Origin of the sequence: Streptococcus oralis, assembly GCF_021497945.1 — a bacterium.
Taxonomy (GTDB): domain Bacteria; phylum Bacillota; class Bacilli; order Lactobacillales; family Streptococcaceae; genus Streptococcus; species Streptococcus oralis_BR.
The window spans coordinates 1,559,981-1,790,666 of sequence record NZ_CP046524.1; the positions used below are offsets into that span (position 1 = coordinate 1,559,981).

Annotated in this window: 201 protein-coding genes, 1 other RNA gene, 3 pseudogenes and 1 riboswitch (2 of these 206 cut by a window edge); of the genes and pseudogenes, 26 read left to right on the forward strand and 179 right to left on the reverse strand. The window is 41.6% G+C overall.

The genetic code is table 11. The features are described 5' to 3' along the window. A protein-coding gene (locus tag GOM47_RS07920; RefSeq protein WP_235080446.1) for an ATP-dependent RecD-like DNA helicase crosses the window boundary here: on the forward strand, positions 1 to 1,729 show its 3' portion. The gene continues 641 nt to the left of window position 1, outside the view; 1,729 of the gene's 2,370 nt are visible here — the last part of the coding sequence; its start codon lies off the left edge, out of view; its stop codon occupies positions 1,727 to 1,729. Between the two features lie 198 nt (positions 1,730 to 1,927). On the opposite strand, the gene tig is transcribed toward GOM47_RS07920, so the two are convergent. From tig to GOM47_RS08005, 17 genes are all read right to left on the reverse strand, one after another. Continuing rightward, on the reverse strand, positions 1,928 to 3,211 hold the full coding sequence (gene tig, locus GOM47_RS07925) for a trigger factor (RefSeq protein ID WP_235080447.1): 1,284 nt from the start codon (positions 3,209 to 3,211) through the stop codon (positions 1,928 to 1,930). A 90-nt stretch (positions 3,212 to 3,301) separates the two neighbouring features. Continuing rightward, positions 3,302 to 3,958 carry a DNA alkylation repair protein gene (locus GOM47_RS07930; RefSeq protein ID WP_235080448.1) on the reverse strand — a complete coding sequence of 219 codons (657 nt, stop codon included), beginning with the start codon at positions 3,956 to 3,958 and terminating at the stop codon, positions 3,302 to 3,304. Then, positions 3,959 to 4,591, reverse strand: coding sequence for a response regulator transcription factor (locus GOM47_RS07935; protein ID WP_235080449.1), 633 nt, complete (start codon positions 4,589 to 4,591; stop codon positions 3,959 to 3,961). 10 nt (positions 4,592 to 4,601) lie between these two features. Then, a complete protein-coding gene (locus GOM47_RS07940) occupies positions 4,602 to 5,600 on the reverse strand; it encodes a sensor histidine kinase (RefSeq protein ID WP_235080450.1) in 999 nt (332 codons plus the stop codon). Next, positions 5,597 to 6,295, reverse strand: a complete 699-nt coding sequence (liaF, locus tag GOM47_RS07945; RefSeq protein ID WP_235080451.1) for a cell wall-active antibiotics response protein LiaF — start codon at positions 6,293 to 6,295, stop codon at positions 5,597 to 5,599. Before liaF ends, GOM47_RS07940 begins: the two co-directional genes overlap by 4 nt. A gap of 118 nt (positions 6,296 to 6,413) precedes the next feature. Continuing rightward, positions 6,414 to 7,415, reverse strand: a complete 1,002-nt coding sequence (gene fni / locus GOM47_RS07950; RefSeq protein WP_235080452.1) for a type 2 isopentenyl-diphosphate Delta-isomerase — start codon at positions 7,413 to 7,415, stop codon at positions 6,414 to 6,416. After that, positions 7,399 to 8,406, reverse strand: coding sequence for a phosphomevalonate kinase (locus GOM47_RS07955; RefSeq protein WP_235080453.1), 1,008 nt, complete (start codon positions 8,404 to 8,406; stop codon positions 7,399 to 7,401). The genes fni and GOM47_RS07955 overlap by 17 nt, the downstream gene beginning before the upstream one ends. Continuing rightward, positions 8,393 to 9,346 carry a diphosphomevalonate decarboxylase gene (gene mvaD / locus GOM47_RS07960; protein ID WP_235080454.1) on the reverse strand — a complete coding sequence of 318 codons (954 nt, stop codon included), beginning with the start codon at positions 9,344 to 9,346 and terminating at the stop codon, positions 8,393 to 8,395. Before mvaD ends, GOM47_RS07955 begins: the two co-directional genes overlap by 14 nt. After that, the gene (gene mvk, locus GOM47_RS07965; protein WP_235080455.1) at positions 9,328 to 10,206 is read right to left on the reverse strand and encodes a mevalonate kinase; all 879 of its coding nucleotides are present in this window, start codon (positions 10,204 to 10,206) and stop codon (positions 9,328 to 9,330) included. The genes mvaD and mvk overlap by 19 nt, the downstream gene beginning before the upstream one ends. 121 nt (positions 10,207 to 10,327) lie before the next feature. Continuing rightward, positions 10,328 to 11,308: an N-acetylmuramoyl-L-alanine amidase family protein gene (locus GOM47_RS07970; protein WP_235080456.1), complete on the reverse strand. Its 981-nt coding sequence runs from the start codon at positions 11,306 to 11,308 to the stop codon at positions 10,328 to 10,330. Between the two features lie 98 nt (positions 11,309 to 11,406). Then, positions 11,407 to 12,096 (reverse strand): DNA-binding response regulator, encoded by a 690-nt coding sequence (locus GOM47_RS07975; protein WP_235080457.1) that lies wholly within the window; start codon positions 12,094 to 12,096, stop codon positions 11,407 to 11,409. A gap of 11 nt (positions 12,097 to 12,107) precedes the next feature. Then, positions 12,108 to 13,532: an NADP-dependent phosphogluconate dehydrogenase gene (gene gndA, locus GOM47_RS07980; protein WP_045498904.1), complete on the reverse strand. Its 1,425-nt coding sequence runs from the start codon at positions 13,530 to 13,532 to the stop codon at positions 12,108 to 12,110. A gap of 75 nt (positions 13,533 to 13,607) precedes the next feature. Then, a complete protein-coding gene (gene mapZ / locus GOM47_RS07985) occupies positions 13,608 to 15,056 on the reverse strand; it encodes a cell division site-positioning protein MapZ (RefSeq protein WP_235080458.1) in 1,449 nt (482 codons plus the stop codon). 12 nt (positions 15,057 to 15,068) lie between these two features. Continuing rightward, on the reverse strand, positions 15,069 to 16,226 hold the full coding sequence (locus GOM47_RS07990; protein WP_235080459.1) for a THUMP domain-containing class I SAM-dependent RNA methyltransferase: 1,158 nt from the start codon (positions 16,224 to 16,226) through the stop codon (positions 15,069 to 15,071). A gap of 83 nt (positions 16,227 to 16,309) precedes the next feature. Next, positions 16,310 to 16,691, reverse strand: an RNA gene (gene rnpB / locus GOM47_RS07995) — RNase P RNA component class B. A gap of 23 nt (positions 16,692 to 16,714) precedes the next feature. Continuing rightward, complete coding sequence (gene gpsB, locus GOM47_RS08000) at positions 16,715 to 17,041, reverse strand: cell division regulator GpsB (RefSeq protein ID WP_235080460.1); 327 nt, start codon at positions 17,039 to 17,041, stop codon at positions 16,715 to 16,717. A 69-nt stretch (positions 17,042 to 17,110) separates the two neighbouring features. Then, positions 17,111 to 17,638: an SLOG family protein gene (locus tag GOM47_RS08005; RefSeq protein ID WP_235080461.1), complete on the reverse strand. Its 528-nt coding sequence runs from the start codon at positions 17,636 to 17,638 to the stop codon at positions 17,111 to 17,113. Between the two features lie 66 nt (positions 17,639 to 17,704). Between GOM47_RS08005 and recU the strand changes: the two genes are divergently transcribed. After that, complete coding sequence (gene recU / locus GOM47_RS08010) at positions 17,705 to 18,301, forward strand: Holliday junction resolvase RecU (protein WP_235080462.1); 597 nt, start codon at positions 17,705 to 17,707, stop codon at positions 18,299 to 18,301. Then, positions 18,298 to 20,448, forward strand: a complete 2,151-nt coding sequence (gene pbp1a / locus GOM47_RS08015) for a penicillin-binding protein PBP1A (protein WP_235080463.1) — start codon at positions 18,298 to 18,300, stop codon at positions 20,446 to 20,448. Before recU ends, pbp1a begins: the two co-directional genes overlap by 4 nt. Before the next feature lie 173 nt (positions 20,449 to 20,621). Here the strand turns inward: pbp1a and GOM47_RS08020 are convergent, their stop codons facing one another. The 21 genes from GOM47_RS08020 to GOM47_RS08120 form a co-directional block, all read right to left on the reverse strand. Continuing rightward, positions 20,622 to 28,823 (reverse strand): SIALI-17 repeat-containing surface protein, encoded by an 8,202-nt coding sequence (locus GOM47_RS08020; RefSeq protein ID WP_235080464.1) that lies wholly within the window; start codon positions 28,821 to 28,823, stop codon positions 20,622 to 20,624. 172 nt (positions 28,824 to 28,995) lie between these two features. Further along, positions 28,996 to 35,436 (reverse strand): SpGH101 family endo-alpha-N-acetylgalactosaminidase, encoded by a 6,441-nt coding sequence (locus GOM47_RS08025; protein ID WP_235080465.1) that lies wholly within the window; start codon positions 35,434 to 35,436, stop codon positions 28,996 to 28,998. 280 nt (positions 35,437 to 35,716) lie between these two features. Continuing rightward, positions 35,717 to 37,699, reverse strand: a complete 1,983-nt coding sequence (locus GOM47_RS08030) for a peptide ABC transporter substrate-binding protein (protein ID WP_235080466.1) — start codon at positions 37,697 to 37,699, stop codon at positions 35,717 to 35,719. Positions 37,700 to 38,008: 309 nt separating this feature from the next. Continuing rightward, a complete protein-coding gene (tagD, locus tag GOM47_RS08035) occupies positions 38,009 to 38,401 on the reverse strand; it encodes a glycerol-3-phosphate cytidylyltransferase (RefSeq protein ID WP_044812580.1) in 393 nt (130 codons plus the stop codon). A gap of 113 nt (positions 38,402 to 38,514) precedes the next feature. After that, positions 38,515 to 39,966 carry a lipopolysaccharide biosynthesis protein gene (locus GOM47_RS08040; RefSeq protein ID WP_235080467.1) on the reverse strand — a complete coding sequence of 484 codons (1,452 nt, stop codon included), beginning with the start codon at positions 39,964 to 39,966 and terminating at the stop codon, positions 38,515 to 38,517. Continuing rightward, positions 39,935 to 41,122 (reverse strand): CDP-glycerol glycerophosphotransferase family protein, encoded by a 1,188-nt coding sequence (locus tag GOM47_RS08045; protein ID WP_235080468.1) that lies wholly within the window; start codon positions 41,120 to 41,122, stop codon positions 39,935 to 39,937. The genes GOM47_RS08040 and GOM47_RS08045 overlap by 32 nt, the downstream gene beginning before the upstream one ends. A 9-nt stretch (positions 41,123 to 41,131) precedes the next feature. Beyond that, on the reverse strand, positions 41,132 to 41,632 hold the full coding sequence (locus tag GOM47_RS08050) for an acyltransferase (RefSeq protein ID WP_235080469.1): 501 nt from the start codon (positions 41,630 to 41,632) through the stop codon (positions 41,132 to 41,134). Then, positions 41,626 to 42,795: an O-antigen ligase family protein gene (locus GOM47_RS08055; protein WP_235080470.1), complete on the reverse strand. Its 1,170-nt coding sequence runs from the start codon at positions 42,793 to 42,795 to the stop codon at positions 41,626 to 41,628. The genes GOM47_RS08050 and GOM47_RS08055 overlap by 7 nt, the downstream gene beginning before the upstream one ends. Next, positions 42,795 to 43,514 (reverse strand): glycosyltransferase family 32 protein, encoded by a 720-nt coding sequence (locus GOM47_RS08060; RefSeq protein WP_235080471.1) that lies wholly within the window; start codon positions 43,512 to 43,514, stop codon positions 42,795 to 42,797. The genes GOM47_RS08055 and GOM47_RS08060 overlap by 1 nt, the downstream gene beginning before the upstream one ends. 264 nt (positions 43,515 to 43,778) lie before the next feature. After that, entirely contained in the window at positions 43,779 to 44,249 is a 471-nt protein-coding gene (locus GOM47_RS08065; RefSeq protein WP_235080472.1) for a DapH/DapD/GlmU-related protein, read from the reverse strand. Then, positions 44,246 to 45,358: a glycosyltransferase family 1 protein gene (locus GOM47_RS08070; RefSeq protein ID WP_235080473.1), complete on the reverse strand. Its 1,113-nt coding sequence runs from the start codon at positions 45,356 to 45,358 to the stop codon at positions 44,246 to 44,248. The genes GOM47_RS08065 and GOM47_RS08070 overlap by 4 nt, the downstream gene beginning before the upstream one ends. A gap of 141 nt (positions 45,359 to 45,499) precedes the next feature. Beyond that, positions 45,500 to 45,979 (reverse strand): glycosyltransferase, encoded by a 480-nt coding sequence (locus GOM47_RS08075; RefSeq protein WP_235080474.1) that lies wholly within the window; start codon positions 45,977 to 45,979, stop codon positions 45,500 to 45,502. After that, complete coding sequence (gene pssD, locus GOM47_RS08080) at positions 45,979 to 46,428, reverse strand: PssD/Cps14F family polysaccharide biosynthesis glycosyltransferase (RefSeq protein WP_235080475.1); 450 nt, start codon at positions 46,426 to 46,428, stop codon at positions 45,979 to 45,981. Before pssD ends, GOM47_RS08075 begins: the two co-directional genes overlap by 1 nt. A 3-nt stretch (positions 46,429 to 46,431) precedes the next feature. Then, positions 46,432 to 47,799: a sugar transferase gene (locus GOM47_RS08085; protein ID WP_235080476.1), complete on the reverse strand. Its 1,368-nt coding sequence runs from the start codon at positions 47,797 to 47,799 to the stop codon at positions 46,432 to 46,434. A 29-nt stretch (positions 47,800 to 47,828) separates the two neighbouring features. Beyond that, complete coding sequence (locus tag GOM47_RS08090; RefSeq protein WP_235080477.1) at positions 47,829 to 48,512, reverse strand: tyrosine-protein kinase; 684 nt, start codon at positions 48,510 to 48,512, stop codon at positions 47,829 to 47,831. 9 nt (positions 48,513 to 48,521) lie between these two features. Continuing rightward, entirely contained in the window at positions 48,522 to 49,214 is a 693-nt protein-coding gene (gene cpsC / locus GOM47_RS08095; RefSeq protein ID WP_235080478.1) for a capsular polysaccharide biosynthesis protein CpsC, read from the reverse strand. 8 nt (positions 49,215 to 49,222) lie between these two features. Beyond that, positions 49,223 to 49,954, reverse strand: coding sequence for a capsular polysaccharide biosynthesis protein Cps4B (gene cps4B / locus GOM47_RS08100; RefSeq protein ID WP_235080479.1), 732 nt, complete (start codon positions 49,952 to 49,954; stop codon positions 49,223 to 49,225). A gap of 1 nt (position 49,955) precedes the next feature. Next, positions 49,956 to 51,401, reverse strand: a complete 1,446-nt coding sequence (locus GOM47_RS08105) for an LCP family protein (protein WP_235080480.1) — start codon at positions 51,399 to 51,401, stop codon at positions 49,956 to 49,958. 191 nt (positions 51,402 to 51,592) lie between these two features. After that, positions 51,593 to 53,554: a peptide ABC transporter substrate-binding protein gene (locus tag GOM47_RS08110; RefSeq protein ID WP_235080481.1), complete on the reverse strand. Its 1,962-nt coding sequence runs from the start codon at positions 53,552 to 53,554 to the stop codon at positions 51,593 to 51,595. A gap of 155 nt (positions 53,555 to 53,709) precedes the next feature. Beyond that, a complete protein-coding gene (locus GOM47_RS08115) occupies positions 53,710 to 55,677 on the reverse strand; it encodes a peptide ABC transporter substrate-binding protein (RefSeq protein ID WP_235080482.1) in 1,968 nt (655 codons plus the stop codon). Between the two features lie 168 nt (positions 55,678 to 55,845). Then, the gene (locus GOM47_RS08120; RefSeq protein WP_235080483.1) at positions 55,846 to 57,456 is read right to left on the reverse strand and encodes a glycoside hydrolase family 13 protein; all 1,611 of its coding nucleotides are present in this window, start codon (positions 57,454 to 57,456) and stop codon (positions 55,846 to 55,848) included. A 152-nt stretch (positions 57,457 to 57,608) separates the two neighbouring features. On the opposite strand from GOM47_RS08120, the gene GOM47_RS08125 reads away from it, so the two are divergent. Beyond that, positions 57,609 to 59,093: a DUF1846 domain-containing protein gene (locus tag GOM47_RS08125; protein ID WP_235080484.1), complete on the forward strand. Its 1,485-nt coding sequence runs from the start codon at positions 57,609 to 57,611 to the stop codon at positions 59,091 to 59,093. A 134-nt stretch (positions 59,094 to 59,227) separates the two neighbouring features. Here GOM47_RS08125 and GOM47_RS08130 read toward each other — a convergent pair whose 3' ends face one another. From GOM47_RS08130 to GOM47_RS08150, 5 genes are read right to left on the reverse strand one after another with little or no spacing between them, the layout of a single operon-like run. Beyond that, positions 59,228 to 60,259, reverse strand: a complete 1,032-nt coding sequence (locus GOM47_RS08130; protein WP_235080485.1) for a sensor histidine kinase — start codon at positions 60,257 to 60,259, stop codon at positions 59,228 to 59,230. Continuing rightward, positions 60,226 to 60,924 carry a response regulator transcription factor gene (locus tag GOM47_RS08135; RefSeq protein ID WP_235080486.1) on the reverse strand — a complete coding sequence of 233 codons (699 nt, stop codon included), beginning with the start codon at positions 60,922 to 60,924 and terminating at the stop codon, positions 60,226 to 60,228. Before GOM47_RS08135 ends, GOM47_RS08130 begins: the two co-directional genes overlap by 34 nt. 12 nt (positions 60,925 to 60,936) lie before the next feature. Beyond that, the gene (locus tag GOM47_RS08140; protein ID WP_235080487.1) at positions 60,937 to 61,659 is read right to left on the reverse strand and encodes a lantibiotic ABC transporter permease; all 723 of its coding nucleotides are present in this window, start codon (positions 61,657 to 61,659) and stop codon (positions 60,937 to 60,939) included. Beyond that, the gene (locus GOM47_RS08145; protein WP_235080488.1) at positions 61,659 to 62,447 is read right to left on the reverse strand and encodes a lantibiotic ABC transporter permease; all 789 of its coding nucleotides are present in this window, start codon (positions 62,445 to 62,447) and stop codon (positions 61,659 to 61,661) included. The genes GOM47_RS08140 and GOM47_RS08145 overlap by 1 nt, the downstream gene beginning before the upstream one ends. 1 nt (position 62,448) lies before the next feature. Continuing rightward, positions 62,449 to 63,156, reverse strand: coding sequence for an ABC transporter ATP-binding protein (locus GOM47_RS08150; protein WP_235080489.1), 708 nt, complete (start codon positions 63,154 to 63,156; stop codon positions 62,449 to 62,451). Positions 63,157 to 63,419: 263 nt separating this feature from the next. Here GOM47_RS08150 and GOM47_RS08155 point away from each other — a divergent pair, with 263 nt between their 5' ends. Beyond that, complete coding sequence (locus GOM47_RS08155) at positions 63,420 to 63,902, forward strand: S-ribosylhomocysteine lyase (RefSeq protein WP_235080490.1); 483 nt, start codon at positions 63,420 to 63,422, stop codon at positions 63,900 to 63,902. Between the two features lie 54 nt (positions 63,903 to 63,956). On the opposite strand, the gene GOM47_RS08160 is transcribed toward GOM47_RS08155, so the two are convergent. Both GOM47_RS08160 and pflB read right to left on the reverse strand, forming a co-directional pair. Then, a complete protein-coding gene (locus tag GOM47_RS08160; RefSeq protein ID WP_235080491.1) occupies positions 63,957 to 66,062 on the reverse strand; it encodes an ATP-dependent Clp protease ATP-binding subunit in 2,106 nt (701 codons plus the stop codon). 393 nt (positions 66,063 to 66,455) lie between these two features. Beyond that, complete coding sequence (gene pflB, locus GOM47_RS08165; protein ID WP_038804146.1) at positions 66,456 to 68,771, reverse strand: formate C-acetyltransferase; 2,316 nt, start codon at positions 68,769 to 68,771, stop codon at positions 66,456 to 66,458. A 236-nt stretch (positions 68,772 to 69,007) separates the two neighbouring features. Here pflB and dinB point away from each other — a divergent pair, with 236 nt between their 5' ends. Next, on the forward strand, positions 69,008 to 70,069 hold the full coding sequence (gene dinB, locus GOM47_RS08170) for a DNA polymerase IV (protein WP_235080492.1): 1,062 nt from the start codon (positions 69,008 to 69,010) through the stop codon (positions 70,067 to 70,069). A 31-nt stretch (positions 70,070 to 70,100) separates the two neighbouring features. Here dinB and GOM47_RS08175 read toward each other — a convergent pair whose 3' ends face one another. Both GOM47_RS08175 and GOM47_RS08180 read right to left on the reverse strand, forming a co-directional pair. Beyond that, the gene (locus tag GOM47_RS08175) at positions 70,101 to 70,946 is read right to left on the reverse strand and encodes an undecaprenyl-diphosphate phosphatase (RefSeq protein ID WP_000273572.1); all 846 of its coding nucleotides are present in this window, start codon (positions 70,944 to 70,946) and stop codon (positions 70,101 to 70,103) included. Between the two features lie 60 nt (positions 70,947 to 71,006). Next, entirely contained in the window at positions 71,007 to 72,896 is a 1,890-nt protein-coding gene (locus tag GOM47_RS08180; protein ID WP_235080493.1) for a DUF2207 domain-containing protein, read from the reverse strand. A gap of 132 nt (positions 72,897 to 73,028) precedes the next feature. On the opposite strand from GOM47_RS08180, the gene GOM47_RS08185 reads away from it, so the two are divergent. Both GOM47_RS08185 and GOM47_RS08190 read left to right on the forward strand, forming a co-directional pair. Further along, positions 73,029 to 74,591, forward strand: a complete 1,563-nt coding sequence (locus GOM47_RS08185; RefSeq protein ID WP_235080494.1) for an ABC transporter substrate-binding protein/permease — start codon at positions 73,029 to 73,031, stop codon at positions 74,589 to 74,591. Further along, on the forward strand, positions 74,591 to 75,331 hold the full coding sequence (locus GOM47_RS08190) for an amino acid ABC transporter ATP-binding protein (protein ID WP_132972335.1): 741 nt from the start codon (positions 74,591 to 74,593) through the stop codon (positions 75,329 to 75,331). Before GOM47_RS08185 ends, GOM47_RS08190 begins: the two co-directional genes overlap by 1 nt. 93 nt (positions 75,332 to 75,424) lie before the next feature. On the opposite strand, the gene GOM47_RS08195 is transcribed toward GOM47_RS08190, so the two are convergent. The 26 genes from GOM47_RS08195 to GOM47_RS08320 all read right to left on the reverse strand — a co-directional run bounded on the left by GOM47_RS08195 (position 75,425) and on the right by GOM47_RS08320 (position 99,699). Beyond that, positions 75,425 to 75,640: a hypothetical protein gene (locus tag GOM47_RS08195; protein WP_001130035.1), complete on the reverse strand. Its 216-nt coding sequence runs from the start codon at positions 75,638 to 75,640 to the stop codon at positions 75,425 to 75,427. Positions 75,641 to 75,742: 102 nt separating this feature from the next. After that, the gene (locus tag GOM47_RS08200; RefSeq protein WP_235080495.1) at positions 75,743 to 76,639 is read right to left on the reverse strand and encodes an SPFH domain-containing protein; all 897 of its coding nucleotides are present in this window, start codon (positions 76,637 to 76,639) and stop codon (positions 75,743 to 75,745) included. A 77-nt stretch (positions 76,640 to 76,716) separates the two neighbouring features. After that, positions 76,717 to 77,967: a threonine ammonia-lyase IlvA gene (gene ilvA, locus GOM47_RS08205; RefSeq protein ID WP_235080496.1), complete on the reverse strand. Its 1,251-nt coding sequence runs from the start codon at positions 77,965 to 77,967 to the stop codon at positions 76,717 to 76,719. 77 nt (positions 77,968 to 78,044) lie between these two features. After that, entirely contained in the window at positions 78,045 to 79,067 is a 1,023-nt protein-coding gene (gene ilvC / locus GOM47_RS08210; protein WP_000290685.1) for a ketol-acid reductoisomerase, read from the reverse strand. A gap of 90 nt (positions 79,068 to 79,157) precedes the next feature. Continuing rightward, positions 79,158 to 79,634: an acetolactate synthase small subunit gene (gene ilvN, locus GOM47_RS08215; RefSeq protein ID WP_235080497.1), complete on the reverse strand. Its 477-nt coding sequence runs from the start codon at positions 79,632 to 79,634 to the stop codon at positions 79,158 to 79,160. Further along, the gene (locus GOM47_RS08220) at positions 79,627 to 81,327 is read right to left on the reverse strand and encodes an acetolactate synthase large subunit (RefSeq protein ID WP_235080498.1); all 1,701 of its coding nucleotides are present in this window, start codon (positions 81,325 to 81,327) and stop codon (positions 79,627 to 79,629) included. The genes ilvN and GOM47_RS08220 overlap by 8 nt, the downstream gene beginning before the upstream one ends. Positions 81,328 to 81,590: 263 nt before the next feature. Next, complete coding sequence (gene fusA, locus GOM47_RS08225; RefSeq protein WP_235080499.1) at positions 81,591 to 83,672, reverse strand: elongation factor G; 2,082 nt, start codon at positions 83,670 to 83,672, stop codon at positions 81,591 to 81,593. A 322-nt stretch (positions 83,673 to 83,994) separates the two neighbouring features. Then, the gene (rpsG, locus tag GOM47_RS08230) at positions 83,995 to 84,465 is read right to left on the reverse strand and encodes a 30S ribosomal protein S7 (RefSeq protein WP_004250722.1); all 471 of its coding nucleotides are present in this window, start codon (positions 84,463 to 84,465) and stop codon (positions 83,995 to 83,997) included. Positions 84,466 to 84,484: 19 nt separating this feature from the next. Further along, a complete protein-coding gene (rpsL, locus tag GOM47_RS08235; protein ID WP_001142333.1) occupies positions 84,485 to 84,901 on the reverse strand; it encodes a 30S ribosomal protein S12 in 417 nt (138 codons plus the stop codon). Positions 84,902 to 85,219: 318 nt separating this feature from the next. Then, positions 85,220 to 85,819: a response regulator transcription factor gene (locus GOM47_RS08240; protein WP_235080500.1), complete on the reverse strand. Its 600-nt coding sequence runs from the start codon at positions 85,817 to 85,819 to the stop codon at positions 85,220 to 85,222. Between the two features lies 1 nt (position 85,820). Beyond that, complete coding sequence (locus GOM47_RS08245; RefSeq protein WP_235080501.1) at positions 85,821 to 86,918, reverse strand: sensor histidine kinase; 1,098 nt, start codon at positions 86,916 to 86,918, stop codon at positions 85,821 to 85,823. A gap of 4 nt (positions 86,919 to 86,922) precedes the next feature. Next, a complete protein-coding gene (locus GOM47_RS08250) occupies positions 86,923 to 87,657 on the reverse strand; it encodes an ABC transporter permease (protein WP_000794227.1) in 735 nt (244 codons plus the stop codon). A 12-nt stretch (positions 87,658 to 87,669) separates the two neighbouring features. After that, positions 87,670 to 88,545 (reverse strand): ABC transporter ATP-binding protein, encoded by an 876-nt coding sequence (locus tag GOM47_RS08255; RefSeq protein ID WP_000216047.1) that lies wholly within the window; start codon positions 88,543 to 88,545, stop codon positions 87,670 to 87,672. Continuing rightward, positions 88,532 to 88,726 (reverse strand): hypothetical protein, encoded by a 195-nt coding sequence (locus GOM47_RS08260; protein WP_000709170.1) that lies wholly within the window; start codon positions 88,724 to 88,726, stop codon positions 88,532 to 88,534. Before GOM47_RS08260 ends, GOM47_RS08255 begins: the two co-directional genes overlap by 14 nt. Next, positions 88,723 to 88,929, reverse strand: coding sequence for a hypothetical protein (locus GOM47_RS08265; RefSeq protein WP_000390701.1), 207 nt, complete (start codon positions 88,927 to 88,929; stop codon positions 88,723 to 88,725). Before GOM47_RS08265 ends, GOM47_RS08260 begins: the two co-directional genes overlap by 4 nt. 124 nt (positions 88,930 to 89,053) lie before the next feature. Further along, entirely contained in the window at positions 89,054 to 90,721 is a 1,668-nt protein-coding gene (locus GOM47_RS08270; RefSeq protein ID WP_235080502.1) for a DAK2 domain-containing protein, read from the reverse strand. A gap of 2 nt (positions 90,722 to 90,723) precedes the next feature. Then, the gene (locus tag GOM47_RS08275; RefSeq protein WP_000216441.1) at positions 90,724 to 91,089 is read right to left on the reverse strand and encodes an Asp23/Gls24 family envelope stress response protein; all 366 of its coding nucleotides are present in this window, start codon (positions 91,087 to 91,089) and stop codon (positions 90,724 to 90,726) included. A gap of 152 nt (positions 91,090 to 91,241) precedes the next feature. Beyond that, on the reverse strand, positions 91,242 to 91,430 hold the full coding sequence (rpmB, locus tag GOM47_RS08280) for a 50S ribosomal protein L28 (protein ID WP_001140948.1): 189 nt from the start codon (positions 91,428 to 91,430) through the stop codon (positions 91,242 to 91,244). A 106-nt stretch (positions 91,431 to 91,536) separates the two neighbouring features. After that, positions 91,537 to 92,211, reverse strand: a complete 675-nt coding sequence (locus tag GOM47_RS08285) for a LiaF transmembrane domain-containing protein (protein ID WP_036758119.1) — start codon at positions 92,209 to 92,211, stop codon at positions 91,537 to 91,539. Between the two features lie 4 nt (positions 92,212 to 92,215). Continuing rightward, positions 92,216 to 92,662 carry a LytTR family DNA-binding domain-containing protein gene (locus GOM47_RS08290; RefSeq protein WP_000776591.1) on the reverse strand — a complete coding sequence of 149 codons (447 nt, stop codon included), beginning with the start codon at positions 92,660 to 92,662 and terminating at the stop codon, positions 92,216 to 92,218. A 113-nt stretch (positions 92,663 to 92,775) separates the two neighbouring features. Next, the gene (locus tag GOM47_RS08295; protein WP_235080503.1) at positions 92,776 to 93,279 is read right to left on the reverse strand and encodes a phosphatase PAP2 family protein; all 504 of its coding nucleotides are present in this window, start codon (positions 93,277 to 93,279) and stop codon (positions 92,776 to 92,778) included. A gap of 94 nt (positions 93,280 to 93,373) precedes the next feature. After that, entirely contained in the window at positions 93,374 to 95,134 is a 1,761-nt protein-coding gene (locus GOM47_RS08300) for an ABC transporter ATP-binding protein (protein WP_235080504.1), read from the reverse strand. Then, positions 95,124 to 96,893 (reverse strand): ABC transporter ATP-binding protein, encoded by a 1,770-nt coding sequence (locus GOM47_RS08305; RefSeq protein WP_235080505.1) that lies wholly within the window; start codon positions 96,891 to 96,893, stop codon positions 95,124 to 95,126. Before GOM47_RS08305 ends, GOM47_RS08300 begins: the two co-directional genes overlap by 11 nt. Further along, a complete protein-coding gene (locus GOM47_RS08310) occupies positions 96,877 to 97,338 on the reverse strand; it encodes a MarR family winged helix-turn-helix transcriptional regulator (RefSeq protein WP_235080506.1) in 462 nt (153 codons plus the stop codon). Before GOM47_RS08310 ends, GOM47_RS08305 begins: the two co-directional genes overlap by 17 nt. Before the next feature lie 177 nt (positions 97,339 to 97,515). Next, a complete protein-coding gene (locus GOM47_RS08315; RefSeq protein WP_000532893.1) occupies positions 97,516 to 98,232 on the reverse strand; it encodes a YebC/PmpR family DNA-binding transcriptional regulator in 717 nt (238 codons plus the stop codon). Positions 98,233 to 98,328: 96 nt separating this feature from the next. Beyond that, positions 98,329 to 99,699 (reverse strand): MATE family efflux transporter, encoded by a 1,371-nt coding sequence (locus GOM47_RS08320; RefSeq protein WP_235080507.1) that lies wholly within the window; start codon positions 99,697 to 99,699, stop codon positions 98,329 to 98,331. A gap of 109 nt (positions 99,700 to 99,808) precedes the next feature. On the opposite strand from GOM47_RS08320, the gene GOM47_RS08325 reads away from it, so the two are divergent. Continuing rightward, complete coding sequence (locus tag GOM47_RS08325; RefSeq protein ID WP_235080508.1) at positions 99,809 to 100,363, forward strand: GNAT family N-acetyltransferase; 555 nt, start codon at positions 99,809 to 99,811, stop codon at positions 100,361 to 100,363. Between the two features lie 56 nt (positions 100,364 to 100,419). Here the strand turns inward: GOM47_RS08325 and recA are convergent, their stop codons facing one another. From recA to rpoB, 10 genes and pseudogenes are all read right to left on the reverse strand, one after another. Continuing rightward, positions 100,420 to 101,571: a recombinase RecA gene (recA, locus tag GOM47_RS08330; RefSeq protein WP_235080509.1), complete on the reverse strand. Its 1,152-nt coding sequence runs from the start codon at positions 101,569 to 101,571 to the stop codon at positions 100,420 to 100,422. 54 nt (positions 101,572 to 101,625) lie between these two features. Beyond that, positions 101,626 to 102,882, reverse strand: a complete 1,257-nt coding sequence (locus tag GOM47_RS08335) for a competence/damage-inducible protein A (RefSeq protein ID WP_235080510.1) — start codon at positions 102,880 to 102,882, stop codon at positions 101,626 to 101,628. Positions 102,883 to 102,961: 79 nt separating this feature from the next. Next, the gene (gene brpA / locus GOM47_RS08340) at positions 102,962 to 103,996 is read right to left on the reverse strand and encodes a biofilm formation/cell division transcriptional regulator BrpA (protein WP_235080511.1); all 1,035 of its coding nucleotides are present in this window, start codon (positions 103,994 to 103,996) and stop codon (positions 102,962 to 102,964) included. Positions 103,997 to 104,000: 4 nt separating this feature from the next. After that, positions 104,001 to 104,522 carry a GNAT family N-acetyltransferase gene (locus tag GOM47_RS08345; protein ID WP_000455507.1) on the reverse strand — a complete coding sequence of 174 codons (522 nt, stop codon included), beginning with the start codon at positions 104,520 to 104,522 and terminating at the stop codon, positions 104,001 to 104,003. After that, complete coding sequence (gene tsaE, locus GOM47_RS08350; protein WP_235080512.1) at positions 104,512 to 104,955, reverse strand: tRNA (adenosine(37)-N6)-threonylcarbamoyltransferase complex ATPase subunit type 1 TsaE; 444 nt, start codon at positions 104,953 to 104,955, stop codon at positions 104,512 to 104,514. Before tsaE ends, GOM47_RS08345 begins: the two co-directional genes overlap by 11 nt. Positions 104,956 to 105,058: 103 nt before the next feature. After that, complete coding sequence (locus GOM47_RS08355) at positions 105,059 to 105,682, reverse strand: hypothetical protein (protein WP_235080513.1); 624 nt, start codon at positions 105,680 to 105,682, stop codon at positions 105,059 to 105,061. Positions 105,683 to 105,821: 139 nt separating this feature from the next. After that, positions 105,822 to 106,242 (reverse strand): annotated as a pseudogene (locus GOM47_RS08360) (nucleoside-diphosphate kinase). Positions 106,243 to 106,594: 352 nt separating this feature from the next. Then, a complete protein-coding gene (locus tag GOM47_RS08365) occupies positions 106,595 to 114,406 on the reverse strand; it encodes a Cna B-type domain-containing protein (protein ID WP_235080514.1) in 7,812 nt (2,603 codons plus the stop codon). 398 nt (positions 114,407 to 114,804) lie between these two features. After that, positions 114,805 to 118,470 carry a DNA-directed RNA polymerase subunit beta' gene (gene rpoC / locus GOM47_RS08370; protein ID WP_235080515.1) on the reverse strand — a complete coding sequence of 1,222 codons (3,666 nt, stop codon included), beginning with the start codon at positions 118,468 to 118,470 and terminating at the stop codon, positions 114,805 to 114,807. 32 nt (positions 118,471 to 118,502) lie between these two features. After that, on the reverse strand, positions 118,503 to 122,114 hold the full coding sequence (rpoB, locus tag GOM47_RS08375; protein ID WP_084921215.1) for a DNA-directed RNA polymerase subunit beta: 3,612 nt from the start codon (positions 122,112 to 122,114) through the stop codon (positions 118,503 to 118,505). A gap of 441 nt (positions 122,115 to 122,555) precedes the next feature. Between rpoB and GOM47_RS08380 the strand changes: the two genes are divergently transcribed. Continuing rightward, a complete protein-coding gene (locus tag GOM47_RS08380; RefSeq protein WP_235080516.1) occupies positions 122,556 to 126,272 on the forward strand; it encodes a pullulanase in 3,717 nt (1,238 codons plus the stop codon). Between the two features lie 201 nt (positions 126,273 to 126,473). On the opposite strand, the gene GOM47_RS08385 is transcribed toward GOM47_RS08380, so the two are convergent. From GOM47_RS08385 to glmS, 8 genes are all read right to left on the reverse strand, one after another. Continuing rightward, positions 126,474 to 127,238, reverse strand: a complete 765-nt coding sequence (locus GOM47_RS08385) for an amino acid ABC transporter ATP-binding protein (protein WP_223331938.1) — start codon at positions 127,236 to 127,238, stop codon at positions 126,474 to 126,476. A 9-nt stretch (positions 127,239 to 127,247) separates the two neighbouring features. Next, positions 127,248 to 127,970: an amino acid ABC transporter permease gene (locus tag GOM47_RS08390; protein ID WP_235080517.1), complete on the reverse strand. Its 723-nt coding sequence runs from the start codon at positions 127,968 to 127,970 to the stop codon at positions 127,248 to 127,250. A gap of 3 nt (positions 127,971 to 127,973) precedes the next feature. Beyond that, a complete protein-coding gene (locus GOM47_RS08395; RefSeq protein ID WP_235080518.1) occupies positions 127,974 to 128,666 on the reverse strand; it encodes an amino acid ABC transporter permease in 693 nt (230 codons plus the stop codon). 32 nt (positions 128,667 to 128,698) lie between these two features. After that, positions 128,699 to 129,577, reverse strand: coding sequence for a transporter substrate-binding domain-containing protein (locus tag GOM47_RS08400; protein WP_235080519.1), 879 nt, complete (start codon positions 129,575 to 129,577; stop codon positions 128,699 to 128,701). Between the two features lie 11 nt (positions 129,578 to 129,588). Beyond that, on the reverse strand, positions 129,589 to 130,587 hold the full coding sequence (locus GOM47_RS08405; RefSeq protein ID WP_235080520.1) for a uroporphyrinogen decarboxylase family protein: 999 nt from the start codon (positions 130,585 to 130,587) through the stop codon (positions 129,589 to 129,591). Between the two features lie 2 nt (positions 130,588 to 130,589). Further along, positions 130,590 to 130,793 carry a hypothetical protein gene (locus tag GOM47_RS08410; protein WP_000837737.1) on the reverse strand — a complete coding sequence of 68 codons (204 nt, stop codon included), beginning with the start codon at positions 130,791 to 130,793 and terminating at the stop codon, positions 130,590 to 130,592. 11 nt (positions 130,794 to 130,804) lie between these two features. After that, a complete protein-coding gene (locus GOM47_RS08415; protein ID WP_235080521.1) occupies positions 130,805 to 131,809 on the reverse strand; it encodes a uroporphyrinogen decarboxylase family protein in 1,005 nt (334 codons plus the stop codon). Positions 131,810 to 132,038: 229 nt separating this feature from the next. Further along, entirely contained in the window at positions 132,039 to 133,847 is a 1,809-nt protein-coding gene (gene glmS, locus GOM47_RS08420; RefSeq protein ID WP_235080522.1) for a glutamine--fructose-6-phosphate transaminase (isomerizing), read from the reverse strand. Between the two features lie 215 nt (positions 133,848 to 134,062). Here glmS and GOM47_RS08425 point away from each other — a divergent pair, with 215 nt between their 5' ends. Further along, complete coding sequence (locus GOM47_RS08425; RefSeq protein ID WP_235080523.1) at positions 134,063 to 134,476, forward strand: EamA family transporter; 414 nt, start codon at positions 134,063 to 134,065, stop codon at positions 134,474 to 134,476. A 174-nt stretch (positions 134,477 to 134,650) separates the two neighbouring features. On the opposite strand, the gene GOM47_RS08430 is transcribed toward GOM47_RS08425, so the two are convergent. The 9 genes from GOM47_RS08430 to GOM47_RS08470 form a co-directional block, all read right to left on the reverse strand. Further along, a complete protein-coding gene (locus tag GOM47_RS08430) occupies positions 134,651 to 136,030 on the reverse strand; it encodes a glycoside hydrolase family 1 protein (protein ID WP_235080524.1) in 1,380 nt (459 codons plus the stop codon). A 105-nt stretch (positions 136,031 to 136,135) separates the two neighbouring features. After that, the gene (locus tag GOM47_RS08435; protein ID WP_235080525.1) at positions 136,136 to 137,989 is read right to left on the reverse strand and encodes a proline--tRNA ligase; all 1,854 of its coding nucleotides are present in this window, start codon (positions 137,987 to 137,989) and stop codon (positions 136,136 to 136,138) included. Positions 137,990 to 138,005: 16 nt separating this feature from the next. Beyond that, positions 138,006 to 139,262, reverse strand: a complete 1,257-nt coding sequence (rseP, locus tag GOM47_RS08440) for an RIP metalloprotease RseP (protein WP_235080526.1) — start codon at positions 139,260 to 139,262, stop codon at positions 138,006 to 138,008. Positions 139,263 to 139,277: 15 nt separating this feature from the next. Then, on the reverse strand, positions 139,278 to 140,081 hold the full coding sequence (locus tag GOM47_RS08445) for a phosphatidate cytidylyltransferase (protein WP_235080527.1): 804 nt from the start codon (positions 140,079 to 140,081) through the stop codon (positions 139,278 to 139,280). Between the two features lie 8 nt (positions 140,082 to 140,089). Next, a complete protein-coding gene (locus tag GOM47_RS08450) occupies positions 140,090 to 140,848 on the reverse strand; it encodes an isoprenyl transferase (protein WP_235080528.1) in 759 nt (252 codons plus the stop codon). 209 nt (positions 140,849 to 141,057) lie between these two features. Then, on the reverse strand, positions 141,058 to 141,642 hold the full coding sequence (locus GOM47_RS08455; RefSeq protein WP_235080529.1) for a nucleotidyltransferase family protein: 585 nt from the start codon (positions 141,640 to 141,642) through the stop codon (positions 141,058 to 141,060). Further along, a complete protein-coding gene (gene ruvB / locus GOM47_RS08460; protein WP_321159574.1) occupies positions 141,623 to 142,621 on the reverse strand; it encodes a Holliday junction branch migration DNA helicase RuvB in 999 nt (332 codons plus the stop codon). The genes GOM47_RS08455 and ruvB overlap by 20 nt, the downstream gene beginning before the upstream one ends. Before the next feature lie 184 nt (positions 142,622 to 142,805). Next, the gene (locus GOM47_RS08465) at positions 142,806 to 145,217 is read right to left on the reverse strand and encodes a flavocytochrome c (protein ID WP_235080530.1); all 2,412 of its coding nucleotides are present in this window, start codon (positions 145,215 to 145,217) and stop codon (positions 142,806 to 142,808) included. A 25-nt stretch (positions 145,218 to 145,242) separates the two neighbouring features. Further along, the gene (locus GOM47_RS08470) at positions 145,243 to 145,851 is read right to left on the reverse strand and encodes an NADPH-dependent FMN reductase (RefSeq protein WP_000779603.1); all 609 of its coding nucleotides are present in this window, start codon (positions 145,849 to 145,851) and stop codon (positions 145,243 to 145,245) included. Between the two features lie 218 nt (positions 145,852 to 146,069). On the opposite strand from GOM47_RS08470, the gene GOM47_RS08475 reads away from it, so the two are divergent. Beyond that, the gene (locus GOM47_RS08475) at positions 146,070 to 147,269 is read left to right on the forward strand and encodes an OFA family MFS transporter (RefSeq protein WP_235080531.1); all 1,200 of its coding nucleotides are present in this window, start codon (positions 146,070 to 146,072) and stop codon (positions 147,267 to 147,269) included. Between the two features lie 75 nt (positions 147,270 to 147,344). Further along, entirely contained in the window at positions 147,345 to 148,223 is an 879-nt protein-coding gene (locus GOM47_RS08480) for an AraC family transcriptional regulator (protein ID WP_235080532.1), read from the forward strand. Positions 148,224 to 148,515: 292 nt separating this feature from the next. On the opposite strand, the gene GOM47_RS08485 is transcribed toward GOM47_RS08480, so the two are convergent. The 10 genes and pseudogenes from GOM47_RS08485 to GOM47_RS08530 form a co-directional block, all read right to left on the reverse strand. Further along, positions 148,516 to 148,932 carry a GNAT family N-acetyltransferase gene (locus GOM47_RS08485; RefSeq protein ID WP_235080533.1) on the reverse strand — a complete coding sequence of 139 codons (417 nt, stop codon included), beginning with the start codon at positions 148,930 to 148,932 and terminating at the stop codon, positions 148,516 to 148,518. A gap of 11 nt (positions 148,933 to 148,943) precedes the next feature. After that, the gene (locus GOM47_RS08490) at positions 148,944 to 149,639 is read right to left on the reverse strand and encodes a GNAT family N-acetyltransferase (protein ID WP_235080534.1); all 696 of its coding nucleotides are present in this window, start codon (positions 149,637 to 149,639) and stop codon (positions 148,944 to 148,946) included. A gap of 47 nt (positions 149,640 to 149,686) precedes the next feature. Continuing rightward, positions 149,687 to 150,499 (reverse strand): hypothetical protein, encoded by an 813-nt coding sequence (locus tag GOM47_RS08495; RefSeq protein WP_235080535.1) that lies wholly within the window; start codon positions 150,497 to 150,499, stop codon positions 149,687 to 149,689. 68 nt (positions 150,500 to 150,567) lie between these two features. Continuing rightward, on the reverse strand, positions 150,568 to 153,069 hold the full coding sequence (gene leuS / locus GOM47_RS08500) for a leucine--tRNA ligase (RefSeq protein WP_235080536.1): 2,502 nt from the start codon (positions 153,067 to 153,069) through the stop codon (positions 150,568 to 150,570). 159 nt (positions 153,070 to 153,228) lie between these two features. Then, the gene (locus tag GOM47_RS08505; protein WP_235080537.1) at positions 153,229 to 153,921 is read right to left on the reverse strand and encodes a histidine phosphatase family protein; all 693 of its coding nucleotides are present in this window, start codon (positions 153,919 to 153,921) and stop codon (positions 153,229 to 153,231) included. A gap of 235 nt (positions 153,922 to 154,156) precedes the next feature. Continuing rightward, positions 154,157 to 155,494, reverse strand: a complete 1,338-nt coding sequence (locus tag GOM47_RS08510; RefSeq protein ID WP_061418356.1) for a PFL family protein — start codon at positions 155,492 to 155,494, stop codon at positions 154,157 to 154,159. A 9-nt stretch (positions 155,495 to 155,503) separates the two neighbouring features. Then, the gene (locus GOM47_RS08515) at positions 155,504 to 155,770 is read right to left on the reverse strand and encodes an ACT domain-containing protein (RefSeq protein ID WP_000644108.1); all 267 of its coding nucleotides are present in this window, start codon (positions 155,768 to 155,770) and stop codon (positions 155,504 to 155,506) included. Positions 155,771 to 156,033: 263 nt separating this feature from the next. Then, positions 156,034 to 156,297 (reverse strand): annotated as a pseudogene (rplQ, locus tag GOM47_RS08520) (50S ribosomal protein L17); the annotation flags it as partial. 537 nt (positions 156,298 to 156,834) lie between these two features. Continuing rightward, positions 156,835 to 157,011: pseudogene (locus GOM47_RS08525) on the reverse strand (phosphotransferase-like protein); the annotation flags it as partial. Continuing rightward, complete coding sequence (locus tag GOM47_RS08530; RefSeq protein ID WP_029746018.1) at positions 157,011 to 157,418, reverse strand: CoA-binding protein; 408 nt, start codon at positions 157,416 to 157,418, stop codon at positions 157,011 to 157,013. The gene GOM47_RS08530 and the pseudogene GOM47_RS08525, both read right to left, overlap by 1 nt. A gap of 216 nt (positions 157,419 to 157,634) precedes the next feature. Here GOM47_RS08530 and GOM47_RS08535 point away from each other — a divergent pair, with 216 nt between their 5' ends. From GOM47_RS08535 to GOM47_RS08545, 3 genes are read left to right on the forward strand one after another with little or no spacing between them, the layout of a single operon-like run. Then, the gene (locus GOM47_RS08535) at positions 157,635 to 158,453 is read left to right on the forward strand and encodes a class C sortase (protein WP_000713119.1); all 819 of its coding nucleotides are present in this window, start codon (positions 157,635 to 157,637) and stop codon (positions 158,451 to 158,453) included. A gap of 11 nt (positions 158,454 to 158,464) precedes the next feature. Continuing rightward, complete coding sequence (locus GOM47_RS08540; RefSeq protein ID WP_235080538.1) at positions 158,465 to 159,319, forward strand: class C sortase; 855 nt, start codon at positions 158,465 to 158,467, stop codon at positions 159,317 to 159,319. Beyond that, positions 159,316 to 160,161 carry a class C sortase gene (locus GOM47_RS08545; RefSeq protein WP_000727545.1) on the forward strand — a complete coding sequence of 282 codons (846 nt, stop codon included), beginning with the start codon at positions 159,316 to 159,318 and terminating at the stop codon, positions 160,159 to 160,161. The genes GOM47_RS08540 and GOM47_RS08545 overlap by 4 nt, the downstream gene beginning before the upstream one ends. A gap of 4 nt (positions 160,162 to 160,165) precedes the next feature. Here GOM47_RS08545 and GOM47_RS08550 read toward each other — a convergent pair whose 3' ends face one another. The 56 genes from GOM47_RS08550 to uvrA form a co-directional block, all read right to left on the reverse strand. Continuing rightward, a complete protein-coding gene (locus GOM47_RS08550; protein WP_235080539.1) occupies positions 160,166 to 161,101 on the reverse strand; it encodes a Cna B-type domain-containing protein in 936 nt (311 codons plus the stop codon). Positions 161,102 to 161,203: 102 nt separating this feature from the next. Beyond that, positions 161,204 to 162,745 carry a SpaH/EbpB family LPXTG-anchored major pilin gene (locus GOM47_RS08555; protein ID WP_235080540.1) on the reverse strand — a complete coding sequence of 514 codons (1,542 nt, stop codon included), beginning with the start codon at positions 162,743 to 162,745 and terminating at the stop codon, positions 161,204 to 161,206. Between the two features lie 11 nt (positions 162,746 to 162,756). Continuing rightward, positions 162,757 to 166,686, reverse strand: a complete 3,930-nt coding sequence (locus GOM47_RS08560) for a Cna B-type domain-containing protein (protein WP_235080541.1) — start codon at positions 166,684 to 166,686, stop codon at positions 162,757 to 162,759. Between the two features lie 533 nt (positions 166,687 to 167,219). Beyond that, complete coding sequence (rplQ, locus tag GOM47_RS08565; RefSeq protein ID WP_000331493.1) at positions 167,220 to 167,606, reverse strand: 50S ribosomal protein L17; 387 nt, start codon at positions 167,604 to 167,606, stop codon at positions 167,220 to 167,222. A gap of 11 nt (positions 167,607 to 167,617) precedes the next feature. Further along, positions 167,618 to 168,553 carry a DNA-directed RNA polymerase subunit alpha gene (locus GOM47_RS08570; protein WP_000568992.1) on the reverse strand — a complete coding sequence of 312 codons (936 nt, stop codon included), beginning with the start codon at positions 168,551 to 168,553 and terminating at the stop codon, positions 167,618 to 167,620. Between the two features lie 42 nt (positions 168,554 to 168,595). After that, positions 168,596 to 168,979, reverse strand: a complete 384-nt coding sequence (gene rpsK / locus GOM47_RS08575) for a 30S ribosomal protein S11 (RefSeq protein ID WP_001118385.1) — start codon at positions 168,977 to 168,979, stop codon at positions 168,596 to 168,598. Positions 168,980 to 168,996: 17 nt separating this feature from the next. After that, complete coding sequence (gene rpsM, locus GOM47_RS08580; RefSeq protein WP_000090781.1) at positions 168,997 to 169,362, reverse strand: 30S ribosomal protein S13; 366 nt, start codon at positions 169,360 to 169,362, stop codon at positions 168,997 to 168,999. Between the two features lie 17 nt (positions 169,363 to 169,379). After that, complete coding sequence (gene rpmJ / locus GOM47_RS08585) at positions 169,380 to 169,496, reverse strand: 50S ribosomal protein L36 (RefSeq protein WP_001808836.1); 117 nt, start codon at positions 169,494 to 169,496, stop codon at positions 169,380 to 169,382. A gap of 24 nt (positions 169,497 to 169,520) precedes the next feature. After that, the gene (infA, locus tag GOM47_RS08590; protein WP_001029883.1) at positions 169,521 to 169,739 is read right to left on the reverse strand and encodes a translation initiation factor IF-1; all 219 of its coding nucleotides are present in this window, start codon (positions 169,737 to 169,739) and stop codon (positions 169,521 to 169,523) included. A 116-nt stretch (positions 169,740 to 169,855) separates the two neighbouring features. After that, positions 169,856 to 170,494, reverse strand: coding sequence for an adenylate kinase (locus GOM47_RS08595; protein ID WP_235080542.1), 639 nt, complete (start codon positions 170,492 to 170,494; stop codon positions 169,856 to 169,858). A gap of 145 nt (positions 170,495 to 170,639) precedes the next feature. Next, positions 170,640 to 171,950: a preprotein translocase subunit SecY gene (gene secY, locus GOM47_RS08600; RefSeq protein WP_235080543.1), complete on the reverse strand. Its 1,311-nt coding sequence runs from the start codon at positions 171,948 to 171,950 to the stop codon at positions 170,640 to 170,642. Between the two features lie 12 nt (positions 171,951 to 171,962). Beyond that, positions 171,963 to 172,403: a 50S ribosomal protein L15 gene (gene rplO, locus GOM47_RS08605; protein WP_000766089.1), complete on the reverse strand. Its 441-nt coding sequence runs from the start codon at positions 172,401 to 172,403 to the stop codon at positions 171,963 to 171,965. Between the two features lie 144 nt (positions 172,404 to 172,547). Beyond that, a complete protein-coding gene (gene rpmD, locus GOM47_RS08610; protein WP_000057241.1) occupies positions 172,548 to 172,730 on the reverse strand; it encodes a 50S ribosomal protein L30 in 183 nt (60 codons plus the stop codon). Between the two features lie 13 nt (positions 172,731 to 172,743). Next, positions 172,744 to 173,238 (reverse strand): 30S ribosomal protein S5, encoded by a 495-nt coding sequence (rpsE, locus tag GOM47_RS08615; RefSeq protein WP_125394927.1) that lies wholly within the window; start codon positions 173,236 to 173,238, stop codon positions 172,744 to 172,746. Positions 173,239 to 173,255: 17 nt separating this feature from the next. Further along, complete coding sequence (rplR, locus tag GOM47_RS08620) at positions 173,256 to 173,612, reverse strand: 50S ribosomal protein L18 (protein ID WP_000624044.1); 357 nt, start codon at positions 173,610 to 173,612, stop codon at positions 173,256 to 173,258. Between the two features lie 83 nt (positions 173,613 to 173,695). Beyond that, positions 173,696 to 174,232: a 50S ribosomal protein L6 gene (gene rplF / locus GOM47_RS08625; protein WP_038804634.1), complete on the reverse strand. Its 537-nt coding sequence runs from the start codon at positions 174,230 to 174,232 to the stop codon at positions 173,696 to 173,698. 187 nt (positions 174,233 to 174,419) lie between these two features. Next, positions 174,420 to 174,818 (reverse strand): 30S ribosomal protein S8, encoded by a 399-nt coding sequence (rpsH, locus tag GOM47_RS08630; protein ID WP_000245504.1) that lies wholly within the window; start codon positions 174,816 to 174,818, stop codon positions 174,420 to 174,422. A 212-nt stretch (positions 174,819 to 175,030) separates the two neighbouring features. Next, on the reverse strand, positions 175,031 to 175,216 hold the full coding sequence (locus GOM47_RS08635) for a type Z 30S ribosomal protein S14 (protein ID WP_001085697.1): 186 nt from the start codon (positions 175,214 to 175,216) through the stop codon (positions 175,031 to 175,033). 17 nt (positions 175,217 to 175,233) lie between these two features. Beyond that, positions 175,234 to 175,776: a 50S ribosomal protein L5 gene (rplE, locus tag GOM47_RS08640; protein WP_000013542.1), complete on the reverse strand. Its 543-nt coding sequence runs from the start codon at positions 175,774 to 175,776 to the stop codon at positions 175,234 to 175,236. A 23-nt stretch (positions 175,777 to 175,799) separates the two neighbouring features. Further along, the gene (rplX, locus tag GOM47_RS08645) at positions 175,800 to 176,105 is read right to left on the reverse strand and encodes a 50S ribosomal protein L24 (RefSeq protein ID WP_235080544.1); all 306 of its coding nucleotides are present in this window, start codon (positions 176,103 to 176,105) and stop codon (positions 175,800 to 175,802) included. Between the two features lie 182 nt (positions 176,106 to 176,287). Beyond that, positions 176,288 to 176,656: a 50S ribosomal protein L14 gene (gene rplN, locus GOM47_RS08650; protein ID WP_000616548.1), complete on the reverse strand. Its 369-nt coding sequence runs from the start codon at positions 176,654 to 176,656 to the stop codon at positions 176,288 to 176,290. 25 nt (positions 176,657 to 176,681) lie between these two features. Continuing rightward, positions 176,682 to 176,942 carry a 30S ribosomal protein S17 gene (gene rpsQ, locus GOM47_RS08655; RefSeq protein ID WP_000440801.1) on the reverse strand — a complete coding sequence of 87 codons (261 nt, stop codon included), beginning with the start codon at positions 176,940 to 176,942 and terminating at the stop codon, positions 176,682 to 176,684. A 24-nt stretch (positions 176,943 to 176,966) separates the two neighbouring features. Next, positions 176,967 to 177,173 (reverse strand): 50S ribosomal protein L29, encoded by a 207-nt coding sequence (gene rpmC, locus GOM47_RS08660; protein WP_000772918.1) that lies wholly within the window; start codon positions 177,171 to 177,173, stop codon positions 176,967 to 176,969. Positions 177,174 to 177,182: 9 nt separating this feature from the next. Further along, positions 177,183 to 177,596, reverse strand: a complete 414-nt coding sequence (rplP, locus tag GOM47_RS08665) for a 50S ribosomal protein L16 (protein WP_000960948.1) — start codon at positions 177,594 to 177,596, stop codon at positions 177,183 to 177,185. Positions 177,597 to 177,599: 3 nt separating this feature from the next. Further along, complete coding sequence (gene rpsC / locus GOM47_RS08670) at positions 177,600 to 178,253, reverse strand: 30S ribosomal protein S3 (RefSeq protein ID WP_000529936.1); 654 nt, start codon at positions 178,251 to 178,253, stop codon at positions 177,600 to 177,602. 12 nt (positions 178,254 to 178,265) lie between these two features. Beyond that, positions 178,266 to 178,610, reverse strand: a complete 345-nt coding sequence (gene rplV / locus GOM47_RS08675) for a 50S ribosomal protein L22 (protein WP_000818137.1) — start codon at positions 178,608 to 178,610, stop codon at positions 178,266 to 178,268. 11 nt (positions 178,611 to 178,621) lie between these two features. After that, positions 178,622 to 178,903 (reverse strand): 30S ribosomal protein S19, encoded by a 282-nt coding sequence (gene rpsS, locus GOM47_RS08680; RefSeq protein ID WP_000533766.1) that lies wholly within the window; start codon positions 178,901 to 178,903, stop codon positions 178,622 to 178,624. A gap of 103 nt (positions 178,904 to 179,006) precedes the next feature. Further along, positions 179,007 to 179,840, reverse strand: a complete 834-nt coding sequence (rplB, locus tag GOM47_RS08685; protein WP_000512910.1) for a 50S ribosomal protein L2 — start codon at positions 179,838 to 179,840, stop codon at positions 179,007 to 179,009. 17 nt (positions 179,841 to 179,857) lie between these two features. Beyond that, the gene (locus GOM47_RS08690) at positions 179,858 to 180,154 is read right to left on the reverse strand and encodes a 50S ribosomal protein L23 (protein WP_001055347.1); all 297 of its coding nucleotides are present in this window, start codon (positions 180,152 to 180,154) and stop codon (positions 179,858 to 179,860) included. Next, positions 180,154 to 180,777, reverse strand: a complete 624-nt coding sequence (gene rplD / locus GOM47_RS08695; protein WP_000024537.1) for a 50S ribosomal protein L4 — start codon at positions 180,775 to 180,777, stop codon at positions 180,154 to 180,156. The genes GOM47_RS08690 and rplD overlap by 1 nt, the downstream gene beginning before the upstream one ends. A gap of 24 nt (positions 180,778 to 180,801) precedes the next feature. After that, positions 180,802 to 181,428: a 50S ribosomal protein L3 gene (gene rplC, locus GOM47_RS08700; RefSeq protein WP_000160197.1), complete on the reverse strand. Its 627-nt coding sequence runs from the start codon at positions 181,426 to 181,428 to the stop codon at positions 180,802 to 180,804. A gap of 81 nt (positions 181,429 to 181,509) precedes the next feature. Next, entirely contained in the window at positions 181,510 to 181,818 is a 309-nt protein-coding gene (gene rpsJ / locus GOM47_RS08705) for a 30S ribosomal protein S10 (protein ID WP_001284513.1), read from the reverse strand. Positions 181,819 to 182,083: 265 nt separating this feature from the next. After that, on the reverse strand, positions 182,084 to 182,710 hold the full coding sequence (locus GOM47_RS08710; RefSeq protein ID WP_235080545.1) for a uridine kinase: 627 nt from the start codon (positions 182,708 to 182,710) through the stop codon (positions 182,084 to 182,086). Next, entirely contained in the window at positions 182,707 to 183,303 is a 597-nt protein-coding gene (gene nrdG / locus GOM47_RS08715; protein WP_235080546.1) for an anaerobic ribonucleoside-triphosphate reductase activating protein, read from the reverse strand. The genes GOM47_RS08710 and nrdG overlap by 4 nt, the downstream gene beginning before the upstream one ends. A gap of 4 nt (positions 183,304 to 183,307) precedes the next feature. Continuing rightward, positions 183,308 to 183,808, reverse strand: coding sequence for a GNAT family N-acetyltransferase (locus GOM47_RS08720; RefSeq protein WP_235080547.1), 501 nt, complete (start codon positions 183,806 to 183,808; stop codon positions 183,308 to 183,310). A 43-nt stretch (positions 183,809 to 183,851) separates the two neighbouring features. Then, the gene (locus GOM47_RS08725; protein WP_000521625.1) at positions 183,852 to 183,992 is read right to left on the reverse strand and encodes a hypothetical protein; all 141 of its coding nucleotides are present in this window, start codon (positions 183,990 to 183,992) and stop codon (positions 183,852 to 183,854) included. Between the two features lie 11 nt (positions 183,993 to 184,003). Further along, entirely contained in the window at positions 184,004 to 186,211 is a 2,208-nt protein-coding gene (gene nrdD / locus GOM47_RS08730; protein ID WP_235080548.1) for an anaerobic ribonucleoside-triphosphate reductase, read from the reverse strand. A 116-nt stretch (positions 186,212 to 186,327) separates the two neighbouring features. After that, entirely contained in the window at positions 186,328 to 187,884 is a 1,557-nt protein-coding gene (locus GOM47_RS08735; protein WP_235080549.1) for a damage-inducible protein CinA, read from the reverse strand. Positions 187,885 to 187,919: 35 nt separating this feature from the next. Beyond that, positions 187,920 to 188,063 (reverse strand): hypothetical protein, encoded by a 144-nt coding sequence (locus tag GOM47_RS08740; protein WP_235080550.1) that lies wholly within the window; start codon positions 188,061 to 188,063, stop codon positions 187,920 to 187,922. A 74-nt stretch (positions 188,064 to 188,137) separates the two neighbouring features. Continuing rightward, entirely contained in the window at positions 188,138 to 189,670 is a 1,533-nt protein-coding gene (cls, locus tag GOM47_RS08745) for a cardiolipin synthase (RefSeq protein WP_235080551.1), read from the reverse strand. 135 nt (positions 189,671 to 189,805) lie between these two features. Then, a complete protein-coding gene (locus GOM47_RS08750; protein ID WP_235080552.1) occupies positions 189,806 to 190,750 on the reverse strand; it encodes a 3-oxoacyl-[acyl-carrier-protein] synthase III C-terminal domain-containing protein in 945 nt (314 codons plus the stop codon). A gap of 14 nt (positions 190,751 to 190,764) precedes the next feature. Further along, on the reverse strand, positions 190,765 to 192,027 hold the full coding sequence (locus GOM47_RS08755; protein ID WP_235080553.1) for a F390 synthetase-related protein: 1,263 nt from the start codon (positions 192,025 to 192,027) through the stop codon (positions 190,765 to 190,767). Further along, positions 192,005 to 192,820, reverse strand: a complete 816-nt coding sequence (locus GOM47_RS08760; RefSeq protein WP_235080554.1) for an MBL fold metallo-hydrolase — start codon at positions 192,818 to 192,820, stop codon at positions 192,005 to 192,007. The genes GOM47_RS08755 and GOM47_RS08760 overlap by 23 nt, the downstream gene beginning before the upstream one ends. After that, the gene (locus GOM47_RS08765) at positions 192,795 to 193,775 is read right to left on the reverse strand and encodes an NAD-dependent epimerase/dehydratase family protein (RefSeq protein ID WP_235080555.1); all 981 of its coding nucleotides are present in this window, start codon (positions 193,773 to 193,775) and stop codon (positions 192,795 to 192,797) included. The genes GOM47_RS08760 and GOM47_RS08765 overlap by 26 nt, the downstream gene beginning before the upstream one ends. Positions 193,776 to 193,778: 3 nt before the next feature. After that, a complete protein-coding gene (locus GOM47_RS08770) occupies positions 193,779 to 195,047 on the reverse strand; it encodes a glycosyltransferase (RefSeq protein ID WP_235080556.1) in 1,269 nt (422 codons plus the stop codon). 87 nt (positions 195,048 to 195,134) lie between these two features. Then, positions 195,135 to 196,286 carry an iron-containing alcohol dehydrogenase gene (locus GOM47_RS08775; RefSeq protein ID WP_235080557.1) on the reverse strand — a complete coding sequence of 384 codons (1,152 nt, stop codon included), beginning with the start codon at positions 196,284 to 196,286 and terminating at the stop codon, positions 195,135 to 195,137. A gap of 184 nt (positions 196,287 to 196,470) precedes the next feature. Next, positions 196,471 to 196,929 carry an SP_0198 family lipoprotein gene (locus tag GOM47_RS08780; protein ID WP_235080558.1) on the reverse strand — a complete coding sequence of 153 codons (459 nt, stop codon included), beginning with the start codon at positions 196,927 to 196,929 and terminating at the stop codon, positions 196,471 to 196,473. Between the two features lie 102 nt (positions 196,930 to 197,031). Continuing rightward, entirely contained in the window at positions 197,032 to 198,267 is a 1,236-nt protein-coding gene (locus tag GOM47_RS08785) for a bifunctional folylpolyglutamate synthase/dihydrofolate synthase (protein WP_235080559.1), read from the reverse strand. Positions 198,268 to 198,475: 208 nt separating this feature from the next. Further along, positions 198,476 to 198,781: a DUF1292 domain-containing protein gene (locus GOM47_RS08790; RefSeq protein WP_000017624.1), complete on the reverse strand. Its 306-nt coding sequence runs from the start codon at positions 198,779 to 198,781 to the stop codon at positions 198,476 to 198,478. Positions 198,782 to 198,796: 15 nt separating this feature from the next. Then, positions 198,797 to 199,216 carry a Holliday junction resolvase RuvX gene (gene ruvX, locus GOM47_RS08795; RefSeq protein ID WP_235080560.1) on the reverse strand — a complete coding sequence of 140 codons (420 nt, stop codon included), beginning with the start codon at positions 199,214 to 199,216 and terminating at the stop codon, positions 198,797 to 198,799. Positions 199,217 to 199,219: 3 nt separating this feature from the next. Further along, entirely contained in the window at positions 199,220 to 199,486 is a 267-nt protein-coding gene (locus tag GOM47_RS08800; RefSeq protein ID WP_000507060.1) for an IreB family regulatory phosphoprotein, read from the reverse strand. 86 nt (positions 199,487 to 199,572) lie between these two features. Further along, entirely contained in the window at positions 199,573 to 200,142 is a 570-nt protein-coding gene (locus GOM47_RS08805; protein ID WP_235080561.1) for an SP0191 family lipoprotein, read from the reverse strand. Positions 200,143 to 200,208: 66 nt separating this feature from the next. After that, complete coding sequence (gene spx / locus GOM47_RS08810) at positions 200,209 to 200,607, reverse strand: transcriptional regulator Spx (protein ID WP_000591165.1); 399 nt, start codon at positions 200,605 to 200,607, stop codon at positions 200,209 to 200,211. A 134-nt stretch (positions 200,608 to 200,741) separates the two neighbouring features. Then, entirely contained in the window at positions 200,742 to 203,402 is a 2,661-nt protein-coding gene (gene mgtA, locus GOM47_RS08815; RefSeq protein ID WP_235080562.1) for a magnesium-translocating P-type ATPase, read from the reverse strand. Between the two features lie 195 nt (positions 203,403 to 203,597). Next, a riboswitch (M-box (ykoK) riboswitch) is annotated at positions 203,598 to 203,749 on the reverse strand. A 55-nt stretch (positions 203,750 to 203,804) separates the two neighbouring features. Next, complete coding sequence (locus GOM47_RS08820) at positions 203,805 to 204,866, reverse strand: M24 family metallopeptidase (protein ID WP_235080563.1); 1,062 nt, start codon at positions 204,864 to 204,866, stop codon at positions 203,805 to 203,807. Beyond that, positions 204,859 to 207,690, reverse strand: coding sequence for an excinuclease ABC subunit UvrA (uvrA, locus tag GOM47_RS08825; protein ID WP_235081286.1), 2,832 nt, complete (start codon positions 207,688 to 207,690; stop codon positions 204,859 to 204,861). The genes GOM47_RS08820 and uvrA overlap by 8 nt, the downstream gene beginning before the upstream one ends. A gap of 136 nt (positions 207,691 to 207,826) precedes the next feature. Between uvrA and GOM47_RS08830 the strand changes: the two genes are divergently transcribed. The 3 genes from GOM47_RS08830 to GOM47_RS08840 all read left to right on the forward strand — a co-directional run bounded on the left by GOM47_RS08830 (position 207,827) and on the right by GOM47_RS08840 (position 210,635). Next, the gene (locus tag GOM47_RS08830) at positions 207,827 to 208,771 is read left to right on the forward strand and encodes a magnesium transporter CorA family protein (RefSeq protein ID WP_000815625.1); all 945 of its coding nucleotides are present in this window, start codon (positions 207,827 to 207,829) and stop codon (positions 208,769 to 208,771) included. Positions 208,772 to 208,782: 11 nt separating this feature from the next. Further along, positions 208,783 to 209,460: a DUF1129 domain-containing protein gene (locus GOM47_RS08835; protein ID WP_235080564.1), complete on the forward strand. Its 678-nt coding sequence runs from the start codon at positions 208,783 to 208,785 to the stop codon at positions 209,458 to 209,460. A 137-nt stretch (positions 209,461 to 209,597) separates the two neighbouring features. Next, positions 209,598 to 210,635: a S66 peptidase family protein gene (locus GOM47_RS08840; RefSeq protein ID WP_235080565.1), complete on the forward strand. Its 1,038-nt coding sequence runs from the start codon at positions 209,598 to 209,600 to the stop codon at positions 210,633 to 210,635. 45 nt (positions 210,636 to 210,680) lie between these two features. Here GOM47_RS08840 and GOM47_RS08845 read toward each other — a convergent pair whose 3' ends face one another. The 3 genes from GOM47_RS08845 to ruvA are packed head-to-tail and all read right to left on the reverse strand — an operon-like array spanning position 210,681 to position 212,528. Next, a complete protein-coding gene (locus GOM47_RS08845; protein WP_235081287.1) occupies positions 210,681 to 211,364 on the reverse strand; it encodes a CPBP family intramembrane glutamic endopeptidase in 684 nt (227 codons plus the stop codon). Beyond that, positions 211,365 to 211,925, reverse strand: a complete 561-nt coding sequence (locus GOM47_RS08850) for a DNA-3-methyladenine glycosylase I (protein WP_235080566.1) — start codon at positions 211,923 to 211,925, stop codon at positions 211,365 to 211,367. A gap of 9 nt (positions 211,926 to 211,934) precedes the next feature. Next, positions 211,935 to 212,528 (reverse strand): Holliday junction branch migration protein RuvA, encoded by a 594-nt coding sequence (gene ruvA, locus GOM47_RS08855; RefSeq protein ID WP_235080567.1) that lies wholly within the window; start codon positions 212,526 to 212,528, stop codon positions 211,935 to 211,937. A 155-nt stretch (positions 212,529 to 212,683) separates the two neighbouring features. Between ruvA and GOM47_RS08860 the strand changes: the two genes are divergently transcribed. Further along, a complete protein-coding gene (locus GOM47_RS08860; protein ID WP_235080568.1) occupies positions 212,684 to 213,184 on the forward strand; it encodes a helix-turn-helix domain-containing protein in 501 nt (166 codons plus the stop codon). Between the two features lie 152 nt (positions 213,185 to 213,336). On the opposite strand, the gene mutL is transcribed toward GOM47_RS08860, so the two are convergent. Then, positions 213,337 to 215,286 carry a DNA mismatch repair endonuclease MutL gene (mutL, locus tag GOM47_RS08865; protein WP_235080569.1) on the reverse strand — a complete coding sequence of 650 codons (1,950 nt, stop codon included), beginning with the start codon at positions 215,284 to 215,286 and terminating at the stop codon, positions 213,337 to 213,339. Positions 215,287 to 215,494: 208 nt separating this feature from the next. On the opposite strand from mutL, the gene GOM47_RS08870 reads away from it, so the two are divergent. Together GOM47_RS08870 and GOM47_RS08875 are read left to right on the forward strand one after the other, a co-directional pair. Next, positions 215,495 to 215,935 (forward strand): LytTR family DNA-binding domain-containing protein, encoded by a 441-nt coding sequence (locus GOM47_RS08870; protein ID WP_235080570.1) that lies wholly within the window; start codon positions 215,495 to 215,497, stop codon positions 215,933 to 215,935. Next, positions 215,932 to 216,390 (forward strand): DUF3021 domain-containing protein, encoded by a 459-nt coding sequence (locus tag GOM47_RS08875; RefSeq protein WP_235080571.1) that lies wholly within the window; start codon positions 215,932 to 215,934, stop codon positions 216,388 to 216,390. Before GOM47_RS08870 ends, GOM47_RS08875 begins: the two co-directional genes overlap by 4 nt. A 40-nt stretch (positions 216,391 to 216,430) precedes the next feature. Here the strand turns inward: GOM47_RS08875 and mutS are convergent, their stop codons facing one another. Together mutS and argR are read right to left on the reverse strand one after the other, a co-directional pair. Then, a complete protein-coding gene (gene mutS, locus GOM47_RS08880; RefSeq protein WP_235080572.1) occupies positions 216,431 to 218,965 on the reverse strand; it encodes a DNA mismatch repair protein MutS in 2,535 nt (844 codons plus the stop codon). A 50-nt stretch (positions 218,966 to 219,015) separates the two neighbouring features. Continuing rightward, positions 219,016 to 219,462, reverse strand: a complete 447-nt coding sequence (gene argR, locus GOM47_RS08885; RefSeq protein WP_001227366.1) for an arginine repressor — start codon at positions 219,460 to 219,462, stop codon at positions 219,016 to 219,018. Positions 219,463 to 219,609: 147 nt separating this feature from the next. Between argR and argS the strand changes: the two genes are divergently transcribed. The 3 genes from argS (at position 219,610) to GOM47_RS08900 (ending at position 223,521) form a co-directional block, all read left to right on the forward strand. Continuing rightward, complete coding sequence (gene argS / locus GOM47_RS08890) at positions 219,610 to 221,298, forward strand: arginine--tRNA ligase (protein ID WP_235080573.1); 1,689 nt, start codon at positions 219,610 to 219,612, stop codon at positions 221,296 to 221,298. 517 nt (positions 221,299 to 221,815) lie between these two features. Continuing rightward, positions 221,816 to 222,061, forward strand: coding sequence for a MarR family transcriptional regulator (locus GOM47_RS08895; RefSeq protein ID WP_235080574.1), 246 nt, complete (start codon positions 221,816 to 221,818; stop codon positions 222,059 to 222,061). A gap of 197 nt (positions 222,062 to 222,258) precedes the next feature. Next, positions 222,259 to 223,521, forward strand: a complete 1,263-nt coding sequence (locus GOM47_RS08900; protein WP_235080575.1) for an NRAMP family divalent metal transporter — start codon at positions 222,259 to 222,261, stop codon at positions 223,519 to 223,521. A gap of 81 nt (positions 223,522 to 223,602) precedes the next feature. Here the strand turns inward: GOM47_RS08900 and nrdI are convergent, their stop codons facing one another. From nrdI to GOM47_RS08925, 5 genes are all read right to left on the reverse strand, one after another. After that, positions 223,603 to 224,073, reverse strand: a complete 471-nt coding sequence (nrdI, locus tag GOM47_RS08905) for a class Ib ribonucleoside-diphosphate reductase assembly flavoprotein NrdI (RefSeq protein ID WP_235080576.1) — start codon at positions 224,071 to 224,073, stop codon at positions 223,603 to 223,605. Between the two features lie 76 nt (positions 224,074 to 224,149). Continuing rightward, positions 224,150 to 224,683, reverse strand: coding sequence for an ABC transporter permease (locus tag GOM47_RS08910; protein ID WP_235080577.1), 534 nt, complete (start codon positions 224,681 to 224,683; stop codon positions 224,150 to 224,152). Between the two features lie 59 nt (positions 224,684 to 224,742). Next, positions 224,743 to 226,029, reverse strand: coding sequence for a response regulator transcription factor (locus GOM47_RS08915; RefSeq protein ID WP_235080578.1), 1,287 nt, complete (start codon positions 226,027 to 226,029; stop codon positions 224,743 to 224,745). Positions 226,030 to 226,041: 12 nt separating this feature from the next. After that, positions 226,042 to 227,712: a sensor histidine kinase gene (locus tag GOM47_RS08920; protein WP_235080579.1), complete on the reverse strand. Its 1,671-nt coding sequence runs from the start codon at positions 227,710 to 227,712 to the stop codon at positions 226,042 to 226,044. Beyond that, positions 227,690 to 228,304 (reverse strand): YesL family protein, encoded by a 615-nt coding sequence (locus GOM47_RS08925; RefSeq protein ID WP_000514460.1) that lies wholly within the window; start codon positions 228,302 to 228,304, stop codon positions 227,690 to 227,692. Before GOM47_RS08925 ends, GOM47_RS08920 begins: the two co-directional genes overlap by 23 nt. Before the next feature lie 133 nt (positions 228,305 to 228,437). Between GOM47_RS08925 and GOM47_RS08930 the strand changes: the two genes are divergently transcribed. Next, complete coding sequence (locus tag GOM47_RS08930; protein WP_235080580.1) at positions 228,438 to 229,019, forward strand: MptD family putative ECF transporter S component; 582 nt, start codon at positions 228,438 to 228,440, stop codon at positions 229,017 to 229,019. A 174-nt stretch (positions 229,020 to 229,193) separates the two neighbouring features. Here the strand turns inward: GOM47_RS08930 and dltD are convergent, their stop codons facing one another. Both dltD and dltB read right to left on the reverse strand, forming a co-directional pair. After that, complete coding sequence (gene dltD / locus GOM47_RS08935; protein WP_049519240.1) at positions 229,194 to 230,366, reverse strand: D-alanyl-lipoteichoic acid biosynthesis protein DltD; 1,173 nt, start codon at positions 230,364 to 230,366, stop codon at positions 229,194 to 229,196. A 47-nt stretch (positions 230,367 to 230,413) separates the two neighbouring features. Then, a protein-coding gene (dltB, locus tag GOM47_RS08940; RefSeq protein ID WP_049477566.1) for a D-alanyl-lipoteichoic acid biosynthesis protein DltB crosses the window boundary here: on the reverse strand, positions 230,414 to 230,686 show its end. Its footprint extends 882 nt past the window's final position; only the last 273 of its 1,155 coding nucleotides appear in the window; its start codon lies off the right edge, out of view — the gene reads right to left on this strand; the stop codon is at positions 230,414 to 230,416.

Consider the following 230,686-nt stretch of genomic DNA (forward strand, 5'->3'; position numbering starts at 1 on the left):
TCCTGAACGCTTCCGTGCTGGCCTTGTCCACAGTCTCTTTCAAGGTTGTATGGATACGGGCGATACCTATATGGAGGCTCGAGATTTGCTGGAACAGACACTTACTCTCCTCGAGTTTTCCCGTCCCGTGGAACTCGATCCCAGCCAAGTAGCTCAGGAATTAGCTCATTTGATCGAAGAAGATAAAATCCAACAGGTGGATACCAAAATCTTTGATAACAGTCTCTTTTTCGCTGAAGAAGGCATTCGCAGTCACTTGGTTCGTATCCTTGAAAAAGAAAAGCAGAAAAATCAGGATTTGGAAACCATTCAAAAGCATATCGCTAGCGTTGAGAAAGAACTGGGTATCCAATACGATAGCATCCAAAAACAGGCTATCTGCGACGCTATCCAGAACAAGGTCTTTATCCTGACAGGTGGGCCTGGTACAGGTAAAACCACTGTTATCAATGGGATTATCGCTGTCTATGCCCTTTTAGAAGGACTTGACCTCAGGAAGAAAAGCAACTTACCTATCCTTCTAGCAGCTCCAACTGGTCGAGCCGCTCGGCGCATGAATGAATTGACAGGTTTGCCTAGCGCTACTATACACCGTCATTTGGGGATGACGGGAGACGATGATACAAGTCATCTGGAAGATTATCTGGATGCCGACTTTATTATCGTGGATGAGTTTTCTATGGTGGACACTTGGCTAGCCAACCAACTTTTCTCCAACATCTCCTCTAACAGCAAAATTCTCATCGTGGGTGATAGCGACCAGTTGCCTTCTGTTAGTCCTGGACAAGTCCTGGCTGATCTGCTCCAGATACCCCTGATTCCCCAGAGTCGCTTGGAAAAAATTTATCGTCAGAGTGAAGAATCAACTATCGTCACCTTGGCTAGTCAGATTCGACAAGGCATCTTGCCAGCTGACTTTACCCAGAAAAAAGCTGACCGTTCCTACTTTGAAATCGCTAGTGGCCATATCCCAGCTACGATTGAGAAAATTCTTGGTGCTGCCCTCAGAAGTGGCATTCCGGCTCGTGATATTCAGGTGCTAGCGCCCATGTATCGAGGAACTGCTGGTATTGACGCCATCAACCAGCTCATGCAAGACCTGCTCAATCCTCAGCAAAAGGGGCAAGTTAGCTTTGAAGCAACTCAGTGTCACTATCGAACAGGAGACAAGGTCATTCACCTAGTCAACGACGCTGAAGTTAATGTCTTTAACGGAGATCTAGGCTACATCACAGACCTGATTCCTGGAAAATACACCGAGTCCAAACAAGACGAGATTGTCATTGATTTTGATGGCAATGAGGTCATCTATCCACGCAACGAATGGTACAAGATTCGACTAGCCTATGCCATGAGCATCCATAAGTCTCAGGGAAGTGAGTTTCCTGTTGTCATCCTGCCCATCACCAGTGTTAGCAAGCGCATGCTGGAGCGAAATCTCATCTACACAGCCATTACACGCGCCAAAAGCAAACTTATCTTACTAGGTGAATTACAGGCTTTCGACTATGCAGTCAAGCACATCGGAACTGCCCGCAAGACCTATCTGATTGAACGCTTCAGTGATTTAATTGAAAATAATATTGAAGAAAGTAAACAAACCTTCTCTGAAACTGCCACAGCAAGTGACTCTGAACAATCCTACATCCTCACCGAGGAAAACTGGTCTAGTATTCCCGCTATGATTGGGTTTACAGATGCAGATCTCAAAGAGATTTTTGGAAAATAGTGCAACAAAAATCCCACCTAGTCAGGTGGGATTTTTGTTTATTAATACTCAATGAAAATCAAAGAGCAAACTAGGAAGATAGCCGCAGGTTGCTCAAAGTACAGCTTTGAGGTTGTAGATAGAACTGACGAAGTCAGTAACATATATACGGTAAGGCGACGCTGACGTGGTTTGAAGAGATTTTCGAAGAGTATAAGATTATTTAACTGTTGCTGTGCTTGTAATCAATTCAACAGCTTTTTTGATAGCGATATCGTGTTTCAACATGTCAGCTGAAAGCAAGTTTTGTACTTGTGCAACTTCCATGTTGTAGTCTGCTGCCAATTGCTCAATTTCTTTTTGGATTTCTTCTTCTGAAGCGTCAAATCCTTCAGCTTTGGCAACTGCTTCGATAACAAGGTTAGTCTTCGTACGTGACTCAGCTTCTGCTTCGTATTGTTTGTGAAGGTCTTCTTGAGTAGTTCCTGTGATTTGGAAGTACATGTCAGGGTTGATACCTTGACGTTGTAAGTTTCCAAGGAATTCATTTACTGAACGGTGAACTTCTTCGTGGATCATTTCTTCTGGAAGTTCTACGATTTCAGCATTTTCTACAGCTTTATCGATTGCTGCACCTTCAACGGCATCTTTGTATGCTTCTTCTTTCGCAGCAGTCAATTCTTTGCGGTATTTTTCTTTCAATTCGTCAAGAGTTTCAACTTCTTCGTCGATATCTTTTGCAAGTTCATCATCAAGAGCTGGAACTTCTTTAGCTTTTACTTCGTGGATAGTTGTTACGAATTTAGCTTCTTTACCTGCAAGATCTTCTGCTTGGTAGTCTTCTGGGAATGTTACAACAACATCAACAGTTTCACCAGCTGAGTGACCTACCAATTGGTCTTCGAAACCAGGGATGAATTGACCTGATCCAAGTCCAAGTGAGAAGTTTTCACCTTTTCCACCGTCAAATTCAACACCGTCGATAGAACCTACGAAGTCAATCACAACAGTGTCGCCATTTTCAGCAGCAGCTTCTTTGATAACCAATTCGGCCAAGTTGTTGCGTTCGCGCTCGATACGTTCTTCAACGTCAGCGTCTGTAACTTCTTTTTCTACATCTACTGATACTTCAAGGTTTTTGTAGTCACCTAATTTTACTTCAGGTTTTGTCACGACTTCAGCAGTGATGACCCAGTCTTGACCTTTTTCCATTGAAGTTACGTCAATTTTTGGTTGCGCAACCACTTCAAGACCAGCTTCTTTTACTGCAGCTTCATAAGCGTTTGGCAAAAGTGCGTTCATTGCATCTTGATAAAGAGCTTCTTCACCAAATTTTTGGTCGAAGATAGGGCGTGGAAGGTGACCTTTACGGAAACCTGGAACGTTAAGAGTTTTCTTTACTGAGTTAAATACACGGTCCAATTCTGGTTTGATTTGGTCTTGAGAGATTGTGAAAGTCAAGACACCACGGTTTGTTTCTTTGTTTTCAAATGATACAGACATTCTGTCATTTCTCCTTAAAATTTTTAATACAGTCCATTATACCATATGATAGCGACTTTTTTCAAGTAATGAATGCGCTTTTCAATAGTGCTAGAGGTACTTGCTCGCTTCCTTGATACTAAGTTCAGCCATTCTCTTCTGATTTTTTTCAATAAAACGTGCTACCCATTCGGGATTGGTTTTAGAGTAGTCTCTTAGAGCCCAGCCGAGGGCTTTGTTGATAAAAAATTCTGTCTGGTCCAGATTGTTGACCAGGATCTTTTCCATTAGTTGGACATTCGTTTTCTCTTTTCTTAACATCTGGTGGTCAATAGCGACTCGTCTCAGCCAGATATTGTCTGATAGGCTCCATTTTAAAAGCGCTTCTTCGAGTTTCGGATGATCGGCTACCAAACTCCCTACTACTCGATCTAGGATATCTACCGTGTCCCACCAGGACTTGGTCACGACCAGGCGCTCAAGCTTAGGCAAATCATCCTTCGTTAGATAAGACTGCATGGCTTTCAAGTAGTTGGCAGCTACATATTGGTATTCTCTAGCCTCCTTTTCCCAGCAGATATCTACAAAATCCCAATCGATAATCTTTGTTTTTTTCGCTTCTGGAAAATACTTTTTATAGAGGGCATTTCTTTCAGGACCTGCAATGCCTAGAAAGGGAAATTGATGGCGCATATAGGCTTCCATTGGGCCCGCTTTCTCAGGGTCTTTTGCCGCTTCTAGCTCCACAAGTAAATCTGTTAGATTCATCTAAAAATCCTCCTGCCTGACCAAGTGGTGCTGAAAGGCATAGACTGCAGCCTGAGTGCGATCGCTGACCTCAAGCTTGGCTAGGATGTTGGATACATGGGTCTTGACCGTCTTGAGGGAGATGAAGAGCTCATCTGCGATGCGCTGATTTTCATAGCCCTTAGCGATGAGTTGAAGCACATCTCGCTCACGCGCAGTCAGATCCTCATGAAGTTCGATATGATTGCGGTGGTATTCGACCTTCTTGCTGACCTCTTGTTCAATAGCAAGCTCACCAGCGGCAACCTTACGAACAGCGTGCAGCAATTCATCCGCACTTGAAGTTTTGAGCATATAGCCCCTAGCACCCGCGTTTAAGACAGGCATGATTTTTTCATTGTCTAGGTAAGAGGTCACAATCAAAATCTTGGCTTCAGGCCATTCTTTGAGAATAGCCAGGGTTGCATCAATCCCATTCATCTCAGGCATGACGATATCCATGACAATAACATCTGGACGCAATTCCAAGGCCAAGTCAATACCTTGAGATCCATTGGCTGCCTCGCCCACAACTTCTACATCCTCTTGGAGGTCAAAGTAGCTTTTCAAGCCCAATCGGACCATTTCATGGTCATCTACCAGTAAAATTTTCATCTATACTCCTTTATGATTCCTTATCTAGCAGGGGGATACGGATATCAACCGCCAGTCCTTGCTTTGGAGCTGTCAAGAGTTGAACCGTTCCTGCCATATCTTCAACCCGCTCCTTGATGTTTCGCAGTCCGTAACTCAAGTCATCTAAACTCCCTAACTGGAAGCCAATCCCATTGTCCACCACCTTCAGTTGCAATTCAACATCTGTCTGATAGAGGTAGACATCTAAGCAAGATGCCTGAGCATGGCGGAGGGTATTGCTAATCAACTCCTGCAAAATACGGAAGATATGTTCTTCAATCTTCTTAGGCAATTTAGACACATTTTGCTTGAGACTGACCTTGAGATCGCTCTTGTCCTCAAGCTCTTTTAAGAGGATTTGAATCCCCTCAACCAAACTCTTCTCTTCCAACTCAACTGGTCGCAAATGTAGGAGCAAGACTCGCAAATCTTTCTGGGCTGTCTCTAGGATGGCCGCGACACTTTGCAACTGGGTCTGCATCTTTTCTCTATCAAGCTTCAAAGCCTGCTGACTGACACCTGATAAAATCATATGGGCTGCAAACAACTCCTGACTAACTGTATCGTGTAAGTCACGTGCTATCCGCTTTCGTTCTTTCTCGATGAGTGCTTCTTCCTTGACTAGGCTTTGATTTTCAGCCTTTTGAACAGCTTCTGTCAAGAGATTGAGCTTGCCAGACAAGGACTTAAAACTGGCGTCCAAGTCTAGATCTGCAAAAGAAACGACCTCTTTTCCTGCTAACAAGCGCTTGAGATTGACCTGCATTTTTCTGCGAGAAATTTCTTCCATCACGCGCCAAAAGAGAACAAAAAAGAAGGTCATGGAAAGGCTAAAGACCAAGATCAAGAAGATGAATTTCTCTGTTTTGTCGATATCTTGTAGCAAATAGGACCAATCAAGATTTAAAATATCAAGCAGACTATTGGTTAAAAAGAGGATAAAAAGGAGAGAAGTCAGGCCGATTATCAGATAAGATTGCTTTTTCATCCTCTAACCACCTCCACATCTCCAATCATACTGGTTAGGAAAATTTTGACGCTCTTGTTACTCTTGAGGTAGTCTCTGGTTTCCTGATGATAGTGTTCATTACGAAGGGATCTCTTAGGTTGATGAAGGAAGGTAAGATCTCCATAAAGACAGTTGACACTGAGGCTGATTTCCACATCTACAGGTACGATAATCCTAGTCGTTCCGACCATTTTTCTAAGGATAATGACATTGTCATGATTGGTTAGGATAACTCTTTCTAGATGAATGGTGTCCTTGCCCATGAGGCGAAAGAGGTTGATATCGTCAAACTGGCAGGTCTGGTGACTAGAGAAATGATGGAGATTGCCAAACCAAGGATTGCGTTCATTTTTAATCGTCACCACCTCTTCAAAGACCAGGTCGGTCTCCTCTCTTTCTTGATTCATCATTGGATAGAGAAGAAAGAGACTGTAAATCACTGCCACAAAGATCGCTAGAATCACAAAGGGATTAAGCATGACGATGAAAAAGAAAAGAATGGTCGCTACAAGGAGAAAGACGTTATTTCCCTCTTTACCTGTATAATAGCGCAGTAAGAGTAAAAAGAGGAACAGAATCAGCAGAAAACGCGAAAAATGCTCTGATACCATCAAAATCAGAGCTCCCGTCAACAGACAGGCTTCAATAAATAAAAAGATTTGAAATTTTTTCATAGCTGCATCCTCTCCCTTCTATTCTATCATAATTCAAAAAAGTCACCTCGGTCTGAGGATGGAAAAAAGCGATTGACAGAAGGCTACAAAAAAGGGCGGGATTCTTGTCCCGACCTCTTTAGATCTGATCATTTGCTTCTTTGAGTTTGCCATAAAGAATATAGTCTACGTTTTGCAAATCCGCTATGGTGGCACAGTTAAGGGCACACATGATCAAACGCAGATCGTCTTTCCAGCCTTGGATGATGCTAATCACTTCCCCGACCGAGTAGGTTTCAACCAATTCCAGAACGGTTCGTGACAGTCCTACAGCCTTGGCACCAAATACCATGCACTTAATCATATCAAGAGGATTTCGAACCCCTCCGCTAACCAAAAGTTCGACCTTGTCTTTCCATTCTTGAGCATTGAGGAGGGCTTGCATAGTAGACTGACCCCATTGATTAAGGTAATCACGCTGGCCACTGCGACGATTTTCGATATAGGCAAAGCTAGTACCACCACGACCCGACAGGTCAACCGTTCGAACACCCAGTTCATAGGCTCTTTCGATGGTCTTCACATCCATTCCAAAGCCGACTTCCTTCAAGATGATGGGAGCAGGGATTTGCTTGCTGTAGTCTGCCAGATGCGATTGCCAGCTTCGAAACTTTCTTTCTCCCTCGGGCATGAGTAATTCCTGCATGACATTAACATGCACTTGCAGAAGAAGAGGATTCATCACTTCTACAGTCTGAAGGCCCAACTCAACAGGCTTGTCCAATCCAATATTGGTTCCAAGGAGGAGCTTTGGATGGCTAGATTTGACAGAAAAAGAGGCATCCGTTGGATCTTTTAGAGCTGCGCTATAAGAGCCCGTTACAAATAAAATCCCACAGGCTTCTGCCACCTGAGCCAGTTTTTGATTGATTTCTCTCCCCTTATCGCTCCCACCTGTCATGGCATTGATATAAAAAGGAAAGTCCCACTTTCGACCTGCAAACTCTGTAGACAAATCAATCTCATCCAGGTCATAAAGAGGCAGGGAAGAATGAATTAACTCCACCTCATCAAAGCTATTATAGGAACTTTTCTGCTCAAGGGCATAGCGGATATGCTCGTCCTTACGATTTGTCGTCATGTCCTATCCTTTCTTGGTATAAGAGCTCAATCCCCAGATCGGCCCAACGGTTTTTTAAGGTTTCAGTTGATTGCACATCAAAACTCAAGGCAATCCCACAGTCACCACCACCAGCGCCACTGCTCTTGGCAACAGCCCGTAAATCTTGACTGGCTTCTTTCAACTGTCTCAGTGAAGGCGTGTAAATATCTGGGCTCAAACCTTCTAAAAGTTGACTGGCTACTTCTACTTGCTTGATGACTTCTTCTGCATTCCCCTGCTCCAAGGCTTCTACCAAAGCAGATACCGTTGCTTTTGAGGAACTTAAAAAATTCTGGTCTATGTTTTGCTTGATTTGCTTGACCATATCACTAGACACAGCTACTTCCTTGGTCCATCCCACTAGGAAATCACATTCTAGAGCAGGTTGTACGTGTGAGATGGAAAATTCCCAATCACGCTCCAAAACCGTTGCCAAGCTTTCTTCGTCCAACCAAGCAGTCACCTTTTGGCGATCAAATGACTGGTAGAGAACCAAATCTTCTGCCACAATACAGGCAAGGTCTCCCATGGAACCATTGTCTCCTCGCTTGAGCAAGACAGCGCTAGCCAGCTTGAACAAGAGTTCCTGATCAACCGTAATATCATATAGAGCCAGCAGGGCCTTGATCACCAAGACAACGACGCTACCGCTAGAACCTAGACCAAACTTTTTCCCTTCTCGTTCCATTTTTCCACGGATTTCCAAGGAAAAAGGTCGCAAAGTCTGACCACGAACAGCAAGGAAGCCTCCCACCAAAGCAATCGTTTCTTGAATCAAGCTGTAGTCAGGATTTGGCGTCAAGTCCACTGCGAAATCAAACATATCTGAGTAAATACGGTAGCGATCAGAAAAGGTAATCTCAGCCTTCATATAGATGGGGATGGCCTTTATCAAGGCTAATTGCCCTGGCTCTAGAATAGCATACTCACCCGCCCAATAGAGTTTCCCGCAAGTTTTAACAGCAATCATCTTGACTCAAATCCTTTGTTTTTGACACAATCAAGCGAAAATGTTGACCGAAGATTTCTGATAAATGATCCAAGTCTTTCTCCTGACAGAGAACCTTGACATTGGGACCAGCATCCATGGTAAAGTAGCAGACTTCTCCTTGCTCACGAAGCTGGCGGACAAAGTCCATGGCTTCATAGCTTGCATCGGTCAGATAAGAAAAGGCTGGTGATGCTGTTTTGGTCGTAGCGTGCATAGCAAGGGCATTTTTCTCCGTTAATTCACCAACCTTGGCAAAGTCATTTTCCTTGAGATAGACCAGCATATCCTGATAATCCTTCTCAGATTGACGCACCCAGTCGTCAAAAGTCGTCGAGGTTTCCACACAAAGTTTCATCCCATCACGGCTAGAAATTGGTTTTTTCTTATCCTCTAGCACCAACATGATCATAGCTAGTTTCAAGTCTGTCTCTACAGGGTAAATCTCCCCACTATCCTTATCCCAAGCACCTAGTGGTCCATAAAAACTACGAGAGGAAGAACCTGAAGCGAACTTAGCCTCCTGCGCCAACTGACTCCGATTCAAACCAAGCTTGAAATAAGCATTACAAGCCTTGACCAAGGCGGACAAACCACTAGAACTAGAGGACAAGCCCGCCGCAGTCGGCATATTGTTTTGGGTATCAATACGGACAAAGCCCCCACCATCTGGACGGTAGCGGTCAATAATCTTACTCATCTTAGTATGTTCAGCATCATTTTGTAACTGACCATTGATATAAAATGCATCAGCCGTCGCATCCTTCGGTAGAGGCGACAAGGTCGTCTCTGTGTACATGTTTTCCAACGTCAGAGAGATGCTGCTAGTAGCAGGAACCATCTCTTTTTCTTTTTTCTTTCCCCAATATTTGATAATGGCAATATTTGCGTAGGAACGTACTGTTACAGGCTCTCGATCCATGTCTGAACAGCTCCTTTCTCTTCTAATCGTTTTGTTAGTTCTTGAGCGTGTGTCAAATTGGTTGCCAAGGCTATGATACAGCCTCCTAGCCCACCACCACTCATCTTGGCACCTAGAGCACCATGGCTAAGAGCCGTTTCAACGAGGGAGTCTGCCTCAGGGCTGCTGACACCAATTTCTTTTAAATGTAAATGCGCTTGACTGAGGATTTGTCCCAGTTTTTCAGCATCTTTTCGTCTAATCGCATCTTCTGCCTGCTGGGTCAATTCTCCCAAGGCATGCAAAAACGGTAGGGCATCCTTCCCCTTGCTTTGAACCACTTGGATGGCTTCACGAGTGTGGCCATACACGCCCGTATCAGCAATGACCAAATAGGCAGATAGGTTCATCTCAAGTTCTGTAAAACCAACATTCTTGATAAAGCGAATGGGTTGGTCACTGAGGCAGGTCTTGGCATCCAACCCGCTTGGATTCATATGGGCAATCATCTCAGCCCGATTGACCAAGATTTCTAATACATCATGAGGCAGATCGGCCTGATAGTAGTCAAATACCGCACGAATGGCCGCTATACTGATAGCCGCTGACGAACCCATTCCCCGTTTTTCAGGGATAGCCGAGTCAATCACACAGCGAATGCAAGCCTCTTTAATCTCCAAATATTCTAGCGAGGCATAAACTGCCATGGACAAGGTATCCTCTTCATACAGACGCCAAGGACTCGCTGCAGGGACAACCTTACATGTCACCTCCACCTCCAAAAGAGGCAAGGAAATAGCAGGATAGCCGTAAACGACCGCATGCTCCCCTATTAAAATTATCTTACTATGTGCCTGACCGACACCAACTTTGTTTGTCATTTTTTCCTTTTGCTAGACGAAAAGACCGTCTCATTTTTCATACAAGTATTTATTCTTTCCTATCTATTTTATTATATTTTCACAAAAAAAGCGATTGTTTCCTTCACAATCGCCTCTTTCATTATTGGACCCATTCGCCATTATAGTTGACGTAGTAGCCATCTACTCTTGTACTAACTGCTAAAGCACCTGAACTATAAGCGTAGTACCATTTGCCATTGACCTGGAACCAGCCTGTCTTCATATCTCCATTACTTGCATGTAGATAGTACCAAGTCGAACCATCCTGATACCAACCAGTTGCCATAGCTCCTGATGAACGGAGGTAGTACCACTTGTTCCCAAGGTATTGCCAGCCCGTTTTCATATCGCCATTTGGCTCGTCTAAATAATACCAAGTGGAGCCTTCCTGATACCAACCAGTTGCCATAGCTCCTGATGAACGGAGATAGTACCATTTATTACCAAGATATTTCCAACCAGTTTGCATAATGCCAGTTTCTGGGTCTAGGTAGTACCAAGTCGAATCATCGTTTATCCAACCCGCACGTCTCTCACCACCAAGGTAGTCTTTCCCTAAATGACCTGTTTTTGCTAGATAGTACCAGTTAGATTGATCGTAGAGCCAACCTGTTTTTAAAGAATGATCTTGGCCAAAGTAATAGTTTGCTAATTTAAGAACTTCTGGGCCTTCAAATCCTTCACCATGTTTTTTGCCAACATTTAATGAATCCTTAATCTCTAATTGTTGCCAGCCAACAAATTCTTGGAGAGTCCCATCTTGTCCAAAGTAGTACCACTTCTGTTGAAGGCCAATTTCGAAAACTGGACGATTATCAAATAGATTATCTCGATAGCCTGTTCCTGGAATTTCTATGTATTGCCAACCGACAACCATCTCTCCTCCATCACCAAAATAGTGGGTTTTACCGTCTATTTTATGCCAATAGATTGCTTTATGGTCATCTTTTATATAGTATTTTCTATTATCCTTATCAACAAACTGTCCACCTGTGGTATCTGCCAATACTGTACTTGTCGCTAGCAAACCAAAGAAAAAGACTGCGAGTCCAGCTTGCATCATTTTTTTCAAAAATTTCATTTTAGTATCCTCCACGATTAATTGTAGCAAAGGCCTGACTGCATGTCAATATATAGAAATTCCTCAAAAAAAGCAGTTACACAACTGCAACTGCTTTTCTATTCTTGCATGGTGTAACCAACACCACGCACGGTTTTAATGTAGCTTTTTTGACCTTTTACATCAAGTTTGCTACGTAGATAACGGATATAAACATCCACGATATTGGTTTCTGTCGCACTTTCGTACTTCCAAACACTTTCCAATAGCTGCTCACGAGTCAAGACTTTCTTGCTTCCCATAAGAGTAGCCAAAAGGTCATACTCACGACGCGTCAGAGCAATCATCTCCTCGCCACGATAAACAGTATGATGTTCTACATCCATACGCAGATTGCGGTAAGACGTTGGGACCTTCATCTGACTACAGTGTTGGTCGATAAAGTCCCGACCTCGAAAAATCGCTGAAATACGAGCTACCAGTTGATCAATAATCACTGGCTTATAGATGTAAGAAACGGCGAAGCGCTGGATTGTCTCAATCTGGGCTTGCAATTCTTCGCGATGGTCCAAGACCATGATTACTGAGGCTGGTTTTGTTCGACTCAGCTTATCTGCAAAATCCTGGGCCGTCATATCCCCCAGATGAGCATTCAGTAAAATCAAGTCATAATCCGTCTGGAGAGCCATGGAAAGGGCTTTTTGCCCCTCCTCGACCAGATCAACACGGTATTGCTCTTTTTGGAGTTCCAGACTGAGAAAACGAGCGAGATTTCGTTCTTTCTCAAGTAATAAAATCCGTTTCCCCATGGCAGACCTACTTATTTTTCGTCATACCAAGAGTAGTGGAATGTTCCTTCTTTGTCTTTACGTTGGTAAGTGTGGGCACCAAAGTAGTCACGTTGTGCTTGGATTAAGTTAGCAGGAAGGTCTGCTGAACGATAGCTATCAAAGTAAGTAATAGCTGCTGAGAAGGTTGGTACTGGTACACCAGCTTGAACCGCAAGAGCTACGATATCACGCACTGCTTGTTGGTATTTAGCAGTAACATCCAAGAAGTATTCATCCAAGAGAAGGTTTGCAAGGTCTGCATCACGGTTGTAAGCATCTGTAATCTTTTGCAAGAAACGAGAACGGATGATACAGCCATCACGCCAGATAGAGGCGATGTCTGCAAATGGCAAGTTCCAGTTATTTTCTTTAGAAGCCACACGCAATTGAGCAAAACCTTGTGCGTAAGAAATGATTTTTGAGAAGTAAAGAGCTTGACGAATCTTTTCGATCAACTCAGCCTTGTCACCTTCAAATTTGAAGGCAGCTGGTTTTGGAAGCACCTTGCTAGCATGTACACGCTCTTCTTTGTATGTAGAGATGTAACGTGCAAATACTGACTCAGTGATGAGTGACAATGGCACACCAAGGTCAAGTGATGATTGGCTAGTCCATTTACCAGTCCCCTTATTACCTGCAGCATCAAGGATGTAGTCTACGATTGGTCCATCCTGACCTTCATCGTCTTTACGGCTCAAGATATCAGCTGTGATTTCGATCAAGTAGCTGTCCAATTCACCCTTGTTCCACTCAGTAAAGATTTCAGCCATGTCTTCTGCAGAAAGGCCTAGCAAGTGTTGCATCAAGTCATAGCTTTCTGCGATCAATTGCATATCCCCATACTCGATACCGTTGTGAACCATTTTCACATAGTGACCAGCTCCATCAGGACCGATGTAAGTTACACATGGTTTGCCATCTTCTGGTGCTTTAGCTGAGATTTCTTCAAGAACATCAGCAACCAATTCGTAGGCTTCTTTTTGTCCACCAGGCATGATAGAAGGACCTTCAAGGGCACCTTTTTCACCACCAGAAACTCCAGTACCGATAAAGTTGATACCTGAGTTTGCCAATTCTTCATTACGACGGATGGTATCTTTGTAGAAAGTGTTTCCTCCGTCAATCAAGATATCGCCCTTGTCAAGGTGAGGAAGAAGAGCTTGGATAGTTGCATCTGTACCAGGTCCAGCTTGAACCATGAGCATGATACGGCGAGGTTTTTCGATAGATTGAACGAAAGACTCCACATCGTAGCTTGGAACAAATTTCTTTTCAGGATGGCAAGCAATTACATCTTCTGTTTTTTCTTTACTACGGTTGTAAATGGCAACTGTATAGCCACGAGATTCGATATTTAGGGCAAGGTTACGACCCATTACGGCCATACCTACGACACCAAAGTTAGCTTTTGTCATGTGACACTCCTCTTGTTTAATATGTTTTATTTTATCATTTTTACCTATGAAAGGAAAGAATTTTGTAACGGACTCCTAGTAATCCAAATCATCTGCGTGACCAGCTCCATTACCGACAAAGTATCCAGTCTTACAGTTAAGAGTGAAAAGATAGGTTCCATCTGGTTTGTAAAGGTTATAATAACCATTTCCGTTTACGATATTAACCCGTTCTAGGATATATTGGTTGCCAGTGATATAACCACGAGCACGTGATGTTGCTAGGATTTGTTCCAAAACACCATCAGCAAAAGTCCAGGCAGGGTTGTTGCTATCGTCTACAGCTGATTGGTTGTACGGTACACGGCTGACACTTCTTTGAAGGTTGACACCATCGCTAGACAAACCTCCATTTTCTGGTCTGCTGGCAGGTGCTGAACTTGATGAAGCAGACGAACTGCTCGTACTGCTATCAGTCGTTGTACTTGAACTTTCTTGGCTACTGCTACTTGAACTTGAACTAGAGGCGCTTGTTTGCTGGCTCTTACCCAGGCTAATGGCCTTATCTAACAGTTTATCTAGCTCTGTATTTCCTGTTTTAATTTCTGTAAATTTAGCATCTGCTTTAACCTTTGCATTGGTATCCAAGACACCATCAGTAATTGCTGGAGTTTCAAACTGATTATTCACTTCTTGCACAGCCTTGATTTGAGTTTCTAAACTATCATACTTAGATTTTGCAAGGGTATACTCTCGACTGCCTTCGAGTTTATCTAGTTGAGCCTTGAGTTGGTTCAACTTGTCAAACTGACTATTTTTCAAGGCTGTTTTATTAGCATCCGTATAAAAGGCATCGTAGAGAGTATTAAACTCTTGTAGAGCCGCTTGTGTTTCTTGATTACTAGAAGATGATTGAGAAGACTGGATAGCTTGGTTGGAGCGAGTTACTTGGCGATAGATATAGTAACTACCTGCCAAGATAAGGACTGCAGCTAAGGCTGAACCGATAATAAACACGCGCTTCTTTTTAGAATTAGAAATTGTTTCTGATTCTACCTGATCTGAACGTGAAAGTAGAGCTGTCTCTTCCTCTTCTTTCTCATCAGCAACCTCTGCTGGCGTTTGCTTTTCCAACACAAGTGGTTCCAAGTCTTGATTTGCCTCTCCCAAAGGAGGTAAAATCACATCCGAGCTTGTAGTTTCCACTGAGTCTGACACCGTTTCTTCTGAAACTGTATCGGGTTCCTCCATGATTGACGCCGACTCTTCAGTGATTTCTGAGACTTCCTGTGTCAATTCTTCTTGAGCCTGAGCTTCCTGCAATTCTTCTTTTTCAAACTGACGAGTTTCGAACTTATCTGCCTCGATCTCTTCGCGGTGCTGTTTGATATATTTATCCAAGATATTGTCTTCAGGCAATACTCCAGCCTCAACCTCTTCATTCTTACGAATTGCTTGACCAACAGTCAAATCTTTTGCCTCGTCAAAGTCGAATTGTGGCTCTTGCTGTTCTTTTTTATGACGATCATGTCTTTTCTTGCTCATGAGTTTACCTTTCTATTTTACCTCTTGGCGTTTCACACGCTGACCAAAGTATTGATACAAATCCACTTTCAAGGTCCCGTTATAGAGTTTTCGTTTTTTATCTGCTGGACTTCCGTACTTACTTTCAAAAGCTTCATCACTCGTCAGGATAAACTTACTCCAGGTTTTCAGTGGTGCAAAGACCTGTCCCATCTCAGCATAAAGTTTCGTAACTCCTGCATCATCAGACAAGCGCTCCCCATATGGTGGATTGGAAATGATAACGCCATTGATCTTGTCTGAGCGCAAATCTTGTACCCGCATTTGCTTAAAGGTGATATCTCCTGCAATACCTGCTGCTTGGGCATTTGCCTTGGCAATTTCTACCATACGAGCATCAATATCACAGCCCATGATATCCAGCTCTATCTCACGATTGATTTTCTTAGCAGCATCAGTACGGACCTCTTGGATTAACCGATCGCTGACCCAGTTCCATTCCTCAAAAGCAAAGAAACGGCGAAGGCCAGGGGCCATCTTTCTGGCAATCATAGCCGCCTCAATACAGAAAGTTCCTGAACCACAGGTTGGATCAATCAAGGGCTTATCTGGATACCAGTTGGAAAGTTGCAAAATGGCCGCTGCCATATTTTCCTTGATAGGAGCTCCACCTTTTTCCGTACGATATCCACGTTTAAAGAGGCTAGAACCTGTCGTGTCAATCATAACAGTTGCCACATCCTTAAGAACGGACACCTCGATCTTAAACTCAGGACCAGTTTCCATCAAAGGAACTCCTTCTGGGCGGGCATAGTGTTTTTGTAATTTCTTCACAACAGCTTTCTTAGAAATAGCCTGAACACTGGGCTCATTATGAAGTTTTGACTTAACACATTTGGCCTTTGAAATCGGGAAACGCGCCCCAAGTGGGAGATAGTTTTCCCAATCCAGAGCAAAAACACCTTGAAAAAGCTCTTCAAAGGTCTTAGCTGGAAAGCTTCCGACCACAATCTTGATGCGATCCGCTGCACGAAGCCAAAGATTGGTCTCAATGATTGCCCGCACATTTCCTTGGAAACGAACACGGCCGTTTTCTACCTGGCAATCATATCCTAACTCTCGCAGCTCACGTCCAACGACAGCCTCAAGACCCGCCGCAGCAGTTGCGATTAAATTAAATTCTTCTTTCATTTCTAGTCTTGCAAGACCTTTCTTTTGTTCACTTTAAAAAATGAGGTTGAGAAAGATTTCTCAGCCCCAACCTATATGCAATTTTCTATAAGCCATGTTTTGTTCCAGAAGTGACTAGGACCACTTCCTTCGATAATCATCTGTCTACCGCTAACAGCATGGAGCTGCTAGCAGTCAGAGTACTACGTTCGTTTCCGTGCACTCCATGCCCCGACCAAAATTTGGGTTGCTAGCTTGAGGGGTTTACCGCGTTCCACTCTCTCTGTTTCCAGAAAGACTCCGTCACTGTGGCACTTTCAAGCCTATTCTGACCTATCCGAAGACTTAGCCATTTCGACTGCCGTAACGATTTCTCGTCCCTAGGCTTATGGATTCGCCTAGCACAAACACTACAGGCATCACAGCCTGTGCTAGCATGGACTTTCCTCATGAAAAGAGATCCTCTTCACGCGATTATCCAAAAATTGCACTCATTCCTTAGTCAATTATCAATCTTGATTGTCTAAGATTTGCTTACCAAATACTTCTTTTTCAAGGCGATTTAAGCGTTTCAAAATATCAAAGTTTGTCATTGAAGTAGAAGCTGTTACGTCAATAGAGTCTGGTTGAGTTGGAGCCGCCTGTGGTTTACGAGACAACTCCTCCTTCAAATCGGAAATTTCTTGACGAAGGGATTTAACCAAAGCCGCATAAGTCTCATAATCCTTAATCACATCATCTAGGAACTCATCCACCTCTGCTTTGCTATATCCACGTACTTCGCGTCCAAACTCTTGTTCAAAAATATCTTTCGCTGAAAATATAATACTTGCCATGTCTCTCTCCATTCTTGATTGCTATTCTTATTATATAAAAAAAGACAAGTAAAAATCAAGGTCAAAGGGTTACTTTTCAGAAAAATTTTCTGCTAGTTCATTTAACTCATCAAATGTTAATTGCCTTGTAACATAGTCCGCTTGATTTTTCATCATTTGGTAAAAATATTGTAACTTAGTTTTGTTTTCTTCATCATAAAAAAGATAGCAAATATCTGTGTTCTCCAGTAAAAATTTCTGATAATCGCGTAATTGTCCCTTGTGCTCATATCGTGGATAGGCATATTTGACAAAATCAACTTGCTTGAATTCGCTCAACTTCACTTGATTGGCTTCATTCCAGTTACTGCCATGGGTTTCAAAATCAAAAATGGTCGCCAGCTGAAATCCATAGTCTATTTTCATGTCTTTTGCCACCTGAAGTACCCAGTACTCAAAGCCCAGAGACCCAGTAAAGACAAGCCAGGTCACCCCTTCCTCCGCTAGACGCTCCAGGTCTCTCCGAATAGCTGTTTTGATAATATCAACGCGAATATCCTTGTCATTAAAGAGACCAAGGTCGAAGGCAGAATAACCTGAAATCAAGGCTGTTGTCATTTTTAACCCTTTCTTTGTAAATTTATGATATAATAGAGTGATGTTATTGTACCAATAAGGAGAATTATGGTCAACTATCCACATAAAATTTCATCACTGAAGAGACAAGCGCCCCTTTCACAAACTAAAAATTTCGCAAATCGGGGAATGTCTTTTGAAAAGATGATCAATGCTACGAACGACTACTATTTGTCGCATGGGTTAGCGGTTATCCATAAGAAACCGACTCCCATCCAAATCGTACGTGTCGACTATCCCCAACGAAGTCGAGCCAAGATCGTTGAAGCCTACTTCAGACAGGCCTCAACTACTGACTATTCAGGGGTTTATGATGGATACTACATCGACTTTGAAGCAAAGGAAACGAGGCAAAAACATGCGATTCCGATGAAGAATTTCCATCTCCATCAGATCCAACACATGGAACAAGTCCTTGCCCAGCAAGGAATCTGCTTTGTCCTTCTTCACTTTGCTTCTCAGCAAGAAACTTATTTATTGCCGGCTGTTGACCTGATTCGTTTCTATCATCAAGATAAGGGACAGAAGTCAATGCCACTTGGATATATTAGAGAAAATGGATATAAGATTGAGCCTGGTGCCTTTCCCCAGATTCCCTATCTCGATATTATCAAAGAACATTTACTAGGTGGTAAAACAAGATGAACAAACAAACTATCCTGCGAATAGCTAAATATATCAGTATCTGCTTCTTAACTCTATTTATCGTAGCTATTATGCTGGGCGGAGGCCTCTTTCTCTACTATGTTAGCAAGACTCCAGCCCTATCTGAAAGTAAACTAGTCGCTACAACGTCTAGTAAAATTTATGACCGCAACGATGAACTCATCGCTGATCTTGGATCAGAACGTCGAGTCAATGCACAAGCAAACGAAATACCGACCGATTTGGTCAACGCTATTGTTTCAATTGAAGACCATCGCTTCTTTAATCACCGAGGAATCGACACTATCCGTATCCTCGGGGCTACCCTACGAAACCTTCGTGGTGGTGGAGGTCTGCAAGGGGCTTCAACCTTGACACAACAGTTGATCAAGTTAACCTATTTCTCTACGTCAACTTCTGACCAAACCCTTTCTCGTAAGGCTCAGGAAGCATGGCTTGCCGTTCAACTAGAACAACAAGCGACCAAACAAGAGATTTTGACCTACTACATCAACAAGGTTTACATGTCAAACGGTAACTACGGGATGCAGACGGCTGCTCAAAGTTACTATGGCAAAGACCTCAAAGATTTGAGCATCCCTCAATTGGCCCTCCTTGCCGGAATGCCTCAGGCTCCAAACCAGTATGATCCATACTCGCATCCAGAAGCCGCCCAAGAACGCCGTAATCTCGTCCTCTCTGAGATGAAGGGGCAAGGTTACATTACAGCCGAACAATACGAAAAAGCGATTAATACTCCGATTACAGATGGACTTCAAAGTCTAAAATCGGCTAATAGTTATCCTCCGTACATGGACAACTATCTCAAAGAAGTAATCGATCAAGTCGAACAAGAAACAGGTTACAACCTTTTAACTACGGGTATGGAAGTCTACACAAACGTTGATTCTAAGGTTCAACAACGTCTCTGGGATATTTACAATACGGACGAGTATGTCAACTATCCAGATGATGAGTTACAGGTAGCCTCTACTATCGTTGATGTCACAAACGGGAAAGTCATTGCCCAATTAGGTGCTCGCCACCAATCAAGTAACGTTTCCTTTGGAATAAACCAAGCTGTAGAAACTAACCGTGACTGGGGTTCTACCATGAAGCCTATTACAGACTATGCTCCTGCTTTGGAATATGACGTTTATGACTCAACTGCTTCGATTGTTCACGATAGTCCTTATAATTACCCCGGAACCTCTACCCCTGTCTATAACTGGGATAAGAGTTACTTTGGAAACATAACACTCCAGTATGCTCTCCAACAATCACGGAATGTGCCGGCTGTAGAAACGCTAGAGAAAGTAGGACTCGATCGTGCCAAGACGTTTCTAAATGGACTAGGTATTGACTATCCAAGCATACACTATGCTAATGCTATTTCAAGTAATACAACCGAATCTGACAAAAAGTATGGAGCAAGTAGCGAGAAGATGGCTGCGGCTTACGCTGCTTTTGCCAATGGCGGTATTTACCATAAGCCAATGTACATCAACAAAATCATCTTTAGTGATGGTAGTTCAAAAGAGTTTTCTGATTCAGGAACACGCGCTATGAAAGAAACAACCGCCTATATGATGACAGAGATGATGAAAACTGTCCTAACCTACGGGACAGGACGTGGAGCCTACCTGTCATGGTTACCACAAGCTGGTAAGACTGGTACATCAAACTATACAGATGATGAAATCGAGAAATACATTAAGAACTCTGGTTATGTAGCTCCAGACGAAATGTTTGTCGGCTATACTCGTAAATACTCGATGGCTGTCTGGACCGGTTACTCTAACCGACTTACTCCAATCGTGGGTGATGGCTTCTACGTTGCTGCTAAGGTCTACCGTTCGATGATGACCTACCTCTCAACAGATGACCATCCAGGGGATTGGACCATGCCTGAAGGCCTTTACAGAAGCGGAGAATTTGTCTTTAAGAATGGAGCACGCAATACGTGGACCCCTTCACCATCTACACAACAAAGTTCGACATCTGAAAGTTCTAGCTCAACATCTGAGAGTTCGACTTCTCAATCAAGCGCAACCACTACTCCAAGCACAAGTCAAACGCAGACGATTCCTCAACAATCAGGCACTGTACCTGCTGAGCAAAACCAACCAAGTCAAACGCAACAATAAGCAAAATCCTGAGAATTTTACTTCTCAGGATTTTTATTCTTTATAGCACAATAGTTTATCCCAACAGCACCATAACTCTTTTAATAGTTTCTCTAACTATTATAGAGGTTATGGAGCTGTCTTTTCACTTTCTCTTGATGCTAAAATTTGTCAAAAGCAAAGGTAATCAGAAGCTATTCCTTTTTCCCTTTCGCGATAAAGAGAGCAGATAGAGCTAAACTTACGCCTGCTAGGAAGAGAGCTGTGTCAGATTTGCTTTCACCTGTTGCCGGAAGCTCCTTCTGATCATCATGTTTAACTTCTGGAGTCTTAGTATCAGCGAGTGGACTTAAGTTCAATTTGTACTCTGGTTTTTCAACTGTCGGTGCTGGTTGGTCTCCTGCTGTACCAAGTGGACCTGTGTACTCTGGTACTTCATGTACTGCTGCTTCTACCGCGTTCACACCACCTGTAAAGTCCAGTTTCTCGACCGTCGGTGCTGGTTGATCTCCTGCTGTACCAAGTGGACCTGTGTACTCTGGAAGCTCATGTACCAAGGCTTCAACTGCATTGACACCACCCTGGAACTCAGGTTTTTCTACTGTTGGAGCAGCTTGGTCACCCACTGTTGCTACTGGGCCTGTGTACTCTGGTACTTCATGTACCAAGGCCTCAGCTGCATTGACACCACCTGTGAATTCAGGAATCTCAAGAACGGGTGCTGGTTCATCACCCTTGCTTGATTGAACAGATTCTTCTGTCAATTCTTGATAGAAGCTCGCCAATTCATAAAACTCAGCCTTGCCGCCTTCCCAGACTAATTTGACGTCTAGAAGAGAGCCACCATTTCGGATAGCGAAGGTTTGGAGACTAGATGTAATGGCACCGAGGTCTGTCCAACTGTCTTGACCATCCTTGAGTGTTCTAGCAAGAACACGTGCTTTCGCTCCTTCAGGTAGACTGGAAACAAGACGAAGGTGGTTAGCTTTGGTTGGTTCAGACAAGTGATACACCAATTCGCCCTTGTCTTTTTCAGACTTGTAGCTGGTCAAGACTTTGCCGTCTACAAGATTATTATAAAGGTTGCCTTGGCTTTCTCCACTACTTCCTTCTACTGTTGGATCATTGATTGGTTTGACAAATTCACCGTCATTGATGACCAATTCTGTAAATCCTACAAAACGGGCATCATAATCCGCCGTATAGAGGACACGGAGATAGTTAGCTTTGACTGGTGTCGTCAATTCACCCTCGATGTAGCGATTTCCTGGCATTTTAGAATCATGTGTCCAACCATCTGTCAATGAATCATCGTGTTGGCTGTTGGCCACACCATCTCCCACTGTCACAACATCTGTCCAAGTTTTACCGTCTTGGCTGACTTGGATCTTACCATCACGAAGGTAGTTTTGAGTTCCGTCTTGGATATAGGCTCTGATCTTCTTGATGGTACGTTCGCTACCAAGCTTCAAGGTTACGTGGCCATCTTTATGGGCATAGTCTGAAAACTCAACGAAGTTATTGTAAACACCGTCAAATAGTTGATCTAGGTTGTTTAGTTTACGAACATCATTGCTGCCGTATGTTGGATGAATGCCCATAGTTGTAGATTCTAGTTTGGTTGGTTGCACTTCTTTGGTTGTTACAAGGAGAGAAGTGGCTGTCACAGCTTGTTCCTGATCTGTTTTGTTGACCAGACGCACATAACGTACTAAGTGGGTTGCGACAGATCTGTCTTTCAACTGGCTAGCTGACGTCCACTCTTGCGCATTTGCAGAATACTCTAGGCTAAGAGCAGGGTTGACTTGGCCTTTGAGCTGGATGCTCTTGATCTGATGGATACGGTCAAGCTTCATTCCTAGATAGCTATGAGCAGGGAGTTTGGTTCCAGCTGGAATTTGAAGTTCGTAACTGCCTAAGCTATCCACTACTGGTGTTTCCTTCAAGGCATCGACGTTGGTGTCTGTTAACTCACTGTTTCCAGAGCGTGTCTCAACAGAGAAGTCCTGAATACGCCACCAGAGGTCGAGGACCTTGGTATTGCGTACTCGGATGTAACGAGCATTGATCGCTCTGGTCACTTCCTTGGTTTGTTCTCCTGATAGGCGATCCAACTCTTGCCATGCAGTTCCATCTGTAGAGTACTCAAGTACACCTGCGGCAAGCTTATCACCCGTTCCTTGGCGAAGTCGTACTTTAGTGACTGACTTGACTTCACCGAGGTCAAGCTGTGCCCAGGCATCTACTGGAGTTGTATTGCTACCGTCAGCATTTGCCATCATGGCTTCTGTATTGTCCTTGCCATCAGTGATTTGACGGGCTGAGGTATTTAGTTTGTAAACTAAGTTTGAGCTTAGACTAACTGTCGTTGCTTGTTGGCTACGAGCTTTTTCAACTGGACGGTTAACTGCAATTTCCTGAACTGCAAACCAGGTGTTTTCGCGATCTGCTGTCGCAATCATGCGAACTGCCTTAGCCCTAATAGTGAGATTTTCAAACTTAAGAAGAGATTCATTTCCGACATAGCTTGGCTCTTTCAAAGTTACCCAGTTATCATTTTCATCTTGATACTGTACTTCTGCCTTACTAAAGGTATCACGTGGATTTGCCTGCGTTCCCATAGCAAAGGTCAAGGTTTGAATCGCTACTGGTTTATTGAACTTCATACCAATATAATCACCTGTCTTGATACTATTTGGTGATTTAATAATCGCATGAGTTGCCAAATCGCCATCCGTTACTTCTGCCAAGCCACCCTCTACACCTGTTCGATTGGTGATAAAGGTGCTGATGATTTGGTCTGGATGCAAGACTTTTTGAACTTCTGACGCTAGGACTTCTTTCAAGGATAGGATAAATGGACGAATATGTTGAACACCTAATTCAGCCTTTTCAAGATGGTCTACATAATGGAAGGTGTGAGTTTGAGACTGTTCGTAGAACTTCAAACCTTTATAGTAGCTGTCCCAAAGTTTGGCTGCATCGTTTGTAGCCATAGCTTCAGTTCCTGTAAGGAAGGCATCGAGAGCATTCATCTGGTCGATTGCATTATCCAACCAATAGTGGATTTGGGCAACCATTTTTTTATCGCCTGATGCTTTATAGAGTTCGGCTGCTTCTTTAATCTTGGCAAATTCTGCTCGCAAGGCTGCACGTTCGGCAGTCACATCCTGACCTGCTTTGAGCTTGGTCATGAAGTCTGTTAATTTTGGAGCCAAGTCTACCGATTCTTCTAGTTTGACGACACGATTATCCATGTTTTGGTTAATCATGTGCTTACCAAGTTCGCGAAAGGCTGCTGATACCTTGCTATCTTCAAAATGACCATTTTCAACAAAGTTGAAGGCAATGTCATTGATTTTCTTAGCTTCTTCTTCTGATTTCCACTGTTTCCATGAGTATTGAGCTCCTGAAAAGAGGGCAATCTTAGATGGTTCAGACTGTTGCATTGGGTTCAACATGATCCCTGATAGCAAGCTTGGATCCACATTTGGATGAAGGAATTTCTCACCACCACCTAGAATTAAGTGTTGTTTGGAATTATCTGTTACTGGCCAGTTAATCCAAAGTGAAACTGGGCGATAGGTCTTGCCACCTGCAGTTAGATTGTTCTTGAGAGTTGAGAGGAAGCTTTCAGAGACTTCGCCCCAAATCTTACCACCAGTCAAGGTCATGGATGTTGAATGTGGGAGATTTTCATTGAGGGATTTCAACTCATCCTCACGTCCATTGCCCCAATACTGACCTGGTACAAAGATCATTTCTTTGCGAAGACCACTGTAGGTTCCCTGCATTTCTGTCAACCAATCCGTCATATCCTTCATCAAGCGGTTGTAACTATTGTAACCACCTACTGGACTTGGAGCATCATCAGCTAGGATACCAAATTCACGGACACCCACTTTCATCAACTGGGTAAATTTGGCTTTGATGGTTGCCAAATCTTCTTGATAATGCGCTTCATTGCCAAAGCGGATGCGGTTGTTCATGAATGGATGGATAGTCCAGACATAGCGAGTTTTACTTTGATTTCCAACACGAGCAAGTTCACGAATTTCTGCTAGTTTTTCTTCTGGATAGAGTTCACGCCATTTCTTGTTGTGGTATGGATCATCTTTTGGTGCAAAGAAGTATTGGTTCAATTTCAAATCGCCACCAAAACGCATGAGCTCTGCACGATCTGCGTTAGACCATGGGTTTCCATAGTAACCTTCGATGAAACCACGGTTCTTGAGCTCTGCGTAATCTTCTACTGTCACATTGCGAAGGACTGGCACTTGGCTTTCCTTAAGCATGTGTTTCAAGGTTGTCAAACCATAGAAAACTGCATCTGTATCTTTTCCGACGATGGAAATCGAGTTATCCTTAATCGTCAAGGCATAGGCATCAATCTTGTCAAAGAGGCCTGCTGAAACCTTGGACAAGTTTTGTTCTGCTTGTGAACCTTGTCCATGCACTCCAAGATAGATATTAGTTGCGCCTGCAACTGCAGATTTACCAGTTGTATAAGATACTTGATTGTCCTGCAAGACACTCTTCAAGCGATTGCGAGTATAAATATCGAGCTGATCACCCATGACCAGATTGACTTGCTTACGAAGAGCCGTAACACCTTCTCCATAAGTCACTTTTTGTGGCGTTGGGAAGACCTTGTACTCTTTCTTGAGGTAGTCTGCGCTCTTGCTTGCAGCTGCAATGCTGTCTTCGCTAGCTGGTTTGCTTGCAGTGAATTGATCCGCCAATTCAACTGTTCCATCACCGGTTTGTTCTTCGTTTGGTTTTTCAGGAGTAGTTGGTTTTTCTGGTTGACTTGGTGCAGGTGTTTCCTGTCCTTCTTTGACAGGTTTCAATAGATGAACTTCAGCCGCACTTGCAAAACCACCAACGCCTTCCAAGATTTTCAACTCAATCTTGTTGGTATCTACCGCCGCAAAGTTAACCGTTTTTTCTTGGGCATTGTTGTCCCAGTTTCCTTCTGAAACCTTGACCATTTGGCCATCTTTTTGCGCGTAGATTTCGTAGCGCGTCACGACACCATTTCCACCACCTGGACGTGGGAGATATGTCAATCCATTGACTTTTTCTGCTTCTTTCAAGGTCATAGTCAGACTGTATGGCGCAGTGTCACCAGTCCATTTAGTATGCCAGAAGGTGTTTGGATCATTGTCAAAGGCCTTTTCAACAGCGCCTTCAGTCGCTGTTCCTGGCAATTCTTGGCTACTTGCAGTAGCAGTGAATTTGTCATTTGCAATCAAACGAGGATTTACAAAAGGTTTATCAGTCAACTCAGCGCTATGCAAGATTCCTTTAAACCCGCCAATGCTTTCAAGCGGTAATACCAAGCTTGTATGAGCCAAGCGTGGATGCGCAGGATCCGCGATACGCTCAATCTTTTCACCATCCACATACACTTCAGTTGATTGTGGTTTGGTTACGATGGAGATTTGATAACGTTTGTTCTTTTCAAGTTTCTTCTTGAACTGGATATGGAACTGTTCAAATTGATAAGCAAGGTAGCCATCTTTATCAGCTAGATAGATACGGTTGTTCCCACTTGTTGAGAAGGTTTGTTCACCGTCACCAGTGACAGTCACATCAAACTTCAAGACGTGACTTGGACCAACATCACCAGCCAAGCCTTCGATACTGCTGTCTTTCTCAAAAGCCAATCCTTGCTCGCTTGTCTTCACCTTCTTGCTTGCATAGTCCTTCACTGTTTCAGGATTGATGGTAAACAAATCACTTTGATCAATCTCTTTTTCAGGATTTGACTGTGGCGCATAAGGGCTAGTTGGTAGGGTACGTTCTGCAAAGGTCGCAGCCGCACGGTCAGATCCCCAAGTCCGTTCTGCAGTGGTTTGCATGCTCTTGAAGAAGCGTTTAAAGATATCATAAGAGGTCAAACCTGTCTCATGAAGGTCGATATTATCGTTCCAAACCGCATGACCTCCTCCGATAATACTTGGATGAGATGATTCTAGAAGCGGACCTCCACCTGTTCGGAAGTCGTTTGGTGTCCAGCTATTATATTGACGCTCATAGTTAGCATAGTCCCCGTAGGCTGCTTGACTATTGCTTCCACTTGGTACACTATATGTAGGAACATCCGTGATGTTAATAATCTTAGCTCCCTGAGCAATGGCTTCATTTGGTCGTTGCCAGCCAATGCTCCAGATATCAACTTCTACACCATTCCAATCAACCGCTGTTTTACCTCGTTTCGCACTGAGTGATCCCCAGATACGAGGGGTGTAGCCTTTTCCTTTAATGTATTTGATAAGGTCATTGACATAGCGACGATAGCTTTCGCGGCTGCCATAGTATTCATCCGTTCCGATATGAACAGTGGACACGCCATGAAGCGGTGCATCTGGTCCATCTAGGAGTTTGTCATAGACGGATTTGACAAATTTAAGAGTTTCATCATACTTAGTATCCAAGTCTAGCATGGCAACTCGTTCGACATTGTGCTTGCCTGCATAATCGCTCAGACTACCTTGATACATGAGGTCTGGACGAACTTTGACAAAGGACAGGGCATGACCTGGTGTATCAATTTCTGGTACTAGGTTGATATGCAAGGCCTTGGCAAGTTTAATCAGGTTTTGCATTTCTTCCTTAGTATAATGCTCATCTGATGTTAATTTTTGACCATCCTTACCAACAATATCTGTCTCCAAACGGAAACCAGTCTTAGCATGTTCTAGAACATACTTGAGTTGTTCTTCTGGTGTTAAATTCTTACCTGCCAAGTGTTCCTTGAGGAAGATATAGTTATCATTAAGGTGCAACTGCAAGTCGTTCATCTTGTAGTAGGCCATGTTGAGCATGATGTCTACAAGGGTGTCATAAGGGATAAATTTACGACCTGTATCTAGCATAAAGCCACGGTGGCTGAAACTTGGGAAATCACGAATTTCCCCATTTTGTAGGTCTGTTTCTCCCATTTGAAGAAGAGTACGAGTTGCGTAAAAGGCTCCTGTGTTCGTTGCAGCTTCGATGGTAATCACACCATTTTGGATAGTGATGCCATAGCCTTCCTTACCATAACCTTTGTTTTCAACCTTTTTAAACTCGATTCGTTTTTGAGCCTGCTTGTCACCTGTTGCAAGTTCCAATCCACGGCTTGCAAGGTCTGACTGGTAGAAGGTTGCAGCCTGATCAAAGCCTGAATCACCCGTCGCAAGAACTGTATCTGAAGTGATAGAAGATTGGCCTTCTTTCCCATACCATTGTTGAACAGCTGGTGCTACTTTTGGTTTCACACCCACACCCTCGTCCTGATGTAGACCCTTGATGACTACTTCAAATTCCTTAGTGAATGTATGGCTGTCTTTGATTTGTTGCACCATGACCTTGACGCGTTGATCTGTCAAAGGTTTATAGATGTGATTTTGAAGGTCAATTACACCTTGTTTGTTACTGCCGATTAGACTAACCTGACCTGGTAAACTTGGTAGGACAAGAGACTTTCCATCTTCAGCCACATCCAACTGGTCTACTTGGCGGATATCCGTTACCTTACTATGGTCCGGAACGTTAGAATAAGCTCGAATTTCTTGGATTCCAACGTTTCTCCAGCCCATGGTTCCCGCTTGGTAATCAGTGACCTCAAGTTTGAGGTACTTCGCTTTGATACTTTCAGCTAGGTCTACTTTCTCGTCTAAAACTGGATCTCCAGTCTTGGTATGCGCTAGTTTCCATTGTTTTTCTCCATTAGCGCCCACGTCTTCTTGACCTGCGTAGTAGAGACTCCAAGATTTGATATTTGGGTCATTTTGCCCATTTCGAAGACGACGATCCCAGTCAATTTCAACATGTTTGATAAGAGTTGTTTTAGGAAGAGTTAGTTCAAAAGTTGGTTTTGGTACATCTTTGTCTGTTGCCCATCTAGTACTATCATCACCATCAACTGCTTTATCTGCCGTAAAGGGAGTTCCAGACTCATGGTTGTTTGCTGAAGCAGTCGCTCCTTCAAGATGGTTTACATCTTCTCTATCTTCGATTTGCTTTTCAGCTGGTTTTGTTTCGGGCGTAGCAGTTTCAGCTGGTTTATTGTCAGGTTTTGCTATCTCTGCTGGCTTTGGAACTACAGGAGTCGTTTCTGGTGTCGCTTCTCCTGTTCCTTCAGGTTTTGTTCCTTCCGCAGCCTCCTTAGTTCCCTCTTGATTCCCTTCTGTCTCTGCCTTTTCAAGCGCAGCTGCCAAATCATCTGGTAACTTATCCATGGGCTGAACCTGGGTGATGCTTCCCTCTGTTTCTGAAGGTGCTGCTGTTTCTGCTGCCTGAACCATATTGGCTCCAAAGATACTAGCACCAATCATGACTGAGGCTGCACCAACTGCAAATTTGCGGATACTATAATGACAGCGTTTCTCAAAAAAGTGTTTGTCCATATTTCTCCTATTTCCTTTCATCCGCTTACACTAGTAAGCGTTATCATTTCTCCTTTTAAAAAGGAGAGAACCAAGAGGTCCTCTCCAGGTGTTTGATTCATTTTCCGACTCTGACTCCCATAGAAGTCCAAGTCACTTATCCAAACAATGTAGTTGTGGAATAAATAAATATTTATTCTTTTTTACTTTTAATAGCAAAGAGGGCGGCTGACAACGCTAGGCTGATTCCTGCTAGGAAGAGGGCTGTATCAGACTGGTCTTCTCCTGTTTCTGGGAGTGTCTTCTTGCTTTCTTCATTTTTCAGAGTATCTTTGATTTCTGATGTCTTTGTATCAGCTAGTGGAACTGGTGTCAACTTATACTCTGGTTTCTCAACAGTTGGTGCTGGTTCATCACCTGCTGTACCTAGTGGACCTGTGTACTCTGGTTTTTCATGTACGGCTGGCTCAACTCCATTCACACCACCAGTGTATTCTGGAACCTCATTTACCAAGGCTTCAACCGCATTAACTCCACCCTTGAACTCAGGTAGGGCATGAACAGCCGCTTCTGCCGCATTAACACCGCCTTTGAACTCTGGTACTTCATGTACAGCCACTTCTGCCGCATTGACACCGCCTTTGAACTCTGGTACTTCATGTGCAGCCGCTTCTGCCGCATTGACTCCTCCCTTAAATTCAGGAACTTCAAGAACTGGAGGTTGCTCTTCACCCTTGCTGCTTGTAGGAGCGTCTGGTTTAGCAGCCTTATCTTGTAATTGATTGAGATAGTCTGCGAAGTACTCGACCATTCTTTCAGTCAAGAGATGGTTATCCGTCGCATATTTCATGCTCGCCTGAACTCCAGCCACTTCCTCTTGATTTTCTTTGTCTGTCAATTTCTGCGCCTTAGCTAAAGCTGCTTCATAGCCTGACAAGTCAAGAGGTTTTTCTGCTACCTGTGGACGATTAAAGATAAGTTCTGCTGCAGATTGGTATTCATCTCCACCATCTCCGTATGTCTTGGTACCAGTAAGGACAATCTTCTTAGCCTTGATTGTCTTACCAAAGTTAATATCTTTCGGCTTATTATTATCAGGCCAATCAGTTGCAGTGAAGGTGTGCTCCTTGCCAGACTCATCTGTTACAACCAGTTTCACATCTCTCAAGTTACCGTTTGAACCTGAACCACGTGGAACATAGCGAAGTCCTGTGATTTCAGTCGGTTCTTTCAAGACCATGGTTGCAGGCTTGCCTACATCTCCACCATTCCAAGATGTATGCCATAGGCTAGATACATTGCCATCAAAGGCATTCTCTAGACCTTCACCTGGTTGGGCAGGAGCATCCAAACTTTCAAAGTCTTCTGCTACCAAGGCTGTTTTCTTTTGAACCAGAGCATTCTTCAAGGCTTCAATCTTGGCAATCTCTGCACGCGCTTCTTCAACACTGATATCATCATCGGCCTGACTGAGGTTAAAGACCGCCTCTTTCAAAGCATCCATAGACTCTTTGGTGTAATTGGTCATGGCTACAGTTGGCAAGTAGTTCTTCAGAGCATTTTCTGTCAACATCTTACCTGTCAGGGTAATTTCTTCGATTTGAAGATTATCCATCATGAAGTCGTTATAACCACGGAAGTTGGCATTTCCACCAGAATCACCACGAGTATTGCTTGCGTTACCTGTTGAGTAGATACCTACCCAAGTATCGCCTGTTTCTGCACCTGTCACGAGGAAGGTTGCCTTCTTGGCTTTCTTAGAATCCGTCCAAGTATTTGGCAACTCATGCATTTCCAAGTTGCTTGCTTGACTACCACGACGACCTGACTGGAATTCTCCCTTACCGACTACAAAGGCATAGGTATTGTCAGAACCTGCTTCGTATTCAAAGGTTACACGATAGGTCTTACCTGCTTCAAAGCGGAAGTTTTGTGGGATAGTTTGGTAAACCAAGTTACGACGGCTAACCAGTCCATTTGTCTTCAATGACCAATTTCCATCGATAACATCATCGACTTTCTTACCATTCCAACCACGCTGTGTATATGGATCGTGTTTTTCAGACAAGTGAGTGCGATTGTCTTCGACACCTTCGACACCACCCACTACAAATGGGAAGATTCCTTGAGCTACATTTTCAAAGTCTTGTTTGAAGGTTCCTTGACCTGTATCATGCTTGTCTCCGTACATGCTTGAATTGTTTTCAAAGGTACGAATTTCATCAAAGTAAGTTGCTTCAGCACCAGCTTCACGACTCAATGTCAAAGTAACATTTGATACGTCCGATCCAGTTGTAAAGAAGGCGTACATATTTTGGAAGTAACTTGTATCATCAACTGTAGCATTGTCACGACGATTGTTATGAGCATAAGCTTTGATATAGTTGAGAGCGAGTGACTTATTAGTATAAGTAGTCACTTCTTTTTCACCAGTATTCACTGTGATACTTGCCTTAGCGTTACTACGGTTATCGACACCTACATAAACAGCATACTTGGTATTTGGTTTCAAGCCAGTCAGTTTCTGAGTAAGGCTGACCTTGCTCTTGTTTCCTTGGATACGAAGCATTTCATTTGCGCCCTGTGATTTGACAATTTCTGCCTTAGAAGCATCACCAGAAATAGTCCAGTGTTTCAAGGTTCCACTGTTAAATCCTTGGTCATAGATGTGCATGCCTTCGCTCCATGACATTTCAGGATTGGTTTGTTTTGAACGATAGAGAACGTATGGTTGATTTGCTAGAAGATCTAGAGTAATCTTGCCGTCTTTTACAGTTAGTTCTTGCTCTTCTGTCTTACCTTGGTCAGTTAGCTTGTAAAGGTAAACCTTGCTATTTTCCCAATCGCTCGGAAGTGTCCAAGTTGTTGCACCGGCTTGCGTATTGAAGTAGTACATTTTTTCCTTATCAGCAGGAAGTTTCTTACCATTCGCATCCCAGTTCCAAGGAGTCAAGTAAGCTGAACCATCTTGGATAACACGTCCGTTGAGAGTTACTGTACGTTCGCGATATTGCGGACTATTGACATCGTTTGACTTACGAGTCACAACAACCTTGTTACCTGCTGCATCGACTAGCTCAACCTTCATTTCTGGAGTCCATTTATAGGTGCTACCATTATCGGTCATGGTAACTGGTGTACCATTTTCCCATTTGCTTACAGTGAAGTGTTGGAAATACTTGGTCATCAAGTCATGGGCAAACAAGTTGGTTACATAGCCATTGTAATCACTTCTTCCTTGCCAGCCTTCAAAGTCTTTCATGCTGTAGCCACCTAGAAGTGGATAGTCTGCTGCACCACCGTAACTTCTGTAGTCCCCTACCCAAGCATCTTTTTGGTGGTTACGGATAAAGCGGGTGATGGCACTGTTGATACCTTTATTGGTGTAGCCACCGTAGGTCAAGTCAGCAGCCCAGTGATGGAAGGTAGAGTCGTACTCACCACCATGGCCCCACTCGATTGCAAAGCGCCAGCCTTGCTTGTTGATTTCTTTTGCAAGAACGTGGGTAGCCCAGGCACCGTTATCACCTGATTGACCATTACCCCAAACGTCCACATAGATAAAGTCGAGACCTTCGCCAAGTTTTTTCTTCAAATCTTCCCAACGTGCCAAACGACCATGAGCTAGGTCATAGGCGGCATCAATGTTGATACCTTGGTCTAGCCAGTTCCAGCCATAGCTGTAGCTACCATCTGGATTCTTACGGAGAATTTTTTCATTAAAGTATTTAGACTCAGGATAAGTTTCTGAAGCGTTAACGTGGATACCTAGATGAGCTCCATATTTCTTCGCTTTCGCAATCAAGGTCTTGAAGTCTTCAACACCACCAATACGTTTACCAATATCAGCATAGTTCAAGTGACCAGAGTCATGGCCTTCGCTACCATATCCTTTAAGGAGAACACCCTGCCCAAGACCATCTGTATGGAGATTGATCTTCTTGATACCATCCAGGGTCATAAGGAATGGGTTTTGTGCTTGAGAACCAAAGTTCATCGCGATACGATAAGCTGTGATATCCTTGACTTTTTCCCAACCTTGAGGGTTGTTCATGATGCTACGATAAGCAATAGCTCCATCCTGCCAGTCTACTTTATTATCCGCATTAGCATCTTCAGTGATAACAACTTTAGCACTCGGAAGTTCTTTAGTGTACTCTGGGAAAACAATGCCCTTATAAGCTTTTTCCCATTGCCATTCAGAGCTATGAATTCCGACATAGTTGGCATTTCCAACTGTTTCTTTATAGGCTGTCAAACGAGTCCAGTCATTCGAACCACCACCGTAGCTGTTTTGAGAATTGCTCCAAACACCTGCAGCAAGCTTATCTGTAGAAACAAATCCATACATGTAACCCTTAGCCAAATCCTTCATTGGATTGGTTACATCGATATGATCATCTCCGCTGACATGGGTATTGTTTGACATGGTTGCCCCATCAAACTTAGCACCAGCTTGATCACTAGAAACAGAGACTAGAGCATTGCCAAGGAAACTAATAGTAGAGAGCAATTTTCTTTCATCATCAATCTTCTGACCTGGAGTAACTTGATTGTGGTTGACAATCTTAGTCACATCAAAGTGCAACTGATTATCTACAACTTGCAAGCGTACTGTCATTTCCGCATTAATTAAGTGAGCATCATCGCGAAGCTTCATCAAGTACTCTGCTGTTGTCTCATTGATTTTCTTATAAGTGACTTCAGGGGTGATTCTGTGGTTATTGATAAAGACTTGATTGAACTGTTGAACTTGCCCTGGCAAAGTATGCCCATTCAAAGTGTATTCTTTCACACGAGGAAAGGCTTGGTCAATCACTGCCTTGAGGACCTTAGATTGGATAGTATCATAAGTCACTTTACTATCATCTACTTCAGGACCTGTCTCCTTCTCCACAGGAGTATCATCCGCTTTTACGCCTTCTTGATTGTCTGTTTTAACGCTGACAACCGTGCGGTCATTGCCATAAGTTCCAGCTTTTAGAAGAATCTTCTTCTCATTTTTAAGATTATCATTGACCGCCCCTGGCAAGGTCACTGTATCAAAGAGATTGACATCGTTATTGCTAGCATTGAGCTGGCCATCTGACTTAAGAGTGATAGAAAGACGGTTTATAGAACCTGTTTCTGGCGCCGCTACACGGTTGCCTTTATACCAAGTGCTATTTCCTGGGGTTTTGTATTCCCAGAACCAACCACCTGAGTCGTATCCTACAAAAACATTGTTATTGGTATCTTTAAATTTCAAGAAGACACCAAAGCGTGATTTGCCTTTTTCAGAATCTTCTTTGAAGGTTAGATCAACAGTCGCATTTCCATTCGCGTCAACTGTCAATCCTTGTTTTTCAAACAAGGCTGGTTTGCCTGCATTGTCATTTTGGGCTGTTGAAGACAGTTGATTGTAACGAACACCCTTTTCTTCGCGAATAGTGACGGTTCCTTGTTGCTCTTTATTAGCTACTGTTTGCCATTCAGGAGTCACTGTCTTAGGTGTTTCAGGTTTAGCAGCTGCAGGTTTATCCTCTTTTGGTTTTTCTTCAGCCGGTTTTTCTTTCTCTTCCAAGTCTGCTGGTTTAACACTTGAAATTCCCTGCATGTGGTCTTGGATCCATTTTAGTTGAGCTGGTGAGAAGAGAATGCCTCCGCTACGTTTTCCAACTACACCATTTTGGTGAACACCGACGAGTTTTCCTTCTGTATCAAAGATACCACCGCCGCTAGCACCAGGTTTTCCTCCTTGGTAACCGATTCCTTGAACACCTTCACCGTATGGTTCTGCAAAATCAACTGTAGTATTGACAATCGGTTTCAATTTCCCTTCTGGATAGCCAAAGACATGGAGTTTATCTCCGATTTTCTTAACAACTGGCTTTTTAGTCACTTCTACTGGAGTGTTTTCAAGAACCGTACGCAATCTCACAAGCGCCAAATCATTCTTGAAGCCTTTTAGATAACCTCCACGATCCCAGTGGATGACGTCTTTCTTGCCAAACTTAACATCTGGCATACCTGGGTAGGAAATGCTATAAATATCTCCATCCCCTTGATCATTGTCAACAACCTTGCGGATATTTCCATCTTGGCTGTCCTTGATAAAGTTATGGGAAACAGTCAAAACAAGGTCTTTCCCAATAACAATACCGCTACCCTCGCCAGATGGTGTCTTGATTTTAACAGTTGCTCCGTAGTTTAATTCCCCGTTAGTCGTTTTAGCTACATCTTCTGGAACAAGTTTCCCAGTATCTTGAGCCAATTGATCCTTGTCAACTTCGCGTCCATTATCTTCAGCTTTCTCCAACTTATCTTCTAGTTCTTTTGGAAGATTGCTTGGTTTATCTGCTTTTTCTTTTTCAAGAGCTAACAATTCCTCTTCAGTCTTAGGTCCGTCAGTTATTTCATCAGAACCAGGATTCTGAGCAGCAGCTTTCTGATCAAAATCTTGCCCCTCATCACTAGCCCTCTTGTCCAAATCAGCCAGTTCGCTCGGTAAATTATTTGTTGAGCCAACAGTTGCTTGATCAGCCAATACTGGGGCAGCAGCAAAGAAAGTTGCTCCAATCATAACCGAAGCTACTCCAAGTGTAAACTTACGAATACTGAACTTACAGCGTTTTTCAAAAAATCGTTTATCCATTAACTCCTAAATCCTTTCGTTTTCACGTAAGCGTTTACATTTTTCTATTTAAAAAATACTCCTTCCTCCGAAAGTGCAATGCTTAAGTGCAATAAATAAAAAATAATTGTACTTTTAATATAACAAATAATACAAAAGAAAGCAATAGGAAAAACCTAAAAATGAAGAATTTTTTCTCTATTCTGAAAAATTCTATTTCTCATCGTGCCGAGTCTTATAGCAAAGATAAAAAAGGACCTAACCATCATCTCAATGGCTAAATCCTTTAATTTTTGAAAAGTTATTTCACATGGTTTGCGAGATCTTCTTGAGCCTTTTTATTTGACTCTTCTTTTTCTTTCAACCATTTTTCTTGAGCTTTTTGATACTCATCAACTGTCACAGCTTTATCCTGAACTTCTAGATATTTGTACAAGAGGGCTTCGCTCGTACCCTTGTTACCAGAGTATGCAAACGGAAGTGTAAATGGTACCATCTTAGACAACATTGGACGACCAGTTTTAGAAGTTGTTGGGATGATTAAGGCACTGTCGGTCAACCATGCTTGGGCAGCAGCATATTTCTCATAACGTTTTGAAACGTCACTCACTTCTTCCCCGGCTTCTACAACCATTTTTTCGTAGTCTTCCAAACCAACTTGCTTCGCTGCAGCGTTGTTTGTTCCAGAGTCAAATCCTAGGTAAGTCTTTGTATTTTCTCCGACAGATGGCTTGATGATATCAAGGTAAGTAGATGGGTCTGCAAAGTCTGGAGACCATCCAACGTTATCTGAGATATCCCAATCTTCGCCAGCAGCTGTTTTCGCAAAGTAAGTAATGTTCAAGACATCATCTTTTTGAAGTTGTTGAATATCGACAACGACGTTCTCTGACCCTAGAGTAGCTTCAAGCGATTGTTTGAAGGATTGAACACGTTGAACTTTTGTTGTATTGGTTTGGTCTACAGGCATATCCAAGTGGATTGGGAATTTCACACCTTCTGCTTGAAGAGCTGTTTTGGCTTTTGCAAATTCTGCTTTGGCCTTATCTGGATTGTAGAGTCCATCCTGAGCATCAGCTAAGTTCACATCCTTCCACTCGTCACCGTATGTCACCAATTTTTCTTTTACTAACTCACCAAAGTTTTTTCCATCTGCCTGTACAAATGTAGGAGGAACAAACAAGTTACGAAGCAGTTTAGTCGCACCACTTGCACCGTTTACTTGAGAGGCATAGGCGGTTCTATCAAAACCAAAGGAAAGAGCTTGACGGAAATCTTTGTTTAGAAGAGCTTTCTTGGTTGATGTTTTTTCTTCATCCGTTGTCTTAGAAGTATACTTATAAGACTGGCGATCAATATTAGTACCTACTAAATAAGTAGTAGAATCTTGTTGTGTGTAAACAATATTGTCTTTAAATGCTTTTTCAGTCTCTGGGTAGCTAGCGCTTGTTGGGAAGAGACGCGCCATTGTAAAGCTGCCATCTTTGAAAGCTTCGGTTGGTTTGTTGGTATCTTGACCATCCCAGAATGATAATTTAACCTTATTGATATGGACATTGTCCTTATCCCAGTAGTTTGGATTTTTTTCAAACTCAACAGAAGATTTAGCTACGATAGATTTGAGCAAGAATGGTCCATTGTATAGGATGCTACTTGGATCTGTTCCTTTAGCGAAATCATCCCCTTTAGAGTTTAAGAACTCTTCATTTACTGGAGCCAAAACTCCCATCGTTGTCTTAGAATTCCAGAAGCTTTCTGGCTTGTTCAAAGTGTACTGAATTGTTTGATCATCAAGAGCCTTAATACCAACTTGTGAGAAATCTTTAATTTCACCTTTCACATAAGCGTCCAAGCCTTTGATTGATTCCTGAACAAGATAAAGACCATCAGATTTTTTATCAGCAGCATATTTAAGCCCTGTTACAAAGTCTTGAGCTTTGACTTCTGCGTATTCCTCACCTTCAGAGGTATACCATTTTGCATCCTTACGAAGCGTATATGTGTAAGTCAAGCCGTCCTTAGATACAGACCAATCCTCAGCCATAGATGGCACAAAGTTACCATAGCGGTCATTTTCAAGCAATCCATCAATCACATTACTAGTAATGTCAGCAGTTGCTGCCTTACCAGTTGTCAAATAGTTGAGGTTGTCAGGGTCTGTTTCATAGATATATGAGAATGTCTTCTCTCCTTTAGCGCTCGATCCTGATCCAGAGCAAGCAGCTAGAGTCGCAGCTGCCAACAAGGTTACACCCGCAAGGGCAAATAGTTTTGAACTTTTCATTTATTTCTCCTTTAAAACTTTCTCTCCATTATAGACTCTTTTTAGAGAGATGTCAACAGAATTTTCTGAATTCTTACTTAATTTGGTAAATTCTGAAAAAACAAAAAGAAGAAGACAGTGATTGTCCTCTCCAGATGTTCGTTGACAAAGAGCCACATTATAAATCTAAAATAATTTATTTTAATTTAATCCCCAATTGTCTTTCATATTTTAAACTAGATTTTTTTAAAAGGAGATTTAGATAGTCAAGACATTAATAATTATGGAAACAAATTTATTATTTGATCTCAAAATATTTTTGTAAAAAATCTAATCTGCTAAATCTTCTTTAATTTTAGTTGTTGATATTTCTTTAGTTCTTGGTAAATAAACTACTTCCACTCCTTCTTCTTTTAAATAATCAAATTTTCCTTTCCAATCATCCCCCATAACAAATGTATCAATGTGATATTCTTTAATATCTGTTTTTTTCTGTTCCCAGCTTGTTTCAGGAATCACCAGATCAACATATCTTATTGCTTCAACCAAATTTTTTCTATGTTCAAAATTAAAGTAACAAACTTTATTTTTTTCTTTCAAATTGAACTCATCACTTGAAACTACAACAATGAGATAATCTCCTAATTGCTTTGCTCTCTTTAGCAAATTGATATGTCCATAATGAAGCAAATCAAAGGTTCCATAAGTAATTACTCTTTTCATTGATATTTCCTTTCAATTTTTTTATTAATCCTAAATTACATAAAAACAATTATTCATTATTAATACTGGTTTGATATCCACTATATTCTTAATTTGATTCTAAATTTTCAATATCAACTTTTTAGCGATGTAATTATTTTATTTCTCTTTGTAAACAAAAGAAATAAAACAATTGCAATAATTGCATATCTTATAATGGCTAAGTTATAAATAACAAGTATCAAAAATAGTATTATTAATAATATTAAAGATATTATTAAAATCATCTTCATATTATAAAGTTCCTCATGAATCTCCTCTTTTTTTAATAAAAATCTATATAAGAAAAAATGAGAAAACGCTAACAATATATAGCATAATAATGTAGTGTAAGCTGCAGCTTGATACCCAAATATATTAATAAAAATATAATTTAAAATAATATTTGAAAGAGCCGCACCTGTGGAAACTAACGAAATCAGCTTATTCATCTTATAATAGAAACTGATATTACTAAACATAGAATATACAAAAAGGAAATAAACCGAGATGGCAATTGGAGGTACTAGCCAAATTGATTCCTTATATTTATTGCCGCCTAAAATAACAATTAGTTCTGGTGCAAATAGAATTGAGAGAGCTGTGATCCCCCCAACTACTACAAAAAGCCATTTGGTGTTCCCATGTATCCCACAATAATCCTTTTTTTTCAAAGCTTGAAATGTATACGGCATTATTGATTGATTAATTGCATTAGTAAACAAAAACATAATCATTGATACAGAATAAGCTAGACTATATATAGCTAATTTCTCCTTACCATCAAACATGTTAATCATCAAACGGTCAGACTGATTCAAAATATAGTGCGATAAGAAATGCGGTATCAAAGGTAATGAATAACTCAAACCATATTTAATATATTTTTTTTCTATCTTAAGTTGCCTTCTCTCTGAAAAAAACAAGAGATAAAAACAATATAAACCAAAGATAATTCGGATAATAGAATCTAATACAATTTTAATGAATAAATCATTCTTAATCGCTAATAAGATAGTTGTACTAATAGCTACAATAAAAAAACTTGAAGAAGTTGAAATTAGAACTGCTTTTCTATATTTGAATTCAAATCTCTGACGTGCCAAATAAAATTCTATACTAATATTAAATAAAATATCACTGAATAAAAATATCATGAAACTGGGAGTTAATCCAGTACTATCTCTAACCAGTATATTAAAAGTAAAATATAAAAAAGCAACAATTATAGTAATAATCTTAGACAAAAACAACAAAGAAAATGTAAAATTATCTTTATCATTCTCAAATTCTACTAATCCCTTATTATAAGCTGTTTGAGAAAGATTCAAGGTCGCAAAAATAGCAAATAGTACAAACCATGATTGGTAAAGCATCAATGTACCGTAATCATTAACATTAAGTATTCTGGTTAAAATCGGAGTTGAAAGAAATACAAAACCCTTTTGAATAAAATTTGCAACAGTATACCAGAGTGCTGCTTTCATCCCGACAGACATTTCTTCGTAATGGCTTTTATAATTCCATAATTTGTGCCAATCTTTCACACGATTCTCCATCCTGTTTTTCAAATATTTTATTAAATAATTCCTTGCGTTTTTCTTTATTTTTATCAATTTCTAGATAAATGTTATCAATAAAGTGCAGCAAGTTGTTAAAAGACAGTATCTTATCACCTGCTATGTAATCATCTACATTATCAACTGAAAGCCCCAACTTATAATCATTTAGATCCGAAAAAACATACCCTATTGGTTTATCAAGGTGTAAATAATCATACGAGATTGCAGAATAGTCACTGAGTAAAGCATCTGAATTCATCAGTAATTGATACAGATTTGTATTTTTACGATTCAAATCTTGATTTGTCAGAAACTTAATATGACTAAATTGTTTCAACTCCAAATCTGAAATATCTTGCATTGGATGTAACTTTACAATCAGGACAATATCCCGTTGGCTTAGATATGTGTTTAGGTTTGCAAGTTCATCTAGTGTTTCAAGTAACGGAATACCTAAAGGATAGCTAGCTGTACTATCATTTCTATTATAGCCACCACCCTTTCTAAAAGTTGGTGCCCAGATAATTTTTTTATCATAATCAGATAAAAATACTAGAGGTTCTGGTTTTGAATAAAAGATATCATGACACGGAAAACCAGTGTGAAGACATTGCTCTTTAGATGTTAATCCAAACTGCTTAACTATAATATTATCTACATTGCCCGAGGGAGATAGAACAAAATCAACATAATTCGGAACTGTTATTTTACCTATTGTATTTTTTAAAGGAAAGCATCCATGTGTTAAATAAAAGTATTTTTGATCTTTTCTATATTTACGAAGTATATCATTATCGAAAAGAAAAAATTTACTTAATGATAACAAATATGCCTTTCTCAAACTAGGTTTTTTCAAATAAAAATAATCTACATTCTCAGGAAGAGTACGTACTAGTCGATTTTTTAATAATAAAATAATTTTATATTTCTTATTATAATTATTTCTTATCAAATAATCATAAAAAGCTCCTCCATTATTATCAAAGTCTGTGTGACATTCAATGACAATAATATTTTGTAACTTTTTAAACTTAGTAAATCTAACAACAATTGAATCTAAAATCTTTTGAATTTTATATTGATAGAGGACATTTAATGCATATCGAAATCCATTTCTTTTAAAGTATCTTATAATATTCATATATAGCTCCTAATAAAATTGTTCTAGTCTCTTTAATTCTTCATAATGCTCCATATTCCTAAATTTAAATACTCTTGCTGGATGACCACCTGCGATTGCTCCTGGAGGTATTTTCCCTACAACTGTACTCCCTGCTTGAATAACTGCTCCTTCTCCGATATGAGATCCGCCGAGGATAATAACATTATTCCCAATCCACACATTATCATCAATAATTACGTCTTTATGTATGTACTTGTTGTCGTATGGTATCTTAGTTCCTGTATCATAGTCATGAAATGACGTTATAATTTGGCAATTCATACCAGAATGGAAATTTCTTCCTATCGAAATTCTACCTTCTCCAAACATTGACATGCCATTAAAAGAAACATTCTCAGAAAGATAGGTATTCGAAGTAACAAATGTTTTTCCACCCGTGTACACTCTTCCTTTAGCAACTGCAGCTTTTCTTCTAACCCGATAACTATAGAAAATTTGATTAAATCTTCTAATTAAACTATTTAGCATTCTCCCACCTGCTCTAACCTTTCATATAATATTTGAAAAATCAATATAATAAAGTAATACGGGTAATAGGTTACACTTTCAATAAACATTACTATAAACAAACAAAAGTACGAAAATAAAAACAGTGAAGCTACTCTAAAATTTCTAATCTTCCTTGTTAAAAATATCATATAAAAAATCATAATAAAGAAAGAGACGATACCAATTACTCCACTATCTATTGCTAATTGCATAAACTGATTATGAGCATAGTTGATCCCCTTAGCACCAGAATCTTGCCACGGAAGATTGAAATGAAGGCTAAAAACTCCATAACCATATATTTTTGAATCTAAAAATTTTTGATAAGCAATACGCCAAATTTGATAGCGGCCATTAAAAGTAAAATCAAAATATTGTAAATATCTTATCAAATAACCTTGAATATCAATGAAAAGAAGCAGAATAGTTATAATAAATGTCAAGAAAGAAATCAGAATCCCTCTCTTCCAAAATACTCTCTTTATGTTAAATGATAATGCGTAAATAATCATGAAGATTGCTATAACCTTTGATAAAAAAACATCAGCATATAGACAATTGAGCACAGTCAAAATTTGTAATAGTAAGGCTATCTTGCGATTTCTATTTCCTATCATTAAGTAATAGGAAGAAATGAAAAAAGCTATAATTCCAAATTGTGATATCACTTGGACATGCCCCAAAAAGGTTATATGATAAATATTGGTAAAATTCATCATAAGATCCAAAGTATTTATAAAGAATAAAAGAGTTAAACAGTATAAAAATATATCACTAATTTTTATAATCAATACTCTATCTTGAATCTCATTAAAAAATAAATATATACAGATCGGATAAAAGACTGATTGTAAACCCGAATCTATTGTGCCTGTTAAAAACAATGTAATAACTATAGAAACAATATAATACTGCAATATAAAAAAAGTATATGCCGCTAGGTGTAGTCTCTGATATAATATTTTTATAAAAATATATATCATACTGACTGCGATGGTGAAATATAAACAAAATTTATAAATCAGAGTAAAAAAATCTGCAGATGGAGAATAAGTTAATGTAATGCCTCTAGGATATAAAATTGTAAAGATATAAAGTGCACAAAATTGTAAAAAAAATACTTTAGAAAGTGATATTTTCATTATCTTTTCCTTTCTAGAATTTTCTTTAATTGTAGAATCTTATCCCTACCAATATATCTAATAATCTTATTTTTTATTCTAACTCTCACAGGAGTCCAAGAGGCACTGTAATGATGAATTGAATATGTTTTCTCCGATAATAAATTTTTAGCATTGGCTCCAACATATATAGGATCAAAATACTCAGCAGGATAGATAGTAAAATACTCCGTTTGAACAATGTTAGAAGAAGGCTGATAGCCAAAATCAGTAAAGACAAACGAATTAAGTATGGGACATGCCAACTCATTCTTTTTACACGGATCAAAATCCGTATTATCATACAGTCTTAATAATTCTTTTAATATCTTCGTCCTCTTTTCCGAACCAAAACCTAGACCAGTAGCTACTAATCCATTTACCTGGTGAGCACCAAAAAAAGCTACATGGTCAAGCAATTCATCAAGATTTCTAATCAATTCAACATCTGTATCCAAATAGATACCACCATTTTCATATATGATTCTTAACCGTGCATAGTCGCTAACAAATGCCCAAGCTTTGTTTTCATATGCAGCCTGAACAAAATTGTTTTGATCACTAATAATGAAATTGCTTTCATCCCATCTAATAATCTCATAGTCCGGACAAAATTTTCTCCAGCTATCAATACATTTTTTAACATCAGTAGGTAATGGACCTCCACCAAACCAGCAATAATGTATTTTTTTTGGAATCATTAGTTTTTCCTTTCCCTGACTATTTAGTAATTATCTATAATGATATGAACTCTCTTACAATAAAACAAATTCTCACTAGTACGTATTTATCACTAAATTTATTAAATCAATTCGACAATTCTTATTGAACATATAATATAATACTTACTAAGTTAGATTTTATCATTTTTCTCTCTTTTTTGATTCACTAAAATATTCAAACAGCATTGTCGCTGATACCTATATCTTAGTATATTAACACACTTATTTGCATTCTATCCCAAATTACTTCTCTAATGCTATATTCCTCGCTGGAACTCCTACTAAAATTGAACCAGGTGGAAAGCTTTTTGTTACAACAGCATTAGCTCCTACCTTTGAACCCTCACCAATCGTTATCCCTCCTATAATTTTAGCGCCTGCTCCAATATCAACACCTGCTTCGATAATAGGAGATTTTCCCACGTCCCTTTCCATCCCTTTATTACCAATGGTAACCTGCTGTCTTATCACAACATTATTCCCTAAAGTTACATCGCCATTAACTATTATCCCATATGGATGAAACAATATTATATCATCACTAATATTTTGTGATGCTGGTAATTCTGTATTGAAAATACCAATTACAAATATAGCATTTAAAATTTGATACATTTTATAATTTAACTTATGATAAAAAGTTGACCGTCCTACATGTCTTTTACCATATTTAAAAATTGTAATTATTAGTTGAGCTTTCCTATCATTTTTCATTTTCTTGTCCTATCTTTTATAGCCATTATCAATTTATTGTATAAAGTATCTAATTTAACTGATTCTAGTTCAATATCATAACCAGCTTCTCTCGCAAGTCTTTGATTCTCAATTGATTGTCTCAATCTATCTTCTGGACAGAAATCTCTTATCGCTTTTCCCCAATAAAGAGGGGTCCCAATTGGTAAAGAAGTCACTTGTTTAGTGTAGATACACTCCTTTGTTATAGTATCAGATAAGATACATTGTATTCCATTTATTTGCCATTCTACTGACACCAGAGGGAGACCTTCGTACAAGCTTGGGAGAAGCATTATATCCATAGCAGACACAAATGATTTCATATCATTAAGATGACCTAAAAGGAAGACCCTATCTTCTAAAGATTTTTCAGAAACCATATTCTTAATTTTTGATAAAGTTGACCCTTCACCTACTAAAAATAATTTAACATCTAGTCCTTGTATTACTAAATTTTCCATTAATAACACAAGAAATTCATGATTTTTTTGAACATTAAAGCGACCAACATGACCTAAAGCAAGAGTTGTATCTTTAAGAGATAATTTTTTTCTAAATTGTTGTCGTTTGGACTCACTAAATTGATAACGCTTTATATTTCTTGCATTATGAACAATAGTATATTCTCTATTGGTAAAAAGCCATTTCCCAGCTCCTTCACCACATGCCCACGCCTGCGTATACAACTTATGAAATACTGGCCGTAATACTTTATCTAATTTCCTATGGTCACAAGTAGTATTATGACTATGGGCAATCCTTACTGGGACCCCTGCAATTTTTGCAACAGATAGCTCGATTGACATTAAAGAACTACTACCATGAACATGAATTATATCATATTTATTAGCTCTTATTAATTTGTATAATTGACACATATAGTGAATAATCGCAGTTTTTTTCCGCTCTAGAACTACTACCTGGATACCTAAATTCTCAAATTTTGCTTTATCTTCTAACAGTGGAATATTAGTAGCTAAAACTGTCACTTCCCATTTATCTAGATCCATGCATTCTAAATAAGAATAGATAAACGTCCCTATTCCATCTGAAAATAAGCCACCTGTTGGAATATGCAAAATCTTCATTCATCTTCTCCATTATTTCTTATTAAATACGAATAGTAATCATTAAAATATAAAACTCACTATTTAATAACGATATAGTTTAAAAAGCTCTGACTGTATGACAATTATTAGTAACACAAAAAACTGGCAGTCACACATATCTTATATAAACATATTTTCAATTATATCTGACAGTTCATTAGTAAACTTACTATTATGAGAACTAACTTGCTGAACTTTTGAATATTTAATATTCTCATTAAGTTTATCAATTTCATCGATTACAACTAGATCGTATCCTTCGCCTAGTAACTTTAAGCAAAATTCCATTTGGTGATCATTCACATGCTCGCCAAATTTTTCCTGTCTTGGTACTACAATTGGTCTCTTCCCCTTGGAAATCACTCCCATAAATGTTGCAGGTCCGCCATGTGTAATGACAATATCTGCTTCATCCATATATCGATTCATCTCATCATAAGAAATCAAAGCTTTCCATTGGCAGTGCACTGGTTCATAGTCTGAAAAACCAGTCTGAATAAAAACATCATCCTGAATAAATCCCTCACCTTTTAATCTATCAACTTCTTTAATAAGTCGATTAAACTGTTGCTCATGAGTACCTACTGTCACAAAAATCATTAGAAAATCCCTCCGAGATTGATTGCTTTCGGATATACTTTTTTCATTTCCTCCCACTGAACTATGAACTTATCTGTTACTGGATATACCAATTTCCCTGTTAAAGTTGGCGCATCAATACGGTCAAAAACTTCAATATAGACTGTTTTAGCACCAAATAGTTTCCCTAGATAGAAGAAAGGAACTGCCACAGCAGCCCCTGATGAGATGATAACATCAGGGCGTTCCTTTCTCAAAATATTGAAAGCAAGAATCGTATTTTTAATAAGATTTTTCAAATTACGATTAGTAGGATAATGACAAGGATAAAATGTCTCATTTCCCAAGATACTTCTTGCATCCTCTTTATCAAAAGTAACCCAAAATCTTTCCTTATCTTTCCAGAAAGGCTTTAATAGATATAAATGAGTCAGATGACCTCCACTAGATCCAACTAAACATATTTTCATTTCCTACTTCGCCCCATCTCTCATAAATACAACCTTAACGGTCTTCAATAAAATTTCAATATCTTTCCAGATTGTCCAGCCATCAATATACTCTACGTCAAGTTTGACCACATCATCGAAATTCGTTATTTCACTTCGTCCACTAACCTGCCAGAGACCTGTGATTCCTGGTCGGAAGCTAAGACGACGTTTCTGCTCAGGTGTATATTGTTCATACTCATCCACTGTTGGAGGTCTTGTTCCTACCAAACTCATATCTCCCTTGAGAACATTATAGAACTGAGGAAGTTCGTCTAGGCTCGTTTTACGAATAAAACGTCCTACCTTCGTGATACGAGGATCATTATCTACCTTAAACATACCGCCTTCCATAGTGTTCTGTTCGAGGAGTGCTTGTTTCTTCTCTTCAGCATCTACACACATTGATCGAAACTTGTAGAAAGTGAAGTGACGCCCATTTTTACCGATACGAGTCTGAGCAAAAATTGCAGATCCTCCATCTTTTCGAATTAAGGGAATCAAAATGATGCTAATAATCCCACAAATTAGTAGGCCAAAAATAGAACCAATAATATCAATAATACGTTTTGCAATCACATGGCTTGTCTTATAAAATTTAGTTGAGAAAATAACAACACTTAGCCCTGCCATTTCACGAATTTGCTTGTCAAGAGCAAGACTGCTATCAAAAGCATTCAGATTGACCATCACATCAATTCCCATTGTCTCAAATTGTGATACAAATTCTCTGATATTGTATTGCTCCGTCGGGAGATTTATGAATACCTCGTCAACTACTTCATGAGTTGCAAAAGAAACTATTTCATCCTCTGGAATTACTGTGACATTTTCGTGTTTGAAATCCGGTTTGTCTAAAACACTAACAGCTACTAGTTTACCAAATACATCATTTGACTCGTTCAACTTATCAATCACTTTATCAATTCGAGAAGCCGCTGTAATTAGAAGAATTTTTCGGCTCCCCTTAAAATTGAGATAAAGCTGTTTTAAATATTTCTTAATCAGGAAATTTAGGAAGTAAATCAGCAAAGTATGTAAAGTCAGGAAATAAATCATGCCCCTTCTTGATATGCTAAAGCGTTCTTCCAAGAAAAAGTTTGAAATACTGATCGCTAGTGCAAAGAAAATAGTATATTTTAACGTCTGGACAAGTTCAATTAGATAACCTCTTTTAAAAAAATCTCGTCCATAATCACTAATATAAAACACGAAGTAATGAAGGAGATAAAGTATAATTACTGTTATTGAAGCAATCTCCGTTTCTCTTACAAAACTAAGTAAGTAAGCCAATAAAATGACAAGAATACTCTGAACCACCGCCAGAGACAATTTGAATCCTTTTCCTTTCATCGTAATCTCCCTAACTTATTTCATATTTCTTATTTTTTGCCGTAGTTACCGTAGGCCCCATAAGAACCATATTTTTCAACAGAGGTATTCAATTTATTGAGCACAATTCCTAAGAATGGTTTGCTTGTTTGTTCGAGCTGCCCTTTTGCCTTTTGAACATCACGTCGATTTGTTTCACCTACTGCAGTTACCAAAATAGAAGCGTCACATTTTTGAGTGATGATAGCTGCATCGATGACAACTCCAATTGGTGCTGTATCCACGATGATGTAATCAAAGTACTTACGCAAGGTATCAAGCATGGTTGCAAAATTTTCACTTTGCAGCAAAGCTGTTGGGTTTGGTGATACAGAACCCGCTTGAATAACAAACAAGTTTTCAACATTGGTATCACATAGCCCTTGTGATAGATCTGTCGTTCCAGATAAGAACTCTGTTAGTCCTGTAATCTTCTCGCGTGATTTAAAAACCCCTGACATGACAGAATTACGAATATCAGCATCGATTAAAAGCGTCTTATAGCCTGCACGCGCAAAGGCCCAAGCAATATTTGTAGAAGTGGTTGACTTTCCTTCACCCGGTTTCACAGACGTGATCGAAATAACTTTCAAGTTATTCCCACTCAACTGTATATTGGTGCGGAGTGCATTGTAATACTCTTCAGCTTTTCTTGCCTGATCCAATTTTTTATGTGCGATTTCTAACGTTGGCATTTTTCTCTCCTATTTTAATTTATCCAAATTTGGAACAACTCCTAATAATGCAATTTGCATAACATCCTCAACGTCTTCTGGTCGTTTAACGCGTGTGTCTAGGAGTTCAATAAGGAGAACTGTGACAATCATCACAACCGCTCCAGCGAGAAATCCAATCATGGTATTACGACGGATGTTTGGTGAAGATGGTGAGGTTGCTGGGCGAGCCTCTTCGAGTGTCGTCACATCTGAAACCCGTGTAACACTAATAATCTTTTGAGCTGCAACCTCTCTCAATGAGTTGGCGATACGACTTGCTTCTTCAGGCGCACTATCTGTAACAGAGATAGATACGATACGTGTATCAGCCGGTACGGTCACCTTGATTTTACTAGCTAAACCTTTTGAAGGAAGATCCAGTTTCAAATCCGTTGCGACCTTCTCCAAAACGTCTTGCGAAAGAATAATTTCGCGATAGTCTTTAACCAAGTAAGATCCTGCTTGCAAGTCTTGGTTTGTCAGTCCCGACTTATCTCCCTGATTACGATTAACTACATAGATACGTGTCGTACTGGTATATTCAGGTTTTACGATAAAGCTACTGTAGGCAAAGGCTACTACCCCAGTTACGATTGCTACCAGTGCAATTAGAAATTTCCGTTTCCAAAGAATTTTAAGCAATTGAAATACATCAATTTCCATCATGTTTTGTTCTTTCATTGTTTCTCCTAAATCAATTGATCCATTATTATTTTTCGTGGGTTCTCTTTAAAGAGTTCCTTGGCCTTATCTTCGCCATACTTTTTAGCAATGATATCATAGGCTTCTTCCATATGAGGTGGTCTACGATCCAAATTATGCATATCGCTAGCAATGACATGAACTAGATCACGTTCCAAGAAATACTGAGCTCTCTTTTTCATGAATTTGTAGGTTTCTCCAAAGAGTTTTGGTTTCAAGACATGAGAACTATTGACCTGGGTATAGCACCCCATATCAATCAGTTCCCGAACTCGCTTTTCATTATTTTCTAGAGCATCATAACGCTCAATATGGGCAATAACTGGTGTAATCCCTAACATGAGAATATTGCTCAGTCCTTTATGTATATCTCGATAGGGTGTATTCATACTAAACTCAATCAAAGCATAGTGACTATCATTGAGGGTTGGAATCAATTTCTTTTCCAATTTTTCGACAACATCTGGCGTATAGTATATTTCTGCACCATAAGCGATGACAAGATCATCTGCCACCTCCTTGGCCATTTCGCGAACTTTCAAAAAGTTAGTTGCTATTTTCTCTTCTGGTGTCTCAAACATCCCTTTCCGACGATGAGACGTTGAAACAATGGTCCTGACCCCTTGACTATAGGCTTCTCTTAAAAGGTTTTTACTCTCCTCTATCGACTTTGGACCATCATCCACATCAAAAACAATGTGTGAATGGATGTCTATCATGCTACTTCCCCTCCATCACATCTTTGATAGCTGCCTTGGCTGCAGCCAAGCTACTTTCATCAATTTCCATCATATAGAGGTTGCTATCTGGCATAGCGTAGGATGGAAGATCCGTTCTACCAGTTCCTTTTAAGTCTTGGGAATTGACCTTATACTGACCACCACTATCCAACTGTGTATTAACCAAGTCCATCATGGTTTCCAAAGGCATATTGGTTTGAAGAGAATCTTGCAATCCTTGAATAATGTTGTCATATTTTTTTAAAGCCTCTGTCGAGGTTAGCTTCTGAATGATGGCAACAATGACTTTTTGCTGGTTCCGACCGCGGTCGCGGTCTCCATCCGCTAGAGAGTAGCGTTCGCGGACAAAACCAAGGGCTTTTTCAGAGTCTAGATGGACATTCCCGACAGGAAAATGGTACTGCCCATGCAAAGAAGTGAAATCTTGGTCATTATAAACATCCACACCACCTAGAAGATCAATCAATTTCAAGAAAGAGGTGAAATTCAAACGAACATAGTAGTTAATATCAACTCCATATAGGTTTTCCAAGGTATGAATTGATGAGTCCACTCCATAAATCCCCGCGTGAGTCAATTTATCCTTTTGATTATTTCCTCCGTCCGCAATCGGAACATAAGAATCTCGAGGTGTTGTGGTGAGAAGAATTTTCTTAGTATCTCGATTTACAGTCATCAAGATGTTGACGTCTGAACGCGAAACTGAACTGATAGGACCGTAGGTATCAATACCACTGATATAAATATTAAAGGATTGATTCTTAGATACCTTTGGTGCCGCAACATCCTTGGTTAGTTTTTTCGTATAGATTTTCTTAATCTTCGAAGCATAATCTGGATACTCCGCTTCAATGATGTTTTCAAAGACACTGTTCAAGACAATCGCTTTCGCATCACCTGAAATCAAGCTCTTATAGGCTGCTAAGTAAGATGCACTTTGTTCAACCGCCAAGTCTTTGCTCTGAGTCGTCTTAATATCCGCTATCAATTTTTGGATATTGTCATTATCCGTTTCAGTCGGACCTGTTACACTTTCCAACTGGGTAACGTTGTTGATTTCACTATCTTTTAAAACCACAACACTCATCGAATATTCTGAGTAGTTTGATGTCGCATTGATGTGATTAGTCAAGCCCACAAATTGGTGCAAAGCAAATAGCGAAACCGAACTAGTCAACACCGCAAGTACCAACAAGAAAATCGTGAACTTTTCGGCTTTCTTATATACTATCAAAAGTAGAGCTACGATAGCAGATAGTAAAACTAGAACAGTAGCTAAGATATTGAGATGCCTAAAGGCTAGGATATTATGTCTAAAAATTAAGAACAACAAAGAGCCACTCAATAATAAATAAATGGCTAATAAAGCTATATTAATACTTCGTTTCACATTTCCTGAACGATTTCTCTTTGAACGTCTACTCATGGTAATCCCCTATACACGTTAATAATTATAATTATTATATCACAATCATGAAAGAAATTCCATCCATTCCTGCTATTATCAGCGTTTTCATTCATTTTTTCTTATCTATATTTTGAATTTATGACTTCCATTAACGGAATCCTTGATAAAACAAAAACAAGGCCCCTTATTATGGGGCCCCATTTCTGTTTTTATTTGATATGATTTTCAAACTCTTTTTGGCTCTTTTCAATAGCCTTTTTACTTTCTGCTTCCCACTTAGCCTTGGCTTCGTCAAATTGTTTCTTGGTAACAGGGTCTTTTTGCAGTCTCATGTACTTATAATTATTTCCGTCACCCTTGATACCCACTAGGGAGTAGGCACGTGTAAACGGAGTTACTTTGGTTACAGAGGCTGTACCACCATTTGACATAGCAGACATGACTAGAGAATTGTCAATCATCCAAGCTTGGGCTTCAGCGTATTTTTCATAACGCTTAGCGACATCTTTGTTCTCGGCATCTGCTTCTTTCAGGAGTTGTGTATAGGTATCGAGCCCCAAACTCTTGATGAGCTCTTGGTCTTCCTTGGCATCAAGGCCAAAAATCTTGAGATAGAAGCCGGTTTCAGCATTGAAGGGATCTAGATAAGTTGATGGATCCTGGTAATCACCAACCCAACCATCAAAGTTTAGATCGTAGTCACGAGCTGCTGGATTTGGCGCTAGGAAGGCAACATTTCCAAAGTCATCTGTAGAAAGCTGTTGAACATCAATGACGATATTGTCAGAACCTAGTACTGTTTCAAGGGTTTGTTTAACCGAGTTCATACCAGAAACCGCATTTTTATTTGTCTGATCAACAGGGACATCCAAATGGATTGGGAAAGTCACGTCTTGAGCTTCCAATTCCTTTTTAGCTTCCGCAAATTTTGCTTGGGCCTTTTCCTTGTTAAAGTAAGCATCTTGAGCGTCTGCCAAATTGATACCTGACCACTCAGTTCCGTAGTTCACAAGCTTAGAAGCTGTTACTTCTCCAAAGGTCTTATCTCCCACCTGAACAAATGTTGGGGGAACCAGAGTATTACGAAGGGTTTTGCTCGCTGCTTCTTCACCGTTAGATTGAGCAGAGTAGGCTGTTCGATCAATACCAAAGTTGATAGCCTGACGGAAATTTTTATTTAAGATAGCTGTTTGAGCTGATTTCTTTTGTTCGTCCGTTGTTTTAGCGGTATGATTATAGGTTTTGCGGTTGACGTTAAAGTTAAAGTACCAAGATGTCTTGTCTTGTAAGCTATAGACAATATTGTCTTGGTATTTTTCTTTTGTCTTGGCATAGTTCGAACTATTTGGATAGACTCCTGCAATCGAGTAAGCACCACTTTCAAAGTTTCGAATCGTCATCTCCTGATCTGACCCATCAAAGTAGGCTAACTTAACTTTTTCAATAGTTACTTTATCATGGTCATAATAGTGTGGATTCTTCACATACTCGATTGAAGATTTTGATGTGAAATCTTTTAACAGATACGGGCCATTATAAAGGATACTGTCTGGTGTCAAGGTACCAAAGTCTTTATCCTTTGATTTCAAAAACTCTTCGTTGACTGGGAAAAGAATACTATTGGTTGTCTTTGAATTCCAATACGGTTCTGGTCGAGTCAAAGTGTACTCGACTGTGTAGTCATCCAAGGCTTTGACCCCAACAGTTGAAAAGTCATTAGTCACACCCGTCACATAGTCATTCAATCCCTTGATTGAATTTTGGATCAGATCCATAGCTTGCCCCTTGTTGTCCGCAGCATACTTGATCCCAGTGACAAAATCCTGAGCTTTGACTGAAGCATATTCCTCACCATCAGCCGTATACCACTTGGCATCTTTTCTAAGCTTGTAGGTATAGGTCAAACCATCTGATGAAACAGACCAGTCTTCCGCTAGAGCTGGCACGAGGTTCCCATAGCTATCATTTTCTAGCAGACCATCTACGAGATTGGTAATAACGGCAGTGTTATCTGCATAATAATCTAGAAGATAGTTGAAAGTTGTTGGATTCGCACTAAATGTTGATGAATAAGTGCTAGTATTTGTGTTGAACTGTCCACATGCCGAAAGCAAAATCCCTGTCGCTAAGACAAGACCTGTCCCGATTAGTCTTTTTTTCATTTTCATCATCTACTCCTCAATTACTCCTCAATGTTACGTTTTATAACATAACCGTATTTTATCAAATTTATTCAAAAATGTAAAGTTACTGCTTTTATTACAACTGGTGTCTCAAAACAAAAAGGAAGTACAGTTTTTCTGCAACTTCCTTTTCTGTTTATAAATTACTTGACGTGTTTTTCAAGTTCTTTTTGGTATTTGGCATTTGTTTCGATTTTTTCTTGTTGCCATTTCTTGAAGGCTTCTTCGTATTCTTTTGCAGTCACGACGTCATTTTGCAATTCCAAACCTTTGAACACAAATGGGTCTCCCTTGATTCCGACTTGAGAGTATGCTTTTGTGAATGGTACAGTTCGGCTAACAGTTGGAGAACCACCTGAAGAAGCAACTGGAATCAAGAGCGAGCTATCAGACACCCAAGCTTGAGCTTTAGCGTATTTTTCGTAACGCTTATTGAGGTCGCTGGTTTCAGCTGCAGCATCATCCAAGAGTTTCTTGTATTCGTCCAGTCCAACTTGAGCCATCACTTCTGGATCTTTTCCGCGAGTGATTCCCAAGTGTTTAAGAGCAGAACCCTTCTTAGCATCAAGAATATTTAGGTAGGTAGCTGGGTCTTGATAGTCGGGTCCCCAACCAGTTCCATTCAAGTCGTAGTCTTTTTGTGCTGGAACCTTAGCTTGAGACGTAATGCTCATTTTTTCATTATCTGTCATTTGAAGGACATCGACAATGACATTCTCTGTACCAAGTGTTGACTCGATAGACTGCTTGAGTGAGTTGGTTTGTTGAACGGCAATGACATCCGTTTGTTCAACTGGAACATCCAAACGAATTGGGAAGGTGACACCCTTGGCCTGCAATTCTGCTTTAGCTTTCGCAAAAGCTGCCTTGGCTTTTTCAGGACTGTAAATCGTATCCTTGCCATCTGTAAGGGCTACATCTTTCCACTGGTCTCCATATGAAACAAGCTCTGCCTGCGCCAACTCTCCAAAAGTTTTTTCTCCTACTTGAACGTAGTCATGAGGTACTAGGCTATTACGGATAATCTTGTCCGCACCTTCTTCACCATTCAACTGAGCAGTGTAAGAGTGACGGTCAAGGGCAAAGTTCAGTGCCTGACGGAAGTTCTTGTTGAGAAGAGCTTCTTTTGTTGATGTTTTTTGAGCCTCGTCTGTTTTAGCTGTTTTATTGTAAGACTGGCGGTTTACGTTAACAGTGAGGTAGTAGCTTGTCGCTTCTTGTGGACTGTAGACAATCTTATCGCCGTACTCTTTTTTAGTTGATTCAAAGTTTGAGCTTGTTGGGAACAGACGAGCTGTTGTATAGGCACCTTGTGTAAAGCTACGAATCAAGGATTCTTGGTCGGAACCATCATAGAAGGTTAGTTTGATGTTGTCAATCTTAACATTGTCCTTGTCCCAGTAGTTTGGATTCTTTTCATATTCGATGACTGATTTTGAAGTCAAGGATTTCAAAAGGTAAGGACCGTTATAAAGGATGCTTGATGGTGTTGGCGCACCGTAGTCGCTCCCTTTAGAATTCAAGAATTCTTCATTAACTGGAAGCATGGTAGCAGTTGTGACTTTAGAGTTCCAGAAGCTTTCTGGTTTGTTAAGCGTGTATTCAACCGTGTAATCATCAACAGCCTTGACTCCTACAGTAGAAAAGTCATTGCTTTCTCCACTGATGTAGGCAGCCAAACCTTTGATAGAGTCTTGAAGGAGGGATAAGCCGTCTGATTTACCGTCAGCTGCGTGTTTCAGACCTGTAACAAAGTCTTGAGCCTTGACTTCAGCGTATTCTTCTCCCTCAGAAGTATACCATTTCACACCCTTACGAAGTTTGTAGGTATAGGTCAATCCATCTTTAGAAACGGACCAGTCTTCTGCAAGCGACGGAATCAAGTTCCCGTATTTATCATTTTCCAAGAGGCCATCGACAACGTTGGCTATAACGTCAGAAGTTGAGCTCTTGCTCGTCACGCTGTAGTCCAAAGATGATGGATCTATTGCATAGACATAAGAAAATGTCTTGGGAGCATCAGCCTTTTTTTCGCTTTGCCCACAAGCGGTTAACAGAAGGGCCGCACTCAAAACAGCACCTGCTCCTAAGAGCCACTTTTTCGATCTCATAAGTAATCTCCTTAAAGATAGTATTTTCACCATTATACCCTATTTTTTTATAAAAGCAAGGACTTTCGGATGATTTTTTAGAAAATTCTAACAAATATTTTTTAAAGATTTTTCTATACAATTTTTAGTAAAAAACCTCAAGCTTTTGAAGCTTGAGGTTCTCTCATTTTAGTCAGTCATTTCCAAACAGAAAGCATCCCATGGAGCCAAGACCTGTTTCTCAAGCGCTTCTTTAGCAGTAGTGTTTTCAATCAAGATTGACTTAACTCTTCCTCCTACCGAAAAATCTTGTTTTTCATTGGACAAGTTAGCCACAACTAAGAAACGTCGGTCGCCATCTTTACGAATATAGGCAAAGACCTTATCAGCCGTATCAAGCAATTCAAAATCAGCTCGAATCAGCCAGCTGTTCTCCTTACGGATTTGAACGAGTTTTTGATAAGTATAGAAAATAGATTCTGGATTTGCCAATGCTTCCTGAACGTTGATTTCTTCATAGTTTGGATTAACTGCCAACCAAGGTTGACCTGTTGAGAAACCAGCATTTTTACTCTCATCCCATTGCATCGGGGTACGGGCATTATCACGTCCGATGACACGGATACTGTCCATAATTTCCTCTAGCGGAACACTTTTTTTAAGAGCCTCACGCGCATAGTTGAGGGATTCAATATCTTCTACTTGATCCAGTGTTTCAAATGGATAGTTGGTCATCCCAATCTCCTCACCCTGGTAGATATAGGGAGTTCCTCTCATGAGATGAAGCAAAATCGCAAAGGCTTTAGCAGATTTTTCACGGTATTCGTGGTCATTTCCCCAGATAGAGACGATACGAGGGAGGTCATGGTTATTCCAGAAGAGGGAATTCCAGCCGTCTTCAACTCCTAACTCTGTCTGCCATTTGTTAAAAATCTCTTTTAACTTCCCTACATTTAACTCTTTTTGGTAGTGCCACTTAGGTTGCCCTTCCTGATACTGAAGACAGATGTGTTCAAACTGGAAGACCATAGACAACTCTTGTCCTTTTGGATCCGAGTAGAGCTTAGCAATCTCTGGCGTTGCTCCCCAGGTCTCTCCTACTGTCAATAGATCTTTATCTCCAAAGGTCGCCTGATTCATTTCCTTGAGATAGGGATGGAGCATGGGACCATTATTGACTACCTTCTCATCAGGAATTTTCCCAATCATGTCAATGACATCCATACGGAAACCACCAATACCTTTATCAATCCAGAAGTTCATCATCTCATAAATTTTCTGGCGAAGTTTTTCATTCTCCCAGTTGAGATCAGGCTGTTTCTTGCTGAAAAAGTGAAGATAGTATTGACCTGATTTTTCATCGTATTCCCAAGCAGACCCACTAAAGATAGACTCCAAATCATTAGGCTCATCTCGCCAGATATAGTAGTCACGCTCAGGGCTATCAGGATTTTCACAAGCCTCGACAAACCATGCGTGTTCATCTGAGGTATGATTGACCACCAAGTCCATGATAATTCGGATATCACGCTTCTTAGCTTCTGTGATGAGTTGGTCCATATCCTCCATAGTCCCGAAAATAGCTGCAATTGTTTGATAATCAGCAATATCATAGCCATTATCATCCATAGGACTGTCATAAACGGGAGAAAGCCAAATCGCTGTGATTCCTAACTTAGCTAGATAGTCCAACTTACTAGTAATTCCTGGCAAATCACCAATTCCATCTCCATTGCTATCCATAAAACTCTTTGGATAGACTTGATAGACTACGGCATTGTGCCACCATTTTTCTTGCATCTTCTTACCTCATTATTTTAATAATCTATAGTCTATGATAGCGCTTTTTTTAACTTAGTGCAAGCGTTTGCCTAATCTTTTTGATTTCTTTTTTGACTCCGTAGTTTCCTATCTTCCAATTTTTTATTATAATAGAGGTCAGAGGTAAAAAAATGAAAAAACAAGCTTTTAGTTCTGAACAATATTTGAATCTACAACGCGACCATATCTTGGAGCGCATTAACCAATTTGACGGCAAGCTTTACCTAGAGTTTGGTGGCAAAATGTTAGAAGATTTCCACGCTGCTCGTGTCCTTCCTGGTTATGAGCCTGACAACAAAATCAAGCTCTTGCAAGAATTGAAAGAGCAGGTTGAGGTTGTGATTGCTATTAACGCTAGCAATATCGAGCATTCTAAAGCACGTGGCGACCTAGGCATTTCTTATGACCAAGAAGTTCTTCGCTTGATTGACAAATTCAATGAGCTGGGAATTTTTGTTGGTTCGGTTGTCATCACACAATACGCTGGCCAACCTGCTGCAGATGCCTTCCGCAACCAGTTAGATAAAAACGGGATTGATTCCTATCTTCATTATCCAATCAAAGGATACCCGACGGATATGGACCACATCATTTCTCCAGAAGGTATGGGGAAAAACGACTACATCAAAACCAGTCGCAACTTGATTGTCGTAACGGCTCCTGGACCTGGTTCTGGAAAATTGGCTACTTGTATGTCCAATATGTACCATGACCAACTCAATGGCATCAAGTCTGGTTACGCTAAGTTTGAAACCTTCCCAGTTTGGAACCTGCCCCTTCATCACCCTGTCAACTTGGCCTATGAGGCTGCCACAGCAGACCTTGATGATGTCAACATGATAGATCCTTTCCATCTCCAAACCTATGGAGAAACCACTGTCAACTACAACCGTGATATCGAAATTTTCCCAGTGCTCAAACGTATGTTGGAACGCATTCTCGGTGAATCTCCATACGCTTCACCAACAGACATGGGTGTCAACATGGTTGGCTTCGCTATTACAGATAATGGGGCTGCTATCGAAGCTTCTAAACAAGAAATCATCCGTCGCTACTATCAAACTGTTCTTGATTTTAAAGCTGAAAAAGTCGGAGAAACTGCTGTCAAGAAGATTGAACTTCTCATGAACGACCTCGGCATCACACCTGCAGACCGTAAGGTTGCTGTCGCTGCACGCCAAAAAGCAGAAGAAACTGGTGGCCCTGCCCTAGCCCTTGAATTGCCAAATGGGGAAATCGTAACTGGTAAAAACTCTGAACTCTTTGGCCCTACAGCAGCTGCCTTGATCAACGCCATCAAGAAATCTGCTGATATTGCTAAAGAAGTAAAACTAATCGAACCCGAAGTTGTTAAGCCAATCCAAGGTCTTAAAATCAACCATCTAGGTAGCCGTAATCCGCGCCTGCATTCAAATGAAATTTTGATTGCTCTCGCTATCACCGCTATGGAAAATCCTGACGCTGCGCGTGCCATGGAGGAACTTGGTAATCTCAAAGGAAGCGAAGCCCACTCAACCATCATTTTGACCGATGAAGACAAGAATGTCCTTCGCAAGCTAGGCATCAACGTGACCTTTGACCCATTCTACCAATACGATCGCTTGTATCGCAAATAAATAAACAAGGCTGGACAAAAACTCCATTTGAGAGAAAAATCCAGTAAATCTTTACATAATAAAAAAATCAAACGCATAATATCAAGTCTTTTGGACACTTGGTATTATGCGTTTTTATGATTTTCCATTCTCATTTATTTCAATGAAATTGTCAACTCGACACAGGCTCCTCCTTGGTCTGGATTGAGCAGGGTCAGACGACCACCGTGCAAGAGAGCTACCTGTTTAGAAAAGGCTAAGCCGATTCCATGATGGGGATTAGCTGAATTGCGGCTTTGGTCACTCTGATAAAAGAGCTGTTCCGCTCCCGGCAGCATCTCCTCTGAAAATGCAGGGCCATTGTTCCAGATAGCAAAAACCAACTGGTCCTGCTGAACTGATACCATCAGCTTCACTTCCTTTTGGTCCTGATTAGCATGTTCAAGCGCATTCAGTAAAATATTGAGCAAAGCTCGCTTGAGATAATCCAAATGAATCGACAAAATCAGACTAAGGTCACAATCTTCTTGGAGATAAAAACGATAGCTTTCCTGTTTGCTGAACAGTGCCCAGTCTTCCTGGAGATAAGCCCAAAAGTCCCCTAAGGAAAGCTGACTGAACTGATTAGAATCAATCTGAAAAGTTTTAGCGTAATCAATCAAAGATCCACAATACTCTTCCATCTTGTGACTGGCCTGCAAAATCTCAGCAGCATAGTCTACCTGTGGCTGGCTCAACTGCGTCAATTCCAAGAGCTCAGCATTCCCCTTAATCACAGTTAGGGGTGTCTTCAAATCGTGCGATGTCGCTGATAGCTGTAAAATCAACTCCTGATTATGCTGCTGCTCTTTTTCTAGAAGACGAACATTTTCTTGGTGGCTGCTCCGTAAATCGCTATAGACTTCGAGCATTTCCTCGATCCGAAAAAGCTGGCTTTGGTTTTCTTCTAAAAGCTTCTTGCTCGTTAGCATTTTTATTTCCCTGTCGATTTTTCGGAGCAATTTCAAAATATGATAAAAAGTAATCAGCAGCAAGCTCCCTGCCCAAAAGAACAAGGTGAAAAGAACGTGATCACTTCCTTGCGTAAATTCATAGCCTATAAGCACAAAAATCAAAACATGGAAAAAGACGATTTTTAAACTGGTTGTCCAGACTAGGCTTTTGAAATTTCGGGTTCTAATTGCCATCTATAGCCTACTCCTCTCACTGTTGCGATTGCTTGCAGCCCTTCTTGTTTGCATTTTTGACGAATCTGATATACGTATTCTGAAATGGAGCGAAGCTGTGTTTCTGAGCTTTCTGGATAAAGCAAGGTATGCAAGCGTTCAGCTGAAAAGGTCTGCTTGGGATTGCTAGCTAGTAAATGTAGCAACTTAAACTCTCGCTCTGAAAATTTCAAGACTTTACCAAAACAGGCAACTTCATAGCGATCCGGATAAAATTGACAAGAAGAAATTTCAGAATATCGCTCCTCACGTCTTTCCTCCCGCCGAAGATGAGCTCTGACACGCGCCAGAAATTCTTTGGTCCCAAAAGGCTTGACAATATAATCATCTGCTCCACGAAAGAGTCCCACCACCTTATCCGCCTCCAATTCCTTAGCCGTCAGAAAGATGATTGGACACGAAAGATGAGGACGAATGTAGGAACACAACTCAAAACCATTAACAGGCTCCATCATCACATCCAACAGAATCAAGTCATATCCGACAAAATGCGTCAGCTCTAGCTCTTCTATCCGATCAAGCGTCGTCACATCATAAGCATCGAGCTCTAGGACGTTTTTCACCAGCTTCAAAATGCTCCGGTCGTCATCAACCACCAAAATACGATACTGTCTCATGAGTTCCATTATAGCATACCTCTAGCGAACATCTCGTTTCAAGGTTAAAAATATAGCAGAGCTCCAAACTAAAGCTAACCATAACAGCTGTATTCCCAGCCCTGATAGATCTATTAACTGCTGAAGCCCTTCATACTCAAAAAGATTTAGGGTAGCCAGATCGGGCAGGTACTTTGCCTCCTTGATGAACGTTGCCAATAAACGGCTGAGACCAATCAAGAGAGGAAAGAGCACCGACACTGGCACAACCCAAGATTGAAATAGCAAAGCGAGGCCGGCAGCTAAAAAAGCCAGAAAAAGATTGCTAAAAAGACCAAAAGAGCTGTAATAAAGGAATTTCCCCAGCAAGGACCAGCTAAAGTCTAGGTCAAAACGAGCCAGCATAACAAAAAAACAGCTGCCTATCATGATACTGTAGAGAACCAAGAGCAGCAAGGCCAGAAAAAGGAATTTCCCAGCCAACCAAGCCTTTCTATTTGATACGGTTAGAAAATTCGTTCGCATCCCTGACTTGACAAACTCCTGAGCAAAATAGAGCGAAGTAAAGATGACGATGACAGGCTGCGCCAGATAGAGGGCATGCAAAGTCTCGCTCAGCGCTTTCGTCTGGCCAACTGCTGTCTGACTATAGTCAAGATTCATCAGAAAAAATGGAACGACTACCAGAACCACCAAGGCTGCACCAAGAGCGAGATAGTAAGAACGGAACTTAATCCATTCACTTCTAAGCAGAGCTTTTATCATCAGTATCGCCCTCCTAAATCCGTCTTCAAAAAGCGCAGAGAAGCCATGCCGCCGATGACTAGCAACCATGCACCAAGTATCAACAGCCCTTGCAAGGGATTGTTAGCATATTGGGAAGTTGGCGTTGCAGCAAACAACTCTCCTGCTGGCTGTGGCAAATAAGTCCCCCAACTCGTGTGAGCTGCCAGGTAGTTTCCCAGATTATAGATCTGTGGTACGAGAAAAAGCAGAGGAACTAGCATGGTCCGAGCCAATAAACCTAACAAAAACGAAAGGATTCCCAATAAGGTCAGAGATAAGGTTTTCCACAAAATCAAACTCCAAGCTGCCTGATTGAGCAGAATCGGATCAAGTCCTTCCTTTCCTAAAGCGAGATGCATGACCATATAACTAAAGTAGATTGATAAAAAGCTAGTGGCAAGAGAAAAGCAAGTAAAGGTCATGAGTTTCCCCACAAGCAACTTCAGGCGGTTATTACAGGTCAAGAGACTGGTTCTCAAGCTATGAGACTGAAATTCCATAGCTCCCAAAATTCCAGCTAAAATGACCAAAACCATGACCGCCATAGAAGCCCCGTTGAGACCTAGATATTCCAGCGGATCAATGGCGTTTATCAGATTAGGAACCGTCTCAGGCGTAGCATCCAAGCCGATAGACAGATACTGTCGGCCCTCCAACCAGGATACGACAGGCACCAATAGCAGCATGAAGGCCACACTCACTTTGAAAGCCTTGATTGAGCGGATTTTCAACCATTCTGAATGCAATAAAGACATCGCTTCTTTCATCTTAAACCTCCTCTGTCAAATCAAAGAAGAGATCTTCTAGACTGTCTGAATCTTGCAGCACCTCTTTCAATCGCCCTTGCTCAATAATTCGCCCATGATGAATCAAGACCACATCATCTGTCACCATTTGCACCTCTGACAGGATGTGGGATGATAGAAGTACCGTTTTCCCTAAATCAGCCTGCTGACGGATGAACTTTCTAAACCACTTAATCCCACTTGGGTCCAGTCCATTGGTCGGTTCATCTAATATAAGAAACTGAGGATCACCTAGCAAAGCTGCGGCCAGACCCAGCCGCTGGCCTTCCCCCAGAGACAGGCTTGACAAGAGAGCCTTCCTCTTATGAGCGATTCCAGTCATCTCCAAAACCTCATCGATCCGAGACTTGGGAATAGCATTACTCGCCGCAATAATTCTCAAGTGGTCATAGACCTTTCGATTGGGCAGACCGCCAATGCCATCAAAGGCTGCACCTACCGTTCTGAGCGGATAAGTCATTGACTGATAAGTTCGCCCATCAAAAGTCGCAGTTCCTGCTGTCGCCCGATCTAACCCCAAGAGAATCCTCAAGGTCGAACTTTTCCCTGCACCATTTGGACCCAGAAAAGCTGTAATCCGACCACTTCTAGCTGTAAAAGAAATATCTTTTAAAATCTGCTTACTGCCATGCTTTTTGCAGACTTCTTCTATTTTCACCATATGTTCCATACTGAACTCCTTTATCTTTATTTTCTCCAGTATATCCAATCTAGTTCAGAATTAGTTCAGAGATTAAACAAAAATTCTAAAAGTTAACTCCACCTTTCAAAAGTCGCTCTAGCTTCATTAGAAAGAACTCAGTTTTTCTTTATAATTCTGCGAGTTTTGTATGGAGACTTTGTTATAATGCTAGTCTCAAAAAGTCATTTATCAAACTTCATCAAGAGCAGTCTTTATGATATAATGAAAGAAGAAAACTGAAAGGATTTACCATGTCAAAAGAAGTTATTGTTGAAAGTTTTGAACTTGACCACACCATTGTTAAAGCACCCTATGTTCGCTTAATTGGGGAAGAAACAGGACCAAAGGGAGATGTCATCTCCAACTTTGATATTCGCTTGGTGCAGCCAAATGAGGATTCTATCCCTACTGCTGGCCTTCACACTATCGAACACCTCTTGGCCAAACTCATCCGTACCCGCATTGACGGTATGATTGACTGTTCACCGTTTGGTTGCCGTACAGGCTTCCACATGATTATGTGGGAACGTCATACCAGCGCCGAGATTGCAGCTGTTATCAAGGATTCGCTCAAGGAAATCGCTGAGACCACTACTTGGGAAGATGTGCCTGGAACAACCATCGAATCTTGTGGAAACTACAAGGACCACAGCCTCTTTTCTGCTAAAGAATGGGCTAAACTCATCCTGGAACAAGGTATTTCAGATGATGCCTTTGAACGCCATGTCATCTAAACGCAAAAGAACCAGTTACAATAACTGGTTCTTTTTTATTATCAAAATCTCGAGTTAGGCTTTTTCTCGAATGACCAAAACGCCATCTTCCATATCTGCTTCCAGATGTTTAGCATCTAGGTGATCCAAGTGGAAGTCCGTCACCTTATCACGGATTTGTTGTTCGACTACGCGTCGGAGAGGACGAACACCCATGACTTCGTCATAACCTTCTTCTGTGATAAAGTCCTTAGCTGCTTGGCTGACTTCCAAATCAATATCTTTCTTAGCCAAGGTTTGGTTTACTTCAGCCAACATCAAGTCCACAATCTTAGAAAGGTCTTCCTTATTTAAGTGTGAGAACTCGATAACTGCGTTAAAGCGGTTAAGAAACTCTGGACGGAAGAATGGTTTCAAGCGATCCATCAACTCTGGTTTATCTGCATCTTCTGTCAAGTTGGCTTCATAGCCAAATCCAGCATTTGATGTCGCGATAATGACAGTGTTCTTGAAGTTCACGGTATTTCCTTGGCCATCTGTCAAACGACCATCATCCAAGACTTGGAGGAGGAGGGTGATTACTTGAGGATCAGCCTTTTCAATTTCGTCCAAGAGAATGATAGAGTATGGATTACGACGAACTCGTTCTGTCAAGGTATTGCTATTGTCATCATACCCCACATAACCTGCTGTTGTACCGATTAACTTAGAAACAGCTGTGCGGTCACTATATTCAGACATATCCAAACGGATAATCGCATCCTTGGTTCCAAACATATCGAGCGCCAATTGCTTAGCAAGCTCGGTCTTCCCAACCCCAGTAGGCCCTACAAAGAGGACGCTACCGATTGGGCGATTGCCTTCATCAAATCCTGCACGGTTACGACGGATAGCACGAGCCACTGCTTCTACTGCCTTATCTTGGCCGATAACCTTGTGTTCCAAACGATGAGCCATATCTTTCAAACGTTCGATGTCTGATGCTCCCATTTGTGATACCGGAATACCAGTCATACGTTCTACAGATTCAGCCACATCGTTGACACTCGCAGTCACCTTCATATCTTCTGTGTGGTTTTCGATTTTCTTTTCTAATTCTGCAATGCGTGTTTTAGCATTAAGAGCTGCTTCGAAATCTTCTGCCTCAACTGCTTTTTCTTGCTTGTCCTTTTCTGCCTCGATTTCCCGTTCGACAGCATGAACATCTGTTACTGGATGTTGAGCTGCCAAGTGAGCAGCTGTTACATCGACAAGGTCAATGGCCTTATCTGGCAAGCTACGTTGAGGAATGTATTGGACAGAATAATCCACTGCTGCTTTCAAGACTTCGTCTGGCAAGATAACATTGTGGTGTTGTTGATAAAGATCACGAATTCCTTGAAGGATTTTAAAGGTATCCTCTGCTGAAGGAGCATTGACCTTGACTTCGTTGAAACGACGAGCAAGAGCTGCATTCTTTAAGATAGTGTTACGGTATTCGTCTTGAGTCGTTGCCCCAATAACAGTCAACTCACCACGAGAGAGAGCTGGCTTGAGAATGTCCGCAAGCCCCTTGGAGCCACTGTCTCCACCAGTGCTACCAGCACCGAGAATTTGATGAATTTCATCAAAGAAGAGGATAATATTCCCTGCTTCTTTCACCTCGTTGACTAGGTTTTGAACGTTTTCTTCAAAGCTACCACGGTATTGAGTACCAGCCTCAAGACCTGAGATATCAATAGAAATAATTTCCTTGTTCTTGATGGCTGCCGGAACATCTCCATTCACAATCGCTTGTGCTAGACCTTCGACAACGGCTGTCTTACCAACACCTGCATCTCCGACTAGAACAGGATTATTTTTCGTACGACGTGAGAGGATTTCAGATGTTTCTTGAATTTCCTTGTTTCGTCCGATAACAGGATCCAACTTGCCCTCACGAGCTTCCGCTGTCAAGTTACGACCTAGTTTAGCAAGGACACCGTCTTGTTTCATACCTGAAGCGTGTTGTTGCATTTGCGCATCAGATTCTGCATTTCCTGGCAATTGACCAGTTGCACGATAGTGAGCAAATTCCTCAGGTGTCACTTCACGTCCATTAATCAAGTAGCGACGGTTTTCAGAACTGTATCCTCGCATGCCACCCATCAATTGGTTAAATAAATCATCCATGTTGTTAAAGTTATTAAAGTTGTTGTTCATATTCTTTACCTCGTTTATTCTTAATTAGATGCGATCTCTGATATTGACTATCTTTGACCTTTGTTTTAAAAATTTTAGACTAGCTAACCTGCTACCCTAAGAATAATTTCTGGTTTTTCTTTTTTAAATAAGCCTTTTATCATTTTCTTTTCAAAGTCTGTTAGATTTAACATAGGCCTCACCCCTTTCTTGGGATTCTATAGCTCATTCTCAAAGACTAATTTCTTGAAAATAAGCTTTTTAAGGAATTCATTTTCCTTATGTTTCTACTATATCACATTGGTCAGTAAAAGTCAATAATTTTTTGACCAAATTTGACTATTTTAAAAAATTTTTTTGAAAGACAAAAAAGCCAGTCATATCGACTGGCTTTCTTTCTATTCTAATTGAATATTAGCTCAATGCGTCATCCATTGAAAGAACTTCGTGGAAGACACGTTGTGTCAATTCAGTTTTTTGTTCTGGAGTGAGGTATTTAGTGTTTACACAGTATCCAGAGATACGCACGATAACATCTTCACCTGACATGATCTTTTCGTAAACATCGTTCAAGTCCATAACGTTCAAGTTAACGTGTTGTCCACCGTTTTCGAAGTAACCATCAAGGATTGTTACCAAGTTATCCACTTGTTCGTCACGAGTCTTACCAAGAGCACGTGGAGAAACTTGAGTTGTTAATGAGATACCGTCAGCTGCGTAACCAAAGTCTAGGCTAGCAAGTGAGTTCAAGTTTTGCAACCATCCACCTTTAGCTTTGTTAGATGGGTTAGCACCTGGTGAGAAGAATTCAAGTTTAGACAAGTTCACAGAACCATCTTCGTTGAGGTATACACCTTTGTGGACTGGTGAGTTACCAGTTTGTTTAGAGTAAGCAACGTTAGATGTGATTGTCAAAAGTGATACTGTAGCTTCTGCATCTTTGTAAAGTTTGTGACTACGTAGACGAGTTGTGTAAGCTTCGATCAACCATTCTGCTAATTCGTTTGAACGTGGGTCATCTTCACCCCAACGTGGGTATTCACCGATTGTTTCGTAATCGTAGATGTAGCCATCCTCATCACGGATTGGTTTAACAGTGGCGTATTTAATCGCTGACAATGTATCAACAGTGTTAGCAAATCCACAGATACCGAATCCCATGTTGGCACGTTGTTTAGTTGGCAAGAAGGCCATTTGAACAGCTTCGTAGTTGTACTTGTCAGTCATGTAGTGGATGATGTTCAAAGCATCTACATAAGTGTCAGTCAACCAATCAAGAGATTTTTCAAAGTTCGCTTTAACTGATTCGAATTCAAGAACTTCGTCACGGATAGGATCGATGTCAAATACTTTGTAGTCTTTGTGAACATCGTCGTAACCACCGTTCAAACCAGTAAGAAGGGCTTTAAGAACGTTTACACGAGCACCGAAGTACTGGATGTTGTGGCGTTGATCTTCGTTTTCTGGGTCAAGTGGTGACACACAGCATGAGATACAGCTCATTTCTCCGTATCCATCTTTAGCCATTGTTGTTACACCTTCGTATTGGATAGAAGAGTGTTTGTGGCTCATGTGCATACAGTAGCGACGGAAGTTGTATGGCAATTTGTCAGTCCAAAGAACTGTCAAGTTTGGCTCTGGAGAGTTACCGATGTTGTCAAGAGTGTTCAAGAAACGGTAGTCCATCTTAGTAACACGATGACGACCGTCGTTACCCATACCAGCCATAGAAGTTGTGATGAAGGTTGGGTCACCTGAGTACAATTGGTCATAAGCTTTTGTACGAGCAAATTTAACTGTACGAAGTTTCATAACGAAATCATCAACGAACTCTTGGATTTCTGATTCAGTAAATGTACCACGAGCAAGGTCACGTTCTGCAAAGATATCAAGTACGATTGGCACACGTCCTAGAGACGTTGCAGCACCGTTGATCACACGGCAGACAGCCATGAAGGCGATGTTAACCCATTGGATCGCTTCTTTAACGTTCATCGCTGGTTTGCGAACATCAACTCCGTAAAGGTCACCCAAGCGAACAACTTGTTGCAATGCTTGGTATTGAAGGTTTACTTCTTCACGAAGACGGATTGTTTCTTCATCAATTTCTTTAATTGCATTCCAGTCGTTTACTTTTTCTTGCATCAAATAATCTGCACCGTAAAGAGCAAGACGTGCGTAAACACCAATGATACGTCCACGTGAGTAGGCATCTGGAAGACCAGTTACAGTGTGAGCGTGACGAGCACGACGGATGTTTGAAGTGTAAGCACGGAAGATACCGTCGTTAACTGTTGTTACATATTTAGTGAAGATTTCGTGAACAGCTGGATCTGGTTCGTATCCATTTTCTTTCAAAGTCGTTTCAGCCATACGGATACCACCTTTTGGCATGAAGTTCAATTTGAAGAGTTCATCGTTTTGGATACCAAAGATCAATTCGTTTTCTTTGTCGATAAATCCAGCAGGAATATCAGCAATAGATGTTGGACGAGTGTCCATTGGGAAACGAGTTTCTTCGTAGTGTGCTTTTGTTTCTTCTACAATCTTTTTGATGTGAAGTGAACGTTCTGTTGGTCCAGCAAGGAAGCTTTCATCTCCATCGTAAGGTGTGTAGTTAGCTTGAACGAAGCGAGAAACGCTTGCTTTTTCTTTCCAATCTACGCCTTTGAAGCCTTCCCAAGCTTTGTCAAAAATGTCTTGTGCTTCAACAACTGTCTTAACAACCATGTTAATGTCCTCATTTTTCTTTCTAGCAACAGTCATCTGTTACATTCATGAGACCAGTATACCATACAGTAACCGATTTCAACAAGAGAAAAAAGGCTTTTTTATCACTTTCTTTTCTAATACAGTCTGTTTATCGGCGCAATCTGTGTTATATATTTGAAAGAATGAGTACTCTTTTCCATTTTTTCAGAAAAAAAGGTATAATGAATAAAAAATGACATTAGAAAGGAAGCAAAATGCTCATATTTCCATTGATTAATGATTTGTCCAGAAAAATCATCCATATCGACATGGATGCCTTTTTTGCTGCGGTGGAAATAAGAGACAATCCTAAGTTAAAAGGAAAACCTGTCATTATTGGGAGCGATCCCAGACAAACAGGCGGACGAGGAGTTGTGTCTACCTGTAGCTACGAAGCACGAGCTTTTGGTGTTCATTCAGCCATGAGTTCTAAAGAAGCTTATGAGCGTTGTCCTCAAGCCGTCTTTATCTCGGGAAATTATGAAAAATACAAAACTGTGGGACTTGAGATTCGAGCTATTTTTAAACGTTACACCGACCTGATTGAACCTATGAGTATTGACGAAGCCTACTTGGATGTGACAGAAAATAAACTCGGTATCAAGTCAGCTGTCAAAATAGCTCGTCTCATCCAACAGGATATCTGGCAGGAACTACACCTGACTGCTTCTGCTGGCGTTTCTTACAATAAATTTTTAGCTAAAATGGCCAGCGATTATCAAAAGCCACATGGTTTGACAGTTATCCTCCCAGATCAGGCCCAAGACTTTCTCAAACAAATGGATATTGCTAAATTTCATGGAGTGGGCAAGAAAACAGTTGAACACCTTCATGAAATGGGCATTTATACTGGTGCAGACTTATTGGATGTCTCAGAAGTCACTTTAATCGATCGGTTCGGCAGACTCGGTTTTAACCTTTATCGAAAGGCTAGGGGCATTCATAATTCACCGGTCAAGGCCGACCGCATTCGTAAGTCCATCGGCAAGGAGAAAACCTATGGAAAGATCCTACAAGTAGAAGAAGACATCAAAAAAGAGCTGACTCTACTCTCCGAAAAGGTAGCTCTCAATCTCAGTAAACAGGACAAAGCTGGAAAAATCATTATCCTAAAAATACGATATGCTGACTTCTCCACTCTAACTAGACGAAAAAGCCTCCCACAAGCAACACAGGACGCTAGTCAGATTTCTCAAACTGCCCTTCAACTCTACGAAGAACTAGCTGAAAAAGAGAAAGGCGTTCGTTTGCTAGGAGTAACAGTAACAGGATTTTAAAAAGCTTGAAGGCCCCCCTTCAAGCTTTTTCTTATACAAATAAACGCACAAAACTATAGAGCAACAAGACACTACCAAGTACGATACGGTATTTACCAAAGAGTGTAAAGTCGTGCTTCTTCACATAGCTGGTCAAGAAACGAATGGCAACCATGCTGACCGCAAAGGCAACACCCATAGCGACTAAGAGCAAGAATAATTGCCCAAAACTCAAGAGTTGACCTGCTTTAATAAATTTGAAAATCTTTAAAGCACTGGCTCCGAACATAACAGGAATTCCGAGATAGAAGGTAAACTCTGTTACGACTGAGCGACTTGTTCCATTCAACAAACCACCAACGATAGTCGCACCTGAACGGCTCGTTCCTGGGAAGAGGGCGAGGACTTGAAAGAGTCCAATGTAAAGGGCTGTTTTATAAGGCAACTTGTCTAACTCTGTTACTGTTGGTTCAATAGCTTGAGCCTTATTTCTTTTTTCAAGATAGATAAAGGCAACCCCGTAAATAATCAACATAATCGCAACTGAAACCATGTTATGGAAGTTGGCATCAAACCAATCATCTAATTTAAAGACCAATAGCAAAGGCAAGGTCGCAACCAAGACTTTTGACCACAATTGCCAAGTTCTACGAACTTCGACCTTAGTTTTACCAGGTTTGAAAGGATTAAGCTTGTTAAAGTAAATGACCATAACTGCTAAAATGGCACCAAGCTGAATGACAACATTAAACATAGACATGAAGGCTTCATTTTGGTCCTTGTATTGGACAAATTCTTCAACCAATATCAAGTGGCCAGTACTTGAAATGGGCAACCATTCTGTAATTCCTTCAACAATCCCAAAAAAGATTGACTTCAAAATTTCAATAAAATACATACATTACTCCTTTTTCTGTCCTCTATTATAGCATAATTTCGGATGTTGTGATAGATTTTTCTAGAAGGCGCCGATGCTACCACCGCCTCCACCTCCTGAGAATCCTCCACCCGAACTTCCACTTCCAGAAGATACAGAGTAGGTACTTGCTGTGTTTGCAATACTAGCATAGTGACTCATTTGAGCAGTTGAATGATAAAACATACTGTGCCAGCCATAAGCTACGTAAAGATTGATATCTGGGTTCTCAACTTGAATCTGATAAGATTTCATCAAATGACTCACCTTGTCCGCATAACCAAATAAAGTAGCATAGACAAGGAGGCGATTCCAAAGAACAATACTCTCTAATTCTGCCTTGTCTAGATGGGCGATATCGCGAAGCATGTTTTCAAAACTAGTCCAGAGATAGTACGCTTCTAATCCTTCTTCGTTTAAAACACCATCACGAGTATCAAATCGGGTCGTCCAATAATAGACGGCAGCTAACATCAAGCTCACAAACCCAAGGATAGGAAGTGGCAGGGAAAGATACCCGTGAGCATCCAAACTGTACAAGAACCAGCCAAAACCAACGAAAGCAGGTAGAAGTGTAGAGACACCTATCGTCAATCGCAGGATTTTTTCCCCATTACTCAGTGGACGATAATAATCTGGAAGTTGCAAAGAGGAAACCCGCTTTCTCACCCCATCCTGCATCTGCTTCAGAGCTTGCTCGAAAGAAGACTTAAGCTTACGTCCTGTTTTCTGAATCCTTTTTTCATCAGCTGCTTTTGCACCTTGGTAAAGACTAGTTGACACTTGGTAATCTGCAAACAAATCTGAAACAAGCACTTCTTCTCTTCCTGAAAAGGCCAAATTAAGACAATCTTTTTCAAAACTTGCCAATCCTTTTTCTTTTACGACTTTTAGACGGACCTCATCTCCATTTGAGATGATTGAAATATTTCCACGGTCGATCACATCCAATAAGGTTGCCTGAACGAGTTGGTCAAAGGTGAACTTCCCTCCTCCCTTGGTCAAGGGACTGACTTCCTCTAAAGAAGTGGAGTAAACAGATTCCGATAAAACCATCGGTTCTAAGTCCATTGGCGGTTCGTAGAGACGGTGATTTTTAGCATGTTTCTTCGATGGGGAGGTTTTTCTTCGGTAAATGCGATAGAAAATGACACTAAAGACTAAAGAAAGCGAGAGTAAAAAAGGGATAACCCACGTAACCAGAGCTTTGCTTTGAGCTTTTTCAGCAGCAATGGACTCCTCTATTTTTTCAAATTCTGCTAAACGATTGCCCTTCAATCCCTGATCCAAAGCTGTTCCAAAATCTTTTCTAGGCCAATAGGCATGCAATTCAACCCCACGCTGACGAGGTAGGTTCTGCAAATGAACACGATAATCACCACCTGTCTTCTCTACCTTGCCCTCTGTAAAGAGTTTCCCTGTATGAAAGAAAAGTTTTTCAGCTCCATTAAAGCCTGTTACCCGAAACTCAAAATTTTCGATAGGTTCTGAACTATCTGTCAAGGGTTGCCAATTAAGTTCCGCGATATCATCATATAGAAATAGGAGGTTTTTTAGTTGCCATGTGATTACCACTTCAACGGTATCCCCTTCTTGGCCTGGATTATACACTTTTACAGTATAACCTTCCGATTCTTCTATCACTTCACTATTGACATTCTCAATGGCGCTAGCATTTTTCCATACCTGAACCTTTGGACTGGAATCTATTTCAAAGCCCTTTGGCATCTTACCAGAACGGCCAAGTCCTACTAGTTGTCCATTAAAGTCTTCATCAAAATAATAGACTACTTTTTCCCTAAATTCTGCCGTATTATATGCATGAATATACAAATCACCTTGATAAGAGCGAATCTTAAAATCAACCGCAAAAACAGAGAGTGGTAAAATACAAAACAAGCTAAATAAAAGCACGAAAAAAGTCTTTTTCACAACACAATCCCCTTTTTATCTTTGCTATCATTATATCATTTTTTATAAGTAAAGGCTTACTTGTATTGAAAATCTCACCATTTTTAGATACAATAGAGAGAAGTCATTTTTAGACTAGAAATAGGAGAAAACATGAAAAAATTATGCTTATCTATCCTTGCTAGCCTAGCCCTTACACTGGGACTAGTTAGCCAAGTCCAAGCCGACGAATATTTACGCATCGGGATGGAGGCAGCTTACGCTCCCTTCAACTGGACACAAGACGATGATAGTAACGGCGCCGTCAAAATTGACGGTACCAACCAATACGCCAATGGCTACGATGTCCAAATCGCTAAAAAGATTGCCAAAGACCTAGGCAAGGAACCTTTAGTCGTTAAAACCAAGTGGGAAGGACTTGTTCCTGCTCTTACTTCTGGCAAAATCGATATGATCATTGCAGGTATGAGCCCAACGGCTGAACGTAAACAAGAAATTGCCTTTTCAAGCAGTTACTATACTAGTGAACCTGTTCTATTGGTCAAAAAGGACTCTGCCTATGCCAACGCCAAATCTTTAAACGACTTTAGCGGAGCAAAAATCACGTCTCAACAAGGCGTTTATCTCTATGATTTGATTTCCCAAATCCCTGGCGCCAAGAAGGAAACAGCCATGGGGGATTTTGCTCAGATGCGTCAAGCACTTGAAGCAGGTGTCATCGATGCCTATGTTTCAGAACGCCCTGAAGCCCTGACCGCTGAATCTGCCAACTCCAAATTCAAGATGGTCCAGCTTGACAAAGGCTTTGAAACTGGAGAAGAAGACACCTCTATTGCCATTGGTCTTCGCAAGGACGATAGTCGCATCAGTCAAATCAATGCCAGCATCAAAACCATTTCCAAGGACGAACAAGTAGCTCTCATGGATCGGATGATTAAAGAGCAGCCGGTGGAGGCGACAACAACGGAGGAAGAAAGCAGCTTCTTTAGTCAAGTCGCTAAGATTCTTTCTGAAAACTGGCAACAACTCTTACGTGGTGCTGGTATCACACTCTTGATCTCCATTATCGGGACTATCACAGGGCTTATTATCGGGCTTGCAATCGGAGTCTTCCGTACAGCCCCTCTATCTGAAAACAAGGCAATCTATGGCTTGCAAAAACTACTTGGCTGGATCCTCAATGTTTATATTGAAATTTTCCGTGGTACACCAATGATTGTTCAATCTATGGTTATTTACTATGGTACAGCGCAAGCCTTCGGAATCAATCTCGATCGTACACTTGCAGCCATCTTCATCGTTTCAATCAACACGGGTGCCTACATGACAGAAATCGTCCGTGGAGGTATCCTAGCAGTTGACAAGGGACAATTTGAAGCCGCAACTGCTCTTGGTATGACCCATAATCAGACCATGCGCAAGGTTGTCCTCCCTCAGGTCGTTCGCAATATCTTACCTGCTACTGGTAATGAGTTTGTCATCAATATCAAAGATACCTCTGTACTGAATGTTATCTCTGTGGTGGAACTCTACTTCTCTGGTAATACTGTGGCCACCCAAACTTATCAATACTTCCAGACATTTACAATCATCGCCGTGATTTACTTTGTCCTCACCTTCACAGTGACCCGTATCTTGCGCTTCATCGAAAGACGCATGGACATGGATACCTACACTACAGGTGCTAATCAAATGCAAACGGAGGACTTGAAATAATGAATCAACCCATTCTTGAAATTAAACACCTCAAAAAATCCTATGGACAAAATGAAGTCTTAAAAGACATCTCTCTGTCAGTCCACAAAGGAGAGGTTATCTCCATCATCGGGAGCTCAGGAAGCGGAAAATCAACCTTCCTACGTTCTATCAACCTACTTGAAACACCTACTGAGGGGGAAATTCTCTACCGAGGAGAAAACGTCCTTGCAAAAGGCTATGACCTTACTCACTATCGTGAAAAGCTCGGAATGGTTTTTCAATCCTTCAATCTCTTTGAAAACCTCGATGTTCTCGAAAATACGATCGTCGCCCAAACGACTGTCCTTAAACGAGAACGCTCTGAAGCTGAAAAAATTGCCAAAGAAAATCTTGAAAAAGTCGGCATGGGAGAACGCTACTGGCAAGCCAAACCCAAACAACTCTCTGGTGGCCAGAAGCAACGTGTGGCCATCGCTCGCGCCCTCTCCATGAATCCTGACGCCATACTTTTTGACGAACCAACATCTGCCCTGGATCCAGAAATGGTCGGTGAAGTCCTTAAAATCATGCAAGATCTAGCTCAAGAAGGCTTGACCATGATCGTCGTCACCCACGAAATGGAGTTCGCCCGCGATGTCTCACACCGTGTCATCTTTATGGATAAGGGTGTCATTGCCGAAGAAGGCAAGCCAGAAGACCTCTTCACGAACCCTAAAGAAGAACGAACGCGAGAATTTCTTCAGCGCTATCTCAAATAACAAACAAAGACTGCATAAAATATGTAGTCTTTTTACTAACTCTTTTCAAAACAAAAGGCAGACCCATTTTAAGAATCTGCCTGTAAGCCTAGTTTAATCTTCAAATTTTTCATGATTCTTGTCATAAAAATCAATCAAACCTAGGGCTGTTTCAAATGAAATATTTTTCACTTTTGCACGACCTTGTGCCAAAGCAATGATTGACATTTCACGTGCATTTGTTTCCTTAGAGATACGGTAACCTGTGATTTTCTTATCACGAACCCAGCCAACAACTGATTCTACTTTTTCAAAGTTTGATTTAGCCATGTTCTTCTCCTATTTTGTTCTTTACGATACTGAAATATATCCATTCTTTTAAGATTATCTACAAAAAACATCTACTTATTGAAAACAAATAATAAATTGTTATTACTTAGCTTTTAAAGCTGATAATATGCTTGTTCGTATATCTTCAACTCCATCAGGATTTGCTGGTAGGAAGATGGTGTTATTGCCCTTATTGTCTGCGAAATTATTCAAGGTATCCAAATACTGATTTGTTAATAGAATGGACATAATCTGGGCTTCCGTGAGTTCAACATTAGCTCCTTTTAATTCTTGAATAGAATCAGCAAGTCCATCAACAATCGCCTTACGCTGTTCTGCAATCCCTACCCCGTGTAGGCGATCTTTTTCTGCCTCTGCTTCTGCCGCAGTCACGATTTTAATCTTATCTGCTTCTGCAAGTTCTTGCGCTGCAACTCTTTTACGTTGTGCTGCATTGATTTCATTCATTGATTGTTTAACTTCAGCGTCAGGCTCAACCTTCGTAATCAATGTTTTTACAATGATGTAACCATATGTAGACATTTCTTCTGCTACTTGCTTTTGAACTTCTAATGCAATTTCATCTTTTTTCTCAAATAGTTCATCCAAGGTCAATTTAGGTACAGATGAACGCAAGGCATCCTCAATATAGGATTTGATTTGAGCTTCTGGTCTCATTAGTTTATAGTAAGCATCTGTGACATTATTCTCATTCACTCGATACTGAGTCGCCACATTCATGGTCACAAATACATTATCTTGTGTTTTTGTTTCCACGACGATCTCACTTTGCAATAGACGCAACTGCACCCTGGCCGCAATTCTATCAATTCCAAAAGGTGCTCGTACATGAATACCACTATTACTCAACTTTTGGTATTTACCAAAACGCTCGATAATAGCGACAGACTGTTGCCTTACAACGTACACAGAGCTGACAATAATCGCTGATGTAATCAGCACTAGAATAAAGAGAACAAGTAAAACATGTAAAACCATGGGAATCTCCCCCTTTCGTCACAATCATTATAGCATCATTATAGGAAATTGGCAAATAATATGATAGCAAATTTATTTTAGACTAGCATATTATACAAAGTCTCATTTCCGTTCAGATTGATATAAGATGGGTCAAACTTTTCCATCCGATGAATCAAGCCAGCATAATCATGCTTATCAGCAAGAGCAATCCCAATCAAGACCGGCCCTGTCCCCTTGCTGGCCCGTTTGATATACTCAAAACGAGTGATATCATCATGCGGTCCCAAGATGTCATTTACAAACTCACGAAGAGCCCCTGGACGTTGTGGGAAATTGACTACAAAGTAATGCTTGATGCCATCGTAAATCAAGGCACGTTCTTCCATCTCTGGCATACGGTTAATATCGTTATTTCCCCCAGAAATGATACAGCAAATTGTCTTGCCTTTGATATAGTCTGATAGAACTTCCAAGGCTGCAATGCTGGCCGCTCCAGCAGGTTCGGCGACAATTCCTTGCTTAGAATAAAGATCAATCAAGGTCTCCGAAATCAAACCCTCATCTACTCCAATAAGAGTTTCAACATTCTGACGAGTTGCTTCATAAGTCAACTGCCCAACTTTCTGCACAGCTATTCCATCAGCAAACTTGTCAATTTCTTTGAGTTTAACTGGTCCTCCAGCTTCAAAGGCTGCCTTCATCGAACGGGCACCATTGGCTTCTATACCAATTACTTCGATAGCGGGATTGGTTTCTTTGATATAGGTCGAAACCCCTGCAATCAATCCACCACCGCCTACTGGCACGAGTACTGTATCAAAATCAATAGACTCTTTACGGGCTTCTTCAAGAATTTCATAGGCTACAGTCCCTTGACCTGCTTGGACATGAGCATCATCAAAGGGATCAATAAAGGTACGATTTTCAGAAACTGTAAATTCTTGAGCTGCTTTAGCTGAGGCATCAAAGGTATCTCCAACTAGTTTAATGGTCACGAAGTCTCCACCAAAGAAACGAACTTGACCAATTTTTTGTTGGGGCGTTGTGATTGGCATAAAAATCGTTGCGGGAATCTTCATCTCCTTACAAGTGTAGGCGACACCTTGAGCGTGATTCCCCGCTGATGCACAGACTACACCACGCTCACGTTCTTCTTTTGTTAATTGAGAAATGGCATAATAGGCTCCGCGAATCTTAAAGGAACGAACACGCTGGGCATTCTCCTTCTTCAAATAAATCTTAGCACCATACTTCTCCGATAAATAATGATCATAATCAAGCGGAGTATTGACTACTACACCACTTAAAACTTTGTGGGCTTTCACCACATCTTTTGCACTTATCATGTCTCCTCCTCAAATACTTTACAAGGTAAAAAGCGAGTTAGGTACCCCCAACTCGCCTTCTGTTTTTATTCTAAGAATTAGTTGTAGATTTTGAATGCGTCGTCGTCGTTTTTACCAACGAATGGCATTGCTTTGCGTAATTCTGCACCAACTTTTTCAATTTCAAGGTTAGCTGCTTGTTCACGGTAAGCAGTGAGTTTTGGACGACCAGCCTTGTAGTCATTTACAAAGTCATTTGCAAATGTACCATTTTGGATGTCTGCCAAAACAGCTTTCATGTTTTCTTTGACTTGCTCAGTAATCACACGTGGACCTGATACATAGTCACCGTATTCAGCAGTGTTTGAAATAGATTGACGCATTTTCTTGAATCCACCTTCATAGATCAAGTCAACGATCAATTTCATTTCATGAAGAACTTCAAAGTAAGCCAATTCTGGGGCGTAGCCTGCTTCTGTCAAGACTTCAAAACCTGCTTCGATAAGGGCAGTCAAACCACCACAAAGTACGGCTTGTTCACCAAACAAATCTTCTTCTGTTTCTTCTTTGTAAGTTGTTTCAAGCAAACCTACACGAGCTGCTCCAACACCTTTACACCAGTCCATAGCAATGTTTTTCGCATTTCCTGTAGCGTCTTGGTAAACTGCATAAAGAGCTGGAACACCAAATCCTTCTTCGTAAGTACGACGTACCAAGTGCCCTGGTCCTTTAGGGGCACACATGAAGACATCTACATCTGCAGGAACTTTGATAAATTCAAAGTGGATGTTGAAACCATGAGCAAATCCAACTGCATTTCCAGCTTCCAAGTTTGGAGCGATTTCTGCTTCGTACAATTCTTGTTGAATTTCGTCTGGTGCCAAGATCATGATAACGTCAGCCAATTTAGTTGCTTCTGCTACTGTATAAGTGTCAAAACCATCTTCTTTTGCTTTGTCAAAAGATTTACCTGGACGCACACCGATGATGACATCACGACCTGAGTCACGCAAGTTTTGCGCATGCGCATGTCCTTGTGAACCATAACCGATAACGGCGATTTTTTTACCGTCAAGCGCTGCTACTTTAACATCTTTTTCGTATTCCATTTGAACTGCCATAGTTTTTCTCTCTTTTCTATTATTTATTGCTTTTTAGGCTGGTTTAACAAATTTATGCTGGATTTTATACTCAATAAAAATCAAAGAGTATTAGTCGCGGGTAAATCCAGTTGCACCCGTACGAGCGATATTTTTAATACCGTATGGTCGAATCACTCGCAATAAAGCATCACTCTTCTCAGCATTTCCAGTCATCTGAATAGTGATGGAGCTTGGTGCTACATCAACTACCGTTGCACGGAAAGGTTGGATAATGGCCAAGATTTCTGCACGCTTCTCAGCAGGAGCAGATACCTTTACCAAGATAACTTCTCTTTCCAAATGTGGTTTATCTGTGATATCTCGAATGCGAATCACATCAATCTGACGATTGAGCTGTTTAATGATTTGCTCCACTTCATCATGAGAAGCCACATCAATAATGATGGTAATCCGTGATACATCAGGATTCTCTGTCGCACCAACTGAGATACTCTCAATGTTGACCTGACGACGAGAAAGGACACCTGTAAAGCGATTGAGGACTCCTGAACGATTTTGTAGTTTTGCTGTTAACATTCTACGCATGGAACTTCACCCCCAACATCTCATGATTGCTCTTACCGGCTGGTACCATTGGTAAAACTTGTTCCTTACGAGAAATATCCACCTCGATAAACATCGGCACATCTTCCAGAATGACTTCTAAATCCTTCTCTATCGTCTCTGGATTATCAAATTTATAATTTTTGATGCCGTAAGCCTGTGCCATCAGCTGGAAATCAGGAAGTGTATCAAAGACTGATTCGGAAGTTCTACCCTCATAGAAGGATTCCTGCCACTGACGGACCATTCCTAGGGAGTGGTTATTCAACATGACAACCTTAATCGGCACCTTGTAGATGTTTAGGATAGCTAGTTCCTGGTTGGTCATCTGGAAACCACCATCACCGACAAAAAGGATAACTTCTTTTTCTGGATTGGCAATCTTGGCTCCGATGGCCGCAGGAACTCCAAATCCCATGGTACCCAAACCACCAGAAGTGACTAACTGACGCTCATTTTGGTAAGGATAATACTGAGCTGTCCACATTTGGTGTTGCCCTACGTCTGTGACAACAATGGCATCTCCATTCGTCAACTCACCGATGCGTTCAATAACAGCCTGCGGTTGAACCACACGTTCTTTCTTATCATAAGAACGAACTCGATTCTTGTCCTTGGTGACTTTTTCAATCCACTTTTCAGTATTGTTATGAACAGTTGGTTCTGCCAGTAGCATCTGCAAGGCTTTCTTAGCATCCCCCACTACAGGAATATCTGCACTGATAATCTTACCAATCTCAGCTGGGTCAACATCGATATGGGCAACCTTAGCATTCTTCGCGAAGGTCTTAGGGTTCCCAGTCAAGCGGTCATCGAAACGGCAACCAATACTAATCATAAAGTCCGCTTCCGTCATTGCAATGTTGGCTGCGAAAGAACCGTGCATGCCTCCCATCCCTAGGAAGAGCGGATGACTCGTTGCAATGGTTCCTTGCCCCAAAAGACTAGTGACTACTGGAATTTGATAACGCTCAGCAAATTCATTGAGCTCCTTAGAAGCTTCCGCATAGCTGATACCACCGCCTGCTAACAAGACAGGTTTCTTGGCCTTTGACAATTGTTTCAAGATTTTCTTGATTTGCATGTCGTTTGGTTCTATCGTCGGTTGGTAACTTGGTAAATTCACCTCCGGCGAATAGATGAAATCTGTCTCTAGAGCTGATACATCCTTTGGCAAGTCAATCACAACTGGACCTGGACGACCTGTTGTTGCGATATGAACAGCTTCCGTAATGATACGAGGAATATCTGCTGTCTCACGAACTTGGTAATTGTACTTGGTAATGGGCATGGTAATACCCACGATGTCTGCTTCCTGAAAGGCATCCTTTCCAATTCCCGCTCTTGCAACTTGACCTGTAAAGACCAAAAGGGGAACGCTATCGCTCATGGCATCTGCAATCCCTGTAATGGCATTTGTTGCTCCCGGCCCACTCGTGACGACGGCAACGCCCAACTTTCCAGTTGATTTGGCATATCCTTCAGCTTCGTGCAAACAACCTTGCTCATGACGTCCTAAGATGTGGCGAATACCTTTAAAATTGTATATCGCATCATACAAAGGTAAGACTGCACCACCAGGATAACCAAAAATGGTATCAATCCCTAAGTCCCGAAGTGTTTCCAAAACTAGGTCCGACCCCGTCTTAGGAGATTCTAAACTGATTTTCTCCATTGTTCCCCTTTCTCTTCTCTTAAAAATAGCTTGTTACTATCATACCATTTTTTCAAAAATTTTCAAGACAAAAGAAGCAATTTTCTGAATTTTCTATCTAAACGTGTTTTTATGAATGTTTTTCCTATTTTTATAAATATGAATAGGGAATTGAACGATTTTATTACTGCTAAATTTAGTTTAGGGTATATTTTTCTAACCTTCCTTGATATAGAACATAAAAAGGAAGCCACTAAGTGACTTCCTTCTAGAGTGAGGACTGATTAGTCTTCACCTTTGTTTTTCTTAATGATTTCTTCTTGTACTGACTTAGGTACATCTTCGTAATGGTCAAATACCATCATGAATGTACCACGTCCTTGAGATGCAGAACGAAGAACTGTTGCGTAACCGAACATTTCAGCAAGTGGAACGTAAGCACGAACAATTTGGCTGTTACCGTGTGCTTCCATACCATCTACACGTCCACGACGAGCAGTTACGTGACCCATAACATCACCAAGGTTTTCTTCTGGAACAGTGATGGTTACAAGCATCATTGGCTCAAGGATAGCTGGTTGTGCTGATTTAGCAGCTTCTTTAAGGGCAAGTGAAGCCGCAATCTTGAAGGCAGTTTCAGATGAGTCGACATCGTGGTATGAACCATCGTAAAGTTTAGCTTTAACGTCAACCATTGGGTAACCTGCAAGAACACCGTTAGCCATAGATTCTACCAAACCTTTTTCAACCGCTGGGATAAATTCACGAGGAACCACACCACCGACGATTGCGTTTTCGAATTCGAATCCTTTACCTTCTTCGTTTGGAGTAAATTCAATCCATACATCACCGAATTGACCTTTACCACCAGACTGACGTTTGAAGAATCCACGTGCTTGAGTAGAAGCGCGGAATGTTTCACGGTAAGATACTTGAGGAGCACCTACGTTCGCTTCAACCTTGAACTCACGACGCATACGGTCAACAAGGACGTCAAGGTGAAGTTCACCCATACCTGAGATAACTGTTTCACCAGTTTCAACGTTTGTTTCAACGCGGAATGTTGGATCTTCTTCAGCCAATTTTTGAAGGGCAATACCCATCTTGTCTTGGTCTGCTTTAGATTTTGGCTCAACCATCAATTGGATAACTGGTTCTGGAACGTTGATTGACTCAAGGATGATTTTAGCTTTTTCATCTGTCAATGAGTCACCAGTTGTAGTATCTTTCAAACCAACGGCAGCAGCGATATCACCTGAGTAAACAGTGTCAATTTCTTGACGGCTGTTAGCGTGCATTTGAAGGATACGTCCGATACGTTCACGTTTGCCTTTAGAAGTGTTCAATACGTAAGAACCTGATTGAAGAACACCTGAGTATACACGGAAGAATGTCAAACGACCTACGAATGGGTCAGTCATGATCTTGAAGGCAAGAGCTGCGAATGGCTCTTCGTCAGATGCTGGACGAGTTTCTTCTTCATCTGTATCTGGGTTGATACCTTTGATTGCTGGGATATCAAGTGGGCTTGGAAGGTAGTCGATAACCGCATCAAGCATCAATTGAACACCTTTGTTCTTGAAGGCTGATCCACACAATACTGGGAAGAATTCAACGTTGATAGTCGCTTTACGGATACCAGCTTTCAATTCTTCGTTAGTGATTTCTTCACCTTCGAGGTATTTCATCATCAATTCTTCGTCAGTCTCGGCAACTGCTTCGATCAATTTTTCACGGTATTCTTGTGCTTGTTCAAGATATTCAGCTGGAATATCCTCTTCAAGAATATCTGTACCAAGGTCGTTTGTATAGATTTCAGCTTTCATCTTGATCAAGTCGATGATACCACGGAAGTCATCTTCAGCACCGATTGGCAATTGAATTGGGTGTGCATTTGCTTGAAGACGATCGTGAAGTGTGCTTACTGAGTAAAGGAAGTCAGCACCGATTTTGTCCATTTTGTTGGCAAATACGATACGCGGAACTCCGTACTCAGTTGCTTGACGCCAAACTGTTTCAGTTTGAGGCTCAACACCTGATTGTGAGTCAAGAACAGTAACCGCACCGTCCAATACACGAAGAGAACGTTGTACTTCGATTGTGAAGTCCACGTGTCCTGGTGTGTCGATGATGTTTACGCGGTGGTTGTTCCATTGAGCTGTTGTCGCAGCAGATGTGATAGTGATACCACGTTCTTGCTCTTGCTCCATCCAGTCCATTTGTGACGCACCTTCGTGAGTTTCACCGATTTTGTGGATTTTACCAGTGTAGTAAAGAATACGCTCAGTAGTTGTTGTTTTACCGGCATCGACGTGAGCCATGATACCGATATTACGAGTTTTTTCAAGTGAAAATTCGCGTGCCATGAGATTTGTTTCTCCTATTTATTTTAATTTCTATTCTATTATAACACGATTTTAATAAAAACGGATAGGCAGGACCTACCCGTTCTCAATGTTTATCTTGTTTTTGTTGGTTTCATCTTACGAGATGGTAAGTTGAATTGAACTCGGGCTAAAGTTAATTAGCCGATTTGAGCACAATTGAACCCAGGCTAAAAGCTCAAGTTAACTGATTTGAACCCGAGCGAGGCCCGGTGCAAAAAAGATAAACTGCTTTGTGTTCACGGAACACTGCATCAGTTTCCTATTTTTGCCTTGGGCCTTTGCCGCTCTTAGTATCATTTTATTACCAACGGAAGTGTGCGAAGGCACGGTTAGCTTCAGCCATACGGTGAGTGTCTTCACGTTTCTTAACAGCTGCACCAGTGTTGTTAGCAGCGTCCAAGATTTCTTTTGCAAGACGGTCTTGCATTGTGTGTTCACCACGAAGGCGAGCGATTGTTACCAACCAACGAAGTCCAAGTGTTGTACGACGTTCTGGACGAACTTCAACTGGGACTTGGTAGTTAGATCCACCAACACGACGTGCACGTACTTCAAGTACAGGCATGATGTTTTCCATAGCTGTTTCAAATACTTCAAGTGCATCGTTGCCAGTAGCTTCTTTGATTTGCTCAAAAGCACCGTAAACGATTGAAGCAGCTGTACCACGTTTACCGTCAAGCATAACGCGGTTGATAAGACGAGTAACTAGTTGTGAATTGTAAAGCGGATCTGGCAATACTTCACGTTTTGGAGCTCTATTTTTACGACTCATTTCTCTTTATCCCCTTTCCTTATGCTTTTTTCGGACGTTTAGTACCGTATTTAGAACGGCCTTGTTTACGATCGTTAACACCTGCAGTATCAAGTGCACCACGGACGATATGGTAACGTACCCCTGGAAGGTCTTTTACACGTCCACCGCGAAGAAGCACCACGCTGTGCTCTTGCAAGTTGTGTCCGATACCTGGGATGTAGGCAGTAACTTCGATAAGGTTGCTCAAACGTACACGAGCGAATTTACGAAGGGCAGAGTTAGGTTTTTTAGGTGTCATTGTTCCAACACGAGTTGCTACACCACGTTTTTGTGGTGAAGAAACGTTTGTTTGAACTTTTTTATGACTGTTGTAACCAACGTTCAAAGCTGGTGATTTAGATTTTTCTACTTTTGATTTACGCGGTTTGCGAACCAATTGGTTAATTGTAGGCATCTACATTCTCCTGTGTTTTTTTATTTTTGGTGATGATACACTTGGTGACAGCTACCATCTGTGTGTACTTTTGCAACATTTGTCAGCACGTCCCTGTACACTTTTGAGAGACCAAAAGTAAAAAGTACCGTCTATTATTGTAACACAATTTTTCCTTCATTGTCAAGATATTTTTCATTTTTATTCTGATCTTTTAACTCTTTGACACTAGCTTTCACCGCTTTTCTAAACAAAAAAAGGAGGCGATTTGCATCCTCCTTTCTAGTATGGATTTCCTTCGATTCAAGCTATCGTTTCAGAATTTTTTAACCCTTCTTATCAAAGCCAACCAGATTCTTTTGCAATGTTGGCTGCATCTGTTCGATTACTAGCTTCTAGTTTCGAAAGAATATTGGTGACATAGTTTCGGACGGTTCCATTTGATAGATAGAGTTGGTCTGCGATTTCTTGATTAGACAAGCCCTGAGCAATTCCCTTTAAAACAGCGATTTCTTGTTCTGTTAACGGATTGGGATGCGTCATCACCACTTCCATCAATTCAGGCGAATATTCCTTACGTCCTTCGAGAACAGTGTGCAAGGTTTGCATGAGATCTGCAACGCTTCTTTCTTTTAAGACATAAGCATCCACTCCAGCCTTGACCGCACGTTCAAAATAGCCAGGACGCTTGAAGGTCGTCACCACAACCACCTTTGTTTCTGGCTTTTCTGCTCGAATCCATTCCAAGACTTCGAGACCTGTCTTAACGGGCATTTCTACGTCAAGGATGGCGATATCCACAGACTCCTTTTCTAAGAGTTGGATGGCTTCTTGTCCATCCTTGGCTTGTAGGACGGATTCCACATCTGGTTGAAAGGTAAGCAACTGGCACATGGCATCTCGCAACATACTTTGATCTTCTGCAACAAGTAGTTTCATCTTAGTTTCTCTCCTTATAAGGTAGTCGTACTTGCACTTCTGTTGGACACTTCTGACTGATCACCTTTACCTCTCCCGAAAATGGAAGGACACGATCTCGAACGGTATGGAGCTCATCTCCTTTTAAAGAAGCAAAGCCACATCCATCATCTCTCACTGTTAGAATGAGTTCTTTCTCAGTTCGTTCTAATTTCAAGTAAGCTTTCGATGCTTTGGCATGTTTGATGATGTTGGTCACTAACTCAAGTAAAATCATGGAGGCCGTTGATTCTAATTCCTGAGTTAAGCTAGCAGTATCTAATTGGTGATTGATTTCCGTTTCAATTCCTGCAATTTCTAGCATTTTTTTAACAGTCGCAAACTCGGAGGCAAGTGTTCTGGTTTTGAGATTTTCAATGATGGTACGAACTTCGTTCATGGATTCTTTACTGATCTGATGAATTTCTTTTAATTCTTTTTCCACTTGAGGATAGGCCTGCATTTGAAGAAGTTGGAGGGCAAGATCCGTCTTCACACTCAACATAGCAAAAGTATGGCCTAGACTGTCATGGAGATCCTGGCCGATACGACTGCGTTCATTTTCAGCCAAGAAAAAACTGAGCTTGGCATTTTGTTTCATCTTTTCTTCTTTTATCTGTTCAGATACCTGAATCCGATAAAGACCGAAGGTCAAGGCATCAGAAACGATAAAGGTCACCAAGAAAAAGAGGAGGTGCCAGGGACTAACTTGACCAACCATAGAGATTCCAGTTAAAATCATCGGTTGTAAGACAACAAAACTGACAAAACGCCAAGAGTGGAAAGAAACCTCATCCAGCTCATAAATAAGGAGATTAGATAAATAAAAGATAAACCAAGCGAAGCTCGCATTTAGCCAGATGGAACTGTAAAAAATGTAGGCAAGCATAATCCACCAAGCTAGCCACTGCACGGTGCGATTCTGACTGATTAAAACCGAGTAGAAGGCAAGGACAAATAGTAGGGTCCATAGCAAGGTTAAAAGCGGGTAATCTCCAACGATGACACCCGCTATAGGAAAGATGATAAACACAATTGAAATATGAAACATATAATGAATGTTTTTAAATTTTTCCAACATAGATTTATTTTACCTCAATCCTTTTTTTCAGCTGGATTACCAGTACACCAAAGAAAACTGTATAGCCTAGCACAACCAAGGCAGAAAGAATATTAAATTCATGGTGTTCCAAATAAGTAGAGACGACCTGCATCAGTTGATAGGTTGGAGTCAGCTTTCCAATAGATTGGAGCCATTCTGGGAAGGAATCCAAGGGGAACCACAGTCCACCTAGAACAGCCAAAGCAATATAGGCAATATTTCCAACAACCGTCATCAGTTGAGCACTGGGTAGCAAGCTCACCAAGACCCCCATGCTGATAAAGACCACGCTTCCGATCAGCAAAATAGCACCAATTACCATCCAGTCAAGCCAAGGCAGAGTCACTCCACGGACAAAATGACCAACTGAAAAGACAACTGTAATTGATAACAAGAAAGTCAGTAGGGTACTGAACAGTTTTGATACATAATATTCTACCATAGATACGGGAGAATGTTGAATCAATTTTTGCCAGTTGTTTGTCTTATCAGACTCGAGTGTGCTTGGGATACTGAAAAAAGCACTTGACATGATACTAAAGAGCGTCATGGCAAAAAGATAGGCTTGAAGAGCAATTTCTGGAATATCTGACCCTGACATCATACCAGAAAAGATAAGGTAAAACACACTTGGAAGTCCGATGGATAGCAAGTAGTAGACTGCTTGCCGTTTCATCAGAATGATTTCCACTTTCATGAGACTTGTCATATTTTTCATCGTCAATCTCCTTTAGTCTTGAGTCGTTTCGAAGATACTGTCTAAGAGAGTTCGATTGCGAACTTCAATTTCTTCGATCATGCAGCCCTGTTCTTGCAAGACTTTCCATACCTGGCTGGCTTCTTTGGTTGTGAAGGAAAGAGCATTTTGCTTGATTTCAAGCCCTTGAATCTGGTCCAAAGTGCTGATAACTTCCTGATAAGTTAGTGGTACCGTAAAATGTTTTTCTTGTTCTTCACCACGCATGGCATAAGGTGTCGTATCCCGGATCAATTCACCCTTGTGGAGGACCAAAATGCGGTCAGCCGTATGTTCTACCTCTTCGATATAGTGAGAAGAGTAGACAATGGTGACACCATTTTTCTTTAACTGATTGACAATTTCCCAAAAATGCTGACGTGTCGAGGTATCCATGGCAGCAGTTGGTTCGTCCAAAAATAGAATTTTCGGACGACCTATTAGTGCCAACACGAAAGAGAACAAACGTTTTTGCCCACCAGACAACTTGCCCGCTAGCTGATTTTTCTGTTTGTCCGAAAATCTCAGCAAGTCATCAATTTCTTGATTGGAGAGACTGTTTGGATAGATTGATTGAAAGAAGGATAAGAGTTCTTTCACTTTCAAGTCTTGAACCACCGTATTTTCTTGAGGTAAGATAGAAATAAGCTGCTTTAATCGAGGATCTGTTGGTGCAAAGCCTTGAATAGCTATCTGACCTGAGCTCACGAACTTGTCGCCCAAGAGGCAATCAATCAAGGTCGTCTTACCTGCTCCGTTAGGTCCGATCAAGGCGACACATTCACCATCGTTGATTTCAAAGGAGATGTTCCGCAAGATCTCCTTGTCTTTTATTTTCTTACTCAATTTCTCAACTTTAATCACAGTCATGAGATTCTCCTTTCAACCACTTCATTCCCATAGGGAAAACGACGAAAATCATAAACCCAAAACCCCAAGCACCACGAATAAATTGGCGAAGCACGGTTTGGTCAAACCAACCAGTAAACATTTCCACTAACCATACCAAGAGTGATAGGCTGATAAAGAAATAGATGATTGCTTTTTTCATTCCTCAAACTCCTTTTTCACATCTCTGACCAATTTCAAACCTTCTCTGACAAGCCAAGACATCATTCCAAAGCCAGCAAAGAGCTCCCAAGGAAAATGGTAGAAACCCTCGTCCAATCCTGAAAACATGAGATAGGTCATAACTCCTGCTGCTACTAAACTCACTGCGACAATCATTTTATTTTTCATTTCTTCTTCCTCCATTTCATACTTCAATTATAGTCTTTTGAAGTTAACTGAGCTAGATGCTTCTGTCACTAGGAAATATGACAAATGTCATAAAAAAAGAAAGTTGCAAAATCAACTTTCTTTTTAATCAATTAAATTTTTATTCCACACTGAAAAGATATGGATATACAGGTTGTTGACCTTGGTGAATCTCTACTTCAACATCTTCAAATTCTTCTGCGATTTCTTGGGCAATTTCATTGGCAAGTTCTTCGCTTCCATCTTCACCGACATAGAAAGTCACGATTTCACTATCTTCGTCTAGCATGTGTTTCAAAGTTTCTGTCAAAGTTTGGTGCATATCAGGATTTGATACGAGAATCTTACCATCTACCATACCAAGATTGTCATTTTCATGAATTGCTAATCCATCGATAGTTGTGTCACGAACAGCTGTTGTTACACTACCGCTGACTACATCACCAAGAGCTGCAGTCATGCGTTCTTTGTTTTCTTCGATAGACTTGCTTGGATCAAAAGCAAGAAGGCTAGTCAAGCCTTGAGGAAGGGTACGAGCTTCTACAACAACAGCAGGTTGTTCAAGCACTTCAGCCGCAGACTGAGCTGCCATAAAGATATTTTTGTTGTTCGGCAAGAAGATGATGTTGCGAGCATTGACCTGTTCAACAGCCTTGATAAAGTCTTCTGTTGAAGGGTTCATCGTCTGACCACCTTCGATAACATAATCCACACCTTGGGCACGGAAGATATCTGCTAAACCTTGACCAGCTACTACTGCGATAAGGGCATATTCCTTCTCTTCAGCTGGCTTGCTGACTTGTGCTGCTTCTTTTTCAACTTGTGCTTCGTGTTGGTTGCGCATGTTGTCCACTTTAACCTTGACCAAGCTACCATATTTAAGCCCTTCTTGCATAACAAGACCTGGATCTTCGGTATGGACGTGAACTTTGACAATCTCATCATCGTTGACAACAAGTAGAGAATCCCCAAGGTCATTCAAGTAGTTACGGAATTCATCGTAGTCAAAGTCCTTAGAATAAGTTGGACCTTGTTTGAGGGCTACCATGATCTCCGTACAGTAACCGAAGGTAATATCCTCAGTCGCTACATGTCCAGCAACTGACTTGTGGTGTTCAGCATTGATCATTTCACTCATGTTGGCAGGAGTTGCTACAAAGTCCTCAGAAGCGCTGTATTCACCAGTGAGTGCTGAAAGGAAACCTTCATAGATGAATACCAAACCTTGGCCACCTGAGTCCACCACACCAACCTCTTTCAAGACTGGGAGCATTTCTGGTGTCTTAGCTAGAGCTCTCTTAGCACCTTCTAAGGCTGCACGCATGACCTCAACAGCATCATCTGTCTCCTCAGCTTTTTTCTTAGCCCCAATGGCCGCACCACGAGAAACTGTCAAAATAGTTCCTTCGACTGGTTTCATAACTGCCTTGTAGGCTACTTCGACACCGGATTGGAAAGCAAGAGCCAAGTCTTGACCTGTTAATTCGTCTTTTTCCTTAATAGCTTGGGAAAATCCACGGAAAAGTTGAGACGTGATAACTCCTGAGTTTCCACGCGCACCCATCAAGAGTCCCTTAGCAAGAATGCTCGCCACTTCTCCAACTGTAGAAGCTGGCTTGTCTGCTACTTCTTTGGCACCATTCTCGATGGTCATTCCCATGTTTGTCCCAGTATCTCCATCTGGAACTGGAAAGACGTTTAATGAATTGACATATTCTGCTTGCTTATTCAAACGAGTTGATGCAGCCTGCACCATCTCTTGGAATAAACTGGTAGTAATTTTTGACACGATTATTCTCCTACAACTTTGATATTTTGAATGTAGACATTCACAGTCTGAGCGGTGATTCCTAGTTGGTTTTCCAAACTAAAACGAACACGCTCTTGGATGTTTTTTGAGACTTCACTAATCTTTGTTCCGTAGCTCAACACGGTATAAACATCAACTGCAATACTGCCATCTTCGGCTGCTTTTACGACAACACCTTTTGCATAATTTTCCTTACCAAGGAGGGCTTGGAAATTATCTTTGAGGGTATTTTTGCTAGCCATACCGACCACACCAAAAATCTCAGTTGCTGCACCGCCTACAACGGTTGCAATCACTTCATCTGTTAGTTCGATTTGACCATCTTTTGTATTAATTTTTACAGTCATTTTTTTTACCTCAACTAGTTGATACTTTATTTTATCATATTTCATCCCAAGTGTAAAAGCAGAATGCTGTATTGGTAGATATTTACTCTATTTTTCAAATGATTTTATCCTTAGAGCAAAAGAAAAAGACCGCTTAGGTCTTTTCATTTTTATTAAACGCGTTCAACTTTACCTGATTTCAAAGCACGAGCTGAAGCCCAAACTTTTTTAGGTTTACCATCGATAAGAACAGTAACTTTTTGAAGGTTTGGTTTTACGGCACGTTTTGTTTGGTTCATCGCGTGTGAACGGTTGTTTCCTGATACAGTCTTACGACCTGTAAAGTAACATACTTTAGCCATTGTGTTTTCCTCCTATTAGATCTAATATAGCGGATGTGCTAGCACCACATACCGTACTATGTTATCACACTTTCTCTATTTTGGCAAGGAAATTAGGAGACTTTTTTTATTTGACGTAGACAACTTCTAATTTACCAAAAGCTACCTCTCCACGGATAATCAAGGTTTTGCTGGTTGGGGCTACAGGAGCATCTGCCTTGGCTACTCCACAAGAAGTCTCCACCTTCAGGTCCACTCTCCAGTGTTGGGGCACATAGATAACTGCATTCCCTAAACTGACTTCTACCTTCAAGGTTGCACTATCGCCTAACATCTCTGCATTGTCATAATAAATCTTGGCATTTCCACAGCTAACTTCAAACTGGTCTTCTACCAAGTCTTGGTCCTGTTTGTAAAAAGTTCCACTACCAAAGGAAACTTCCTTTTCTGTTAGAATGGTCTTTTCAGCGTCATACCACCATTTTTTCTCGTTCCATGTTTTGTTCGAATTAGTCAACATGCCAACTCCGAGAACTATTAGCACTCCCGCCCAGAACAGTGATTGATTGGGAATCGGTAAAATGTCATAAAAATGATTAGCAATCATGAGGGCTACTAGGGCTGTAAAGGAGGCTGAAGTGAAATGACGACGAAGGATTGCCTCAACTGATTGATAGGCAAAAAATCCAATACCAATCAAGGGCCAAATCTGCCCTCCAAATGAAGGGATTCCAAAATTCCCCTGTAATAATACTAAAGCTGCCAATACTAGCAACACAATACCAAATGCTTTCTTTTTCATCTTCTTACCTCATGTTTCTTAGATTTTCTTTTAGGAGGGATTGGTAATGTCGTGAGACATGAACCTCCTTGTGCGTCTGATAAAAGGAAATGGTGCCCGTTCCTGAAAAGGACTTGTCCACTGAGTAGATTTGACGGATGTTGGCGATGGTAGACTTGGATACTCGACTAAAATAGCGAGGCAAGATAGACTCCAACTCATAAAGTTTGAGACGAACTTCATAGGCTTCCTTCTGGTTATGAGCGTAGATCTTGCTCCCTTCAGTTTCAAAGAAGAGAATTTCTGACAGGTCTAGATAATATTCACCTGTCCCCTTGTAAAAAGTCAACCTCGGAGCCTTTGACTCTTGCAAAAGTCGTTGCAAGTCTGCAATTTCATCTGTCAAAGTGGGGGTCTTGATGACAATTTCAGTCTCCTCTAAATTGCCGTCAATCTCAATTCGTAACTTCATCACATCTCCTTTCTGACTCTACTATATCAAAGCTAAGATAGGAAAACAAGAGCAAAAAAGCAAGTAGTCAATCTGAAGCAGTAAGTGGTTGTAGGACTAGCTTAACTTACATGTCAGAATAGGAAGAAAAGAAACCCCCACATGAGTCCACAGGCATACCCAACCAGCACATCCTTGGGATAATGAACGCCCCCTAAAACCCTCACCAAGCCCAGCAAAGCTGAAAAGAGCAAGCATGCTAAGCCAACAGGTAGACTAACATGCAGACAGGCCATAGAGATGATAGTTGCCGAAAAGACATGGCGGCTGGGCATCGACTGTCCCGAGCTATCTTTTTCAAGCAGGGGACGGATGTCCCAAGTTTCATAAGGGCGTGGGTGGTTGATTTTCTTACGAAACAGGGACAAGACCACAAATCCTGATGCAGGAATAAGCACATAAACCCCAACTTGCTGACCAAGTTCTAGTTTCAGGCAAGTGGTGACTAGCAAGATCAGATAGACCAGGGGCATGGCGACTGTCATCAAACGATTGAAACTGCGCAATAGAAATAAAAGGGTGGGATGGCTGGTGAGTCTAGAGTTGATATTTCGATACCATTCTTGATAATTTTTCATCTATGCTTCTCATTCATTACTTTTTTGCCTACAGGTGAGACGTTTGTCTTCTAGTATAGTGTAGAAAAAGAAGGCCGTCAAGCCTTCTTTTGATTTATTCTTCTGCTTCGTCTTCTGTAAATTGACTATTGTACAAGTCGGCGTAGAAGCCACCTTGCGCCATCAGCTCCTCATGGTTGCCTTGTTCGATGATATTACCATCTTTCATGACAAGAATCAAGTCGGCATTACGAATAGTTGACAAGCGGTGGGCGATGACAAAGGAAGTTCTACCCTCCATCAAACGGTCCATGGCTTTCTGAATCAATTCCTCTGTACGTGTGTCGACTGAGGATGTCGCTTCATCCAAAATCAAGAGCGGTGCATCCTTGAGAAGGGCACGAGCAATGGTCAAGAGCTGTTTTTGTCCAACAGACAAGGTCACGGTGTCATCCAAAACAGTATCGTAGCCATCTGGCAAAGTCATGATAAAGTGGTGGATTCCCACAGCCTTGCTTGCTTCCATCATTCGTTCATCACTGATGCCCGTTTGATTGTAGATGAGATTTTCTCGAATCGTTCCTTCAAAGAGCCAAGTATCTTGCAAGACCATTGAAAAGGCATCGTGTACTTCTGAGCGCTTCATATCCTTGGTATCGACACCATCGATACGGATACTTCCCTTATCAATCTCATAGAACTTCATCAAAAGATTGACAATGGTTGTCTTACCAGCTCCAGTAGGCCCAACGATAGCGACCTTCTGGCCTGCATGAGCTGTCGCAGAAAAGTCATGGATGATGGTGCGTTCTGGTGTATAACCAAAGGATACGCGATCAAAGACCACTTCTCCTCTCATGCCAGTCAATTGTCTTTCCTTATGGGATTCATCCTGCATCTCAGCTTCACCTAGAAATTCAAAGACACGTCCCATGGCTGCACTCGCTTGTTGTAAGCTCGTAATCCCTTGGGCAATCTGTGACAGGGGTTGGGAGAAGGTCCGTACGTAAACCATAAAGGCTACAATAATCCCTATAGTGATATGCCCTTCTAGAGCAAGCGCGGCCCCAACAATGATGACCAAAACATAGCTAAAATTCCCAACAAAGAACATGGCTGGCATCATGATACCAGAGATAAACTGAGATTTCCAGATGCTGTCGTGCAAGTTTTGGTTTAAACCTGCAAATCTCGCTTTGGAGGTGTCCACTGCGTTGTAGCTGGTCACTACATTGTGGCCAGAGTACATCTCTTCCACATAACCATTGACGGCTGCTAGATTATTTTGTTGGGCTTTAAAATAACCCTGTGACTTGGCCATAATTACTGAAACCGCCGCAAAACCAACAAACGTAGAAACAACCGTTACCAGAGCTAAAATCCAGTTCATACTAAACATGGTCACCAAAACAGCAATCAACAAGAAGCTGGCTGAGATAACTGTTCCGAGACTTTGGTTGAGAGATTGCGCCGCTGTATCCACATCATTGGTCACGCGCGAAAGGGTGTCTCCTTGTGAATGACGGTCAAAATAGCCAAGTGGCAAACGATTGATTTTTTCAGCGATTGCTGTCCGCAAGCGTTTTGAAAAATGCTGAATGCTCGATGAAAAGATATAGGCCTGTGTATAGTTAAGGATAGCACCAAGTACATAGAGAATCACTAAAAAGCTAGCAATACTTGAAACAGCCTCTAAATCAATTCCTGTCATCAAACCATCTGAAATCAAGTTGGTAATTTCCTTAATCTTGGTTGGTCCATAAACAGTGATGATGCTTGAACATACAGCTGCTACAACCGCTACTAGTAGGGGAATTTGGAGACCTGCTAGAAAAGGTTTATAATATTTCCAAAAAGACATTTTCTTATTTTCCATGTTCCAATTCCTCCTTCGATAGTTGTGAGTAGGCAATTTCTTGGTAGACTTCGTTGGTAGCTAGAAGTTCCTTATGGGTGCCTTGTCCCACGACTTTTCCTTGATCCAAGACTAAGATCAGGTCAGCATCCATAATGGTAGAAATCCGCTGCGCTACGATGAGCTTGGTCATGGATTGTGTTTTCTCAGCTAGCTCTTGGCGTAAGATACGATCCGTCTTGTAGTCCAAGGCTGAGAAGGAGTCATCAAAAATGAGAATCTCTGGTTTACGAGCCAAGGCACGCGCAATGGCCAAACGCTGTCTTTGACCTCCTGAGAAGTTGGTTCCACCTTGGGCTACTTCTGATGCAAGTCCTACTTCCTTATCCTCTATGAAGCTTTTAGACTGGGCCAATTCAAGGGCTTGCCACATAGCAGCCTCGCTTAGAGGAGTTTCTTTGCTTTTGCCAAAGTCCAAGTTCCCCTTGACATCTCCAGAAAAGAGCACAGCTTTTTGAGGAATATAACCAACCTTGTTGCGCAAATCTTCCAAGTCATAGTCTTGAACATTAACTTCGTCCACTAGGATTTCTCCATCAGAAACATCGTAAAAACGTGGCAAGAGGTTGACAAGCGTAGACTTACCTGATCCAGTCGATCCGATGAAGGCTACGGTTTGACCCGCTTCTGCTTTGAAAGTGACATGTTCCACGACTGCTTCAGAGTTTTTAGAGTAGCGGAAAGTTACATCACGGAATTCCACTTGTCCTTGAACTGAAGGATCCGCTGTCTGTGCATGACTAGGATTTTCAATAGAAGAATGCAGATCCAATACTTGATTGATACGCCCTGCCGAAACCAAGGTACGAGGAAGAACGATAAAGAGTGCTCCCATGAGAAGGAAGCCCATCACGACCTGCATAGCATAGGACATGAAGACCACCATATCACTAAAGAGTGGCAAACGTTCTGCCAAACTTGCGTCGTTGATGATATAGGCACCAATCCAGTAAATGGCTAAACTTAGTCCACTTGAAATGGCCATCATGATCGGGTTCATAATCGCCATCAATCGATTGACAAAGAGATTGAGACGTGTCACCTCATCATTGGCTGCTTCAAATTTTTCATCTTGGTAATCCTCAGCATTGTATGCACGAACAACTCGAATCCCAGTCAAGCTTTCACGAGTGATGCTATTGAGTTTATCTGTCAATTTTTGGATGACAGATTGTTTTGGAAAGGCCAGAGTCATGAGAATAGTGGTCATCAAGACATTCACAATAACAGCCACAACCACTGCCCAGAGCCAGTATTCCGACTTCCCAAGGATTTTTCCAATGGCCCAGATGGCCATGATAGGCCCACGAGTCACTACCTGTAAGCCCATAGTAAAGAGCATCTGAATCTGAGTGATATCATTGGTCGTCCGAGTCAAAAGACTTGGGATTGAAAAACGTTTGATCTCTGTCTGCGAAAAATCCAAAACCTGATGAAATACATCAGTGCGTAGATGGGTTGTATAGGATGCTGCAACGCGAGCGGCAAAGAAACCAACCATAACAGATGAAAAGAAAGCCAATAAAGACAAACCAATCATCTTCGCAGCTGGTGACCAGAGTGCATCCAACTGCGTTCCAGACGTTCCAAGTAACTCTGTAATTTGTGAAATGTAGGTCGGTACCTCTAACTCGAGATAGACCGAGAAACAAGTGAAAAGAATCGTAAGGACAATCATCCCCCACTCTTTTCCTGTAATACGTTTAGCGAGTTTCTTCATTCTCTCCTCCTATCTTCTCAACATTTTCTTGCAATTGCCCGAGAACCTTTTCAAAGATTGCCAAGTCTGACTTGGAAACACCCTCTAGCAGACTCCTGTCAATCCGATCAAAAAACGCCTTGACCTCTTGCAGCTGAGAACGTGACTTGTCCGTCAAACGTACAAACTTGGCCCGCCTATCAACAGGGCTCGCCTCTAATTCCACCAAACCATTTTGCACCATGCGCTTGACCAAGTTACTCGCCACAGACTTGGTAATATTGAGTTCCTGCTCAATATCTTTAATCAAGACCAAGTCTTGGTTTTCCTCACGGCCATCCAAAAAACGTACAACCTGGCCTTGAGGTCCACCCATAAATTCAATACCACAGCGTTTGGCTTCTTTCTGCACCATCAGGTGAACCTGGTGCCCAAAACGTTTTAAAATTAACATCGGTTTGTCCATGATTGCTCCCTTCTAAATAAAAATAGTTCTCTTGAGAACAATTAAGTTTTCATGAGAACTATTTTACCACTTCCACAAAATATGTCAAGAAAAAAGTTTCCTTGAGAACTATTTTCTTGATAAAAAATCATCCTAAGCAAGTTTATTCTCGCTTAGGATGATTTTCTCTTCTTAAAATTAGAAGCCATCTACGTTGGTATAGATTTTTTGTACGTCTTCGTCGTCTTCAAGGACGCTGTAAAGTTTTTCAAAGGTTTCAAGGTCGTCCCCTGACAATTCCACTTCTGATTGAGGAATCATTTCCAATTCTGTCACTTGGAATTCTTCGATGCCAGACTCACGAAGGGCAACGATAGCCTTGTGAAGGTCTGTTGGAGCTGTGTAAACAGTAATTGTTCCTTCTTCTGCTTCTACATCGTCCACATCCACATCTGCTTCGAGCAATTGCTCAAAGACTGCATCAGCGTCCTCACCTGCAAATACGATCACACCCTTGTTGTCAAAGAGGTATGAAACAGAACCTGAAGCACCCATGTTTCCGCCGTTTTTACCAAAGGCAGCACGGACATTGGCTGCCGTACGGTTGACGTTTGAAGTCAAGGTATCAACGATCAGCATAGAACCATTTGGTCCAAATCCTTCGTAACGTCCTTCTGTAAAGGTTTCGTCTGTGTTTCCTTTTGCTTTATCAATCGCTTTATCGATAACGTGTTTTGGCACTTGGGCTTGTTTAGCACGATCGATAACGAATTTCAAAGCAGTGTTTGATTCTGGGTCTGGATCACCCTTTTTAGCTGCTACATAGATTTCTACACCAAATTTTGCATATACTTTAGAGTTAGCTCCATCTTTAGCCGTTTTCTTAGCTACGATATTGGCCCATTTACGTCCCATTAGGAATCTCCTTTTTTCACATTTTAATCTTTCTTATTATAACACAAGTCTATCTGATTTTCACTAGAGGAAATGGATTTTGTTCAGCAAATCCAGCTAGGATTGTCCTTTGGCTGCCAAGATTGCCTTGCCTTCTTTTATCAAGGGGTGACGGAAAAGCGAAAAGTACAGTTGGATGGTCATGGCAACCCAGATAAGGGGTTCGCAAAGGATAACTCCTCTATAGCCTGCCCAAGGGATAATCAAGACCACAAAAGCAGTTTTACCGATTAGTTCGATAAAACTAGATACCAGAGGAAGGACTTTTTGCCCCAAGCCCTGCAAACAATTCCGATAAATCAACAAGAGACTCAAAATCGGATAAAAGATTGAACTAATTTGCAGGTAGAGGCTACCATTTTCTACCAAGTATCCATCCGTCGAACTGGCCAAGAAGGAAACCAAGGTCGGACTAGCAAAAAAGAGAAAGATACAGACAAAACCTGCCCAAGACATGCTCAGGCGACTCCCAATACCAAGCCCTTGGACAATGCGGTCTGGTCGCTTAGCCCCAAGATTCTGAGAGGCAAAGGTCGTCATGGCAGAAGAAACAGCCGTCATCGGAAGCAGAGCAAAGGCCATAATGCGACGCGCCGCCGTCTGAGCACTAATAATCACTGCGCCAAAAGTATTGACAGAAGACTGTAAAATCACACTACCAATAGACACAATCGAACTCATCAAGCCCATAGCCAAACCTTGCTCCAAAAGATCCGCATACAAGGCCTTGTTCCATTTAAAATGCTTGAATTGAGGGAGCAGTTCTGGAACACTCTTGCGAATATAGAAAAAGCAAAGAACCGCTGACAACCCTTGTGAAATGATGGTAGCAAGGCCCGCAGATTGAACTCCCAGATGCAGTTGCGTAATAAAATACAAATCCAGAACTACATTAACCAAAGCAGAAAAAATCAGGAATCCAAGAGCTGCTAGACTGTCTCCAATGGACCGCAACAAGCCTGCAAAGAGGTTATAGGCAAAGCTAACGCCTACACAGGTCACAATCATGGAAATATATTGATAGGACTGAGGAAGGATTTCTGGAGGGGTATCCAGGTATTGCAAGAGTGGATACAGACCGACGAATCCCATCAGCATGACCAAAATACTGAGAAGCCCTCCTAAAATCCAGGTTGCTGCTACTGCTTCTTTAATTTTAGTGAAATTACGAGCTCCATAATAGCGGGCAATGACGATCCCCATGCCATTTCCAACACCGAGAGTAAAGCCTATAATCAAGTCAAAAATGGCCGTTGTCGCCCCTACTGCAGCTAAGGAATCTTGACCAAGAAAACGCCCAACAATCAAGACGTCAGCTGTATTATAGAGTTGCTGAAAAATATTTGACAGCAAGATTGGAAAAGCAAAGCTTAACAGTGCCGGAAGAATAGGACCATGTATCAAGTCCACTGATCGTTTCTTATTCATAAGCCTATTATATCAGCTTGCTAGAGGAGCGACAAGGATTGCTTGGATTTCTTGAAATCAATTGCTTATAGGGAGACAATTTGCTATAATCAAGAAAAGGAGGTCATTTATGAGTTTGACCAGTCAATTAATAACCAATGCATTTCCCGATCTTGATAAGGTTGAAAAGCTAAACAAGGAAGCTTTCCCCGAGGAAGAACGAGTCCCTCTGTCTGAGTTCTTGCGCTATCAGGACCGAGATGACGCCCACTTTTTTGCCTTTTATAATGAAGAAGAGTTTGTCGGCTTTGCCTTCTCCATCTCCAATCAAAAAGCCTTCTATATAAGCTTTTTTGCCATCATGCCCCACCTGAGAAGCCACGGGTACGGAAAGGAAATCATCGAAAAGCTGACCGATTTTTACCAGCGAACCATGTTGCTGGAAGTCGAGCGATTGGATGAAGAATGCGATAATTTGGAGCAGAGAAAGGCTCGCATGGATTTCTATCGCCAAAATGGTTTCAAAACAGCCAACGCTTTTCTAGAGTACGATGATTTGAGTTTTGAAATCCTCTATCGTGGCGACCATTTTGACGAAGAAGCCTATCGCGACATCTTCCAAAAGTTACAGGATGAACATTATTTTGACTTTCATATCGAATACCGTCGTTTTAGTGATCATTAGTTCTTTCATCTGAAATAAACATAAAAAGTAGCAGTTCCTATCTGCTACTTTTTATGTTATTCTTCAATTTCGATTTCAAGTCCCTCGCCTAGGTCAAGTGTTACTTCTTGGTTAGGTGCTAGATCCTCAACGACAGAAGTAGGAGTTGTTCCTTCTTCATCTTCAATCAAGCCATATTGAACACGGACTTGATGGTCGATGGCATCAAAGACTTCTGGGTGATCTGCCAAGTATTTCTTAGCATTTTCAGAACCCTGACCGATCTTTTCATCCTTGTAAGAGTACCAAGCTCCTGCTTTTTTGATGATATCCAAATCACTTGCAATCTTCAAGAGCTCACCGGTCTTAGAAATACCTTCTCCGTACATGATTTCAACAAAGGCTTCCTTAAATGGTGGAGCCACCTTGTTTTTCACGACCTTGATCTTGGTTTCCTTACCGACATTGGTATCTTTTTGGTCACCAGTTCCTTTGATTTGTGTGCTTCCACGAACATCCAAACGGACTGAAGCGTAGAATTTCAAAGCACGTCCACCAGGTGTTGTTTCTGGATTTCCAAACATAACCCCAACTTTTTCACGCAATTGGTTGATAAAGATGGCAATTGTTTTGGTTTTATTGATAGAAGCTCCGAGTTTACGCATGGCCTGGCTCATCATACGAGCTTGCAAACCAACGTGACTATCTCCAATATCCCCATCAATTTCCGCACGAGGTACAAGGGCCGCAACCGAGTCGATAACGACAAGGTCAACTGCACCTGAGTCAATCAATTTTCCAGCAATTTCAAGACCTTGTTCACCTGAGTCTGGTTGTGACAAGAGCAATTCGTCAATGTTCACACCAAGGGCTGCAGCATAGGCTGGGTCAAGAGCATGTTCCGCATCGATAAAGGCTGCAATACCGCCTTCTTTCTGTGCTTGCGCAACAGCGTGAAGGGCAACCGTTGTCTTACCAGAAGACTCTGGTCCGTAGATTTCGATGATACGTCCCTTAGGATAACCACCTGAACCAAGGGCAATGTCAAGTGCCAATGACCCTGAACTCATCACTTGCACTTTTTGCTCCGCGCGCTCACCCAAGCGCATGATTGATCCTTTACCAAAGTCTTTCTCAATCAATTTCAGGGCATCGTTCAATGCTTTTTCACGGTCAGCCCCAAATTTTTTCCCAATTTCATCTAATTTTTTTGTTGGTTTTTTCGCCATTCTATTCTCCTGTATTCTAATAGTCCTAAGACCTATTTACTATTATATCAAAAGTTAGTCACTTAATAAAGCCTTGCGAACTAGGTTAAAGGCATGCATGACCGCGATGTGACGTACATCTGCTCGACTCCGCCCTGCGATATTAGCCTTGATAACCTCTGCCCCTTTTGCATGCGCCAAGCCAATAAAGACTGTCCCAGCTGGATGCCCCTCTAGGCTATCTGGCCCAGCCACACCCGTCAAACTGACTCCATAATCAGACTGAGTCTTGAGCCGTGCCTGCTCTGCCATTTTTTTAGCCGTAAACTCTGAAACGACCCCGTGTTCTTTCAGCTCTTGCTCGGAAATATCCAGCATCTTGGACTTTTCTTCTAAACTGTATGTGACAAAACCGCCATTAAAAATGGCAGAAACGCCTGAAAAGTCTGCTAATGTCGCTTGAAAAAGGCCTGCCGTCAAGCTCTCTGCTGCAGTAATGCTTTTCTTTCTCTTCTTAAGCTCTTCTACAACGACACTTGCTAGGCTGCTCTCCTCCCCATATCCATAACAGATGTCTCGCAAAGAGAGTCCCTCGAAAGTCTGGCGATCTAAGATTTGATTTTCCAAGGTGTCCAATGCTTGATCAGCCTTTTCTTGACTGACTGCTTTTGTAGACAAGCGCAAGGTCACCTCTCCCGTTTTGGCATAGGGAGCTAAGGTCGGATCTGTTTGATGGTCAATCAAATCCGCCAAAATGGTCACCAACTGACTTTCACCAATCCCAAAGAAACGGAGCACTCGTGAGTACAACTTGGTACCAGTCATTAACTTAGGTAAGAGTTGATTTAAGACCATGGGTTTCAACTCACTTGGCGGTCCTGGGAGGACCACGTAAGTCACGCCATCCACTTCCGACACCCCTCCTACTGCTAAACCTGTCTCATTTGGCAGTGGAGTTGCCCCTTCTACAATTTGGGCTTGGCGCTCATTATTCGGTGTCCGAGCATAGTCTGGCCTTTGAGCAAAAAATTGATCGAGTTTTTCTTGCGCTTGAGGGTCAAACACTAAGTTTTTTCCAAAAAATTTTGCCAGAGTTTGTTTGGTTAAATCATCCTCAGTTGGCCCTAAGCCCCCTGTCAAAATGACTAGACTACTACGCGAACTCGCAATCTCTAGCAAGGACATGAGACGCGCTTCATTATCTCCCACAGCTGTTTGGAAGTAGACATCTACTCCAATTTCTGCTAGCTTTTCTGATAAAAACTGGGCGTTGGTATTGACAATCTGCCCTGTTAAAATTTCCGTTCCTACAGCAATGATTTCTGCTTTCATCTTTCATCTTTCCTCCTACCTATCTATTCGAATTTTTTTGAAAAAATCGCAGGAAAGTCCCACGATTTGATTTTTCATTTTATTCTATTTCCTCACTTGAAACATTTGTTGAAGGCACTGTTCGACCATAAAGATTTTCATACAGAACAGCGTTGGTCTCCAACTCTGCTACATCCTCTCTCCCTAGGGAACGACGCAAGAGATTTTGCATTTCTAGCATATGCTCTCTCGTTACGATTTGGTAAGAGATTCCTTGCAACTCAGCATCTTCACCACGAAGTTGATGAGTTTCGATGTTTTTAAAGGAATCTTGGTAACCAAGTAGTTGTGGGATACTGGAGGCAGACAAATCAACATTTGTCTGCATATTATCACTAAGCGCTTTTAAGATAGCTTGATAATGACTGATACTATTGAGGCTCAAGACCTTTTCCATAATCTTTTGAATGACTTCACGTTGACGTTTTTGACGACCATAGTCTCCCTCAGGATCCTGATAACGCATCCGTGAATAGACCAGGGCTTCCTCACCATTCAAAGTTTGCTCACCGACTCCAATCGAGATTTTATTAAATTCTTCCTGATCAGCAATCGAAATTGGAAAACCGAGTGTATTGTTGACGGTGATGCCCCCAACTGCATCAACTAGCTGTTGGAGTCCTTGCATGTTGACCATCACATAGCGGTCAATGTGGATATTCATCATCTTTTGAATAGTAGAAATTGCAAGTTCCGCACCGCCATTGGCATAGGCAGCATTGAGTTTTGCTTCCTGAACTTGACCGTTTCCAGTCTCAATCTTGGTCAAAATGTCCCGTTCCAAACTCATCATAGTGGTTTTCTTGGTTTTGGGATTAACCGTCAAGAGAATCATAGAATCACTATTTCCCGCCCAGGGGTCTGTACGTTCCACATTTCCCGTATCCACCCCCATCAAGAGAATAGTTAAAGGCTCTGTCGCTTCGATAACGTTGGTTTCTTCACCAATTTTCTTATAAGTTTTTTTACTTAAGGTTTCAGTTCCTTGATAATAAATAGTATAGGCATATGCACCCACACCTAAAGCCGTTACGGCTAGAAAAGCTAGTAGCATTCCGATTATTTTTTTTACCATCTTATCATTTATCTATCAGTCTACCCATCAGGTAAACGTCTAAAAATATCCCTTCTTTTAAATAGGCTCCTCTTTCTTGTAAGCCTTCTGTAACAAATCCAAATTTTGAATAGAGGTGGATAGCTGCCTCGTTGCGCTTTTGTACACTGAGCTGCAAACGACGCAGAACTCCACTGGTTTTAGCCCACTCAATTCCTTCTTCAAGGAGTATGCTTCCTAAGCCATGATTCCAAAACTTCCTTTGGATGACCAAAAAGATATCCCCAATGTGACGAATCCGTATACGTTGCTCTGCCGTGATGTTCAAAACACCTGCAATTTCATCATTCAGGAGAGCTAGGAGAGTGATTTGGTTATCTGAAGTCGCTTGCTTTTCAATAAAAAGCGCCATTTCAGATTCTGTCATCAGGATACCATTTTCATCTAAACTGGTGAAATCTGTCTCCTGTCCAACTAAATCCAAGAATGCAACCAAAGCAGCGGCATCATGAGCTTCAGCCTCACGAATACAAAGTTCATACTCCATCTTGAAGCTCCTTGATCAATTCCTCAGCACGAGAACCCTGAGCGGTAAAATAGAGGCGACGACCCTCAGCCTCTTTCAAGAGTTCCAACTCCAAGTAGGAATCTGGCAAATCCTCACCCAAAAGATGTCCCCACTCGATAACGGTCACACCACCACCAAAGAGAAACTCATCCAAGTCAATCGAATCAGCATCCCCCTCAATCCGATAGACATCCAAATGGTAGAGCGGAAGGCGACCCTCATACTCTCTCACGATGGTGTAGGTTGGACTTTTGATCATCTGATGAATACCCAAGCCCTTGGCAAGACCCTTTGTAAAGGTTGTTTTACCAGCACCCAATTCCCCAGACAAGATCAAAACATCATTTTTTTGGAGCAAGGTTCCTAGGCGTTCTCCCAGATTGATCAGCTCTTCTTCATTTTTTGTGTACATGCTACTATTATACCAAAAAGTTTTCTTTTGTGTGAATTTTCTTTACAAACTTACTATAACAATTTTGGTAAAATAAGGGATTTTTATTGATAGAAAAGTGTTTTTAAAAAAATATACACATGGCGCTAACAAGTAAAATATCTCGGATTACGTGCCCGTAAAAAGAAAATTCTCTTCTCATAGATTTTGGAAACAAAAACCGAGCAAAAATGAATCCCAAACCAACATAAAAAACAATGGATAAAACCGTCATTGGATTTCTCAAGAACAGCAAGGTTGCCAGAACTGTCAGGACAACTGTTTTTTTCTTATTGAGAGCGGTTCCCAAATCTCGGCTGTATTTTTCAAACGGTAAAAAGGCAAGTAAATCAATGCCAAATAAGAAAAAGAAGGAAGGCAAGAAAAGATCTACTAACTCTTGCTGAAAAGCTGTCTGTGTTAAAATAGTCTCCGACAACACCAGACAGACGCCTACTAGGTTTAAAACCAACAAGATACTATAAAATAGTTTCACTTTTTTCTGACTGTTTATAATGCTATGAACATCCTGATCTCGAGTATAAAAGAAATTCATCCCTGCGCACAGACCTGATGCCAATACGATAAACACTAGAAAATAGGCACTAGATTGCTTTAAAGTCAATGCTGGCCCCGTCCACAGCAAGCAGCTACTCAAACTAATCTGGAGCAAAGCCAACAACAATAAGATGCGAATTGATTTCACCATTTTCATTCTCCCTTCGTATAAATGATTATACTCTTAGAAAAATGAAAAAGAGTTTCCTCAGCTCAAATGTCGTTTTTTGACGCTCAACTGACCAAAAACTAGGCGAAGTAATTGAAATAGACTACTCTTCCAGTTTTTCTTAATCTTTGAACCAAAGGGCAATCTCGCATTTGGTAGACACTTCTGAGTCTGATCCATGGACAATATTTTGACTTGCCTCATCTTCTCCTGCTGCTTGAACAACATCTCTACGAATGATACTTGGTAGGACCTCGTCTGGGCAAATCGCTCCCATCATTTTGCGCCAACTTTCGGTTACTTTAACTCCAGAAATTACATCAACTACAACTTGTCCTGAAGCTATAAAATTTCGAATGGGTGGGTAAAAATCTTTCCCTACCAAATCTTGATAATGCTGATCAAATCAATTCAGCTGAAACAGATGGATGAAATGCTAATTTTTCAAGCTGAAAACCGCGCTTTTCGATCCTTTGCAAGACTTCTCACACCAGACCTTGTCTCACATCATCTGGCTTAATGATAAAACATATTTGTTCCACGCCTATCCCTTTTACACTTTTATTCTTCTATTTTATTCCATCATTGGAAATTTATGGAAAATTTTTCTGAAATTGGCAAGCTCTATCATTTCTAAAGTAGGTAAATCTTAACATTCAAATTGCTTGAAGAGCTTGCCAGCGATAAGAGCCTTAACGTTAGGTTTCATCCATAACCTGACGCAAAACTTGAAGAACGTTGATAACTTTAAAACTAGAATTCTCATTGCTTTGAATATCAAAAAGAGAGAACCAATCTGATTCTCTCTCGTACTTAGTTATATGTCGCCCACTACAATTGCCCATGACTCCTAAGCACTATCCTTTACAGTAGTGAAGTTATTCCTTATTTCTACTATCCTTGATTTTTACGTCTATATCCTATTAGCATCAGTAATACTCCTGAGGTTAACATTATCCATGCATATTGGGATACGTTGCTTCCATCTCCTGTATTAGGTAATGTCTTGTTATTACTTGTATTTGGTACCTCTGGTTTATTCGATTCTGGATTATTTGGTGTAGAAGGTTTTGTTGGAGTCTTTTCTTGGTTGGTGATCGTAAAGCCATCTTTCATGCTGCCTGCGTAACCGACTCCATACCACTTGCCTGCAAGTGAAATGTTGTTTAACGTTTCGCCAACTTCTTTGATGGTATACTCATGAGCTGCTCCACCGAGGGTCGCGGATACTGGTAATTGCTCAAAGGTGGCTGTCCAGTTATTGGCTGACTTCAACTCTTGTACCTGACCTGTGGCTACGCCGTCTTTGTAGAGTTCTACTTTGACACTATCTACAGGCGCGGATACAGCGTTACCAGCTGAATCTTTCCATTCTTTTGTTACCTTGACATCTCTGGTTGGAATTTCCATTGGAGCCCATGGAGTCTTTTCCTTATTGGTGATCGTGAAGCCATCTTTCATGCTGCCTGCGTAACCGACTCCATACCATTTGCCTACAAGTGAAATGTTGTTTAATGTTTCGCCAACTTCTTTGATGGTGTACTCATGAGCTGCTCCACCTAGTGTCGCGGATACCGGTAATTGCTCAAAGGTGGCTGTCCACTTGTTCTCTTTGGTCAACTCTTGTACATTACCTGTTGCCACGCCGTCTTTGTAGAGTTCAACTGTGATACTGTCCACAGGTGCATCAATCTTGTTGCCATCTGAGTCTTGCCACTCTTTTGTGACCGTGATCGCTCGGGTTGGTGGGACCATTGGAGCCCACGGAGTCTTTTCCTTATTGGTAATCGTGAAGCCATCTTTCATGCTTCCCTCATAACCGACTCCATACCACTTGCCTGCAAGTGAAATGTTGTTTAATGTTTCGCCAACTTCTTTGATGGTGTACTCATGAGCTGCTCCACCCAAAGTCGCGGATACTGGTAATTGCTCAAAAGTGGCTGTCCAGTTATTGGCTTTGTTCAACTCTTGTACCTGACCTGTGGCCACGCCGTCTTTGTAGAGTTCTACTTTGACACTATCTACAGGCGCGGATACATCGTTACCAGCTGAATCTTTCCATTCTTTTGTTACTTTGACATCTCGGGTTGGAATTTCCATTGGAGCCCATGGGGTCTTTTCCTTATTGGTGATCGTGAAGCCATCTTTCATGCTGCCTGCGTAACCGACTCCATACCACTTGCCTGCAAGTGAAATGTTGTTTAATGTTTCGCCAACTTCTTTGATGGTGTACTGATGAGCTTCGCCACCGAGGGTCGCAGAGACTGGCAGTTTCTCGAAGGTGGCTGTCCACTTGTTCTCTTTGGTCAACTCTTGTACATTACCTGTGGCCACGCCATCTTTGTAGAGTTCGACTGTGACGCTATCTACAGGTGCGGATACATCGTTACCAGCTGAATCTTTCCATTCTTTTGTTACTTTGACATCTCGGGTTGGAATTTCCATTGGAGCCCATGGGGTCTTTTCCTTATTGGTGATCGTGAAGCCATCTTTCATGCTGCCTGCGTAACCGACTCCATACCACTTGCCTGCAAGTGAAATGTTGTTTAATGTTTCGCCAACTTCTTTGATGGTGTACTGATGAGCTTCGCCACCGAGGGTCGTAGAGACTAGCAGTTTCTCAAAGGTGGCTGTCCAGTTATTGGCTGACTTCAACTCCTGTACCTGACCTGTGGCCACGCCGTCTTTGTAGAGTTCAACTGTGATACTGTCCACAGGTGCATCAATCTTGTTGCCATCTGTGCCTTGCCACTCTTTGGTGACGGTGATAGATCGGGTTGGAATTTCCATTGGAGCCCATGGAGTCTTTTCCTTATTGGTGATCGTGAAGCCGTCTTTCATACTTCCCTCATAACGGACGCCATACCATTTGCCTGCAAGTGAAATGTTGTTTAAGCTTTCGCCAACTTCTTTGATGGTGTACTCATGAGCTTCGCCACCGAGGGTCGCAGAGACTGGCAGTTTCTCGAAGGTGGCTGTCCACTTGTTCTCTTTGGTCAACTCTTGTACATTACCTGTTGCCACGCCGTCTTTGTAGAGTTCGACTGTGACGCTATCTACAGGCGCGGATACATCGTTATCAGCTGAATCTTGCCACTCTTTTGTGACGGTGACATCTCGGGTTGGTGGGATCATTGGAGCCCATGGAGTCTTTTCCTTATTGGTGATCGTGAAGCCTTCTTTCATGCTGCCTGCGTAACCGACTCCATACCATTTGCCTGCAAGTGAAATGTTGTTTAATGTTTCGCCAACTTCTTTGATGGTATACTCGTGGTTTTCACCACCCAAAGTCGCGGATACTGGTAATTGCTCAAAAGCGGCTGTCCAGTTATTGGCTGACTTCAACTCCTGTACCTGACCTGTGGCCACGCCGTCTTTGTAGAGTTCGACTGTGACGCTGTCCACAGGTGCTGCGATATCAGTTCCTAAAAAGTTTTTCCACTCTTTTGTCACGGTGACAGCTCGGGTTGGAATTTCCATTGGTGTCCATATTAAAGACCAAATTGCATATAACTCTACATCTTGATTAATTGGTCCTGTCTTAAATATATCTCCATTTGAATACATAGTACCTTTACCATCAGCTTGTGTATTCCATCCTTTGAAGATATATCCAGATCGTTTCATCGTACCTGCATCTAAGACCGTTACCTTATCAGTATCAGCATCATTTCCGTCTGCTGTAACGGATGGATAGTATTCGTTATTATCCTTTGGTGCTTCTCCACTTACATCAGCGTTATTTTTATTATAATTCACCTTTCCATAAACAATAATATCGTACTCCGCTTTTACGGTATCTTCAGGTATTGCCTGATTGCTACTAGCCAATGTGTTGGTTGTTGTAACTTCAGCTTTAATTTTTCCCGTAGACTTTCCTCTTATTTTACCACTATCATCAACATCTGCCACATCATTTTGTAACTCAAGATATTTTAATTCAGGAGATACAGTAGGATGGTCACTTGTTGCAACAGCTTTGGCCGCTCCTTCATTTGACTCCTCTCCAACATGTATCTTAACAGGCTCTGTTTTTATCTTAGGTGCTCTTATAAGTCCGCAACCGATAGTATCAAGCGGTTTTTCTCTTACCAATTCTGGTAATTCAGCTGTTTTATAGCTTGTTCTGTCAAAGTCAGAGTTCTTTGATTTTAACATATCCGAATCTTTTGCCTTCAATGTAAGTTTAGTTTCACCATCTGGCATAGTAACCTTTATCCATTGACCAGCCTCAGACATAAAGCTCTTTAATTCGTATCCTCCATTTTCATCCGTAGTTGTACTATGAATCAAAGTATTAGCAGGAATTAGCTTATTATTAATAGTGATGTCTTGATTAGGAGAATATAGTTCAAGTTTAACACCTTTTGCTTTTGTTTCCCCCTCATCAAGTTCTCCATTTTCGTTTTTATCCCACCATACTTCTGATGAAATAACTGCATAATTTCCATAAATATATTTTGCAGGATTTATATATCCACTCGTTTTAACTCCTGTATAATCAGTGGTTTCAAAACTTCCACCAATATATGCTTCAAGTTCATCCGTTGTCGTTTTCGCATGAGTTTTAAGTGGTAACTTAATATTGACCTGACTGCCTTTAGGAAGTTCTCCCAAATCAAGTTTAACATGGGTTACTTTTCCCCAATCCGTTATATTTTCAGCTGAAACGAAAGTATTTCCACCATCTATGCTATAACTAAATTCCTGTTTCCCAGGACGACTATCTCCCATTACCTTAACTTCACCAGTCAAATACATATCCACTTGGGTTTTCGGTGTTTGAACAGTTTCGTTTTGCTGAGTATATGATATGGATTTATCCTTTTTAGGAATTTCAATAATAGCCTTAAAATCCTTAAATCCATCTGAGTCTGGTGCTTGAACGAAGAAATCTCCTCGTAAATTATCTCTTTCATCCGGATAGAAAGTCTGTGTAGGGAATTTACTTCCCGCTGTTCCATAGACGATATTATCATATTTTCCGGGGAATATATTTGATCCTACCGCCGTATTCTTGGATACAACAACTTCCACCTTGCTCAAATCAATTCCAAATAATTTCTTTTTCTTCGTAGCATCAAGAGCAGTTGCTGCATTTTCAGAAAGTTGGAATAAATCTCCTTCAAGCTTTGCATGGCTATAATATTCATTTTTACTTCCATCCAGCTTCGTTTCAAGTGGGCTCATATCATAATAAACCATTCCATATGGACGATGCTCATTTTCTCCTGGAGATGTAACACTTGTGTATCTAAAACTCTTCAGTGCAATGACAACTGGATCTTCCATAAATTTAAGTACACTATCATTGTAGTAATAATAGTAAGAAAAAGCTTTATTCTTAGTAATTTCTCTAAATTGTCTATTTAAAGCTTGTATGCCCGCTTCTGTAATAGACATTTTAATCCATACTCTACCATCAGCATCTGTAACTTGTTTAATAATAACATTGCCAGATGCATTATCAAATCCTAAAAATTTACACTTATCTACATCTGCAGCAAATTGTTTATCTTTTATTTCTACATAAGCGGATTCAGGAATTCCATAAGGCATCTTACCTGCTTCCGGCATGTCTGAATTCATGGCATAAGCATAAGCTTTTGTATTGAATCGAACTTTTTGTAGACTTGTTCCGGTCTGTGAAATAGAATTATTTGTTTCATTTCCTGCCGGTTCAATTACATTATCTGCGGTCTTATTTGTAACAATATAAGTTCTTGTCAAAAGGCCGTAACGTTGTGGTGTTTTGATAGCATTCCACGCCCTACCACCAAAAGTTTGTCCTTTTCCGGCATCATGAATATGATTTCCATCGCTACAACTTTCATTATAATATTTGCCTTCTAAATTCTGAATAAAGTAATTAGGTCCATACCAAGCAATTCCCTTTTCCTTCTCTATCGTCAATGGATTGCCTTTAAAATCAGTATTTCTAAGTTCATATTCAATATTGGAAAATAATACTGCTTCTCCTGTTTCTTTATCGGCAAATGGCTCAATATTATATACTCCATCATAAGTTAAAACAATACTTGATAGATGTTCAATATCCCTATTAATTCCAAGGTCTATTTTTGTTCCATCTTCAATATTTCCAATATTATATACTTTTTCTGTACCCTCTATTCCAAGTACATTATCCGCAGTTTTATAAATAATTTTCCAACCACTTAAGGATTTATTTGCTGTAAATTTCCCAGTCAAAAGTCCAGTTTTGTCAGCCTTAGAATCAAGTCCTTTGAGATTCAAAGTTCCCACTGTCAAATCAATTCTTGGATTTTTCGTTACAGGAGAAAATTCTTTCTTCGTTCCATAATCAAAGAACAATTTCCAAGTATCATAAAAAGTTCCATTCTCCGCTTGATTTGGATATAATACATTTTCCTTTAATCTATCACCAGTACTCTCAGCTTTCAAAGGTGTACATTTCTTTTGAGTTACAGTTGTCCAGAAGAAATCATCCTTTGCTTTTCCACTCACATTATTAACAGGACTTTTCACAGCTTTATTAGCTTCATAATCAAAATTATCATTTGCATCCGCAGTTGGATCAGTTGATTTTGCAGAATATTTTATCTGCAAATGTCCTGTAGCTGTAGGTGTAACATAAATATCAAATTTACTTTGAGCAAATGACTGTCTTCTAACATTTTCCTTATAGTTACCAGCAAAATGTGTACTTGCATTAAAAGTATCATTGTTTAAGTACTCCCAATGAACTTCAACTTTAGTTACTCTTCCACCAGAAGTGTCAAATTTAACTTCAGGAAAATTATGGACTTTATTTGCTAAATGAACAGGTGAATTTACATCTGCTGTGTGTTCATTACCATCTGCTGTAGTATAAACTACTTTTGCTACTTTATAAGAATCTGTATTCCATGTTTGAGCAGTTCCTTTCCATGCAGTAGGTTGAATTTCTTCAGGAAATTCATAAGTTTCAACTGTTGCACCAGTTTTATTCTTTGGAAAATACTCATTCCATTCTCCATTGGCATCTTTTAGAATATAATATTCATTACTTAAACGTGTATAGCCAACATCAGAATACTTTGCATCTGCAGAAACTGCATTTGCAGTATAAAATCCTCCAGCATTTTTATAAAGTTGATATCCAGGTCCAGCAAAACTATGAATTTCATATCCATCGACAGTATTAGCTTTCATAGTTTTAATCTTTACGCCTTGTCCATCAGCGCTGATAACAACTTCCTTTTTGCCGTCTGTTCCATTTGGAGTTTCAAAAACAAATTCAGGTGTTGTAGCTTCATATAAAGTATCTGAACCAATATTGTCGATTCCATCAGGAACTTGCCAAATAAGTGAAAATCCCTTTGTAAATGCATCGTTCCATTTGTGGTCACTTCCATTATTATAGAGAGGTTTCCTTGGTGTTATGAGATAATAATTTCCCTTTCCATCACCATCATTTTTCATTTCACTGACTGTCGCATAATAAGCAAGATCTAAATCATATAAACCATTTCTGATTTGTAATTTTTGTAAAATGAAATTTCCTTCAACACTTCCATTTTTCGGAACATAAACCTTGATATGTTTTAAACTCATTAGAGGAGTATCCGCGTCATGAATTGTTCCTTGCTTATAATAATAGTAATCTTTGTTACCAGTAAATGGACCACTTGCAGGATCTGTATCATAAAATCTTATGAATCCAGAATTCGCAATCTTCGCCAGACTACTTGCATTTAGATGACGATTTCCTGTTACTGTAGTTTTAGGATCGTCATAATTTGTTGGTGACATTCTCCATTTGTATTCTGATGAATTTCCTGTACTATTAATCGGTGTGTTATTTTCTCCTTCACAGGCAGTAACATTCAGTTTTGTTTCAAGTTTTCCTTCAGCAATCCACTTTTTACATTCTTCATCTGTTAAACTACGTCTATTAAAGGCAATATTAAATACTAAACTTGAACCTCCGCCCAAAGATCGAAGGAAATTATCATTGATATCATAGATAATTTTTACAACTTTATCATAATTTTTTTGTGAAACTGCGTCCAATGGAATTACTTTGCCCTTTGCATCTAGCATTGTAATTTTTTCAAATTGTACTCCTTCAATTCCTGGATTAGCAAGTTTGAATCCATAAGTTGGTATATCTACAACAATTCTTTGGTCGCCAAACTCAGTACTTCCATCGTCTTTTACTTGATAGAAAGGTGTATAATTTATAGTAAACAATGTATTAGTCATAGTTGCCAAATTATATGGATTTACTGACGTTCCATCTCCATTTGATTTATCTTTAATCTTATGATTGTCATCATATACCATAAGCTTACCATTATCCATTGGGGCTCCGGAATTCAAAGAAACTGATTCCATTAAAGATTGATTCAGTTTAGGCTTAGTTGCTTCTTCTTTAACTTCTGACTCATCGTCTTTTATTTCTGCTTTATTGTCCTGTTTATCTTTTTGCTCTTCAGGATTTATCTTTTCTTCAGCTTCCTTATCAGTTTTTTTAGAATCTGTTTTATTGTCCCGTTTATCTGCTTGTTCCTCAGGATCTATCTTTTCTTTCGTTTCCTTATCAGTTTTTTTGACATCTGTAATTGTATCTTTAGCTATTACTCCCTCTGCAAAAGCAATAGTATTCGGAACAATTATCCCTAATAGTATTATAACAACTAAGAAAAAAGCTGTTACTTTTTGCAATGTCATCCCATTATTCATCAAATCTTCTCCACTCAAATCCAGATTGAAATATTTTATATTTCAATCTTGAAAATAAAAATTTATTTTTAGATAGTAATTAAATGCCTATAAATATAGCATATCTATAGCAGTTTAAGCATTGAATATTATACCAAGAACAGTTTGAAAAATCTACCTTTTTCATTCATTTTAGCTCTATAATATTTGTAGTGGATAACATCTCCTCAGATATTATGGAGCTTTTTAAACACAGACAAAAAGTAGCAGAAAAACTATAATGAAAGCACCACAGAATTGCTCGAAATAAAATTGGAGGCAACCAATACGCTCGTCAAGGACATGAGATGTCATGCATTCGATTTTCGAATGACAACGAGGCCAAACAAAAGAGAACCCAAAGGTTCTCTTGTTTGCTTTTATTCTACTGTTTCTTCAACTTGGATTTCCACAGCTTCCTCTACTGGAGCAAGTTCTGCCTCTTCTTGTTCAGGAGCCAGATATTCTGCGTCATTGATTGCCTGTGGTTCAAGGTTACGGTAGCGAGCCATACCAGTACCAGCTGGGATGATCTTACCGATGATAACATTTTCCTTGAGTCCAAGGAGATGATCTTTCTTACCACGGATGGCCGCATCAGTAAGGACACGAGTTGTTTCCTGGAAGGAAGCCGCTGACAAGAAACTGTTTGTTTCAAGTGAGGCTTTGGTAATTCCCATAAGAACTGGGCGACCAGTCGCTGGAACTCCACCTGCGATAAGGACATCTTTATTAGCATCTGTAAAATCGTTAATGTCTAAAAGGGTACCCATGAGAAGATCTGTATCACCTGGATCCATGACACGGACTTTACGGATCATTTGACGAACCATAACCTCGATGTGTTTGTCACCGATTTCTACCCCTTGGCTACGGTAAACTTTTTGGACTTCACCGAGAAGGTAGGTTTCAACTGACAAGACATCACGAACAGCAAGGAGATGTTTTGGTTGGATAGAACCCTCTGTCAATGCTGCACCACGAGAAACTTGGTCTCCAACTTCAACACGCATACGTGCTGTAAATGGAACGACGTATTCACCTTCGCCAGTTTCACCCTTAACAAAGACTTTCTTCGTACGAGTTGACGCGTCTTCTTCAATGGCGGTAACTTGTCCCTTGACCTCTGTGATGACCGCTTCCCCTTTTGGATTGCGGGCTTCAAAGATTTCTTGGACACGAGGAAGACCTTGAGTGATATCGGTATTTGAGGCAACTCCACCCGTGTGGAAGGTACGCATTGTAAGTTGTGTACCAGGTTCCCCGATAGATTGGGCAGCGATTGTACCAACTGCTTCACCAACTTCAACCGCATCACCAGTCGCCAAGTTGATACCGTAACAGTGACGGCAGACACCATGACGAGTGTTACATGTAAATACGGAACGGATAGTCACTTCTTCCACACCAGCATTGACAATCTCGCGCGCCTTGTCTTCTGTGATTAACTCATTTGGACCAATGATGACTTCGCCAGTTTCTGGGTGTTTAACAGTTTTCTTAGTATAACGACCATTGAGACGTTCTTCGAGAGACTCGATCATCTCTTTTCCTTCTGCGATAGAGCGGATTAAGAGACCACGGTCTGTTCCACAGTCGTCCTCACGGATGATAACGTCTTGGGCAACGTCAACCAAACGACGAGTCAAGTAACCTGAGTCGGCTGTCTTAAGGGCCGTATCGGTCATACCTTTACGCGCACCGTGAGTTGAGAAGAACATTTCGAGTACTGACAAACCTTCGCGGAAGTTTGAAAGGATTGGCAATTCCATGATACGTCCGTTCGGAGCGGCCATCAGACCACGCATACCGGCAAGTTGTGAGAAGTTCGAGATGTTACCACGGGCTCCTGAGTCCATCATCATAACGATTGGGTTCTTCGGATCTTGATTATCGACCAAGCGTTTTTCCAATTTCTCACGAGCTGCACGCCATTCAGCTGTAACGGCATTGTAACGTTCATCATCAGTGATCAAACCACGACGGAACTGTTTTGTGATTTGTTCTACACGCTTATGAGATTCTTCGATGATTTCAGCCTTGTCTTCAACCACTGGGATATCAGCAATCCCCACTGTCAATCCAGCAAGTGTTGAATGATGGTAGCCTAAGTCTTTCAATCGGTCCAAGAATGCAGAAGTTTCTGTTGTACGGAAACGTTTGAAAATCTCAGCGATGATATTTCCAAGGTTTTTCTTCTTGAATGGAGGATTGAGTTCAAGGTTGCGAATGGCTTCCTTGATATCGCCACCTAGTGGCAAGAAGTACTTAGCTGGGAGCCCTTCTGTCAAGTTCGCATTATTTGGTTCTTGCAAGTAAGGTAGACCCTCTGGCATGATGTCGTTGAAGAGGATTTTACCAACTGTTGTAAGCAAGACCTTGTGTTTTTGCTCTTCTGTCCATGGTTTATTGAGGCTGTCTGTCGCGATACCAACACGTGAGTGGAGGTGAACATAGCCATTGCGGTAAGCCATGACAGCTTCGTCACGGTCTTTGAAGACCATTCCTTCACCTTCACGACCAGCTTCTTCCATCGTCAAGTAGTAGTTACCCAAAACCATGTCCTGAGATGGGGTAACAACTGGTTTACCATCTTTCGGGTTCAAGATGTGCTCAGCAGCGAGCATGAGGATACGAGCTTCTGCTTGAGCCTCTTCTGAAAGCGGTACGTGGATGGCCATTTGGTCCCCGTCAAAGTCGGCATTGTAGGCTTCACAGACAAGCGGGTGCAAACGAAGGGCCTTACCATCGATCAATACTGGCTCGAAGGCTTGGATACCCAAACGGTGAAGGGTCGGTGCGCGGTTCAAAAGGACTGGGTGTTCTTTGATTACTTCTTCGAGGATATCCCAGATACGTTCATCTCCACGTTCTACCAAGCGTTTAGCCGCTTTAACGTTTTGCACGATGTCACGGGCAACGATTTCACGCATCACAAATGGTTTAAAGAGCTCGATCGCCATTTCGCGTGGCACACCACATTGGTACATCTTAAGAGTTGGACCAACAGCGATAACGGAACGTCCTGAGAAGTCAACACGTTTACCGAGCAAGTTTTGACGGAAGCGTCCTTGTTTCCCTTTGAGCATGTGGCTCAATGATTTTAGTGGACGGCTACCTGGTCCTGTGATTGGACGACCACGACGACCATTATCAATCAAAGCGTCAACCGCTTCTTGAAGCATACGCTTCTCATTTTGAACGATGATACCTGGTGCATTCAACTCAAGCAAACGAGCCAAGCGGTTGTTACGGTTGATAACACGACGGTAAAGGTCATTCAAGTCAGATGAGGCAAAACGACCACCATCCAACTGCAACATTGGACGGAGATCTGGTGGAATAACTGGGAGGATGTTAAGAACCATCCATTCAGGTTTGTTCCCAGACTTGTAAAAGGCATCCAAAACATCCAAACGACGGATAGCTTTGACACGTTTTTGTCCAGTAGCTGTTTTCAACTCTTCTTTAAGTTCAGTAATTTCTTTTTCAAGATCTACTTGTTTCAAAAGGTCTTGGATGGCTTCGGCACCCATCTTGGCAACGAATGATCCATAGCCATACTCACGCAAGCGCTCACGGTATTCGCGCTCTGTCATGATAGACTTGTGCTCAAGTGGTGTATCCTTAGGATCAATCACCACATAAGCCGCAAAGTAGATAACTTCCTCGAGGGCACGAGGGCTCATATCAAGGGTCAAGCCCATACGGCTTGGAATCCCCTTGAAATACCAGATGTGAGATACAGGAGCTTTCAACTCGATGTGCCCCATACGCTCACGACGAACTTTTGTACGCGTTACTTCAACCCCACAACGGTCACAAACAATCCCTCTGTAACGAATGCGTTTGTACTTACCACAAGCACATTCCCAGTCTTTTGTAGGACCAAAGATGACTTCGTCAAAGAGTCCTTCACGTTCTGGTTTCAACGTACGGTAATTGATTGTTTCAGGTTTTTTGACTTCTCCATAAGACCATGAACGGACTTTGCTTGGAGAAGCTAGGGTGATTTGCATACTTTTAAAACGATTTACATCAACCACTATTTCTTCCCTTTCTATTCTAAGTGAACTGCTTATTCTTGTTCAGCAGTTTCTTCTGTTGCTTCCGCTTTTGTTGCTTTCTCTGCTTCTTCAGCTTCAAAGGCTGCTTTAGCCTCTTGTGCTGCTTTTTCGCGGGCTTTTTCAAGATCATCTACGTGGATGACATCTTCGTCCATTCCTTCATCCAAGTCGCGAAGTTCCACTTCTTGGTCATCTTCGTCAAGGACACGCATGTCAAGACCAAGAGATTGCAATTCTTTCACAAGAACTCGGAATGATTCTGGAACACCTGGTTTTGGAATTGGTTTTCCTTTTGTAATAGCTTCATAAGCTCTCAAACGTCCGTTAATATCGTCAGACTTGTAAGTCAAAATTTCTTGAAGGACATTTGACGCACCGTAGGCTTCAAGGGCCCAAACCTCCATCTCACCGAAACGTTGTCCACCAAACTGAGCTTTACCTCCGAGTGGCTGTTGAGTAACGGTTGAGTAAGGCCCGACTGAACGCGCGTGCAATTTATCATCAACCATGTGGTGGAGTTTGATCATGTACATGACACCAACTGATACACGGTTGTCAAATGGTTCACCAGTACGGCCATCGTAAAGGATTGTCTTGGCATCGCTATCCATACCTGCTTCTTTGACAGTGTCCCAAAGGTCTTCAGAACTTGCTCCGTCAAAGACTGGTGTTGCGATGTGGATACCAAGAGTACGTGCTGCCATACCAAGGTGGAGCTCCATAACCTGACCGATATTCATACGTGATGGCACCCCAAGTGGGTTCAACATGATATCGACTGGAGTTCCGTCTGGAAGGTAAGGCATGTCTTCTACAGGAACGATACGAGAGACAACCCCTTTGTTTCCGTGACGTCCGGCCATCTTATCTCCGACCTTGATCTTACGTTTTTGAGCGATGTAGACGCGAACCAGCATGTTAACGCCTGATTGCAACTCATCTCCATTTGCACGTGTAAAGATCTTAACATCACGAACGACACCATCGGCACCGTGTGGTACACGAAGAGAAGTATCACGCACTTCACGAGACTTGTCTCCGAAGATAGCGTGCAAGAGACGTTCTTCAGCTGAAAGATCTTTTTCACCTTTAGGCGTTACTTTACCTACAAGGATATCGCCTTCTTTAACCTCGGCACCAATACGGATAATTCCCATTTCGTCAAGGTTTTTAAGGGCATCTTCCCCAACGTTTGGAATCTCACGAGTAATTTCTTCAGGCCCAAGCTTTGTATCGCGCGTTTCTGATTCGTATTCTTCAAGGTGGACAGATGTGTAGACATCGTCTTTCACCAAGCGTTCGCTCATGATAACGGCATCTTCGAAGTTGTAACCTTCCCAAGTCATGTAGGCAACGATTGGGTTTTGTCCAAGCGCCATTTCTCCATTTTCCATAGAAGGTCCGTCAGCGATAAAGTCGCCTTTTTCAACGACATCACCAACTTTAACGAGAGTCCGTTGGTTGTAGGCAGTACCTGAGTTTGAACGACGGAATTTTTGAATGTGATAAACATCTAGGGAACCATCTTCACGGCGAACTTCTACCTTGTCCGCATCTGCGTAGGTAACTTTACCATCATGCTGAGCAATAACCGCAGCTCCAGAGTCATGGGCTGCTTGGTATTCCATACCAGTACCAACGTAAGGTGCTTTTGGATCAATCAACGGCACAGCCTGACGTTGCATGTTGGCACCCATGAGGGCACGGTTGGAGTCATCGTTTTCCAAGAAAGGAATACATGCAGTCGCAACGGCAACTACCTGTTTTGGTGAAACGTCCATGTAGTCAACTACTTCTGCTGGATACTCTTGGTTGACCCCTTGGTGACGTCCCATGACAACCTTCTCAGCAAAAGTACCATCTTCATTAAGACGAGAGTTAGCCTGTGCTACAGTAAATTCATCTTCTTCATCGGCTGTCAACCAAACGATTTCGTTTGTGACTACACCAGTTTCACGGTCAACCTTACGATATGGTGTTTGAACAAATCCATACTTGTTCAAATGTCCGTAAGATGACAAGTTATTGATCAAGCCGATGTTAGGTCCTTCAGGTGTCTCGATTGGACACATACGACCGTAGTGAGTGTAGTGCACGTCACGTACTTCATATCCAGCACGGTCACGAGTCAAACCACCAGGTCCTAAGGCTGACAAACGACGTTTGTGAGACAACTCAGAAAGCGGGTTGTGTTGGTCCATGAACTGGGACAATTGTGAGGAACCAAAGAATTCTTTGATCGCAGCTGTCACCGGGCGGATGTTGATAATTTGTTGCGGTGTCAAAACTTCATTGTCCTGAACAGACATACGTTCACGGACATTACGTTCCATACGAGAAAGTCCAAGACGTACTTGGTTTGCAAGCAATTCACCAACTGCACGGATACGACGGTTTCCAAGGTGGTCGATATCATCCACACGTCCGATACCTTCCGCCAAGTTGAGGAAGTAGCTCATCTCTGCAAGGATATCCGCAGGAGTTACAACACGAACCTTGTCGTCAGGATTGGCATTTCCGATGATGGTTACAACACGGTCTGGGTCCGTTGGGGCAACAACCTTGAATTTTTGAAGGACAACCGGTTCAGTCAAAACAGCTGCATCGTTTGGAATATAAACAATCTTGTTCAAGTCGCCATCCAAGTGGCTCTCGATACTTTCAATCACGCTACGAGTCATAACGGTGCCAGCTTCTACCAAGATTTCACCCGTTTCAGGATCTACCAATGGCTCAGCGATGGTTTGGTTGAGCAAGCGTGTTTTGATGTTCAATTTTTTATTAATCTTGTAACGACCAACGGCTGCTAAGTCATAGCGACGCGGATCAAAGAAACGAGCCACAAGCAAGCTACGTGAACTTTCAGCGGTCTTAGGCTCACCTGGACGAAGGCGTTCGTAAATTTCTTTCAAGGCTTCGTCTGTACGAGAGTCCATTGGATTCTTGTGGATATCTTTTTCAACAGTATTGCGAACCAATTCGCTATCACCAAAGATATCAAAGATTTCATCATCACCTGAGAAACCAAGCGCACGAACCAAGGTCGTAAATGGAATCTTACGAGTACGGTCGATACGAGTATAAGCGATGTCTTTTGAGTCGCTTTCAAGTTCCAACCAAGCTCCACGGTTAGGGATAACAGTAGAACCGTAACCCACTTTACCGTTCTTATCTACTTTGTCATTAAAGTAAACACCTGGTGAGCGAACCAACTGAGAAACGATAATACGTTCACCACCATTGATGATGAAAGTACCCATCTCAGTCATGATTGGGAAATCACCAAAGAAGACTTCTTGAGTCTTGATTTCGCCTGTTTCTTTATTAATCAAGCGGAAGGTTACAAAAATTGGTGCTGAGTAGCTAGCATCGTGGATACGAGCTTCTTCGAGCGTATATTTTGGTTCCTTGATTTCATAGCCAACAAATTCCAACTCCATTGTGTCTGTGAAGTTTGAAATTGGCAATACATCTTCAAATACTTCCTTAAGTCCGTGGTCTAGGAAATCTTTGAATGAATCCGTTTGAATTTCAATCAAATTTGGTAAGTCAAGAACTTCTTTGATTCTTGAAAAACTACGACGGGTACGATGTTTCCCGTATTGAACGTCATGTCCTGCCAAGATGATTCTCCTTTGTAAATAAATTCCAAGCCTTGTCAATCAGGCTTTTCTAATCGTCATATGGTTTTTAAAACCCCTATCACCGTGTCCCTTTGACGAATTTTCAGAATCTTTAAATCTTTGTTACAAGCATTCAAAAACCTGAAAAAAAGCACAAAAAGAGCAGCTAAATCTGACTTTTTCAGAAGATTTAACTGCTGTGAGCCTTGTCTGGACAATATTTCAGACAAAACCTACGACAAATGATTACTCATATTATACCTTATTTAGCCAGATTTTTCAAGGTTTTTTTCTACTTTTTAAACAATCTTTTCCTATATATTATTTTAAAATTTCAAGAGAATGAAGCATTATATTTTCTCTTAAAAATTAGGAAAACGCTTGCACTCATGTTTACCTCGTGCTATACTGTTAGGGAACAACTACACAAGGAGAATTGTGATGAAAAAGATCCCATCTCAAACTGAGAAAAAAATGATTTATGGTATCCGTTCCTTGAAGAACGGAACTGGTTCGGTCCTTATTGGTGCCAGCATTGTCTTGCTTTCTGCTACAATGCCAACCATTTCGGCTAACGAAAACCTGCCTCAAACTCAGGAAAATACTAGCGCTGTGACCAAGGCTCCTACTGAGACTGAAACGAGTCAAATTCAAAAGGAAACGCCTATTTCTGAACAAAAGAATGCAAACGCTTCCCTTGCTTCTAAAAAGGAAGCTCCAGCTGTGGAAACTACTACAGCACCAGAAACTCCTAAAACAGAAGACGCTACTACAAGCCAGGCTAACAGCAAGGAAGAGAAAGTAGATGCCAGCACTTCGGCGCCAAGTTCTGATCAAAAACCACAAGCAGACACTAGTTCTGAAGAACCAATCGAAGACAACTACTTCCGCATCCATGTAAAAAAACTCCCTGAAGAAAACAAGGATTCTCAAGGTCTTTGGACTTGGGATGATGTTGAAAAGCCGTCTGAAAACTGGCCCAATGGAGCCAAGTCCTTCAAGGATGCCAAGCAAGATGACTATGGCTATTATCTCGATGTCAAACTCAAGAATGACCAAGCCAAGAAGGTCAGCTTCCTCATCAACAATACTAAAGGGGATAACCTTACTGGAGACCGTTCAGTAGAGCGCCTTTCTCCAAAAATGAATGAGGCTTGGCTAGATGAAAACTATAAGGTATACAACTACCGTCCTCAGCCAGCGGGAACTGTCCGTGTTAACTACTATCGCACCGATGGCAACTATGACAAAAAATCTCTCTGGTATTGGGGCGATGTCAAAAACCCAAGCAGTGGAGAATGGCCTGACGGGACAGACTTTACTGCAACTGGAAAATATGGCCGTTACATTGATATTCCACTCAATGAAGCTGCAAGAGAATTTGGATTTTTATTACTAGACGAAAGCAAGAAAGGCGATGATGTGAAAATCCGAAAAGAGGATTACAAATTTACAGATTTGAAAAATCACAGTCAAATCTTTCTCAAAGATGATGACGAAGCCATCTACACCAACCCCTATTACGTGCACGACATCCGCATGACTGGTGCCCAACACGTGGCTAAGTCTCGTATCGAAAGCAGCTTTTCTACCCTAGTTGGAGCTAAGAAAGACGATATCCTCAAACACTCCGGCATCACTGATTACCAAGGGAATAAAGTAGCTATCACAGACGTGGAAGTGGATGAAGCTGGTAAGAAAGTGACCTATATCGGCGACTTCTCTGACACTCAACACCCGTACACTGTCAGCTACAATTCAGACCGCTTTACCACACGTTCAAGCTGGCGCCTCAAGGATGAGTCCTACAGTTACGATGGTCCACTCGGCGCAACCCTAAAAGAAGATGGCAAGCGTGTTGACCTCACCCTCTGGTCTCCAAGTGCTGATAAGGTTTCCGTTGTTGTCTATGACAAGAAAGACCCTGAAAAGGTAGTCGGAACTGTCGCCCTTGAAAAAGGAGAAAAAGGAACCTGGAAACAAACTCTGGACACAAACTCTGGTCTCGGTATCAGCAACTATACTGGCTACTACTACCACTACCAGATCGAGCGCCAAGGTAAAACCGTTCTCGTTCTTGACCCTTATGCCAAGTCACTAGCAGCTTGGAACAGTGACCTAGCAAAAACAGATGCCGCTCATAAGGTCGCTAAAGCTGCCTTTGTCGACCCATCCAAACTAGGACCGCAAGACTTGACCTATGGGAAGATTCGCAACTTCAAATCGCGTGAAGATGCCGTCATCTATGAAGCTCATGTGCGTGACTTCACTTCGGATCCTGCCATCGCAAAAGACTTGACCAAGCCATTTGGTACCTTTGAAGCCTTTATCGAAAAATTAGACTATCTCAAAGACTTGGGTGTGACCCACATCCAGCTCCTTCCAGTCTTGTCTTACTACTTTGTCAATGAATTAAAAAACCATGAACGTTTGTCTGCCTACGCTTCAAGCAATAGCAATTACAACTGGGGATATGACCCTCAAAACTACTTCTCCTTGACTGGTATGTACTCAAGCGATCCTAAGGATCCAGAAAAACGTATTGCCGAATTCAAAAACCTCATCAACGAAATCCACAAACGTGGCATGGGGGCTATCTTGGACGTGGTCTACAACCATACTGCAAATGTTGACATTTTTGAAGATATTGAGCCAAACTACTATCACTTTATGGACGCAGACGGAACTCCACGTACTAGCTTTGGAGGCGGCCGTTTGGGAACTACCCACTACATGTCTAAACGTGTCTTGGTAGACTCCATCAAGTATCTGGTTGAAACCTACAAAGTAGATGGTTTCCGTTTCGATATGATGGGAGATCACGATGCAGCTTCTATTGAAGAAGCTTACAAGGCTGCACGCGCCCTCAATCCAAATCTTATCATGCTAGGTGAAGGCTGGAGAACCTATACTGGCGATGAAAATACGCCTGTACAACCTGCTGACCAAGATTGGATGAAGAAAACAGATACTGTCGCTGTCTTTTCAGACGACATCCGTAACAACCTCAAGTCTGGCTATCCAAACGAAGGGCAGCCTGCCTTTATCACAGGTGGCAAACGAGATATCAATACCATCTTTAAAAATCTCATTGCCCAACCAACTAACTTTGAGGCTGACAATCCTGGAGATGTTATCCAGTATATCGCAGCCCATGATAACTTGACCCTCTTTGACATCATTGCCCAGTCTATCAAAAAAGACCCAAGCAAGGCGGAGAACTACGCTGAAATCCATCGCCGTTTGCGACTTGGAAACCTCATGGTCTTGACTGCTCAAGGAACTCCGTTTATCCACTCTGGTCAGGAATACGGACGTACCAAACAATTCCTAGACCCAGCCTATAAGACTCCTGTTCCTGAAGATAAGGTTCCAAACAAGTCTCACTTGTTGCGCGACAAGGACGGCAAGCCATTTGTCTATCCTTACTTTATCCATGACTCTTACGACTCTAGTGATGCTGTCAACAAGTTTGATTGGACCAAGGCAACAGATGGTAAAGCTTTCCCTGAAAATGTCAAGAGCCGTAACTACATGAAAGGTTTGATTGCCCTTCGTCAATCGACAGATGCCTTCCGACTCAAGAGTCTACAAGATATCAAAGAACGCGTCCAACTCATTACTGTCCCAGGAAAAAATGGTGTTGAAAAAGAAGACGTGGTCATCGGCTACCAAATCACAGCTCCAAATGGAGATATCTACGCAGTCTTTGTCAATGCGGATGATAAGGCTCGCGAATTCAACTTAGGAACTGCTTTTGCTCACTTGAGAAAGGCCGAAGTTCTCGCAGATGAAAACCAAGCAGGACCCGTAGGAATTGCTAACCCTCAAGGTCTCGAATGGACTGAAAAAGGTTTGAAATTGAACGCTCTCACTGCCGTTGTTCTCCGCTTATCTCAAGGTGGTGCCATTGTCGCCCCAGCTGTGGAAGAAAAACCAGAATTTGATCTTTCTAGCTTGGAAGTTGAACCAGAACAAGGTCAAGCCCAAAACCTAGTAGCAAATCCTGAAACTCAAGAAACTGTTGCAGAGGCTCACTCTCAGAAAGTCCTTCCAAACACAGGAACCGAGAGCAAATCCCTTCTTGCCCTTGCTGGATTCAGTATCCTTGCCCTTCTCGGACTTGGATGGTTGATAAAAAACAAGAAAAAGAAATAACACTCAATGAAAATCAAAGAGTAAACTAGGATGCTAGCCACAGGCTGCTCAAAGCACAGCTTTGAGGTTGTAGATAAGGCGAAGCTGACGAGGTTTAAAGAGATTTTCGAAGAGTATAAACTAGCCCTCCTATAGAAAAACACCCCATGGTTAGAAGAATCTTCTAGTCATGGGGTGTTGTTTTTATGATACACTTATCTATCAAATCATATATTCTACACTGTAGGTGGCATCTGATAAGATACGAGCCAGAAACTGCTTGGTGCGTTCTTCTTGTGGACGACTAAAGAAATCGTGGGGGTTATTCTCCTCTACGATACGGCCTCCATCCATGAAAATAACGTGGTTAGCGACATCTCTAGCAAATCCCATCTCATGCGTGACGACTACCATGGTCACACCTTCTCCCGCCAACTGTTTCAGAACATCCAAAACATCTCCAACCAACTCAGGGTCTAGCGCTGATGTTGGTTCATCTAGCAAAATGACCTCGGGCTTGACGGCAATAGCACGCGCAATTCCTATTCGTTGTTGTTGCCCTCCAGATAGTTGTGAAGGGTAGTAGTCTTTATAGGCAAGTAAACCAACTTTTTCCAAGGCAGATTCTGCACGTTTGAGCGCTTCTTCCTTGGGAACTTTACGAGCCACTATTAGGCCTTCTAGAATATTTTCCAGAGCAGTTTTGTTTGCAAATAGATTGTAGTGTTGGAAAACAAAGGCTGTTTTTTGGCGAATTTCTAGAATGTCTTTCTTGCTTAATTTGGCTAAGTCATAAGTTTTTCCTGCCAAGGTCAAATGGCCACTATCAGCTTTTTCTAAGTGGTTGAGGCAACGGAGAAAAGTCGTTTTCCCCGAACCTGATGGTCCTAAAATAACGACGACATCCCCTTGGTTGACCTGGAGATTGACATCCTCCAGGACTTGCCTCTCACCAAATGTTTTTGCGATATGTTCTACTTGTAACATCCTGTCCTCCTATACAAAACGCGCGCTAGATGCTTTCGCTCTCTTTTCTTTTTTCACATAGCCTTTTTCTAATACAGAAAAACCCCACTGAATCAAACCACAGATCAAAATATACTGCAAAAAGATCACAAAATAAGATTCAAAATACTGGTAACCGTAGGACGCTTCTACACGAGCAATAGCGGTGATATCCTTGATGGTCATGACAAATACCAAGGAAGTTCCTTTGACGATATTGATCACCAGATTGGCCAAGTTAGGCAAGGCTGAGCGCAAGGCTTGAGGAAAAACAATCCTTAAATAGGCCTGGGTCGTAGTCAGCCCAATCGCATGCGCTGCCTCTAGTTGTCCCTTGTCCACCGTCAAGATAGCTGAACGCAAAATCTCCGATAAACTCCCGACTGTCATCAAACTATAAATGATAAAGGCATAGTAGAGAGGATCAAGTTTGAAAATATCAAAGTCACTGCCTATACTTTTGAGAAATTGATTCAGCAAACTTGGAAACAAACTATAAAAGAAGAGAATCAATAAAATCGGAGGAGTCGCTCGGATAAACGCCAGATAGACCAGAGAAAAACTCCTCACCCCTCGAACCTTGTAGATTTGCCCTAAGGCCAAAAATAGAGCCGGTAAAAAGCTTAAGACCATAGCCACAACCATAATAATCAAGGTGATTGGCACACCTTTCAAGGTCTCCAGAAAGGTCTTTACAATATAGTCTATGTCCATTTCTTACCTCCCTTTTGTTTCCAAAGACTTCTCAAGCAAACGACTCAAGCTAGAAATAATCAAGGCAATCCCCCAGTAAAGAAATGCAACCGCCGTATAGGTTTCCAGCGAGTAGTTCCCTAAATTGCGACTGATCAAGAGGTTGCCTGCCCCCATAACATCAACGAAACCAATCGTATAGGCCAAGGCAGCATCCCGCATAAGATTGAGAATAGCGGTCGTTATATTAGGAAGAGCAACTTGAAAAGCTTGAGGAAAAATGATTCTCCAAAAAGTCTGACTTGGAGTCAAACCAATACTAAGCCCGGCCTCTGTCTGCCCCTTTGGAATAGCTTGATAGGCCGCCTTGAAGACCTCGGCAACAATAGCCGCAAACAAGAGAATCATCGTCAGGAGAACAAAAATAGTTTTAGACCAGTTGTTGATATCCAAACCCAGCCACCATTTCAGAAATTCTGGCAAGCCATAAAAGACTAGAAAAAGTAAGACAATCGGCGGTGTACAACGTAGGGTAAAGATATAGCCTTTGGAAATCGCTGCAAAACTCTTGCCTTCTCCTACTTGCGCCCAGGTCAAAAGACCTCCAAAAAGGGAACCAAGAAGAGTGGTAAAAAAGAGAATGGACAAGGTCATAGGAAGTGCCTGCCATAAGGTCGGTAAAAACTGAAAGACCTTGGAAAAATCATAAGAAACCATGCAAAACCCTTTCTAGTCTTGGAATTTCTGGCCTAGTCTTTGTCTACATAACTAAAGACATCTTCTTTAAAGTATTGCTGAGATAGCTTAGCAAGCGTACCATCTTCTTTCAACTCTTTGATTGCTTTTTCGTATTCCTTAGCGAATTTCTCACCCTTTTCATCACGGTGAATCAAGGGATAAGTTGGAATACCCTTGTATGGGAACCAGCTGAGTTTGTCCGCATATTGGTGGTAAGGGCCATCTTCTGCGGTAACTGCTTTTTCAAAGGACAGTTTAATATCAAAGAAGGCGTCATAACGTCCTTCTAAGACCCAGGCATAGGCATCTGCTACTTTAAAGGATTCAGCTGCTGTTAGCTCAATCGGTGCATCCTGATGTTTTTCATTATAGCTGGTGATGACATTCCATTGGGCATTCTGTGGAGAGATGGGAACCAATTTTCCTTTATTCTTAGCAAAGTCATCAATGGTTTTGTATTTCTGTTCATCTTCTTTTCTGACGGTAAATCCGATGATGCTCGCTCCGACTGGTTCAGATGGAATGACAAACTTTTTAGCTCGTTCATCTGTGTACCAAGCTCCCTTTGTTCCGATGTCATACTTGCCTGATTCCAGACCAATCAAGAGGTCGTCATCACTGGTACCCGTATATTCAAATTGATAGTTTGCCAACTTCTCATCAACAGCCTTCAAAACAGCTACTTCATAACCATCTGATTCTCCTTTTTCATTGACAAAGTCATAAGGTACATAGTTTTGTGTATGGGCAACCTTCAAGGTTATGACTTCAGCAGACGAATCCGTTTCTCCCTCCTTGGTTGGAGCACCAGCTAAACTTCTCCCGATAATCGTTGCCCCAATTACTGCAACCACTGCTACACCACCGATAATCCATGCTTTTTTACTCATCTTTTTCTCCTTTAGTTTTCAAGCGCTTCTCTCACCCACTGGATACGTTTAACTGCGATATCACTTGGAATGGTACAATCTGCCCCAAGTACCAAGCCCTGTTCCCCAGCTTCTGCAACTAGTTTCTTTGCTTCAGCCTGAATGGCATCCTTGCTACCAGTATACAGCAAGCCTGTCTTGCCATTTTCAAATCCTCCAAGAACCGTACGTCCCTTGAAAATCTCACGACCTTCCTTGAGAGTGATTCCCTCTGGTCCTACAGCCCAGTTAAAGACTTGGGCTGGATAGTCTGCAAAAAGGTGAATATCATTTCGCGCTCCCTCGTATCCACAGATATGAAGAACCGTGACACCACCAACAGCACTAGCTGCTTCCAGAACCGTTATCTCGCTAGGTGCAATGACGGCTTGATAATCTGCTGCCGACACTCGTTGATCTTGGATACTTTGCACGCTGAGGTAGATTCCGTCAGCACCAGCCTCTTCGATGACAGCTCGACTGAGACTCGCAATATCCTCTGCAATCGCATCCAACACCTTTTTAAGGGCTTTAGGATCTTCCACCAGAAAGTCTGCAATAAGGTCATCGCCACCAGACACTTCCCCAAGCAGCCACTTGAGATAGGTCACAGGAGCAAAAATATTGTAAATCGCAACGATATCTTCTGTGAACTCTTGCTTGATTTTCTGAACCAAGTCCACCTGCTCTTTTATCCAAGCGTGATCTGGCCCGAGTGGTTGAATGGTCGCCAATTCTTGAAGTGATTTTCCTTTGGCAATCGCTGGATTTGGATAAGCAAAGTAGCCATCACTCATGAGTTTGATAAAGTCCGGCTGAACTTCTCGGATAAAGCGCTTATGGCCCTCAATATTCTTCTCGATAATGACTGGATTTGAAAAACCGTGTAGCCATTCGTCTTCGGATGTGAAATGGTGCCAAAAGCCAACTGGCACACGATCAACCTTTTCACCTTTAAATGCTTTTAAAACCCATTCTTTTTTTTCTGACATTCTTATTCTCCATTTCTTACTTTTTCAACTAATAAACTGCTTGCGATATCATTCGAGCGTAGAAAGGGGAGACTGGACTTGGAAAAATCCTGAACTCCACGACATCTCTCTCCATTTTTGCAGTGCCCATTTTTTACGACGCTTATGGCAACCAAGGCCAGCAAACCGACAACTGCAATGAAGATGCCCCATCTTTTACTTTTCATAGCTCCTCCTTTTAGAGAACAGCCGCCTGCCGAATCCAGTCCAACCTCTCTAAGTCAAAGTCATCTGGAACAGTACAGTCAGCTCCCAGAAGAACGCCTTTACTACCAGCTTCAGCCAGCAACCGTCTTGTTTCATCTTGCAATTCCGCTTTGGAACCTTGATAAAGCAAGCTTTTCTTGCCATTTTCGAATCCACCTAAAACGGCCTTATCTCGGAATAACTCTTGACCCTGTGTCAAACTAACATCCTCATGGTGGGTCGCCCAGTTGACCACTTGAGCTGGATAGTCCTTAAATATCGTCACATCATTGCTCGCACCTTCAAAACCACAGATATGGAGGATATTGGTCCCACCAACCTGATTGGCTGCCTTTAAAACTGCTATATTGCTCGGTTCGATATAGGTTTGGTAGAGTGCTGGTGTGATGCGCTCATCTTGAATTTCCTGGGTGCTGAGGTAAATCCCGTCAACACCGCCTTGCTGGATGATTTTCTGAGTTAGGATAGCAATATCTCCTGCAATCACATCTAGAATCGCTCTGAATTGCTCAGGATTTTCAAGCAATAGATCAGCCACTTCCCTATCTCCTCGAGAAGTTTCTGTACGGAACCAGCGCTTGAGGTAGGAGATAGGCGAAAAGATATTGTAGAAAGAAGCAATCTCTTCGGTAAAGGTCTCTCGAATCGCTTGTACCACTTCCACCTGTTGCTGAATCCATGGGTGTTCCTCACCAATCGACTCAATAGAAGTCAGCTCCTGAATGCTTGCAATCTTAGGACTATAGACATTACTTGGATAAAGGAAAAAACCATCGCTCATAATTTTGACAAAATCAGGGCGAATCCTTTCCACATAGTTGCGATGCCCATCAACACTTTTTTGAAAGATACGTGGATTATTTAATCCCTGCCCCTTTTCTTCGAGTGTTACAAAATGAAACCAAAATCCCACAGGAACTCTTTCCACTTCATCGCCTCTAATCGCTCTAAAGACTAGATCTCTTTTACTTGCCATACCTTTCTCCTTCCATTTGGATTGAAACCATCTTACCACTCCTTTTCCCCTTTTCCCAATATATATTGACTATCAACTCGATTGGAAATTTTTATATCTATAAAGAAAAAACACCTTAGAAATCCCTTTAAATCAGGTTTTCTAAGGTGTTTATACTCATTGTTTTCAAATGATGTTCTTTATGATATGAAATTTTTATAAGCTTGATAAGAATTATTTATACTCAGTCTTATTCCACAGTTACTGACTTGGCAAGGTTACGTGGTTTGTCCACATCGAGACCACGGTGCAGGGTTGCAAAGTAAGCGACCAATTGAGTTGGTACGACCATTGAAATTGGTGAAAGGTAAGGATGTACGGTCGTAAGGATGATATCGTCTGTGCCTTTAGCAACATTTTCTTCTGCGATGGTAAGAACCTTGGCACCACGGGCTGCAACTTCCTGGATATTTCCACGAGTATGGTTGGCAAGGACTGGATCTGACAAGAGGGCCAAAACAGGTGTCCCTTCTTCAATCAAGGCAATGGTTCCATGCTTGAGTTCTCCTGCTGCAAAGCCTTCACACTGGATGTAAGAAATCTCTTTGAGTTTAAGGCTTGCTTCCATAGCTACGTAGTAATCTTGACCACGTCCGATGTAAAAGGCGTTACGAGTTGTTTCAAGAAGCTCACGAACCTTGCTATCAATCAATTCTTTTTCTGAAAGAGTTGATTCGATAGACTGAGCTACGATTGACAATTCATGAACCAGGTCAAAGGCTTGCGCTTTGGCATTGCCATTTGCTTCTCCTACTGCTTTTGCAAGAAAGGCAAGGGCTGCAATTTGTGCTGTATAGGCCTTGGTTGATGCCACGGCAATTTCAGGACCTGCATGAAGAAGCATGGTATGGTTGGCTTCACGAGAAAGAGTTGAACCTGGGACGTTTGTCACTGTCAAGCTTGGGATTCCCATTTCATTAGCCTTAACCAAAACCTGACGGCTATCCGCTGTTTCACCAGATTGGCTGATAAAAATGAAGAGTGGTTTCTTGCTGAGAAGTGGCATACCGTAGCCCCACTCAGATGAGATTCCAAGTTCAACTGGTGTATCTGTCAATTCTTCCAACATCTTCTTAGAAGCAAATCCTGCGTGGTAAGATGTTCCAGCTGCAAGGATGTAGATACGGTCTGCGTCTTGAACAGCCTGGATGATAGCTGGGTCTACTACTACTTGACCAGCCTCATCTGTGTAGGCTTGGATGAGTTTACGCATAACCGTTGGTTGCTCATCAATTTCCTTGAGCATGTAGTAAGGGTAAGTTCCCTTACCGATATCTGACAAATCAAGCTCAGCAGTGTAGCTAGCACGCTCACGACTGTTACCATCATAGTCTTGAACTTCCACGCTATCAGCCTTGACGATTACCAACTCTTGGTCATGAATTTCCATATATTGGTTGGTTTCACGAATCATAGCCATAGCATCTGAGCAGACCATGTTATAGCCTTCTCCAAGACCAATCAAAAGTGGTGATTTATTCTTAGCCACGTAGATGACTTCAGAATCTTGTGAGTCAACCAAAGCAAAAGCATAAGAACCACGAATGATGTGAAGAGCTTTTTTGAAGGCTTCAAGAACAGAGAGACCTTCTTCTTCCGCAAATTTTCCAATCAAGTGAACAGCGATTTCAGTATCTGTTTGCCCCTTGAAGTGGTGACCTGCAAGGTATTCTTCCTTGATTTCAAGGTAGTTCTCAATCACCCCATTGTGCACTAAAACAAAACGTTCAGTCTCAGAGCGATGTGGGTGAGCATTGTCCTCAGTTGGTTTCCCGTGAGTTGCCCAACGAGTATGTCCGATACCAGTTGTTCCCTCAACACCAGCTGTCTTGGCAGACAATTCTGCAATACGACCAACCGCCTTGACTAGATGGTTTTCAGCACCACCTAGGACAAAAATTCCCGCAGAATCATAGCCACGGTATTCGAGCTTTTCAAGCCCTTGAATCAAAATATCAGTTGCATTTGTGTTTCCAACAACACCAACAATTCCACACATAGTATATACGACACAGACCAGCTGTGCTTTCTCCTTAAAATTGGTATAGTCTAATTCCTCTTTTATAGAATCAGCAAAAACAGTATATACTTGTTTTTCTCACTTGTCAAGAAGAAAAATTGGTATAGTTTTTTAGCCAGTATTTTATCAGAATTTCACTTGATACCTGACAAGTCAGCATCAATTACTTATAATAAGGGGAGGAGGTATTTGCCATGTGGTTTTTCTTCGCACTTTTATCAGCTGTCTTTGCAGCCTTAACGTCAATTTTAGCCAAGATTGGGATTGAGGGAGTTCCATCCAATCTAGCAACCGCTATTCGTACGGTCGTCGTCATTCTTATGGCCTGGGCCATGGTTTTCTTGACCAATAGTCAGACCGAAATTGTCAACATCAGTAGAAAAAGTTGGCTCTTTCTCATCTTATCAGGCTTGGCCACTGGCGCCTCCTGGCTCTGCTACTACAAGGCCCTACAGATGGGCAATGCGACTGAGGTATCTGCTGTCGATAAATTTAGTCTCGTCCTTACCCTCGTTCTAGCCTTTTTCTTCCTACAGGATGTCCTGACGTTTAAAACAATCATTGGCTGCATCTTGATTACAATTGGGACCTTGGTGATGATTTTTTAATAAAAAGAGTCTGGGACAAAAAGATTTTGATTTTAGAAATTCTTTATTATAAATTTTTAAAATCGATAGATTAGACAAAAAGATGAACAAGACAGAATTCTGAGTGTCAGATAACTCGTTTTGTTCGCTTTTTATATTTAAGATTAGACTTTTGTCCCAGACTCTTTTTTATTCTTAAAATCCATTATTATCGCTAAGCTCTTTGAACCAGTGACCTGATTTTTTTATGCGGCGTTCCTGCGTTTCCAAATCAAGCTCAACCAAACCATAGCGGTTCTTGTAGCTATTGAGCCATGACCAGCAATCGATAAAGGTCCAGATTAAGTAACCTTTACAGTTAGCACCGTCTTCAATGGCGCGATGAAGCTCAGCAAGATGCCCTTTGACAAAGTCGATACGATAGTCATCTTGAATCATGCCATTCTCACGGAACTTGTCTTCCCCTTCAACACCCATGCCATTCTCTGTCAACATCCACTCAATATTACCATAATTTTCCTTGATATTTTGAGCGATATCATAAATCCCCTGCTCGTAGATTTCCCAACCGCGGTGAGGATTGATTTTACGGCCCGGCATGACGTAAGGTTCGTAGAAATGTTCAGGCAAGAGCGGGCTATCTGGATGCTTGGCAAAACGTGGCGCCATAACCCGCAAAGGTTGGTAGTAGTTCACCCCAAGGAAATCAACTGTATGTTCACGAATCAGTTCCAACTCCTCAGCTGTAGAATCTGGCAGCAAATCATGCTCAGCCATAATTTCCACCAATTCTTTTGGATAAGTTCCCAAGACAGATGGATCTAGGAAAGATTGCGCTTGGAAGAGGTCCGCAATGCGAGCGGCCTTGACATCCGCAGGATGCTGGCTACGTGGATAAGCTGGCGTCAAGTTAAGGACAATCCCAATCTTAGAATCAGGCAAAATCTCATGACAGGCCTTAACCGCAAGACTACTAGCTAGTTGCGTATGATAAGCCACCCGAACTGCTGCTTTGACATCTACCTTGTGTGGATAATGGGCATCATAAAAATAACCAAACTCAACAGGAACGATGGGCTCATTGAAGGTAATCCACTGATCTACCAAGTCACCATAGGTCTCAAAACAGAAACGAGCATAGTCTTCATAGGCCTTGATAGTTGCCTTATTTTCCCAACCATCCCCATCTTCTTGCAGGGCAAAAGGCAGGTCAAAGTGATAGAGATTGACTAAGAGACGAATGCCCTTGGCCTTAATCGCTTCAAATACCTGACGGTAGAAAGCCACACCTTGAGGATTGACTTCTCCACGACCTTGCGGGAAAATACGTGACCACTGGATAGAAGTACGAAAGGCTGTATGACCTGTTTCTACTAGAAACTCAATATCCTTTTCCCAGTTTTCGTAAAAAGTCGATGTTTTGTCTGGTCCAATCTCATTATAGTAGCGATTAGGCTCTACTTGGTACCAATAATCCCAGAGATTGTCTCCCTTTCCGTCGCCAGGCACTCTTCCTTCTGTCTGCGGTCCAGAAGTAGAGGAACCCCAGACAAAATCCTTTGGAAATTTTAGCATACTTATACCTCTTAACTTGATGATGTATTCTTCACTCTCATTATACAGAAAAAACAAGGTAAAAACTAGTCACATTTTTGCCTTGTTTTTCTTCTGATTATAGTTTTATTTCTTGCCGAGGATTTCAAGCGTTTCAAGCAAGTTGTCTGCGTGAACTTCGATGGTGTCACCAGTCGCCTTAATCTTAACTTCTACGATGCCATCAGCTGCTTTTTTCCCAACAGTGATACGGATTGGCAACCCAATCAAGTCGCTATCGCTAAACTTCACTCCGACACGTTCGTTACGGTCGTCTGTCAAGACTTCGTAACCAGCTCCCATCAAGCTTGCTTCAAGTTTCTCTGTCAAGGCTTGCGCTTCTTCGTCTTTGACATTGACAGTGATCAGGTGCACATCAAATGGTGCCAATTCTTTAGGGAAGTTAACTCCCCAAGCATAACGGTATTCCCCTTTAGGCGTTTTGTTAACAAAGAGGCGAGCGTGTTGTTCCATAACTGCCGAGAGAAGACGGCTAACACCGATACCGTAACATCCCATGATGATTGGCACAGCACGGCCATTTTCGTCCAAAACATCTGCACCCATGCTTGCTGAGTAGCGAGTTCCGAGTTTGAAAATATGACCGATTTCAATACCACGGGCAAAGTTTAGAACGCCTTGTCCGTCTGGTGAAATTTCACCCTCACGAACTTCGCGGATATCCACGTATTCTGCAGTGAAATCACGACCTGGGTTCACACCCGTCAAGTGGTAACCATCTTCGTTGGCCCCCACAACAGCATTGCGAACATCTTGTACCTTACGGTCTGCGATGATTTTGATATTCTCTGGCAAACCAACTGGACCAAGCGAACCAAATCCTGCTTGAACAACACTTGCCACTTCTTCTTCACTAGCAACATCAAAGAAATCTGCACCCAAGTGGTTTTTCAACTTGACTTCATTGAGTTGGTCATTTCCAACTAGAAGGGCTGCAACAAGCTCACCATCTGCCATGTAGAAGAGGGTTTTAATGGTTTGTTCCTGAGGAACGTTAAGGAAGGCTGCCACTTCATCGATGGATTTAACACCTGGAGTTTCGACGCGAGTCACTTCTTCTTCCGCAACGACACGGTTACTTGGTTTGTACTCGTTTGTTGCCATTTCTAAGTTAGCCGCATAGCTAGATTCACTTGAGTAGGCGATGGTGTCTTCACCAGAAACCATCCATTTGAGCAATTCTGCCTTGATTTCTTCTTGTACTTCTGCAGGAATTTCATCAAATGAGGCAACTGACTTGTCTAAGACAACCCAGCGGTCGAGGTCTGTACGGGCTGGTGTAATGGCCATAAATTCTTGGCTATCCTTACCACCCATAGCGCCACCGTCACCGATGATGGCCTTGAAGTCCAAGCCACTACGAGTGAAAATTCGTTCATAGGCCGCCTTGTACTCGTCATAAGTCACATCCAAACTATCGTAATTAGCATGGAAACTATATCCGTCTTTCATGATAAACTCACGCGTACGGAGAAGTCCGTTACGTGGACGTTTTTCATCACGGTACTTAGGTTGAATTTGGTAAAGGTTGAGTGGCAATTGCTTGTAAGACTTGACAGAGTCACGAACAATAGCTGTAAAAGTTTCTTCGTGAGTTGGACCTAGGATAAAGTCTGACTTTTCACGATTTTTCAGTTTATAAAGGTCTTCACCATAGGTTTCATAACGGCCTGATTCACGCCAAAGATCGGCACTGAGAAGGGCAGGCGCTAGCATTTCCACCGCACCAATCTTATCAAACTCTTGGCGCATGATATTCTTAGCCTTTTCAATCACACGGTTAGCGAGTGGTAGGTAAGAATAAACACCGGCAGAAACTTGACGAACATAACCAGCACGCAACATAAGGGCGTGGCTGATAACTTGAGCATCGCTTGGCATCTCGCGAAGCGTTGGGATTAGCATTTTACTTTGTTTCATAATATTCCTCGATTATCTAAAAGAAGAGTCGCATAATGTCATTCCAGGTCACAGCTAGCATCAAAACAACCATGATAACTACACCAGCCATGGTGACATAGGTTTCAATTTCTTGTTTAAGGGGTTTCCGGCGGATAGCCTCTAGGATATTGAGCACAATCTTTCCACCATCCAAAGCCGGGATCGGAATCAAGTTAAAAATCCCGATATTGATGGAAATCATAGCTAGGAAGTAGAGGACATTCTCAATTCCATTTTTAGCAGCATCGCTACTTGCCTTAAAAATGGCAACGGGACCGCCGAGTTTGTTCAAATCTGGATGGAAAATCAAGTTTTTCAGAGCCGAAAGGATACGGAGCCCTGAGTCAGCAGCGGTTGTAAATCCACCAACAAACATGGATAGAAAGTCTGACTTGACTCCCGGTTGAACCCCAAGAATATAACGTCCTTGATTTTCTTCTGGAGTCACAGTGACTTGTTTTTCGCTACCATTTTCAGAAATGGTCACATCCAAGGTCGGGGCAGTCTTGTCCTTGGTATCTGCTTCCACAGCCTGGGTCAAGTCTTGCCAATTCTTAACCTCGTGAGAGCCGACCTTGGTAATTTGAGCGGTCTCAGCTACACCCACCTTAGCCAAAGCGCCCTCTGGCATGACGTGAAAGAGATTGGTCTGAGTATCTCTAACACCGCCTTGCAAAAAGATCAAGATCCAAAAAACAACAACACCTAAGATAAAGTTATTCATAGGACCCGCAAAGTTGGTGATGAGCTTGCCCCAGATAGAAGCATTTTGATACTGTACATCCAGAGGAGCGATGCGTACTTCAGTACCATCCGCCTCAACAACTGTTGCATCGTGATCCACAGCAATGGTCTTTTCTTCTTCCAAGACCAAGCCTTTAATGAAGAGCTTATCTTCGAAATCAAACTGGGTTACCTGCATAGGGAGAGCTGTTTGATCCAGCTTCTTCCCTGAGAGGTTGATTCGTTTGACCTTACCATCATCAGCAAGCGTTAAACTGACCGGGGTTCCTGTCTTGATTTCCGTCGCATCATCGCCCCAACCAGCCATACGAACATATCCTCCTAAAGGAAGGATCCGAATGGTATAAGCAGTGCCATCCTTACCGATATGGGCAAAAATCTTGGGGCCCATACCAATAGCAAATTCACGAACTAAAATGCCTGATTTCTTGGCAAAATAAAAATGTCCAAACTCATGCACCACCACGATAATCCCAAAAACTAGGATAAAGGTTAGCAATCCAATCATTCAATATTCCTTTCTTTAGAAGAGGCCAAACAAGTGCATGATAGGAAAGACAACTAGCATACTATCAAAACGATCCAACACCCCACCATGTCCCGGGATAAATTTCCCAGAATCCTTGACACCGAAATGGCGTTTCATGGCACTCTCAATCAAGTCACCAAACTGACCTGCCACACTGAAGAAGACGGCAAAGAGGCCCATTCTATAAATCCCATAAGGGAGAGCAACTGTGCTATCTACTAGCATGAAGATTGCTGTTACCAGTACCGCACCTAGAATACCACCGATAAAGCCCTCAATGCTCTTATTGGGAGAAACTCTTGGTGCCAACTTATGCTTGCCAAAATTCACCCCCGTCAGATAAGCTGCACTATCTGTCGCCCAAACGATAAAGAGAGCCAGAAGAACCTTATCAAATCCAGCTATACGAGCATCTAGTAAGGCGTTAAAGCCAAAACCAACATAAAAGCTCATCGCAATCGGGAAAACGGCATCTTCAATCGTATAGTTTTTGCTGAATACCGTTGTTCCTAAAAGAATAAACACCAAAACACTATAAGCCACAACATTGCCGTCCACGGGTAAGAAAGTCAAGTAATTTTCCAGTGGAATCGTCAAGACAAAGGTAGCAAAGAGGGTCAAGACCCCCTCGATGGTCATGGTCTTTAGCCCCTTCATCTGCAAGAGTTCATGGACAGCCAGCATCGCTAACAAACCAATCCCTATCTGCAACAAGAGTCCTCCCACAAATAAGACTGGAAGGAAAATAGCCAGAGCCAATACCGCAAACAATGTTCTCTTTTGTAAATCTTGGGTCATATCTTCTCCTAAACTCCTCCAAATCGGCGATTCCGACGATTATAGGCTGTAATAGCCTCCTTCAAAGAGGCTTCATCAAAATCGGGCCACAAGGTATCCGTAAAGTAAAGCTCGCTATAGGCTGCTTGCCATGGCAAGAAATTACTCAAACGCAACTCACCACTCGTACGGATAATCAAATCAGGATCTCGCAAATCCTTTGGCAGGCGTTGTGTGAAAAGATAATCCCCTATCATATCTTCTGTAATATCACCAGGATTGATTTTGGCATCTAGAACTTCCTGAGCCAAGCTCTTAAAAGCCTGCGTAATTTCAGCACGACCACCATAGTTAAGCGCAAAATTGAGAATCAAGCCTGTATTGTTCTTGGTCAATTCCTCTGCTTTTTTCAAAGCTTCAAAAGTCGGCTTAGGCAGACGGTCTGTCTCCCCAATCATCTGAATCTTAACCTTATTTGCATGTAATTCCGGGACGTAGTTGTCATAAAACTCGACTGGCAAGTTCATGATAAACTTGACTTCTTGATCTGGGCGTGTCCAATTTTCCGTTGAAAAGGCATAGACTGTGATGACCTTAACTCCCATCTTATTAGCTGCCTTGGTCACCTTTTGGAGGGCTTCCATCCCTGCCTTATGACCAAAAACCCGTGGTTGCATCCGTTTTTTAGCCCAGCGACCATTTCCATCCATGATGATGCCAATGTGAGCAGGAACCTGTGTTGGAACCTCAACTTCTACAGCTTTATCTTTCTTAAAAAATCCAAACATGTTCTTATTCCTATTCAAAAATCTATCGTTTCATTATACCATATTTCCCTATTTTCTTCTATTGCTAAGTTACTATCATTACTTGTAAGTAACAAAAAATAAGCCGCCTGATTGGGCGACTTTATTTTATAGGGAGATTATTATGAAAAAGTTTTAGGAGTTTAAGTTAAGTTTTTCTTAACTTATGGGTTTAGTATACACCTCCTAGCTTAAATTTTTCTTAAGTTTTTTGAGAAAGTGAGATTTTTCCATTTTTCTTGCCAATTTTTCTTGGACAAGCGTTCTTGATAGAGCTTCATTCGGTCCTCATTCTCTAAAAAATGAGGAGTTGGGGAAATCTGAAAGTTCAAAATATCCTCTAAACCATAGGGCGCAAAGAGCTCTAAAGTTGCATCAGCATGCAAGCGAAGACCTATCGCCGTACACTGTTCCGGATATTTACTCATGGCATCACAAGAACTCGTGTAAGGCACAGTGTGGGGACTGTGCAGATGCATATAGACCTGATTTTTCAACTCCCAATGATATTGAGGGAAATCTTCTCTCAGCTTTTTCTCTAGGGATACTGTTTCCTCATAAGAAACATCTGGATCAAAGAAAATCACATCCACATCCGTTTCATGATCAAAAGGGGATTTGTCTGACAAGAGATTCCAGATGAAATTCCTGACAGAACCTGCTGCCAACCAAGAGTCTTTCAGACCAAGGTTACGAATGATGGTCAGAATGGCCATAATATCTGGATCTTTTCTAAAAACCTCTAGAATATCTTGCTCATTTTTCACTGTATTCATAGCCTAAATGCTCATATGCCTTAGCAGTCGCTACCCGTCCAGAACGAGTTCGCATGATGAAACCTTTCTGAATCAGGTAAGGTTCGTACATATCTTCGACCGTCTCACGCTCCTCGGCAATATTAACAGAAAGAGTTCCTAAACCGATAGGACCGCCACCATACATCTCAATCATGGTCCGAAGGATTTTTTGGTCCACATAGTCCAAACCTTCATGGTCTACATCTAGCATGGTCAAAGCCTTATCTGTAATAACATCATCAATTAAGCCATCTCCCATAATCTGGGCAAAGTCGCGCACGCGCTTGAGGAGACGATTGGCGATACGAGGAGTTCCACGACTGCGTAAGGCCAACTCTGAAGCTGCCTCATGAGTGATTTCCATCTCAAAAATATCTGCTGTTCGTTCAACAATTTCCGTCAAGTCAGCGTGGGCATAGTATTCCATATGACCTGTAATCCCAAAACGTGCCCGCAGAGGATTTGAGAGCATCCCCGCACGTGTCGTAGCCCCAATCAAGGTAAAAGGCGGCAAGTCCAAATGGACACTGCGACTGCCCTCTCCAGCCCCAATCATGATATCAATATAGAAGTCCTCCATGGCACTATAGAGCACCTCTTCCACCGACATGGGCAAGCGATGAATCTCGTCAATAAAGAGAACGTCTCCAGGCTCCAAATCATTCAAAATCGCTACCAGATCACCCGCTTTTTCAATGACAGGACCAGACGTTTGCTTGAGATTGACTCCCAGTTCATTGGCAATGACAAAGGCCATGGTCGTTTTCCCCAAACCTGGAGGCCCAAATAAGAGTACATGATCCAGTGCTTCATCCCGCATTTTGGCAGCTTCGATAAAGATTTGAAGCTGATCCTTGACCTTATCCTGACCGATATATTCACGTAAATACTGGGGACGGAGGGTACGTTCTACCAACTCCTCATCCCCCATGATTTCATTATCTAAAATTCTACTCATGGCTCTATTATATCAAAAATCCAAGCCACAAACAAAAAAGCCACCTGATTGGGTGGCCTCTTTAGGGAGATTATTATGAAAAAGAAAGGATTAGGATTTCATTAAATAAAGTTAGGAGGTCTTTATTTAATAACTATATGATACAAGAGGAGACTTAAAATTACCTTAATTATTAAATCAATCACTAACAATTTTCTTTAACAGCTGTTTGACCTGCAATACGTCCAAAAGTAAAGATATCCGTAAGCGAATTTCCTCCTAGACGGTTACCTGCATGGAGTCCACCTGCGACTTCTCCGGCAGCATACAAACCAGGGATAATCTGACCGTTTTCATTCAAAACGTGTGTTGAAGTATCAATCTTGAGTCCACCCATTGTATGGTGAACGGCCGGTTTTCTCGGTGTTGCGTAAAATGGCGCAACCTCACACTTGAGATCAAAACTACCTTTATTAAATTCAGGATCAAAACCTGCATCTACATAGGAATTGTAATTCTTAATCGTTTCCACTAGAACTTGTGGATCCATACCAATCTGAACAGCCAACTCTTCTATCGTATCTGCACGGTAGAGAGTGCCTGCTTTGACTTGGGCATCGATTTTTTCTTGGCTAGTGTTGTAGGCTGTTGCCTTGATGCGGTCATCCGCAATCAAGTAGAACAAGCCTCCATTATCAATCGCTGCTTGAGATAGCTTGTCTCGGCTACCGTACTCATCTACAAATCGCTTCCCTTGAGTATTTACCATGATGAAGTTTGCTGGAGGAACTTGAAGTCCTGAGAAGAGGGCTCCTGTTACTGGATCGGATACTGGCATCATTTGACTAAAGCCCATACCCACCAAATCTGCACCTACACTTTGCCCTAAAAGAATACCATCTCCTGTTACAGCTGGTGTATTAGATGTGGCAATATCATCTGCAATTTCAGTCCAGTAGGTATTGTATTTTTGTAGCATCTTGGTATTGGCACCAAATCCTCCAGAAGCTAGAACAACAGCATCTGCATTGACAATGATGGTCTGACCGTTTCGACCTTCTGCTCTGACACCCTTGACAGCCCCGTCTTTTACAAGCAATTCTTTAACTGGAGAATCTGTCAAAATCTTGCCACCATGTTCTAGAACATATTTTTGTAGGACAGATATAAAGGCATACCCCATTGGTTGAACCGGCTTATGGCCACGACGCCAAAGGGCTCCAACTGGCATTGTCACTTCGCTACGAACAAATTCAACGCCGATGTCTTCCAACCAACGAACAGACTCTAGGGCCCGTTCGGTTAAAACAGATACTAAATCGTATTGGCCATGAATTTCATTTCCTTGTAAATCTTTTCGTTTCCCACCGATATAGGTTTGGATACGGTAAAGTAATGTAGAGTCAAACAAATAGCTTGGATTCTGCAAATACTGCTCAACCTCAACTTTCAAGGCTCTAAAGTCCTCTAGATATTCTGGGTCAATCGTTGATTCATCTATCGCAATCAATTCTTGAAGCGTATGTGCCTCACCTGGATGAGCTGCGAAGGTTCCTTGCCATGCTGGATCTGGTGCATTCATTGGACCACCTGCACGAACAGTATTCCCTCCAATTGCTGGGAATTTCTCTACCACAATTGGTCTCTTACCAGCTTGTAAGACTGCAGCAGCTGCAGCTAAACCAGCTCCTCCACCTCCAACAATGACAACGTCTGCCTGATAGGTTTTATCTTCTTTATCTAAGGCGGATGGTGCTTTTGAACGCTTGCGTAAAACATCTGGATTTGCACCAGCTTTTTTGACCGCACGCGCAACTCCGTCCAAGACACCATTTGAAGTCACAGAAGCTCCTGACACCGCATCAACGTTTAAGGTTTGTCCCTCAATGATTTCTGCTGGGATACGGGTAAAGACAACATCTGCGATTCCTGAAGATTCTCCAGAAGAATCGATTTCAATTTTTTCAATACGGCCCTCAGAAACCGTGACATCCATCGGTAATTTACCATTATGACCTTCCGTTGTAACGTGATAAGTTCCTGGCTCAAAGCGTATTTCTTCAGGAAGATTTAGTTGGTTTGCAACGGATACAAAGCGAAGGAAGCGATAAAAACAACTATCTAGGAAATCTACAGTTCGCTCCTCAATTAAATTTCCATTATCATCAAATGCTCGATGAGCTCGACCAAGTAAAAACTCACTACCTGGCATAACTGTTGCATTTACTCCAGGAGCATCAAGAATCTGACGAAGATGAAGTTGGGCACGTGAAGAACCTTGAATATCATAGGAAGCTCCTACAATCATTGTCGGCTTTCCGTCTAGTGGATGAATGTTAAAAGACAACCACTCGAGCAAGCTATTCAAACTTGATGGAATCGTATGGTTGTGCTCGGGTGTCGAGATAATGACACCATCAGCTTCTGAAATAGCTTGATTAAACTTCTGAATAATAGGTGTATCTGTTTGATCATCTGTTTCATTGAACATCGGTACATCTGTTATTTCTAAAATCTCAATATCCGCTTTCTGAGCAAAATGTCTTTTCATAAATTGCAACAGGTTGCGATTATAGGATTTTTTTGCATTAGTCCCAACAATAGCTACTAATTTCATTGACTCTTCTCCTTTCATTAATTCCCTAGGCTTTTAACCATTCTTCCCAGATGAATGATTTTTTACGATCTGTATCTTCTGGTTTTACTAAAGCTTTTGTTAGTTCAACAAAATTTTGAAACTCTGAAAAATGTTCTTCTAGTTCTGCAACCTTTTCAGGATTGTTCAAATGACACTCATCATCTAGTACTTGCTCAGAATGACCTAGAAAGAACTCTGTACCAGGCATAACTCTCGCTTTAAGCTCCGGCGCATCTAAAATCTGACGTAAATGTGCCTGCGCTCTAGATGTTCCTAGCAAGCCGAGAGAAGCACCGACAATCATAGTTGGTTTATTGATTAAGGCACGACTGGTATAAGCAATCCACTCCAAAGCAGAGGACAAAGGTGCTGGTATTGTGTGATCGTACTCAGGTGTTGAAATAATCACACCATCTGCAGCAAGAATTTTTTCTGAAAAAGCTTGAACCTCAACTGGCGCTTGCTTGTCCTCAGGTTCGTTAAATGCTGGCAATTGTTTGATTTCCAATACCTCAATGTCGGCCTTATCCGAAAAGTGCTTTTGCATAAATTTCAAGAGTTTCCGATTGGTTGAGCGATCCGAATTGGTTCCAACGATAGCAACTAGTTTCATCTTGGTACCCCTTTCATTTATTTAATCTACTTTCATTATACTACTTTAGAAAATCTTGTAAATCCTTAATAATAAAGACCGTGTTATTCTATCAGATTATCGTACTTTAGTATAAGCTCGTGAAAAAATTAACAAAATATCTTCATAAACTATTGACCACCTTCCTTAACTATGATATATTTTTGATGAAAAAATATACATTTAAGGAGGATGTTTTTATGAAAGAGACATTCAATCGTTGGCGGATTCTAGTCGCGTCTACAGCCATTCTTCTTTGCACAGGTGCCGTCTATTCCTTTTCTGTTTTTGCCGGACCACTTAGCAACTCAACAGGCTGGTCCATGTCTGATATTATGTTAGCATTTGCTATCAACTCTGCAATCGGCCCTATCCCCATGATTCTCGGAGGTTATTTAGTTGATAAAGGATATGTAAAATGGACCATTGCCCTCGGCGCTCTCCTATTTGCTAGCGGATTTTACTTAACCGGCTATGCCAATTCACCATCCATGCTTTATTTGACCTATGGATTAATGGCCGGGCTTGGTCAAGGTTTTGCCTATTCAGGCGCCCTCTCCAATTCACTTCGCCTCTTCCCTGATAAACGTGGCTTGGCCTCTGGAATTCTGACAGGCGGCATGGGATTTGCCGCAGTCATCGCTTCTCCAGTCGCAAGCAATCTCATTCAAAAACAAGATGCCTTCTTTACTTTTCGTACAATTGGGCTAGTCTATATTGTTGTTATCATCTGTGCAATTTTCTTTATCAAGGCAGCTCCAAGCGGCTACCAACCAGCAGGCTGGAAAGCTCCTATCCCAACCAAGCAAGGACCTACTAATAAAAACTGGAAACAAATGCTACAAAGTCCTCTGTTTTACATTATCATTAGCATGTTCTTTGTCGGCGCCTTTTCTGGTTTGATGATTGCCTCTCAGGCATCACCAATCGGTCAATCAATGTTTGGACTCTCTGCTGGTACTGCAGCTCTCTATGTCTCTCTTTATTCAATCGCAAACTCTAGTGGTCGTTTTATCTGGGGATCACTTTCTGATAAAATTGGCCGTTCAAAGACCCTATTGATTATCTATTCTGTCATTGTCCTAGCTTTATTCTCCCTAACAATCGTTCCTGGTCAATTCGGGTTTACCTTAGGAATTATTGGGCTTGGTATCTGCTTTGGTGGTGTTATGGGGGTCTTCCCATCTATCGTCATGGAAAATTACGGTCCTGCAAATCAAGGGGTCAACTACGGTATCGTCTTCACTGGATATTCTTTAGCAGCATTTTTCGCTCCCAAAGTCGCTGTTCAAATGGCAATGGCTAATGATGGAAATTATAGTGTAGCTTTTTATGTGGCTATCGCTCTCGCAGCTGTTGGGCTTCTCCTTAACCTCCTCTATATGAAGAAAAAAGGCTAAAAAAAGAGAACTTCCTATATAAGGAAGTTTTTTTGGTATAATAAACGTAGTAATAGTATATTGGGAGGAGTTACCATGGCAGACCGTTCACATTTCTTACGAGATAACCCATCTGACTTCCCATATGATTTTGAAAAACAAATCCTATCCAAGCAATCTTCTAATACAATTTATCATTGGCATCCTGAATTCGAGATAATCTATGTCAAAAAAGGAACTGCTACCTTCTATATCAACTCTGAGCGCTTTGAAAGTCATGAAGGTGATATTTTTCTAATTCAGCCAACGTCTCCTCACGCTATCTACCCTATTGAAAATCAAGAACAAATTTCAGCAGTTTTTCGTATCCATTTAGATTTCCTAGGTAGAAGTCAAATTGACAGCTTTAGCCAACGCTATATCCAACCCCTCCACTCTGGTCACTTTTGCCTCACTCCTCAAATATCACCAGGCAATAAGGCCTATGATCAAATTCAATCCTGCCTTCTTTCCCTCTTTTCTATCCTTGAAGAAAAAGGCATATACTACGATCTACTCATAAAATCTAAACTATACGAATTGCTTCATCTTCTCTTTAAGTATAGATACGTCAATCGACACTATACAGATGATACCTACCAAAAATACCAAAAACTAAAAGAAGTGATTTGCTACCTTGAACAGCACTACTCAGAACCCATTCATATTGAGCAACTGGCTGCAACATTTGGATATAGTAAAAATCACTTTATGAGTATTTTCAAGCAACATACTGGAGCCAGTTGTATGGACTACCTGCTCCAGTTACGTCTTGAGAAATCCTGTGAGAAACTCGTCCAAACCAACCTCAGCATTCAAGAAATTGCAAGCCAAGTCGGTTTCACCAACCTTTCAAACTTCAACCGTCAATTTAAGCAGCACTATCACTTAACACCTAGACAGTATCGAAACCAACAACTTAAAAATAAAACATGATTCTTTCTCCTTAGTCTTTCTCTAAGGAGTTTTTTCAAACAAAAAAGTCACCTGATTGGGTGACTTCTTTAGGAGATTATGATGAAAAAGAAAAGTTTAGGATTTCATTAAATAAAGGGTACTCAATGAAAATCGAAATCAGACTAGGCAGATAGGCGCAAGCATAACTATAGTTAGCTAAGTCGACTCTAACGAAGGTTGATGAGATTTTCGAAGAGTATTAGGAGGTCTTTATTTAATAACTATATAATACACAAGGAGACTTAAACTTTACTTAAGAAAAATAATTTTTTTATCTTTTTCGATCGACCCAAATCATTCCTGTACAATCATAAATAGATAAGGTTTCAAAACCCAGCGAACGATAGAATCCCAAGGTTTTTTCTGTCTGTTCGGTCACTAGTTGGACTTGATAGGCATCTTTGTAATCACCTAAAGCCTCTTTCATCAAGTCGCTACCAATCCCTTGGCGCTGATAGCTAGGCAAAACGATCAAATCCTGGACAAAAACCGATGAAAAACCATCTCCAACCAAGCGTACCAAGCCCACCACGGCATCACCATCAAGTGCCAAGTAGATTGCTAATGAGTGAGACAAGGACTTCTCCAGCATCTGGGGTTGATGTGTATAGTTTGTCCAACCGACTGCCTGATAGAGATGCAAAACATCATTTATATTTACTAATTCTTGCTTTCTAACGGTAATCATGTCATCACCTCTTAGATTTCTTTCAAACTCTTGCACTGCCGTCCATTCTTGTCAAAATTTTTAGGAGCCAGCCATGCTTCCAAACGAGCTTTGACTTGAGGCCAGTCCTTATCAATCATAGACAACCAATCCGTATCTCTAGTTCGCCCCTTATAAACGACAGCCTGACGGAAGGTCCCTTCATAGACAAAGCCCAAACGTTCCGCAGCTCGTCTTGATGGAAGATTTAGAGCATCGCATTTCCACTCGTAGCGACGATAGTTAAGCTCCTCAAAAACATAGCGCGCCAAGAGATACTGGGCTTCTGTCCCTATTCGTGTCCCCTTGAGCTCTGGAGAAAAGATAACAGTCCCAACTTCAACTATGCGATTGTTTTGGTCAATGCGCATGAGCGAAAAAGTTCCCAAGGCCTTGCCCGTCTCCCTATCCAAGATAGCATAGAAAAAACGATCCTTACGAGCCAACATCTGGTTTAAAAGGCTGATTAGTTCCTCCATATCTGCCACTGGCTCCTGAAAGAGGTAAGTCCACATCTCCCGAGGCGTATCTGGACCATAGACAGCTAATAGATCCTCCGCATGCTTTTCCACCGAAAGAGCCTCTATCCGAGCGTAGCGCCCTTCTAAGAAATCAATAGCAGGCAATTTACCTGTTGTGTGGCCAACCACAGCCTCACCAATCATCTGACCATATTCGTTTACTGGCATAGCTTTCTCCTTTTTTCTGATTTTTTCTCAACTCCGGTTATATTATTTTAATATCTGCTAATTTCAAATTTTTTATCAATTTCATCTAACAGATTACTCGCATCTATCTGATTATTTATCTTCCCATCTTTTATATTTTGTCTGCAAATACTTAGAGCCGCAATTTGGTCTGCCTTATCAAAAGATTCAAACATAATCCTCACTGCGTCACGAGGGCCTTCTCCCCCTTTTTGATCAACAGCTCCTAAAAATATGATAAGAACAGTTAATGTTTCATTTAGGCAATTTTCATATAATTTAAGAGATTTTAAATATTGTTTAACCGGGGTTATACGATTCTGTATATAGAAGTTCACTAGAGCCTTATTCTGGATTGCAAAATTTATCACTGCAATATATTTTATTCCCTCTATTAATAAGTAAACAAAATAGATTACCAGAATTACAAAGAGTGTCGCCCACATTATAGTAATACTAAATTGAACACTAGGACAAGTTTCATTAAGAGAAACTATTAAATTTTTACATCCAAAATAATGAGTAATGGATAAAAAATTCGTCACCATTAGCAGTGTCGCAAAGGATTTTGTAAATAATAATTGATACCATTCAGACTGTTTTCTTATAATTTCATTTGGTGATATTCCAAAAATATTGCTTGATTTATCATTTGAAAAGCTAAAGAAAGTAATAAAAACTGCAAAAAGAGTGTCTACAGTCAATGTTGGCTCTATAATCTTTATATCACTAGTTGATAGAAATGCCGTAGTATCAAAAGCATTACATAGAAAAAAAGTAAAAATTAGTGAGATTAAAACTATATGTTTGAAGATTTTAAACAAGATTGATTTCTTAATCATAATTCCTTCTTTTTATTAATATTTTACAAAATCAACTCTAAAGAAGAAACTTTAGAGTTGATAACTGCTTATTTCACAACGATATTAACCAATTTATTTGGTACACTAATCACCTTCACGATTTCCTTACCGTCAATTTCTGCTTTAACTTTTTCATCTGCTAGAGCAATTTCTTGCAATTCTTCGCGTGACAGATCTTTAGCCACCATGAGTTTGGCACGAACTTTTCCTTTGATTTGGACAACGATTTCGATTTCGTCTTCAACCAATTTGCTTTCGTCCCATGTTGGCCAAGCTACATAAGAGATGGATTCACCTGTTGCAGCAACAGTTTGCCAGAGTTCTTCTGCCAAGTGAGGTGCAAATGGGGCAATCAATTGGATAAAGCCTTTGGCATAGTCCACATAGAGTTTGTCTTCCTTATTAGCAGCGTTGACAAAGACCATAAGTTGAGCAATGGCTGTGTTGAATTTCATAGACTCGATTTGCTCAGTGACAGCTTTGACTGTTTCATTGTAAACCTTGTCAAGAGCACCATTATTTTCCGCAACAATTTCTTTACTTGTGATCAAACGGTATACACGGTCTAGGAATTTACGGCTTCCTTCCAAGCCTTCTTCAGACCAAGCGATGGAAGCATCGAGTGGCCCCATGAACATTTCATAAACACGAAGGGTATCAGCACCGTATTGTTCCACCACATCGTCTGGGTTAACAACGTTCTTGAGCGATTTAGACATCTTAGCTGGTGCTTGCTCCAACTCTTCTCCTGTTTCCACATGGAAGAAGGAACCGTCACGTTTTTCAACCTTGTCAGTCGCTACAAGAGCTCCACGGTGGTCACGGTAGCTTGTTCCCAAAATCATTCCTTGGTTAAAGAGTTTTTGGAATGGTTCCTTAGTCGGAACAACACCGAGGTCATAGAGGAATTTGTGCCAGAAACGAGCATAAAGCAAGTGAAGAACGGCATGCTCTGCACCACCCACGTAGATATCTACTGGCAACCATTGTTTGAGGAGATCCTCATCGGCCAATTTTTCTGTGTTATGTGGGTCGATATAGCGGAGGTAGTACCAGCTTGAACCTGCCCATTGTGGCATAGTGTTTGTTTCACGACGACCTTTGACACCATCTTCACGCGTCACTTCCAACCAGTCAGTCAAGTTAGCCAATGGGCTTTCACCAGTACCTGAAGGGCGGATGTCCTTGGTTACAGGCAAGACAAGTGGCAATTCACTTTCAGGAACAGTCGTTGAAGTGCCATCTTCCCAATGAATAATTGGAATCGGCTCACCCCAGTAACGCTGACGGCTAAAGAGCCAGTCGCGGAGACGGTAGGTAACCTTCTCCTGACCACAGCCTTTTTCTTCCAACCAAGCCACAATCTTAGCAATCGCTTCTTCTTTGTTCAGTCCATCTAGGAAGCCTGAATTGACATGCAGACCATCTTCAGTATAAGCAGCTTCTGCTACATTTCCACCTTCAAGCACTTCTACGATTGGAAGACCAAACTGTTTAGCAAATTCCCAGTCACGTTGGTCATGGGCAGGCACGGCCATGACAGCACCTGTTCCATAGCTAGCAAGAACATAGTCTGCTATCCAGATTGGGATTTCCTTGCCATTGACAGGGTTGATGGCATAAGCACCAGTCCAAACCCCTGTTTTTTCTTTGGCAAGGTCAGTACGAGCCAAGTCTGACTTGAGGCTAGCTTGGTGTTTATAGTCCGCAACTGCATCAGCTTGCTCTGGGCTTGTGATGACATCTACCAGTTCATGCTCAGGAGCTAAGACAGTGAAAGTCGCACCGAAAAGAGTGTCAGGACGAGTGGTAAAGACGGTGAATTCCTTGTCTGTTCCTTTCACTTTGAAGGTTACATTGGCACCAGTTGATTTCCCGATCCAGTTGCGTTGCATGTCCTTGATAGACTCTGGCCAATCAAGTTCATCCAAGTCATTGAGCAAGCGCTCCGCATAGGCAGTGATTTTGAGCATCCATTGGCGCATTGGTTTGCGGACAACGGGGTAGCCTCCACGCTCAGAAGTTCCGTCAGGAAGGACTTCTTCGTTGGCGATGGCTGTTCCCAACTCTTCCACCCAGTTTACTGGCACTTCGGCTTCATAGGCCAAGCCTTTTTCGTAAAGCTTAGTGAAAATCCATTGTGTCCACTTGTAGTAGTTTGGATCTGTTGTGTTGACTTCACGATCCCAGTCGTAAGAGAAGCCAAGCGCATTGATTTGGCGTTTGAAGTTAGCAATATTTTCCGCTGTAAATTCTGCTGGGTCATTCCCTGTATCCATAGCGTACTGCTCAGCTGGCAAACCAAAAGCATCCCAGCCCATTGGGTGAAGGACATTGTAGCCTTGTGCACGTTTGTAACGGCTGAGAATATCCGTTGCTGTATAGCCTTCTGGGTGTCCTACGTGCAATCCAGCTCCTGAAGGATATGGGAACATATCGAGAGCATAGAACTTCAGTTTCGAGGCATCTGTTCCTGTCTTAAATGTATGATGTTTCGCCCAGTAGCCCTGCCACTTAGGCTCAATTTCCTTATGATTGTAAAAACTCATGCTATTTCTCCAATTTTATGATGTTACTATTATACCATTTTTGGGGGAATTTGAAAGATGAGAAATGTTCTTTTAGACTTGGATAACAAGAAATACTGAGTCGCAAATCCAACTTATTTAACAGGAAAAAAATTAGCTCCCACTTGGAGCTAACTTCTATTAACTATTTGTCTTTTCCATCTTCTCACGCCCTAGTTCCCGGTAACTACGGTCACCAACAACTTCTACACTAAACTGGCCATCCTCATATTCAAGAATCGTCACGCTACCATTATCTAGACCATGCGGATGCATGCCATTGATCAGATAAACAATGGTCCCAATGGTCATTCCATGGCTTACGACGAGAGCATTGCCCCCACCTTGTTCTTCCATTTCTTTGGCAATCGCTTCAAAGCCTTCTTTGATTCGACTACTGAGTTTTTCCCAACCTTCAGCCCAGCCTGCAGTATCAACCTCAACTAGACCTTCTGCTAGCTCTGCATAGGACAACTGATGAACATGGTCTACATTGAAAATTCTTGGAATCAAGCCCATAAAGAGGTCCCCATCATAGGCCCCATCAAAACTGCCAAAACACCATTCTCTGATGCGCTTGTCCATTCGGTAAGGGATTTTCCCCTGCATGCCAAGTTCTTCTAGGATAATTCCCATGGTTTGAATAGTACGCCCTGAATCACTGGAATAAGCGCGGTCAAACCGCAAACCAGACTCTCTCAAGCCAATTCCCAGTTCATGGATTCCTAACTCACCTTCTGCGGTTAGAGGCGTATCACTCCATCCTTGAGCACGTCCAATCGTGTTAAACATCGTTTTCCCATGACGAACCAAATACAATCTTACTTTAGACATTTTCTATCCTCCATTTTCTTCTATTATATCATGGATCAAAGAAATATTCGGCTTTCAAAAGCAAAGCCAACATTTGTAAATTATCCAAAAGAAAAGCTACCCTCATGGTAGCTTCCCTAGGAGATTATTATGAAAAAGTTTAGGATTTCTATTAAATAAAGTTAGGAGGTCTTTATTTAATGATTATAGTATACACAGTCATCCTTAAACTCAACTTAAATCTTCTCACTTTTTATTAATTTTTAAAACTATGAATTGGTGCAGGAATTTGGCCACCGCGAGAGATGAAATCAACAGACGAAGCCCCGTTAACCTTCATAACTGGAGCTGTCCCTAGCAAGCCACCAAACTCAATCATATCGCCTTCTTTGCCCTTTGGAATAATACGAACAGCTGTCGTTTTCATGTTAATAACACCAATTGCCGCCTCATCCGCAATCATAGCCGCAATGGTTTCAGCAGGCGTATCTTCCGGAATGGCAATCATATCCAGTCCGACAGAACAGATAGCTGTCATGGCTTCTAGTTTCTCTAAATTCAGAGAGCCATTTTGCACCGCAGCAATCATCCCCTCATCTTCAGAAACGGGGATAAAAGCACCTGACAAGCCACCGACTTGGTTACAAGCCATCACTCCGCCCTTCTTAACTTGGTCATTCAAAAGAGCGAGGGCAGCCGTCGTCCCATGCGTACCAACTGTTTCTAGGCCCATTTCCTCAAGGACACGAGCCACAGAATCGCCAACCGCAGGTGTTGGCGCCAAGCTTAGGTCTACAATTCCAAAGTCAACACCCAGTCTCTCGCTGGCCATCTGACCAACTAGCTGACCAATACGAGTAATCTTGAAGGCCGTTTTCTTGACCGTCTCAGCTACTACATCAAAGCTCTGTCCACGAACCTTTTCCAAGGCACGCTTCACCACACCAGGACCCGAAACCCCGACATTAATGATAACATCTGCTTCGCCAACACCATGAAAGGCCCCTGCCATAAAAGGATTGTCCTCAACAGCATTAGCAAATACGACCAACTTGGCCGCACCCATATCTGATAGCGCAGCTGTTTCCTTGATGATGCGTCCCATATCTGCAACTGCAGTCATATTGATGCCTGACTTGGTTGAGCCGATATTGACAGACGAACAGACCTTGTCCGTCTCAGCTAGAGCTCGTGGGATAGAATTGATGAGAATCTCATCTCCTTTTTGATAGCCCTTTTGTACCAAGGCCGAAAAACCACCAATAAAGTCAACACCAATCTCCTTGGCAGCCTTGTCGAGAGCCTTAGCCAAAACAACGTAGTCCGTCGCGTCAGTCGCTGCTCCAATCAATGAAATCGGAGTCACCGATACCCGTTTATTAACAATAGGAATCCCTAGTTCCGCAGCAATTTCATCTCCCACAGCCACTAGATTTGCCGCTTTAGTAGTGATTTTTTGGTAAATCTTTTCAGCAGCACGATTGATATCTGGATCAATACAGTCCAAAAGGGAAATGCCCATGGTGATAGTTCTAATATCGAAATTCTGCTCTTCGATCATGGCAATGGTTTCCGTAACTTGTCTAATATCCATAGCTACCTCCTAGATATTGTACATAGCATCAAAAATCGCTGCACTTTGAATATTGATTTTGACATTCAAGGTCTGACCGAAAGTTTCAAACTCATTTCTGAGAGAGGTAAAATCTTGTTTTTCATCACTTGATACGACTGCCATCATGGTGAAATACTCATCCAGTACTGTTTGAGAAATATCATCAATATTCAAACCCAACTCTGCAATCTTAGTAGACACGCCTGCAACAATACCAGCCTTGTCCTTGCCAACCACTGTAATAATAGCCTTCATCCTTATACCCCATTTCTACGATTATTAGAAAACCTGAACGTTTTTGATTTTCTTTTTCCTTAGTATAGCATATTTCCGTAGAAAATACTAAAAAACGCCTGCTTACGAAGTTGTTCTTAAACAAAAAACAATTTCGTAAACAAGCGTCTACCCTATCAAATGATGATGAGTGTTCCCGCCAGGACCGAAGTCCCAGCGGTAGACCAGAGCTAGACTAAGAGCACAAGACTCCATCATCATAACACTCAACAAAATTGATGATTTTATACTAATTCGATGATCGCCATTGGCGCAGCATCCCCACGGCGTGGTTCAGTTTTAAGGATACGAGTGTATCCACCGTTACGTTCAGCATAACGAGGTGCGATTTCTGAGAACAATTTTTGAAGTGCTGTAGTAGAAGTGTACTTATCAGTTGCTTCATCATAGTTTTCAGATGCGATTTCATTACGTACGAAAGCAGCTGCTTGACGACGTGCATGCAAATCACCACGTTTACCTAGAGTAATCATTTTTTCAACAGTTTTATTCTTGCTATTGCGCTAGCATCTATTATTTTCCGAACGATTGAACTTATCTGCAAGCAAACAGAAATTGTCAGCTTTAAAGATTCTCTTCGTGGCTTTCAAAGTGATTTGATCGGAAAGATCTTTGTAACAGTTCTTGTTAAATCATTATTACTTTTTCTATGGGGTCTAATATGGGCGCTGTCCATTATGACTTTCACCTTCGGGGTATTAATCTATGTACTGATGTGGTACATCGTAGTAGCTAATGGAGGAATTGAACACTGGGGTAGAATAGTTAGTGAATCTTTTGAGCAGCTCCCTAATGCATTTAATAATGAGTACCTGCTAAACAACGGGTTGATCACCGTAGCAATCATTGCAATCATTGTTAGTATTCCCCTCGGTATCATTGGACTATCTATCTACCTGCCTAAATATTATGCTTATTCTCAAACAGAGTAGGTTCTTTACGATCAGATTACTGAGAGACGTTATGCAAGGCCGCTTGGAGTTATTCGCGAGAGTAAATCATTGATGAAAGGCTACAAGTGGAAACGTTTCTGTTAGAAAAATAGATAAGTTATCTGGTTCCACCTTTTCCTTTAGCATCTCACGTCGGACAAGATCCTGTGAAATCACAAGCATCCCACGACCAAAATGATTTTGTAATTTTTTAGCTAGGCTGGTTTTCCCAGAGTCGGAATTACCCCGAATGATGACTAGTTGCGCCATTAGTCAATCTCCTTCACCAAACGATTGTACTCGCGCTTGATACAACGGTTCATGACGATATGATTGCGACCTGCCACCCGCAAAATTTCTTCCGCTTCTTGACTTTGAAGTCCCAGCTGCGCCCAAAAAATCTTGGCATCCGTCTCAATAAAATCACGCGCCACATCCGGCAAAAATTCGCTTCGCCGAAAAACATTGACAATATCCACGGAAATAGGAATATCCTGCAAACGCGCATAAGCCGTCTCGCCCAAAATCTTTTGACCCGCTAACTTAGAATTGACCGGAATGATCTGATAACCCAGTCCCTGCATGATCTTTGAAATACGATTGCTAGTCGTTTCCTCACGGTCAGAAAGTCCGACAACTGCAATCACTTTGCTCATCTCCAAATAGGTCTGAATCATGTAATCACTAGGATTTTGAAATCGTACATAAAACACCTCACTTATTTCCTTATGACCAGTATAGCATTTTTTGAAAAAGGAGGTAAAGATTGGAGCCGGTTTTTTTTTAGTAACGAATCAGCAAATAGAACCGCCAATTATGTTATAATGGTTAGGTAAATAAAAATATAACCATTTTATTAATGACAGAAATATCGCTAACATCAAAGGATTATAATGAAAAAATTTTTTAATTTATTGACAAACTTAACGATTATAGCCGGTATCCTCATCATCAGTTACCCTGTTATTAGCCAAATTTATTACAATTACCAGACCAAACAAGAGGTTAAGGACTTTGACTCGTCTGCACAAAAATTAACTTCTGAAGATGTGACGGAACGGATAAAGCTAGCTACTGCCTACAATCGTTCTTTGCAAAATTTGACAGTAACGGATCCCTATACCAAAGAAGAAAATGCCAAAGGGCAGGCAGAATATGCTCGAATGCTAACTGTCCATGAAAAAATAGGCAGAATTTCCATTCCTAAAATTGATGTTGATTTACCAATATATGCCGGTTCAAGTGAAGAAGTCTTACAAAAAGGGGTGGGACATCTCGAAGGAACCAGTTTGCCGATTGGCGGGCAGAATACTCACACTGTTCTAACTGCCCACACGGGCTTGCCCAACAATCGTCTTTTTACCGACTTGGATAAAATGAAGGTGGGTGATAAGTTTTTCATTCAAAACATCGCTGAAACACTTGCTTACGAGGTTGATTCCATAACGGTGATCGAGCCGACCCAGTTTGACTCTCTAAATATTGTACCTGACAAAGACTACGTGACTTTGCTGACCTGTACTCCTTATATGATCAATTCGCACCGTTTACTTGTACGGGGCCACCGGATCCCTTACAAACCAAGTGAAGAAAAAGTAAAAAATCCGATTAGTCATATTTCTATTCCACCGCTTTATCTAGTCGTTTTCGCAATTCTATTTCTCATTTTCATTATTTTGGCTTGGAATAAGTGGAAATCGAAAAAAGCATAGAAAGAGCTATCATGTCAAGAAAAAAGAAAAACCAAAAACGGCTGCGACTAACCTATAAGATACTTACCATTCTGGGGTGCTTGATGATCTGTTATCCCTTTGTCAGTCAGATTTATTACCAATATGTGACTATGCAAGAGACAAAGCAATTTGATGACGAGAAAGGTAAATTAGTTGACCAAGATGTTGAAAATCGTATTGAACTCGCCAAAGCCTATAATAGCACCTTGTCCCCAGAAAAAATAGGAGATCCTTTCTCAAGCAGGAAAAAAGAGGAAGGCGTAGCCGAATATGCTCGCATGTTGCAACTGCAAGAAAAAATTGGCTATGTCACTATCCCTTCTATCAATCAAAAAATTCCCATTCGGGCAGGGTCATCTGAAAACGTCTTGCAAAACGGAGCAGGCCACTTAGAAGGAACCAGCCTACCCGTCGGTGGAGTTAGCACCCATACGGTCATTACCGCCCACAGAGGACTTCCCACAGCCAGACTTTTCACCGACTTGGATAAGGTAAAGGTCGGAGATGTCTTTTACATCACCAATATCAAGGAAACCTTGGCTTATCAGGTAGATAAGATTTTAACCGTTGAGCCTACCGATTTCAAACCAATACTGGTTAAAGAAGGCGAAGATCGTGCCACTCTTTTGACTTGCACACCTTATATGATCAATTCTCATCGCCTACTCGTTCAAGGCAAACGCATACCTTTCCACGAAGCTGAAAAGGAGAAAAAAACAAAGATTGACTTTTTTGCCCAATACAAATGGTTTATCCTTCTTGCTGCCGGACTAGTCCTCCTACTCATAGGCTATCTGCTCTTTAAAATGTTAAGAAAGAAAGGAAAAGAAACATCACTTTCATGAAAAAGAAAAAACAATTACTTGGGCTGAGCCTCCTGTTAATTGGAATTGCGCTCTTCCTCTTTCCTTTTTTATCTATGATTAAAGAGGACATTTGGCAATCCAATGCTCAGCGCACCTATCAGCAGACCAGCGAGGAAACATTCCAAAAACTACGAACAGCCTTAGAACAAACCACTGTCACCGGAGCTATCCAAGATATTTTCCTAACAAAAAAAGAGACCGACGCCAAGCAAAAAACGCCCTACTCAGATCTGCTAGATACCAATCAAGTCGCTGGACGCATGACCATTCCTGCTTTAGGACAGCATTTCGACCTCTATCTTGACGCCGACTATGATAAACTCCTAAAGGGAGTAGCCACCCTTGTCGGAACATCTGCCCCCTTGGGTATAAAAGGGCAGCGACCGATTATTGCAGGACATAGAATTAATTATAATGACGTGTCTTTCTACTTTCTCCCCTCTCTCAAAAAAGGAGATAAAATTTATTTCGATATTCTTGGAAAAAATCTAGAATACGAAGTGACCGATAGCGAGATCATTGATGAATACGAAGGCGAAAAACTTAAACCAATCGAAAATGAAGACATGGTTACGCTCATGACCTGTATGAACGAACCAAGATATGACAAACGGCTCCTTGTCAATGCAAAAAGAGTTGTTTCAGATAGTGAAAAAAAGCAAAATGTATCTACTAATCCCTTGATTCCCTTTGTTAGCAACCAACATATTAAACTTGGTTTCAAATTACAAAGGCTTGCCCCTTATTTGATTGTGATTGTCGGAACAGCAATCTTTCTCTTTTTCAGCAAACGGCTATGGAATATCATAAAAAAACACTGATTCATCAGTGTTTTTTCTCGCTTTTATAAAGCTTATATCCTATCCCGATTAAGACAACGGCAAATCCTAAAAACCAATAAATGGCTAAGGTTCCCGTTTTGATAATCGGTGTTCTTGGTGATGTCGGTGGCACCAGTGTATTGGTAATCACCGTGCCAGTTTTATCTGCCATGTTTTGATAAGTTGCTGTATAGCCGTTAGGAACATCTTCTTCAGCTGTGTAGGTGTAATCTTTCCCTGCCGCATCTGTTTTTTCTAAATTCATAAAGGTATGTTCCCAGTTGTTGCTGTCATTCAGCTCAATTTCATCAATGACTTTCCCATTTTGTTTAAGATGAACAGTGATACTGTTTAACTTTTTACCTTTCCATTCCTTCCGAACTTTAAAGCTGGTCTTGTCTTCTCTCTGTTTTAAAACTTGCTTGGGATAGACATGAACGGCGTCATTTCCTACCGTGAAATAGCTGCCATCGGGTTTTGTCACAGGCAGTTCCACTTCTAATGGAACTGGTGTCGCATCACCCAACATCTGATTTCCTGATAACTTTGATTTTTCTTTATTGACAACAATATAGTACTTACCTGCCTTCAAAGCGCTAAAGATGAGACGACCACCATTTTCAGTTATCTTTGTTTGAACAAGCTCTCCATCCGCCTTATCCTTGTGAATGTCAAAGGCAACGCCATCAATGGTTGAGGCCTCACTGCCAAAATAATTCTCAATGTCTAAAGGTTGTCCAGAATAACTATCTTTTCCTCCACCTTTGGGCCAACCATTCAAATCTTTTAACTTAACCAAGGTTAAGACAATATCGTAGGTTGCATCTGACGAGGCTTGATTTTCCTGAGATGAGACGGTTGTAAATGGCCGCAAAGCTACCAAAATAACAATGGCCGTAAGTATGGATAGCAGACTGCTCAATATTCTTTTTCTTGTCATAGTATCCTCCTAAAACATAGCACTTGCACTCTTCACTAGGATATTCAACTCTTTTAAATACCCTAGTGAAGAGGTAAGGATTGTCCTTACTTCTTCATTTTATTACTTAGCTGAACGACGTTTCGCAATGAAACCTAAACCAACAACCAAGACACCCGCTGCAATCACGAGAGCTGAACCGATACCACCTGTTTGTGGAATTGTTACCTTGTTGTTGACAACAGTGACAACTTTGTTAGTTGCTGAATAGCTATCGTGCGAAACTTTAAACTTGATCACTTGTTGCAACAAAGCATAGTCTTGAGGCGCTTTGGTTTCTTTGATTTGGTATTCTGTTTCAGCACCAGCAGCATTGTGCTCTTGTCCAGCAGAACCGTAAGCTAGACCTTTGATTTCAAATGTTCCATCAGCTGCTGACAGCAAGTAGATTGGTTGGCCTACTGTTGGTTGCGTTGTAGCACTAGTAGGTGTAACAGTTGTAGCATCAGTAGAGAACTTACCGTCTGCAATAGCTGTTGCATTTGCTTTGATTAAGTCAGCAGTCCATTTGATTGGTTGACCAGATGAATCTTGCAACTCAAAGATGGCTCCTGCTAAGGCATTGCCTTCTTTACTCTGTTTCTTAAACTTAGCACCACCTGTGTGAAGTTCTGGAGTATCAGTTGGTTTTTCTTCTTTTGTCACATTAGGATTTGTACCGTAAGTAACCTTAACATCATTCTTATTAGCTGCACCCATAATAGCATCTTCGTTAATGGTTGCATCGTAAGTCATAGTAATAGTATCATTAGAGGTTAAAGTCTTGATGTAGTCTTCTTTGAATTGCACTGTTATTGTTGCTTGTTTGGTACCAACAGTTGGTACTGTAGCATTATAAGAAGCTGCTGGAATATCTACACCATTCTTCTGCACTTTAAGATTGCCCGCATAAGAAAGTCCTGCTGAGAAAGTATCTGTATAAGTCAAGACTTTATAATCTGCGATTCCTTCAGGCATTTTAGAAGTTACTTTAAAGGTCTTCTTTTCACCAATAGTTGCAGTATCATGCTTGTCGCTATCGTTTACAAATTTATCAATGCTTGGTTTATCAACAGTATTCTTTGGATAAACATGGACAGCATCATTACCTTGTTTATACCAACCACCAGTTGCCTTAAAGACTGGAAGGGTGATTTCCATTGGTACAGCAGCAGATTTTGCAAGTTGTTCCTTTGAAGCAAGGGTTGATTTTTCTTTCTTTTCAACAATCATATACTTGCCAGCTTTAAGACCTGTGAAAGTAATCTGACCATTAGAATCTGTCAAGCCTTCAACTTTAGTCCCCGTAGCCATTACACCAACATGGTCGGGCGCACTTTCATCATATTCATGAACTTCAAACCAAACGCCTTCAAGTGTCTCTGCACCTGCACCAAAGTAGTCTGTGATAGTCAATTTTTGACCAGTATATTCTGTTCCATTCACACCAGACTGTTTTGGCCAACCAGTTAAGTCTGCCATTTTAACCTTAGTCAAGACGATGTCATACTTATCATTTGCGCCCGGTGTGTTGTCTTCCGCAAAAGTTTTATCTGCTCCAAGTGCTAAAAGCACGATACTAAGAGCTGCTAAGAACGAGAGGAAATATCGTTTTACGTTTTTCATTGTTTTGCCTCCTAAAAAGCCTTTCTATTTTTTTGCATATAATGTAAAATTACTGCCAATGTTAATGTTAAAGTTCCCATCAAGATATATGGTAGGATACCTGAACCACCTGTGTTTGGATAAGATGGGTTCACCTTGTTCTTCACCGTCAAGGTTGCTGTTTCACTGATATTTGTATCTGTAAAGGTAACTTTCTTTTCAGATGCATTACTGATTTCCAGATAATACTTTGGAACAACCTCTTCGATGTAGTAAGTGTAGTACTTACCGGTGGTCTTGTCCTTAGGTGGGTAGCGTTTTGTAGCTTCCCAGAGATATGGAGTAGTTGCAGTCCGCTCTAACTGAATCGTCTCAACAAGCTCTCCATTTTGAGTTTGCCCATCCGTTGTCCGGTACAACTTAACCTCTAGTTTCTTCGGTAGCTGGTCATTTGTAATCTGATTGCCGTTCTTGTCATACCAGAGCTTCTGGATCTTGATTGACGGATACCTCGTGTTGGTGATGACAAAGCCATTCTGAGCGTCACCACTGTAATCGGCATCATATTCAGGCGGAATCTCCTTTTCCCTAACCACGTACTTAAAGTCGGTGATTTTTTTCTCCGTTGCCGCTTTTTGTAATAGCTTGGCGGCAGATTCTTCATCTGGTAACGGACTAAAGGTATCTTTCCAGTGATTGCTATCAGAGAGCTCTTTTTCTTCTTTAAACTCTTCTTTTGCAACCCCGTCTTCCTTCCAAGTCGCGTAGAGCTGTGCCGTTATTTTAGAATGTGTTGTTTCAGAGTCACGCCACTTCTTCTCAACCGGAATGGTAATCCGCTTGTTGACCTTATTGGTAACTACATTAGATTCACCGAATCTTGGATCGGTATTATATTTTACTTGGAAAGTATTAACAGCCGTCTTACCGCCAACATTATTATCCTTGTCATAAGCCGGAGCTTTCATATTCACGATTGCATGCAAAATGGTGTACTTATGAATGACCGTTGTTGGTTTAGAAACAATCTTGATCGCTGTTACATCTTTGTAGTCGCTTGGGTTCTTTGTCCAATTTGAACTATTTACCTCTGTGTCAGCATTCATAGTCGGATATTTATCTGTTCGATAGTAAATATCAAAATCTGCCGTCTTATCTTCATCACCAACTTTTACAGTAATTGGACCTGTCAAGGTGTTTGAAAAGGCAGATTCGGCACCACCCGCAGTCGTCCGATCGCTGTCTCCAACGTGAGGAAGAACATCGTAAATTTCCACCCTCGTCAGATCACTATCGTAGTAATTTCGCACTTGCAGGTCATATTGGAAATGCCCCGAAGTGGAAGTTAACCCACCGTACTCTGTTTCAATACCGTCTTTATTGAAGCTTCGACCATAATATTGGGGTCCACCTTCAACTAGCGGCTCCGTACTACGGATCGTCTTGACACTCTGCAGACTGTCTGTCACATTCCCTATAACCTTTGAAGTTGCCTTTACGACCTTGTCCGTAGTGTCGCCGTTCATATTGATGTCTCTTTCGTCATCCACAATCTGATTTGAATCGGAATGAATGGCATCCGGGAACGGTTGACCATTGTCTTGGTAGAAATAAAGTTCATTCGTGTTATTGAAAGTTGCAGTCTCTGCCTTACTAGGGATAATGTCACTATTGATTTTTAATCCCTTTAGTTTGAAAGCATAACCTCTCCCGTTATTTAAGTCTTTTACCAGACCTGATTTTAATTTGATTTTGATCGCTGTCCGACCACTACCATTGTAGTTTTCAATAACTGAAAATTTATCAATCATGTCCAGATTTGCTAGCCCAATTGCTTCGAGCATATCTTCCGCTTTTGTTTTGTCTACACCTGGTGCAATACTAACCCCTTTAGGAAGAAGATCAACAAGAGTTGGATTCTTTAGGTAGCGGGCTTTGGAAAGTTGTTCAAGTTGTAACCCTAAGAGGAAGAAAAGTGATTCTCCCTCAATACCTGAAGTTTGTCCACCTGTAGACTTTGATAGACCAATCTTTTCAACAAATGGTACAAACTGTTTGCTCCATTCATCGGATATATTAATTGGAACATCCTGATTTTGAGAGTTTTTCACTTTCGCTTCAAGACCGACCACATTTTTTATATCCTTTGCAGCAGAATAAGGAACATGATATGGGTCTTTGAAGGCCATATAGACATAACCATCAATGTACTTTCCAACTGGTAATTCATATCCGTTAATAAAGTGAATAGTTATTTTTGTATACTTTGGAGTAACAGCCGGTGCGTCCGCTTCTGTTAATTCTCCGTTTCGGATCTTTTCAGCCGCAGCATTTAGCTCATTTTGTGCTTCTTCATTAATCTGCTGTCCTGGCGTAAAAGTATCATAATTACCATCACTCTTATAGGCACGGATTTCTATCTTGTCATTATTGATAGGAACATCCCCTGTTGGACCCCTTTCAAAGAAAGAACTAACACTAGTCAAATAAAGTCTTGAGTCAAACTTGCTAGCATCTTCAGTCAGCACAATTTCTTTAAGTGGTTTTGATAGCTTGTTTTCTACCTTGACTGTATAGTCTAGTCGCTGTGCGTAAAGTCCAGCTACATCGTGTTGCACCGTCTGGTGTTCTGTCCTCTTGGTAAGAATCCCTGTACCGCTGAAATCATCTGCAATGAGGTTAAAAGTTATATCGTCACTAGTTTTATACTCTTCATTTGCTGATGGATTGAAAGGAGTAGCTGTGATTTCTGCCTTATTTGTAAAAGTAGGTTTGTTGTTGCCGTCTTTATACTTAGCATCAGGAAAAGATAGGTACAACATAGCCTTGCTGACATCAATATTGTGACGGAAGTCCGTATCAAATTCACTTTCTAGGAATTCCTTTGTATAGGTCACTGTGCCAGTGCTACTATCGTAGGTCCAGCCAGGATTAAGGGCTGGATCAAATTTAGCAGTAACCGTTTGACCCTGACTATTCGTATAAGTCGGTAGCGTATCCTTGATGACGACTTTTTTCATCATTCGCTGCTGACCTGAATTTGCCTGTACTTGATAGGTGAAACTGAACGGTATAGGCTCTGCACCGGTTTCAGAAATCCTAGTCGGATCTCCTGTCTTAGCTGTCCCTCCGTAGAGAAGCTGACCATCTTCGCTACTAGTAGCAACTACCTTTGTTAGGTTCATATTTGGATAAGTTGGAGTATACTCCTGATCATTTCCTGTGTATAGAACTCCACCATTCTTATCCTTAAGAGTAACCTTTGGTTGTAGCTTATAGTCTTTTGGAACTAACCCGTTTGTAAAGCTAAAAACATAAGGTATGCTAATCTTGGTTGTTGATGTAATGGAATTGAAACGAATACGATAAATCGTCTTCCCATTTTCCACTACTTTTTCTGCACTTTTGATTAGAGTGATACCTTCGGTCGGAACTGTAAAGTTATCTAGATAAGCATCTGTGTTCAGCACCTTACCACCCGGATACAGAGTAGTTGGCATTTCAATATCTAGATAAGGTCCTTCTATGTCTGAGGTTAAACTAGTTCCATCAATATCCACATAAGTGGTAATCTGTTCATCTGTACGATAAGCCGTCTTTGCATTTGGCTTTATCGTGACAGTTGGAACTGTTGCCGTTGGCGTAGGAGGAGGTCCCGGTGGTAATGCATCGTCATCATCTTCTGATGTAGCCGTAGCTGAAGTCGTTTGGCTCGTTGAGCTGCTACTTTCTTGACTAGAACTACCAGAGGTTTCCTGACTCTTATTGACAGTGCTTTTCTGAGTTTCACTACTTGTACTTTCCGAGTCTTCTTTTTTGGCAGTTTCAGCAGAATTACTTACTAGAGCAGAAGACGGGCTGGTCTGTTCTTGTGCGAAGGCAAGAGAAGCACCACTCACTCCTTGTAAAATTGTGTTCATAAGCAGAATCAGAACTAAAAATAGACTGCCTGTTTTCTTCATTGCCTCTCCTTTTCTAAATTTATTTCACATTCCGGATGAAATTTAATATATATTAAAACATTTCATAAAACAGCTTTTTATGAAATTTATTTCTGTATGGAAGTCATGCTATTCCCTTCAGGACCTTGATTTAACCAAGTCCAAAAGAAAATCCCAACAAACGAGAGCCCCTCATGCTGTTAGTCAACTAAAACAAGTTAACGCTTTCCTACACACTGCACACTTTCAATCATTGGTTGTGTTACATACTTATACAAGTGCAAAACCTTGATAAATACAATCCCGACTATATTGTAGCACATTTATTTAATTAAGACAAGTCAAAAAAAGTTTAATTTTCAAATTATTTCTATATAATAAAAAACGCCTGCTTACGAAGTTGTTCTTAAACAAAAAAACAATTTCGTAAACAAGCGTCTACCCTATCAAATGATGATGAGTGTTCCCGCTAGGACCGAAGTCCCAGCGGTAGACCAGAGCTAGACTAAGAGCACAAGACTCCATCATCATAACACTCAACAAAATTGATGATTTTATACTAATTCGATGATCGCCATTGGCGCAGCATCCCCACGACGTGGTTCAGTTTTAAGGATACGAGTGTATCCACCGTTACGTTCAGCATAACGAGGTGCGATTTCTGAGAACAATTTTTGAAGTGCTGTAGTAGAAGTGTACTTATCAGTTGCTTCATCATAGTTTTCAGATGCGATTTCATTACGTACGAAAGCTGCTGCTTGACGACGTGCATGCAAATCACCACGTTTACCTAGAGTAATCATTTTTTCAACAGTTTTACGGATTTCTTTAGCACGAGCTTCAGTTGTCACGATTGATTCGTTGATCAAAAGGTCAGTTGTCAAATCGCGAAGCATTGCTTTACGTTGTGAGCTAGTGCGTCCTAGTTTACGGTAAGCCATGTATTCCTCCTTTATTTATCTTTTAATCCAAGACCCAAGTCAATGAGTTTGAATTTCACTTCTTCCAAACTCTTGCGTCCAAGATTTCGTACTTTCATCATCTCTGCTTCAGATTTTTCTGTCAAATCATGCACAGTATTGATACCGGCACGTTTCAAACAGTTGTATGAACGCACAGACAAGTCCAGTTCCTCAATCGTCCGATCCAAAATACGATCGTCAGATTCAGTATCAGCTTCTTTCATCACTTCAGTTGACTTAGCAATCTCAGTAAGATTTGTAAACAAATCAAGATGTTCTGTCAAGATACGTGCTGAAAGCCCTAAAGCATCTTCTGGAATAATTGTTCCATTAGTCAAGATTTCAAGGGTTAATTTGTCAAATCCATCATTGCTACCTACACGAGCAGGTTCAACTTGATAGTTGACTTTTGTAACTGGTGTATAAATAGAATCTACAGCAAGTGTTCCAACTGGTGCATTATCTTTTTTGTTTTCATCAGCAGGTACATATCCACGACCACTGTTAACAGTCATTGTCGCTTTTAGGGAAGAACCTTCACCGATTGTAAAGAGATAATGATCTGGATTTACAATCTCAATATCACTGTCAGTCAAAATGTCTCCAGCTGTAATTTCAGCAGGACCTTCAACGTCAAGTTCAATGATTTTTTCGTCTTCAACGTATGATTTCACTGCAATCCCTTTAATGTTCAGAATGATTTGCATCACGTCTTCACGAACACCTGGAACTGTGTCGAACTCATGCAAGACACCTTCAATGTTGATAGATGTCACTGCTGCTCCCGGTAGAGAAGCTAGTAGTACACGACGAAGAGAGTTACCAAGAGTTGTACCGTAGCCACGTTCAAGTGGTTCGATTACAAACTTGCCATAATCTTTATTTTCATCAATTTTTGTTATATTTGGTTTTTCAAACTCAATCATTTAGTTACTCCCTCTTAAACGAAAAGCAGTGTAATGCGATGATTATACACGGCGACGTTTTGGAGGACGAGCACCATTGTGTGGCACTGGAGTCACATCACGAATTGCTGTTACTTCAAGACCAGCGGCAGCAAGCGCACGAATAGCTGACTCACGACCAGAACCTGGACCTTTTACAGTAACTTCAACTGATTTAAGACCGTGTTCTTGTGCAGATTTAGCAGCAGCTTCAGAAGCCATTTGAGCAGCGAATGGTGTAGATTTACGAGAACCTTTGAAACCAAGAGCACCAGCTGATGACCAAGCAATTGCATTACCATGCACATCAGTAATCATAACAATAGTGTTATTAAATGTAGCGTGAATATGAGCAATACCAGATTCGATATTCTTTTTCACACGACGTTTACGTGTTGGTTTAGCCAAGACTTTTACCTCCTATATTATTTTTTCTTACCAGCAATCGCAACAGCTTTACCTTTACGAGTGCGAGCGTTGTTTTTAGTGTTTTGTCCACGGACAGGAAGTCCACGACGGTGACGAATACCACGGTAAGAACCGATTTCCATCAAACGTTTGATGTTCAAGTTTACTTCACGACGAAGGTCACCTTCAACTTTGATTGCATCCACTTCACGACGGATAGCATCTTCTTGATCTGATGTAAGGTCACGTACACGAACATCTTCTGAGATTCCAGCAGCAGCCAAAATTTTCTTAGATGTTGCAAGTCCGATACCATAAACGTAAGTCAATGAGATTACTACGCGTTTGTCATTTGGAATGTCAACTCCAGCAATACGAGCCATGTTTTCTCCTTTCTATCTTATCCTTGACGTTGTTTGTGTTTTGGATTTGCTGGGCAAATTACCATAACACGACCATTACGACGAATTACTTTACAGTATTCGCAAATTGGTTTGACCGATGGTCTTACTTTCATTTCTTATCCCTCCAAGTTTTTCGATTATTTAAAGCGGTAAGTGATACGTCCACGTGTCAAGTCATATGGACTCATCTCGACAGTAACACGATCTCCCGCTAAAATACGAATATAGTTTTTACGAATTTTACCAGAAACTGTTGCTAAAATCTGATGTCCATTTTCAAGTTCAACCGTAAACATTGCGTTCGGCATTGTATCGACTACTTTGCCTTCAACTTCAATCACATCGTCTTTTGCCACGCAAAAGCACCTCCATAAATTTCGATTCGATGCCTCAAGACACAGAGGCAACAATTATAAGTCAGACTATCTCAGTATAACATTTGTCGCGATTTTTTGCAAGTATGAAAAACGCTTTATTTCAAATTTGTCAATACTTTTTCGATGTCTTTGAACACATCATTGATATCTTGATTTCCTTCGATATCATGAACTAAACCTTTAGCACGATAGTGAGCAATGATTGGTTCACCTTGTGCAATATTGACATCCAAACGACGTTTAACTGTCTCAGGTTTGTCATCTTCACGTTGGTAGTAATCCTCTTCTTTGTAGTCAACTGGTGGATTGAAAACTTTGTGGAAGGTTTCACCTGTTTTACGGTGAATGATACGACCACTCAAACGCTCCAAGAGACAGTCTGGGTTCACTTCGATATTGATCACACCTTCCAGTTCAATACCAAGTTCAGCTAAAGTTTTATCTAAAGCATATGCTTGTTCAATCGTACGTGGGTAACCATCCAACAAGAAACCTGTTTCTTTGATATCATCCTGTGAAAGGCGTTCTTTAACAATTCCATTTGTAACTTCGTCTGGAACCAACTCGCCTTTGTCAATGTATGACTTTGCAAGTACACCCATTTCAGTTTGATTTGCCATTGCAGCACGGAACATATCGCCTGTTGAGATATGTGCAACATGGAATTTCTCCACAATTTTAGCTGCTTGCGTTCCCTTACCTGCTCCAGGTAAGCCCATAATCAAAAGATTCATGATAGGATCTCCTTATTTTGTATTTAAATAGAAGCAGAAATCTATTTCAACCCCTATTTAAAAACAAAATAGAAGAGGGGAGACGAAAATCTCTCTGATAGATAGACCTTCATACTCCACTCTCTAAGCAAAAGTAATCTTGCTTTTATTCTGTTTTGTCCATGAAACCAACATACTTACGTTTCAATAGGTAGCCTTCTAGCTGTTTGATTCCTTCGATACCAGTTGAGATAATGATCAAAAGACTTGTTCCCCCAAAAGCAACAACTTCTGAAAGGCCAAATACATCTTTAGCTACGATAGGTAAGATAGAAATAACACCTAAGAAGAGAGAGCCGACAGTCGCAAGACGACGAAGAAGTTTCGACATGAATTCTTCAGTTCCCTTCCCAGGACGGACACCATGAATGTAAGCTCCACTCTTTTGCAAGTTTTCTGCTGCTTTCTCTGGATTGATCTGTACAAATGTATAGAAGAATGTAAAGAGAATGATCAACAAGGCATACATAGCAACACCTGTAGGAGTTGTTGTAGATAACATTTCCTGCGCTGTCCGTACCCAAGCCCAATCATGACCCATAGCGCTGACAAACTGAAGAATAGCCGCAGGAGCTGCCGTAATCGAACTTGCAAAGATAACTGGGATAACCCCCGCTGGGTTCACCTTCAATGGAAGGTATGAACTAGATGGGGCACCTTGAGCAACTTTTGTATATTGGATTGGAATTTTATATTCTGCCTGTTGTACATATGTTGTAAAGTAAACAATCAACAAAACAGCGATAATGAGAATAACGACAAATATAATAGATGACGTCAACCGATCACTTGGAATATTGACAAAATAGTCCACGTAGATGCCATGAATCATCTCTGGAATTGAAGCCACAATCCCTGCAAAGATAATCATAGACACCCCGTTACCATATCCCTTATCAGTGATTTGCTCCCCGAGCCAAGTAACAATCATAGTACCTGCAGTCAGGATAATACCAATCGTAACAAAGACTTGAGGGGTTAGATCTGTCGTTAATAATTTTGCACCAGATAGAGTATTAAAACCAGCAGTGATTCCGATTGATTGCACAAACGCAAGTACAAGCGCAATATAACGAGTCGCTTGGTTTATCTTTCTCCGTCCTACTTCCCCCTGCTTGCCCCACTCTACAAACTTTGGAACAATATCCATTTGTAGCAATTGAACAACGATGGAAGCTGTGATATACGGACTCACACCGAGTGCAAAAACCGAGAAGTTCTTCATGGCATTCCCTGAAACTAAACTAAGCATGTTCAAGAAAGACAAACCACTGAGAGCCTCTAAACTTTTTGCATTCACACCTGGAACTGTAATACTTGTCCCAATACGGAAAACAAGAATGATAAAAATCGTAAAGAGAATTTTTGATCGAACTTGTTTAACCTTGAGCGCTTCTTTTAGTAATTTAAAAAACATGGGTCACCTCTCTTAGATGACTTCTACAGAACCACCTTTAGCAGTGATAGCTTCCTCAGCTGATTTAGAGAATTTAGCTGCTTTCACAGTCAATTTCTTAGTCAACTCACCGTTACCAAGAATTTTAACTCCTGATTTTTCAGCTTTCACAATTCCTGCTTCGATAAGTACAACTGGAGTTACTTCTGCACCGTCTTCAAAGACGTTCAATTGGTCAAGGTTTACAATTGCGTATTCTTTAGCGTTGATGTTAGTGAATCCACGTTTTGGAAGACGACGGAACAATGGAGTTTGTCCACCTTCAAAACCAAGGCGAACTCCGCCACCGCTACGAGCTTTTTGACCTTTTTGACCGCGACCAGATGTTTTACCGTTACCTGATGAAGTACCACGACCAACACGGTTACGTACTTTACGAGAACCTTCTGCAGGTTTCAATTCATGAAGTTTCATTATTATTTTCTCCTCTTTTGTAAAATGCTAGCGCCGATAAGAGAGAAAAGGTTGTCTCCCTTATCAACTCGCCTATACATCGTCATCTAAGATGACTATACCTAGTTTTAGGGGATGAGTATTGCCACATCCCCTAAAAATTCATTAGTTTACTTCTTCAACTGTTACCAAGTGAGATACTGCAGTGATCATACCACGGATAGCAGCGTTGTCTTCTTTGATAACAGAGCTGTTCAATTTGCCAAGTCCAAGTGCTACAACAGTTTTACGTTGTGATGGAATGCGTCCGATTGGAGACTTAGTCAAAGTAATTTTAATTTGAGCCATTTTATCCCCTTTCTTATGCCAAATCAGAAACTGAAATACCACGAAGGGCAGCAACTTCTTCAGCGCGTTTCAATTGTTTCAAACCTTCAACAGTTGCGCGAACAATGTTGATTGGAGTGTTAGAACCAAGTGATTTAGATGTAATATCTGCCACACCTGCCAATTCCACAACGGCACGAACTGCACCACCAGCGGCAACTCCAGAACCTTCTACAGCAGGTTTCAACAATACTTTAGCTCCACCGAATTCTGAAAGAACTTCGTGTGGGATTGTTGTTCCAACCATAGGAACTTCAATCAAGTTTTTCTTAGCATCTTCTACTGCTTTGCGGATTGCTTCTGGAACTTCTTGAGCTTTACCAGTACCAAATCCTACGCGACCGTTGTGGTCACCAACAACAACAAGAGCTGCGAAACGAAGACGACGTCCACCTTTAACAACTTTTGTAACACGGTTGACAGCAACTACGCGTTCTTCAAATTCAACTGCATTGTCTTTAAATGCCATTTTCTAGTGTCCTCCTATTAGAATTTCAATCCGTTTTCACGAGCTGCATCAGCCAAAGCTTTCACACGTCCGTGATATAGATATCCACCGCGGTCGAACACCACTTCTGAAATACCTTTAGCATTTGCACGTTCTGCAACGAGTTTACCGACAGCAACGGCTTGTTCAGTTTTAGTTCCTTTTGAAACTTCTTTGTCAAGAGTTGAAGCACTTGCGAGCGTTACACCCGCTACGTCATCAATCACTTGAGCGTAGATGCCTGTATTAGAACGGAATACGTTCAAACGTGGGCGATCAGCAGTTCCAGAGAGTTTTCCGCGAACGCGACGGTGGCGTTTTTGGCGGAGTTTGTTTTTATCTGGTTTAGAAATCACAGTTTTCACCTCTTTAGTTTTAAATCGTGTGCTATGCACAAAGTTGGAAAATAGGTCGGTGGTTGAAGATCAACCACTCAACATTATTTACCTGTTTTACCTTCTTTAAGACGAACGTATTCGCCAACGTAACGGATACCTTTACCTTTATATGGTTCTGGTGAGCGAAGGCTACGTACGTAAGCAGCTGTTTGACCAACTACTTCTTTTGAAATTCCGCTAACAACGATTGTTGTTGGGTTTGGAAGTTCAAAAGTAATTCCTTCTGGAGCTTCAACTTCGTCTGGATGAGATTTACCAACAGCCAAAACAAGTTTGTTTCCTTGAAGTTGTGCACGGTAACCAACCCCACGCATTTCAAGTTCTTTTTTGAATCCTTCTGATACACCAACAACCATGTTGTTCAAAAGGGCACGAGTAGTTCCGTGGATAGTTTTCATTTCTTTTGAATCGTTTGGACGGTGAAGAGTTACTTCAGTACCTTCCACACGGATTTCAATATCTTTTGAGAACTCACGAGTAAGCTCTCCTTTAGGTCCTTTTACAGTTACTACGTTGTCATTGTTAGTGAGTTCAACACCAGCAGGCAACACGATAACTTTATTACCAATACGTGACATGTATATATTCTCCTGTTAGATTGTCAGGCCATGACGGCCAGTTTTCACGGGGTTAAATCGATTTCTCGATTTAAAGGAACATTTAGGTTTCAATTTCAAAGTGAATCTAGGCATCGTCTCGCAGGCATAACTTTGGGTTAGGCAAGAGACGATAACGAAGAGTCACAAAGAAATTGGAAGCTAAATATTACCAAACGTAAGCGATAACTTCCCCACCAACATTCTTTTGGCGTGCTTCTTTATCAGTAAGCAAACCTTCAGAAGTTGAAAGGATAGCAATTCCAAGTCCGTTAAGTACTTTTGGAAGATCTTCACGTTTTTTGTAGACACGAAGTCCTGGTTTAGAAACGCGTTTCAAGTTAGTGATAACTTTTTCACCGTTTGGTCCGTATTTAAGGAATACACGGATGATGCCTTGTTTGTCATCTTCGATGATTTCTACGTTCTTAACAAAACCTTCGCGTTTAAGGATTTCAGCAATCCCTTTTTTGATGTTTGATGCAGGTACTTCAAGTACTTCGTGTTTCGCTTGGTTAGCGTTACGAATACGAGTTAGGAAGTCTGCGATTGGGTCAGTCATAACCATTTTTTATTCTCCTCTTACTAGTAGTTTGCAAGTCGCACTTGCTAGTTAATGATTGAGCTAGGCTCAGATAGTATTGACACATTCAAATGAGAGAACTCTTATTTGAACACGAGCTACAACCTGTGCAAAAAAGATAAATTTGTTTTGGAGCATCGCTCCTTCACCAAATTTCCTATTTTTGCTGTGGTTGTTACGCTCTTTGTATCATGATATTACCAAGATGCTTTTGTTACACCAGGAATTTGTCCTTTGTAAGCTAATTCACGGAAGCAAACACGGCAAAGTTTAAATTTGCGGTAAACTGAATGTGGACGACCACATTTTTCACAACGAGTATAAGCTTGAGTAGAGAACTTCGCTGGACGTTTGTTCTTAGCAATCATTGATTTTTTAGCCATTAGATTTACCTCCTATATTATTTTGCAAAAGGCATTCCAAGGCCTGTAAGCAATGCACGTGACTCTTCGTCAGTGTTAGCAGTTGTTACGATAACGATGTCAAGACCGCGAGTTTTGTCAACGTCATCAAAGTTGATTTCTGGGAAAATCAATTGTTCTTTCACACCAAGTGTGTAGTTTCCGCGTCCATCAAATGATTTTGTTGGAACACCGTGGAAGTCACGTACACGTGGAAGTGAAACTGAAACCAATTTATCCAAGAATTCGTACATACGTTCACCACGAAGGGTAACTTTTGCACCGATCGCAACACCTTCACGAAGACGGAAGCCGGCGATTGATTTTTTAGCTTTAGTGATAAGTGGTTTTTGACCTGAGATAAGTGCCAATTCTTCAGCAGCTTTTTCAAGGCTTTTAGCATTTGATACAGCTTCACCAACACCCATGTTCAAAACGATCTTATCTACTTTAGGCACAGCCATCACTGATGAGTAGTTGAATTGTTCTGTCAAAGCAGGAACTACTTCATTAAGATATTTTTCTTTTAAACGATTTGCCATTATACTTCTCCTTTCCTTCGTGATTAATCAAGCACTTTGCCTGATTTTTTGTTGTAGCGAACTTTTTTACCGTCTACAAATTTGTAACCAACACGACCAGCTACACCGTTTTTGTCCAATACTTGAACGTTTGATACGTGGATAGCTGCTTCTTTCTCGATGATACCACCTTGAGGAAGTTCGTTAGTTGGACGTTGGTGTTTCTTAACGATGTTCACACCTTCAACGATAACTTTGTTTACTTTTGGAAGGGCAGTAAGGACAACAGCTTCTGTTCCCTTATCTTTACCAGCGATTACGCGAACTTTGTCGCCTTTTTTTACAAACATTAGGTTTCTCCTTGATTTTTCTTACGCCCATAAGGGCACCCTGGAGTAAATCCAGGGGACTAGTTTGTTTGTTTTTACTCTGCGAAAATCAAAGCAATTCTTCGTCAGTTTCAACTCACCTAACTCAAGTTATGCTTTCGTTTCACTTCCTAGACTTGTTTTAATTTTCTTTGAGCAATCAATTAAAGTACTTCTGGAGCAAGTGACACGATCTTCATGAAGCCACCTTCACGCAATTCACGTGCAACTGGGCCAAAGATACGTGTTCCGCGAGGAGTTTTGTCTTCACGGATGATAACTGCTGCGTTTTCGTCAAACTTGATGTATGAACCATCAGCACGACGAGCACCTGATTTAGTACGAACGATAACAGCTTTTACAACGTCACCTTTTTTAACCGCACCACCAGGAGTAGCTTGTTTTACAGATGCCACAATGACATCACCGATGTTCGCAAATTTACGTTTAGAACCACCAAGAACTTTGATAGTCAAGATTTCACGTGCACCGCTGTTGTCTGCGACTTTCAAACGAGTTTCTGTTTGAATCATTTCAGTTTTCTCCTTTCAGGCTTGATTAGATGATGACCGCTTCTTCAACAACTTCTACAAGACGGAAACGTTTTGTAGCTGAAAGCGGACGAGTTTCCATGATACGTACGATATCGCCTTCTTTGGCAACATTGTTTTCATCATGTGCTTTGTATTTTTTAGAGTAGTTAATACGTTTACCATAGACTGGGTGGTTACGTTTTGTTTCAACTACAACTGTGATTGTCTTGTCCATTTTGTCAGATACAACACGTCCAACAAGAACTTTACGATTATTGCGTTCCATTGAAATTTCTCCTTCCCTAGTCTATTATTTCGCTTCAGATTGAACTGTTTTGATACGAGCGATTTGTTTTTTAACTTCTTTCAAGCGAGCTGTTTGTTCCAATTGACCAGTAGCAGCTTGGAAACGAAGTTCAAACAATTCTTTTTTCAATTCGTTTTCGCGCTTCGCGAGTTCTTCTTGAGAAAGACCACGAAGTTCTTTAACAAATTCTTTTACTTCATTAAGTTTCATGCCTTCTCCTTATTCTGCTTCACGTTTTACGAATTTACATTTAACTGGCAATTTGTGGCTAGCAAGACGAAGCGCTTCGCGAGCGATCTCTTCAGATACACCAGCAACTTCAAACATCACTTTACCACGTTTAACTGGTGCTACCCAACCTTCAGGTGCCCCTTTACCAGATCCCATACGCACACCGATAGCTTTAGCAGTGTATGATTTGTGTGGGAAGATTTTAATCCAAACTTTACCACCACGTTTCATGTAACGAGTCATGGCGATACGAGCAGCTTCGATTTGGCGGTTAGTGATCCAGTGGCTAGTTGTAGCTTGAAGACCGTATTCACCGAATGCTACTTCTTTTCCACCTTTTGCTTCACCGCGCATTTTTCCACGGAATTCACGACGGTGTTTAACACGTTTAGGTACTAACATTGGTTATTTACCTCCTTTAGTGTTTTTACGAGCTGGAAGAACTTCACCACGGTAGATCCATACTTTAACACCAAGTTTACCGTATGTAGTATCTGCTTCTTCCCAAGCGTAATCGATATCTGCACGAAGTGTGTGAAGTGGAACAGTTCCTTCAGAGTATCCTTCAGCACGGGCGATATCTGCACCGTTCAAACGACCTGATACTTGAGTTTTGATTCCTTTAGCTCCAGCACGCATTGCACGTTGGATTGCTTGTTTTTGTGCACGACGGAAAGCAACACGTTGCTCCAATTGACGAGCAATTCCTTCACCTACAAGGTGAGCATCCAAATCAGGTTGTTTGATTTCGATGATGTTGATGTGCACTTGTTTTCCAGTCAATTTGTTAAGTTTTGCACGGAGTGCATCAACGTTAGCGCCACCTTTACCGATAACCATACCTGGTTTAGCAGTGTGAAGTGAAACGTTAACTTTGTTCACTGCGCGTTCGATTTCGATAGTTGAAACTGCTGCGTCAGCAAGTTCTTTTTGAACGAATTTACGGATTGCAAGATCTTCATGAAGGTAATCCGCGTATTCTTTTTCAGCATACCATTTGGCATCCCAATCACGGATGATGCCGACACGCATACCAATTGGATGTACTTTTTGACCCACGATGTTACCTCCTTATTTTTCTGCAACAGCTACAGTGATGTGAGCTGTACGTTTGTTGATTGGTGAAGCTGAACCTTTCGCACGTGGACGGAAACGTTTCATAGTTGGTCCTTCGTTTGCGAATGCTTCAGATACTACCAAGTTAGCTTTGTCCAAACCAAAGTTATTTTCAGCGTTAGCTACAGCTGAATTCAAAACTTTCAAGATGATTTCAGCAGCTTTGTTTGGTGTGAATGTCAAGATTGCAATAGCATCGGCTACGCTTTTACCACGGATGTTGTCAAGAACAAGACGTGATTTACGAGGTGAAACACGTACTGTACGAGCCATTGCTTTAGCTGAAGTAATTTCTGCCATTTATGTTCTCCTTATTTTCTACGTGTTTTCTTGTCGTCTGCAGCGTGACCTTTGTAAGTACGAGTTGGTGCAAATTCACCAAGTTTGTGACCTACCATGTCTTCTTGGATGTAAACAGGTACGTGTTTACGTCCGTCATAAACTGCAATAGTGTAACCAATAAAACTTGGGAAGATCGTTGAACGACGTGACCAAGTTTTGATAACTTTTTTCTTTTCGTCGTTAGCTTGAGCTTCAACTTTTTTCATCAAATGCTCATCGACGAAAGGTCCTTTTTTAAGACTGCGTCCCATTTTTATATTTTCTCCTTTAAATGTTGTACCACAGCGGCTTGCGCTCACATGGAGTGCTACCGAGCTGGCGGATTTACTAGATGCTTAAGCGACTAGTTTACTATTATTTCTCGTTGCGACGACGAACGATAAGTTTGTCAGATTTCGCTTTCTTGTTACGAGTTTTAAGACCAAGAGCAGGTTTGCCCCATGGAGTAGATGGTGCTTTACGACCAACTGGTGCTTTACCTTCACCACCACCGTGTGGGTGATCGTTAGGGTTCATTACAGAACCACGAACTGTTGGGCGGATACCTTTCCAACGGCTACGTCCTGCTTTACCAAGGTTTACAAGTCCATGTTGTTCGTTTCCGACAACACCAACTGTAGCACGACAAGTTCCAAGAATCATACGAACTTCACCAGATTGAAGACGAACAAGAACGTATTTACCTTCTTGACCCAATACTTGAGCAGAAGCTCCAGCTGCACGTACCAATTCTCCACCACGACCTGGTTTCAACTCGATGTTGTGGATCAAAGTACCAACTGGGATGTTAGCAAGTGGAAGTGCGTTTCCGACTTTGATATCTGCTTCTGGACCTGAAACGATGCGTTGACCAACTTCAAGACCTTTTGGAGCGATGATGTATGCTTTCACACCGTCAGTGTAGTGTACAAGAGCGATGTTTGCAGAACGGTTTGGATCGTACTCGATTGTTTTAACAACTGCTTCAACGTTGTCTTTGTTACGTTTGAAGTCAACCAAACGGTAGAAACGTTTGTGTCCACCACCTTGGTGACGAACTGTGATACGACCGTTGTTGTTACGACCAGCCTTGCTCTTCAATGCAACAAGCAATGATTTTTCAGGAGTGCTTGTTGTGATTTCAGCGAAATCCAAAGAAGTCATATTACGGCGACCGTTTGTTGTTGGTTTATAAACACGAATTCCCACGATATTTCCTCCTTAGATTATTCAGCTTCAGCAGCAAACAACTCGATTGCTTTTGAATCAGCTGTAAGTGTGATGATAGCTTTTTTAGTTTTGTTAGTAAAACCAGTGTAACGTCCAACACGTTTTGCTTTTGGTTTTACGTTGATTGTGTTAACATTTGCAACTTTAACACCTTCGAAAGCAGCTTCAACAGCTTGCTTGATCAAAAGTTTGTGTGCACGAGTGTCAACTTCAAATACATATTTCCCTGCTTCAAGTTGAGCCATTGAGCTTTCAGTGATGACAGGTTTTTTGATAACATCATACAAATTCATTATGCAAGAACCTCCTCGATTTTAGAGATAGCTGCTTGTGTGACAAGAAGTTTGTCGCTATTTGCGATGTCAAGAACACTTGCAGTTGTAGCAGTTGCAACTTTCACGTTTGGAAGGTTACGAGCTGAAAGAGCTGCGAATTCATTTCCTTCTTCAAGGATAACAAGAACTTTTGAATCGATGCTCAATGCTGCAAGAACTTTTGCAAATTCAGCAGTCTTTGGAGCTGTAAATGAAAGAGCGTCTACAGCTACGAATTTGTTTTCAGCAACTTTTTCAGAGTAAACTGATTTAAGAGCTAGGCGACGAACTTTTTGTGGAAGTTTGTAGCCGTATGAACGTGGAGTTGGTCCGAAGACAACACCACCACCACGCCATTGTGGTGAGCGAATAGAACCTTGACGAGCACGTCCAGTTCCTTTTTGACGCCATGGTTTGCGTCCACCACCTGATACTGCAGAGCGGTTTTTAACAGCGTGTGTTCCTTGACGAAGGCTTGCGCGTTGGCTGATGATCACATCAAACACAACTGATTCATTTGGTTCGATACCAAATACTGCATCGTTAAGAACAACTTGGCCAGCTTCTTTACCAGTTTGGTCAAATAATGTTACGTTTGCCATTGTGACTGATTTCCCCTTTCTTTATTATTTACCAGCTTTAACTGCTGATTTGATAGTGATAAGAGATTTCTTAGCACCTGGTACGTTACCTTTGATAAGGATAACGTTCTTTTCTGGAACAACTTGTACAACTTCAAGGTTTTGAATTGTTACGCGATCGCCACCCATACGTCCTGCAAGGTTTTTACCTTTGAATACGCGGTTAGGTGCAACAGGTCCCATAGAACCTGGACGACGGTGGTAACGAGAACCGTGAGCCATTGGTCCACGTGATTGTCCGTGGCGTTTGATAACACCTTGGAAACCTTTACCTTTAGAAGTACCAGTTACGTCAACAACGTCTCCAGCTGCGAATGTTTCAACTGTGATTTCAGCACCAACTTCCAAGCCTTCAACGTTTTTGAATTCACGAATGAAGCGCTTAGGAGCCGTGTTAGCTTTCGCTACATGTCCTTTAGCAGGTTTGTTGCTCAATACTTCGCGTTTGTCATCGAAACCAACTTGGATAGCGTTGTATCCGTCTGTTTCAACAGTTTTAACTTGAAGAACAACGTTTGGAGTTGCTTCAATAACTGTTACAGGGATCAATTCGCCAGCTTCAGTGAAGATTTGAGTCATTCCCACTTTTTTCCCTAAGATTCCTTTTGTCATGAGAAAATAGTTCCTTTTCTATATTTTTATTCAAAAAGTTTTTAACGAGCGTTTTTCATGCTCAAGGTATCAAGCTTTAGATTAAAGTTTGATTTCTACGTTTACACCACTTGGAAGATCCAATTTCATCAAGGCGTCAACTGTTTTTTGAGTTGGGTTAACGATATCGATCAAACGTTTGTGTGTACGCATTTCGAATTGTTCGCGAGAGTCTTTGTATTTGTGAGTCGCACGAATGATTGTGTAGAGGCTACGTTCAGTTGGAAGTGGGATTGGACCCGCAACTTGTGCACCTGTACGAGTAGCTGATTCTACGATTTTAGCAGCCGCTGTGTCAAGCGTACGGTGTTCGTAAGCTTTCAAACGGATACGGATTTTTTTGTTTGCCATCTTTTTCTCCTTTTCGTCTATTTAAGATAATAGGCTAGCTCCACAAGAAAACCGACGCGCGTTGCGTGGCAATGCAACCGAGCGTGTCGCAACCTCTTGCATCAAAGCTAAGGCTGTAATTTACAGCACCATAATAGAATAACACAAAGCCCCTGCGATTGCAAGGGATTTGTAAGGTTTTTTTCGTTTTTTTGGGATGAAACTGTTTTCCTATTTCATCTTCATACAATTACTAATTTACGACTATTAAAACCAATCTTTTCTTCTATATAATTCGAGTCATTTTGACTTTGAATTTATCTTGTGATTGATCCACTAAGATATCTGCTTTAGACTCGTTTTCTCTATAGTATCGCTGATACTGCTCCCGTCTCATTTGATGGCTAGCTAGTACAAAGGAAGCATCGCGATTTCTCATAATCGTGTCTCGAGCTAGACGCCTCTCTAATTCCGTCTCCTCATCCGTGTAGAAACAGATAGTTTTGTCAAAGAGTTCCTTGGGTAGAAAGCCCACAGACATCCCTTCAACAATCAGAATCGGTTTGGCTCCAGATAAGATCTCGCTAGCCTTCCAAGGTTCATCGATTGTTAAGACATCCATACCTGCCTGCAAGGCGAGAATATCTCTCTGCAAACTTGCCAGTTCATGCGCCACTGGCAGACAAGCTGTCACCTTTTGATCAGGTGCTTGCTTTGGTATTACCAGGTGACGTTCTGAAGTGATATAGGGATCTGTTTCTAGCAAATTTACTCTAGTAGAATCTAGGGCTTGATATAATTCCTGAGCGAAGGTAGACTTACCTGATGCACCGTGACCGTAGATCCCCAGCGTTTTGACTTTTCCCGTTTCGATCTCTGAGACCAGTTGGTCTATTAAGTCTTTTTTCTTCATTCTCTCTTCACCTGTTCATAGCTTTCTTTTCCGTCATTAAGCTTGTCCCAAATCACCACTTGCCCACTTTTGAGGGATTTTTGCACATCGATAATTCGTTGATTAGAGGAACCTCGAAACTGGAGCATGAGATTGCGCTTGCTTTTATCATACCGTCCATCGACAAGGATATCAATCAGCGACAAGAGTTCCAATTTGTCTGAAGTCTCCAGCATCATTTCTTCCCAAGTGTAGCCCGTCCATGACCAGATGTCTTTATCTGGCAATTCCTTCCGAATGCGTTTAACGAGAGGTAAGAGAATGCCCGTATTAAGAAAAGGTTCTCCTCCCAGCAAGGTCAATCCTTGAACATAGGGCTGGGCAAGGTCTACCATGATCTGTTCTTCTAACTCTGCTGTATAAGGAATACCCGCATTGAAAGACCAAGTCGCAACATTATAGCACCCCTCGCAGTGAAACATGCAACCTGATACATAGAGAGAGTTTCGCACACCTTCTCCATCGACAAAGTTAAAGGCCTTGTAATCAATAATCCGCCCTTTACTGAGTTCTTCACTTTTCCATTCACCTGGTTTTGGTGTATTCCATGTCATCCTTCTACTCCAAATCTATCCAGTAACGTTCTATGCCATTGCGAACATCCTCAAGCACCCCGCCGTTTGCCACAATCACCGCCCTACTAGCAGGATTTTCCGTACTACAGGTCACAAGTGCTTTTTTGATGTTCTTTTCCTTGGCAACTTGCAGGCCTTGTCTGAGGGCTTCTTTGGCATAACCTTTGCCTCTTTCAGAAGGGCGGATGGAGTAGCCAATATGCCCACCTTCTTCCAATAAGAAGTCATTGAGGCACAAGCGGATATTGAGAAATCCTACAGCTTGACCATCTATCGAAAAAGCGACTAACTGAATATCAGGCACCCACCCTTCAGGCAAATTAATCCCCATTTCATGATCCTGATTGTTTTTTAACCACTCTTCATAAACAAAATTCTCAGCATCCCAAAATCCGCCATCGTGGGCTGATTGAGTCTGTTCAAACTCCGCCATCATCTCTAAAATCGCTTCTTTATCTTCCAAACATGGTCTACGTAATTCCATCCTTACCTCCCACTAAGAGAAAAGCGAGAGCGGACTCTCACTTTTATTTTTTCTTGTTCTTGTTTAAAAACTGTTCTCTGAGGTTAAGCAAGCGTTCTTTTTTGCCTGTTCCACCTTTCGAGTGTTTCTCGTGATAACGGGTCACTTGAGCTCGTCCCTTATCATCTAATTGGTATTTCCCCATTCCATTTCCTTCTAATTTGTTACTTCATGTCCGGCTGTTTTAATGGTTGAACCGTTCATGTGTTTGACACGCGCAGCGATTTCCTTGTGGCGTCCATTGACCATCGGACGCGCTTGCGGATTTCCCAGATAACCACAAGTACGTTTGACCACATCTACTGTTCTAGGGTCGCTATTGCCACAGTTGGGACAAGCAAAGCCTCTCTCAGTTGGTTCAAAATCTCCTTCAAAATCGCACTTGTAACAGCGATCAATCGGAGTATTGGTTCCTAGATAGCCGACACGGTCATAGGCATAGTCCCAGACAGCTTCCAAGGCTTTAGGATTTTGTTGAAGAACTGGATACTCACAATAATGGATGAAACCACCTGACGCACCTGCTTCTGGATAAACTTTCTCAAAGTCTAACTTTTCAAACGGTGTTGGATTTTTACGGACATCGTAGTGGAAAGAGTTGGTGTAGTATTCCTTGTCTGTAATATCAGGAATAGAGCCGAACTTCTCTGTATCCAAACGGCAGAAGCGATCTGTCAAGCTTTCAGACGGTGTGGAGTAGATAGAGAAATGGTAACCATATTGGTCAGACCACTCTTCCACACGACGTTTCATATCACGAATAATATCCAGCGTGAATTCCTTGGCTTCTGGATTGCTTTCCCAGCTATTGCCAAAGAAGACCGTCGCCACTTCATACAAACCGATGTAGCCCAGTGAAATAGTCGCACGACGATTATTGAAGAGTTGGTCTACACTTTCTTCTTTTCCGAGACGGCGGCCGAAGGCTCCATACTGATAAAGGATCGGAGCATTTGCGGGTGTTGCTTCCTTGGTCCGTTCAACGCGATAAACCAGAGCATCTTCTGCGATGTTCATACGTTCGTTGAAGATTTCCCAAAACTTGTTCATGTCGCCTTCGGATTCGAGGGCGATACGAGGCAGATTGACTGTCACAACACCTAGATTCATCCGACCTGAATTGACTTCGACGCCATTCTCATCCTTCCATCCTTGAAGGAAAGAACGACAACCCATAGGTACCTTGAAGGAACCTGTCAAGTCAACAATCTTATCATAAGACAAAACATCAGGATACATCCGCTTGGTTGCACACTCAAGAGCCAACTGTTTGATATCGTAGTTAGGTGACCCCTCCTCTAAGTTGAGTCCTCTTTTTAGCGTAAAGATGAGTTTAGGGAAGATAGCTGTGCGGTGTTCTGAGCCAAGTCCCTTGATACGAATAGTCAAAATAGCTTTTTGAATTTCACGCTCAAAACGATTGGTTCCTAGACCGAAACCTAGAGAAGTAAAAGGTGTTTGCCCATTTGAAGTGAAGAGAGTGTTGATTTCATACTCAAGAGATTGCATAGCATCGTAGATGTCTTTTTGCGTTTTCTTCCAGGCATAATCTTCCCGTTTTTCAGGCAAGACCCATTCTTCTGCATCTTTAAGGTGTTTTTGGTAATTCTTCTCTGCATACGGAGCCAAGACTTCATCGATACGGTCAGCAGAACAGCCCCCGTACTGGCTAGAAGCAACGTTTGCGATGATTTGTGAAATCTGTGCTGTCGCAGTTTGGATAGACTTGGGACTCTCTACCTCTGCATTACCAATCTTAAAACCATTTTCCAACATGCCTTTAAAATCAATCAAACAGCAGTTGGTCATCGGAGTGTAGGGGCTGTAGTCCAAGTCATGATAGTGGATATCTCCCTTTTGGTGAGCATTGGCTACGTGCTTAGGAAGCATTTGCAGTCCGATTGATTTCCCAACAATCCCTGCTGTCAAATCACGCTGGGTGTTAAAAACATCACTGTCTTTATTGGCATTTTCATTGACAACTGCCTGGTCTTTATTGAGAAGTTTATGAATGCTAAAGTTGATATCTGTCGCTTTTGAGCGCTCAAAATCCCTTTGTGTCCGATAAGTGATGTACTCCTCAGCCAGCGCATATTCTTTGGCTTCAAGGAGTTCATGCTCTACGATATTTTGAATCTCGTAAATCTTGACACCTTGAGGGAAACGACTGTGAATTTCCGCAACAATACGCTCAAGCAGCCCATTTAGGCGTTTTTCTACTAGAGGCGTAACGTCCATAACCTTTTCCGCCGCCTTGTGGAGAGCTTTGTCAATCTTGTCTACATCAAACACCACACGTCTACCATCTCGTTTTTCAACGAACAAGGTGGGAACGGTTGCAAGCTTTTCTTCTAATACAATCATATCCATGCTCTTTTCTATTTTTCTTCTTAAGTGATATTATACCACTCTAAAAAGAAAAATCAATATCTTGTGTTAAAAATTCTAAATTTTTTAAAAATCCACAAGATATTGATTTGTTATTTAGATTTATAAAGCTTGAATTCCTTACTATCCGTCTGAACAAGTTCGTATTTTTCACTGAGTAAACTCTCTACATCCGACCACAAGGCAACTTTTTGATTGACCAAAATCATCTTCGGTTGATTTTCTTTCAAATCATTGACTAGTTTCGTTTTATTCTCGTCGCTTGCAGTATAGAGTGTTGGTGTCACTAGAGAGCTTGGTGCCAGACGTTCACTTGCTCGATAAAAATCTGGACGATTATCCCAAGCATAGACACGATCCTCAGAACTCGTTTGCTGTTTGACCAAGCTAGCAAGCTGCTCACGTTCCTGATAAGTACTTGGATGCGAAATATAGCGACTCAAAACAGGTAGGAAAAGTAAATAGACTATCGCAACTAATGGTAGATAGAAATTTCCCTTGAGGTAGCGACCAAAGAGTGATGAAGAGCGAACTCTTCGTCTACTACGACTGATACGATCAGGGCTTCCTTCTTTGATGTTGGTTAACAATAACAATGTCAGAAAGGGCAAAATCGCTGCCAAACGTGAGCCATGCAAAGGTTCCTTTGAAAAAATTAACAAAGCAAGAGTTACTAATAATCCTAAAATAGCGCCTATTGAGACAGCAGATTGTTTGGCTGGTTTAGATTGAAACAATCCTGAAAAGATCAATGTCAGAATCCCAATACCGATGGATAGCAAACCATAGAAAGCAGCATTCTCCATAAGATTGGCATTTGAAAATAGATTAAGCGTATCTATTGGATACAAAGTATGGCTAATCGCATCACCAAAAGTTCCTGTTAAGACTGTATAATAGCCAATTGGATAAAAAATGATAGAAAATCCTAGGGCTGATGCGAAAAATTGATACAAACCATGAGCAAATTTACGCTTGGCAATATTAAATCCAAACAAACTCAAGGCAAGTGTGGCTGCAAACAAGGCTGTGGGAATAGGTGATAGGAAGAAAGCTAATGCTAAACTCATCCCAACTCGCAAGAAACCTTTATCGTTACTTGGATCATCCAGATAGTCAGCCACTAGGCTAAAACTATAAAATAGAAAAGGCAAGGCCACAGCCACTGCATAGCTACCACCAAATCCCAGACTGCCCACAAGCAGATAGAAAACCAACAAAAGCTGTCTAGCCTGCTCTCCCTGACCTGTCAAGGTATCTGCGGATTTAAATAGAAAAACACCAGCTCCGAACAAGGCCAACCACTCCACCAAAGCAAAAAGAATACTCCCTTGAGAGAGATAGATTAGTACGTAATAAAGCAGTCCATTTGAACCATAATAATCCGTGTAAATCTGCCCACTCTGATGTAGCGCCCAACCAGTATAAAGATCTTGCATCTGTTGGGGGCTCGCCAAACCAAAGATCAGAGGCAACATGACAGAAACAGCTGTAGCAGCCAAACTCCAAATCACCATACTAAAAAATGGAAGCGGAGTTCGTTTCTTCTTACCTCGCTCCAGTCCAAATTCGGACTCTTGATCCAGCCGTTCCCGATACTGGTATCGAAATTCTTCTAGCTGTTCGTCTTTTTCCTCGTATACGTTCATTCAATTTCTCCTCTAAGTTTATCTGTTTTAGTATATCAAAATCTTACAGGAATGTCAGCTAGAGATTGATATTTCCTTAACTTCTTATCTAGCTCAACATAGCGTTCAATCTCTCGAAAACGGTGTAAACTGCTTGTTTGAAACTCTAGGATAAAATCATGTTCTTCTTGATTTAGCATTTTCATCCTCCTGCTTATCTATTCGCAAAAAGACAAAAATAAGATCCAGCCTTGGGCCAGATCTTGGTTGGTAGTTAGAGCATGGGCGCAAACAACTGGACAATTTCCTTGATCAAGCTTTGATACCAGCTTGTTTTGATTGTGTGGGGATAAATTTCTTGAGAAACTTTAAAAATCTCTTTGAAGTCCCTCTCAATATCTATGATAGACTGCGTTTTATAAAGCAAAACGCCATTTTCATAGTGGTGAAGCAAGCTACGATAGTCAAAATTGATGGTTCCCACAGTTGCTACCTCTCCATCGACAAGCATTTGCTTGCTATGAAGGAATCCCGGACTGTACTCGTAAATGCGAACTCCAGCAGATAGCAAGTCTGGATAGGCTCCCCGAGTAACTAACTGAATAACCTCCTTATCTGGGATATATGGCGTCACAATTCGCACATCTACTCCTCTCAGAGCTGCATTTTTGATACTTTCAGTTAGATCATAGTCAGTGATCAGATAGGGAGTCGTGATATAGACATAGTCTGTAGCTTGATTGATAAGGTTTTGATAGACAGTTTTTCCAACTTGGGCTCGGTAGATAGGCTTTGGCCCACTACTGTAAGGAATGCAAAGCCCCATCCCATCTCTAGGTTGATTTTCGAGATGGTATTGGTCAAAGTCACTAATTTCCCCACGGTTGATATACCAAGTGGATAAGAAGAGTCTGGTAAAAGCCTTGACTGCTGGTCCATCCAGACGAATACCGCTATCCTTCCAATAACCAAAGCGATCGATATGGTTGATATACTCATCCGCCAGATTAACACCACCTGTATAGGCAATTTGACCATCGATAACCATGATTTTACGGTGATCACGGTTGTTATAAGCAACGGTCAAGCGTGGAATCACCTTGTTAAATTTGTGGGCTTCAATCCCTCGACCACGAAGCTGGATGGTGTAATCTCCAAGCAGGGTAGCCATACAACCAATATCATCATAGAGGAGTTTGACTTCTACTCCTTGAGCTGCCTTTTCTTCCAAAATCTCCAAAATGCTGTTCCACATCAAACCTTCTTCGATGATATAGTATTCGAGAAAGATAAACTTCTCAGCTTTCTTGAGATCCTCTAGCATCTGATGCCACATGCTTTCACCAGATGCAAAAAATTGTGTATCCGTTCGATCATAGACATCGGCATTCGTGTCCATGCTGAGGAGTGATTTGATAACTCCGTAAGCTGACTTATCCTGCTCTTTTAACTCCAAACGGAGAGCTCTGCTATTGTCCTCTCGATCAACCATTGATTGGAGTTGCTTTAGCTGTTTCATTTCTTTTTTAGATAAACGGCGTTCTCCAAACATGATATAGAGCAATGGCCCAAACACTGGCACAAAGGCTACTAACAGCCATGTCACCTTGCTTTCAGGATTCATAGATCGATTAACAATCGATACAATGGTCGCTAAGCTCACTAAAATGACAAGGATAATCCAGACAATTGGAGCCATTTGCCCTAGATAGATAAATAAACCAAAGACGAGAATCAACTCCGTCAACATGATGGCAATACTAAAACCATACTTAGACATGAGTAGCTGCATTTTTCTAGCTGTCATACATCCCCTTCCTTTTCTAACATTCTCCTTAACCGCTTAATAAACTAATGTTTCTACTAGTATACCTCAGTTCAGGGGGAGATGGCAACCTTTTACCTTTTCTAAAATTCCAGCCGTTCCGTGTTTAGATGATTGTTACAATTTCAGAGCCAACATATTGACCGTCATACCAGCTGCAGTCCCCATAAGGTAGACGACATCTCCCTCCTTGATAAGTCCATGTTCCAAAGAATAAGCCAAGCCAAACGGCACAGAGACTGACACCATATTTCCATAGTCAGTGACGAGATTGAGGTACTGATTCTCGGCCACACCTAGTTTTTCCATGACCAAAGGAAGAGCACGACTTGCTTGGTGAGGAATGATGTAGTCCACGTCTGCCAAGGCTAGCTGTGTTTTTTCTTGAAACTCTTCAAACATGACTGGGATTTTACGAGCAGACAAGAGGAGGATTTTCTTCCCCTTCATGTCAAACATATAGTTGGTCTTAGTCACTTCAGAGTACTCTTTGGGTTGATAAGATGTCAAACCTCCACGAATCTCCGTATCGTGAGCTCCTTCTGACCAAGTACGTTGGAGACTAGCAATGACCCCTTTTCCCTGATGGCTTTTTTGGAAAATAAAGGCTGCCGCCCCATCACTAAAGAGTTCAAAACTTTCTTTTTGCTTGGGATTAAGCCCCAAACTTCCAACCTCACTGGATACAATCAAGACACGATTGTATTCGCCCGCCTCAATCAAGTGGGACATGGTCGATAGAGCAGAAATAAAGCTCGTACAGGTCGTATTGATATCCATAGCCGGGATTGAGAGTCCTTTTGCTACGCGTTCATGAATCAAGGCAGCTGTACATGGAATAGGCTGAACACCAACCGCACTTGCCGAAACCAGACAATCAATGTCTTCTATTTTCAAATTTGCATTTTCGAGTGCCTGCTGGATAGCTGCTTCTGCCAAATCTAGTTGGGTTTCTTCGTTTTCAACCACACGATAACGGGTCTGGTCTTTAAATTGGACAGTATGCTTTGGAAGGCAAACACCATAACCTGCGATTTCTACATGTCTTGTTACTTCTGTCATTGTCTTTTGTCCTTTCATAAACGTTGGATACGTTTGAGTTTACGGCTAGTATCCCAGTGATAATCTGAAAATTGGATTTGAGGAACTATAAATTGCTTTTGCTGGGCCAAGAGTTGGAATTGAGCTAGAATAGCTGCCTCTAAATCCTCATCTCGTCGGCTTAGGCAAACTTCCACTAACTTCTCGGAATGTTGCTTGACTTGGTAATCTCCTACATTCTCCACAAAAAGGATGCAGCGCCTGATAAAGTCTGGATAGATAGTTACCTGTCCCCCATCCAGTCCTTCAAAATAGAAGATGTCGTCAGAGCGTCCTTCGACCTTGTTAATCCGTGTATAGCAGGAGCCACATGGACAAGGCTCCGGATTTTCAACCAAGATATCATTGAGCTGATAGCGATAAACAGGTTGACTACTTCGCTTAAAGTCCGTAATGACTGGATAAAAACGACGGTCATCTAGATACTGCTTTTCCACAAAGATAATGTCTTCGTTGAGATGTAGATTACCAGCTGGGCAAGTGCAGGCTAGGAAACCTTCGGTCGCCTGATAAACTTGGTCAATAATGGGTAGAGAAAAGGCCTCTGCGATGCGTTCTCTATCACTATCTTCCAAGATTTCTGCCACCGAAACGATTTTTTGTGGATGGATGGCTAACTGTCCAGCTTTTAGTCGCTTGCTCAATTCAATCAACATAGAGGCTGGCGCCACAATAATCGTTGGTTGATAGTTGTTGAGTCGCTCTATATGTTCATCTGTATGTTTGAAAATATCAAAATACTCTAGACGAATGAGGGCCGTATTGATGGTCTGATAGAGTTCATTATCGGCTCTCAGGAAAAAGGCGATGCGGTGTCCAAAAAGTTGACCTTTGGGCAACATCTTTGCCAAGATAGCCGCCGCCCACATACTTCGCTCTTTCTCTGTTGTGATAAAGAGGCCCCGATGTCCAGATGTCCCTGAAGACAGACCGACTGCCACTTCCCCTTTAAGTTCAGTGAAATCACGGGTCTTCTCGCTTTCAATAGCTAAGGATAAGGCTTCATCCCGATCCACTCCTTGGGTGTTGAGCTCATTGAAATGTTCCATCATAAAGGCCTTGTCCATATGGTCAAAGTCGCTAGGAACTCCATTTTTAAAGTAGGGCGACTCTCGCTTTAAAAAGTCCATATAATTAGTTAATTGCTTTTTCTGATAGCTCTCTACAGCCTCTCGAGATTTGAAGTTATGAAGCCAGCGAGTTTGGATAAAGGTTTTAAGAAAGGTTATTTTTTTCATATAAGATTGACTCTATCCTTTCTACAGGGTCATGACTAACAAGTACCTCAATTCCGTCTTTCAAGACTTCCTCCAGAAACTCTGTCCCCTTGATATAGTCCACCTTGTTATCTTGAACCAAGGAAGGAATCAGGTGCATCTGTTTGGTGTAAGGCAAGAGGTCAATTCCCCAGCAAAGATCTGCTGCAATGAGGAGGTTAAAGTCTGGAAGATACAGACAGGCTTGCCCCCTAGCATGCCCATCAACAGAAGCTACTAGGATACTGCCATCTCCAAAAAAATCACAAATCGGACGATAGGGAAAAGTTGAATCTTGCTGGTCAGCTCTGATAATGGTTAGTTTTTTTTCAAAAGAAGCTGGCAAAAATTCCTTGAAAATCAGGTCTTTCAACTTGGGTTTCTGGTAAACCTTATACACTTCTTTTGTCAGGATAAAGGTTGCATGAGGAAAGAAGCTAGCTCCTCCCAGATGATCTGGATGTAAATGAGATAGAAGGACATAGTTAATTTCTTCTGGTTTGATTCCCTTCGCTTCTAGCAAACGTGAAATTTGGTCCTTTTCCGTCATTTGAACAGGTGTTCCTAGACGATAAAAACCATAGCGAAGCTTCGTCTTAATATCATAGTGATAGCCAGTATCATATAGCAAATAGCCCTTGTCTCTGTGTTTAATCAGAAAGACACCAGCTGGAAAGGTCATCTTTTTATTCTTGACTCCCTTGAATAGCAAACCTGTATAGCTAGTACAGTAGCCTGCTGGGAAATAATCAATGCTTTCGATAATCTTGGACATATTGTTCAATCCCTTCCGAAATACTGATTTGAGGGCGATACCCCAAATCTCGCTCCGCCTTACTGATGTCCAGCGTCTGGCTATAACGGAGCAAATAATAGGTATAGCGTGTCAGAGCCGGTTCGCCTTTGAGTTTCAAGTTCTTATACAGAAACTCTAAACTACTGGCAATAGCTGAAAGAATAGGAGCCGGCACTTTTCTGTATGTTATTGGATAGCCCAACCCTCTCAAGGTTTCTTCTATCAAATCCTTAAAGGCTCTTGGTTCCCCATTGGTAATATTATAAACTTCGCCACTAGCTTGAGGGGCCTCTAGTGCCAAGCGAATTGCCAGAGCGACATTTTCCACACAGGTCATATCCATGAGCTGACGACCGTCTCCTATCAAGGGAATGCCAATTCTCTGACTGAGTTTGAGAACTCGGGGCAAAATACTGGTATCCCCAATCCCAAAAAGTCCACGAGGCCGTAAGATAATACTCGGAACATCGGGATAATCCTTAAACAGCTTCTCCGAAGCCAGCTTACTGCGAATGTAGTTGTTAAGATTATTTTCCTGAGGCGCAGCGCTTTCTTTGATAGCTAGCTGGTCTCGAGGCGCAGCATAGATGCTAGGCGAGGACACATAAACCAAACGCTGAATACCGGCCTCTCGACAAGCCTCCAGAACATACTTGGTTCCCAAGACATTTGTCTGGTAGAAATCCTCCCAAAGACCCCAAACGGTAGAAAGAGCACCCGCATGCACAACCATGTCCATGCCCTGACAAGCCTGATTCAAATCCTCTTGTCTGGTCAAATTTCCTTGAAAAAAAGTCACAGAGGAGTTCTCCAAAGACTGACCAACCTTGCTATTACGTCCAAAGGCTCGTACCTGATAACTATGCTGAGACAGTTCTTCTAGGACGTACTTGCCTAAAAAGCCTGTAGCTCCTGTCACTAATACTTTTTTCATTCTTTATTTCTCCTTATCTGCTAGCAGGCGATGTATTTCTCTCTCCAGAATCTCTGTCGGTTGATAGGCTTTAGCTGCACGTCTGAGGTTCTTCAAATCTGGCCAGTTCTCCCGAGCCAATAACTCATCAAAAGCTCGCCCAATCGCTTCTGTATCCTCTCGTTTAGCAGTCAGGGCAATCCCCGCCTCTAAGCCACGAACCGCATAGTCATACTGATCATAGTCATGAGGGAGAATCAAGGCAGGCTTGCCATAGATGATACATTGGTAAAAAATACCTGCACCGCCATGATGAATCACATAGTCCATCTGGGGAATGTATTCCTTATAGGGAAGATAAGATACCACAGAAACATTGTCCATGAGCTCCTCACATCGGAAGTCTTGTCCACCAAACCCCAGAGTCACAAAGAAGTGACAGTCCGGATGGGCTTTTGCCAATTGTTGTGTCTGGTAGAGGAGGTTGTCTTTGGCCCATGCTAGCTGAGTCCCACAAGATACGAGGACTTTCTTATGATTTGCATAAGGAGCCAAATCTAGGGGATAATTCTCTGCCCTCTCAATCGAAGACCCAAAAGGTCCCACCCAAAGGTAGTGCTCTGGAAAACCACTTTTCAGCTCCAACTCTTTCATCCCAATTCCCAAGATGGAATAGGGTGAATAGATGGTTTCCTGACCTTTCTGATTGTAGAGCTTAAAATCGTAACGTTTCAAGCGTTCTCTCAATAAAAAGCTTACGATTCGTTTCCCTAAACGAGTCCCTTTTCTTCCTAGCCATTGCTGGGCAGATTGGAACGGCGTCTTTGGGCTGCCCATTCCTCCAAAGAAACAAGGCGGTCCATCTGTCGTTTCAATGGCAAACTGTGTCGCCATAGTGGTAATCCAAGGAATATTCAACTGCTCCGCTACGAGTCCTCCAGGGAGAGTTATAAAGTCCGCAATAACAATATCAGGTCGATTTTCCTGCCACTCTTGGACTAGTTGGTCAGACACCACATTGATCAAATCAAGACTAGCTGACAACTGTCGATAAGCAGAAATAAGGTTTAATTGCCCTTCATTGTTGGCTACACGCTCAAACTCATCTACACAATTTTCTAAAATGGGAATCACCCAGAATCCCATCTCCTCTGCTACAGATCTTCGTTGCGGTCCTGTGAATAATCGAATCTCATACAAGGGATCCTTCAACAAGGGTGCAAGTAAATTAAGAGTTGGGAAGAGATGCCCACTCAAGGGAACTACAACCACATCAATTTTGATTTTTCTCATATGTCTAGGATAGCAAATTTTTAAAAAAAGAACTACCAAAATGATAGTTCTTTCCAGCATTATTTAGCTGCTTTTTCACTTTAAGAATTAGAAGAGTTCTTTGTAGAGAGCAATGGTTTCTTCTAAAGTTGGCATAAATGGATTACCTGGCGCACATGCATCAATCAAAGCATTCTTAGAAAGGTAGTCAAAGTCAAAGTCTTTTTCTTGGATACCGAGTTCAGTAAGTTTCTTAGGAATACCAACCGTTTCAGACAGTTTCTCAATTTCAGCGATAGCGTATGCGGCACATTCTTGGTCTGTTTTCCCTTCAACATGGAGTCCCAAGGCCTTGGCTACATTGCGAAAAGCTTCTGGTACACGCTTGGCATTTTCACGTTCTACAACTGGGAGAAGCATGGCACAGCAGACACCGTGTGGCAAGTTATATACCGCACCGAGTTGGTGAGCCATAGAATGAACATAGCCCAGACCAGCGTTGTTAAAGCTCATACCTCCGAGGAAGATGGCATTGACCATAGCCTCACGCGCTTCGATATCTTGTCCATTAGCTACAGCACGAGGGAGGTATTCTTTGATGAGCTCGATTGCTCCGATAGAGAGTTTCTTGGTCACATTATAAGCACCTGGTGTTACCAAGGCTTCGACAGCGTGGGTAAGAGCATCCATACCTGTCGCGGCTGTCAATCCTTTCGGTTTTGAAAGCATGAGTTCTGGATCATTGACAGAGATTAGAGCGAGGCTATTCTTATCAACCATTACCATCTTGACCTTGCGTTCTTCGTCAGTAATAACATAGTTAATCGTAATTTCTGCAGAAGTTCCAGCTGTTGTATTAATCGCAACCACTGGCAAGCCTTTTTTAGCAGACTTGTGGAGACCTTCGTAGTCTTGTGGTTTTCCACCATTTGTAGCGATGATAGAGATACAGCTAGCTGCATCCTGAGGAGATCCTCCTCCAAGACTGATGATGAAGTCACATCCATGCTCTTTCAGGGTAGCCACTCCGTCTGTGACGTTCTTGCAAGTCGGATTTGGCTCCACATCGCTAAAAATCACATATTCGATCCCTTCTGCATCTAATGGTTTTAGGACCTTAGGTAAAATATCACTTCCCTCGATGAACTTATCTGTCACCAAAAGAGCCTTCTTATACCCCAATTCCTTGATATACGGACCTACTTCATTTACAACACCTTTACCAATAAGGTTAACTGATGGAACGTAAAATGTAGCCATATGCTTTTCCTCCTGCGCCTCTGCGCTAATTGATTATTTACTATAAGTATACGACCTTATAAGAAGTTTTACAAATATTTGTAAGCGTTTTAAGTAAAAAGTTAGTAAAGAACAGCCAGCCACTTTTTCAAGAAAAAAGCTCCAAAAAGATAGCTTTCATCTCATTGGAACTTTTACTTAATCATTATTGCTTCGTTAAGACTACTCGGTCAGATGCCTCTCGGTCCATATCATCGATAATCAATTGATTACCATTAACCGCGTAAATTTTAACATCATCTCCGATAATGACTCGTTGATTTTCTGGCTCAAAGCTGACTTGCTTGATTTCCTTATCTCCATCTGGTTCGACCTCAGTCCATGTACCAGTTTTACCTGTTACAACAAGAGTAATCTGGTCATTCTCATCTTTTCCAGTATAGGTACCATCAATATTAGTCGGTTGAGCTGCCGCAGTAGTGTCCTGGCTTGAGGAGGCTTGTGGTTGACTAGCACTTGTTGTGGAGCCAGAAGATGATTCTTGTTGAGTAGATGGTTGCTGAGCCGATTGCTGGGTAGGGGCTTGTGCCTTAGGTCCACAAGCTGCTAAAAGACTAAGAATTGCTAGGGAAGCAATAGAAAGTGTGAATGTTTTCGTTTTCATAGCGATTTCCTTTCTTTTGTGCTAATGTATTTCTGAAATCGTTTTCGAGTTTTCCTCCCCCCAGTATAGCAACTTCATCCTAGAAGGTCAACTAATCTCATGCTATCCCACCAAACCCGCTCGCACTTCCGAGATAAAGTAGAGGGAGCCCGTCACAAAAAGCAAGTTCTGGTCATTGGCCTTTTCTTCAAATTCGCTGATAAAATCGCCATAGGAAGGAATCAAATCGTAACCCGCCACATCCTTTTCATCCAGAGAACCTTGGTAGTCAAAGCCCGTTACCTTAAGTTCCACCTGAGGCAACTGCTCAGATAGATAGCCTAACATTCCTTGATAATCCTTGCGTTTAAGGGCACCAAAAAGAATGCGAACTTGATAGCCTTGCTGGATTTTCCCTTGAATAAACTCGACTAGACGAGTCAAGGCTGGAAGATTGTGAGCCCCGTCTAGGTAGATATGCGGACGAATCCGTTCCAATCGACCGGCCCAGTGAGTCTCTTGCAATGCCTGTCTGACAAGCTCTTCTTCGACACCTTCCTCTCTTGACGCCATAAACAGAAGAAAAGTTTGTAAAGCCAAGGCGGCATTTTCTTGCTGATAGGTACCTTCCAAACCGATTTCAAGCCGTGAAAAACTTGCTAGTCTACTTGAAAAATCCCCAGCTTTCAAAGCGAAGTCTTGCCCCGCTCGATAAAGGGCTACATCCAACTCTTTTGCTCTTTTTTGACAGACAAGCTCAGCTTCTGGAGCAAGCTTGGCAATGACCGCCTTCTTTCCAGCCTTGAAGATACCAGCTTTCTGCTCTGCTATTTCTTCCAAACTATCGCCCAAGGTCTCCTGATGATCTAACCCAATCGAAGTTATAACTGCAATCTCTCCTGTTACGACATTAGTGGTGTCAAGTAGACCACCAATACCCACTTCTAGCAGGACTAGATCCACGTCCTGCTCTTTAAAGTAAAGCAAAGCAATCAAGGTCAACAACTCAAAGAAAGACAATTGGTCATGTGTTTCCAAAAGAGTTTTTTCCATCTCCTTGACTTGGTTAGCTGTACGAATAAAATCTTCATCAGCAATCGGTTGTCCATTGATACAAATTCGATCATTGATGCTGATGATATGGGGAGAGGTAAAAGTACCAACTTTTTTACCATGAGCAACAAACAACTCCCTCATAAAGGCAATAGTTGATCCCTTGCCATTGGTCCCTGTCACGTGGATAATAGGATAAGTCTTCTCAGGATTCCCCAGCAAATCCACTGCTTGTTGCATTCGTCCAAGTCCAGATCTAAAGTTTAAACCAATCCGACTATGAAGCCATTCTTCTACTTCAAACATGCATATCTCCTTAACAAAAGTACATTCCACTACCACAACAAAGTATAATTGCAAGTAAAAAGCGAGGTCGGGACAAAAATCCCGACCTCTTACCTGGTTAACTAATCACTAGCTAGTATGAATTTTAGCGCAGGGCTAAAAACGTCCCCCGGACGTTCCAACTCTTCTAATTTTCAGGAGTTGGACTAAAAACGTCCACTGGACGTTTTTACTCCTCCATAAAGCTGTTGAAGACTTCTTCAATCATGTTCCATTCGTCTTCTGAGTCTTCTGGGATTGGTTGTAATTCGCCTTCTGTTCCGTCTTCGTTTTCGATGAATGAGTAAGCTTGGATTTCAACTTCACCATTTTCATCTTCTTCTGCGTTAACTGGCACTAGAAGAACATAGTTTTTACCAAATTCTTCTTTTCCGTCGATGGTCAAAAGAATTTCAAACAAGGTTTCATTACCTTGCTCATCTACTAGTGTAATCAATTCACGTTCTTCGTGGTCATGGTTGTGATCGTGTGACATAGTTTCTCCTCTGTCTTAAAATTTTCTATCTAAATAATTTTGCAAAATCAGCTGAGCAGCCAACTTATCAATAACTTTCTTGCGTTTATTGCGGCTGATATCTGCTTGTTCAATCAACATACGTTCAGCTGCGACTGTCGTCAAGCGCTCATCTTGATAGTCTACTGGCAAACCAAAAAGTTCCTCTAATTTTGCTCCGTAGGCTTGACTGGCTTCAACTCGCGGTCCGCTTGTATTGTTCATGTTTTTAGGCAAACCTACTACAAAGCGTTCCACCTTATAGCTGTCAACCAATTCCTTGATACGTTCAAAACCAAACTGGCCCTGATCCTCATTGATTTGGATGATTTCAAGTCCTTGAGCAGTGAATCCTAGTGGGTCGCTAATGGCCACGCCTACCGTTTTTGAACCGACGTCCAATCCCATAATTCTCATAGATTATAGATCGACTCCTTGTCCTTTAAGGTAATAGCGCACCAATTCTTCAACAATTTCATCACGCTCATACTTACGGATTTGATTTCGTGCATTGTTGTAACGAGGAACGTAGGCAGGGTCTCCACTCAATACATAACCGACGATTTGATTTATCGGATTATAACCCTTTTCATTCAAAGAAGCATAGACATCTGTCAACGTCTCGCTAATCTCTTTTTTATTGGAATCATCCAATTTAAACCGTACAGTTTCTTCAGTAAATCCCATTCTAACACCCTCTTTCTTTAGAATAGTACTATTATAGCACATTCCCTGACGTTCTACAAATAAGTCAGCCTATTTATTTGGATTTTCTATTGTTCTGTCGCCCCATTTGCCACTCTATCTGCAATATATTGGCTAGGCTCGTTTTTTAAGAGATTTTCAAGGCCGATATTTTTTAAATATTCTAGCTGAGATGCCTTTTTGACATCCAATACTTGAAAATCATAAGTCGTTGTGGTCTGGATTTCTGTCTCGCTGAGTAGCTTGGTTTCCAGTGTAAATCCTGCTAGTTTGCGTGCCTCTTGGATGGTCTCATCCTTCTCTTCAGCCTCTAAGAGCGCTCTTTGCGCCTCCTCTAGGCCATTTTCAGAGATAAAGGTCTTGAGTTCATCCTCGACAGGTCGTTTTTGCTGAATGGTCAGGGTCAAAAATTGGTTGCCTTTATAGGTAATGGTCTGAATCTGCTGCGTTCCATTTTCCGACTTCGGCATCAATAAGGTCTTGGTGACAACCGTATTTTTTTCGGCATTGTCCAAAACGGGAAGGTTTGATTGGATGGGGTCAGATGCTGTTGTGGAAGCAGCAGGGGTTTCCTTTTTTTGCCCACATCCTGCAAGCAAAAAGAGGAGAGCAAAACTAGCAATTAGTAACTTTTTCATAATTCCTCACATGATTTTGAAATAAAAGAGAAAACAAGGCCAGGAATCACTCCCAGCCTTGATGTTTTACAGAGCTGCACGTAGACGTGCTTCTGCATTTTCTACATTACGGACAGAGCGTGGCAAGAAGGCACGGATATCATCTTCTTTATAGCCGACTTGCAGGCGCTTCTCATCAACGAGAATCGGACTCTTTAAGATCCGTGGTGTTTCCATGATTAAGTTGAGTACTTCATTCACACTCAAATCTTCGATGTCAACCCCTAAAGCTTTCGCATAGCGATTTTTTGATGATACAATGCTGGCAATTCCATTATCTGTCTTTGTCAGAATATCAAGTAGTTCTTCTCTCGTAATCCCTTCTTTACCAAGGTTTTGTTCTTTATAACTTAACTGGTGTGCGTTGAGCCAAGTCTTCGCTTTCTTACAGCTTGTGCAACTGGAGACGGTATAAATCTTAATCATGTGCCTACCCCTTTCGCTACATGTTACTATCAGTTTAATCTATTATACCATAAAAAACATCCGACTTGCGACCTATTTTTAAAAAAATTTAACTTTTTTAGCGATTTCCGTACTTTTTTCTTGACAAAATCAATTTATAGCCAACTTTTAAATTTTTTGATATAGATTCGTTTCACTACTGTAACACTGATCATATAGAGAACGATGATCAAAAGCAAAAACAGGAAATAAATTGGTTCCAAAGGGGTTAAATGAAGCAGGCTAGCAATTGAAGAGTAGGGAAGGAAAGTCACAAAACTAGCTGCCAGCAAGGTTGTTCCAAGAACAAACCATGACGGACGACTTTGCAAGAAAGGAAGCTTTGCTGAACGAAGCATATGGATAACCATGGTTTGGGACCACATAGATTCAATGAACCAGCCTGTCTGGAACAAGATGATAAAGCCCGTTGCAGACTCTGCTCCGTGAACATAGGCTTGACCTGTCGTCATTGGGACAATGACAAAATAGAGCAAGATAAAGGTCAAAATATCGAAAGCCGAAGAAATCGGACCCATCCAAATCATAAAGCGAGTAATAGACTTGGCTTCCCATTTATGAGGATGTTTCAAAAAGTCTTCATCCACATTATCAAATGGCAAGGCAATGCAAGAAAGGTCGTAGACTAGGTTTAACACAATCAAGTGAATTGGAGCCATAGGAAGGAAAGGTAAAAAGATACCAGACACTAACAGAGAGAAAATGTTCCCGAAATTAGAGCTGACCGTCATCTTGATATATTTGGTCATATTAGCGTAGACCTTACGCCCTTCAACCAGCCCTTTTTCAAGCACCATCAAATCCTTATCTAGCAAAATGACATCAGCCGTTTCTTTGGCAATATCTACTGCTGTATCAACAGAAATCCCCACATCTGCCACTTTCATAGAAGGGGCATCATTGATCCCATCTCCCATATAGCCGACACAATGTCCATTCGATTTGATTTGTAAAATGATTCGTGCTTTTTGATCCGGAGAGAGTTTGGCAAAGACAGTCACTTTCTCAACTGCTTGGGCCAACTCTTCATCCGTCATGGCATCAATATCAGAACCCAACAAGATTTGATCAACGTCTAAACCAACTTTTTCGCATACTGCTTGGGTTACCTTCTCATTATCCCCAGTCAAGATCTTGGTTTGAACACCATACTCTAATAAAGCTTGGATAGCAGGGGCTGCAGATGGTTTTGGTGGATCTAGGAAGGCAAGATATCCTGTTAGAATCATCTCCTTTTCATCTTCAACAGAGTAAGCAAAACCTTCCTTTAAGCCTGTTTTATAGGCGACTCCCAAGACTCGTAAGCCCTGTTGATTGAGTTGGTCCACTTCTTTTAAGATTTCCACTCGGATATCATCCGTCAGAGGGCTAATCTGATCTTGATATTCCACATGGGTTGAAATCGCAAGCATTTCCTCTAGGGCACCCTTGGTTACCAAACTAACAACTTCGTTCTCATCCTTGACGATGACACTCATCCGTCTGCGTTCAAAATCAAAGGGCAATTCATCTATTTTTTGAAAGGTTTGATCTAGATTTTGCAAGAGTGCGTGTTCTTTAGCTTCTTTTTCCGTACGTTTAATGATCGCTCTGTCCATTAAATTTTTCAAACCAGTTTGAAAATAGGAATTGAGATAGGCACGTCTCAACACAGATAAATCCAAATCTCCATGTATATCCAAAGGATATTCAAGGACAATTTCGTCTTGGGTAAGGGTTCCAGTTTTATCCGTACACAGGATATCAATAGCACCTAGATCTTGTATGGCATTGAGTTTTTTGATGACAACTTTTTCCTTGGCCATGATAATGGAGCCTTTTGCTAGACTAGCCGTGATGATCATGGGAAGCATCTCAGGTGTAAGCCCGACTCCTACGCTCAAAGCAAATACGCCAGCCTCTAACCAATCTCCATCCGTCAAGCCATTGGAAAGAAATACGATGGGAACCATGACCAACATCAAACGGATTAAGAGCCAAGAGATACTGTTCATATCCCGTTCGAAAGAGGTGGGCTCGTCATAAGTATTGAGAGTCTGCTCTATTTCCCCCATCATGGTGTCATCACCGACCGCTAGAATCAAAGCCTTAGCACTTCCTGATATCACATTGGTTCCCATAAAGGCGAGCGCTTCTGCTTCTAGCAGACTATCAAAGTTTGACTGACTCATTTTTGACAAGGCTAGTTTTTCAACTGAGTCACTTTCTCCTGTCAAACCAGACTGTTGGACAAAGAAATCGCGTGATTCAATTAAAATGAGGTCTGCTGGTATCATATCCCCAGCACTTAACTTGACTATATCTCCAACGACCAAATCTTCAATTGCAACCTCTAAACTCTGGCCTTCGCGAATAACTGTGGCAGTGTTCACAATCATTTTTGATAGATTGGTCGCAGCCTTGTCACTTCGCAATTCTTGGACAAAGCGTATGCCACCAGAGATTAGAACGAGAACGACGATGATGATAGAGGTCGTCGGATCTTCTTGTCCAGGCTTCGCCAACCAGACATTTGTCACCATGGAAATCATAGCGATGACCAGCAGGATGATTGTAAATGGATTGATAATAGATTCGTAAATCTTTTTGAGGATACTGTCTTCTTGACCCTTGGTAATGGTGTTTTCGCCATATAGGTCACGATTTTTCTCCACCTGCTCCTCAGTCAAGCCTATTAGACTTGTCTTATAAAAAGATAGAGTTTCGTTTAAGGGTGTGTGAATAGCTGTTGCTACTCTTTCTTTTGTAGTTTTCATTGGTTTCTCCTATCTGTATGAATGATGTGTTTCATACACAGAGACCAATCACTTTATAAGGGCAGAACGACACAAATCAGCGATTGGCTGTGTATGTGCGGTTCTGGATGATCGTCAATTTGCATCGTTTGTCTCCTTTCCTTGTTCTAAAACAGTAGAAAATCCCACCATAAAATGGCAGGATTAAAAAACTAATTATCTGTTTTTTCGTTCAAGCTTTAACTCCATAGGGCGATGTAATGAGCTTAGTCTTGGCCTTCGCGACCAGGACTGTTGACCAACGAGCAGTGTCTCCACTGCTTTGCGGTAGTCATCCGTATCCCTATGGTAGCCTCACCTACCGTTTTCGTCTATCAGTATAAACCTTTAAAATATAAAAGTCAATGATTTATCTTAATTTTCTTAAATAACAATTAATTCCTTCGGCGCTAGAGTCAACAATTCGCAACCGTTATCTGTAATTAAGATATCATCTTCAATACGAACGCCGTATTTACCTTCAATATAAATACCTGGTTCATCAGTCAAGACCATACCAGATTTAATGACTTCTTTGGAAGTTTGGCTAAAGTAGGGTTCTTCGTGAATATCCAGTCCGATACCGTGTCCAATACCGTGAGTAAAGTAGTCGCCATAGCCCGCTTCTACGATAATATCACGAGGGATTTTGTCAAAGTCACGGAAACCTAATCCTGCCTTAGCCTGGTCAATCAAGGCTTGGTTGGCTTTTAGAACCGTATTGTAAATCTCTGCTTGCTCGTCACTGACATGACCGAGGTAGATGGTCCGTGTCATATCACTGACATAGTGGTCGTAGAGACAGCCGAAGTCCATGGTGATTGCTTCGCCTAGTTCTACTGGCTTGTGCATTGGGTGGGCATGGGGTTTGGAGGAGTTGATACCACTTGCTAAAATGGTATCAAAGGACAAGCCGGATGCTCCCAATTCACGCATGCGAAAGTCAAGGAAGTTGGCAATTTCAATCTCAGTCTTTCCAGGTTTGATAAAGTCAAGCGCATCTCGGAAGGCTTGGTCTGAGATAGAACATGCCTTGCGAATGGTCGCAATCTCTTTCTCATCCTTAATCATACGGAGCGCTTCTACAAACTGAGTTTGCGGAAGCAAGTCAATTCCTGCAAAGGCAGCCTGCATACGATGATAGTAAGATACCGAAATCTCGTCCTCAAAACCGATGCGAGACAAGCCCATATCCTTAACAATGCCTGCAATGACAGCCAATTCATCACGGTCAGCCACAATTTCAAAACCTGTTACTTCTTGCTTGGCTGCAATGATATAGCGAGAGTCTGTCACTAAGACTTGGCGGTCACGGCTGATGAAGACTGTTCCATTTGAGCCCCAAAATCCTGTCAAATAGTAGACATTTTTAAGGTTATTGATAATGATGCCATCTAGTTCTTTTTCTTGCATTTTAGCTAGAAATGCTTGTACACGTTTATTCATGATGTAACTTTCCTTTCAAATAGTGTCCTGTGTAGCTGGCTTCATTAGCCGCTACTTCTTCTGGAGTTCCTGTTGCGATGATGGTTCCACCACCAACACCGCCCTCAGGTCCCAAGTCGATAATATGGTCTGCTGTCTTGATGACGTCTAGATTGTGCTCGATGACGAGGACGGTATTGCCATCGTCAACAAAGCGAGCCAAGACTTTAAGCAAGCGAGCAATGTCCTCTGTATGAAGGCCTGTCGTTGGCTCATCCAGAATGTAGAAGGATTTTCCTGTCGAGCGTTTGTGGAGTTCACTAGCCAGCTTCATACGCTGGGCTTCTCCCCCAGAAAGGGTCGTAGCTGGTTGCCCTAACGTTACATAGCCCAGCCCCACATCCTTGATGGTCTGAAGTTTGCGTTGAATCTTGGGAATGTGTTGGAAGAATTCCACCGCATCGTTGACGGTCATGTCCAAAACCTGCGAAATATTTTTTTCCTTGTAGTGGACTTCTAGAGTTTCACTGTTGTAGCGAGTTCCGTGGCAGACTTCACAAGCCACATAAACATCTGGTAAGAAGTGCATCTCGATCTTGATAATCCCGTCACCTGAGCAGGCTTCACAACGACCACCCTTGACGTTGAAACTGAAACGGCCCTTCTTGTAGCCTCGTATCTTAGCTTCATTTGTCTGGGCAAAGAGGTCACGTATATCGTCAAAAACTCCCGTATAAGTAGCTGGGTTAGACCTCGGCGTCCGTCCGATAGGGCTCTGGTCAATGTCAATCAAGCGGTCTACATGCTCAATACCTGTAATAGTCTTAAACTTACCAGGTTTGTCTGAATTACGGTTGAGCTTCTGGGCAATGGCTTTTTTGAGGATGCTGTTGATTAAGGTTGATTTCCCTGAACCTGATACCCCCGTCACTGCGATGAATTTTCCTAATGGGAAACGAGCAGTGATATTTTGCAAGTTGTTCTCACGCGCTCCTGTCACTTCGATAAAGCGACCATTCCCAGCACGGCGCTCTGCTGGTACTGGAATGGCACGTTTTCCTGACAAGTACTGGCCTGTGATAGACTTGCTGTTGCGAGCCACCTGTTTGGGCGTGCCTGCAGCGACGATCTCTCCACCAAAGGCTCCCGCACCAGGACCGACGTCAATCAGATAATCTGCCTCTCGCATGGTATCTTCATCATGTTCCACCACGATGAGAGTATTGCCCAAATCGCGCATCTTTTTCAGACTGGCAATCAGGCGGTCATTATCCCTCTGGTGGAGACCAATCGACGGCTCGTCTAGAATATAGAGGACACCTGATAGATTGGAACCAATCTGGGTTGCCAAGCGAATACGCTGGCTCTCACCACCTGAAAGAGTTCCTGCCGAGCGTGATAGGGTCAGATAGTTGAGTCCCACGTTATTGAGGAAGGTCAAGCGATCCTTGATTTCCTTGAGAATGGGCCGAGCAATGATGGCTTCATTTTCTGACAAGGTCAGCTGGCTCACTAATTCCAAGTGGTCTGCGATAGACAGGTCTGAGATTTCACCGATATGTAGCCCTTGCTCACCACCCACACGGACAGACAAGGCCTGGTCATTGAGACGGTAGCCGTGACAAGTCCCGCAGGTCAGCTCATTCATGTAGAGACGCATCTGGGTGCGCGTGTAATCACTGTTAGTCTCATGGTAACGACGTTTGATATTATTGACAACTCCCTCAAAAGGAATGTCGATATCGCGCACACCACCAAATTCATTTTCATAGTGGAAATGAAATTCCTTGCCATCCGAGCCGTAGAGAATCAAGTTCTTATCTTCTTCTAACAAGTCCTCAAAGGGCTTATCCATATCCACTCCAAAGGCTGTCATGGCCTGCTCTAGCATATTTGGATAGTAGTTAGATGAGATAGGATTCCAAGGTGCCAAAGCCCCCTCACGTAGCGTTTTGCTGGCATCTGGCACTACCAAGTCAGTATCCACCTCCAGCTTGATGCCCAAACCGTCACACTCACTACAAGAACCAAAAGGAGCATTAAAGGAGAAGAGACGAGGCTCTAACTCTGGTACGGTAAAACCACAAACTGGACAGGCATAATGCTCAGAGAAGAGCAGCTCAGAATCGTCCATAGTGTCGATAATCACATAGCCTTCTGCGATACGAAGGGCAGCCTCAATGGAATCAAAGAGACGGCTACGAATGCCCTCCTTGATGACAATACGGTCAACCACGACATCAATATTGTGTTGCTTGCTCTTGGACAACTCTGGCACTTCGGTCACATCATAGACCTCCCCATCCACTCGGACGCGGACATAACCGTCTTTCTGAACCTTTTCAATGACACTCTTATGTTGTCCTTTTTTCTTACGAATGACAGGAGCTAAAATTTGCAGACGTTGGCGTTCTGGCAATTCTAAGACCTTATCAACGATTTGCTCAACAGAAGAGGCCTTGATTGCCCCATGCCCGTTAATACAGTACGGCGTCCCCACACGTGCGTAGAGGAGACGCAGATAGTCATTGATTTCAGTTGTTGTTCCCACGGTCGAGCGCGGGTTTTTACTGGTAGTTTTCTGGTCGATGGAAATAGCTGGGCTGAGGCCGTCAATGGCATCTACATCTGGTTTTTCCATGTTGCCCAAAAACTGACGAGCATAGGCTGATAGACTCTCTACATAGCGCCTTTGTCCCTCAGCATAGAGGGTATCAAAGGCCAGACTGGACTTGCCAGAACCCGACAAACCCGTAACCACGACCAGCTTGTCACGCGGAATCTCCACATCGATATTTTTTAAATTATGGGCGCGTGCCCCATGAATCACAATCTTATCTTGCATGTTCATTCTTTCTAGTCCATTGTTGCTTTCCATTATACCAAAAAATGTGAGATTCTATTACCAAAAAAACTAATTTTGTAGTATAATAGTACGGTGCAAAAAACCAAACACTGAATAGTAGGAAAGGACAGGGGATATGAAACAAGTTTTTCTCTCAACAACAACTGAATTTAAAGAGATCGACACGCTCGAACCGGGTACTTGGATCAATCTCGTCAATCCTACACAAAATGAATCTTTGGAAATCGCCAACGCCTTCGATATCGACATCACCGACCTCCGAGCACCGCTCGATGCGGAAGAAATGTCCCGTATTACCATCGAAGATGAGTATACTTTGATCATCGTAGACGTTCCCATCACAGAGGAAAGAAACAACCGCACCTACTACGTAACGATTCCGCTGGGGATTATCATCACCGAGGAGACTATTATCACTACCTGCTTGGAAGCCCTCCCAGTTCTTGATGTCTTTATCAACCGTAGACTACGTAACTTTTACACTTTCATGCGTTCACGCTTTATCTTCCAGATTCTCTATCGCAACGCAGAGCTCTACCTAACAGCCCTTCGTTCGATCGACCGTAAGAGTGAACAAATCGAAAGTCAACTTCACAAGTCTACTCGAAACGAAGAACTGATTGAGCTCATGGAATTGGAAAAGACCATCGTCTATTTCAAAGCCTCACTTAAGACAAATGAGCGCGTGATTAAGAAATTGACCAGCGCAACTAGCAATATCAAGAAATACCTAGAGGACCAAGACCTGCTCGAAGATACCCTGATCGAAACCCAACAGGCCATCGAGATGGCAGATATCTATGGAAACGTCCTTCACTCTATGACAGAGACTTTCGCCTCTATCATTTCCAACAACCAGAACAACATCATGAAGACCCTGGCTCTCGTGACCATCGTCATGTCTGTCCCAACTATGATCTTCTCTGCCTATGGGATGAACTTTAAGGATAATGAAATCCCACTTAATGGCGAGCCCCACGCTTTCTGGTTAATCGTCTTTATCGCCTTTGCTATGAGTGTTTCGCTCACTCTCTATCTCATCCATAAAAAATGGTTCTAAGAGGAATCCCTATGTCTCAGATTGATTTACAAAAACTAACCAAGAAAAACCAAGAGTTTATCCACATCGCTACCCAACAATTTCTCAAAGATGGCAAAACAGATGCTGAAATCAAGACTATCTTTGAGGAAGTTATTCCTAAAATCCTTGAAGAACAAGCCAAAGGAACGACAGCTCGTTCCCTCTATGGCGCTCCAACCCACTGGGCTCATAGCTTCACTGTCAAGGAGCAATATGAAAAAGAGCATCCAAAAGAAAATGACGATCCAAAACTCATGATTATGGACTCAGCCCTTTTTATCACCAGTCTCTTTGCATTGGTTAGCGCTCTGACTACCTTCTTCTCTACAGATCAGGCTATTGGCTATGGTTTGATTACCCTCTTGTTGGTTGGACTTGTAGGAGGACTTGCCTTCTACTTGATGTACTACTTTGTCTACCAGTATTATGGACCAGACACAGACCGTAGCCAACGTCCTCCTTTCTGGAAATCAATCCTCGTCATTCTGGCCTCTATGGTCCTTTGGTTGGTTGTCTTCTTTGCAACAAGCTTCCTACCAGCCAACCTCAATCCAGTCCTTGCTCCATTGCCTTTGGCTATCCTGGGAGCGGCTCTTCTCGCCCTTCGCTTCTATCTCAAGAAACGTTTCAATATCCGAAGTGCAAGCGCAGGCCCATCACGTTACTAAGATAATAAATAAGCAACTGCTCAGGCGGTTGCTTTTTACTACTTTCTTGATTTAAAAGCATTCTTCTGACATTCGCCATAGTTTTCTCTCATCTTTTATGATAAAATAGGCTCAATCTATTTCTAGGAGGATGAGATATGGTTTCTACTATTGGTATCGTCAGTTTGTCTAGCGGTGTTATCGGAGAGGATTTTGTCAAACACGAAGTCGATTTGGGTGTCCAACGTCTCAAGGATTTAGGACTCAATCCTATTTTTTTGCCCCATTCGCTAAAAGGTTTAGACTTTATCAAGGACCATCCTGAAGCGCGTGCAGCAGATTTGATGCAGGCCTTTTCGGACGATAGCATTGACATGATCCTATGTGCCATCGGTGGAGACGATACCTATCGTTTATTGCCCTACCTTTTTGAAAATAACCAACTACAGAAGGTTATCAAACAAAAGATTTTTCTTGGCTTCTCAGATACAACCATCAATCACCTCATGTTGCATAAACTAGGGGTCAAGACTTTTTATGGGCAATCCTTTCTAGCAGATATTTGTGAATTGGACGAGGAGATGTTGCCCTATAGCCTCCACTACTTTAAAGAATTGATCGAGACAGGAAGAATCTCAGAAATCCACCCTAGCGACCTTTGGTATGAGGAACGGACTGACTTTAGTATCAAGGCCCTGGGAACAGCTCGTACCAGCCATGTAAATACAGGTTTTGACTTGTTACAAGGAAATGCCCAGTTCGAGGGGGAAATCCTCGGTGGTTGCCTTGAATCTCTCTATGATATCTTTGACAATTCTCGATACGCAGACAGCACGGAGCTCTGCCAAAAATACAAACTTTTTCCTGACTTATCCGACTGGGAAGGAAAGATTCTCTTGTTAGAAACAAGCGAAGAAAAGCCTGAGCCTGATGACTTCAAAAAGATGTTGCTGACTTTGAAAGAAACTGGGGTATTTGAGGTCATCAGGGGACTCTTGGTTGGAAAGCCAATGGATGAAACCTTCTATGACGACTATAAGGAAGCACTATTGGATATCATTGACAGCAATATCCCGATTGTCTATAATCTGAATGTCGGCCACGCAACTCCAAGAGCCATTGTGCCCTTTGGCGTCCATGCTTATGTGGATGCAAAGAAGCAAGTCATTTGCTTTGACTATAACAAAAAAAGCTGAGAAATTCCTCTCAGCTTTTTCTCAGTATCATTACTAGCATTTTCATCACATACTACTGATAGCTAAAATGATGAAAGAAAGGCTATTCCCCAACATATGAACGACCAAGGGATAGTAAATATTTTCTTTCCCTTTCACATAAATAATAGAAAAGGCAAGGCCACCACCTAAATAACTAACTGCACTGATCCACTCTGATAAAGACAAGCTATGCATATGTGTCAGGGAAGAAACAAGGCCTACCAGAAAAATACTCAGCCAACTTGACAGATATTTTCCTAACCAATGCAATAACACCTGACGGAAAAAGAGTTCTTCCACAAATGGTCCAATGATGCAGGCGAAAACTGCTATCAGTAGCGGTTGTTCTTGAAAGGTGCTTTGAATATTCGACTGGTTTAGACCTTGTCCGACTAGCCCAAAAAACTGCCTCAACATCTCTGATAAAAATTCAAAGGCAACCGTCATCAGAATGAGAAAGAGCCAGCCTGTTAAGACGCCAAAGAAGAATTTTCTTTTAGTCTTTCTAATCTCATTCCATTGTTGAATCAATCTATCCTTGCACAAGAAAGAGCCATATAGAGCTAATACTGCATAGACTAAATATTTTAGATAATTCGCAATGGCAGATGGCATCAAATAAGCCAGCAATTTAACACCACCAAACACAAAGAGAACTGTATAGAGAATCGCAAAAATAAGGATTCCCTTATGTTTATTAGACATTATTTATCTCCCCTTCCACTCACAATCATTCTCGTGGTCATCAACCAGGCCTGCAGCCTGAAGAAAAGATAAGACGGCTACTGGGCCTGTGAACTTGAAATCCCGTTTTTTGAGATCTTTGGCTAATTTCTCAGACAAGGCTGTTTTAGCAGGCGCTAGGTGATAGTCAGGAACATCATTCACGATCGTTTTTCCCTCAACAAAGGACCAGAGATAAGCGTCAAAAGAGCCAAAGGTTTTCTGGATTTGTAAAAATGCTTGGGCGTTGGCACGCGTCGCAAAGAGCTTGGCACGATTTCGGATAATGGCTGGATTCTCTAACAAGGCTTCCAACTCCCCATCTGTCATTTCCGCGACCGCTTGAATTTGATAGCCATGAAATGCTTCTCGGAATCCTTGGCGTTTGTTTAGTACCGTTTCCCAAGATAGACCCGACTGGTAAGTTTCCAAACAAAGCAACTCAAAAAGAGCACGGTCATCATGAAGGGGTCGGCCCCACTCCTGGTCGTGGTAGGCGATGTAGAGCGGATTGGTCATCTTGACCCAAGAACAACGTTTTGGCATACTCTTCTCCTATTTCACCAACATCTTAAGGGCTGACTTGATATAGTTCTCAGCTGTATCTGTCGTTCCTTCAAAGAATTTCTTGATCTTCTTGAGTTCAGTTGCCTTGTAGCCCAATGCCAACATGGCTTCCATAGCTTCTTCCAGTTCTTGGTTTTCAGCGCTGGTTTGCACTGCCTCCTTGGCAGGAAGGTCATCACTAGCCACAACTACCTTACCTTCCAAGTCTAGCACCATCTGCTGAGCTGTCTTCTTGCCAATTTTAGGGAACTTAGTCAAGTAGGTAATGTTCTTAGTCTCGATCGCCTGAACCAAGCCAGCATTGTCATCGGCTGCGATAATAGCAAGAGCTGATACAGGACCAATCCCTGAGACCGAGATCAGACTAAGAAAGAGCTTCTTCTCATCTTCTGATCGAAAACCGTAAAGCAGATGGGCGTCCTCACGGACAACTTGATGCACATAAATTTGGGTCTCTTGATTAACCTGACCTGAGTAAGCATAGGGATTAGCTACATGCAAGATATAACCGATACCATTGGCCTCTAGGACAATATATTTAGCAGTGATTTTAGTAATGATTCCTTTTAAATATTCGTACATAATTTTTCTCCATTATTTTGCCTATCTAGTATACCATATTCCCCCAAGACAGACTGCAACAAAAGGTGCAACCTCTGGTTGACAAATAGCACAGGAGATTGTATTCTCATTATAAGTAAAAATTGTTAGGATAGAGGTAGGAAAAGGAGGGTAGAATGATGAAACTCGCAGAAAAACTATTTGAGCTTAGAAAGGAAAAAGGTTGGTCCCAGGAAAAGCTAGCAGAACAAATCAATGTTTCTCGGCAAAGCATCTCAAAATGGGAATCTGGACAAGTCCTTCCTGAAATCGAAAAAATCATTGAATTAAGTAAGATTTTTCAAGTGACAACTGACTATCTACTACTAGATGAAAACTCTGAAAAAGCTTCCACAGAAGTGAGCTTGGAGGAAGACAAGGACAAATACTATAAAGAGGTTAAATCCTTTGGTCTCTGGCAAGTGATTTATATTTTCGTATTGGCTCTGGCTATCTATCTCTTTTTAGCCGGTTCTAGTTTCCCAGCCGAATTCACTGCCTGGATTTGGCTGATCTTCATTCTCTTGATTGCTTCAGCAGTTGCTATCAACAAGGCTCTCAAAACCAAACAACGTTATCTTGATAAAGTGATTGGTCTTGAGAATCCTTCAAACCAAGACAACTCTACGAAACCTTGAATCACCTAGTTCAGTTTTCACAACACTTTCTATAGGACTGGTCTTGTCAAGCAAGTGTAAACCTCGTGTCAACTTGCCCAAGTCCAATCAAAGTTCCTACCTTAGAAAAACTAAAAAGCCTTGTTCTAAAAGAACAAAGGCTTTTTGTGTTCTTAATATTTCCCCAACTCTCGTAGGCTCGTATGATTTTCCTGAATGCGTCGGAACATTTTTTCCATGTCTGACTTGGTAAAATGCACCAAAACAGGACGTCCATGTGGACAGTTATAGGGATTGTCACATTGGGAGAGCTGATAAAGGAGCTGTCGAGCTGAATGGTCATCGATACGATGGTTGGCCTTGATCGACCGCTTACAAGACATCATGATGGCCAGCTCTGCTCGGTATTTCTTAATCGAAACTTCCTTGGTCAAGAGCAGCATGTCGCACATCTCATAGATGCCTGACTCAATCTCTTCTTCTGCCATCCAAATAGGATGTTCACGCAGGATAAATTGATTTTCTCCATACTCTGCTAGAAAGACGCCCACTTCCTCTAAGAGAGGCATTCTTTCCCTGAGACGAAGGGCATCATCCGCTGGGAATTCAAAGATGTAGGGCACTAGGAGTTGCTGCTGGCTCTGGTCAACATTACCAATACTCTCACGGTATTCCTCATACTTGACTCGTTCCTGAGCAGCGTGCTGATCTATGATGTAAAGTCCATCTCGCCCTTGGGCAAAGAGATAAGTCCCATGCATCTGTCCGAAAAACTCCAACTCTGGGAAGCTGGATGCTTCTTCTCGCTCCAGCTTGTCATAAGCCTTATCGATGCTAGCAAGATCTAACTCTGGATGATCTAGTTGGTCATAGCTAGCCGGCTTTCTCTCTGCAAAATGGAGCTTTCCTGGCTTGGTCAACTGGTCCAAGGTTTCCTTGGCAAATAAGGTCAAATCTTTTCCTTCCTCAGTTAATTCAACCTGATGATCAGCAACCTCAGCTTGACTAGGTCTTGAGAGTTCTGTTTTTTCATAGTAGAGCGTATTTTCTTTGAGCGGGAGAGTAGTTTGCTCCACCTTTTGACGATTGCGCACGGTCGACTTGGCAAGATTCTCCAAGGCATCTGGTATCAAGGCTTGCTCCTTGAGACTGTTAGAAATAGCTTCTGAAACCAGCGCCATCAGCTCTTTTTCCTTGGAAATCCGCACTTCTTGTTTGGTTGGATGGACATTGACATCAGCCAGATAAGGATCGATATGGATGTGAATGACAGCCAGTGGAAAGCGACCTACCATAAGCTTGCTTCCATAACCGTCAAGAATAGCGCGATTGAGCAAGAAGTTCTTGATATAACGGCCATTGATGAAGAGGCTGATATAGTTACGATTTGCTCGGGTTAACTCAGGCAGAGACACAAAACCTGTAATTTCGAAATCTAAGTCAGAGTTCTCAATTTCAATCATCTTCTTGGCACTCGCCAAACCGTAAATCCCTGCGATGGCTTGGCGTAGTTGACCAGTCCCTGCTGTCCGCGTCATTTCCTTGCCATCACTAATCAAACTGAAGGAAATCTCAGGATGGGCCAAGCCCAGACGGTTGACAATATCAATGATATGAGACAGCTCCGCTTGCTGGCTCTTCATATACTTGAGGCGGGCAGGTGTGTTGAAAAAGAGGTCCTCCACACAAACTTTGGTCCCCACAGGACTAGTCGCTGGGATGACTTCCTCAACTTCTCCCCCACGCGCAACGAGCTTGGTCCCATGACTCGCACCATCTACTGCCGTCAACAGAGTCAGCACACTAACAGAAGCGATAGAGGGCAGAGCTTCACCTCGAAAGCCGAGCGTCCGAATCCGAAAGAGGTCTGCTTGATTTTTTATCTTACTGGTCGCATGGCGACGCAAGGCCAATTCCACCTCATCGTGGGCAATTCCATGACCATTATCAGTGATTTGGATTTTCTTGAGTCCAGCTTCCTCGATCTCAATGATAATCTGGCTAGAACCGGCGTCAATGGCATTTTCTACCAACTCTTTGACCACACTAGCAGGACGTTCGATAACCTCCCCTGCCGCAATCTGGTTTGCCAGCACCTCTGGTAATTCAATAATATGAGACATCTTTCAGCCCCTTTCTGTATCTATTTTCCTAGAAATTGATTAGTGCTATTATACCATATTTCAGATGCTATCAGAAAAAGCAAATACCACATAGACTCTAAATATCTCCACATAGACAAAGTCCCTTGCCATGGGTCGTAAAATAGTGTTTAATAAAGGTGTACAGGAAGTGATCACAATTTTGTATGAAATGTAAGGAGGGAAATTTATGAAAGTAGAACTACAGATTAATGAGACTTACAAGGAGGAAAAGCTGATTGTCCAAGCACCTAAATCAACCGAAAAAGTCCAGAAAGTCGTCGAGTTCGCAGAAAATCTTGACCAAAAGGAAAAAATCAAAGGAAAGATTGAAGATCAGGTCTATCTAGTTAAGATTAGTAAGATTCAGCGCTTTTATATAGAGAATCGGAAGGTTCTAGCAGAAACGGCAAGTCAGACCTACAGCATTGATTTGCGACTCTATCAGGTTCTTGAAATTCTGCCGACCACTTTTATCCAAATTTCCCAATCTGAAATCGTCAATATCGATTCCATCTCTCATCTCAAGCTCACGCCCAACGGTCTGGTTGAAATTTTCTTAAAAAACGAAAGCTTCACCTACTCTTCACGCCGTTACCTAAAAACCATCAAGGAGAAATTAGAACTATGAAAAAACAAATCTTTCACGACGCAGCTGCTGGTGTCCTCATCGGCCTCATCCTCTCTATCATCTTTTCACTCATTTATGCACCAAGTACCTACGCCCCACTGAGTTCCGATTCTCTAATCGGCCAAGTGATGCTTCAACATCAAGTTCACGGTGCCCTTGTCTTACTCTACTGCACGATCATCTGGTCATCCATCGGTATTCTCTTTAGCTTTGGCAGTCGCTTATTCAGCCGTGACTGGAGCTTGCTCCGTGCCACACTTTCCCATTTCTTCCTCATGCTGGCTGGCTTTGTTCCACTGGCAACTCTGGCTGGTTGGTTCCCCTTCCACTGGACCTTCTATCTCCAGCTCATTCCAGAGTTTGCGATTGTCTACCTCATCATCTGGGCTATTCTCTATAAAAGAGAAGCTAAAAAAGTAGACCACATCAATCAACTTTTGGCCCATAAAAAGTAATAGAGAAAAACCCACTCACAAATGCATGAGTGGGATTTTTTTATAATTTTTGTTTGAACTCAACTAAGACATTCATAGCTTGCATAGGCGTCATATTGTACACATCCAGCTGAGCTAATTCTGCTAGGATAGGATGTTCTGCTGGCGTATCAAAGAGTGAAATCTGTTCCGTAACGGCACTTGTTTGCCTCATTGGAGCTGGACTTTCTGTTCCTTGATTCTCTAGCTGGGTCAAAATCTTATCCGCCCTTGCTAAAAGTTCTGCTGGTAAACCAGCAATCTTAGCAACATGGATACCGTAGGATTTGTCAGCTGGTCCTGGTTCGATCTTGTGAAGGAAGGTAACCTGCCCATCCTGCTCCAAGGTTGCCACATGAACATTGACCAAGTGTTCCAAGCTAGACTCCAGACTGGTCAACTCATGGTAGTGGGTCGCAAAGAGGGTTTTGGCTCCGATATGTTCATGAATGTATTCGATGATGGACTGGGCAAGAGCCATCCCATCATAAGTCGCAGTTCCTCGACCTAACTCATCAAAGAGAATCAAGGAATTCTTGGTCGCATGCGAAATGGCATTGTTGGCCTCCATCATCTCCACCATGAAGGTTGATTGACCTGAAACCAAGTCATCTGCCGCTCCGATACGGGTAAAGATGGCATCAAAAATCGGTAAGTAGGCGCTCTCAGCAGGAACATAGGAACCCATCTGGGCCATAACCGCCATCATGGCTAGTTGGCGCATATAGGTGGACTTCCCGCTCATGTTGGGTCCCGTAATCAGTTGAATGCTGGTATCTTCTGACATCTGAATCGTATTTGGAATATAGGTCTGCGCTCCCATGACCTTTTCGACGACAGCATGGCGACCTTTCTGGATAGCGATTTGTGAGTCGTCACCGAACTCAGGTCGAATCAAATGCTGGGTTTCAGCTACAACCGCCAGACTTTGCAAAACATCAATCGTCGCAATTCCTTGGGCTAGAGCCTGCAAACGCTGGATATACTTACTGACTTCCTCTCGGATACGCATAAAAATTTCGTACTCTAGGTTGGCTGACTTCTCACGCGCCTCCAACATATCCCCCTCGATACGGGCCAATTCCTCAGTCCCAAAGCGTTCCGAGTTTTTCAGCGTTGCCTTGCGGAAAAAGTGGGCTGGCACATTCCCCAGTTGCGAATTGGTCACATGGAAATAGTAGCCATCTTTTTTATTGTAGTCAATCTTGAGCGTGCTGATACCAGAGTTTTCTCTCTCCTTAGCCTCAATCTCTGCAATCCAACTGGTCCCTTCTCTGAGCACTCGACGGTATTTATCCAAAGTCTCATCAAATCCCGTTCGGATAATGCCACCTTCCGTAATCACATGAGGAGCCTCAGGAGCAATCGCTGCGCTAATCAAGCTCTCCAACTCAGGGATTCCATCCAACTGTTCGATGAGATAGGCTAGAGCAGGTTGCTCCATCCCTTCTAATATTGCTCGAATACGTGGCACACTAGACAATGTAGTAGCTAACTGCAAGAGATCCTTGGGATTGGTCTTGCCAAAAGAAACCCGACTAGCCAAGCGTTCGATATCATAAACACCTTTGAGACTGTCCGTTAAATCACTACGCTCAAAGAAGTGGTCAAGAAAGACCTGCACCACCTCTTGACGCTGGACGATTCGCTCCTTATCAATCAAGGGACGATGAATCCAAGAACGTAAGAGCCGCATACCCATAGCCGTTTTGGTTTCATCCAAAAGCCAGAAAAGACTGCCTTGCTTCTTGCCTGAACGGGCATTCTCAACCAAATCCAAACTAGCCTTAGTAGCATAATCCATCTGCAAGAAATCTTTGATTTCATAGCGGATAACAGGTTTGAGGTGGTTCAATTCCCGCATCTGGGTCCGGTGAACATACTGGAGGAGCTTACTAGCTGCCGCTTGCTCCACAGCTGCCAGTCGTGAATCCAGTAAATGAAGGTCCTCAAAGGCTTCTTTTTCATAAGAAAGTACCAGATTCATCTGACGGCTGAGGATTTGTTCTTCTTCCTCAGACAAGTCATAACCCAGCACCACTTCTCGAGCCTTGAGGTTACGGATTTCCCCACAAACGAGAGTAAAATCCAATAAACCTGTCACATAAAAATCACCTGTCACTAGATCCATATAAGCCAAGCCAAATTGATTGCCATCACGATCTAAGGCAACCAAGAAATTGTTCTGACTATCGGGCTTACTACTATCAACCACTGTACCGGGGGTGATGACCTGAACCACCTCTCGCTTGACAACCCCAACCGCTTGTTTGGGATCCTCCATCTGCTCGGCTATGGCTACCTTATAGCCCTGCTCAATCAGAACATCGATATACTGCTGGGCAGAATGATAGGGAACGCCTGCCATGGGTATCGGATTTTCTGCATTTTTATTACGACTGGTCAGTGAAATCTCTAAAATCTGCGCCGCATTGACCGCATCTTCATAAAACAGCTCATAAAAATCACCCATCCGAAAGAGCAAAAAAGCATCTGGATATTGCTTTTTAATATCCACATACTGCTGCATACCAGGTGATAGTTTTTCTGTCGTCATATTGGCTCTCTCCTTGTCAAAAATAAGGCTTGGGAACAAGTCCCAAAACCCTATTTATCCTTCATCAAATCTAGCAAACGCTCTTCCATGAGCTTGGCAACATGCTGGTCTCGACAAATAACCAGTAAGGTATTGGCACCAGCAACCGTCCCTAAAATCGCCTCGTCCTTATTTTCATCAACAATATTTGCTAACACGGCCGCTTCTCCCAGCTTGGTATGAAGTACCAAAGTAAACTCTGCTCTCGCAACCCCTTCTAGATGATGCGACAAAAACTCTACCAAATCAATCTTTTCTGTTTCATTCGCTAGCACATAATACACCATACCATTTTTCTTAACCTTGATCAAGCCGATCTCGCGCAGGTCGCGAGACAAGGTCGTTTGCGTCACAAAGACATTCCGAACTTCTAGGCGATCTTGGATATCCTTTTGTGTAGCTAGTTTTTCCTCAGTGATCATCTTTTTAATCAACTGGTGCCGTTCTTTTTTTCTCATATCAACCTCTTACATGAATATTTATAACCGATTTCGGGTTTATTTTTAGATATAATTATACCAAAAAAACTGAATAATTCAAAAAAATCTTTCTTCTTTCACTAAATTTATGATAAAATAGAATAAAAGTCCAAAAGGAGCCTACTTATGAGTACAAAAAAACTGATTGCTAGTGAATTGGCTAGCGTCATTGATAGCCTAGATCAAGAGGCTATTTTAAATTTACTAGAACAACCAAAAAACTCTGACATGGGAGATATCGCTTTTCCTGCTTTCTCACTTGCAAAAGTCGAACGCAAAGCCCCTCAAATAATTGCTGCTGAAATCGCTGAAAAAATCAACAGCCAAGCCTTTGAAAAAGTTGTTGCAACTGGTCCTTACGTCAACTTCTTCCTTGATAAATCTGCCATTTCTGGAGCAGTTATCAAAGAGATCATCGAAAAAGGATCTGACTACGCTCAACAAACGGAAGGCCAAGAGCAAAATATCACGATTGACCTATCAAGTCCAAACATCGCAAAACCTTTCTCAGTAGGTCACTTACGTTCAACTGTTATCGGAGATGCTCTTTCTAATATCTTTAAGAAAATGGGCTACAACACTATTAAAATCAACCACCTTGGAGACTGGGGTAAACAGTTTGGTCTTCTCATGGTTGCTTATAAAAAATGGGGAAGTAAGGAAGCCGTAGAAGCTAATCCAATTGACGAATTGTTAAAATTGTACGTTCGCATCAATGCTGAAATCGAAGATGACCCAGCTCTTGATGATGAAGGACGTCTCTGGTTTAAAAAATTGGAAGATGGCGATCCAGAAGCAACTCAACTTTGGCAGTGGTTCCGTGATGAAAGTTTGGTTGAGTTCAACCGCATTTACAAACTGTTGAATGTTGAATTTGATAGCTTAAACGGGGAGGCCTTCTATAATGACAAGATGGACGAAGCCGTGCAAATCCTTGAAGAAAAAGGTTTGCTAGAGGAGTCACGCGGAGCTAGCATTGTCAACCTCGATGATGTTGAACTTCCACCTGCTATGATTAAGAAATCTGACGGTGCAACCCTCTACATCACACGTGACATTGCGACAGCTATCTACCGTGCACGTACTTACAATTTTGTTAAAAATGTCTACGCAGTTGGTCAAGAACAGTCTAACCACTTTAAACAGTTAAAAGCCGTCTTGAAAAAAATGGGATTTGACTGGAGCGATGATATGATTCACGTAGACTTCGGTCTGGTAACCAAAAATCGTCAAAAGCTCTCTACTCGTAAGGGAAATATCATCCTGCTCGAACCTACCCTTCAGGAAGCTATCAGTCGTGCTAAAGCACAAATTGAAGCGAAAAATCCTGATCTCGAAAACAAGGAACAGGTTGCTCAAGCTGTCGGAGTGGGAGCTGTTAAATTCTACGACCTCAAGACTGACCGCCGAAATGGTTACGACTTTGACCTCGAAGCTATGGTTTCCTTTGAAGGAGAGACTGGTCCATACATCCAATACGCTTACGCTCGTATTCAGTCTCTACTTAGAAAAGCAGGCTTCCAACCAAATGCTCAAGCAAGTTACAGTCTAAATGATGCTGAAAGCTGGGAAATTATCAAACTTCTCCAAGACTTTGCCCGTGTCATCAAACGCGCATCTGTTAACTATGATCCATCGCTCATTGCCAAGTATGCAATCAGCTTGGCTCAAGCCTTCAATAAATACTATGCCCACACTCGTATCTTGGATGAAAGTCCAGAGCGCGACAGTCGCCTAGCCCTCAGCTACGCAACAGCTGTTGTTCTCAAAGAAGCCCTTCGTTTGCTTGGAGTAGAAGCACCAGAGAAGATGTGATTCAGTACTAACAATTGGAACTAAAGTTCCTAATTGTTAGACGCTAGCCGCTTTTATGCGGACTAGCTAACTGCTTCACTAGTCATGACCCCTAAATATAATCGATTTAGAGGTCATGACGTCGTAACTATGGTGATTTGGCTTGGCGCTTCACTAGTTCTGGGACATAAATATTATCGATTTATGTCCCAGAACGTCGTAACCCGTACGAATTGCCTAAACGCTTTACCAGTCTTTCGATAGAAATGTTTTCGATGTCTACTGAAAGACGTCGTAATCTTCAAGTTACTTACTTGCAAAGCGATCTAAATAACTAACGCCAAATCCTATACGGACTTTTGCTTGGCGCTTTACTAGTCTTCATTAGAATTGGACAGACTTTTCAGTTAAAGGTCAAGACCGTCTTGTTTTATCTGTCGGATACCTGTTCTGCTAGTCTAATCACTTAGTTGAAAAGCGAAAATTTCTTTCGCTTTTCTTATGTCATCAACTTTTTTATCAAATCGGGAGAGATTTTATGAGCCAGTATGCTTATATCTTAGTTCTTATCAGCCTTGTCGTTCTTTTTCTCATCAATAAATACGAAAAAGAAAAACTTCGACAACTCCTTCAGGAACAGCTTCTGAGGGACGAAGCTTTCAAAACAGACATACGCGAACGGATCCAAACAACGGAAAATATCAATGATGTGATTGACTACATCAATAAAGGTTACCGTTTAGGACTCCTGCTTTCTAAGGAAATCACTGAGCAACTGAAATAAGGGAATCCGAGAAGCTTTTTTCTCGGATTTTTTACTCCCATCAATACCATTTCCTTGTGATAATCATATCTTTCATATGATTTTTCTGTAATTTTCTATATTTTTTCAAAATAGTCTTGCATTTCTTTTAAGTTTTTTGTAGAATAGTAGCTATCTATTCAGATTATTCTGAAAATTCAAAATTAGGAGTGTTTATTATGTCACAAGTTACGTTATCAAACCAGTCAACCTGGGCAAGCAAACTAAAGGCAATGGGACCAGGAATCCTAATGGCTTCTGCTGCTGTTGGAGGTTCTCATATCGTATCCTCTACTCAAGCTGGTGGTTCTTATGGGTGGTCACTACTCCTCTTGGTTATCTTGGCCAATGTTTTTAAATATCCATTTTTCCGTTTTGGTGCCGAATATACTGCCGACACTGGTAAAACCTTGGTCGAAGGCTATGCCGAAAAAGGGAAACTCTATCTCTGGATTTTCTTTGTCCTCAATGTCTTCTCTGCTATGGTCAATACAGCTGGAGTCGCTATCCTTTGCTCAGCCATCATCGCTAGCGCCTTTCCAATGATTGGTCTTAGCATCACTCAATGGTCCCTTATCCTTGTTGCAGTCATTTGGGCCATGCTACTCTTTGGTGGCTACAAACTATTGGATGGTATGGCAAAATGGATTATGTCTGCTTTGACCATTGCAACAGTTCTTGCAGTTATCATTGCAGCAATTAAGCATCCAGAATACAGCTCTGATTTTGTCGAAAAGACACCTTGGCAAATGGCGGCCCTCCCTTTTATCGTTTCCCTCTTAGGCTGGATGCCTGCCCCTATTGAAATCTCAGCTATCAACTCACTTTGGTCAGCCGAAAAGAAAAAAACCGTTAACTTTAATACAGAAGATGCTCTTTTCGACTTTAACGTTGGTTACATTGGAACTGCTATCCTAGCTGTATTCTTTGTGGCACTAGGAGCACTCATTCAATATCCTACAGGACAGGCAGTTGAAGCCGCTTCAGCCAAATACATTTCTCAATTTGTGGGCATGTATGCCTCTGTCCTTGGCGAATGGTCTCGATATTTGATTACCTTCATCGCTTTCCTCTGTATCTTTGGGACAGTAATTACTGTCATCGATGGCTATTCACGTGTCAATCAGGCCTCCCTTCAACTCTTAGCAAATCAAAAAGAGGATAATCGTAAATCTTTGAACATCTGGATGACCATCACAGCTATCATTGGTATCGTCATCATCAAGTTCTTTGCCGGTCAAGTTTCAACCATGCTCCGCTTCGCCATGATTGGATCTTTTCTTACAACACCATTCTTTGCCCTTTTGAACTATGTGTTGGTCACAGGTGAAAATAAAAATCTTCCTTCTTGGCTAAAACTCCTCGCTATCGCAGGATTGATTTTCCTCTTTGGCTTCGCTATCTTCTTTATCTATGCACTTGCTATCGGAAAAGCAGGATAGTTTATAAATGGCATCCTTATGGGGTGCTTTTTGCATACACAAAAAGCAGTTGAGAAAATCCAACTGCCTACTTGAACTATTCTAACTTTCTGAATCCAATCCATATAAGTCCGCGATAATCGCTGCGACCTTTTTAATATCTCCCAGCATACCACGCATTTCAAAATCAGCCAAAACTGGGAAACCAAAGCGCTGACTATACTGCTTGGCTGTCAGACAGTATTGATTGTTAAAATTACGATTACCAGAACCAACTACCCCAAAACACTTACTAGCATTGTCTCCATAGGCGATAAAGTCGCCCAGTGGAGTTGTTAAAATCTCGACATCGCCGTTATCGACACCATTCCCACCTTCTAGATAGGTCGGCAAGAAAGCGATATAGGGATGTTCCATTTCAAAGAATTCTTGACCTTCCTTGACTAGGTCCTTGATATGGATTTTTTGGACCTCAATCCCTTCGTACTGGGACAAGAGATAGTCCTTGAGTCGGGTTACAAAACTCTCCGTATTCCCGCTCAAACTGATATAAACTAAGGATATTTTTTTCATATTGACCTCGATTTTTATTTTTGGATATTAAAAGAACTACCAAGATTGTAACTTGATAGTTCTCTTTTGTCAATACTTAGGCAACTTCCTCTGCTTCGGCTTCTTCAGCCAAATCTTTTTGCTGGCGCCACATCTTGTAAAAGACTAAAGCTAAAAAGAGGACATTGATAATCATGAACAAAATAACGGTTCCTTTTGCTAATGCACCTATTCCTAAGCCTAGAGTATCATCTTTGATTAATTGAACTGCATCTTGAATGTTCATAAAAGAATAGACCAAACCAACAATCGCTAGCAAAAGATAGCCAAGATAAGCATAGTTTGCAAATTGGACGTTTTTACGAACTAAGAACACAAAGGCTATCACAACTAAAATAGCAGATAAAACAATCAAAACTACATTAAAAATTGAGTGCGATGCCGCTGTTACTTGGTAGGTATAGTTAACCGTGTCTTCTATTTGCTGAGCAGTAAGGGACCCACTATTAGATAGACTCGCACGAAGAACTTCTTTGCTAGGGACTGGGCCCAAGATGCCAAATAATGACGAAGCAGAAATAAGTGCTGATAGGACTAACAAAATCCAGAGATAAATTGGTTTCTTTTTCATATTATCCTCCTAAAAATCCTTTTGGACATTATAGCATTTTTCGTACAGAAATACAATTCTTACAGGCCTGTCTCGACTTGTTTACGGTATGCTTTTGGTGATTTTCCGCACAATTTACGGAAAACCTTGTAGAAATATCCAACATTGCTGTAACCAACAGCATAGCAAACATCTTCAATACTATCATTGGTTGAAAGCAAGAGCTGTTGCGCTGCCTTAATCCGCTGTTTGTTGAGCAATTCTGCGAAGGTTGAGTTGGTTTCTCTTTTGATTAGCTGACCGAGATAGACAGGATTGATAAAGAGATCCTTGCTAATATCCTTAAGCGAGAGCTCTTTCTGATAATCACGCCCAATCACCTCCAGAACACTGACCACGTTTTCATTCATGCGGTACTGGCCAAAGAACTTAGTCAAGGTTTCTTTGATGTAGGCAACCAATTCTTTAAAGGAGTTAATAGCATGGATGGCTTTGACAATCTCGGTCATATCATCCGCTTTTAAGTGCTCAAACAAGTGGAAGACATCCATAACAAACTGGGTGAAGAGCTGTTTGGTAATGGCCACGCGCGGTGTGTTCTCTAAGACAACCTTCTCCAGTAGGGTCAATTCTTCAATGATTTGATTGATATTTCCTTGGATAATCACGCGATAAATCGGTTCGTAATAAGCAAATAAACTCTCGGATTTTTCTAGATTAACAGAACCGTAAAAGAGGGCTTTTTCTGCGTTGATCTTCCATTTTTCAAAGGCTTGTTGGTAGGGTGCTTCAAAAGGCGTTACTACGATTCCATCTAGTGGTTGATCAGAGATAAAAATCTGCCAGTCTTGACCTAAAACATAGTAAGGAATAGTGAAAGATCCTTGTTTTTCCTTTGAAAGACCTATCCACCAGCTGTCTTTACCTGCTAAATAGTTGGTAAATCCTGCCTCATCCAATTCTTGGCTGAGAGTTTGGCTTTGCTCCACCTTTTCCTGAAGCTGTCTCGCAATTTTTTCTAATAGATGACTCAACTCCACCTTATCTACTGGCTTGACCAGATAATCCACGACACTAAGGTTCATAGCTTTTTTGACGTAGTCAAACTCCTGATAACCTGACAGCAAGATATAATAGGTATCTGGAAGTAGCTCTTTCATTTCCCTAATCATCTCAAGTCCGGTCTTATCTGGCATGTTGACATCGGAAATAATCACATCTACTGGATTTTCCTTGACATAGTCTAAAGCATCATCAGCATGATTGGCTGTTGCGACGACTTGCATATCCCATTTTTCAAAGGGGATTAATCGCTTGAGCCCCTCTGTCACCATATACTCGTCGTCTACTAATAAAACTTTATACATTTCCCTTCCTTTCTATTCATTTTGAATAGTAATACGGTAACGAACACCTTCTTGCTCAGCTGACTCTACACTGATTTGGTAGCGATCCCCAAAATAGAGGACAAAGCGTTCGTGTACATTGACTATTCCAATTGATTGTCGCTCTCCACTATAGCTTGTCTCGTGCTCAAAACTTCGCTGAGCTAATTTCTCTTGCAAGCTAGCTAATTTTTCAGCAGTCATCCCGCGACCATTGTCTACCACTAAGATTTCAACAAAACCTTCACCCTTCAAAACCTTGATACTGATCACATTGTCTGTTCGGCGGTGGTCAATACCGTGGGCAAAGTAGTTTTCTACCAATGGTTGGAGCGTAAACTTGGGAATCCTCATATTTTCTAATTCGGGTGCGATCTTAAAACCATAGGCAACTGACTTTGGATAACGCACCATACAGAGATAGCTGTATTTGCGACAAAATTCTAATTCTTGCTTCAGCGTCGTTTCCCGCTCGTCGGAGATATTATTGCGTAGTAAACTGCTAAATTCATAGATAATATCCGCCAGTTCATCTTGGCTTTCCATGACGGCATACATGCGCAGAAACTCTAAGGTATTGTACATAAAGTGAGGATTGATTTGAGCTTGTAAGGCCCGCATATTGGCATCTTTTTGACTGAGCTCTAGCTGATAGATATCGTGGATATTTTTTTCCAGGCGATCCAACATATCATTGGTTGTTTCTGCAATGAGAAGCAATTCTTGGTCTTTTTCAGAGGTGTCAATTCGAAGGCCTTCTTCTCCTTGGGCAATAACCTGGATAGACTCCACCAAGTCCACAACCTGCCTTTGGTAATTGGAGAAGGTCTGCCTCAAGGTCACATATAAAATAATAATAAAGAGACCACTCAAACCAACAATGATAGCAGAACTCGTCAAAGCTCCTGTAAGAACAAAATTCTTTGGAACTGCTGATTGGACTTGATAGCCGTGTGATGTCAAACCGACAATCCAATTTTCCCGTTCAGCTACTACATTTTCCCCTATATGAAACAATTCAGTATCAAAAGGGGAGGTGATCGTCACGGCCACAGGAATCAGACCGCGAGTATTATCAATTGCTTGGTAAAGTACATCCTGCGATAAAGAAATGTAGATAACACCTAGAGACTGATCGGAGTTAGGATCAAGTACTGGTATGGCAAAACTATTGGCTGCTGGTTTGAAATCCTCAGCAAGAATTTTCTCCCCGCTACGTTTCTCCCTAGTAGAAACGTAGACTTCCTTGTAGTCTTGCAAAACAATTGCAACACCTGTCACAAAGTCATTTCTTACATACAAATCATCAATATTTTCATACAAGGATACTGAGACATAGGGAGACGCTTTACGTTGCAACAGCCAGTAAAAATAATCCGATGTACTCAGACTAAAATACTTGTAAATCCCTTCAATCCGTGCTCGATTTTCAACCAGTTCCTGCGCTAGCTGAGTCGACTCTCTATGGTAATATTCAACCTCACTCACTGTCCGAGTCGTCACACGTTGAGCTACTCGTTGGGCTTCTTTTTCACGGGAACTCCAGTCAGCATAGGAGAGCATGACCGCAAAGCTTGCAATGATGGCAATCATCACCAAGGTATAGATGCGCAAGAGCGAGTGGAGCCAGAACGGCTTCATTTTATTTTGTCGCCAATTTTTCATGGATACTTTCATAAATAGGTTCCAACATATCACTGATAAAGAAATGCCACATTCCAATTCCTACAAAAAAGAGCAAGGCAGGCATATAATAACCAACTCCTACAAGGAGAGCGGACCCGAGTAAAACCTTGGCAATCGCAGGTAGGCTCATAAAAATCCCGATAAGGGACAGTTTCAAGGTATTTTGGTAGGATAAATCAAAGTACACCTGAAGTTTCAAGGAAACAGTGTAGGCTAGAAAGACAAGAGCAACTACAAGGACGTTGAGGAAGGTCGCCAAAAGGTGGAAAATCGTCTGGTGGGGCAATTGAACTAGAAGATACAAACCATAAACTAGGACAAGATCAACAAACACAAAACTATAGAAAGCCAGATTGCTCTTGACAAAATTACTCTTATACAATTCCCAAGCTTCCTTCAAATGGTATGCTCGATAGGTATACCCATGCTCCGCATACAAACTCATAAGAGTTGCACTAGCTGGTGCCAAACCAAAGACTACTCCTCCTGCAAGTGTTAATAGCCAGAAATAAGCCGTCGCAATCATTCCCAAAAAGATACGATTAAAGACGAATTCTAGAAATTTTCCCATGCTACTCTCCTTAAACTAACGATGTAACTATTATATCATATTTCAAACGTTTTCAAAAATATAGAACTCCCATTTACAATCCTCAAAAAGCGTGATACAATTGGTTTTGTTAATTCGCATCAAGGAGATTCTCATGAAGAAAAATATCTTAACCACCCTCTTGGCCGCCGTCCTTTATTTCCTCTGTCTAGGGATTGGAGTCTTCCTAGGACACCTGGTCGATCAAACAGGCAATATGTTCTACGCGCCGGCCTTTTCTGCCCTTGTCGGTGGCAGTGTCTACATGCTTCTTTTGACGAAGGTCCCTCGTTTTGGCGCTATCACCACTCTAGGACTTTTTATGGCACTTTTCTTCCTAGCTAGCAAGCATGGCGCTGGTGCCTTTCTCCCAGGACTCGCCTGTGGTCTTGCAGCAGATGCCATCGCTCGTCTCGGAAACTACAGAGATCGAATCAAAAACACCCTCTCCTTCCTCGTCTTTGCTTTTAGCACAAGTGGCCCTATCTTCCTCATGTGGATCCGTCCCAAAGCTTACGTGGCCACCTTACTTGCACGTGGGAAATCCCAAGAATACATTGACCGTATCATGGTCGCTCCAGAGTTGGACAAAATCCTTCTCTTTGTTTCGAGCATCCTCGTAGGTGCCTTGATTGGGGCTTTGGTTGGGGCTTTGGTTGGGCAATTTCTAAGTCAAAAAATAGCTGATAAACTATAAGATAAAAGCCCTGAAGACTAGCTATGCCTAGTTCCAGGGCCTTTTTGTATACAATCTTAGAATTCACTATAGATAAATTCTTGAATATTCGAAAAATCGGTCACAAAACAGTAAATCACGATGCTCAAGATAACCGTATAGAAAAAAAGTGTCCACAAGATTAATCGATGAGTGTTAGTTAGCTTGGTTTGCAAATTTGTAAAGTTCTTTTTCAACTTCCATCCATCCTTTCACTCCAACGTGCATCACGTCAAATAAAAAGTAATCATCATACTCTCTGTTTCCATAGTTTAATACGGTTGCACCATGGCTTTTTGCGACATCTTCTATTTTTTTATAAGTTTTTTCTCGCATCTCTCTTGAGACACCAGTGTAGTCGTTCCATTTCCCGTTTACTGGGAAAATAATAACCTCAACTTCAATGCCCAATTCTTTAGCAACCGTCAAGAAAAGTTCCATATCTGAATATTCAGGTGACTCTAGGTAGCTCAAATCTTTATTGGAATCTTTTAGCGATGCATAGCGATCTTTTAAGTAAGTATTGTAGTAGTTATTATCAACAGCATAGTCATTATTGTCTGTTTTCCTTTTGACCTCTTCCACAAACTGAGCCGTCATCTTTTCCCAATCATAGTCTGGGGTTTTGTCTCCTAGTGAAGGATAATCTGATTTCTCATGATTTTCATAAAATTTTCGTTTGAGCTTAAAGGAATACATCGCGTTATCTAACTCTAATAGTTTTTTATCAACAATGGTTCCTTTTCCATCTATGAAATAACTTTTATATTTTTTGTAGATGTCGTTTTGTTGCTTGTTTCCTTTGGTAATCTCGATAATGCGATTGATTAGTTTTTCTTTCGTTTCTTTACTAATCTTGTCATTATCTAGCATGTGAAAAATATGTTCCTGAGAAGCCTTGTTCAAAAAGGCATCTTGATGGGTCCCATCTTTTTCAAACCACTGAACCGACTCTACTATAGCTACTTTTCGCTTACTCATTGATCCTTCAATAGAGCCCAAGGTCGTAGCCTGAATGATGTTTTGAGAATAACTAGTCCCAATCTGCATGATATTAAAATCGTTGTAGTTAAAAATTTTATTTGGATGATAGTCTTCATTTATCGTCGCAACCAACTCTGAGGAACCCATTAGAACCAGTGTATTGGGGGTGATATTGCTTGTTAGAATATCTCTACTTTTATACTTTTCATACGAGGTGTTATAACGAATACTGTTATCCTTGACTTTATAATAATCATCAATCTTCTTGACATACGTCACATTTAAAAGGGCAAGCGTCGCAATTACGAGCACAAGCGATAGTAAAAATGCTTTTAATTTAATCATCTCGTTTTATCCTATCCCTTCGATCTGTCCGATTTCTTCTCAATCTCTTATCTCTTTAAAGTCGTCAGTAAGATTTTATAGGGTTCACCCGAAAAGATAAAGAAACCAATCATAACCAAATTCATGGTCACAAACCAACTTAGTAGCTTATACCAGTTTTTGTTTTTATTTTTTTTATAAAAATTGCTTTTCTTTTGATACACTTCAAATCCAGCCATCAAGACACCATGATAAAAACCATAGACAATGTAACTAACACTAAGACCATGCCAAAAACCCATGACTAACATATTAATTATATAGGCATAGGTTGCATTGTG

Bases quoted from the DNA above. Each gene is read 5' to 3' on its own strand.
- tig (WP_235080447.1), bottom strand. From the start codon at position 3,211: ATGTCTGTATCATTTGAAAACAAAGAAACAAACCGTGGTGTCTTGACT.
- GOM47_RS07930 (WP_235080448.1), bottom strand. From the start codon at position 3,958: ATGAATCTAACAGATTTACTTGTGGAGCTAGAAGCGGCAAAAGACCCT.
- GOM47_RS07935 (WP_235080449.1), bottom strand. From the start codon at position 4,591: ATGAAAATTTTACTGGTAGATGACCATGAAATGGTCCGATTGGGCTTG.
- GOM47_RS07940 (WP_235080450.1), bottom strand. From the start codon at position 5,600: ATGAAAAAGCAATCTTATCTGATAATCGGCCTGACTTCTCTCCTTTTT.
- liaF (WP_235080451.1), bottom strand. From the start codon at position 6,295: ATGAAAAAATTTCAAATCTTTTTATTTATTGAAGCCTGTCTGTTGACG.
- fni (WP_235080452.1), bottom strand. From the start codon at position 7,415: ATGACGACAAATCGTAAGGACGAGCATATCCGCTATGCCCTTGAGCAG.
- GOM47_RS07955 (WP_235080453.1), bottom strand. From the start codon at position 8,406: ATGATTGCTGTTAAAACTTGCGGGAAACTCTATTGGGCGGGTGAGTAT.
- mvaD (WP_235080454.1), bottom strand. From the start codon at position 9,346: ATGGATCGAGAGCCTGTAACAGTACGTTCCTACGCAAATATTGCCATT.
- mvk (WP_235080455.1), bottom strand. From the start codon at position 10,206: ATGACAAACAAAGTTGGTGTCGGTCAGGCACATAGTAAGATAATTTTA.
- GOM47_RS07970 (WP_235080456.1), bottom strand. From the start codon at position 11,308: ATGAAATTTTTGAAAAAAATGATGCAAGCTGGACTCGCAGTCTTTTTC.
- GOM47_RS07975 (WP_235080457.1), bottom strand. From the start codon at position 12,096: ATGGGGAAACGGATTTTATTACTTGAGAAAGAACGAAATCTCGCTCGT.
- gndA (WP_045498904.1), bottom strand. From the start codon at position 13,532: ATGACAAAAGCTAACTTTGGTGTCGTAGGTATGGCCGTAATGGGTCGT.
- mapZ (WP_235080458.1), bottom strand. From the start codon at position 15,056: ATGAGCAAGAAAAGACATGATCGTCATAAAAAAGAACAGCAAGAGCCA.
- GOM47_RS07990 (WP_235080459.1), bottom strand. From the start codon at position 16,226: ATGAAAGAAGAATTTAATTTAATCGCAACTGCTGCGGCGGGTCTTGAG.
- gpsB (WP_235080460.1), bottom strand. From the start codon at position 17,041: ATGGCAAGTATTATATTTTCAGCGAAAGATATTTTTGAACAAGAGTTT.
- GOM47_RS08005 (WP_235080461.1), bottom strand. From the start codon at position 17,638: ATGACAACAGCCTTGATTTCAGGTTATTCTGCCTTCGACCTTGGTCTC.
- recU (WP_235080462.1), top strand. From the start codon at position 17,705: ATGGTCAACTATCCACATAAAATTTCATCACTGAAGAGACAAGCGCCC.
- pbp1a (WP_235080463.1), top strand. From the start codon at position 18,298: ATGAACAAACAAACTATCCTGCGAATAGCTAAATATATCAGTATCTGC.
- GOM47_RS08020 (WP_235080464.1), bottom strand. From the start codon at position 28,823: ATGGACAAACACTTTTTTGAGAAACGCTGTCATTATAGTATCCGCAAA.
- GOM47_RS08025 (WP_235080465.1), bottom strand. From the start codon at position 35,436: ATGGATAAACGATTTTTTGAAAAACGCTGTAAGTTCAGTATTCGTAAG.
- GOM47_RS08030 (WP_235080466.1), bottom strand. From the start codon at position 37,699: ATGAAAAGTTCAAAACTATTTGCCCTTGCGGGTGTAACCTTGTTGGCA.
- tagD (WP_044812580.1), bottom strand. From the start codon at position 38,401: ATGAAAAGAGTAATTACTTATGGAACCTTTGATTTGCTTCATTATGGA.
- GOM47_RS08045 (WP_235080468.1), bottom strand. From the start codon at position 41,122: ATGAATATTATAAGATACTTTAAAAGAAATGGATTTCGATATGCATTA.
- GOM47_RS08050 (WP_235080469.1), bottom strand. From the start codon at position 41,632: ATGCTAAATAGTTTAATTAGAAGATTTAATCAAATTTTCTATAGTTAT.
- GOM47_RS08055 (WP_235080470.1), bottom strand. From the start codon at position 42,795: ATGAAAATATCACTTTCTAAAGTATTTTTTTTACAATTTTGTGCACTT.
- GOM47_RS08060 (WP_235080471.1), bottom strand. From the start codon at position 43,514: ATGATTCCAAAAAAAATACATTATTGCTGGTTTGGTGGAGGTCCATTA.
- GOM47_RS08065 (WP_235080472.1), bottom strand. From the start codon at position 44,249: ATGAAAAATGATAGGAAAGCTCAACTAATAATTACAATTTTTAAATAT.
- GOM47_RS08070 (WP_235080473.1), bottom strand. From the start codon at position 45,358: ATGAAGATTTTGCATATTCCAACAGGTGGCTTATTTTCAGATGGAATA.
- GOM47_RS08075 (WP_235080474.1), bottom strand. From the start codon at position 45,979: ATGATTTTTGTGACAGTAGGTACTCATGAGCAACAGTTTAATCGACTT.
- pssD (WP_235080475.1), bottom strand. From the start codon at position 46,428: ATGAAAATATGTTTAGTTGGATCTAGTGGAGGTCATCTGACTCATTTA.
- GOM47_RS08085 (WP_235080476.1), bottom strand. From the start codon at position 47,799: ATGAAAGGAAAAGGATTCAAATTGTCTCTGGCGGTGGTTCAGAGTATT.
- GOM47_RS08090 (WP_235080477.1), bottom strand. From the start codon at position 48,512: ATGCCAACGTTAGAAATCGCACATAAAAAATTGGATCAGGCAAGAAAA.
- cpsC (WP_235080478.1), bottom strand. From the start codon at position 49,214: ATGAAAGAACAAAACATGATGGAAATTGATGTATTTCAATTGCTTAAA.
- cps4B (WP_235080479.1), bottom strand. From the start codon at position 49,954: ATGATAGACATCCATTCACACATTGTTTTTGATGTGGATGATGGTCCA.
- GOM47_RS08105 (WP_235080480.1), bottom strand. From the start codon at position 51,401: ATGAGTAGACGTTCAAAGAGAAATCGTTCAGGAAATGTGAAACGAAGT.
- GOM47_RS08110 (WP_235080481.1), bottom strand. From the start codon at position 53,554: ATGATGAAAATGAAAAAAAGACTAATCGGGACAGGTCTTGTCTTAGCG.
- GOM47_RS08115 (WP_235080482.1), bottom strand. From the start codon at position 55,677: ATGAGATCGAAAAAGTGGCTCTTAGGAGCAGGTGCTGTTTTGAGTGCG.
- GOM47_RS08120 (WP_235080483.1), bottom strand. From the start codon at position 57,456: ATGCAAGAAAAATGGTGGCACAATGCCGTAGTCTATCAAGTCTATCCA.
- GOM47_RS08125 (WP_235080484.1), top strand. From the start codon at position 57,609: ATGAAAAAACAAGCTTTTAGTTCTGAACAATATTTGAATCTACAACGC.
- GOM47_RS08130 (WP_235080485.1), bottom strand. From the start codon at position 60,259: ATGGCAATTAGAACCCGAAATTTCAAAAGCCTAGTCTGGACAACCAGT.
- GOM47_RS08135 (WP_235080486.1), bottom strand. From the start codon at position 60,924: ATGGAACTCATGAGACAGTATCGTATTTTGGTGGTTGATGACGACCGG.
- GOM47_RS08140 (WP_235080487.1), bottom strand. From the start codon at position 61,659: ATGATAAAAGCTCTGCTTAGAAGTGAATGGATTAAGTTCCGTTCTTAC.
- GOM47_RS08145 (WP_235080488.1), bottom strand. From the start codon at position 62,447: ATGAAAGAAGCGATGTCTTTATTGCATTCAGAATGGTTGAAAATCCGC.
- GOM47_RS08150 (WP_235080489.1), bottom strand. From the start codon at position 63,156: ATGGAACATATGGTGAAAATAGAAGAAGTCTGCAAAAAGCATGGCAGT.
- GOM47_RS08155 (WP_235080490.1), top strand. From the start codon at position 63,420: ATGTCAAAAGAAGTTATTGTTGAAAGTTTTGAACTTGACCACACCATT.
- GOM47_RS08160 (WP_235080491.1), bottom strand. From the start codon at position 66,062: ATGAACAACAACTTTAATAACTTTAACAACATGGATGATTTATTTAAC.
- pflB (WP_038804146.1), bottom strand. From the start codon at position 68,771: ATGGTTGTTAAGACAGTTGTTGAAGCACAAGACATTTTTGACAAAGCT.
- dinB (WP_235080492.1), top strand. From the start codon at position 69,008: ATGCTCATATTTCCATTGATTAATGATTTGTCCAGAAAAATCATCCAT.
- GOM47_RS08175 (WP_000273572.1), bottom strand. From the start codon at position 70,946: ATGTATTTTATTGAAATTTTGAAGTCAATCTTTTTTGGGATTGTTGAA.
- GOM47_RS08185 (WP_235080494.1), top strand. From the start codon at position 73,029: ATGAAAAAATTATGCTTATCTATCCTTGCTAGCCTAGCCCTTACACTG.
- GOM47_RS08190 (WP_132972335.1), top strand. From the start codon at position 74,591: ATGAATCAACCCATTCTTGAAATTAAACACCTCAAAAAATCCTATGGA.
- GOM47_RS08195 (WP_001130035.1), bottom strand. From the start codon at position 75,640: ATGGCTAAATCAAACTTTGAAAAAGTAGAATCAGTTGTTGGCTGGGTT.
- GOM47_RS08200 (WP_235080495.1), bottom strand. From the start codon at position 76,639: ATGGTTTTACATGTTTTACTTGTTCTCTTTATTCTAGTGCTGATTACA.
- ilvA (WP_235080496.1), bottom strand. From the start codon at position 77,967: ATGATAAGTGCAAAAGATGTGGTGAAAGCCCACAAAGTTTTAAGTGGT.
- ilvC (WP_000290685.1), bottom strand. From the start codon at position 79,067: ATGGCAGTTCAAATGGAATACGAAAAAGATGTTAAAGTAGCAGCGCTT.
- ilvN (WP_235080497.1), bottom strand. From the start codon at position 79,634: ATGCGTAGAATGTTAACAGCAAAACTACAAAATCGTTCAGGAGTCCTC.
- GOM47_RS08220 (WP_235080498.1), bottom strand. From the start codon at position 81,327: ATGGAGAAAATCAGTTTAGAATCTCCTAAGACGGGGTCGGACCTAGTT.
- fusA (WP_235080499.1), bottom strand. From the start codon at position 83,672: ATGGCACGCGAATTTTCACTTGAAAAAACTCGTAATATCGGTATCATG.
- rpsG (WP_004250722.1), bottom strand. From the start codon at position 84,465: ATGAGTCGTAAAAATAGAGCTCCAAAACGTGAAGTATTGCCAGATCCG.
- rpsL (WP_001142333.1), bottom strand. From the start codon at position 84,901: ATGCCTACAATTAACCAATTGGTTCGCAAACCGCGTAAATCAAAAGTA.
- GOM47_RS08240 (WP_235080500.1), bottom strand. From the start codon at position 85,819: ATGAAACTACTTGTTGCAGAAGATCAAAGTATGTTGCGAGATGCCATG.
- GOM47_RS08245 (WP_235080501.1), bottom strand. From the start codon at position 86,918: ATGTTGGAAAAATTTAAAAACATTCATTATATGTTTCATATTTCAATT.
- GOM47_RS08250 (WP_000794227.1), bottom strand. From the start codon at position 87,657: ATGAAAAATATGACAAGTCTCATGAAAGTGGAAATCATTCTGATGAAA.
- GOM47_RS08255 (WP_000216047.1), bottom strand. From the start codon at position 88,545: ATGACTGTGATTAAAGTTGAGAAATTGAGTAAGAAAATAAAAGACAAG.
- GOM47_RS08260 (WP_000709170.1), bottom strand. From the start codon at position 88,726: ATGAAAAAAGCAATCATCTATTTCTTTATCAGCCTATCACTCTTGGTA.
- GOM47_RS08265 (WP_000390701.1), bottom strand. From the start codon at position 88,929: ATGGAGGAAGAAGAAATGAAAAATAAAATGATTGTCGCAGTGAGTTTA.
- GOM47_RS08275 (WP_000216441.1), bottom strand. From the start codon at position 91,089: ATGACTGTAAAAATTAATACAAAAGATGGTCAAATCGAACTAACAGAT.
- rpmB (WP_001140948.1), bottom strand. From the start codon at position 91,430: ATGGCTAAAGTATGTTACTTTACAGGTCGTAAGACTGTATCAGGAAAC.
- GOM47_RS08285 (WP_036758119.1), bottom strand. From the start codon at position 92,211: ATGAAAAAGAAAGCATTTGGTATTGTGTTGCTAGTATTGGCAGCTTTA.
- GOM47_RS08290 (WP_000776591.1), bottom strand. From the start codon at position 92,662: ATGAAGTTACGAATTGAGATTGACGGCAATTTAGAGGAGACTGAAATT.
- GOM47_RS08295 (WP_235080503.1), bottom strand. From the start codon at position 93,279: ATGAAAAATTATCAAGAATGGTATCGAAATATCAACTCTAGACTCACC.
- GOM47_RS08300 (WP_235080504.1), bottom strand. From the start codon at position 95,134: ATGGAAAATAAGAAAATGTCTTTTTGGAAATATTATAAACCTTTTCTA.
- GOM47_RS08305 (WP_235080505.1), bottom strand. From the start codon at position 96,893: ATGAAGAAACTCGCTAAACGTATTACAGGAAAAGAGTGGGGGATGATT.
- GOM47_RS08310 (WP_235080506.1), bottom strand. From the start codon at position 97,338: ATGGACAAACCGATGTTAATTTTAAAACGTTTTGGGCACCAGGTTCAC.
- GOM47_RS08315 (WP_000532893.1), bottom strand. From the start codon at position 98,232: ATGGGACGTAAATGGGCCAATATCGTAGCTAAGAAAACGGCTAAAGAT.
- GOM47_RS08320 (WP_235080507.1), bottom strand. From the start codon at position 99,699: ATGAATAAGAAACGATCAGTGGACTTGATACATGGTCCTATTCTTCCG.
- GOM47_RS08325 (WP_235080508.1), top strand. From the start codon at position 99,809: ATGAGTTTGACCAGTCAATTAATAACCAATGCATTTCCCGATCTTGAT.
- recA (WP_235080509.1), bottom strand. From the start codon at position 101,571: ATGGCGAAAAAACCAACAAAAAAATTAGATGAAATTGGGAAAAAATTT.
- GOM47_RS08335 (WP_235080510.1), bottom strand. From the start codon at position 102,882: ATGAAAGCAGAAATCATTGCTGTAGGAACGGAAATTTTAACAGGGCAG.
- brpA (WP_235080511.1), bottom strand. From the start codon at position 103,996: ATGGTAAAAAAAATAATCGGAATGCTACTAGCTTTTCTAGCCGTAACG.
- GOM47_RS08345 (WP_000455507.1), bottom strand. From the start codon at position 104,522: ATGGAGTATGAACTTTGTATTCGTGAGGCTGAAGCTCATGATGCCGCT.
- tsaE (WP_235080512.1), bottom strand. From the start codon at position 104,955: ATGTACACAAAAAATGAAGAAGAGCTGATCAATCTGGGAGAACGCCTA.
- GOM47_RS08355 (WP_235080513.1), bottom strand. From the start codon at position 105,682: ATGGTGAAATCAATTCGCATCTTATTGTTGTTGGCTTTGCTCCAGATT.
- GOM47_RS08365 (WP_235080514.1), bottom strand. From the start codon at position 114,406: ATGAATAATGGGATGACATTGCAAAAAGTAACAGCTTTTTTCTTAGTT.
- GOM47_RS08380 (WP_235080516.1), top strand. From the start codon at position 122,556: ATGAAAAAGATCCCATCTCAAACTGAGAAAAAAATGATTTATGGTATC.
- GOM47_RS08385 (WP_223331938.1), bottom strand. From the start codon at position 127,238: ATGTTACAAGTAGAACATATCGCAAAAACATTTGGTGAGAGGCAAGTC.
- GOM47_RS08390 (WP_235080517.1), bottom strand. From the start codon at position 127,970: ATGGACATAGACTATATTGTAAAGACCTTTCTGGAGACCTTGAAAGGT.
- GOM47_RS08395 (WP_235080518.1), bottom strand. From the start codon at position 128,666: ATGGTTTCTTATGATTTTTCCAAGGTCTTTCAGTTTTTACCGACCTTA.
- GOM47_RS08400 (WP_235080519.1), bottom strand. From the start codon at position 129,577: ATGAGTAAAAAAGCATGGATTATCGGTGGTGTAGCAGTGGTTGCAGTA.
- GOM47_RS08405 (WP_235080520.1), bottom strand. From the start codon at position 130,587: ATGTCAGAAAAAAAAGAATGGGTTTTAAAAGCATTTAAAGGTGAAAAG.
- GOM47_RS08410 (WP_000837737.1), bottom strand. From the start codon at position 130,793: ATGAAAAGTAAAAGATGGGGCATCTTCATTGCAGTTGTCGGTTTGCTG.
- GOM47_RS08415 (WP_235080521.1), bottom strand. From the start codon at position 131,809: ATGGCAAGTAAAAGAGATCTAGTCTTTAGAGCGATTAGAGGCGATGAA.
- glmS (WP_235080522.1), bottom strand. From the start codon at position 133,847: ATGTGTGGAATTGTTGGTGTTGTTGGAAACACAAATGCAACTGATATT.
- GOM47_RS08425 (WP_235080523.1), top strand. From the start codon at position 134,063: ATGTGGTTTTTCTTCGCACTTTTATCAGCTGTCTTTGCAGCCTTAACG.
- GOM47_RS08430 (WP_235080524.1), bottom strand. From the start codon at position 136,030: ATGCTAAAATTTCCAAAGGATTTTGTCTGGGGTTCCTCTACTTCTGGA.
- GOM47_RS08435 (WP_235080525.1), bottom strand. From the start codon at position 137,989: ATGAAACAAAGTAAAATGCTAATCCCAACGCTTCGCGAGATGCCAAGC.
- rseP (WP_235080526.1), bottom strand. From the start codon at position 139,262: ATGATTGGATTGCTAACCTTTATCCTAGTTTTTGGGATTATCGTGGTG.
- GOM47_RS08445 (WP_235080527.1), bottom strand. From the start codon at position 140,081: ATGACCCAAGATTTACAAAAGAGAACATTGTTTGCGGTATTGGCTCTG.
- GOM47_RS08450 (WP_235080528.1), bottom strand. From the start codon at position 140,848: ATGTTTGGATTTTTTAAGAAAGATAAAGCTGTAGAAGTTGAGGTTCCA.
- GOM47_RS08455 (WP_235080529.1), bottom strand. From the start codon at position 141,642: ATGAATACAGTGAAAAATGAGCAAGATATTCTAGAGGTTTTTAGAAAA.
- ruvB (WP_321159574.1), bottom strand. From the start codon at position 142,621: ATGAGTAGAATTTTAGATAATGAAATCATGGGGGATGAGGAGTTGGTA.
- GOM47_RS08465 (WP_235080530.1), bottom strand. From the start codon at position 145,217: ATGAAATTAGTAGCTATTGTTGGGACTAATGCAAAAAAATCCTATAAT.
- GOM47_RS08470 (WP_000779603.1), bottom strand. From the start codon at position 145,851: ATGAAACTAGTTGCTATCGTTGGAACCAATTCGGATCGCTCAACCAAT.
- GOM47_RS08475 (WP_235080531.1), top strand. From the start codon at position 146,070: ATGAAAGAGACATTCAATCGTTGGCGGATTCTAGTCGCGTCTACAGCC.
- GOM47_RS08480 (WP_235080532.1), top strand. From the start codon at position 147,345: ATGGCAGACCGTTCACATTTCTTACGAGATAACCCATCTGACTTCCCA.
- GOM47_RS08485 (WP_235080533.1), bottom strand. From the start codon at position 148,932: ATGATTACCGTTAGAAAGCAAGAATTAGTAAATATAAATGATGTTTTG.
- GOM47_RS08490 (WP_235080534.1), bottom strand. From the start codon at position 149,639: ATGCCAGTAAACGAATATGGTCAGATGATTGGTGAGGCTGTGGTTGGC.
- GOM47_RS08495 (WP_235080535.1), bottom strand. From the start codon at position 150,499: ATGATTAAGAAATCAATCTTGTTTAAAATCTTCAAACATATAGTTTTA.
- leuS (WP_235080536.1), bottom strand. From the start codon at position 153,069: ATGAGTTTTTACAATCATAAGGAAATTGAGCCTAAGTGGCAGGGCTAC.
- GOM47_RS08505 (WP_235080537.1), bottom strand. From the start codon at position 153,921: ATGTCTAAAGTAAGATTGTATTTGGTTCGTCATGGGAAAACGATGTTT.
- GOM47_RS08510 (WP_061418356.1), bottom strand. From the start codon at position 155,494: ATGGATATTAGACAAGTTACGGAAACCATTGCCATGATCGAAGAGCAG.
- GOM47_RS08515 (WP_000644108.1), bottom strand. From the start codon at position 155,770: ATGAAGGCTATTATTACAGTGGTTGGCAAGGACAAGGCTGGTATTGTT.
- GOM47_RS08530 (WP_029746018.1), bottom strand. From the start codon at position 157,418: ATGATTCAGACCTATTTGGAGATGAGCAAAGTGATTGCAGTTGTCGGA.
- GOM47_RS08535 (WP_000713119.1), top strand. From the start codon at position 157,635: ATGAAAAAATTTTTTAATTTATTGACAAACTTAACGATTATAGCCGGT.
- GOM47_RS08540 (WP_235080538.1), top strand. From the start codon at position 158,465: ATGTCAAGAAAAAAGAAAAACCAAAAACGGCTGCGACTAACCTATAAG.
- GOM47_RS08545 (WP_000727545.1), top strand. From the start codon at position 159,316: ATGAAAAAGAAAAAACAATTACTTGGGCTGAGCCTCCTGTTAATTGGA.
- GOM47_RS08550 (WP_235080539.1), bottom strand. From the start codon at position 161,101: ATGACAAGAAAAAGAATATTGAGCAGTCTGCTATCCATACTTACGGCC.
- GOM47_RS08555 (WP_235080540.1), bottom strand. From the start codon at position 162,745: ATGAAAAACGTAAAACGATATTTCCTCTCGTTCTTAGCAGCTCTTAGT.
- GOM47_RS08560 (WP_235080541.1), bottom strand. From the start codon at position 166,686: ATGAAGAAAACAGGCAGTCTATTTTTAGTTCTGATTCTGCTTATGAAC.
- rplQ (WP_000331493.1), bottom strand. From the start codon at position 167,606: ATGGCTTACCGTAAACTAGGACGCACTAGCTCACAACGTAAAGCAATG.
- GOM47_RS08570 (WP_000568992.1), bottom strand. From the start codon at position 168,553: ATGATTGAGTTTGAAAAACCAAATATAACAAAAATTGATGAAAATAAA.
- rpsM (WP_000090781.1), bottom strand. From the start codon at position 169,362: ATGGCTCGTATTGCTGGAGTTGACATTCCAAATGACAAACGCGTAGTA.
- rpmJ (WP_001808836.1), bottom strand. From the start codon at position 169,496: ATGAAAGTAAGACCATCGGTCAAACCAATTTGCGAATACTGTAAAGTA.
- GOM47_RS08595 (WP_235080542.1), bottom strand. From the start codon at position 170,494: ATGAATCTTTTGATTATGGGCTTACCTGGAGCAGGTAAGGGAACGCAA.
- secY (WP_235080543.1), bottom strand. From the start codon at position 171,950: ATGTTTTTTAAATTACTAAAAGAAGCGCTCAAGGTTAAACAAGTTCGA.
- rplO (WP_000766089.1), bottom strand. From the start codon at position 172,403: ATGAAACTTCATGAATTGAAACCTGCAGAAGGTTCTCGTAAAGTACGT.
- rpmD (WP_000057241.1), bottom strand. From the start codon at position 172,730: ATGGCTCAAATTAAAATTACTTTGACTAAGTCTCCAATCGGACGCATT.
- rpsE (WP_125394927.1), bottom strand. From the start codon at position 173,238: ATGGCATTTAAAGACAATGCAGTTGAATTTGAAGAACGCGTAGTTGCT.
- rplF (WP_038804634.1), bottom strand. From the start codon at position 174,232: ATGTCACGTATTGGTAATAAAGTTATCGTGTTGCCTGCTGGTGTTGAA.
- rpsH (WP_000245504.1), bottom strand. From the start codon at position 174,818: ATGGTTATGACTGACCCAATCGCAGACTTCCTAACTCGTATTCGTAAC.
- GOM47_RS08635 (WP_001085697.1), bottom strand. From the start codon at position 175,216: ATGGCTAAAAAATCAATGATTGCTAAGAACAAACGTCCAGCGAAGTTC.
- rplE (WP_000013542.1), bottom strand. From the start codon at position 175,776: ATGGCAAATCGTTTAAAAGAAAAATATCTTAATGAAGTAGTTCCTGCT.
- rplX (WP_235080544.1), bottom strand. From the start codon at position 176,105: ATGTTTGTAAAAAAAGGCGACAAAGTTCGCGTAATCGCTGGTAAAGAT.
- rplN (WP_000616548.1), bottom strand. From the start codon at position 176,656: ATGATTCAAACAGAAACTCGTTTGAAAGTCGCAGACAACAGCGGTGCA.
- rpsQ (WP_000440801.1), bottom strand. From the start codon at position 176,942: ATGGAACGCAATAATCGTAAAGTTCTTGTTGGACGTGTTGTATCTGAC.
- rpmC (WP_000772918.1), bottom strand. From the start codon at position 177,173: ATGAAACTTAATGAAGTAAAAGAATTTGTTAAAGAACTTCGTGGTCTT.
- rplP (WP_000960948.1), bottom strand. From the start codon at position 177,596: ATGTTAGTACCTAAACGTGTTAAACACCGTCGTGAATTCCGTGGAAAA.
- rplV (WP_000818137.1), bottom strand. From the start codon at position 178,610: ATGGCAGAAATTACTTCAGCTAAAGCAATGGCTCGTACAGTACGTGTT.
- rpsS (WP_000533766.1), bottom strand. From the start codon at position 178,903: ATGGGACGCAGTCTTAAAAAAGGACCTTTCGTCGATGAGCATTTGATG.
- GOM47_RS08690 (WP_001055347.1), bottom strand. From the start codon at position 180,154: ATGAATTTGTATGATGTTATCAAAAAACCTGTCATCACTGAAAGCTCA.
- rplD (WP_000024537.1), bottom strand. From the start codon at position 180,777: ATGGCAAACGTAACATTATTTGACCAAACTGGTAAAGAAGCTGGCCAA.
- rplC (WP_000160197.1), bottom strand. From the start codon at position 181,428: ATGACAAAAGGAATCTTAGGGAAAAAAGTGGGAATGACTCAAATCTTC.
- rpsJ (WP_001284513.1), bottom strand. From the start codon at position 181,818: ATGGCAAACAAAAAAATCCGTATCCGTTTGAAAGCTTACGAACACCGT.
- GOM47_RS08710 (WP_235080545.1), bottom strand. From the start codon at position 182,710: ATGAAGAAAAAAGACTTAATAGACCAACTGGTCTCAGAGATCGAAACG.
- nrdG (WP_235080546.1), bottom strand. From the start codon at position 183,303: ATGACATGGAATACACCAAAACCAGGTGAATGGAAAAGTGAAGAACTC.
- GOM47_RS08720 (WP_235080547.1), bottom strand. From the start codon at position 183,808: ATGGAATTACGTAGACCATGTTTGGAAGATAAAGAAGCGATTTTAGAG.
- GOM47_RS08725 (WP_000521625.1), bottom strand. From the start codon at position 183,992: ATGGGGAAATACCAATTAGATGATAAGGGACGAGCTCAAGTGACCCGT.
- nrdD (WP_235080548.1), bottom strand. From the start codon at position 186,211: ATGATTGTATTAGAAGAAAAGCTTGCAACCGTTCCCACCTTGTTCGTT.
- GOM47_RS08735 (WP_235080549.1), bottom strand. From the start codon at position 187,884: ATGAACGTATACGAGGAAAAAGACGAACAGCTAGAAGAATTTCGATAC.
- GOM47_RS08740 (WP_235080550.1), bottom strand. From the start codon at position 188,063: ATGCTAAATCAAGAAGAACATGATTTTATCCTAGAGTTTCAAACAAGC.
- cls (WP_235080551.1), bottom strand. From the start codon at position 189,670: ATGACAGCTAGAAAAATGCAGCTACTCATGTCTAAGTATGGTTTTAGT.
- GOM47_RS08750 (WP_235080552.1), bottom strand. From the start codon at position 190,750: ATGACAGAAGTAACAAGACATGTAGAAATCGCAGGTTATGGTGTTTGC.
- GOM47_RS08755 (WP_235080553.1), bottom strand. From the start codon at position 192,027: ATGAAAAAAATAACCTTTCTTAAAACCTTTATCCAAACTCGCTGGCTT.
- GOM47_RS08760 (WP_235080554.1), bottom strand. From the start codon at position 192,820: ATGTCCAAGATTATCGAAAGCATTGATTATTTCCCAGCAGGCTACTGT.
- GOM47_RS08765 (WP_235080555.1), bottom strand. From the start codon at position 193,775: ATGAAAAAAGTATTAGTGACAGGAGCTACAGGCTTTTTAGGCAAGTAC.
- GOM47_RS08770 (WP_235080556.1), bottom strand. From the start codon at position 195,047: ATGAGAAAAATCAAAATTGATGTGGTTGTAGTTCCCTTGAGTGGGCAT.
- GOM47_RS08775 (WP_235080557.1), bottom strand. From the start codon at position 196,286: ATGGCTACATTTTACGTTCCATCAGTTAACCTTATTGGTAAAGGTGTT.
- GOM47_RS08780 (WP_235080558.1), bottom strand. From the start codon at position 196,929: ATGAAAACGAAAACATTCACACTTTCTATTGCTTCCCTAGCAATTCTT.
- GOM47_RS08785 (WP_235080559.1), bottom strand. From the start codon at position 198,267: ATGTTTGAAGTAGAAGAATGGCTTCATAGTCGGATTGGTTTAAACTTT.
- GOM47_RS08790 (WP_000017624.1), bottom strand. From the start codon at position 198,781: ATGTCACACGATCACAACCATGACCACGAAGAACGTGAATTGATTACA.
- ruvX (WP_235080560.1), bottom strand. From the start codon at position 199,216: ATGAGAATTATGGGATTGGACGTCGGTTCAAAAACGGTAGGCGTGGCC.
- GOM47_RS08800 (WP_000507060.1), bottom strand. From the start codon at position 199,486: ATGGGATTTACTGAAGAAACTGTACGGTTTAAATTGGATGATTCCAAT.
- GOM47_RS08805 (WP_235080561.1), bottom strand. From the start codon at position 200,142: ATGAAAAAGTTACTAATTGCTAGTTTTGCTCTCCTCTTTTTGCTTGCA.
- spx (WP_000591165.1), bottom strand. From the start codon at position 200,607: ATGATTAAGATTTATACCGTCTCCAGTTGCACAAGCTGTAAGAAAGCG.
- mgtA (WP_235080562.1), bottom strand. From the start codon at position 203,402: ATGAAAACTACAAAAGAAAGAGTAGCAACAGCTATTCACACACCCTTA.
- GOM47_RS08820 (WP_235080563.1), bottom strand. From the start codon at position 204,866: ATGAATAAACGTGTACAAGCATTTCTAGCTAAAATGCAAGAAAAAGAA.
- uvrA (WP_235081286.1), bottom strand. From the start codon at position 207,690: ATGCAAGATAAGATTGTGATTCATGGGGCACGCGCCCATAATTTAAAA.
- GOM47_RS08830 (WP_000815625.1), top strand. From the start codon at position 207,827: ATGAAACAAGTTTTTCTCTCAACAACAACTGAATTTAAAGAGATCGAC.
- GOM47_RS08835 (WP_235080564.1), top strand. From the start codon at position 208,783: ATGTCTCAGATTGATTTACAAAAACTAACCAAGAAAAACCAAGAGTTT.
- GOM47_RS08840 (WP_235080565.1), top strand. From the start codon at position 209,598: ATGGTTTCTACTATTGGTATCGTCAGTTTGTCTAGCGGTGTTATCGGA.
- GOM47_RS08850 (WP_235080566.1), bottom strand. From the start codon at position 211,925: ATGCCAAAACGTTGTTCTTGGGTCAAGATGACCAATCCGCTCTACATC.
- ruvA (WP_235080567.1), bottom strand. From the start codon at position 212,528: ATGTACGAATATTTAAAAGGAATCATTACTAAAATCACTGCTAAATAT.
- GOM47_RS08860 (WP_235080568.1), top strand. From the start codon at position 212,684: ATGATGAAACTCGCAGAAAAACTATTTGAGCTTAGAAAGGAAAAAGGT.
- mutL (WP_235080569.1), bottom strand. From the start codon at position 215,286: ATGTCTCATATTATTGAATTACCAGAGGTGCTGGCAAACCAGATTGCG.
- GOM47_RS08870 (WP_235080570.1), top strand. From the start codon at position 215,495: ATGAAAGTAGAACTACAGATTAATGAGACTTACAAGGAGGAAAAGCTG.
- GOM47_RS08875 (WP_235080571.1), top strand. From the start codon at position 215,932: ATGAAAAAACAAATCTTTCACGACGCAGCTGCTGGTGTCCTCATCGGC.
- mutS (WP_235080572.1), bottom strand. From the start codon at position 218,965: ATGACGACAGAAAAACTATCACCTGGTATGCAGCAGTATGTGGATATT.
- argR (WP_001227366.1), bottom strand. From the start codon at position 219,462: ATGAGAAAAAAAGAACGGCACCAGTTGATTAAAAAGATGATCACTGAG.
- argS (WP_235080573.1), top strand. From the start codon at position 219,610: ATGAGTACAAAAAAACTGATTGCTAGTGAATTGGCTAGCGTCATTGAT.
- GOM47_RS08895 (WP_235080574.1), top strand. From the start codon at position 221,816: ATGAGCCAGTATGCTTATATCTTAGTTCTTATCAGCCTTGTCGTTCTT.
- GOM47_RS08900 (WP_235080575.1), top strand. From the start codon at position 222,259: ATGTCACAAGTTACGTTATCAAACCAGTCAACCTGGGCAAGCAAACTA.
- nrdI (WP_235080576.1), bottom strand. From the start codon at position 224,073: ATGAAAAAAATATCCTTAGTTTATATCAGTTTGAGCGGGAATACGGAG.
- GOM47_RS08910 (WP_235080577.1), bottom strand. From the start codon at position 224,683: ATGAAAAAGAAACCAATTTATCTCTGGATTTTGTTAGTCCTATCAGCA.
- GOM47_RS08915 (WP_235080578.1), bottom strand. From the start codon at position 226,029: ATGTATAAAGTTTTATTAGTAGACGACGAGTATATGGTGACAGAGGGG.
- GOM47_RS08920 (WP_235080579.1), bottom strand. From the start codon at position 227,712: ATGAAAAATTGGCGACAAAATAAAATGAAGCCGTTCTGGCTCCACTCG.
- GOM47_RS08925 (WP_000514460.1), bottom strand. From the start codon at position 228,304: ATGGGAAAATTTCTAGAATTCGTCTTTAATCGTATCTTTTTGGGAATG.
- GOM47_RS08930 (WP_235080580.1), top strand. From the start codon at position 228,438: ATGAAGAAAAATATCTTAACCACCCTCTTGGCCGCCGTCCTTTATTTC.
- dltD (WP_049519240.1), bottom strand. From the start codon at position 230,366: ATGATTAAATTAAAAGCATTTTTACTATCGCTTGTGCTCGTAATTGCG.